Here is a 225276-nt window from a genome sequence, read left to right on the forward strand (position 1 = left end):
GCTCAATCTGGCGCATGTGGCGCGGCGTTCAAGCGCTGTAGCCCTCGAAGGTGACATTATCCGCAACGCGGCGCGCCTGTGCCTCTTCTTCTGGCGTGCGGATCGTCCAGCACAGGATCGGGACGCCCTCGCCATGCAGGCGCTGGACGGCGGGGCTGTGCAGATGGCGATGGTTGTGGCTGACGAAACAGGCGCCCACGCGCTCGAAATCCGGGATGCGGCGCAGGTGGTCGCGGGTTTCGGGCTTCAGCACCTGCCAGTCGTCGGGGTGATAGCCGCAAGTGGTCAGGCCGCGCGGCCGGTCAGGGCACAGGCGCGCCATCTCGGCCATGCTGTGCGGGTTGAAGGACATCAGGGCGACGTCGCCGTCGTAACCGGCCAAGGCATCGGCGGTGGCCTGTTCCAGCGGGCCGATATCGGGACCCATCTGGCCGTCCTGATCCTTGATCTCGATCAGCAGGGGCACGCGGCCCGCGACGAGGGTGAGGATCTCTGTCAGCGTCGGGATGGTCTCGTCGCCGTGGTTGAGCGGGATCCGGGCCAGGTCAGCGGCGCTGCACTGGCGGATCGCGCCGGTCTCGGGGGTGAGCCGTTGCAGGGCGTAGTCGTGAAAGACCATGGCCTGATCGTCGGCTGAGAGTTGCAGGTCGATTTCTATGCCGTAGCCCGCCTTTATCGCGGCGCGGATGGCGGCGCGGCTGTTTTCGGGGCGGGCCTTGGTGAGGTCATGCAGCGCCCGATGGGCGATCGGGCGCGCAAGGAAACTGTCAGGCAGCATCAGGCCAGCTCGAAGATCGCTTCGACTTCCACCGCGACGTTGAAGGGCAGGGCCCCCGCCGAGACGGCGCTGCGCGCGTGGCGGCCGGCCTCGCCAAAGACCGCGACCATCAGGTCGGACGCGCCGTTGATGACCTTGGGCTGGTCGGTGAAGTCGGGGGTCGAATTGACGAAGCCCACCAGTTTCACCACGCGGGCGATTTTCGTCAGGTCACCGCCGGTGGCGGCCTTGGCTTGCGCGATCAGCGACAGGGCGCAGGCCTTGGCGGCTTCGGCACCCTCTTCGGTGGTCAGCTCCGCGCCGACCTTGCCGGTCCAGAAGGTGCCGTCCTTCATGGCCACCTGTCCGGAGACGAAGACCTGATTGCCCGTGATCACGAAGGGCACGTAATTGGCGGCGGGAGCCGGGGCGTCGGGCAGGGTCAGGCCCAGCTCGGCGATGCGGGATTCGATGGCGTTGGTCATGGCGTCCTCCTGTCGTTTGCGGGCACGCTATGCGCAGGGCTTTGTCAGGGAAAGAGCCAATCTGAAGTAGGATGGGTGATCACCCATCCTACCCGTGCTCAGCTTTCGCGGAACGCCTTGGCGAAGTAGTCGGTGAAGGGTTTCAGCAGGTAGGCCAGCGGGGTGCGGTCATCGGTGCGGATGAACGCCTCGACCGGCATGCCGGGGATCAGCGCGGCGCCTTCGGGCAAGCGGTCGATTTCGCCCTCGTCCAGCACGATTTCAGCGCGGTAGTAGCGCAGGCGGCTGGCCTCGTCCTGAAACGCATCGGCGGAGATCTGCACCACGTGACCGAACAGTTCGGGCGTCCGGCGCTGGTCCAGCGAGGAAAACCGCAGATGCACGTCCTGATTGACGAACAGCCGGTCGATATGGATCGGCTCGACCTGCGCGATGATCACCAGCGGCCGGTCCTGCGGCACGAGGTACATCACCGGGTCGGCCGGGCGGATCACCGAGCGCGGGGTCGAGACCTGCAGCCCGTAGATCACCCCCGAGACCGGGGCGGTGATCTCCATCCGGGACAGGCGCTCGTGCAGGGCGCGGCGTTTCTCGGCCAGTTCGCGTTCGCGGTATTGCAGGTCGCGCAACTGGCTGATCGCCTCTTCGCGGCGCTTGGTCTGAAGGCCGAGGATCTGGATGTCGATCTCCGTGATGCGGCCCTCGGCCTGCGCCTTGGTGGCGGTCAGTTCGCCCACCGTGCCCGACAGGCGCGCCTCTTCGCGGCGCAGGGCCAGCACCTCGGCCACCCGGACCAGTTGCCGGCGCAACAGGTCATCCTTGTCGGCCAGTTCGTCGCGGATCAGATCGAGCTGGCTGTTCAGCGCAACCTGCTGCGCCTCGATCCCCTTGATCTGGTCGGCGATCTGGTCGCGGCGCTTGTCCAACTGCTCGATCTCGCGGTTGATGCTGTCGTTGCGGGCGGTGAACAGGTTGCGCTGGCCCCCGACAAGGTCGGCAACCTCCGGGTCCTCGGCGGCGCGGTCCATCAACGCATCGGAAAATGCAAGATCGGGGACCTCGTCGCGTTCGGCCTCCAGCCGCGCGCGGCGGGCCAGCATCTCGAAATACTGGCCTTCGACGATGGTCAGTTCCGATTGCAGAAGCGTCGGGTCCAGCCGGATCAGTACGTCGCCCTCGGCCACGGTGTCGCCCTCGTCCACGAGGATCTCGGCCACGACCCCGCCATCGGGGTGCTGGACGATCTGGCGATTGCGGTCGACCTCGATCTGGCCACTGGCCACGATCGCGCCCGAGATCTGGGTGGTCACCGCCCAAGTGCCGAAGCCGCCAACCAGCAGGGCCAGCCCGAAGATCCCGAGGATCATCAGGCGACGCAGGGGGAAGTCGCTTTCGACGCTCATCGCACGCCTCCCGGGCCGGCGTTTCGGGTGATCTGCTGGTGGTTCTTGACCATCTTCTGCAGCACCTCTTCCTTGGGTCCAAAGGCGGCGCGCTGGCCGTTCTCGATCATCAGCAGGGTATCACATTCCTTGATGGCGGCGGGGCGGTGCGCCATGATCAGCACTGTGCGCCCGCGTTCCTTGAAGCCGCGAATGGCCTTGTTCACCGCCTCCGATCCCTCGTTGTCGAGGTTCGAGTTCGGCTCGTCCAGCACGAGGATCACCGGGTCGCCATACATCGCGCGGGCCAGCCCGATGCGCTGCATCTGCCCGCCCGACAGACGCCCGCCCGCCGCCGAAACCTGCGTGTCATAGCCCTGCGGCAGCTTCAGGATCATGTCATGCGCATCGGCCTGCCGGGCCGCCTCGACGACCTTCTCGGCATCCGGTTGCGGCGACAGTCGGGCGATGTTCTCGGCAATCGTGCCGTCGAACAGGGTTACGCGCTGCGGCAGGTAGCCGATATGGCTGCCCAGAACGTCCGGCCCATATTGGTCGATCGAGGCACCGTCGAGCCGGATCTTGCCACCGGCGGGCCGCCAGATGCCGGTCAGGGCGCGGGCCAGCGTCGACTTGCCCGAGCCGGACGGCCCGATCACGCCACAGGCCTGCCCCGGCAGCAAGGTGAACGAGATCAGCCGCAGCGCCGCCTGCTGTTCCCCCGGCGGCACCACCGTCAGTTGCTGCACCTCCAGCTTGGCCTGCGGTTTCGGCAGTTGGGTGCGCGGCGGTTCGACCGGGATTTCCGAAAGCAGCCGGACGAGGTTGTCCCAGCCCTTGCGGGCGCGTTCCACCAACGGCCACTGGCCGATGGCCAGTTCGACCGGCGCCAGCGCGCGCCCCATGAGGATCGACCCGGCGATCATCGCGCCGGGCGTCAGTTCGCCCCGCAGCACGAGCAGCGCGCCAAGGCCCAGCATCGCCGATTGCAGCATCAATCGGATCGTCTTGGTGATGGTCGAGAAGGTGCCGGTCAGGTCGGCGGTGGCGATCTGTCCGCCAAGGCTTTGCGAACGGGCCTTCATCCAGCGGGTGAAGGCATCGCGGCGCATGCCAAGCGCCTGCACCATCTCGGCCTCCTGCCGGATCTGCTCGGCCGTGCGTTCGGATTGCACGACGGCCATGTTGGATTTCAGCGTCGGTTCGCGCGACATGCGCTGGTTGATCACCGTCACGCCGATCAGCAGGACGCCCCCCGCCAGCGCCAGATAGCCCAGCCACGGGTGAAAGATCATGATCCCGATGATGAAGACCGGCGACCACGGCATGTCGAACATCGCCATCAGAACCGGCGAGGCCAGCAGGCGCTGCACGGATTCGAGGTCGCGCAATCCGGTCTGGGCGATTTCGTCGGGCATCACCGCCGAGCGCCGCACCACCGCGTCGAAGACCCGCAGATCGAGCGAGGCCTGAAACCGCGCCGCGACCCGCGCCATCACGCGCCCGCGCACATAGTCGAGAATGCCCATCATCGAGTAGAGGAACACCACCAGCACCGACAGCGCCACCAGCGTCGCGATGGAGCGCGACCCAAGCACCCGGTCATAGACCTGCATCATGTAAAGCGGCCCGGTCAGCATCAGCAGGTTGACGAAAAAGCTGAAGATCGCGACGAACCAGAAATAGGGTCGGCTTCTGCGACGCACGGCGCGCAGTTCCTCCAGGCCTTTGTCCGTCGGGGTCTTGCTCATGCGCCTGTCCTGCCTGTCCGTTCCATTCTTGTCCCGAAGCCCGGTCCGGCCATGTCGCCATTGTGTCACACGGTCGGGTAAACCGGCCCTTTCCATTGGGTTTCGGCCCGGTTACTTTTACATTGTCTTTTAGGGAATTGCTGCCGCTCTCCCAAGGAAAGATTGAAAGGTCCGCGCGAAATGTCTGGCTTCCGTGCATTTTTTGCCATTGCGATCCTCGTGCTTGCGGGGGCGTGCTCTGTGCCGGGCCCCGGGCAGGCGCCCGACGGGATTTGGGACCCGAACGAGACCGCCAACCGCAAGGTGCATGCCTTCAACACCCGCATCGACGAAAAGCTGCTGCGCGGCACGGGCGGCGGCTATGCCGACAAGGTGCCCGAAGACGTGCAGATGGTCGTGACCAACGTGGCCGATGCGGTCTCGCTGCCCGCGACGGTGGTGAACCAACTGCTTCAGGGCCGATTGGTCGATGCGTCGCGCAACACGCTGCGCTTTACCATCAACGCCACGCTGGGCTTTGGCGGCATGTTCGACCCCGCCACCGAGGCGGGCCTGCCCAAGGACGAAAGCGACTTTGGCGCGACGCTGGCCGCATGGGGCGTGCCCGAAGGCGGCTACCTCGTGCTGCCAATTGTTGGCCCTTCGACGGAACGCGATGCAGTCGGGCGCGTTGTCGATCTGTTCACCAACCCATTGGACCGGGTCCTGACGGTGCCGCAACGGCGCACCAAGACGGCCTTCGTCCTGCTCGACAAGGTGGGCAGCCGTGGGCAATACGCCGCCACCGTGGACGGCGTGCTTTACGACAGCGCGGACAGCTACGCCCAATTGCGGCTGATCTATCTGCAAAACCGCCGGTTCGAACTGGGCGAAGAAGCGCCTGCGGCAGACGTCATCGACCCGACAGAAATTGATACGACTGGATTTTGACATGGACTGGACCAGACGCAGCCTTCTGACCACCGGAGCGGCCCTCCTGATCGCGGGCCCGGCTCTCGCCCTGACCGAAGCGCAGGCCAGCGGCATGGTCGGCAACCTCGTGAACGAGATCAACCGCGTGATCGCCTCGGGCAAGTCCGAGCGCGCGATGTATGGCGATTTCGAACGCATCTTCAAGAAATACGCCGATACGCGCGCAATCGCGGCCTACGCGATGGGCGTGGACGGGCGGCGCGCAACCAACGCCCAGAAGAAGGCATTCACGGATGCCTTTACCGGCTATATCTCGCGCAAGTATGGCAAGCGGTTCCGTGAATTCATCGGCGGGCGGCTCGAAGTGCAGGGCGTGTCGCGCAACCGGAACTTCTACGACGTGTCGACCATCGCCTATCTCAAGGGCGAAGCCCCGTTCGAGGTGAATTTCCACGTCAGCGACAACAACAAGTTCTACAACATGTACATCGAAGGCGTGAACATGCTGCTCACCGAGCGGACGGAAATCGGCGCCATGCTGGATCGCCGCCGGGGCGATATCGACGCGCTCATCGCGGACCTGCGCAGCGCGTCGTGATCCCTAAAGTAGGATGGGTGATCACCCATCCTACCCTAATCTCCCGCGTGGTCCTGAAAGTAGGATGGCATTTTCCCGGGGCTCCGCCCGTTCAGGCCTCGATCCGTCCCCCGGACGGCTCGACGCGCAAGGCGCGGACCGGCCTTCACCCCATCCTACCTTAATTCCCCCCGAAGATATCCCGCAACACCTGCTGCAACACCCCTTCGCCGACGCGCTCGCGCCCGCCTGTCAGCGGAGCCTGCGGTTGCGGCTCGGGCTCGGGCGCGCGGACCGGGGGCGCGGGTTCGATGCTGGGCAGGGCGCGCACCGGCAGGCCCTCATGCACCCGCGCCATCACTTCGTGCCAGATCTCGGCGGGCAGCCCGCTGCCGGTCACCCCGGTCAGCGGCGTGTTGTCGTCATATCCCATCCAGACCCCGGCCACGTAATCCGCCGTGAAGCCCACGAACCACGCATCGCGCGCCTCGTTGCTGGTGCCGGTCTTGCCCGCCGCCGGGCGGTCGGACAGCCGCGCACGACCGCCTGTGCCCTCGGACACCACCTTCTCCATCATCCAGACCAGCTGGCCTGCTGCCTCGGGGCGGATCACCCGCTCGCCCATGCCGCCCGGCGTGCCCATCAGCGGCTCGCTGTCGCCCTTCAGGCGCAATTCGCGCAGCCCGTAGGGCGTGACCGACGAGCCGCCGTTCAGGATGCCCGCATAGGCGCCCGTCATCTCCAGCAGGTTCGCCTCGGACACCCCCAGTGCCAGCGAGGGCGTGTCCTTGAGGTCGCGATAGATGCCGAAATCGCGCGCCACGCGCATCACCAGATCGCGTCCCACCCCTTCGGAGACCTTCACCGCCGGGATGTTGAGCGAGCGTTTCAGCGCCTCGGTCAGGGTGACGCGCCCGTAATGCTGGCGCGAGTAGTTCTCGGGGCACCATTGGCCCGAACCGGGGATGGTCATGCAGAAGGGCTCATCCACCACCGTGTCGAGCGGCGACCAGCCCAGTTCCAGCGCCGTGGCATAGACGAAGGGCTTGAACGCGCTGCCGGTCTGGCGCACCGCCTGCACCGCGCGGTTCCATTCGCCCGAGGCATCCACGTCGCGCCCGCCGACCATGGCGCGCACCGCCCCGTCCGAGCTCATGACGATGACCGCCACCTGTGCCTTCGACCCCTCGCGGACCTTCTCGGAAAAGACCTGTCGCACCGCCGCCGCCGTGGCGGCCTGTATTGCCGGGTCCAGCGTGGTTTCGATCACCACGTCCTCGGTCGTGTCGCGGGTGTAGAATTCCGGCCCCGATTGCATCACCCAGTCGGCGAAATACCCGCCGCGCAACCGTTCGGACCCTTCGGCGAGGGTCGCGGGATTGGCCTGCCAATAGGCGGTTTCCTCGTTGGTCAGGTAGCCCTGTTCATTCATCAGCCGCAGCACCGTCGCCGCGCGATCCTGCGAGCGTTTCAGGTTCGCGGTGGGAGCCAGCGACGAGGGCGCCGTCAATAGCCCCGCCAACATGGCCGATTCTGCCGGGTTCAGCGCCGCTGCCGACTTGCCGAAATAGCGTTCCGCCGCGGCGGCCACGCCGTAGGCGCCGCTGCCCATATAGGCGCGGTTGAGGTAGATTCTGAGGATTTCGTCCTTGGTGTATTTCGTTTCCATCGCCAGCGCATAGATCGCCTCGGTGATCTTCCGCCGCATCGAGGATTCGCGGCAATCGGCGATGTATTCGGCTTCCGACTGCCATTTTCCGGGGTCGTAATCCTCGCCGAGGCACATCAGTTTCGCGGTCTGCTGCGTGATGGTCGAGCCGCCATGGCCCGATAGTGGCCCGCGCCCCTCGGACAGGTTGATGCGGATCGCGCCCGCCACGCCACGCGGGCTGACGCCCAGATGCCGGTAGAACCGCTTGTCCTCGGTGGCGACCACGGCGTTCTTCAGGTGTTCGGACACGGTATCGGCGGTGACCGCGCCGCCATATTGATCGCCGCGCAGCGCAAACACGTCGCCGTAGCGGTCCATCAAGGTGACAGAACCGCGCGCGCGCCCATCGGTGATCTGGTCGACCGGCGGAATCGTCGTGCCGGTATAGAACACGGCCGCGCCGATGATCAGCGCCAGAACGACGGTCGCGAACACCGTGGCCCGCCAGACCAGCCGCCACAGCAGCAAGAACGGCCACAGCACCCAGCCCAGCACGCGCCGGATCGGGCCGCGCGGCTTGCGGGCGCGGGGCGCGGGCTTGCGCCGGGGCGCCGCCTTGCGCGGGGTCGATTCGGCTTTGCGCGGATACCGTCGATCCGCGACCAGCCGCTTGCCGCCTTTTCCTGAAGAACTCATGACTCTGCCCGTCTTTTGCGCCTTTTGCCGGTGAACATAGTCATTCAGGGCGCGAATGTTGACCACCTGCGAACGCAATGAGCGTTTTTGTTCTGACTAAATTTTGTGCGCAATGGCGCATGTGCGCAAAAATTAGGCGCACGACCTCGGAAATTGCCCGGTTTTTCGCCCAATTCCCTTCAAATCGCAGGCCTCAAGCCGTTTTGCTGCAGGTGCAAGACCGCGGGGCCAGCCTCGCCATGACGACAAGGGGACCAAGGTGAAACTGATCATTGCAACGATCAAGCCGTTCAAACTCGAAGAGGTGCGCGAGGCGCTCACCGGGATCGGGGTACGCGGCATGATGGTCACGGAAATCAAGGGCTTCGGCTCTCAATCCGGCCATACCGAAATCTATCGTGGCGCGGAATATGCCGTGAACTTCGTGCCGAAAATCAAGCTCGAGATCGTGGTCTCGTCCGCGATGGCCGATCAGGTGGTCGAAACCATCAAGTCGACCGCCCAGACCGGCAAGATCGGCGACGGCAAGATCTTCGTGCTGGACGTAAGCCAAGCCGTGCGCGTGCGCACCGGCGAAACCGACGCAGACGCGCTCTGACGCGACCGAGGGGGAACCTTTAGGAAAATGACCATGAAACTGACCAAGACTCTGGTATCCGCAGCTGCGCTGCTGGCTCTGCCGACACTGGGCTTTGCGCAGGAGGCCGCAGAGGCCGCCGCCGAAGCGCCCGTCGACACCTTCCCGTTCATCATGACCTCGGTGCTGTTCCTGATGGGCGGCTTCCTTGTGTTCTGGATGGCTGCGGGCTTTGCGATGCTCGAAGCGGGCCTCGTGCGCGGCAAGAACGTCACCATGCAGCTGACCAAGAACGTCGCGCTGTTCTCGCTGGCGTCGATCTTCTACTACCTGATCGGCTACAACCTGATGTACCCGCTGGGCACATGGTCGGTCGAAGGCGTCCTGTCCGGCGTCTGGGGTCCGGGCGTTCTGGAAGCGGTGGGCGTGTCGCCGGCCGATGCGGACGATATCGGCTATGCCTCCACCGGCTCCGACTTCTTCTTCCAGCTGATGTTCTGTGCCGCCACCGCGTCGATCGTGTCCGGTACGCTCGCCGAGCGCATCAAGCTGTGGCCCTTCCTGATCTTCACCGTGATCCTGACCTCCATCATCTACCCGCTGCAGGCGTCGTGGAAGTGGGGCGGCGGTTTCCTGGACGAAGCAGGCTTCCTCGATTTCGCTGGCTCGACCGTCGTGCACTCGGTTGGTGGCTGGGCGGCTCTGACCGGCGCGCTGATCCTCGGCCCGCGTATCGGCAAGTACAAGGACGGCCGCGTCATCCCGATGCCCGGTTCCAACCTTGCCCTCGCAACGCTTGGCACGTTCATCCTGTGGCTCGGCTGGTTCGGCTTCAACGGTGGTTCGCAGCTTGCCATGGGCACTGTGGGTGACGTTGCCGACGTGTCGCGCATCTTTGCCAACACCAACGCAGCCGCCGCAGGGGGTGCCGTCGCAGCCCTGATCCTGACCCAGCTGATGTACAAGAAGCCCGACCTGACGATGATCCTGAACGGCGCACTGGCCGGTCTGGTTTCGATCACCGCCGAGCCGCTGACCCCGTCCTTGGGTCTGGCGACCGTCATCGGCATGATCGGCGGCGTGATCGTGGTCTTCGCAGTCCCGATGCTGGACAAGCTCAAGATCGACGACGTGGTCGGTGCGATCCCGGTCCACCTGATGGCGGGCATCTGGGGCACCATCGCCGTGGTCCTGTCCAACGGTGACGCATCCATCGGCGCGCAGCTGTACGGCATCGTCGTGGTCGGCATCTACACCGTGGTCGCCTCGGGCGTGGTCTGGTTCATCCTGAGCATGACCATGGGCATCCGGGTCTCGGAAGAAGACGAGATCAACGGCCTCGACATGGCGGAACTGGGGATGGAAGCCTACCCCGAGTTCTCCAAGGGCTAAGTCGCTCTCCCTCGGATCGGGGTCTCCTTCCCCCCGATCCGGACACGACCCCCCGGCACCGCAAGGGCCGGGGGTTTTTTGTTTGAGGGGACTGCACAGGTCAGGTCTGCGGGCCTAGGGGACAGGGCCCCGGCGCGGAATCAAGGCGAAGCCGCCGCGCATCGACGGGCCGCCCCCACGGCCTGTCGATTTGTCGACGCTGGCGCAACGTGTCGGGCTTTCCCGGACTTGGCAGGGATAAATCAAGAGGATCATCGGTTTGCATCGACAGACCGCGGCCCTTTCGATGCGCGGCTCACCCGCACGTCGGTTTGGCCCGCACCTCACCGATCCATTTCACGCTGAAGACGTTGGCGCGCGATGGCCTCGTTGGCCTCGCTTCGCCGGTCGGCCTGCAACGCCTCTTCGACATAGCTCAGATGCCTTTCGACAGCGGCCCGCGCCGCTGCCGGATCGCGGGCCTGAAGCGCGTCGTTAATGTCTTTGTGTTGCGCCAGAAGCGCCTCGCGCGTGGTGCGCTGCTTGAACATAATCTGCCGGTTGTAGAACACGCCCTCGCGGAGCAACTGATACATCGACCGCATCATGTGCAGCATGATGACGTTGTGGCTGGCCTCGATGATGGCCAGATGGAAATCCGCGTCCAGCCGTGCCTCGTCCGCCGGGTTGCGCTTGCCATGGGCGGACTCCATCTTGGCGTAAATCTCCGAGATCACGCGCAAATCCGTCTCTGTCCCATGTTGCGCGGCGCGCTCGGCAGCGAGGCCTTCCATGTCGCGGCGAAACGACAAGTAGTCAAAGACCGCCTCATCATGGTTCGCGAACAGCTGGATCAGCGCGTCGGAAAAGGCCGATCCCAGCACGTCGGTCACATAGATCCCGGCACTGGCGCGCGCCTCCAGCAGGCCGCGCTTTTGCAACTCGGACACCGCCTCGCGCAAGCTGGGACGAGACACGCCCAGACGCTCGGACAACTCCCGCTCGGAGGGCAGCCGTTCGCCGGGTCGCAGGATGCCGCGCAGGATGAGCAGTTCGATCTGGTTGACCACCGCGCTGGCAAGCTTTTCCGGCTGGACCTTCTGAAACGGCATGGCGGCTCCTGTTGCTGGTCAGAAACCTTTACCAAACTCCGGGAGGTGCCGCAAAGGGCTGGTTAATATCGACAAAGCCGCAATTTTTCCCGGATTGTTGCTGAAATTATGCCGCAATCGACCTGCAAACCCAAAGCATGCCACGTCGAGGGAGCGCCTCATGTTCACCAATTACCTGACACCGATCACCGGATTCGGCGAGAACGATTATCTGACGGTCAGCTACGATGCCAGCACCGGTGCCGTGCCGCCGATCGTCGTGGTGCGCACGCTGGAAGATGGCGATCAGGTGATCCTTGCCGATGGCGTTGCGGTGGCACATCTGGTGCAGCCCGACGTTCCGGCCACCCCCGAGAGCATCGAACTCGTCGGACTGTTCACCAGCGCGTAAGCGCGTCCTCGTCCTCATCCCGCGCCGCAACCCAAGACGCGTCGCCCCCGGCATGTTCCTTCTTCCAGAAGGGCGCGCGGGATTTGAGGTAATCCATCAGGTATTCCGCCGCCTCGAAGGCATCCTTGCGGTGGCGCGCGGCGGTTGCGACCATCATGATCTTTTCCCCCGGACCCATCGGGCCAAAGCGATGGATCACCAGCACATCCCCCAAAGACCAGCGGTCCACGGCCTCCTGCGCGATCTTTTCCAGCGCGCGCTCGGTCATGCCGGGGTAATGCTCGATCTCCATGGTCGACAGCCCGCCCGCGACGTCGCGCACGACGCCGGTAAATGTCACGACAGCGCCCATGTCATGGCGGCCATCGGCAAAACCGGCGGCCTCGGCGCCATAGTCGAACGGCTCCTGCTGGACGACGACACGCATCTCAGCCCCCGGTCATCGGCGGAAAGAACGCGACCTCACGCGCGCCGGTGATCGACGCATCGAAATCCGTCAAGTCTTGATCGACGGCCACCCGCAGCGCCGACAGATCGGCAAAGGCGGCGGCATAGCGATCCTCGCGCGCGCGCAGTTCCTGGACCAGTTCGGCGACGGTGGTGGCGGTCGTCTCGATCCGCTCTTTCGGTTGGCCGATCCGTTCGCGCACCCATGCGAAATAGAGCACATCCATCAGCGATCCTCCTTCAGGAAGGGCAGGGCCTTGCGGAAGTAATCCCACCCCGTCATCAGCGTCAGCGCCGCGGCGATCCACAGCAGGATCAGCCCGATGCGCCCGGTCCAGATCATGCCCTGATACTTCCAGCCAAGGCCAAGGTGATCATCCTCGATCCCGGTCAGGATGGCGTTGATCATCGCGTCGTCCATGCCGAAGACCGACATGCCGAGGTAATGCTCGAACACGCCTTGCGAGAACAGGACGGCGATGGCGACCATCTGCGCGGTGGTCTTCCACTTGGCAAGCTTCGTGACCTTCAGCGTTCCGGCAGTGTCGCCGAGATATTCCCGAAGGCCCGAGACGAACACCTCGCGGAACAGGATCACCGTGGCGGGCAGCACCAGCCAAGGCGACATCGACGAATAGCCGACGATGACCATCAGCGCGATCACCACCATCGCCTTGTCGGCGATCGGGTCCAGCATGGTGCCCAGCTTGGTCACCTGCTTCCAGCTACGCGCCAGATGCCCGTCGAACCAGTCGGTGACGGCGGCAAGGACGAACAGCGACAGCGCCAGCCAGTCCGCGAAGGGCCGCGAGAAATACAGGAACATCACCGCGACGCCGGGGGCTGCCAGCAGGCGCAGGACAGTGAGGATATTTGGCAAGGTCCATTTCATTGGTGTCTACGTAGCGTGGATCGCGGGGCGGGGGAAGATGCGGCGTTTTCCTGCTTATACGCGCGGGCCGCGCTATCCCGCCGCAGGCCGCGCCAATCTGTCGATGAATTGTCCGCGCGCCGGCGGCAGGGGGCGGTCGCCGAGGCTGGGCGCAAGGTGGTGTGACAGGAAATGCCCGGTGGTGCGCAGCGCCTCGGCGATGTCGGGGTTGTCCGCCGGGTCATGGCCCAGCAGGACCGGGGGCAGGGGAAGCAGCTTGTCCGCCCAGATGCCAGCGCCCGCGCGGGTCACCGCGCGACCCGTCTTGGGCGAGACATAGGCCAGATCCTCGGTCGCACCGGTGACGGCGCAGCGGGTCAGATCGAGGCCAAAGCCCATCTCGTCGAGCAGCGCCAGTTCCCAGCGCAGATAGGCCAACGGCCACAGTGCGATCTGCGGCAACAGGTCGAGCAATTGCTCCGAGCGCTTGTACAGCGCTGGGTGCGGTTCGCGGTCGGGCAGGGTGAAGGACAACAGCGCGGTGACCGCGTTCAGCCCCGCCAGCGCCAGCCGGTCCCCCATCGCCGCCGCCGCACGGGAGCGCTGCGGCTCGGCGGTGAAGCTGCCCAGATGGTCCTCCAGCCGCGCCCGCCAGTGCAGGTCAAGCTGCGCGCCCGGTTGCAGATGCGGGGCCAGCTTGCGCGAGGTCCCGCCCCGCACGACGCCCGCATGGCGCCCGTGTTCGGGGGTAAAGACCTCGATGATCAGCGAGGTCTCGCCATGTTTTCGGGTGTTCAGCAAGATGCCGGTGTCGCGCCAATCCATGGCGGCAAATTGATCCGCAAAACGTGAGGGCGCAAGGCCTTGTGCGGGTCGGTGGAGATGGGCAATTTGACGGCATGTCCAAACCTGCCCGTCTCTTCGCCGCCCTGTTGGCCAGTCTCGCTTGGGTGACGCTGTACCACTATGTCCAGATCGGTCTGGACCGCCGCCCGCATTGGACGCTGTGGCAGGAATTGTGGCGCACGGGGCGCTACTTCACCTTTCTGACCAACACGCTCACCGCGCTGACCGCGACGTGGATCGCGTTGGGCGGGCGTATCTCGTCCGTCTGGGTGACCGGGCTGACCTTGTGGATGGCGATCGTGGCCGTGGTCTATCACACGCTGCTGGCGCGCGACTATACCGGCCTGCGCTGGTGGACCGATCAGGGCTTGCACACGGCGATCCCGCTGGCGCTGGTGCTGTGGTGGGGCGTGTTCGCGCCCAAGGCCGGGCTGGCGTGGCGACACGCGGCGATGTGGCTAGGCTGGCCGGGCCTGTATATGGGCTACGCGCTCATCCGGGGCGAGATCGACGGGCGGCACCCGTATTTCTTCATCGACCCGCCGCTGATCGGCTGGCCCAAAGTGAGGATGTGGATCGGTCTTCTGGGGCTTGTGTTCTGGCTGGCGGGGCTGTGCGTTGTCGCGCTGGGACGGGCGCTCAGTCGAGACCGGGTTCGTCCAGCAGGTGACGGCCCTGCCGATCCTCGACCTCGATCACCCAGAGATCCGGGTCAAAGCCGCGCTGGCGGCTGATCGCCGCGTCCACCTCGGGCTCTGCCCCGTCCGCGAGGACGGTCCATGTGCGATCCCCGGTCATCAGGTCGAAGCTGCGGGCAAAGGCCCGTGCCTGCCCGTCAAGCGTGGCGCATTTGACCAGCACCGCGCCCGCGTCATCGTCGCCATGCGCCACCACGAAGGCCGGGATGTCGTTCAGGCGCAGGCGGGTCAGGTAGGCATCGACCCAGATCCGGGTTTTCAGGCGCGGCTCGGTCATGGGCGGGTCAAGCGCGTTCGAACGCGCTTGCAAGGCCCTTCGAAGGGCCTTGCGCCAGCGGCCCCGTCACGCGTTGCCATCACGGAAGTCCAGACCCATCTCGGAATAGCGCTCGGCCTCTTCCAGCCAGTTCTCGCGCACCTTGACTTGCAGGAACAGGTGGACCTTGCGACCAAGGAATTCCGACAGTTCCTCGCGCGCCGCCTTGGACACGGCCTTGATCGTCTCGCCCTTCTTGCCAAGGATGATGCCCTTGTGGCCGTCGCGCGCGACATAGATCATCTGGTCGATCCGGGCGCTGCCATCCTTGCGCTCTTCCCAGGTCTCGGTCTCGACCGTCAGCTGGTAGGGCAATTCCTGATGCAGGCGCAGGGTCAGTTTCTCGCGGGTCATCTCGGCGGCGATCATGCGCAGCGGCAGGTCGGCGATCTGGTCCTCGGGGTAGAGCCATGGGCTTTCGGGCATCTCGCCCGCCAGCCAGTGGCGCAGGTCGTCGACGCCCTTGCCCTTTTCCGCCGAGATCATGAAGGTCTTCACGAAGGGGAAGCGGTCGTTCAGATCCTTGGTCAGTGTCAGCAGGACGGGCACGTCGACGCGGTCGATCTTGTTGATCGCCAAGGCGATCTTGCGGCCCTGCGGCAGTTCCGACAGGCCTTCGAGAATACGCTCCACGCCTTCGGTGATGCCGCGATGCGCCTCGACCAGCAGGACGATCACATCGGCATCCGCCGCCCCGCCCCACGCGGCGGCGACCATGGCGCGATCCAGCCTGCGTTTCGGTTTGAACAGGCCCGGCGTGTCGACGAAGACCAGCTGGCTGTCGCCCTCCATCGCGACGCCGCGAATGCGGGCGCGGGTGGTCTGGACCTTGTGCGTGACGATCGAGACCTTGGCCCCCACCATGCGGTTGGTGAGGGTGGATTTGCCTGCGTTGGGCTCTCCGATCAGGGCGATGAAACCGGCGCGTGTGGTCATTTGGGCGTGTGTATCCGTGTTGCGAAGCCGGTGGCTTACGGCAAAACCGGCTTAATTGCCAGAGGATTCGCGGCGGGCCCGTCCGTCGCGCCAGAGCGAATAGGTGCCCGAGCCGACGATCAGCGCAGCCCCCGCCAGCGTCATGGCATCGGGGCGTTCGCCAAAGACGGTATAGGCAAGGATCAGCGCGACCAGCAGGCGTGAATAGCGGAAGGGCGCGACGACAGAGACCTCGCCGGTGCGCATGGCGGCGGTGAGGGCCGTGTAGCCGATCACGCCGGCGATGGCGGTGCCGCAGATCAGCAGGGCTTGCGGCGCGGTTGGGGCGGCGGGGATGCCCTCGAAGGCGAGGATCACAAGCCCCGCGACGGTGACGACGCCAAAGCCCAGAACCCCCAGTTGCGCCGGGTGGATATGCGGCGGGGCAGTGCGCGTGGCAACATCGCGCCCGGCAAAGCCGATCATGCCAAGGAGGGCGAAGATGGCGTTGGCCTCGATCCCCGACGGCGAGGGGCGGATGATGAGCAGCACGCCTACGAACCCCACCGCCATGGCCGCCCAACGGCGCGGGCCGATCTTTTCGCCAAGGATCAGCCCGGCGGCGGCCATGACCACCAGCGGGGCGGCTTGCAAGATGGCCGAGGTGGTGGCGAGCGGTGTGTAGGCGAGGGACAGGGCAAAGAAGAGCCGCCCGCAGATTTCGAACCCGGTGCGGATCAGCAGTCCCTTGCGCAGGTAGTGCGGGTCCCAGAGGGGGACGCGCTTGTGCCGCGCGTAGAGGGCGTAAAGCGCCATGGCGGTCAGGCCGAATTGCACCGTGCCCAGACCGGGAGACAGGCCGATCCCGGTCGCGGCCTTGAAGAAGGCATCCTCGATCCCGAAACCGAGCATGGCGAGCATCATGAACAGCGACCCGCGCAGGTTGTCGGTCATTTGCGCGAGCCTTGGGGCGTGGGCTTTTCGGGCGCCCCGACTTCGGGCGCAAGCGCCCTCAGCGGCCCACCCTCCAGCCGCACGCCGGTCATGACACGATGTCGAGCAGGGCGCGGGCCGCGGCCTGTTCAGCGGCGCGTTTGCTGGGGGCGGTGGCCTGCGCGGTCTCGCCGGAAGCAAGGCGCGCCTCGATGGTGAACACTGGCGCGTGGTCCGGCCCGCTGCGCGCGGTTTCCACGTATTTCGGCGGTTGCTGCCCGCGCGCCTGCGCCCATTCCTGCAAGCTGGTCTTGGCGTCCTTGGCGTCGTCCTCGACACGCGAAATTCGGTCGCCCCAGAGCCGCAGGATCAGGTCCTGCGCGGTCTCGAACCCGGCATCAAGATACACCGCCGCGATCACTGATTCCATCGCATCGCCCAGCAGCGCCATCTTGCGCCGCCCGCCGGACATCTGCTCGGACCGGCCTAGTTTAAGTGCCGCGCCGATGTCGATCTGGCGGGCCACGTCGGCGCAGGTTTCCTTGCGCACCAGCGCGTTGTAGCGCGGCGCGAGTTGGCCTTCGGAGGCTTTGCGGTCCTGCCTCAGCAGCGCCTCAGCCATCACCAGACCCAGCACCCGGTCACCAAGGAATTCAAGCCGCTGGTTGTCCTCGCGCCCCGGTCCCGACATCGAAGAATGCGTGACCGCGCGGCGCAGCAGGCTCGGGTCGGCGAATTGGTGGCCGAGCCGGGTTTGCAACGCCTTGAGCTCCTCGGAGACCTTCATAGGATCAGTCGATGGCCTTGAAGAAGCGGTCACCGCGCCATGTCCAGAAGAACAGCATCGAGCGCCCGGCCGAGGAAAAAATCACCCGGTCCGCACGGCCGATCAGGTTCTCATAGGGCACCATGCCGACGCCGCCGATCATCACCGGCGCGCGGCTGTCCAGCGAGTTGTCGCGGTTGTCGCCCATCATGAAGTAGTGCTTTTCCGGCACCACGAAGATCGGCGTGTCGTCAAACTGGCGGTTGCCGATGTTCAGGATCGAGTGGCTCACGCCGCCGGGCAGGGTCTCGGTGAATTTCTGCTTTTCGCACGTGCCGCCCGCGCCGACCGGACCGTTGAAGCACGCCGGCAGCGAGCGCGCCGGACCCTGCGGGGCCATGGTTTCGGTGAAGGTGCCATCCGGTTCCTGGGGTGCGGCGGTGCCGTTGATGTAGAGCACGCCCTGCTTCATCTGGATGCGGTCGCCGGGCAGGCCGATCACCCGCTTGATGAAGTCGCGCCCATCCTCGGGGTGGCGGAACACGGCGACATCGCCGCGCTGCGGTTCGCCGCCCAGAAGGCGGGTGTTGTCGCCATCGGCCCAGCCGCACAGGTCATGCGCGTCGATCCCGGCAAAGGGCAGCGAGGGGCAGGAGGCGTAGGAATAGCCGTAGGCCATCTTGTTCACGAACAGGAAATCGCCGATCAGCAGCGTATCCTTCATCGAGCCCGAGGGAATCCAGAACGGCTGGAAGAGGAAGGTGCGGAACACGCCCGCGATCAGCAGCGCATAGACGATGGTCTTGATCGTCTCGACGATGCCGCCCTGTTTTTCCTTGGCCATGTGCGAGGTCCCTTGCCTGATCCGTCCCGCGCTTCATGAGGCGCGGGGCAGGTGGTGTCAAGGCAGCGGGCGGGCTCTTGGAGGATGGGTGATCACCCATCCTACTTTCTGTTACGCGCCGATGGGGCGGGCCTCGATCACGACGAAGGCCTGTGCCCAAGGGTGGTCGTCGGTCAGCGTGACATGGATGATCGCCTCGAAGCCCGGCGGGGTCATCTCGGCCAGCCGTTCGGCGGCCCAGCCGGTGACGGCCATGACGGGCTGGCCGGTGCGCAGATTGCTGACCGCCATGTCCTTCCATGAGATGCCCATGCGCAACCCGGTGCCAAGCGCCTTTGAACAGGCCTCCTTCGCGGCCCAGCGTTTGGCATAGGTGCCCGCCACGTCGCGGCGGCGTTCCGCCTTGCGCTGTTCGGTCTCGGTAAAGACGCGGTTGCGAAAACGGTCGCCATGCCGGTCGAGCACGCCCTGTATGCGGTCGATATTCGCCAGATCGGTGCCGATGCCGAGGATCATTCAGTCAAGAACCCATGTGTCGATCTGCCCGGTCGCCTGATTCAGCACGACGCGGATCGTGCGCCATGCAAGGTCTTCGGGACCGTATTGGTAGAATTGCACCGGCAGGGTAAAGATCAGCCCTTGCGCAGGGTCGTATTCCGCCTGCAAGCCGCTGAAATCCATTCCGGAAAAGCCCATTCCGCCGGTGCCGATCAGCTTGCACTGGCGGTCGCCCAGCTCAGAATAGGGCGGCGACAGGATCAGCAGATAGGCCCAGCCCGCCGCCGGTTCGACAGTGTCGAGCATGGCCAGCCGCGTCTTGCCGTCGGAAAAGGTGCGGGTGTTCTGTGCCCAAGGTTCGACGATGGCGCTTGCGCTGGCCTGCCACTCGCAGTCCATGACCTGAGGTTCCGGGTAGGACGGATCGGCCAGCGCAGGCAGCGCGGCAAGGGTCAGGGCAACGGTCAAACGCAACATGGGCGGGTCTCCTTTGAGACCTGACCCTAGCACATGCAGGCGGCCGGGGCAGGTCAGGAATGCCGGATCAGGCGCGGGCCTCGTCCATCAGGCGGCGCATTTCGTGAATGGCCGGGGCGAGCCCGCGAAAGATCGCCTCGCCGATGATGAAATGGCCGATATTCAGCTCCATCACCTCGGGGAAGGCGGCGACGGGGCCAACCGTGTCATAGGTCAACCCGTGGCCCGCATGCACCTCCAGCCCCAGCGAATGGGCATAGGCGGACATCTCGCGCAGGCGGGCCAGTTCGGCGTCGCGCTCGTCAAAATGCCCCTCGGAGTGGAAATCGCAATAGGCGCCGGTATGCAGTTCGATCACCTGCGCGCCGATGCGGTGCGCCGCCTCGATCTGTTTCTGATCGGCGGCGATGAAGATCGACACCCGGCAGCCCGCATCGCGCAGGGGCGCGATGAAATGTGCCAGCTTGTTTTCCTCGCGCGCGACTTCGAGCCCGCCCTCGGTGGTGCGTTCCTCGCGCTTTTCGGGGACGATGCAGACCGCGTGGGGCTTGTGGCGCAGGGCGATGGCCTGCATCTCGTCCGTGGCGGCCATCTCGAAGTTGAGCGGCACCGAAAGGGCCTCCATCAGACCGTCGATATCCGCGTCCGAGATATGGCGGCGGTCCTCGCGCAGATGCGCGGTGATGCCGTCGGCGCCCGCCTCCTCGGCCAGTTTGGCGGCCCGGATCGGGTCGGGATAGGCGCTGCCGCGCGCGTTGCGCACGGTGGCGACGTGGTCGATGTTCACGCCCAGACGCAGGCGGCCCGCATAGTCGGTCATGTCTTGACTCCCTGATCGAGGAATTTGATCAAAACCTATGCGCCTGCCGGGGAAAAGAAAAGCCGGTGATAGCGCTCACTTGGCGCTTTCGGCCTTCTTCTTTTTCAGGGCTGCGAGCTTGGCCTTCAGCGCGCCCTTGCGACGGTTCTGATAGGCGGTGATGATCGGCAGCGAGATATGGTACATGACCATCGCCGCGATCAGGCCCGGGATGATGCCGCCGATCATGTAGGGGTAGAACACCTCGTCATAAAAGCGGATCAGGTGGCCCCACTCGGCCTCGCGCCCGGTGAACAGCGCCACGAGATTGTCCCACAAGTCGCTGCCTGCATTGAGAAATTTCTCAACCAGCCCGGCATGGTCCTCGTGCTTGGGGGCGCGCCCCTCCATGTCGAGCAGCCAGTAGCCGGTCTTCAGCGACACCACGCCGATCGGCACATAGGTCAGCGGATTGCCGAAGAAGGTCGACAACAGCGCCGCCAGCACGTTGCCGCGCATCACCAGCGCCAGCACGGCGGCGACGATGAAATGCAACCCGTAGAACGGCGTGAAGGTGGTGAACACCCCGGCAAAGATGCCGCGGGCGATGCGATGCGGCGGGTCGGGCAGGCGGTTCAGGCGCAATCGGATGTAGCGCACGGCGCGACCCCAGCCCCCGCGGGGCCAGAGCGCCTCGACCACGATCCGCCAGATCGGTCGTCTGTCGCGCCTCTTGAAGACCACTGTCTTCCTTTCCTTACCTCATTCTGCCGCTGCCGGGATACTGGCGAGCGTTACATCGCGCCGCCTGTCGACCGAGGCCACGTGGGCCTCTGCCTCCAAAGCGGAAATGACCGAGTGCAGATGCTCGGCATCCCGCAGATCGATATCCACGATCAACCTATAGAAATCCGGTTTCCGGTCGGTGAATCGCAAGTCAGAGATATTGGCCTTGGCCTCTCCGATCAATGTGCAAATCCGTCCCAGTACCCCCGCATCGTTGCCGATGGTGAGTTCGAGAGACACCGTATAGACCGGCGGATGCGTGCCATCCGCCCATTGCAGGTCGAGCCAGCGGTCCGGCATGTCCTCGAATTCCTCGAGCGCCTCGCAATCGATGGCATGCACCGCGACCCCTTTGCCGCGATGCGAGATGCCGACGATGCGCTCACCCGGCAGCGGCTGACAGCAGGGCGCGCGGTGGAAGGCCTGACCATGGGCAAGGCCTACGACGGCGCGTTTGGCTTCGACATCGCCTTCGGGGCCGATGGCAAGGTCCGGGTAGACCGACTGAACGACCTCGTTCGCGGTCACTTCGGCGGCGCCCAGCTGTGCCAGCAGGGTGTCCACCGATTCGATCCGCAGCGTGCCAGCGGCCTTTTCCAGCACCTTGTCGGTGGCCTTCTTGCCGTGGCTTTCGAATGCCGCGCGGGCCAGTTCGTGCCCCAGTTTGACGAAACGTTCCTTGTTCGCCTCGCGCAGGGCGCGGCGGATCGCGGTCTTGGCCTTGCTGGTCTGGGCGATGTCCAGCCATGTTGCCTGCGGCTGCTGACCCTCGGCGGTGATGATCTCGACCGACTGGCCATTCTTCAGCCGGGTCCACAGCGGCACGCGGATGCCATCCACCTTGGCGCCCACGCAGGCCGAGCCGATCCGGGTGTGGATCGCATAGGCATAGTCGAGCGGCGTCGCGCCCTTGGGCAGCTTGACCACGTCGCCCTTGGGGGTGAAGCAAAACACCTTGTCGGTATACATCTCCAGCTTGACCGCTTCGAGGAAGGCGTCGTGATCCTCCTCGGTGTCGAACTGTTCGGTCAGCCCCGCGATCCATTTCGTCGGATCGACGGCAAAGGGGTTTTCGGCGGGCGCACCGTCGCGATAGGACCAATGCGCGGCAACGCCGGTCTCGGCGACCTCGTGCATCTGGCGGGTCCGGATCTGCACCTCGACGCGCTTGCCGTCGCGCCCCGACACGGTGGTGTGGATCGAGCGGTAGCCGTTGGATTTCGGCTGGCTGATATAGTCCTTGAAGCGGCCCGGCACCGCCTTCCACCGCTGGTGGATCACGCCCAGCGTGGCATAACATTCGGCATCGGTGCGGGTGATGATGCGAAAGCCGTAGATGTCCGACAGGCGGGAAAAGCCGATCTTCTTTTCCTGCATCTTGCGCCAGATCGAATACGGCTTCTTCGCGCGGCCATAGACCTGCGCGTCGATATCCGCCTTTTCCAGCTCCGCGCGCATGTCGCCGGTGATCCGGTGGATCACGTCGCCGGTTTCCTTTTGCAAGGTGATGAAGCGGCGGATGATGCTGGACCGCCCCTCGGGGTTCAGCACGCGAAAGGCCAGATCCTCCAGCTCTTCGCGCATGTATTGCATGCCCATCCGCCCGGCGAGCGGCGCGTAGATGTCCATCGTCTCGCGCGCTTTCTGCACCTGCTTTTCCGGGCGCATGGACCGGATCGTGCGCATGTTGTGCAGACGGTCGGCGAGCTTGACCAAAATCACCCGCAGGTCCTTGGACATGGCCATGAACAGCTTGCGGAAGTTCTCGGCCTGCTTGGTTTCGCTGCTCGACAGCTGGAGGTTGGTCAGCTTGGTCACGCCATCGACCAGATCGGCGACCTCGCGGCCAAACCGGTCCGCTACCTCGGTATAGGTGGACCGGGTATCTTCGATCGTGTCGTGCAGCAGGGCGGTGATGATGGTCGCATCGTCCAATTGCTGTTCCGTCAGGATGGCGGCGACGGCAACGGGGTGCGAAAAATAGGGTTCGCCCGACTTGCGGAACTGGCCCTCGTGCATCTCGCGGCCATAGTCATAGGCCGCGAGGATCAGCTTTTCATTGGTGCGCGGGTTGTAGTTGCGGACGAGGGCAACAAGATCCTCAGCTGCGATCATGATGCCCTGCTGGTCCTCAACCCTGTCCCTGTGCTTCCATCAGGGCGCGCAGGAGTTTTTCCTCGGACATGTCGTCCTCGGCGGGCTTGTCCTGCTCGGCGCCCATCAGCAGCGCCATGGCGTCGTCTTCGGGCTCGTCGACCTCGATTTGCGACTGGTTCGATTCGATCAGCCGCTCGCGCAGTTCGTCCGCCGACTGGGTTTCCTCGGCGATCTCGCGCAGGGCGACGACCGGGTTCTTGTCGTTGTCGCGGTCGACCGTGATCGCTGCGCCAGCGGACACTTCGCGCGCACGATGCGCGGCGAGCATCACCAGCTCGAAGCGGTTCGGAACCTTGTCAACGCAATCTTCTACCGTCACGCGGGCCATATGGTGTCACCTTGTCTCGGATGCATCAGAACGCGCTTTCTAACGCGACTCGGCAGGATTTACAAGCGCATCCCGGTCAGCGGGACCGGCTCGTCGCGCAACTCTGGGGGCAGCGCAGCCAGCATATCTGCGACGGATTGACGCAATATTGGGTGAATCCAGCCCGGAGCGATGTCGTTCAGCGGCACCAGCACGAACGCCCGGTCCTGCAAACGCGGATGCGGAAGGATCAGTTCACCGGGTGATTCGCGGGTTTGAAGCTCGGGTGCAAGGGTCCGCCAAGCCTCATACGTGACGCGATCTGGCGTCACGTCCTCTCCGGCGGCGATCACGTCGAGGTCAAGTGACCGGCTGCCCCATCGCTGAATGCGTTGTCTGCCAAAGAAATATTCCACTTCGTGCAGCTTTCCCAGCAATGACGCAGCACACCCGTCATAGGAGAGTGCAGCCGCCGCATTCACATAGTCGGGGCCGGCCCCCGCAGGGAAACATGGGGTTGCGAAATACCTGCTGACGCGCCGCAGCGTCACGTCAACGGAGGCGAGCTGGTGCAGGGCCGCGGTCAGGGTGTCGGACGGGTCGCCGTGGTCGGAGCCTAGATTGGACCCGAGGGCGATCAAGAATTCTTGTACCATCGAGAGCGTTACGCTATCCTTAAGTATATAGTAGATTGGTTGAAACGCGTGCCAGAATGTTTATTCTCTGGCCCTCAGGTCGCATTTCTAACCCACTCACGGATTTTCGGCGACCGATTTGTAAGAAAGGAAATTTCTTATGTTTTACAAGGACGAACGGCTCGCGCTGTTCATCGATGGGTCGAACCTTTACGCGGCCGCGAAGGCGCTGGGCTTCGATATCGATTACAAGCTTCTCCGGCAGGAATTCGCGCGACGCGGCAAGATGGTGCGCGCCTTCTACTACACGGCGTTGCTGGAGAATGACGAGTACTCGCCCATTCGCCCTCTGGTTGACTGGCTGCACTACAACGGTTTCACCATGGTGACCAAACCGGCCAAGGAATACACCGACAGCCAAGGCCGACGTAAGGTCAAGGGCAACATGGATATCGAACTGACCGTCGATGCCATGGAACTGGCCCCCCGCGTCGATCACATCGTGCTGTTCTCGGGCGATGGCGATTTCCGTCCGCTGGTCGAAAGCCTGCAACGTCAGGGCGTGCGCGTCTCGGTGGTTTCGACCATCCGCAGCCAGCCGCCGATGATCGCCGATGAGCTGCGTCGTCAAGCTGATAATTTTATCGAGCTCGACGAACTGCGCGAAGTCATCGGGCGCCCGCCGCGCGAACAGCAGGTGGAGCGCAATTTCGAGGTTGCCTCGAACAACGGCTGAACCGGTCTGCGGACGTGAGGGGATACGCGTCTTGACGACCGGCAAGGGGATGAATGATGGGTGAGGCCGCCGCTTTGGGCGGCCTTTTCCTTGCCGCCTTCGGGGCGGCGACGGTGCTGCCCTTCCAGTCGGAAATCGTCTTTGCGGCGATGCAGATCGGCGGCGCATGGCCGGTCTGGCTGCTGGTCGTCGTGGCCAGCATCGGCAATACGCTGGGCTCTTGCGTGAACTACGCGATGGGGCGCGCGGCCGAACGTTACCGCGACCGCCGCTGGTTCCCGGCCAACGAGGCGCAACTCGCGCGCGCCCAAGCGTGGTACGGACGGTGGGGTGTCTGGACGCTGCTGCTGTCCTGGGCGCCCTTGGGCGACGCGATCACCTTGATCGCGGGTATCATGCGCACGCCCGTGTGGCTGTTCGTGGCGCTGGTCGGCTTTGCCAAGACGGTGCGGTACATCGTCTTTGCCGCGCTGACGGCGGGGTTCCTTTAATCCGGCGACACCGCGTTCATGTTGTCATGCATCTCGATGATTTCGTCGGGCCAAGTGCTTTTGATATAGCCGAGCACGTTGAGGATCTCGTCCGGGCTCAGCACTTCGCCAAAGCCCATCATGTTCGATTTGTACCCGCCGCCGATCAGCCGTTCGGAGCCAAGCGTAACGATCTGCACCAGCAGGGCGTCGCGATGGTGCCATGTATGCCCGGTCTCGTCATGCGGTGGGGCAGGCAGATAGCCGTCCGCGTCGGCGACGCGCCAGTCGGGCTCGCCTTCCAGCCGGGCGCCATGGCAGGCGGCGCAATGCTCGGCATAGATCTCCTCTCCGGCGGCCACTGCGGCAGGGTCGTCATAAGGCAGGATGCCTTGCGCCCATGCCGGGCTGCCCATCGCCACCAAAGCCAGAACCAATCGCATGCGCATCCTCCCGCTGTCGTTGCGCGTCACATAGTCCGGTCCGCCTGCCGAAAGGCAAGTCACGAAACCGTAGGGCTGGACGCACGCGCCCCGAGCGCTTACCTGAGGCGCCAAAGGAGACGCGCCATGACCCCTCTGACCCTGTACCTCGCCGCTCCGCGCGGCTTTTGCGCCGGTGTCGACCGCGCCATCAAGATCGTCGAGATGGCGTTGGAGAAATGGGGCGCGCCGGTCTATGTCCGTCACGAGATCGTCCATAACAAATTCGTCGTCGACGACCTGCGGGCCAAGGGCGCGGTGTTTGTCGAGGAACTGGACGAATGCCCTGTCGACCGCCCGGTGATCTTCTCGGCCCATGGCGTGCCCAAGGCCGTCCCCGCCGAGGCTGCGCGCCGCGAGATGGTCTATGTCGATGCGACCTGCCCCCTGGTGTCCAAGGTCCATATGGAGGCGACGCGCCACCATGAGCGCGGCCTTCAGATCGTGATGATCGGCCATCAGGGCCACCCCGAAACCATCGGGACGATGGGCCAGCTGCCGCAGGGCGAGGTGGTGCTGGTCGAAACCGTGGCCGACGTGGCCACGCTGGAGGTCCGCGACCCCGAAAGGCTCGCCTATGTCACCCAGACGACCCTGTCGGTGGATGACACCTCGGACGTTGTTGCGGCCTTGCAGGCGCGCTTCCCGGCCATTGTCGGCCCCCACAAGGAAGACATCTGCTACGCCACCACCAACCGTCAGGAGGCGGTCAAGGCGATCGCCCCGAAATCCGACGCCCTTTTGGTGGTCGGCGCACCCAACTCGTCGAATTCCCGCCGCCTCGTCGAGGTCGCCTCGCGCGCCGGCTGCAACTATGCGCAACTCGTGCAGCGCGCGAGCGATATCGACTGGCGAGCGCTGGACGGCATAAAAAGCGTCGGCATCACCGCGGGCGCCTCCGCCCCCGAAGTGCTGATCAACGAGGTCATCGACGCCTTCCGAAGCCGCTATGACGTTGCCGTCGAGATGGTCGAAACCGCGCAGGAAAACGTCGAGTTCAAGGTCCCCCGCGTGCTCCGCGAACCAGCCTGACGGGCCAAGACCCCGTCATCTTGGCTTGCCATGGTTTCTTCTGGCTGCAAATACCGCGGGGGAGGCGCGTCAGCGCCGGGAGCAGCGCCCCCAAACCCGTCCAACGCCCGCGTCCCGCCGGAGGAAACCATGACCCAGATCCCCCGTTCCGCCCTGATCCTCGGCCTCGCCGGGGTGATCCCCTTTGCATGGGGCGCGCTGACCGTCTTGTCAGACGGGCTCGCCCAGTTCAGCGTCCAGACGCTCGGCCCACGCTTCACCGGGCCCTATGTCCAGCTATTCTATGGCGCGGTGATCCTGTCCTTCATGTCCGGGGTGCTTTGGGGCTTTGCCACCAAGGTCACGGGCAAACAGGCGGCGACGGGCTATGCGCTGTCGGTGGTGCCCGCGCTTTGGGCGTTCTTCATGACCGGCGGCGGGCCGACGAGCGCGGGGATGAACCTGATCTTCGGCTTTCTGGGCCTTCTGGTGCTGGACTGGCAGTTCTGGCGTTGGGGGCTGGCGCCGAAATGGTGGATGCACCTGCGCGTGCTGCTGAGCGCGCTGGTCGTGATCTGCCTTGCCATCGGGGTGATCTGGTGACCGACCGGCAGACGCTCGATGTCTACGACGCCCGCGCGGGCGACTATGCAAAGACGCTTGGCGCCGATCCGGCGACCGCGCCGTCGCTGAGCGCTTTCGTCGCGGCGCTGCCCGACGGCGCGCGGGTGCTTGACCTTGGCTGTGGTCCCGGCATATGGGCGGCGGCGATGGCGCAGGCGGGGTGCCGGGTCGATGCGACGGATGCCTCGCAAGCCATGGTGGATCTGGCCGCGCGACAGCCCGGCGTGACCGCATGGCAGGCCAGCTTCGAGGATCTGGACGCCGAGGCGCAGTATGACGGCATCTGGGCCAATTTCAGCCTGCTGCACGCATCCCGGGACGCGATGCCGGGCCATCTGGCCCGCATTGCGCGTGCCTTGAAACCCGGCGGGTTGCTGCATATCGGCCTCAAGGAAGGGCAGGGCGCGGCGCGCGACAGCCTTGGCCGCTTCTACACCTACTACACGGTCGAGGAGGTGACGCCGATGCTGCGCGACGCGGGCCTGACCGCTGGCCCGGCGCGGCACGGGGCGGACAAGGGGCTTGACGGCGCGGTCGCACCTTGGTTCACGCTGACCGCCACGAAGGAGGGGTCATGACCGATCTATATGCCTATACGGACGGAGCCTGCTCCGGCAATCCCGGTCCCGGTGGTTGGGGCGCGCTGCTGCAAGCCAAGGACGGCGAGACCGTCGTCAAGGAACGCGAACTGTCCGGCGGCGAGGCCGCGACCACCAACAACCGGATGGAACTGCTCGCCGCGATCAACGCGCTGGAAAGCCTCAAGCGGTCCACCCGGATCACGGTCGTCACCGACAGCGCCTATGTGAAGAATGGTGTCACCGGCTGGATTCACGGCTGGAAGCGCAACGGCTGGAAGACCGCCGCGAAGAAGCCGGTCAAGAATGTCGAACTGTGGCAACGGCTTGACGAGGCGCAGGCACGCCACGATGTCACGTGGGAATGGGTCAAGGGGCATGCGGGCCACCCCGAAAACGAACGCGCGGACGAGCTGGCCCGCGCTGGCATGGCCCCCTTCAAGAAGGGCGCCTGAGACCGTGCCTCTGGTCCAGTTGCTCGACTATGCCTCGGTGCTGATCTTCGCGCTGACCGGCGCTCTGGTGGCCAGCCGGGCGCAGCTGGACCTGATCGGGTTTGCTTTCTTCGCCTGCCTGACCGGGGTCGGCGGCGGCACGCTGCGCGACGTGCTGCTGGACCGCAACCCGGTCTTCTGGATCGGCAATCCAACCTACCTGCTGGTGGGCTGCGGGGCGGCAATCGCGGTGTTCTTCACCGCGCACCGGTTGGAAAGCCGATATACCGCGATCCTCTGGCTGGACGCGCTCGCACTGGGCGTGGCTGTCGCGGCGGGGTCCTCCATCGCGGCGGGGTTGGACCACCACCCGATCATCGTTCTGGTCATGGGCATTGCGACGGGCTGTGCCGGTGGCTTGGCGCGCGACGTCGTGGCGAACGAAGTGCCGCTGGTGCTGAAACAGGGTGAGCTTTACGTGACCTGCGCGCTGGCGGGGTCGCTGGCGACGGTGGGCGCGCAGGTGCTGGACCTGTCGCCCGCCATCGGGGCCGTCACCTGCGCGGCGGTGACGTTCGGCCTGCGCGCCGGGTCCATCGGACTGGGGTGGCGCTTGCCCGTCTACAAGCCAAGGCCGCCGCGCATGTGACATGGGGTAGGATGGGTGATCACCCATCCTACTGAAGGTCGCCGAAAGCCCGCGCCAGCCGTTCACCCGCCTCGATCACCCGGGCCCGTGGCGTGGCGAAATTGAACCGCAGGAAGCTTTCGCCGCCCAGCCCGAAGGTCGGCCCGTGATTGGCGGCGATCTTCGCCTCCTGCTCCACCCGTTTGGTGAACTCTGCCCGGTCCATCCCGGTGCCCGCGAAGTCCACCCAAGCCAAGTAGGTCGACTCCATCGGCATCGACGCCAGCCCCGGAATGTCTTTCACCGCCGCGTCGAAGGCTTGACGATTGCCGTCCAGATACACGACCAGTTCATCGACCCAAGCCGCACCCTCGGGCGAATAGGCGGCTTCGGCCATGAACAGGCCGAAGCTGTTGGGGGAAATGCCAAGCGCACCCATCGTCGCCGCAAACCGCGCGCGCAGCGCATCATCGGGGATGATCACGTTGCCGATATGGCTCCCCGCGATGTTGAAGGTCTTGGTCGTCGCGGTCATCATCACCAGCCGCTCGGCCACGCCGTCCAGCGTCGCCATCGGTATATGCGTGTGGCCCGGCATGACCAGATCATGGTGAATCTCGTCGGACACAAGGATCAGGTCGTGGCGCTGGCAAAACGCCGCGACGCCTTCCAACTCGGACCGGGTCCAGACGCGCCCGCCCGGGTTGTGCGGCGAACACAGGATCAGCATCCGCTCGCGCCCGGTCATCTGGGCGTCCCACGCGTCGAAATCCATCTCGTAGCGGCCATCGGTCAGCGCCAAGGGGCATTCGACGACGTCGCGCCCCGCCGCTTTGATGACGCGGGCAAAGGCGTGGTAGACCGGCGTCATCAGCACGACGCCGTCGCCGGGGTCCGTATAGGTCTGCACGCACAGCCCCGTGCCGTTCACCAGCCCATGGGTCGAGAAGATCCACTCGGGCGCGATCTGCCAGCCGTGGCGTTCCGCCATCCACCACTGGATCGCCGCGCGATAGCCCGCATCGTCGCCGTAATAGCCGTAGATGCCGTGATCGGCCATCTTCTGCACCGCCGCCTGCACGCAGTCGGGCGGGCGGAAATCCATGTCCGCCACCCACATCGACAGGCCGTCCTGCGCCGACACGCCGTAGATCGGCTCCATCATGTCCCATTTCACGGAATGGGTGCCCATGCGGTCGATCTCTTCGTCAAAACGGCTCATGCCCGGTCCTTTCCTGCGATGTCTTGCGGCATCCAAATGCTTTTGCGCGGGATTTGCAATTCGCTTTGGGGTGCTCCGGCTTGCGCGCGCCCCCGGCTTTCCTTAAATCGCTTGGCATGAAACGCCCTATCCTGATCCATCCCGACCCGCGCCTGAAGAAGGTCTGCGCCGAGGTGCCCGACCTGTCGGACGACCTGCGCAAACTGGCCGATGACATGCTTGAGACGATGTATGACGCGCCGGGCATCGGGCTGGCCGCGCCGCAGATCGGTGTGCTCGACCGGCTGATCGTGCTGGACTGCGCCAAGACCGACAAGGGCGAGGACGCGCGCCCACTGGTGATGTTCAACCCGCGCGTGCTGGCCGGGTCGGACGAGACGAATGTCTACGAGGAAGGCTGCCTGTCGATCCCCGAACAATATGCCGAGGTCACGCGCCCCAAGGTCGTCGATGTCGAATGGCTGGACCGCGACGGGAACCTGCAAACGGAAACCTTCGACGGGCTCTGGGCGACCTGTGTGCAGCACGAGATCGACCATCTCGATGGCAAGCTGTTCATCGACTACCTCAAGCCGCTCAAGCGCCAGCTGATCACACGCAAGATGGTCAAGCTGAAGAAAGAGCGCGCAAGGGAGCGCCTGTGACCGCCCGCCCGCTGGTCCTGTGGCCGGATGCGCGCCTGTCGCGGCGCTGCGCCGAGGTGGCGGACGAGGATGTCTCGGGTCTGATCGAAGACATGTTCGACACGATGTACGCGGCCAAGGGGCGAGGCTTGGCCGCGCCTCAGATCGGGGTGATGAAACGGGTGTTCGTCATGGATGCCGGGTGGAAGGACGGGGCGCCTGCGCCATTGGCCTGTGTCAACCCGGTGGTCTCCGGCGCGGGCGATGTGGTCGACATGGACGAGATGTGCCTGTCGGTGCCCGGGCTTGTGGTGCTGGTGACGCGGCCTGCAGCCGTCAGCCTGATCTACGAGGACGCGGCGACGCGTCTGCCGGTCTCCATCAGCCTGACCGGGGCCGAGGCGCGGATCGCCCAGCACGAGGCCGACCATCTGGACGGGCTGCTGCATCTCGACCGGATCGAGGCGGACCTGCGTGCAGACCTCTTGGCAAGATACGAGGATCGGCCATGACCGTGCGCCCCTGTATTCCCTACCCGGACAAGCGGCTGAAAGCCGTGGCGCAGCCCGTCGAGGCGATCACCGACGAGATCCGCGCCATCTGGGCCGACATGATCGACACGATGGAGGCGATGCCCGGCGTGGGCCTCGCTGCCCCGCAGATCGGCGTCGGGCTGCGGCTGGCGGTGGTCGATGCCTCCGAGGGGCGTGGCGAGGCGATCCGCATGGCCAACCCGGAAGTGCTGCACGCCTCGGTGCAGTTTCGCGAGCACGAAGAGGCCAGCCCGAACCTGCCCGGCGTCTCGGCGGTGGTCAAACGCCCCCGCGCGGTGACGGTGCGCTATCTGGACGAGGCGGGCGCGGTGGTGGAAAAGGACCTTGTCGGGCTTTGGGCGACCTCGGTGCAACACCAGATCGACCACCTGAACGGCAAGCTCTACGTGGATCGGTTGAGCAAGGTCAAACGGGACATGCTGCTGCGCAAGGCGGCGAAACTGCGGGGGTAGGATGGGTGATCACCCATCCTACTTCAGGCTGCGAAAGGGTCGAGACATGCGCGTCATTTTCATGGGGTCCCCTGACTTCTCCGTTCCGGTGCTGGACGCGCTGGTCGCTGCGGGGCACGAGATCGCCTGCGTCTATTGCCAGCCCCCACGCCCGGCGGGTCGCGGCAAGAAGGACCGCCCCACCCCCGTCCATGCCCGGGCCGAGGCGCTGGGCCTGCCCGTCCGTCACCCGGTCAGCCTGAAATCGCCGGAGGCGCAGGCCGAGTTTGCCGCCCTCGACGCCGATATCGCGGTGGTCGTGGCTTACGGACTGCTGCTGCCTCAGGCCGTGCTGGATGCGCCGACACAGGGCTGCCTCAACATCCACGCTTCGCTTTTGCCGCGCTGGCGCGGGGCCGCGCCCATTCACCGGGCGATCATGGCGGGCGACGCGGAAACCGGCATCTGCATCATGCAGATGGAGGCCGGCCTCGACACCGGCCCCGTCCTGCTGCGCGAGGCCACCGCCATCGGCGCGACCGAGACCACCGGCGCGCTGCATGATCGCCTGTCCGCCATGGGCGCCCGGCTGATCGTTCAGGCGCTGGACCAACTGCCAGACCTGACGCCCGCGCCGCAGCCCGAGGACGGCGTCACCTACGCCGCCAAGATCGACAAGGCCGAGGCCGCCATCGACTGGACCAAGCCCGCCGCCGAGGTGATCCGCCAGATCAACGGCCTCTCGCCCTTTCCGGGCGCATGGACCACACAAGGCGACCAGCGCATCAAGCTGCTCTCTGCCGAACCCGCCGAGGGGCAGGGCACGCCCGGCACCGCGCTGGATGACGCGCTGACCATCGCCTGCGGCGCGGGCGCGCTCCGCGTCAGCCGGGCGCAGCGCGCGGGCAAGGGCGTGCAGGACGCCGCAACCTTCCTGAACGGCAACCCGGTGCCCAAGGGCACACGGCTGGGGGGCTGAGCCATGTTCCCGAGCCTGATGGGCACCGTCGTCATTGCCGGGATCATCGGCTACCTGTCTGAAAAGACAGGGTTCACCCGCAACGGTATCCTGCAGAGCATCATCATTTGCGTCGGGGGCGCCTTTCTGTTCTATTTCGTGCAGGTCATGTTCCATATCGGCTTTCGCGCGCCGGGCCTGAACGCCATCGCCGCCTCGATCGGGGCGCTGATCATCGTGCCCACCCATTGGCGACGCAAGTAGGAGCAGACCCATGCCCATCCTCTGGTTGATCATCGTCGGAGCCGCTGCCGGTTTCATCGCCACCCGCCTGATGAAGATGCAGACCGGCCTGATCGAGACCATCTCCATCGGCATCCTTGGCGCACTGATCGGCGGGCTGGCGTTCCGGTTCCTGCTGTTTCTGACCGGTATGGCAGCCGGGCTGGTCGGCGCGATCCTCGGCGCGCTGGTGGTGATCTGGGTCTGGAAGGCGATCCGGGGCTGACCTGCGCCAGCGCACAGCCCGCGTGCGAGGCGCGGCGTTGCGGCCCCGGCGTCATGCGCTACCTCTTGGGCAAGCTTAGGAGGATCACATGGGCCAACTCGTAGACGGGAAATGGGAAAAGGGTGCTGTCGCGCCGTCGGATGCCAGCGGCAAATTCGTGCGCGGCACCACCAAGTTCCGCAACTGGATCACCGCCGATGGCAGCGCCGGGCCAAGCGGCGAGGGCGGCTTCGAGGCCGAGGCCGGGCGCTATCACCTGTACGTGTCCTATGCCTGCCCTTGGGCGCATCGCGCGCTGGTCTTTCGCCAGATCAAGGGCTTGCAGGACATGATCGGTGTCTCTGCCGTGCATCCCGACATGCTGGAGGACGGCTGGACCTTTGACACGGATTTCGACGGCGCGACCGGCGACAGCCTGTATGACCTACCCTTCATGCGCGACATCTATACCAAGGCCGATCCGAACGTGTCGGGCAAGGTGACCGTGCCGGTGCTGTGGGACAAGAAACGCGAAACCATCGTCTCGAACGAATCGTCAGAGATCATCCGCATGTTCAACAGCGCCTTCGACGGGCTGACCGGGAATCGCGACGATTACTGGCCCGAGGCGCTGCGGGACGCCATCGAAGAGGTGAACGACCGGGTTTACCACACCGTCAACAACGGGGTCTACAAGACCGGCTTCGCCACCACCCAAAGTGCTTATGACGACGCGGTCGGCCCCTTGTTCGACAGCCTCGACTGGCTCGAAGAGCGACTGGGCGAGAACCGCTATCTGGTCGGCGACCGCATCACCGAGGCGGATTGGCGGCTGTTCACCACGCTCATCCGCTTTGACAAGGTCTATCACGGGCATTTCAAGTGCAACCGCCAGCGGATCGTCGATTATCCCAACCTCTGGGGCTTCACGCGGGAACTGTACCAATGGCCCGGCGTCGCCGGGACGGTGCATTTCGATCATATCACCCGGCATTATCACTACAGCCATGAGTCGGTGAATCCGCATCGCATCGTGCCCATCGGGCCCGATCTGGACCTGATGGCCCCCCATGGCCGCGACCGCCTGAAGGCGGCCTGAGCATCGTCACTGCGCCCGCGCATAATGTTCCACCATCGTCGCCAGATCGGCTGGCGAGGTGGAACAGGGCAGAAAGGCGCAGGCATTCGGGCTGATCTGAAAGATCGAGCCGTCCGAAAAGAACGAGGAGCTGGTGACGAAGATCACCCGCGCCTCGGGACGGCGGTAATTGGCAAAATCCGCAACCGACAGGGCTGCGCCGCCATCCAGCATGACATCCAGCACGATGACCTGAAAGTCGACTTGGTCGATCTGGTCCAGAGCGTCCTCCGCGGTGTGCGCAAGGATCACCTCTGCACCGGAACGGGCCATGTGACGCTTCCAGAGGGACGCGAGATGTGTGTTGGCTTCGGCGATCAGGATGTTCAAGGGGCCCTCCGACTCGCGAAACACATTACCTGAGCCCAATGAATCGTCCCGAAACGTCAACAAAGGGTTAACGCGACACCTTGAAATTGGAACAAATCGGGAATGATTGCGATTTACCGCTTATCCGGTCGCTTGCGTGTCGCGGACGCGCTGATAGGGTGACGATCAAACAGGCAAAGAGGTTCGACATGCGGGTGACAGCAGCAGTTCTGGGATGTGTCCTAGCGGGGGCCGTTCAGGCGCAGGAGGTGCCCTGCGGCGGCACCTTCGGCGCGTTCGTGAACGACCTCAAGCAGGAGGCCGTGGCGCAGGGCCACGCTCCGGCCACGGTGAACCGCTTCTTTGCGGGGATCAGCCAAAGCGGCGCCGTGCTCAAGGCGGATCGCCGTCAGGGCATCTTTCAGGACCCTTTCATCACCTTTTCACGCAAGCTGATCAGCCAGAGCCGACTGGATCGCGGACGCCAGATGGCGGATCGGTATGCATCCGTCTTCGACCGCATCCAAAGCGAATTCGGGATCGCGCCCGGCGTGCTGCTGGCCTTCTGGGCGTTCGAGACCGATTACGGCTCGTTCCAAGGGGATTTCAACACCGCCAACGCGTTGGTGACCTTGGCGCATGATTGCCGCCGCCCCGAAATCTTCCGCCCGCAGATCTTTGCGGCGCTGTCTTTGTACGAGAACGGCGATTTCGACCCGGCGACCACGACGGGGGCTTGGGCCGGTGAGATCGGCATGGTGCAGATGCTGCCCAAGGATATTCTCGAAAACGGTGTGGACGGGGATGGCGACGGGCATGTGACGCTCAAGACCTCGGCGGCGGATGCGCTGTTGTCGGGGGCCAAGATGCTGTCGCATCTGGGCTGGCGCCCGAACGAGCCGTGGATTCAGGAAATCACCCTGCCGGAGGATTTCGATTGGTCGCAGGCCGGGGTCCAGACGAAGAAGACCGTGGCCGAGTGGGAGCAACTGGGCGTGCGGGCGCGCAATGGGCAGTTGGATGACGGGCGGCTGGAGGCCTCGATCATCCTGCCGCAGGGACGCAAGGGGCCGAAATTCATCGCCTACCCGAATTTCGACGTCTATTTCGAGTGGAATCAGAGCTTTACCTATGTGCTGACGGCGGCCTATTTCGGCACGCGCCTGATGGGGGCACCGGTCTATGACGCGGGCAACCCCGAGCCGGGGCTGGAGGGCGCGCAGATGAAGCGCCTTCAGGAAAAGCTGGCAGGCATGGGCTATGACGTGGGCGAGATCGACGGCATTCTCGGGGCGGGTACACGGGCCGCGGTGCGTGACGTTCAGGTCAAACTGGGCATGCCCGCCGATGCGTGGCCGACGGCAGAGTTGTTGAACCGACTCTAGGTAGGATGGGTGATCACCCATCCTACTTTAGGCAGCACGTCGTCACGAGATGATCTCGAATTTCACCACGTCGACCATCCCCCGGTCGGTGATCTTCAATGCGGGAATGACGGGCAGGGCAAGGAAGGCCAGTTGCAAGAATGGCTCTTCCAGCCCCACCCCCAGACCTTTGGCTGCTGCGCGCAGGTCCACCAGCCTCTCCCGCACCGTCTCGAAGGGCTCCAGTGACATCAGCCCGGCCACGGGCAGCGCCAGTTCGGCCAAGACCGCGCCGTCCTTCACCACGACGAACCCGCCCTCGATTTTCCCCAGCCGGTTTGCGGCCACGGCCATGTCTTCGTAGGATGCGCCCACGCAGGCGATGTTGTGATGGTCATGACAGACGGTCGAGGCAATCGCCCCCGCCTGCAGCCCGAATCCCTTCACGAAGCCCGTCGCGATGTTGCCGTTCTTGCCGTGCCGTTCGACCACGGCGATGCGGATCAGGTCGCGCGACAGGTCGGGGCGCTTGTCGCCATCCTCGATCGCGATGTCTTCGCGCAGGTGGTTGGTCAGGATCTGCCCTTCGCGGATGCCGATCACATCCGTCTCCACCCGGTTGCCACGATGGCGGAAATCCTGCGCGCGGACCGTCGGCGCCTTGACCGAGCCACGCCCGACCGGGTCGATCAACGCGCGCCGTTCAAAGGCGGCGTCGTCCAGCACGACACCGCCCGCCAGCACCATCCGCGCATCGCAGGCCTCCAGCGAGCCAAGCACCACGATATCCGCCCGCTTGCCCGGTGCAATCATGCCCCGATCCTTGAGGCCGAATGCTTCGGCCGCCGAGAGCGACGCGGCGCGATAGACCGCCAGAGGCGAGGACCCTGCGGCGATCATGGACCTGATCATGTAATCCAGATGCCCGTGCTCGCCGATATCCAGCGGATTCCGGTCGTCGGTGCACAGGCACATGTAAGGCGCGGTCAGATCGGTCAGCAGCGGTTGCAGGGCGACCATGTCCTTGGACACCGACCCTTCGCGGATCAGCACGCGCATCCCCTTGCGCAGTTTCTCCAGCGCCTCGTCGGGGGTGGTGGCCTCGTGTTCGGTGCGGATGCCCGCCGCGATATAGGCGTTCAGGTCACGGCCCGACAGCAGAGGGCTGTGGCCGTCGATATGCCCGCCCTCGAACAGGCGCAGCTTGTCCATGCAGCCCGGATCGCGGTGGATCACGCCGGGATAGTTCATGAACTCCGCCAGCCCCAGACCCGCGGGATGCCCGCGCAGCGCGGCAATCGCCTGCGCATCCAATTCCGCGCCCGCCGTCTCCATATGGGTCGAGGGCACGCAAGAGGACAGTTGCACCTTTATGTCGATCAGGCAGCGTTCCGATGCCGTCTGGAAGTACCGCACACCCTCGGCGCCGATCACGTTGGCGATCTCATGCGGGTCGCAGATGGCCGTGGTCACGCCGCGCGGCCCGACGCAGCGTTCGAATTCAAAGGGCGTGACCAGCGAGGATTCGATGTGCAGATGGGTGTCGATGAAACCGGGCACCAGCACCGCGCCGCTTACGTCGATCACCTCGCGCCCCTCGTAGCTGTCGAACACGCCGACGATGGTGTCACCACAGATCGCCACGTCGCCGTCCAGCAAAGCGCCGGTCATGAGGTCAAAGACCTTCCCGCCGCGCAGAACCAGATCCGCCACCTCGTCGCCGCGCCCCTGCGCGATGCGTTGCTCCAAATCCGCCATGCCGTGTGCCTTTCTGCTTTGCAGCAAGTTAAGCACGGGTTTCGCCGGGCCGCATCCCCTTTTGAGCGGGCCACAGCCGCAGCGCCGCCACGATGCCCAGCACGCCAAGACCCGCGAGGCCCAGCAGCGCCGCGACCGTGCCAAAGCGGGTCATCAGCCAGCCCGATAAAGGGTAGGTGACCAGCCAGCAGGCATGGCTCAGCGCGAATTGCGCCGCGAACAGGGCGGGGCGGTCCTCGGATGCCGCTGACCGGCGTAGCAACCGGCCCGAGGGGGTCAGGACTGCCGAGTAGCCCGCGCCCATGACCAGCCAATGCGCCAGCAGGGCAGACCATGTCAGGGCGTCCAGTGCAACGACCCCGGCGAACGAGACCAAGGCGCCGATCATCGTGCCCGCGCCACACAGCATGACGGGCCGGTCGCGGAACCGATCCAGCAGGCGGGGCAGGGCCAGCGTGGCGAGGATGCTTCCCCCGCCATAGGCTGCCATGGTCCAGCCCAAGGCGCTGTCGTTCAGGCCCAGCGATCCGCGCACCAGCACGACCGAGTTGATCAACACCATCGCCCCGCCGCTGGCGGCTGTCAGGCTCAGGCCCAACAACCCGCGCAGGCGTGGTGTGGCCAGATACAGGCGCACCCCGCGCGTTGTCCGGTCAAAGGCCCCGCGCGGCGCGGATGGGCTGGGCGAGGGCAGGGCGACCGACACGACCAGCAGGGCCGAGGCGAGGAACCCGGCGACCGTGCCCAGAAACAACGTGTCGAAGCTGACCAGCACCAGCAAGAGCCCGGCGAGGATCGGCGAGACGATGTTTTCCAGATCATAGGCCAGCCGCGACAGCGACAGCGCGCGGGTATAGCGGTCTTCCTCTGGAAGCACGTCGGGAATGGTCGCCTGAAAGGTGGGCGTGAACCCCGCCGAGGCCGATTGCAGCACGAAGATCAGCACATAGACTTGCCAGACTTCGGTGACGAAGGGCAGGCACAGGGCCGCGCCCGCGCGGACAATGTCCAGCGTCACCAGCAATCCGCGCCGGTTGACCCGATCCGCCCAGGCGCCTGCGATGGGCGCGATAAAGACATAGGCCACCATCTTGATCGTAAAGACGGTGCCCAGCACCATCGCCGCGCTGTCGCCCGCAAGGTCGAAGGCCAGCAAACCCAGCGCCACGCTGGCCAGCCCGGTGCCCAGCAGCGCCACGAGTTGTGCGCCGAACAGGTGGCGGTAGGTGCGGTCTGACAGGATGTTCAACATGCCCTTACCCTATCTCGTGGCGTCTTGCCGTCAAACGTGGGATCCGGTTGCCAATCGGGCGGCAACAGGCTTCACTGCGGGCATCAAAACAGGGAGAACGACAATGACACGTCTCATGACTTCGGCACTGGCCTTGATGCTGGCTTCGCAGGCTTCGGCCAATTGCGACAGCGTGACCTTCTCGGATGTGGGCTGGACCGACATCACCGCCACCACCGCCGCCACGACGCTGGTGCTGGATGCGCTTGGCTACGAGACCGATATCAAGGTGCTGTCGGTGCCGATCACCTATACCTCGATGGCCGAGGGCGATATCGACGTGTTCCTCGGCAACTGGATGCCGACGATGGAGGCGGATATCGCCCCGTATCGCGAGGCCGGAACCGTCGACACCGTGCGCGCCAACCTTGAGGGCGCGAAATACACGCTGGCCACCAATGCCGCCGGGGCCGCTTTGGGGATCGACGATTTCTCCAAGATCGCCGAGCATGGCGATGCGCTGGACCAGACCATCTACGGGATCGAGCCGGGCAATGACGGCAACCGCCTGATCATGGACATGATCGAAGCCAATGCCTTTGGTCTCGAAGGGTTCGACGTCAAGGAAAGCAGCGAGCAGGGGATGCTGGCGCAGGTCGGCCGTGCCGTGCAGCGCGAAGAGCCGGTGGTGTTTCTGGCGTGGGAGCCGCACCCGATGAACGCCAATTACGACCTGACCTACCTGACCGGCGGGGACGATTTCTTTGGCCCCGATCTGGGCGGCGCGACGGTCTATACCAACACCCGCGCGGGCTATGTCGAGGAATGCCCGAACGTCGGCAAGCTGTTGACCAATCTCGAATTCTCGCTGGCGATGGAGAACGAGATCATGGGCGCGATCCTCGATGATGGGGCGGACCCGCAGGATGCGGCCAAGGCATGGCTGTCGGCCAATACCGGCGTGCTGGATGGCTGGCTGGACGGCGTGACCACCAAGGATGGCGGCGACGCGATGGAGGCGGTCAAGGCCGCATTGAACTGATCCGGGGCGGGTCGGGGCCCAGCCCCGGCCTGTGACCTGTCCGGCCTGCCGGGATGTGTCGAATTGTCGGCAAATCCCTGCGGGCCGCGAAAGGAGCGGTTAACCGCAGCTGCGTTACATGGGGCTTGCCCGATGGGGGAGGGCCGACCAGACGCTTGCGGAGACCGCGCCATGTATACGCCGATCATCCTTGGGACCGGGCTTGCCGGTTACACCCAGCTTTCCCGCACCCGCGATGCGCAACAGGAAAACTACGCCAAATCGGCGCAGGTGGCCCGCGACACCCAGCATTTCAAGAACAAGATGGCCAGTGTCCAAACGGTCGACGACCTGATGGAGGATCGTCAGCTGTTGCGCGTGGCGCTGGGGGCTTTCGGTCTGGACGAGGATCTGAACAACCGGGCTTATATCCGGAAGATCCTCGAATCCGATCTGAATGACAGCAAATCTCTGGCCAATCGCCTCGCGGACAAGCGCTATCTGGCCTTTGCCAAGGCCTTCAACTTCAGCGGCGAGGCGCCCAATGCGCCCGCGACGCGCAACGCGACCGATGTGGCGCTGGACCTGTCGACTATCCGCAAGGTCGATGACCTTCTGAACGACAAGGACCTGCTGGCCGCAACGCTCAAGACCGTCGGGATCGAGGACGGGCTGAACAACGACTATTTCCTGCGCAAGGTGCTGACCTCGGACGTGAATGACCCGACCTCCTTCGTCAATCGGCTCGGCGACAGCCGCTATGTCGAGCTTGCCGAAGCCTTTGATTTCCCGTCAAAGGCGCCCCGCTTCGACAGTGTCTTCGGCTTTGTCGAGACGTTCCGGGGCCGCGTCGAAGACCTTCAGACGCCCGAGGACCTGCTCGGGGATGACGAGCTTCTGGAAACGGCGCTGGGCATCTTCGGGCTGGAGGATGACATCTATCGCACGGATTTCCTGACCGATGTTCTGAACTCGGACCTGTATGACGAAACCTCCTTTGCCAACACGCAGGAGGATGGGCGCTACGCCGCCTTTGCCAAGGTGTTCGGCTTTGCCGAGCGCGCCGATGCGGAACTGAACGGCTATACCTTCGACAGCAAGCTGCAGGACTTCATCGACAAGATCGACAACCCGTCGAACGGCGATATCGTGTCCCGGCAGGACCTGTCCGACAATGTCCGCGTGATGCTGGCCTCGATCGACTTCTTCGGCCTGCCGAAACGGGATGACCGGATCGATTTTGCCAACCGGATCATCAATTCGGACCGCAACGACCCGTTTTCGCTGGTCAATTCGGTCTCGGACGAACGCTACCGCGTGTTCCACGATGCCTTCGATTTTCAGGAAAAGCCCGAGGGGCGCACCTATCCCGACGGGTTCGCCGAAGCGGTCGTCGCCAATTATCTCGACCGCCAGTTCGAGATCAGCGTCGGGGAGCAGAACGACACGATGCGCGTCGCCATGGCGATGGAGCGCGAGTTGAACACACTGGTCAACAGCTCGAAAAGCAACGATTCGCGCTGGTACGGGGTGATGGCCTCGAAGCCCTTGCGGGACGTGTTTGAAACCGTGTTGGCCCTGCCCTCCGACAGCTTTGGCGCGCTGGATGTCGAACGGCAGTTGAACGACTTCAAGGCCAAGGCCGAATCCTTCTTCGGCACCGACAAGCTTGGCGATTTCCTGCAGGAGGACAAGCTGAGCGAATTGCGCCGGATGTACCTCGTGCGCAAGGATGCCCAAGGCTATTCCACGACGTCGACCGCGAATGTCGTGGTTTCGCTGCTGGCGAATTCCGTGCCGCAGAACGGCCTTCTGGGCTAGGGGGCCGGTGTCAGGGCGTCGTCCAACGCCTTGGCACGGATCGCCGCCGGGCGTGTCGTGATGCGCGCCGCATAATCGGCAAAGCCCGCGCGCTCTGGCAAGGTGCCAAAGCTCTGGCCCCAGTTGATCTGGCTGCCAAGGTAGACATCCACCGCGCTGAACCCGTCGCCCAGCAACCATGGGCGCCCGTCGGCCAGAAGCGTCTCCAAAGTGTCGGCGACACTGGCCAGCGTGCCCCAGCCGGCGCGCCGCGCGCCTTGCGCATCCTGCGGGTCGAAGCCAAAGGACGCCGCCGTCACCGCCGCCTCGACCGGCCCGGCGGCGAAGAACATCCAGCGATAGAAATCACCACGCGCGCCCGGATCGGGGATCAGCCCGGCCTCGGGAAAGGCCTCGGCCAGCCAGCAGCAGATGGCGGCGCATTCCGTCACCACAGTCTCGCCCGCCTGCACCACGGGAACCTTGCCCATTGGGTTCAAGGCACGGTAGCTGTCGGACTTCATCTCGGGGCCGTACTCGACCACGCGTGTCTCGTACTGCGCCCCGCATTCCTCCAGCATCCAGCGCACGATGCGCCCGCGCGACATCGGGTTCGTCCAGAAAATCAGGTTGTCCATGCTCAGGCCCTCCGGAGGCCACAAGACACCGCCAAGGATTTTCACGCAAGCGAAACGAAGCGGTTTCCTTCCCCCCCGGATCGCGATTAACCTGATCGGCAAGTCAACAAAGGGGCGGGCATGGACTGGCTGACGGAAAACAAGATCCCTGTGGGCGACGCCGCCGAGGCGGTCTTTGATTGGCTGCAGCGCAACGGCGCGGTGGTGTTCGACGCGCTGGCCATCGCGATGGAGTGGCTGATCGAAGCGATCCTCTGGCTGTTGCAATCGCCCCCACCGCTGCTGGTGGTGGCGATCCTGACGCTGGCGACCTACGCACTGCACCGCCGCTGGACACCGACGCTGATCGTGGGCTTCGGGTTCCTGTTCATCCTCAATCAGGGCTATTGGGAGGAGACGACCGAAAGCCTGACGCTGGTCTTGTCGGCCTGCGTGGTCTGCATGGGCGTGGGCGTCCCGATCGGCATCGCGGCGGCGCACCGCCCGCGCCTATACGCGTGGATGCGCCCGGTTCTGGACCTGATGCAGACCCTGCCGACCTTCGTCTACCTGATCCCGGCGATCGTCTTCTTCGGCATCGGCATGGTGCCGGGCCTGATCGCCACGGTGATCTTCGTCGTGCCCGCGCCGATCCGCCTGACACATCTGGGCATCTCGGCGACACCGACGGCGCTGGTCGAGGCGGCGGATGCGTTCGGCGCAACCCCGCGCCAGAAACTCTGGAAGGTCGAGCTTCCCTCGGCGTTGCCGCAAATCATGGCGGGGCTGAACCAGACGATCATGCTGTCGCTGTCGATGGTCGTCATCGCGGCGCTGGTGGGGGCGGACGGGCTCGGCGTGCCGGTGGTGCGCGCGCTGAACCGTGTGGACACGGGGCTGGGCTTCGAGGCGGGCCTCATCATCGTCGTCGTGGCCATCATGCTCGACCGCGCCCTGCGCTGGGAGGGCCGCAAATGACCGCTGTCTCCTTCGACAATGTCTCGATCATCTTCGGCGATCACCCGGACAAGGCGCTGCCGCTGGCCGATCAGGGCCAGTCCCGCGCCGAGATCCAGAAAGCCACCGGCCAAGTGCTGGGCGTGCACGACTGCTCGCTCGACGTGCAAGAGGGCGAGATCCTCGTGCTGATGGGCCTGTCCGGCTCGGGCAAGTCGACGCTTCTGCGCGCGGTCAACGGGCTGAACCCGGTGGTGCGCGGATCGGTCTCGGTGCATGACGGCGGCAAGATGGTCGATGTCACCCATTGCGACGCCGCCACCCTGCGGCGGATGCGGCAGACGCGCATCGCCATGGTCTTCCAGCAATTCGGCCTGTTGCCGTGGCGCTCCGTCGCCGAAAACGTCGGTTTCGGCCTCGAACTGGCGGGCCGCCCTGCCGCCGAGCGCCAAGAAACCGTGACCCGCCAACTCACCCTTGTCGGCCTCGATGGCTGGGCCGACCGCAAGGTCGGGGAACTGTCCGGCGGGATGCAGCAACGCGTGGGCCTCGCCCGCGCCTTTGCCACGGACGCGCCGCTTCTGCTGATGGACGAACCGTTCTCCGCCCTCGACCCGCTGATCCGCAGCCGCCTTCAGGACGAATTGCTCGACCTGCAACGGGATCTCAAGCGGACCATCATCTTCGTCAGCCATGACCTCGACGAAGCGTTCAAGATCGGCAACCGCATCGCGATCATGGAAGGCGGGCGCATCGTGCAACTCGGCACCCCGCGCGAAATCTTCTCCAACCCCGCGTCGGATTACGTGGCCGATTTCGTCGCCAACATGAACCCGCTCGGCGTGCTGACCGCCCGCGACGTGATGGAGCCGGGCGAAGGCAGTCACCCCGTCGATATCGAAACGCCGATCCGCGACCTGATGCCCTTGCTGGACAAGGGCCCGCTGACCGTCACCGAAAACGGCCGACCACGTGGGCGCGTGACCAGCGCAAGCCTTGTGTCCCGACTGGGGCAATAGCCCGGCCTTCGGTTTCTTCTGGCCAGAAATACCGCGGGGTTTGGGGCAGAGCCCCAACGGGGGTCTGGGGGTGAAACCCCCAGAAGCAAGAGCGCGGCGCAGCCGCCCCGTTTGGCAGGACCTACCCGATCATCCGTAGGATCGCGGCGGCATGTTCGGGCGTGGCGCCAAGGCTGTCCGCCGCCAGATCGCGCGCCGCCGCCAGCACATCGCCCTCGACGACGCGGTCGATCAGCCCCCATTGCACGGCCTCCTCGACCGGCACTTTCTGCCCCGCGACCAGTATCATTTTCGCCCGGCTTGCGCCGACCAGCGCCGCCAGCCGCTTCGGGTCGGATGGCTGCGGCAGAAAGCCCAGCTTCATCACCGGGTAGAACACCTTGGCCCCCGGCCCCGAAATCCGCATGTCGCAGGCAAGGAACATTCCCATCGCGCCCCCCGCGACCGTACCGTTCAGCGCGCAGATCGTCACCGCATCCAGCCGCGCCAGCGCGCCTGACAGCCGCTCCCAAAGCGGCGACAGGGCAAGGCCCGCGCGCGCCGCGTCCAGATCGGCCCCGGCCGAGAACACCTTGCCCGTGCCAGTCAGGACCAGCGCCCGCGCCTCGCGCGCGGATTCGACGATCTCGCACAGCCGTTCCAGCATGTCGGCGGTCAGCGAATTTGCCTTGTCAGGCCGGTTGATCGTGACGATCCACAGGCCCGTCTCCTCCTTCACGAGGTCGATCATGAAAGGCCAAGCTCCGCCCGGATCGCCTCGTCGCGCAAGGACACCTCGTCGCCGATGAACCTGTCCGCCTCTGCCCCGGCCATCCAGACAAGCGCCTTGGCCACCCATTCGGGGGGGATGTGGGCTGACCAGTCCAACTGGCTCACGGGATTGATTCCGCTCGCCTTGATGTCGCGCTGCATCTGCGTCGCGACCGTGCCGGGTGACAGCGAAATCGCCCGGATGCCCTGATCGCGATATTCCTTGTCGGCCATGCGGGTCAGCATCAAGGCCCCCGCCTTGGAGGCACAATAGGCCGACCATGCCTCGACCGGGCCATGCGCCGCGCCCGAGCCGATGGTCAGCAGAGATCCGCCGCCATGCTCCAGCATCACCGGCAGCGCCGCGCGCATACCGTGGAACACGCCCTTGAGATTGATGTCGATCACGTCACCCCAACCGTCCGGGTCGGCCTCGGCCATGTGGCTGATCGGCTCGATCACGCCCGCATTGTTGACCAGCACATCCAGTCCGCCATGCGCCTTGACGCAGTTGCGCACCGCTTGGTCGACCTCCCAGTAGCGGCCCATGTCGCAGGGGATCGCCACCGCCTGCTCGCCAATCTCGCCCGCGAGATCCGCGATCGCCTCGGCCGAGCGCGCCACCAGCGCGACCTTGGCCCCGGCCGCCGCGAATGCCCGCGCGGCCTCTGCGCCGATGCCGCGGCTGGCCCCGGTGATCATCACTGTCTTGCCTTGCAACGTCATGTCGAGCCTCCGTTTCGAACGTTGTGTCGGTGGTATCGTCACAAAGGTACGGAATCCAGTCCCTTGACCTGAACTGGCCTGCGTCCGACACTTGCAGCAATATTCGTTAGAACACTCGAAGAGGTGGATTATGACCCGCTATACCACGGCCTCGGCCCTTGCCCTGATCGCGATGGCCGCCCCGGCCTTTGCAGATGTCACCCCGCAACAGGTCTGGGACGACCTGAAAGCCTATTACGGCGGCTTTGGCTACGAGGTGACCGCGACCGAAACCATGGATGGCGGTGATCTGGTCGTGTCCGACATGAACCTGACCGTGCCGGTGCCCGAAGAGGACACCACCATCGCCATGACTTGGCCCGAGATGACCTTTGCCGACAATGGCGACGGGACGGTCAACCTGACCATGCCGGAAACCTCGACGATGACCGTGCTGATTTCCGAGGATGACGAGCAGGTTGGCGAAGTCGTCTTCGACCTGTCGATGCCGGGCCTGAGCATGCTGATCTCGGGCACGGCGACCTCGATGAATTACGACATGAGCGCCGACGAAATCGCCATGACCCTGTCGAAGCTGGTGACAGAGGGCGAGGAAATTCCCCGCGACATGATGCGCGCACAGGCGTCGATGGGGCCGATTTCGGGCACGATGTCGACGGCCAGCGGCGATGGCATGCGCTCGATCGCGCAGGAACTGACCTATGGCGACCTGACCTATGACATCGCCTTCAACGACCCCGACAGCGACGATGCGGGCATGTTCAAGGGCATGCTGAGCGGCCTGTCGATCTCGGGCACGGTGGAGATGCCGACCGACGTGGATTACGTAAACGATCCGCTGGCCTTCTTCACGCCAGACATGTTGATCGACCTCGTGATGGCCCATACAGGCGGCAATAGCGAGTTCTCGGTGACCGAGCGCCAAGGCACGACCAATGGCAAATTCTCGTCCACTGGCGGGGAATTCGGCTTTGCCATGTCCGCCGCCGACATGCTGTACGCGATTTCCGGGACGGGCCTGAGCGTCGATCTCAGCGGCCCCGAACTGCCGCTGCCGGTCAGCGCGCAGATGGGCGAATTCGGGTTCTCGATCGAGATGCCGCTGGCGCAGGCCGATGCGCCGCAGGATGCGTCGCTGTCGGTTGTCCTGAGCGAGTTCACCATGGCGGACATGCTGTGGAACATCTTCGATCCGGCCAATGTCCTGCCGCGCGACCCCGCGACGGTTGCCGCGAATCTGAACGCCAAGGTCACGCCCTTCGTCGACCTGTTCGACGAAGAGGCGATGATGGAGATGGAGCGCAATGGCGGCATGCCGGGCGAGTTGAACGAACTGACGCTGACGGATTTCGTCGTGGACGTGGCCGGTGGCACCGTTCTGGGTGAGGGCGCGTTCACCTTCGACAATTCCGATCTTGAAAGCTTTGACGGGCTGCCGCGCCCCGAGGGTGAGCTGAACCTGAGCATTGCCGGTGCCAACGGGCTGATCGACAACCTGATCCAGATGGGTCTGGTGCAGGAGCAGGACGCGATGGGCGCACGCATGATGCTGGGCATGTTCACGGTGCCGGGGTCCGAGCCCGATACCGCGACCTCGACCATCGTGGTCAACGAGCAGGGCCATGTTCTGGCCAATGGTCAGCGGATCAAGTGAGACTGGGGGCGGGGCTTGGCCCCGCCTTCCTCACGTTGCATGCGGGGGCAAGGCGCTTCGAAGCGCCTTGATCCAAGCGCCTTCGAAGGCGCTTGATACCGAAATTCGAATTTGCGTGGCTCAAGGCTTTTCGAAAAGCCTTGCGCCGTCTCGTTCTTGACCCAACGGTCTTAGCTGCGCAGGGCGGGCAGGCCGACGCCGGTGGACTCGAACCCGCCATCGACCGCCACAACTTGCCCCGTGACATAAGACGCCTTTTCCGACGCAAGAAAGCAGATCACCTCGGCCAGTTCCCGTTCGGACCCGTAGCGGTTCAGCGGGATCGCGTCATGATAGGCGGCGATGATCTCGGGCGAATGGACGGCGATCGAGAGCTTGGTCTTGACCGGGCCGGGGGCCACGCAATTGACGCGGATACCGTATTCGCCCAGCTCGGCGGCGTGCTGTTTGGTCAGCTGGATCACGGCGGCCTTGGACGTGCCATAGGCGACCCGCAGGGTCGAAGCGCGCAGGCCCGAGATCGACGCGATGTTGACGATGGCGCCCTTGGTTTCCTTCAGCGCGTCGGCAGCGGCTTGGGTGCAGAGAAAGACACCGTCGAGATTCGTCTCCATCACTCGGCGCCACATCTCGAATGTGCAGTCCTGAACCGGGCCGAACTCGGCCACGCCGGCATTGTTGACGAGCGCGTCGATGCGGCCCGACCAGGCAAGCGTATCGCGCACCATGCCGTCGACATCTTGCGGGTTCGAGACATCGCGGATCAGCGGTGTGACGTTCTCACGCTCGGCCGCGACTTTGTTCAACTCCTCGGCGTCGCGGTCCAGCATGGCCACGCGCCAGCCCATTTCCAGAAACAGGTCGGTGGTGGCCAGACCGATGCCGCGCGCGGCGCCGGTCACGATTGCGCATTTGGTGTCCATGGGGGTCCCTCTCTTTTGGCGCGCAATCTGGCATGGCCCGGCGGGAGGGGGAAGGTACCTTTGCGTGCAAAAAGCCGAAGGGTCAGGTCACCGGCGGTCGAGGGGCTTTGCCCCTCGCGCCTGCGGCGCTCACCCCAAGGTATTTGGGGACCAAAGAAGCCGGGTGGTCAGCGCATCAGGTCGGGCAGGTCGCCGGTCAGGCCAGCCGCCTCGCGGATGAAGCCGCGGCGCAGGGCGGGGGCGGCGTTGATCAGGCCCATGCCGATGTCACGGATGCCGCGCAGCAAGGGGTTGTCGTTCGAAAACAAGCGGTTGAACAGGTCCGTGGAGGCGGCGAGGCTGGCCGTGTCCCAGCGCCGCCACCCGGCATAGCGGTCGAGAACCAGCGGGCTGGCGAAGTCCTCGCCGCGTTTGACCGCATGGTCGATCACATGGGCCAACGCCGCGACATCGCGCAGGCCGGCGTTCAGGCCTTGCCCCGCGATCGGGTGCATGCCGTGGGCGGCGTCGCCGACCAGCGCCAGCCGCTCGGCGGTGAAGCTGTTCGCCAGTGTCAGGTTCAGCGGGTAAGTGTAGCGTTGGCCCGCAAGGTCGATCCGGCCCAGAAAATCGCCGAACCGGGGGCGCAGGATGTCGAGATAGTCGTGGTCGGGCAGGGCGTGGATGGCCTGCGCGCGGCTGTCGGTCTCGCTCCAGACGATGGAGGAGCGGTTGCCGGTCAATGGCAGGATCGCCAGCGGGCCGGGCGGCAGGAAAAGCTGGTGCGCGATGCCGTCATGGGGCTTTTCATGGGCGATGGCGCAGACCAGCGCGGTCTGGCCGTAGCTCCAGCCGGTGCGGCGGATGCCCGCGCGTGTGGCGGTGCCGCTTTGGCGGCCATCAGCGCCGATCAGCAGCCGGCCCCGGATCACCTCGCCCGTGTCCAGCGTGATCGAGACACCCTTTGGGCCAGTGTCCTGCGCGATGACACGGGTTTCGGCGCGGTCCTCGATGCGGTCGCTGTCGGCCATCGCGCGCAGCAGGGCGCGGCGCAGGTAGCGGTCTTCGAGCATGTAGCCCATCGGGCCTTCTTCGATCTCGGCGCTGTCGAACTGCAGCCCGAGAAAGGCGCTGGCCTCGCCCACGCGCCCGTCCGAGACCTTGATCTGGTGCATCGGCTGGGCGGTGTCGGCCAGTTGCTCCCACAGGTCCAGCCCCGCCAGAAGGCGTTTCGACGCCTGCGCCAGCGCATAGCTGCGCCCGTCGAAATCCGCCGCCTCGCGCGCTGCAATGGGCAGGGCGTCGATCACGCAGGAGGTCAGGCCGCTGCGGGCGGCGGCGAGGGCAAGCGCGGGGCCGTTGAGGCCACCGCCGACGATGATCAGATCGTGTTCCATGAGGCGCAATATGGGCGCTTTGCCGGGATTGTCCATGCGCCGCCGTGCCGCTACCTTTTGCCAAAAGAGGGGACAGGCATGAGCGACTACAGCAGCATGACGGCCGCCGATCTGGGGCGCGGGATAGAGGCAGGAGAGATCGACCCGGTGGAGCTGGTCACGGCCTTTCTGGACGCGGCCGAGGCGCATGAGCATGCTCCGCGCATCTTCAAGCATCTGACGCGCGACCGGGCGCTGGCCGAGGCAAAGGCCGCGCGCGACCGGGCGGGGTTGGGGTTGCGGCGGCACCCGCTCGACGGGGTGCCGGTCAGCTGGAAGGACCTGTTCGACACGGCGGGGGTGGAAACCTGCGCCGGATCGGACCTGTTGAAGGGGCGCGTGCCCGCGCGCGATGCACGGGTCTTGCAGACGGCGACGCTGAACGGGCTGGTCTGTCTGGGCAAGACGCATATGTCGGAACTGGCCTTTTCCGGGCTGGGGCTGAACCCGATCACGCAAACGCCGCCCTGCGTGAATGATGCGGCTGCGGTGCCGGGCGGGTCGTCTTCGGGGGCGGCGGCGTCGGTGGCGTTCGGCCTTGCGCCCGTGGCGGTCGGGTCGGATACCGGCGGATCGGTGCGCATCCCGTCGGCGTGGAATGACCTTGTCGGGCTCAAGACCACCTCGGGGCGTTTGTCGCTGGAGGGCGTGGTGCCGCTGGCGGCGAAGTTCGACACGGTCGGGCCGCTATGCCGCACGGTCGAGGATGCGGCGCTGATGCTGTCGGCGCTGGAGGGCAGCCGGGTCGCGGATCTGCGCGGTGCGTCGCTGAAGGGCGCGCGCTTGGGCGTGTTGCAGACCATCGCGCTGGACGATCTGCGCGAGGTGCCGGGGGCGGCGTTCGAGCAGGGGTGCCAGCGCTTGCAAGAGGCCGGGGCCGAACTGATCCCGCTGGACTTTGCGCCGCTGCATGATGCGATGGGGGATGCGGCCATCCTTTACACCGCCGAGGCGTGGGCGACGTGGCGCGGCACGATCGAGGCCAACCCCGATGCGATGTTCCCGCGCATCCGCGAACGCTTTGAGGCTGGGAAACTGCCCAATGCCGCCGACTACATCGCCGCGTGGCACCGGCTGGACGCGATGCGGGCGCGATGGGCCGAGGCCACCGCAAGCCTTGATGCCGTGATCGCGCCCACGGCGCCGATCCTGCCGCCCGATGCCGCGCGCCTGATGAGCGACCCCGAATACTACGTGACCGAGAACCTGTTGGCGCTGCGCAACACGCGCATCGGCAACCTGACCGGCGGCGCGGGGCTCAGCCTGCCGACCGGTACGCCGTCCTGCGGGCTGATGTTCATCGGCACACCGATGGGCGAGGAGCATCTGCTGCGGCTTGGCGCTGCGGCGGAGGCTTGCTTGAAGTAAGCGCCGTTAAGTACTGAAATCACGTCAGGAATGCCGCTTCGCATCGTCGGGGCGGCATTTTTCATTGCCATGACCTGCGAGATTTTAAGCGCGAATTAACTTATCTTAATGCAACTTATTCTAAGCATTTGTCCCGTTTTGGTGGAAGTCATGGCGAAAATACACGTGTACCCTCAGAAGCCTCCCCAGATCCATCCACAGATATGGCGCTTATGCGACATTCTGGCCACAACATGCGGCTGTGCCATCGGGATTCTGGACAGGGGCCCCTTTGATTCCGTATCCTTCGCCAAAAGCGGGGCGCACATGATCCCGCAACTTTGAGGCAGCCTTACAGATGTTTCCCGAGCGGTTCTCGAACCTTCCGGCTTATGCGTTCCCGCGTTTGCGCGCCCTGTTGGACGTGCATGAACCGGGTGGGCCGGTGCGTCACATGTCGATCGGCGAGCCCAAGCACGCCTTCCCCGATTGGATCACCCAAATCATTGCGGACAGCGCCGCCGATTTCGGGCGCTACCCGCAGAACGAGGGCACGCCCGAATTGCTGGGTGCAATCCGCGACTGGCTGACGCGCCGCTACGGCGTGACGGTCGATGCGGAGACCCAGATCATGACGCTGAACGGCACACGTGAGGGGCTGTACAATGCCGGGATGGCCTTGGCCCCCGAGCAGAAGAACGGGCAAAAGCCCGTCTTCCTGATGCCGAACCCTTTCTATCAGGTCTACATGATCGCGGCGATTTCGACCGCCTCCGAGCCGGTCTTTGCCCCCGCGACGCAGGCCACCGGCCACCTGCCGGATTTCGCCAGCCTGCCCGAGGATGTGCTGGCCCGCGCGACCATGTGCTACATCTGCTCGCCCGCGAACCCGCAAGGCGTCATGGCGGACGAAACCTATTGGCGCGACCTGATCGCGCTGGCGGAAAAGCATGACTTCCAGATCCTTGCGGATGAATGCTATTGCGAGATCTACCGCTACGACGCGCCTCCCGGCGCGCTGGAGATCGCGCAGAAGATGGGGGCGCATCCGGAACGCGTGCTGACTTTCCATTCGCTGTCGAAACGCTCGAACCTTCCGGGGCTGCGCTCGGGCTTCGTCGCGGGCGGTCCCGAAAGCATCAAGCGCATGAAGCAGCTGCGCGCCTATTCCGGGGCACCGATCCCGATGCCGCTTCAGCACGCCTCGGCGGCGCTGTGGGCGGACGAGCAGCACGTGACCGAGAACCGCGCGCTCTATCGTGAGAAATACGACATGGCCGACGAGATCCTCGGCCACGTTCCGGGCTATGCGCCGCCGCAGGCGGGCATGTTCCTTTGGCTGCCGGTCGCCGATGGCGAGGCGGCGACGCTGAAACTGTGGAAAGACACCGGCGTGCGCGTGCTGCCGGGGGAATATCTGAGCAAGGACACGGACGGCCCCAATCCGGGCAAGGACTATATCCGCGTGGCAATCGTCGCGCCAAAAGAAGAAACAAAAGCAGGCCTGACACTGATCAGGGACTGTCTCTTTGGATAACAAGAAGACGAGGCAAGGCATGGCATCTTATCAGGCACGGGGGCGCGATCCCCTGTTCGATCAGAACACGGCGCTGGTGCTGGAAAAGCGCGGGCGGGAACTGGTGGGCATCGGACTGATGGTGCTGGGCCTCGTGGTGGCGGCAACGCTCGTGTCCCATGCGCCGACCGACCCGTCTTGGGTCGCGGCCACGGACGCGCCGGTGCAGAACTGGCTGGGGCGGCCCGGGGCCTTTGTCGCGGCCTTCCTGCTGATGATCGTGGGGCTGGGCGCATGGGCGATCCCGGTGGCCTTCCTTGCTTGGGGCGTGCGGTTGGTCATCCACCGCGAGGAGGACCGCGCCTTGTGGTGCATGATCTTCGTCCCGGTCTGGGTGCTGATGGCGTCCGTCTATGCGGCCGGTCTGACGCCGGGCGACGACTGGGTCCACGATATCGGACTGGGTGGTCTGTTCGGTGAGATGATGATGGGCGGTTTCCTGACCGCGCTGCCCTTGCCGCTGGGCTTCGGGCTGAAATTCACCCAATTGCTGCTGGGCGTCGGGATATTGGCGATGGGGGCCTTTGTTCTGGGGTTCACCCGGCCCGAGCTGCGCGCCATCGCGCGCTTTTTGATCGTCGGGCTGATCGTCACCTATGCGCAGGTCGTCCGGCTGCTGGGGCTGGGCGCAGGCACGGCCTTGCAGGCCGCGCAGAATGCCCGCGCCGCTCAGGCCGCCCGTCGCGAAGAGCGCGCGGCCAGCGCCGTCGAGGCTGCCCTGTACCAAGTGCCCGAAGGCCATGTCGCGCCCGCCATGCCCGCAGCCCCGCGCGTGCGCCGTGCCCCGCCGCCGGTCGAGCCGCAGATGTTCGAAGACCCCGATTATGACATGGCTTACGCACCCGAGCCGGAGCCAGCGCCCGAACCCGAGCGCGGCGGCTTCCTGTCGCGCATGCCGTCGTTGATCCGCCGTGTCGACCCCGATCCCATGCCGGAACCGGAACTGGTCGAGGAACTGGTGGATTACGAGGTCGAGATGCCGGGCGAGGACCGCATCCGCGCCAAGATCGCGCGCGCCGTGAAATCGCATCGCTCGGTGGGCACCGGGCCGACCATTTCCTTCAAGGCGCCGGACCCGGAGAAGCCCCTGACGAAGGGGCGCGGCCACGGGCCGAAGCCGCTGATCTTCAACGCGCATCAGCGCCCGCCGATGAAGGCCGAACCGCCCTTGACCGCCGCGCAGCGCACGCTGCCGCCCGAGCCACCGCTGACCGCGCCTGCACCCACGCCTACAATGGCCGAGGCGCCCGCCGCGCCCGTCGAAAAGCGTGTGGCCGACTGGACGGCACCGCAGGCGCAGCCGATTCCGTCGCGCCCGGAACGGGTGATCGAGGAGGACGCCTATGCCGAACTGACGGAATTCGACGACTACGGCGACGACTACGACGCGGGCGCGCCCTATGTCGAACCCGCGGTCGATTACAGCGCCGAGTTCGAGGACGACCTGCCGCCCGCACCGCCGATCCATCGCGGTGGCGTGCCGATCCCCGAACCCAAGAAGGTCGTGCAGCAGCCCGTCCGCAAGCCCCTGACGCCGTCCAAGCGGGCACAGGCAGAGGCGCAGCCCTCGCTGAAGTTCGAGGACAGCCATGCGGATTACGAACTGCCGCCGCTCAGCCTGTTGATGTCGCCCGACCAGATCGAACGCCATCACCTCTCCGACGAGGCGCTCGAAGAAAACGCGCGGATGCTGGAAAACGTGCTGGACGATTACGGGGTCAAGGGCGAGATCGTCAGCGTGCGCCCCGGCCCGGTCGTCACCATGTACGAACTGGAACCCGCGCCGGGCTTGAAGGCGTCGCGCGTCATCGGTCTGGCCGATGATATCGCGCGGTCGATGGAGGCGCTGTCGGCGCGTGTCTCGACCGTGCCGGGCCGCTCGGTCATTGGCATCGAACTGCCCAACAACGACCGAGAGATGGTCTGCTTCCGCGAAATCCTCGCCAGCCGTGAATACGGCGACGGCAAGCATGCCCTGCCGCTGGTTCTGGGCAAGGATATCGGTGGCGATCCCATGGTCGCCAACCTCGCCAAGATGCCGCACCTGCTGATCGCGGGCACCACCGGCTCGGGTAAGTCCGTGGCGATCAACACCATGATCCTGAGCTTGCTGTACAAGCTGACGCCGGATGAATGTCGCCTGATCATGATCGACCCCAAGATGCTGGAACTGTCGGTCTATGATGGCATCCCGCACCTGCTGTCCCCCGTCGTGACCGACCCGAAAAAGGCCGTCGTGGCGCTGAAATGGGTCGTGGGCGAGATGGAGGACCGCTATCGCAAGATGTCCAAGATGGGCGTCCGCAACATCGACGGTTACAACTCCCGCGTCGAGGATGCGCTTAAGAAGAACGAGATGTTCGAGCGCACGGTGCAGACCGGCTTTGACGATGAAACCGGCGAGCCGGTCTTCGAGACCGAACAGATCGAACCGAAGAAGATGCCCTATATCGTCGTCATCGTCGACGAGATGGCCGACCTGATGATGGTTGCGGGCAAGGAGATCGAGGCTTGCATCCAGCGTCTGGCCCAGATGGCGCGGGCCTCCGGCATCCACCTGATCATGGCGACGCAGCGCCCCTCGGTCGACGTCATCACCGGCACGATCAAGGCGAACTTCCCCACCCGGATTTCGTTTCAGGTCACGTCCAAGATCGACTCGCGGACGATCCTTGGCGAGATGGGCGCCGAGCAACTGCTGGGGCAGGGCGACATGCTGTATATGGCGGGCGGGGCCAAGATCACCCGCTGCCACGGGCCGTTTGTCTCGGATATGGAAGTCGAGGAAATCGTCAACCACCTCAAGGCCTTTGGCCCGCCGGAATATGTCGGCGGCGTCGTGCAGGGGCCGGATGACGAGAAGGCCGACAATATCGACGCTGTGCTGGGCCTGAACACCGGCGGCAACACCAATGGCGAGGATGCGCTTTTCGATCAGGCCGTGGCCATCGTCATCAAGGACCGCAAATGCTCGACCTCGTATATCCAGCGCAAGCTGGGCATCGGCTACAACAAGGCCGCGCGTCTGGTCGAACAGATGGAGGACGAGGGCGTCGTCAGCCCCGCCAACCACGTCGGCAAACGCGAGATATTGGTGCCGGAACAGGCATAACGGACCAGCGGGCGCCTTCGGGCGCCCGTTTTCGTTGCGGATGCCACGCCGTTCGGAACAGGACAGGCATCCTGCCCCCAGAAAAACGCCCTATGTCTTGGATGGGAGGTGGCCCGGATCGGAACCGGGACACAAAGGGTTGATCCGGTGAACTCTTCCCCTTGATCGGTGGGGATTTGCCGACGATATCAGCAGCCGACCCGCGTGCTATCGCATAACGCGCGCCAAGGTGCCACATACAGGGCAACCGAGCAGGAAGGAACACATATGATCCGCAAGGTTCTGAGCATCGTCACCGCCGCCGTTCTGGCGCTGCCCGCCACGGCGGACGAGTTGTCGCTGAATGAAATCTCACGCTATCTGAATTCGATCCAGGCGGCGCAGGGGGGCTTCACCCAGATCAATGCCGACGGGACGATCTCGACGGGGACGATCGCGATCAAGCGCCCCGGCAAGGTGCGGTTCGACTACAACCCGCCGGAACGCGCGCTGGTGCTGGCCTCCGCGGGGGCTGTCTATATCCTCGACCGCAAGCTGGGCGGCGATCCCGAGACCTATCCGCTGAACCAGACCCCGCTGTCGATCATCCTCGATCGCAATGTCGACCTGACGCAGGCCGGGATGGTGCAGGGGCATCGGTACGACGGCACCGCGACCGTAGTGACCGCGCAGGACCCGAAGCGCCCGGAATACGGAACGATCCAGCTGAAATTCACCGACGACCCGGTGGAGTTGCGGCAATGGGTGATCAACGATGGCGATGGCAACCAGACGACGGTCGTTCTGGGCGGTCTGGAACGGGCAAGCCTGCCGAACACGATGTTCTACATCGATACCGAACTGGACAAGTTGCGCCGGTAAAGGCTTGGGTAGGATGGGTGTGCACCCATCCTACTTTGCGTGATCAGCGCGCGGCGCGGCAGCGCCGCAGTTGCTGGTCGTACAGGATGGCGCGCTCTCCGACCTCGGCAGAGACGCGCAGCAGCCAAGCCTTGGCATTGTAGCTGCCACGGCGATAGCCGGTGCGCCCTTCGTGATAGGCCAGATAGTGGTTGCGCGCGTCCCACATCGGGATGCCAAGCTGCTGTTCCGACTGTTTCATGTACCAGCCCATGAAATCCGTCGCATCGCGGATGTTGTCCCGCCGGGCGCGGCGGTTGCCGGTCGCTTGCAGGTACTCGTCCCAAGTCCCGTCCAGCGCTTGGCTATACCCGAAGGCCGAGCTTTGGCGACCCATCGGGATCACGCCCAACGTGTAGCGGAACGGGGTGCGGGCGTCCGAGATGAACTTGCTTTCTTGGTAGATCGTCGCCATCTGAACATGCACGGGTACGCCGTACTTGCGCTCGGCGGTCTTGAAGGCGCGGAAATAGGTGGGGCGCTGTTCGAGGATCGAACAGGCGTTGTCGAGACTGCGCGGTGCCTTGCCCGACCCGCCGCCGCCCCCGCAGGAGGCAACGAGAAGAAGGATCACCATTGCGCGAAGGTACTTGCTCATTTGCCTCTCGCGTCGTTTGTTGGTTTTGTTGGGCAGGAGTTTAACGGATTGCGCTGCCGGTGAAAATCCCATTTGCTGGTGCGGGCGAGTCGCAGGCGGCTTCGCGCCCGGATACCGGAGCGGCGCTGCCCAAAGTGGCAACACGGACTGTTGGTTTGCACGTCACAGAGTGTTTCCGGCAAGAATCTGGCCAAAACCGGGAAATTTGGTCATAATTGAAAAAATACCGGCGGAAAGCTTGGCAAGACGAGGTGTATCACATGCTGAAGACGCGCGCGAAATACCATCTGGGTCAGGTTGTCCGCCATCGCAAGCACCCCTTCCGGGGGGTGGTTTTCGATGTCGACCCAGAGTTTGCGAACACGCAGGAATGGTATGACGCCATCCCCGAGGAGAGCCGGCCGGTCAAGGATCAGCCGTTCTATCACCTGTTGGCCGAAAACGATCAGAGCTACTACGTGGCTTACGTGTCCGAGCAGAACCTCGTGGCGGATTACTCGGGCGAACCCGTCGAACATCCGGACATTCCCGACCTGTTCGGGAAGTTCAATGACGGGTCCTACGAGCTTCACTTCCAGATGAACTGAGGGGCGGCGGGGCAAGGCCCCGCCAAGCGCAGGGTCAGAGCGCGCCGCGCAGGACGTTCAAGAGATCGTCGATCATGGCCTGCGAACAGGACCAGTCGCAGACCAGCCGCGCCATGACCTGCTGTTCGTCCGGCAAATTGTCCGGTTCCATGTAGTGATAGGCCGCGCCTGCAGCCTTCGCGGCCTTATGCGCCTTCATCGGGGCGCGAAAGAAGATCATGTTGGCCTGTGTGTCGTTGACGATCTCCAGACCCAAATCTTCCAGCCCGGCGCGCAGGCGCGCGGCGCTGGCATTGGCGTCACGGGCAAGGTCGCGCCACAAGTCGTCGGCCAGATAGGCATCCATCTGCGCGGCAAGGTAGCGGTGCTTCGAGAAGAGGTGCCCGGCGCGCTTGCGGCGGTACTCGAATTCCTCCGCCTTGGCGGGATCGAAGATCACCACCGCCTCGACGCCCATGCAGCCGTTCTTGGTGCCGCCAAAGACGGCAACGTCGACGCCGATCTTCCAGCTCATCTCGGCGGGGCTGCAGCCAAGCGCCACACAGGCCTGCGCAAAGCGCGCGCCGTCGAAATGTACCGGCAGACCGTAATCCTGCGCCACGGCACACAACGCCGTCATCTCGCCCAAGGTGTAGACATTGCCCATCTCGGTGACATTGGTGATCGAGACGGGGCCGCGCTTGGGCCCATGCACGCCACGATTGCCCTCGCCCTCAATGGCGGCGCGCAGCGTGTCGGGGGTCATCAGGTCGCCGGGGCGGACAAGAGTCAGCTTTGCGCCACCGGTGTAGAATTCGGGGGCGTTGCACTCGTCCTCGTGGATATGCGCCTTTTCCGAGCAGAAGATCGTCTGGAAGGGCTGACACAGGATCGCCAGCGCCAGCGTGTTGGCGACGGTGCCCGTGGGAACGAGGTAAACGGCGGCGTCGGGGGCTTCGAACAGGGTGCGGATCCGGTTTGCCACGTCCTGTGACAGCGGATCGTTGCCGTAGCCCATCGCGTAGCCGTCATTGGCGCGGGTCAGGGCCTCCATGACCTTGGGGTGGACGGGGCCGGAATTGTCGGAGGCGAAATGCATGGCGGTCTCCCTTGGCGCAGGTTTGTGTAGGATGGGTGATCACCCATCCTACTTCAGGTCGGCTCTTCGATGATGTGGTCTTCCCAGTCGTCCTCGTCCACCTCGAATTCCGGCACGGTGTGGCCCTGCATCGACACCCCCGCCGCATGGACACTGTCCGGATGGCCGGAAATCAACGGGTGCCAGTCGTACAGGGGCTGGCCGTTCCACAGCAGCTTGTAGGCGCAGGTTTCGGGCATCCAATACAGGTTGTCCTCGATATTCGAGGGCTTCAGCACGATGCATTCCGGCACGAACTGATGGCGGATCTTGTATTGCGCGCACAGGCAGGTCGCGTCGTCCAGCAGGCGGCAGGCCACGCGGGTCAGGGCGACCTCGCCGGTTTCCTCGTCTTCGAGCTTGTTCAGGCAGCATTTGCCGCAGCCGTCGCACAGCGCCTCCCATTCGCGCTGGGACAGTTTCGACATCGGCTTTCTTTCCCAGAACCGATCGGTCAGCCCGTGGCGGTCGATCTCGCTCATAGCGCGGCCAGAATGCGCCTTGCATCGACGCAATCGGCATCCATCTGGGTGATCAGGGCTTCGAGGCTGTCGAATTTCAGCTCGGGGCGCAGGTAGTCCACCAGTGCGACCGACAGCGTTGCGCCGTAGAGGTCGCCGGTGAAATCGAACAGGAAGGTTTCGATATTCGGGACCTCGCCGTTGAACATCGGGCGCACGCCCACCGAGGCCGCGCCGTGATAGCTGCCCTTGTGCGGCCCGTCGCGCACATCGACCAGCACCGCGTAGACGCCGAATTTCGGGGGGGCGAGACCGTCGATCGACATGTTCGCCGTCGGATATCCCAACTCGCGACCGCGCTGTTCGCCGCCGATCACTTCGCCCTCGATCCGGTGCCAGTGGCCCAGCTGTTCGGCCGCGATGCGCGGGCGGCCATCGGCCAGCGCCTCGCGGATCGCGGTCGACGAGACCTGTATCCCGCCGGTTTCCAGCAGCTCCGTCACCGTCACGCCAAAGCCCATTTCCGCGCCGAAAGCCTGAAGGTCGGCCACCGATCCGGCGCGCCCCTTGCCAAAGCAGAAATCCGCGCCGACGACCACATGCACCAGCCCAAGCCCCTGACAGATCACCTTTTCGGCGAATTCGCGCGGCGAGAGGGAGGCGAGCGAGGTGTTGAAGTTCAGCTGGTACAGCCGCTCGACGCCCAGTTTCTCCAGCCGGGCGGCCCGGGCCTCGGCGCTCATCAGGCGAAAGGACGGCGCATCGGGGGCGAAATATTCGCGCGGATGCGGCTCGAACGTCATGACGCCCAAGGGCGCGTTCGGGGCGACCTCCCGTGCCAGACGGATCACCGCCTGATGGCCCAGATGGACGCCGTCGAAATTGCCGATGGCGGCGCAGGCGCCGCGATCTTCGGGTCGGGTAAACTGGTAGTCTCTGACGATGCGCATGGGCCCCGATTAGCCCGCCGCGCCCGCACGTGCAAGCACCGCCGCGATGCGCGCAACGCCTTCGTCGATACGCTCGGAAGGGATCGAGCTGTAGCCCAGCCGGTAATGGGTGCGAGGCGGGCTTTCCCCGGCAAAGAACGGGGCGCCGGGTTCGATCAGCACGCTGTCGGCGCGCAGGCTGTGGGCCAGTTCGGCGGTGTCGATCCCGTCCGGCGCCTGCATCCAGAAGGATGACCCGCCATGCGCGCCCTTGCCGGCGATCTCCAGCCCATAATGCGACAGCGCGGTTTCCATGACCGCGCGCCGCTCGCCCAAGGCGCGCCCGATGCGCCGCACCAGCGCGTCGTAATGTCCGAGCGACAGGAAATAGGCGGCGGTGCGCTGGATGTGGCCGGGCGGGTGGCGCAGCACCGAGGCGCGTAGCGCCCGCGCCTCGGCGATGAATTCGGCGGATCCCACCAGATAGCCCAGCCGCAGCCCCGGAAACAGCGACTTGGAAAAGCTGCCGACATAGACGACGCGGCCGTCCTCATCGAGACTCTTCAAGGCGGGGGAGGGCGCGCGCAGGAAGGCCATCTCGAATTCGTAATCGTCCTCGACGATGACCGCGCCCAGCTCTGCCGCGCGCGCCAACAGCGCCTGACGACGCCTTAGCGGCAGGGTGGCCGATGTCGGGCATTGATGGCTTGGCGTGGTAAAGATCACGCGCGTGCCGTCGGGGATGGCGTCGGGCGGCAGGCCGTGTTCGTCGACGGCAACGGGATGGGCGCGGGCGCCCGCCTGCGCCAGAAGCGCGCGCAAGGCCGGGTAGCAGGGATTCTCGATCGCGACGGGGCGTTTGACCGTGAGCAGTTCCGCCGCCAGCCAAAGCGCGTTCTGCGCACCGAGGGTGATCAGGATCTCGTCGGGGCGGGCCATGATGCCGCGCCGGGGCAGGGTGTGACGCGCGATGAAGCTGACCAGCTCCGGGTCATCGGCGTCGAACTGGTCCTGCGTGAGCGCGGTGAAATCCTTGGCCCCGAGCGCCTTCATGGCGCAGAGCCGCCAATTGGCGTGATCGAACAGGGTCGCATCGGCCTGCCCGTAGATGAACGGAAACCTGTAAGAGGCCCAGTCGCTGGGCTTGCCCATGCCAAGCGCGGCCTTCCCGGCGAACCGCCGCGCCAGCGCGCTGGACCAGTCGACGGTGTCGACGCGCGGGGCGAGCGGGCCGAAATCCGGCGGTTCCGGCGCGTTGTCGCTGACGAAATAGCCCGAGCGCCCGCGCGAGGTCAGGTAGTCATTGGCCTGCAATTCCGTGTAGGCCAGCGTGACCGTGATGCGGCTGACCCCCAGATGGGTCGCAAGACGTCGGGTCGAGGGCAGCTTTTCGCCCCGGCGAAAGCGCCCGGACAGGATGCCCTCGGCCACCATCTGCTGGATGCGCGCCTGAAGCGTGCCTTGCGCCGAGGGCGCGAGGTGAAAGGTTTCGACCAGGATCGCCATGGCACAAGGTTAGTCTGGACTCACGGGCGCCGCAATCTGGACCGGGGCAAATTCCTTGGACGGCATTTGCACGGCTCCTCGACCGGCCTTGCGCCTAGCCGGGAACGCGCTCTCCGAAAATCGCGGAGCCGACACGGATATGGGTCGCGCCCAGCGAGATTGCCTCTTCGAAATCGCCGCTCATCCCCATGGACAGGCCAGACAGGCCGTTGCGCTCGGCGATCTTGCGCAACAGCGCGAAATGCAGGCTCGGGGTTTCCTCGACCGGCGGGATGCACATCAGCCCCTTCACCGGCAAATCCAGCGCGCGGCACTCCGCGACGAACCCGTCGGCGTCGGCTGGCAGAACACCGGCCTTTTGCGCCTCCTCGCCGGTGTTCACCTGAATGAACAGGTCGGGGCATTGCCCCAACTCCTGCGCCAACCGCGCCAGCGCCTGCGCCAGCTTGGGCCGGTCCACCGAATGGATCGCGTCGAACAGCTCCATCGCCTGCCGCGCCTTGTTGCTTTGCAACGGCCCGATCAGGTGAACCGACACACCATCGAAGCGCGCCTTGAAATCCGGCCACTTGCCCGCCGCCTCCTGCACGCGGTTCTCGCCAAAGACCCGGTGGCCCTGTTCCAGCACGGCTTCGACGCGGTCGTTCGGCTGCACCTTGCTGACCGCGATCAAGTCCACCCCGGCCGGGTCGCGCCCGGCCTCGGCGCAGGCCTTTTCCATGCGGTTGCGGATGTCACTCAATCCCATGGCTCGTCTCCCCAAGCGTCGATGAAAGGCTGCAATTCGGTTTCATAGGCTTTCCATGCGGCCTTGCGGCCTGCATGGATCGGCTGGCGGACCTGGGCCAGCGACAGGGTCTGCACCGCCCCGGCCACGTTGTGGCTGTCAAGGCAGGCGTCCTCCCAGTCCAGACCCGCAGCCGCCACCAAAGCGCGCGCATGCCTTGCCTGATCCGAGACGAGGTCCTCGTAGCGGATTTCGTGGATGACGCCGGGCAGGCGGTCCTTCCAATGGGCCACGCAGCGGCGGAATTCCTTGATCGCAAAGGCGATGTCCGCCAGCGCATTGGCATAGCGGTGCGTGCCCGGCGCAAAGAAGTTCTTGTAGATCGACAGCGCCACGTCGCGCGGGTCGCGATGCACGACGATCAGCCGCGCGCCGGGCATGGCGCGGTGGATCAGTCCGAAGATCAGGAAGCTCTGGATCGACTTGTCGGTGACCACGCCCTGCGCCCGCCCGCAATCGCGCGCCGCAAGCGTCTGGACCTGCCCGGACCAGTCCCGCAGGGCCTCGGGGGACAGGCTGTCCACTGGCTGAAACCCAAAGCTGCGCGCCGCCAGCCGCAGCGCGTGGCCCATCTCGCCCCCGGCGGAGGCCTGCGAATGACGGGCAATGATCTGCTCGACCAGCGTCGTGCCCGACCGGGGCATGCCGCAGACAAAGACCGGGCGCAGCGCCATGTCGCCGGGCAGGGGGGACAGATCGCCATCCTGCGCGGCAAGGAAGGCATCGACCTCGGCGCGGCGCGCAGCGCGGTCAAAGGGCGCGGCCTTGGCCTGCAAGGCGTTCGCCTTGTTCAGGTATCCAAAGACCTTGTCCCGCGCGCCGCTGTCCTCCATCGCCTTGGCCAGCGCGAACCCCAGATGCATCCGCCCCGGTTCGTTCAGGCGCGGTTCGGCCCAGAGTTTCTGCATCTGGCGAATCATGGGGTCGCCCGCCTTCAGCTTTTTCGTGCCGAGGAACATGCGATACAGTTCGGTCTGCGCCGGGTGTTTCCGGATCAGCTTGCGAAACAGCGCCTCTGCCTCGTCGAAGCGCCCCAGCGCCTGCAGGTAATGCGCGAGGTCCGCCTGCGGGCGGATCTCCTTCGGGGACAGTTTCGCGGCTGTCTCATAGGCCGCAATCGCCTGCCCGGTCCGGCCAAGCGCGCGGTAGCGCCCGGCGGCGGTCAGCCACAGGGCCGGTTCCGCCCCGGCAAGTGTGGTGGCGCGGTCGAGATGGGTGAGGCAGGCCGCCACGTCGCCCAATTCATAATCGAGGCGTGACAGGTGCAGGGGAATTTCCGGGTTGCCCGGTTCCGCCAAGGCCAGCTGCGCAAAGGTGCTGCGCGCCTCGGTCAGGCGTCCTTCGGCGATCTGGCGCCGGGCCTGCGCGGCCAGTGCGGCCTTTTGATGGGGGGACAGGGTCAACATGCGCTCAGGCGTAACCCCACCGCCTGAAAAAGAAAAGAGCGGGCACAAGGCCCGCTCTCTCTTTGCCGTAAGGCTGGTGTCCTTAGAAGGACATTGCCAGACCCAGCGAGTAGCTGTCGGTGTCGAAAGACACGCCACCGGACGACAGCTCGGAGTGGCCGTAGCCCAGCTGTGCGGCCAGACCGCCGCCCAGGTCATAAGCAACTGCCAGGCCGTAGCCCTTGTCCTGCAGGCCGTCGATCCCGTAGCGGTCGTCGTACTCACCGTAGTTCACGCCGATCGCCAGTGCGTTCTGGGTGTAGCCCAAGCCGATGCCCCAGTGGCTTTCGGTCTCGTCCAGCGGTGCAATGTCTGCGTACTTCGCTTCCGAGTAGTTCAGAGCGAAGGACAGGCCGTTTGCCATGTCGGCTTTGACCGAGACACCCATGACTTCCGAGCGCAGCGGGCCGGAACCGGTCAGCAGAGCCGAAGCGGTTTCGTACGCTGCAACCGTGTTGTTCAGCGTCACGCCTGCGGACTCACCCGGTGCGGGCACGTAAGCCAGAGCTGCCGCGAAGCCGAGAGCGGCCGACGCGTTTGCTGCAGCCTGGTCGCCGGACTGGTAGCCGATGCCAACGGTCAGAGCGGTGCCGCCCAGATCGCCGGAGTATTTGAAGCCAAGGCCCCAAACCGGATCGAACACGCCTGCATCGTCGATTTCAGTCGACAGGTAGCCGGAGAAGCCCGAAGCGGTGTACGAGAAGGTTGCGATCTGACCGTCATACGAACCGTCGAGGCCGGCGTTGCCGTTGAAACCCCAGTGCGCGGTTTCGCTGTCGTCGATCGAGCCAGCTGCAACGTTGACTTCGGTCATTGCTGCGTCGAATGCACCGTCAACGTCGCCCATGTCGAGGCGTGCGCCGCCGTAAGCAACGAAGTAGGTTTCGCCGCCCTGGGTGGTGTTGCCGAATGCGCCGTTTTCGTCGAGGTCGACTTTGGCACCGAAGGTCAGGCCGTTGTCTGCTTCGCCGGTCATGGTGAAGGTGACGTCGATGTCGGTGTGGAACTGGGTGACATCACCGTACATTCCGCCGCCAAGGATACCGATTTCAGCGGAGCCGGTCAGAGCGATTTCTGCCGATGCTGCGCCCGCGGTTGCAACCAGAGCAGTGGTCGCGAACAGGATCTTTTTCATTGTTTCCCTCATGTGTTCAAAGGCACGTACCAAGCCGGGTTGCCCGACCTTGATGACGTTTCTATGCGCTTTGGGGGGGTCGTTTTGCAACCCGATCAAAAGAACACCCCGCAACAAGCCCCTCAGTGATGCGATATTGCCACAAGCCTTTGTCCCGGCGGCTTCGAAACCGTCAAAACGCGCAGAAAACCGCCGATTTCCCGTGGCTTCGACGATTTGCGGGACATGTGACCGGGCTGCGTCGACCGGCGCGCCAGACGCGTGCTGTGCATCGACACATTAGAGTCGCGTGCCCGTGCGCGTGCCCGAGGCCGCAGTTTTCGGCTTTGGGCGGGGCCTGATTCATCAACGTCTTGCCGCCAATGGCTTGCACTTGTATGCAGTCAGGAACGGATCCTGGTGGGAGAAACTGTCATGCGCATGTCGCGAATCCTTCTGGCGATGGGCCTCGGCGCCGCCTTGCTTGTCCAGGCGGGCTGCGGAGCCTTTGGCACACGCGGCAATCGCGAACCGGTTCAGACCCCGCCGGTGGAGGAAATCCTTGCGGATCTGGATCGCCAGCAGGGCAGGAAGCGGTCCACCCGCGGCACGATCTGGGATTTCTTCAAGGCGCGCGAGGATCAGGGCAAGCTGGGCGCGGTCAACAAGTATATCTGGAACGCCTCGCTGGATGTCCTCGATTTTCTGCCGGTGCAGAATGTCGACCCGTTCACCGGCGTGATCACCACGGGCTACGGCACGCCTCCGGGCGGCGGTCGGGCCTATCGCGCGACGATCTACGTGACCGACCCGGCGCTGGACGCCCGGTCGCTGAATGTGGCGCTGATGACGCGTTCGGGTCCGGCCTCGGCCTCCACCGTCCGCGCGATCGAGGACGCGATCCTGACCCGCGCCCGCCAGTTGCGCGCACAGGACAGCCGCCTGTAAGCCAAAGTACGACAGGCAGGAACGACAAAGCCGGACCGATTGGCCCGGCTTTTCTTTTGGCATGATGGGGGTCAGTCGCGGACCGGGCGCGGGTCCAACGCGGCAAGACGGTTCACCCAGTCGATATGCTGCGGCAGGCAAACCCCTTGCAGATCATAGTTTTCCTGCACGAAGCTGCGCGCGTTCGCACCCATTCGCGCGCGCGTCGCGGGATCGTTCAGCAAGGCATCCAGCCGTTCGACCAGCGCCTCCTTGTCGAAGAAGTCGACCATCCAGCCATTCTCGTCCTCGGTCATGACCTCGCGCACCGGTTCGGTGCCTGACGCGAGGATCGCGCAACCGGCGCTCATCGCCTCGAGCAGCGACCATGACAGGACGAACGGATAGGTCAGGTACACATGCGCCGTGGACACCTGCATCATCGCGAGGAACCGGTCATAGGGCACGCGGCCCAGAAAATGCACCCGGTTCCAGTGCGGCGTCGGGATGCGCCCGCGCACTTCGTCGATGAAGATCTGCTTCCAGCTTTGGCCAGCGGGGGGCTTTGCCCCGTAGGATACCTCGTCCCCGCCCAGCAGCACCACATGTGCGTTCTTGCGGCGTTTGAGGATCTCGGGCAGGGCCCGCATGAAGATGTGATAGCCGCGATAGGGTTCGAGATTGCGGTTGATGAAGGTGATGACCTCGTCATCGCGCGTCAGGGTCAGGTCGTCGCTGATCTTGAGCTGTGCGGCGGGGTTCGGTCGGACCAGTTCGGTGTCGATGCCGTCATGGGCAACGGTGATCCGGTCCTGCCAGTGCGCGGGGAAGGTCGAGGCCTGGAATTGCGTCGGCGAAATGCCCGCATCCATGACCTCTTCGTGCAGGCGGTTGTTGAGGTTCTTCATCCGGATGCGCAGCCGATCCGCTTCGGGGCTTTTCGACGGGAATTCCGGGTCGAAATCAAGAAAGGGCTTGCTGGTCAGGTGATACAGTTCGCAATACAGGCCCAGCCGGGCCTCGGGCCAGATGTCCTTGAGGAACATCGACTCGCCCCAGCCGTGATGCGCGCAGATCACGTCCGGAATGAACCCCTGTTCGCGCAGGGCCTTGGCCCCTCGGTAACAGGACGTCGCGCGGATGATCTTGGTTTCGAAATCCGCGAGCCACGGGTGGATGTTCTTGGTCGAGTTGCCCTGTATGGCGTAGGGGATGATCTTCACGCCTTTCCATGTCTGCGGTTCCTTGACCTTGCAGGTCAGGGCTATGACCTCGTGCCCCTGTGCCACCAGGGCCGGAGCCAGGTGTTTGTACTGGCCGGGGAAATTCTGGTGGATCAACAGGATCTTCATGGGATGCGGGCCTCGTGGAAATTGCTTTGCGCAAGCTATGACACGGCTTGCGCGGGCTTCCAAGAATGCGATGTCCCGCAATTCCGGCAGACGAAGCGCCGGTTCGATCAAAGCGCCGTCCAAGGCCCTTCGAAGGGCCTTGAACAAGCGCTTTCGAAAGCGCTTGGACGCGCAGCGTCGAGGTGGTCTGGCTCAAGGCGCTTCGAAGCGCCTTGCCCCGCCCAGCCCGTCGCGTGACGCCTTGCTCTGGACCATTGCGCGCCAAACCCCTATCACCCAGCCCAAACCTGCCGTTCTCCTAAGGAAACCCGGATGTCCCGCTACGACCCCGCTTCGATCGAACCGAAATGGCAAGCCGCCTGGGAAGAGGCGCTGACCTTCAAGGCCACGCGCGAAGGCGACAAGCCCAAGTATTACGTGCTCGAGATGTTCCCCTATCCCTCGGGCCGCATCCATATCGGGCACGTGCGCAACTACACGATGGGCGACGTGATCGCGCGGTATAAGAAGCAGAACGGCTTCAACGTCCTGCATCCGATGGGCTTCGACGCCTTCGGGATGCCTGCGGAAAACGCGGCGATGGCGAGCGGGGGCCACCCGAAGGACTGGACCTACGGCAACATCGACACGATGGTCGGCCAGATGAAGCCCTTGGGCTTCGGCCTTGACTGGTCGCGCATGTTCGCCACCTGCGATCCGGAATATTACGGCCAGCAGCAGGCCTTGTTCCTTGATTTCCTTGAAAAAGGGCTGGTCTACCGCAAGAACGCCATGGTCAACTGGGATCCAGTAGACATGACTGTTCTGGCCAATGAGCAGGTCATCGACGGCTGCGGCTGGCGTTCTGGCGCGCCGGTCGAGCGCAAGGAACTGACCCAGTGGTTCTTCAAGATCTCCGACAAGTCGGGCGAGCTGCTCGATGCGCTCGACACGCTGGATAACTGGCCCGCCAAGGTCAAGACGATGCAGGCCAACTGGATCGGCCGCTCGCGCGGGCTGCAATTCGCCTTCAGCACCATCGACGCGCCCGAAGGTTTCGACCGGATCGAGGTCTACACCACCCGCCCCGACACGCTGATGGGGGCGTCCTTCGTCGGCATTTCCCCGGATCACCCGCTGGCCAAACAGCTGGAGAAGGACAATGCGGACCTCGCGGCCTTCACCGCCGAATGCCGCAAGATGGCGACCACCGAAGAGGCCATGGAAAAGGCCGAGAAGAAGGGTTTCGACACCGGGCTGCGCGTCCGTCATCCCTTTGACACCGCTTGGGAATTGCCGGTCTATGTGGCGAATTTCATCCTGATGGATTACGGCACCGGCGCGATCTTTGGCTGCCCGGCCCATGACCAGCGCGACCTCGATTTCGCACGCAAGTACGATCTGCCCGTGGTCTCGACATTTGCCCCGGCGATGGGCGAAGAGGGGACCTTCATCCTGCCCGAGGACGGTGGCCCGGCCTATGTCCCGCCCAAGCAGGAAACCGTGCGCTGGCTCAAACCCTTCAACTGGGACGAGGCCGCGACAGGCGAGGCCGCGATCGAGGCGGCCATCGATTTCTGCGAGAAGAATGGCGTGGGCCAAGGCGTGACCAAGTTCCGCCTGCGCGACTGGGGCCTGTCGCGCCAGCGTTACTGGGGCTGCCCGATCCCAGTCGTGCATTGCGACACCTGCGGCGTCGTGCCGGAGAAGAAGGAAAACCTGCCGATCCAGCTGCCTTATGACGAGGCGGGCAAGCCGATCGACTTTTCCATTCCCGGCAACCCGCTGGACCGCCACCCCAACTGGCGCGATTGCGAATGCCCGTCCTGTGGCAAGCCCGCCAAGCGCGAAACCGACACGATGGACACGTTTGTCGATTCGTCGTGGTACTTTGCCCGCTTCACCGCGCCGCGCGCCACGACACCGACGGACCTGTCCGAGGCCGAATACTGGATGAATGTCGATCAGTACATCGGCGGCATCGAACACGCGATCCTGCACCTGCTCTACTCGCGCTTCTTCGCGCGGGGGATGATCGAGACGGGGCACCTGCCCGAGTCCGCCAAGGAGCCGTTCAACGCGCTGTTCACGCAGGGCATGGTGACGCACGCGATCTATCGTCGTTCTTATTTGAAGAGAATTGATGATATTGATGGGGCGCCAGCCCACTTGACGACTTACAGATACTATTATCCTGAGGAAATAGCCGTACGGGAAGGCAAAGCATATCTGGTCAACGATGACGTTGAAACCCAGCTAAAGGCTGGAGACGAAGTTGAGGTCGTTCCGTCGGCGAAGATGTCGAAGTCGAAGAACAATGTCGTCGACCCGATGGCGATAATCTCGACCTATGGTGCGGACACGGCGCGCTGGTTCGTGCTGTCCGACTCGCCGCCCGAGCGCGACGTGGAATGGACGGCCTCGGGCGCCGAGGCGGCCAATAAGCATCTTGGCCGCGTCTACCGCATCGCAGCGGAAATCGCCGCCGGAGACGCGCCCTCGACGAAAGAAGACGAGGCGCTGCTGAAAGAGACGCACAAGACCATCCACGATGTGACGATGGGCGTCGAATCCTTTGGCTTCAATGCGGCGATTGCCAAGCTCTATGGCTTCACCAACACCCTCTCGAAATCGCGCGCGGGCAAGGAGGCCAAGACATTCGCGGCCAAGACGCTCGCGCAGCTGATGTCGCCCATGACCCCGCACCTGTCCGAGGAAATCTGGCAACTGCTGGGCGGCGAGGGGCTGATCGCGGATGCACCGTGGCCGAAGGCCGACGAGGCGATGCTGGTCGAGGATTCGGTGACCCTGCCCATACAGGTCAACGGCAAGCGCCGCGGCGAGATCGAGGTGCCCAAGGACATGCCCAAGGAAGAGGTTGAAAAGCTGGTCCTTGCGCATGATGCTGTGGTCAAGGCTTTGGACGGCGGCACGCCGAAGAAGCTGATCGTGGTGCCGGGGCGTATCGTCAATGTGGTTGTCTGACCGACGAACCTTTCTCGTGAGCCTCGCAGCCCTTGGCGGCTGCGGGTTTACCCCGGTCTACGGGCCGGAGGGGGCCGGGACGGCCTTGCAAGGCGCGATCCGCCTGCGCGCGCCCGATGGCCCGGGCGCCTACCGGTTCAACCAGCGTTTTGAGGAACGTCTGGGGCGTTCAACGTCGCCGACCTATGAGATGGCGGTGAACCTGTCGGTCAAGCAGGTTGGCATGGGCTCGACCTCGGCCGGGTCGACGACACGGTTTCGTGTCGACGGCACGGCGGATGTGGCCCTGACCCTGATTGCAACAGGAGAGCCGGTGCTGCGGGAAACGATCACTGCGTTCACCGGCTATTCGACGACCGGCAACACCGCGGCCACCTTGGCGGCGGAACGCGATGCCGGGGCGCGGCTGATGGTGATCCTTGCGGATCAGACCGTCGACCGGCTGTTGCTGAACGCCGACCGGCTGGCTCAGGCGGCCCGGTGAAATTCTCTGTCCGCGATGTGAACGGCTTTTGCGCGCGCCCCGATGCCGGGGTGGCGGGTATCCTGCTGTATGGCGAGGACACGATGCGCGTTGCGCTCAAGCGGCAGGAACTGGTGGCCAACATTGTCGGTCCCGAAGGCGAATCGGAAATGCGCCTGACGCGCATTCCCGGTGCGGATCTGCGCAGCGATCCGGCGCAATTGCTGGATGCGGTCAAGGCGGTGGGCTTCTTTCCCGGGCCGCGCGCGGTGCTGGTCGAAGAGGCGGGCGACGCGACCGCCAAGGCCTTTGGCGCGGCGCTGAAGGACTGGCGCCCGGGGGATGCACAGATCGTGGTGACGGCGGGTGCGCTGAAAAAGACCTCGGCCCTGCGCAAGCTGTTCGAAGCCGCCCCCAATGCCGCCGCCGGGGCGTTGTTCAACGAACCGATGGGCCGGGCCGAGATCGAGACTGAACTGAAGCGCGCCGGTCTGGGGCAGATCGACCGCGAGGCGATGGGCGCGCTGGAGGAACTGGCCCGCGCCCTGACGCCGGGGGATTTTCGCCAGACGCTGGAGAAGGTCGCGCTGTACAAACTGGGTGATGATGCGCCGCTGACGCCGGATGAGGTGGAGTTGAACGCGCCCGCCTCGGTCGAGGCGGAGATCGACGAGATCTTCCATGTGCTGGCCGAAGGGCGCACGGCAGAGATCGCGCCGGTCATGGCCCGGCTGAGCGCGCAGGGGGTGACGCCGGTCACGCTGCTGATCATGGGCGCGCGGCATTTCCGGGTGCTATACGCGATTGCCTCGGCGCAGGGTGGCCCGTCTCAGGGCATCCAGCGGGTGCGCCCGCCGCTGTTCGGGCCGCGCCGCGACCGGATGTTGCGGCAGGCGCAGGGCTGGTCGGTGACGCGGCTGGAAGACGCGCTGGGGGTCTTCATGGAGACCGACCTGACCTTGCGCTCCGCCGGTCAGAAGGCACCGGCCGAGGCGCTGGTCGAGCGGGCCTTTGTCCGGCTGGCCTACATGGCGCGGCGCTGAGGTCTGGGCGGGCAAGGCCCTTCGAAGGGCCTTGGATCAAGCGCTTTGCAAAGCGCTTATACACGTCTTCGAAGACGTGTGGGTCAAGGCGCTTCGAAGCGCCTTGCGCCGGAATTGACCTCACGACTTGTCGGTGACGTTTTCCTTGAACGCAACCTCGAAGGCGGCCTGTTTCTCTGGGCTGGCCTCGGCTTGGTTCTGCGCCTTCCAGTCGTCATAGGGCATGCCGTAATAGATCTCGCGCGCTTCGTCCTTGGACATCTCGACGCCGCGTTCATTGGCGGCCTCCTGATACCAGCGCGACAGGCAGTTGCGGCAGAACCCGGCCATGTTCATAAGGTCGATATTCTGCACGTCCGCGCGGTCTTCCATCAGGTGCTGGCGCAGGCGGCGAAAGGCGGCGGCCTCGATTTCCAGGCGGGTTTGATCGTCCATCTTGTCTCTCCTTGTCAGTCAATCGGCGACCCGGGCCAGCGCCTGCTCCAGCATCGGGGCGAGCCTTTCGCCCCAATGCGCCTGCGATGGCGCGTCCGCGATCAGGTCGTTGCGTATCTCGATAAGTGTGTTGTTGCGGCCATGGCGCAAGGCGTGGCGGTCGATCGCGTCGCCGGGCAGGTGGCCGGGATAGGGCTCGTTCCGGCCGACGGTGATGTCCGGCTCGGCGTCCAGAAGCGCGATCAGCGGATCGGACAGCCGCGCATCCCAGGCGTGCAGGACACCGACATGCCACGGACGGGTGGGGCGCCCGCGCAATTGTCGCGTAAAGGAGTGGATCGAGACGAGAACCGTATCGTCGTGCCGCGCCGCCAGCCGTTCCAGCGCCGCATGGTAGGGGCGGTGATAGGCGTCGAGGCGGCGCTCGCGCTCTTCGGCACCGGCGTTGCGGTTGCCGGGAATGATCGACCCGTCATAGAGCTTCATCAGCAGGGTGGGGTCGTCCTCGCCGCGGTTCGGGTCGATGACGAGCCGCGAAAAGTCCGACCAGACCAGCGGCGCGTCCAGCGCCTCGGCCAGTGCGCGGGCCACACCCAGCGCGCCGACATCATAGGCGATATGGCGGGCCATGTCGGCATCGGGCAAGCCAAGCGTGCCGCCGAGATCCTCCGGGACGGTGTTGGTGGCGTGGTCGCAGGTTATCAGAAACCGCGCTTTGCGGGTTTCGCCTTCGATGTGGTATGGGGAATATGTCATGGTCGCGTCATCTCTGTCACGTTGGGTATAGCGACGTTGCGCAGGCGCGGCAAATGCGTCATAACGCGAGCGACGTTAGCGATAACATCCGCCGGAGAATTCGACCTGTCCGGTGGCGTTGACCCAAAGTAGGATGGGTTCGAACCCATCCTACCTTCCGTAATTCCGCCCAGAAACGAGGCACCCGACATGAAACGCGACCGCAAGACGAAAATCGTGGCCACACTTGGCCCGGCCTCCAACACCTACGAGATGATCCGCAAGCTGCACGAGGCCGGGGCCGACGTCTTTCGCCTGAACATGTCGCATGGCAGCCACCCCGAGATTGCCGAGCGTCACCGCATGATCCGCCAGGTGGAAAAGGACCTTGACAGTCCCATCGCCATCCTCGCGGACCTTCAGGGGCCGAAACTGCGCGTCGGCGTCTTTGCCAATGACAGCGAGGAACTGGAATGGGGCGAGACCTTCCGCCTCGACCTCAGCGACGAGCCGGGCACGCACAAGCGCGTGCAACTGCCGCATCCCGAGATCTTTGCCGCGCTCGAAGTGGGCACATCGCTGCTCGTCAATGATGGCAAGATCCGCTTGCGGGTCGAGGAATGCGGCGACGATTTCGCCAATTGCACGGTCGTGACCGGCGGCACGATTTCGAACCGCAAGGGCGTCAACGTGCCCGACGTGGTGCTGCCCGTGGCGGCGCTGTCGGAGAAGGACCGCAAGGATCTGGAATTCGTCTGCGCGCTGGGGGTCGACTGGCTGGCGCTGTCTTTCGTGCAGCGGCCCGAGGATGTCGAGGAAGCTCGTCAACTGGCGGGCGGGCGTGCCGCCATCCTGTCGAAGATCGAGAAACCGGCGGCGGTCAAAGCCTTCGATTCGATCCTTGCGGTCTCTGACGGGATCATGGTCGCGCGTGGCGACCTGGGCGTGGAACTGCCTGTCCAGAACGTGCCGCCGATCCAGAAACGCCTCGTGCGCAAGTCGCGCGCGGCGGCCAAGCCGGTGATCGTCGCGACCCAGATGCTCGAATCGATGATCGAGTCGCCGATGCCGACCCGGGCCGAGGTCTCGGACGTGGCCACCGCCATCTACGAGGGCACCGACGCGGTCATGCTGTCCGCCGAATCGGCCGCAGGCGATTACCCGATCGAGGCGGTCACCACGATGAACAACGTGGCGATCGAGGTCGAAAGCGACCCGACCTATACCTCGATCATCGAGGCCTCGCGCACCGCCCAGCGGACCACCATCGCCGATGGCATCGTCGCCGCCGCGCGCGAGATCGCCGAGACGACGGACATCAAGACGATCTGCTGTTTCACCTCGTCGGGCACCACCGCCGCGCTGGTCGCGCGCGAACGCCCGCGCGTGCCGATCATCGCCATGACCTCGTCGCGCGGCGCCGCACGCCGCCTGTCGCTGCATTGGGGCACCCAATGCGTGATGACCGGCGAGCTGGAACGCTTCAAGCAGGCGGTGGTCAATGCGGCGCGCGCGGCGCGCTCCGAGGGCTATGCCGACGAGAACGACCAGATCGTCGTGACCGCCGGCGTGCCCTTCAACCAGCCCGGCACCACGAACATCCTGCGCGTCGCACCTTGTGACGAGCGTTTGATCTATTCCACCGATCCGGAATAGGCTTTTTCCCGAAAGGGGAGCGCATGGAACCTGATCTGATCCTCGTGGTGGGGCTGGTTTTCCTGGCCCTGTCCATCCCGGCGATCGTGTCGGCGTGGTCGGACGGGCGTCCGCCACGGGCGGCGGCCATCGTTCTGGTCTGGGGCGGCGGGATGATCGTCTATGCGCTGGGCACCAAGCCGGGTGGCTACGGGTGGGCGGACTTGCCCGACGCCATTTATGGCGTCATCGCGCGGGCGATATTCTGAACGGGGGATGGGTGATCACCCATCCTACCTCTTGCCAAACCCGGGCAACTCCCCTACACGGCCCCCTCAAACCGCGCGTCCGGCCCAAGCGGCATGCCGAGTCGCGCTTCTAAAGGAGATCGAAATGCCCAAGATGAAGACGAAATCGTCCGCCAAGAAGCGCTTCAAAGTCAGCGCCACCGGCAAAGTGATCGCAGGTCAGGCTGGCAAGCGCCACGGCATGATCAAGCGCCACAAGAAATTCATCCGCGACGCACGCGGCACCACCACGCTGTCCGCCCCTGACGCCAAGATCGTCAAGGGCTACATGCCCTACGACCGCTAAGAGGAGATACAGATATGTCCCGAGTCAAAGGCGGAACCGTCACCCACGCGCGTCACAAGAAGGTCATCAAGGCAGCCAAGGGCTACTATGGCCGTCGCAAGAACACCTTCAAGGTGGCCGCACAGGCCGTCGACAAGGCCAACCAGTACGCAACCCGCGACCGCAAGAACCGCAAGCGCAACTTCCGCGCGCTGTGGATCCAGCGGATCAACGCGGCTGTTCGTGCGCATGACGAATCGCTGACCTATTCGCGCTTCATCAACGGCCTGAACCTGGCCGGTATCGAAGTCGACCGTAAGGTTCTGGCCGATCTCGCCGTGCACGAGCCCGAGGCCTTCGCTGCCATCGTCGATCAGGCGAAAGGCGCGCTGCCCGCATAAGGCAACCGCAACACAGCATTTTCGAAAGGGCGTCCCGCGGGGCGCCCTTTTGCGTGCGTGGCGGCTGTTGCACGGCGGAACCGGGGCCGTCCTGTCACGCCGCGCGGCACCCTTGGGCCGCGTATGTGTGGGATTAGAGATAGATATCACAATCCCGCCACATGTTTTCCCATTCCGGCCCAACGTGAGTCGCTAAGCAGCAGGTTCAGGCTTTGGGGCCATGATCCGGTGCGTGGGGCGGATGAGACGTGGGGGCGGATGCCTTCTGTCAGCGAAACCTTGCAACGCGGCAGCGGGTCGGGGCGCGGCGCCTGTGGACCGCAACCACCGAAGGCCCAGTCGCAGGGCAATCGGTTCTGTACCAGTGCAAGTTGAAGATACCGAGCGATGACCACCTATGTCGTAACACTCTCGAATTGGAACTCGGCGGCCTTCTGGTCGGGTCTGAACGAGTCCGCGGCGGGGCATACGCTCGACTTCTCCGGACTGACGGCAGCTTTCACCGTCGATTTCGACGTCGATCTGGGAACGATCACCCTGTCCGACGGGGCGACCAGCTTTGTGGTGGCCGATGGCGGGTCGGGCGAAGCACGGGATGCGACGCTCGGCGGGTCCACTCTGCTGAGCTATTTCGACGTGGTGCTGGGGGCGGCCGGGAACGATACGCTGGATGGGTCCTCTGCCAATGACAGCCTTCTTGGCGGTGACGGCAACGACGTCGTCGACGGCGGCGCGGGCGACGACACCATCGAAGGGGGCACCGGTCCTGACACACTCAGCGGCGGTGACGGTGCCGACACGCTCGACGGCGGCATCGGCAACGATTTCCTGCAGGGTGGGGCAGGGGCCGACTCGATCCTTGGCGGTGGGGGCAACGACGCCGTTTCGGCCGACGGGCTCTGGCTCGATCCGGCGGACTATACCTCGGGGCCAAGCGTCACGGCGGCGACCCTGACCATAACCAACGACGCTGACGGCCCGATCGAGCTGTGGTGGGTCAATACCAGCGGCACGTTGGTCTATTACGACACCATCGCGGCGGGCGGCAGCTATGTGCAGCCGACGTATCTGGGCCATAACTGGATTCTGCGCGCCGAAGATGGTTATTACCTGCAGGTGATCGAGGTCACGTCCACGGCCCAGACTGCCACCTGGGGCACCGGCAGCCAGAACGACACCATCGACGGTGGCGCGGGTGACGACAGCATTCAGGGCGGGTACGGCGCTGACAGCGTCCTTGGCGGCGACGGTAATGACACGCTCGCCGGGTATTACGGCAACGACTCGCTGGATGGCGGGGCGGGCAACGACTCGCTGATCGGGGGGGCTGGCAACGACACGCTGTGGGGCCATGTCGGCGACGATACCCTGCTGGGTGGCAGTGACATGGACACGTTCCTTGTCACCGACGACAACGATGGCGACACCATCGTGGGCGGCGAAGCCGGGGTCGACTGGGACCAGATCGTCTTTGCCAACTTCGCCACGGCGCAGGGGGTCGATGTCACCTTCATCGGCGATGAATCCGGCACCTATGACTTCATCGACCCGGGCGCCACCGCGCTGGGCGCCTTCTCGGAAGTCGAACAGATCGTCGGGTCGATCCATGCCGATACCATCGACGCCAGCGCCGCGACCTCGCAAAAGTCCCTATACGGCAACGATGGCAATGACTCGATCCTTGGCGGTTCGGGCGGCGATTACATCGAAGGCGGCGCGGGCGACGACTATATCGAGAGTGGGTCCGGCGACGACCTGATCGCTGGCGGCACCGGTGACGATGTGTTCGTCTATGCGGCGGGCGATGGCAACGACACGATCACTGATTTCAACACCGGCACCAGCGGCACGATCAGCGACGGCACCTCCGCCAACAACGATTTCATCGACCTGTCGGCGTTCTACGATGACATCTGGGAACTGCGCGCGGATCAGGCCGACGACGGTGTTCTGAACCAGTCCAACGAAGGCGTGGACGGTGTCACCTATGCCGACAATACCAGCTTTGCCGGCGGGTCCCTGACACTGACCGGGGCCACACCGGACGCGGCCTTTTTCACCGTGGAAAACACCGCCGTCGCCTGTTTCGCGGCTGGCACGCGGCTCAGGACGCCCAAGCGCCGCGTCCGTGTCGAAGACCTGAAGAGCGGCGATATGGTGCTGACCGCCGATCATGGTCCGTCGCGCATCCTCTTCGTCAGTTGTTCGGACCATGTCTGGTCGCGTGCGCCACATAAGGACAAGCCGATCCTGATCACGCGGGGCGCGCTGGGCCGGAACCTGCCCGCGCGCGACCTGCGGGTCTCGCCCAATCACCGTATCCTTCTGCGTATGCCCGGAACGGACAGAGAGACGCTGGTTCCGGCAAAGGCGCTGGTGACTCTGCCCGGCGTGCGCCAGAAGCATGGCTGCCGCCGGGTGCGCTACTACCACGTGGTCCTGACGCACCACGCCATCCTCGACGCTGAATGCATCGCCGCCGAAAGCTTCTTTCCCGGTCCGGTGGCCTTGCAAGGTCTCGACGGCGCGGCGTGCGGGCTCTTGTCCCGCTACATGACGCGGGTCGCGGGCGTGTCCGGTTTCAAACCGGCGCGCAACATGAGCACGGTCAAGCAGGCCGAACGCGACCTTGCCCACGGCGCGCAAGTGGTGAAGTTCAAGGCGGACGGCATCCGAGGGTCAAAGGATCGGACCGGCAGGCACGGGCGCGGCACCGCCGACCTCGGCCAGCGTGGCCCCGGTTTGCCAAGCCTTTCCCGGGCCTCTGACGCCTCGGCGCCTTACTTCGCCAAGAGGGACGGCAACCATGTAGCCAGCGCGGGGATGTAGGAAACCAAGAGCAGCACCGCGATATTGGTCAGCAGGAAGGGCAGGATGGCGATCACCACCGGCATCAGCGGCAGCCGCGCGATGCCCGCGCAGACGAACAGGCAGACGCCGACCGGCGGCGTGGTGAGGCCGATCATCAGGTTCAGCACCGCGAAGGTGGCGAAATGCAGCGGGTCGATGCCCACGGCCTGCGCCAAGGACAAGAGCGGCACGAAGAGGATGATCAGCGCGGCGATCGTCTCCATGAACATGCCGACGAACAGCAGCAGCAGGTTGATCAGAAGGATCACGAGGAATTTGTTGTCGGTGATCTGCAGCACGCCATCGGCGATGGCCTGCGGGATGCGCTCCGACACCAGAATCCAGCCAAAGACATTGGCAAAGCCGACCAGCGCAAGGATGCCCGCCGCCGACGTGGCGCTTTGGACGACGATACCGGGCAGTTTGCGCACCGGCAGCTCGCGATAGATGAAGGCCCCGACGATGAAGGCATAGACGCTGGCGACCACCGCCGTCTCGGTCGGCGTGGCAAGCCCGGACAGCAGCCCGTAGATGATCAGGAAGGTCATCGCCAAGGCCCAGAACGCGCCAGCAAAGCTGCGCGCGACCTCGCCCAACCCCTGCCATTCTTGGCGGGGGAAATTGCGCCGGGCCGAGATGATATAGGCCGTGACCATCATGGCGACGCCCATCAGGATGCCCGGTATCGCCCCGGCGAGGAACATCTGCCCGACGGATATCCCCGACAGCGCGCCGACGATGATCATCGGAACGGAGGGCGGAATGATCGGCCCGACGGTGGAACTGGCGGCGGTGACGGCGGCGGAGAAATCCGCCGGGTAGCCCGCCTTCTTCATGCCGGGGATCATCACGCCGCCGATGCTGGCCGCATCGGCCACGGCGGTGCCGGTGATGCCCCCGAACAGCATCGAGGCGGCGATATTGGTCAAACCCAGACCGCCCTTGATCCAGCCGACCAAGGCATTGGCAAAGCGGATGATGCGCCCGGTGATGCCACCTTGGTTCATCAGGTTCCCGGCAAGGATGAAACCGGGGATCGACAGCAGGACAAAGACATCCATGCCCGCATACATCTTTTGCGGCATGACGACCGGCGGGATGCCCGCCAGCAGCAGGTAGGCCAGCGAGGCCAACCCAAGCGTCACCGCCACCGGCACGCCCATGACCAGCCCGCCCACGAAGACGGAAAACAGAACGACGACATCCATGGCTCAGTCCTCTTCGGGCTTGATCGGTTTGCCGTCCTCGGTGCCGGTCAGCATGCCCAGCACGCGCAGCCCCGCAAAGACAGCCAGCAAGAACAGCAACAGCCAGACGGTGAAATGGATGAAATCCATCCGCACGCCCAAGGCAGGCGAGGTCTGCATCTTGCCAATCGACACGTAGCGCCACGCATGCGGCAGCAGGTAGACAGCCAGCCCGCAGGTTGCGATGGCCGAGATCAGCCGCAGCAGCCAAGGCAGCCGCCCCGGCAGGAATTCACAGACCACGTCGACATTGACCAGATCGCCGGACCGAAACGCCAGCCCGGCGCCAAAAGCGACGCTGAACAGCAGCGCGTAACGGGTCAGCTCCTCGGTCCAGACGGGGGCAAAGCCGGTGGTCCGCCCCGTCACCTGAATCAGCACCGCGACGATCAGCACGGCAAAGGACAGCCCCGTGCCCCATTGGGCAATGCGGGTCAGGACGTGGATGATCGTGTCGGCGATGCGCATGAAAACCTCGGGGGAAAAGCAACCCGTCCCGGGCGCAGACCCGGGACCTCCGGCGGGAGTTTACCAGAGGTCCCGGGTCAAGCCCGGGACGGGTGTCAGCCAGATCAGTTCGAGAACAGGCCTTCGACGATCGGCTTGATCTCGTCGTTGACATTGGCCAGCACGGCGTCCTTCGCGGCGGCCTGGAAGGCGGCGGCATCGACCTCGACGAAGGTCATGCCCTTTTCTTCGAGGAAGGCGCGGTCGGCGGCGAGGCTTTCGTTGAACAGTTCACGCTCATAGGCCTGCGCGCGGGCGGCGGCTTCCATGACGGCGGCCTGATCGTCCTCGGACAGCTTGTTCCAGGTGGATTCCGCGATGGTCAGGTAGATCCACGACCGCACGTGATCCGTCAGGTTGACGTGGCTTTGCACCTCGTAGAACGAGGCCGAGCGGATCAGCGCCAGCGGGTTTTCCTGTGCCTCGATGGTGCCGTTCTGAAGCGAGGTGAACACCTCGGAGAAGGCCATCGGGCCGGGATTGGCGCCGAGTGCCTTCCACACATCCACGAAGAGCGGCACGTTCGGCACGCGCATCTTCAGGCCGTTCAGATCGGCGGGCGAGGTGATCGGGCGGTTCGAGGTCAGGTCACGCGCGCCACGGGCGAAATAGGCGATCGGGCGGATCTGCACCTTTTCGATGATCTGGTCCTTGATCTGCTGGCCCACATCGCCGCTGGCAAAGGCGTCCATGTCCTCGATGGTCTTGAACGCATAGGGAACGGCCAGCAGGGCGGCCTTGGGCGCCCAGTTCTGCAAGCTTTCACCGGTGATGGTCATGTCGACCGTGCCCAGCTGCATGCCGTTGATCAGGTCGATTTCCTTGCCAAGGCTTTCATTCGGGAAGACCTCGACGGCAATGCGGCCATCGGTCAGCGCCGAGAGTTCCTCGCCGAATTTCACCGAAGCGAGGTGCCACGGGTTTTCCTCGTTGGCGAGGTGGCCCAGCTTCAGGGTCATTTCCTGAGCAAAGGCCGAACCGGCCAGCAGCGACATGGCCGTTGCCGCGGCTGCCGCGAATTTCCATTTGAACGTCATGTTAGGTCTCCTCCTTGATGGGTGCGTTGACCGGCTCGGGAATTTCCCCGTCCGGAAGGTCGAAAAAGTCCGGGTTGGCGGCGCGGATCTGCGGTAGGTCCGACAGGACCTCGCGCAGGTGGGTGCGTATGGCGGTATTCGCGCCGGGGCGGTCCCCCGCCTCGATCCGATCCACCACCGCGGCATGCTGGTCGATCAGCTTGGCCAGCGGGAATTGGCCCAGCGACAGGAACCGCACGCGGTCCATCTGCGATTTCAGCCCCTCGATCAGCCGCCACGTTCCACGCTTGCCCGCCGCATCCGCCAGCGTCCGGTGAAAGCGTTCGTCCAGCTCGATGAAGTCCTTGCTGTCGACCACCGCCGCTTGTTGCGCGATCTGCCGTCGCAGATCGCCGATCAGACCGGCATCGGGCGCGCTGGCGAGGATCGCCACCATATCCGCCTCGATCGCCTCGCGCAGGAACCGCGCGTCGAGCACGGCGGTATAGCTGATCTTGGTGATGATCGTGCCCCGCTGCGGCAGGATGGCGAGCAACCCTTCGCCCGCCAGCTTGATGAACGCCTCGCGCACCGGTTGGCGGCTGACATCGCAGGCCCGCGCGATTTCGCTTTCGGAAATGCGGTCGCCGGGGGCGAACCGGTTGCGGATTATGGCGTCGCGCAGGCGCAGGTAAAGCTGCGGCGCAATGGCGCTGCCCGGGTCCAGATCGCTGGAAATGATCCCATAGGCCGTCATGATTCGCAGTCCTCCCATCAGCGGAATACCATACTTCCATACTAGTCAGCAATCGCGATGACTGGTACAACTAGGCCGACGACTCGGGAGGACATCATGAAACAGACTTGGCGGTGGTTCGGACCCAAGGACCTCGTGTCCATCGACGACACGTTGCAGGCGGGCGTTCAGGGGATCGTCTCGGCGCTGCATCACGTGCCGACCGGCGCGGTCTGGACGCCCGAGGAGATCGCGCAACGCCAGCGCGAGATCGCCACGATGAAGGATGGCAGCCCGTCCGGCATCGCGTGGGACGTGGTCGAAAGCCTGCCGGTGTCCGAAGACATCAAGAAGCAGCGCGGCGACTGGCGCACCCATATCGAGAGCTACAAAACCAGCCTGCGCAATCTGGCCGAGGCGGGGATCGAGGTGATCTGCTACAACTTCATGCCGGTGCTCGACTGGACCCGCACCGATCTGGCGTGGCGGCGGCCCAACGGCGCGACCTGCATGCGCTTCGACCTGACGGATTTCGCCGCCTTCGACCTGTTCATCCTGCAACGCCCCGGTGCCGAGGATGACTTTGACGATGCCCTGCGCACCGCTGCGCGCGATCGCTTCGATGGCATGTCCGAGGCCCGCCGCACCGAACTGGCCAAGAATGTCGTCTTCGGTCTGCCCGGCGCGGCTGAAAGCTTCAGCCTCGACGATGTCCGCCAGCATATCGCCGAATACGACAAGATCGACGAGGACCGCCTGCGCGCCCACCTGATCGATTTCCTCACCGAAGTCACCCCGGTGGCCGAGGAACTGGGCCTGCGCCTGTGCTGTCATCCCGACGATCCGCCCGTGCCCTTGCTGGGCCTGCCGCGCATCATGTCGACCGAAGCGCATTACGCGGCGGTCATGAACGCCGTCGACAGCCCCGCCAATGGCATCACGCTATGCTCCGGCTCGCTTGGCGCGCGGCCGGACAACGACCTGCCCGGCATCATGGATCGCTGGGGCGCGCGCGTGCATTTCCTGCACCTGCGCAATGTGAAACGCGAAACCGGCGATATCCGGGGCTCCTTCTTCGAGGATGAGCACCTGACCGGCGATACCGACATGGTGGCGCTGGTTGCCGCCGCCCTGCGCGAGGAAAACCGCCGCAAGGCCGAGGGCCGCGCCGACTGGTCGATCCCCTTCCGCCCCGACCACGGGCAGGACATCCTTGACGATCTGGGGCGCAAGGCGCAGCCGGGCTACCCGTCGATTGGCCGTCTCAAGGGGCTGGCCGAGTTGCGTGGCGTCATTGCCGGGTTGCAACACGCGGCAGCACAATGACCCGTCTGTCATCGCTCGACACACTTCCGGACACGGTCCGGCAACCAGCCTATGACCCCGCCGCGCACGGCACGGGCATCGTGCATATCGGCCTTGGCGCGTTTCACAAGGCGCATCAGGCGGTCTATACCGACGACGCGCTGGCGGTCTCTGGCGGCGATTGGCGCATTGCCGGTGTCAGCCTGCGCTCGACCGAGCCAGCAAGGGAATTGACCCCACAAAATGGGTTGTATTCGGTGATCGAACGCAGTGCGACGGGCACGCAGGCGCGGATCATCGCCAGCCTTGCCGAGGCGCTCTGCCTGCAGACGGACCGCGCGGCCGTGCTGGTGGCCCTGACGGCGCCGCAAACGCACATCGTCTCGATCACAGTCACGGAAAAGGGCTACGGCCTCGACCGGGCAACCGGCGGGTGCGATCCAAACCACGCCGCGATCCGGGCCGACCTTTCTGATCCCGCCAACCCGCAGGGGCTGGCTGGCCTGCTCGTCTGGGCGCTTGGGCAGCGCCGCAGCAGGGGGCTGCCGCCGTTTACGGTCCTGTCCTGCGACAACCTTCCGGAAAACGGCAAGTTGACCCGCAATCTGCTGATCGATTTCGCCCGTCATACGGCTCCTGATCTGGTCGACCATATCACGCATGACGTCGCGTTCCCGGCGACCATGGTCGACCGCATCACACCGGCACGCGGCCCTGCGACACTGACGCTGGCCCAAGAACTGACCGGCCACGAGGATGCCGCCGCCATCGAATGCGAAGCCTTTCGCCAATGGGTGATCGAGGATCATTTCCCCACCGGACGTCCCGCGTGGGAGGCCGGCGGCGCCATTTTCGTGCCGGACGTTTCCCCCTACGAAGCGATGAAGCTTCGGATGCTGAATGGCAGTCATTCCATGCTGGCCTATGCCGGGTTCCTGTCCGGCCACAAATACGTGCGCGACGTCATGGCCGATCCTGATCTGGCGGTGCTGGTCCGACGCTATCTCGCGGCCGCGTCCGCGACGCTCGATCCGTTGGAGGGCGTCGATTTCGACGCCTATGCCGACGATCTGGCCGAACGGTTCCGCAATCCGCATCTCGGTCACGAGACCTATCAAATCGCGATGGATGGTTCGGAAAAGATGCCGCAGCGCGTCTTTGCCCCAGCGCTGGAGGCGCTGCACCGTGGTCAATCGCTGGCGCCCTTCGCCTTTGCGACGGCGGCTTGGATTCGCTACACCTTTGGCCGGACCGATGATGGCACGACCTACGCCCTGCGCGATCCGCGCGAGGCGGCCTTGCAGTCGGCCAGCGCGTCGCAGGAGGCTGCGACAGCCCTGGCCGGTGTCCTTGGCTTGCCCGGCCTGTGCCCGGCGGAATTGCGCATGAACGACGCGTGGCTGTCGTCGGTCGAGGGCTTTCTCTCGCAGATGATCGAGACTGGCGTCGCCGCGACGGTGCGGGATTTCGCGGGCTGAACGGTGCCCCTCATGCCGCGCGGGCATGACAAGCCGTCTGAATGACCGTATTCGTGTTGACGGATCGCCGCGACCTCGGGTTTGGTTCTGCAAGACCGTCTGCGTTTTGCGGTCCTGTGCCAGTATCTGCATGTCTGCGCGGGCGGCCCGAATGTCGAGGTATCGCCAAATGCATGCATGGGGCGCCGCGACGGCGTATCGCGGACGGACGAAAAATCCTGCCCCGAGGAGAGGGTCAGGTTCGCAAGGGAGAGAGAAAATGTTCAACACGTTGAAGAGCTTCGTGCGCGGCAGCGCATTGGTTCTGGCGGGCCTGACCGCTGGCGCCGCGCAAGCGCAGGAGGCGGCCATGGCGCCGCTCGATCCGCCGCAGGACGTCAAGGTCGCCTATGTGCCGATCATGAAATTCGCCACCATGTATGTGGCCGAGCATCGCGGCCTGTTCGACAAATACGGCCTGAACGTCGATCTGGAACGGGTGAAATCCGGCACCGAGGCGATCGCCTTTCTGACCCAAGGCTCGGTCGATGTAGGGGGCATCGCCATCGTCACCTCGCTGTGGTCCGGCTGGAACAAGGGGCTGGATATCCGCGTCATCGCCCCCGGCGCGCTGGAGCCGATGGAAAACAGCCCGACGAAGCTGCTGGTGCGCAAGACGCTGGCCGATGAGGGCACCGTCAAATCCGTGGCCGACCTGAACGGGCGGCGCGTGGCGGTGGCCGGTGGTCCCGGCTCGGGTGGGGAATACCTGCTGGCCAAGGCGCTGGAGCGCGGCGACCTGACCATCCGCGACATCGAGGCGATGAACGTCGCCAATCCCGACATGCCTTTGTCGTTCGAGAATGGCGCGGTCGATGCTGCCATCGCGGGCTCGCCCTTTGCCGACCAGATCCTTGCGGCGGGCAATGCGACCGTGCTGGAAACCGACCTGACGCCGGGTCTGATGACCGTGGCCTTTGTCGGCTCGGGCAAGCTGGTGAATGACCGCCCCGAGGTGGCCGAACGCTTTGTCCTGGCGCTGACAGAGGCCGCTGCGCTGATGCAAGGCGATAACTACCTCGCGCCCGAAAACATCGAAGCCTACATGACCTACACCAACTCGACCGAAGAGGCGCTGCGCAGTGGGCGTCCGGTGATCTACGACCCCGAGATGAAGATCCCGGTGGCCGGTCTGGCCGATATCGAAAAGACCCACCGCGAAAACGGTCGGACGGAATATACCGATCCGCTCGACCTGTCGAACGTGATCGACGAACGCTTTACCCAAAGCGCCCGCAAGGCCTTGGGCAAGTAAACCCGTCGGGGGCGCCACCCTGCGCCCCCTTTTCCCGGACAGCGAGGTAGGACAGCCGTGGCCCCATCGGACCCGAAGATTTCCGCACGCAATGTGACCAAGGTCTACCAGACGGCCTCGGGTCCGATGACGGCGGTGGACGATTTCTCGTTGGATGTGGCCGAGGGCGAATTCCTTGCCATCGTCGGGCCATCGGGCTGCGGCAAGTCGACCTTTCTGCGGATGCTGGCGGGGCTGGAGGATATCTCCTCCGGGCAATTGACCATCCGCCCCGGGGCCGATCCGTCGACCCCTTTGAACAGTGTCGTGTTTCAGGAATACGCGATCTTCCCGTGGAAGACGGTGATCCAGAACGTCGCCTTTGGCCTTCAGATGCGCGGCGTGTCGGAACGCGCGCGGATGGACGTGGCGCGCGGCTGGCTGGACCGCGTGGGGCTGGCGAAATTCGCCGACCATTACCCGCACCAGATTTCCGGCGGGATGAAGCAGCGCGTCAGCATCGTGCGCGCGCTGGCCAACGACCCCGAGGTGCTCTTGATGGACGAACCGCTGGGCGCGCTCGACGCGCAGACCCGCGTCGTCCTGCAAGAGGAACTGCTGCGCATCTGGGAGGAAACCCGCAAGACCGTCGTCTATATCACCCATTCGCTGGACGAGGCGGTGCTGCTGGGCGACCGTGTCGTGCTGATGAGCGCGCAGCCGGGCCGCATTCTGGACGTCTACCAGATCGACCTCGACCGCCCGCGCAGCATCGACACCATGAACCTGCCCGCCTTTGCCGAGTACCGCGCGGCGATCTGGGACAGGCTCAGCGCCGAAGTCACCCGCGCGATGGAGATGCAGCCATGACCCAAGACCGCCGCGCCATTCTTGGCTTCCTTCTGGCGGGTGTCGCTTTGCATGTCGGCTTGGCCCTGACCGGGCTTTGGTATGCGTGGGCCTGGCCCGCCATCGGGGCCAGCTTTGTCCTGCTGATCCTGATCTGCGAGCGCATCGGGCGACATGTCCCCGTCCGCGCCCGCAAGACCTATGAGCGCACGCTAGCGCTGGGCTTCCCGGTGCTGTTGCTGGCGGTCTGGGAACTGGCGGGCGCGTTGGAGCTGATCTCGCCCATCTGGTTCCCGCCGCCCTCGGCCATTGGCCGCGCGCTGTGGGATGTCAGCGTGAACTACGACCGGTTCTCGGAAACCAGCCTGCTGGGCCGCCCGTGGCTGATCCCGCAGGAATACGCGCAGGGCGGGTTGGCCGCCGTCGGCACGCTCTTGTCCGAAAGCCACCTTCTGGCGACCTTGGGGCGGGTGTTCGCCGGCTTCCTGCTGGGCGCGATCCCCGGCATCCTTTTGGGTGTGGTCATGGGGCTGAACCAGACCGTGCGCCTGATGCTGGATACCACGCTCGCCGCCATCTACGTCCTGCCAAAGATCGCGATTTTCCCGGTTGTCATGCTGATGTTCGCCGACCCGTTTGGCGAAGGGCCAAAGATCGTCGTCGTCGCCCTTTCCGTGTTCATCCTGATGACGATCAACACCATGACCGGCGTGCGCAATATCGACCCGGTCTACCTGATGGCTGGGCGCAATTACGGCGCAGGCCCGCTTCAGATGTTGCGCCACGTGATCCTGCCCGGCGCCATGCCGGTGATCTTTGCAGGCCTGCGCATCGCGCTGGGGACGGCGATGATCGTCATCATCTCGGTCGAGTTCCTGCGCGCCAAACAGGGCGTCGGTTACATGACCTTCTACCACTGGGAGGTGCTGGTGCCGGAAAAGATGTATGCGGGCCTCGTCGTGGTGATGATCCTTGGCGTGACACTGACGGGGCTGCTGCATTGGCTGCAAAAGCGGCTGATGCCGTGGAAGAGGTAACGCCAGCCGGGTTGGGGCAACCGAAGACCGTTTACGCCCTTAGGACCAGCGGCTCGGTCGATGCCGCCTTGGCGTTGCCGAGCGGGGGAGGGGCCTGACCCCTGCGCGATCAGCCGCCCTCATCCCGGCGTCCGTGCCGCATGGGGGAACGGCGCGGTCTTGTAATGCCGGAACGCAAGCCCAAGCGGGACGACCAAGGCGAACAGCAGGATGGCCAGCCAGATCGGCCCCCGCGCATGCCCCGTCGCATCGAGGATGGCGCCCGCGATTGGCGGCGTGACCAGCATGATCGCGTAATAGACGGTGAAGAAGACCCCCATCCCGAACGCGCGCACCTCGGCTCGCATGGCCTGACCCGCCATGGCCATGATCACGCCAGCCGGGGCCATGCCGATCAGCCCGAACAGGACGCTCGCGCCAAGACCCGCGCCTTGCACACCCAGCAGCAGCAAAGAGAGGATCGCGCCGGACATGCATATGGTCAGGACGACATTGCGCCCACCGAACCGGTCGACGATCTGCCCGCAGGCGGCGCCGGACAGGATCATCAACCAGCTTCCGATGCTGACGATGCCCGCAGCCGCGATGGTGGATTGCCCCAGCTCTTCCAGAACCTTGGGACCAAAGGACAGGTAGGTGACGTAGGCGGCGTTGAACACGCCCCACGCGGATGCGGCACACAGAACCAAGCGCCACTCCCGGCCCGTCAGCCCCGCGCCCGACCCGCCTTTTGCGGAGGACAGGGCATGTGGCGGTCTGTAGAACACGAACACCCCAAGCGCCGCGAGCAGGCAGTAGCTTGAGGCCACTTGAAACGGCACCGGCCAACCATAGGCCTGCGCAAGCCATGCGTGGCCAACTTGCCCCATCGCGATCCCGAAGGGCCATGACATGACGAGGATGCTCATGGCGGTCGCGATTTCGCGGCCTTCGAACCAGTCCGCGACCATCTTGGTGAAATAGAGCGTTGTGAACAGGAACCCGGCCCCGGCAAACACGCGACCCAGACCGATGGCCCAGCTGTCCGTCGCAACGGACGACACCAGACCGCCCAAGGCCAGCGCGCCAAGCCCGATCACGACCATGATACGATCCGAAACGAAGCGGCCCCAATATCCGGCCGGGATGGCCAGAAACAGCCCGGGGGCCATGAAAAGCCCGATCAGCACCCCGAGCCCCGCGTAGTCGAGCCCGAAGGCGACGACAAGGTCGTCCCCCACGGAGGCCACGGTCTGAAACTGGAACCCAAGTCCGATGCGGGCCAGAAACAGAAGCGCCAGCATGCGCCAGCGCATCACGCCCATCCAAGGCCACGCAGCGCGGGCACGTCGTTCCAGATCTTGGTCATGTGGCTGATCTTGTCGCCGTCGAACTGCATCACATAGGCGTAGTCCGACACGACGGACTTGCCGGTGGGCGGCACCGGCCCGCCTTCGCCGGTCTGGGTTCCGTGGAACTCGGCGGCGGCGACCGCTGTGCCATGCGCCTCGTCCATGGCAAAGGCCTTGAGCACGTAGCGCCCGTCGGGCACGGGCGTCAGCAGCCCTTTCATCCACTCGGCATAGTCCGAAAGCGTCGAGGTGTCGGAAAGCGCATCGGCTTGGCAGGAAAAGGTCGCGCCGTCCTTGCAGAAGGGCTTGCACCCGTCCCATCCCATGCCGGTTTCACAGGCTTCGAAAAAGGCGCGTGCGGTTTCAAGACGTGACATCGGGGACCTCCGTTCTGATGCTCCGGGGATCAGCTTAGGTCCGAGGCGGGCAGGCGCGGTATCCTGCAGATGCTGTAAAATGTGCCCGACCCATGCAGTATTCCGACTACAGCATTTGCAGGATTGCCTGACGCGCCGACCGTGCCCAAACTGGCGGCAGGTATTTTCCAGCGAGGCATTGCCAGTGTCAGACCATGTCGATCTCAGCCCGAGGGAATTGCAGATCGCGCAGTCCTATGCAGGTGGCGCGACCTATCAGGCGATTGCCGACGCCTTGTGCATCGCCCCCTCCACGGTGCGCACGCATCTGGCCACCATCTACCGAAAACTCGAAGTGTCCTCGAAACAGGAACTGGCCACCCATCTGGAGGGAGAGGTCGCGCAACCGCGCAACCAGTCCGAAATGAAGGCCGTGATGTCAGAACTGGCGCTGAGCCTCGAAGAGGCGATCAGCCGCGAAAAGGCGCTGATGGAGGTGTTGCGGATCATCAGCGCCGGAAAGGGCGATCTTGACGCAGTGATGCCCCTGATCCTCAGCTATGCGCTCGACCTGTGTGATGCCGAGTACGGAATCCTCTTCGAATACGGGCAGAGCGGGAAATTCCATGCAACCTTCACGCTTGGAATTCCGCCGGAATTCAAGACATGGTTCGACGATCAGGGATGGTTCACGGTCAGCCCCCGGACGGGGCTTGGTCGCATGGATGCGCAGCGCGAGGCGATCAACATCTTCGACGTGAAATCCGAGGCCATCTACAAGACCGACGATCCCTTGCGCCATGCCACGGCGGATCTGGGCGGCGCGCGGTCCTTTGTCGCCATACCGATGCTGGCGGCGGATGAACTGGTCGGGGCCTTCGCGCTTTACCGTCAAACGGTGCGGCCCTTTTCCGAGGATGCGACGCGGCTTGCCCAGATGTTCGCCGCCCAAAGCGTGATCGCCCTCGAAAACGCGCGGATGGTCAGAGCGATGCAGGCGACGTGCGCGCGGGCTGGCCATCCGCACTAGCCACGCGCGACACGCCGTCCGCTGATGCTGTCGGCGACCACCTGCAAGGCGCGGCCCGGGTTGCCCGGCCTACTCGGCCTCGCTGACGAACTTGAAAACCGGAATGAAGCTGGCCGGTGCCAGCGTTTCGGTCAGTTGCGGCCACGGGCTGGCTCCCGCTTCGACCGCCTCGATCACCGGGCCTGCATGCCGATGGACGAGCGAGCCTTCGATGGCCCTGACCGCGAACTCGATGGCCATGCGGCCCTGAAGCACCGGGAAGTCGGTCGGTGCCGCAAGGATCTTGCCACGGTAGATGCCACGGTAGACGGCGTGGGTCATGTAGTCGGACACGATCCCGACCCTGTCTTGCAGGCCACGGGTTCGCAGCAGGGACACCGCAGCCTCGGCGGCGGGGGCGGCCCCGACGATGTAATCGAGGTCGGATACCTCCTCCAGCGCCTCTTCGACCCGAAGAACCTGTATCTCGCGCCCCGTATCGCCGTATTTCGTGACGGCGATCTCGACCGCGCTGTCCGCGACGGCCTCGCGAAAGCCGCGCTCGACAAAGCGCACCCAGCCCGCGCCTTCGGGGCCGGGAAACCATGCCACCTTCACCGGTGTGCTGCCCTTGGGATGGCGCTGGGCGATATAGCGCCCGGCAACGGCGCCCATCTCGGTCCAGGATACGCCGACCTTGGCGGTTATCCCGTCATCCGCGATGTCGTTCACGGCGGCGATCACCGGGATCGACCGGGCGATCTGACGGACCGTGTCGGTCAACTCATCGAAGGCGACGGTGCCAAGGACGAGGGCGTCGGCGCCTTCGGACACGCAGTCCAGCATCTGCTGGCGCTGCCGGTCGACATTCGGATAGCCCCCCGCCTCGACGAGGCGAAACGAAACGCCAAGCCGCGCGGCCTCTTCGACCATGCCGTGATTGACGCTCAGCCAGTAGGAATCCTTCAGGTGGGGATAGGCGACGCAGATCGACCAGTTGGCGGCGGCCTTGTCGAGGGGCGTGTAGGCCACGACCTCGGAGGGGCCATCATGGTCGAAGGGCGTCTGCGGCACCTGCAATTGCCATTGCGTCCCCGCGAAAGCCGGGCAGGCGAAAACGAGGAAAGACAAGCAGAGCCAACGCATGCATATACTATAGGCGACCTTTTGGGCGATCGACAATCTCCCGGTCGTTGGGAGGGCGCGGTGGACAGGAGACCATGAAACAACCCGGATTGCGCGGCAAGCTGCTGCTGGCCTTTGTCCTGATTGCAGGGTTGCCGACCTTCGCGGGCTTGCTTGGTCTCGTGGAATTGCGCAGCCTCGCCATTCGGCAATCGGACGTGATCGGGCAGACCATCCCCGCCATGGGCGACGTGCGCGGCATTGCCGAGGAAAGCACCGGCATCGTCGCCTTGGCACCGCGGCTGGCGGAAATGGACAACCAGCGTGACCGCGAGGCCCTGTCGAGCGCGTTGCAGGCGCAGGTCGACGCGCTGTCCCGGCGCATGGCGCGTCTCGACGCGACCCGAGGCGCGGATATCGCGGCATTGAGCGCCACCGTGATCCGGGCAGAGACCACGCTGCGGAAGCTCGACCGGTTGGTGGCACGCCGCATCGCCGAAGACAGGCTGGCGCGGGACCGTGCCTCCGCCGCCCTGCACGCGGCGACGGCCTTGCTCGACATGGCCGATACGCTTGTCGCCAATGCCGAGATGGGAACGACCGCCGTGATATCCAGCCTGTATGGCGACCTGAACAGCGAACGCGGCGTCGAAGCACTGGACAAGCTGCTGGAGGTCGACCTGTTTCAGCTTGGCCTGATGTACGAACTGCGCTCGCGCACGGCGGAACTGGGCTTGCTGATCAACCGCATCGACGAGGCCGCCGACAGCGCCGAGCTTGCCGGGATGGAGGCGGCGTTTCTGCGCGAATTGTCCATCGTGTCGCGCCGGATCGACTCGATCCGCGATCCCGGTCGTCTTCAGCTGTCGCGCGGTTACCTGTCGGACCTGCAATCCATCGCCACGCCCGGGGCCAGCCTGTTCGGCCTGCAGACGAGCATACTCGAAACCCGCAGCGGGATCGAAACCCTCAAGCGGGATCTGCAGGATGCGGCGATCCGGCTGGCCGAAGAGGCGGCCGCCGTTGCCGATCAGCTTCAGACCCTCGCCGTCGAGTCCGGCACGACCGTCGCCGACCAGATGCGCAAGGCGCAATTGCGCAGCAGCGCAGCGGCCATCGCGGGCTTCTTTCTGGCGCTGGCGGTCATGTGGTTCTTTGTCCGGGGGCGCGTCACGCGTCCGCTCGACCAGCTATACGAGGACATGACCGCGCTGGCCGAAGGTCAACTGGATCGCGCGATCCGGACACGCGGCACCGACGAGATCGCGCGCATGGAGGCCGCGACGGAACTGTTCCGCAAGCAGGCCATCGCCAAGCGCGACCTCGAACGCCAGCGTGATCTGACCCAGCAGGAGCTTCTGGAACACCGCAACAACCTTGAAATGCTGGTCGCGCGGCAGACCGAGGACCTGCGGCGCGAGGCGGCGGCACATGAGGCGGCGCGGCACAAGGCCGAGAGCGCGGATCGCGCCAAGTCCGAATTCCTCGCCATGATGAGCCACGAAATCCGCACACCGATGAACGGCATGCTCGGCCTTCTGCGCGGCCTGAGCGAAGATCGCCTGACCCGCGCACAACGAACCCGGGCGCTTGCCGCGCTGGCCTCCGGTCAGAACCTGCTTCAGATCCTGAACGACATTCTCGATTTCTCGAAGCTCGAACATGGCGGCATGCAGGTCGTCGCCACATCCTTTTCGCTGCACGGCCTCGCCGAGGATGTCGTGACCCTGATCCGGCCCAACGCGGAAGCCAAATCCCTGCCGCTGCTGCTGGACCTGCCCGACACGGTCGTCGATTGCGTGTGCGGCGACGTGGCCAAGCTGCGGCAGATTCTCTTCAACCTGCTGTCGAACGCGGTGAAATTCACCGACGAGGGCGAGGTCATCCTGCGGGTTCGGGAAACCGGCCGGGGGGCGCTGCCGCACCGCGTCGTCTTCGAGATCAGCGATACGGGCAGGGGCGTCTCGCAGGAGGCCAAGACACGGATTTTCGAGGCCTTCCAGCAAGAGGATGGCGACATCGGCACGCGGTATGGCGGCACCGGGCTGGGGCTGGCCATCAGCAAACGCTTCGCGGTGGCGATCGGTGCCTCCCTGACCTTGGAAAGCACGAAAGGGGTCGGGTCGGTCTTTGGCCTCGTGGTCGATCTCGAAGAGGGCGATCCCGCCGAGATCGATCACCTGTCGCATCCCGAACCCATCGCGCGCGCCGCCGTGGCGCTGGACGTGCTGGTGGTCGAGGACAACGAGATCAACCAGATGGTGGCGCGCGGCTATCTCGAACGCATGGGGCACCGCTGCGTCTGCCTGTCGGATGCCGAAAGCGCCTTGGACCTCTTGCAGCACCAAGGTTTCGACGTGGTCCTGATGGACGTCAAGCTGCCGGGCATGAACGGGGTCGAGGCGACCCGCATCCTGCGCGCCCAAACCGACCCCCGACTGGCAGGCATCCCGATCATAGGCATCTCGGCCCATGTGCAGGAAGAGCAGGTCGCAGCCCATCTCGACGCTGGCATGAACGGCTTTGTCGCAAAGCCGATCGCGCCCGAACGTCTGGCCCGCGCGCTGGAGGCCTTGATGACAGGGCAGGAGCGCGGGGTGTTCCTGTCGCCGCGCATGGTCGCCCCGGAACGGCAGACCGTCATCTCGGTCATGCAGTCGGCCCTGCGGCGCGACGAGGCCGATCTGGGTCCCGAGGCCGCGCATCGGATCGCGCGGATGTTCGTGGACGTGATCCAGCGCGACCACCACGCGCTGGAAGCGGCGCTTGCGGCGCGCAACTGGCCCGATCTGCAGGCCATCGCGCATCGCATGAAAAGCTCGGTGGGAAACTACGAGCAGTCCGAGGCGATGGACCTGTTGGCACGGATCGAGGCCGCGGCGGCAATGGGCGACGCCGAACGGGAACAGGCCGATGCGCTGGTCCGGCGCATGGGGGCGATGGTTCGGGACATGCACACGGCGATGGCGGCGGCGCTGGACGGCGCGCCAGCCCCGGAAGCCGCCCTCAGGTCACGGTCGGCGTGAAGGCGTAGCCTTCTCCGTGGATCGTCGTGATGACCGACGGACGGACGGCATCGGCATCGAGCTTGGCGCGCAGCCGCCGCACGAGGACATCGACCGTGCGCGGGTTGGTCCCGTATTGGCGGTGCGTGATCCGTGACATCAGCGCGTCGCGCGTGGCCACCTGCCCGGAGCGGGACACGAGGTAGTAGAGAATTTCGAATTCCGCGCGCGTCAGCGGCACCGGCTCGCCGTCCTCGGTTTCGAGCCGCCGGGTCTGGATGTTGAAGCAGAAGCCATCGAAGCGATAGACCTGCTTGACCGCATGTCCGGCCTGCCCGGTGCGGTAGAGCAGGTTCTTGATCCGGGCCAGCAATTCGCGCCGGTTGAAAGGCTTGCAGACATAATCGTCGGCGCCGATCTCGAGCCCGACGATCCGGTCGACATCGTCGTTTCGCCCGGTCACGAGGATGATCCCGATATCGGATTTCGCCCGCTGCTCGCGGGTGATCCTGAGGCCGTCCTTTCCCGGAAGGTTGATATCGACCAGCATCAGGTCGATGGCCTTCTCGGCCAGCACGTGTTCGGCCTCATGCGCGCTTTCGGCTTCGGACACATCATAGCCCTGCGCCTCGAGGTAGGTGACGAGGGACGCCCGGGTGACGGCCTCGTCTTCGATGACCAAGATGTGGGACATGTGTCTACCCGAATGAAAAAGTGTTTCCTGTTAACAAATTTTAACAATCCCGCAAAGCCGGTTCACATCGTGCGGCTTACCTGTTCACATAACATACCTACGATTTCCCGGCGGGCGCCGAACTTTTCATCAGACGAGTTCCGCAAACAACCATCAGGTTGATGTCCACCAACAGGGAAAAACAGCATGCGAACAAAACTATTCATGTCGGCAGCAGCCGTCGCACTTGCATCCGTCTCGATGGCGCAGGCCGAGGACAGCTCGGACCCGATCATCATTCCGACCCATAACTGGTCCAGCCAGATCGTCATGAGCCACGTGGTCGGCCAGATCTTCGAGTCGATGGGCAATAGCGTCGAGTATGTCTCGACCGACAGCCAGGCGGTCTACGAATCCGTGCGGCTCGGCGATGTGACGCTGGAACTCGAAGTCTGGGAAGGGGCCTTTGGTCCGGCCTTCGAAGCGGCGCTGGAAAAGGGTGGCCTGCATGATGCCGGGGACCACGATGCCGTCACCCGCGAGGATTGGTGGTATCCAAGCTGGACCAAGGAGGCCTGCCCGGGTCTGCCGGCATGGGAGGCGCTGAACGACTGTGCGGCGCAGTTCGCCACCCCGGAAACCGGCGACAAGGGCCGTTTCCTCGGCGGGCCCGTTGACTGGCTCAAGCATGACCAAGAGCGCGTCGATGCGCTTGGAATGAACTTCGTCGTGGTCAATGCCGGCTCCGCCTCGGCGCTCTGGGCCGAAGTCGGCGCCGCCGAGCGCGACAAGCGGCCTGTCGTGATCTTCAACTGGACGCCGAATTTCGTCGAGGCGCTCTATCCGGGCGAATTCGTGGAATTCCCCGAATATGTCGAAGGCTGCAAGGATGATCCGGCTGTCGGGCCGAACCCGGACATGACCTATGACTGCGGGAATCCCGCCAACGGTTACCTGAAAAAGGCAGCTTGGGACGGTATGGAGGAAAAGTGGCCAGCCGCCTACGCGACCCTCAAGCGCATCAGCTTTACCAACCCGCAGATCGCCGAGATGGCGAAGCTTGTCGATATCGACGAGCTCGAACCCGAGGACGCGGCCGCCGAATGGCTGGAAACCAACGAAGCCGTCTGGAAGCCTTGGGTCGACGGCGGCGCCTGACCCCGCCCAGCTGAGCAAGACCGCCGCCTCGGTCCTTCGGACCGGGGCGGTCCACGAGCGCAAGGAATAGAACAGATGTCCCCTTCCCAGCCCGTCATATCCTGCCGCAATGTCTGGAAACTGTTCGGACCAAGGCCCGAAAGCTATCTGGCCGGGCTCGATCCGGCGGCGGGGTTCGATGCGATCCGCGCCGATGGCTATGTGCCCGCCGTCCGCGACGTGTCGCTTGATATCGCGCGGGGCGAGATGCTGGTCATCATGGGCTTGTCCGGCTCGGGCAAGTCGACGCTGGTCCGCTGCATGTCGCGGCTGATCGAGATCACCGGCGGCGAGATCGACGTCGATGGCCGGGTGATCGGGGCGCTGTCCGAACGCGAGTTGATCGACCTGCGCCGCAACAAGATGGGGATGGTGTTCCAGAACTTCGGCCTGCTGCCGCATCGCACCGTGCTCGACAATGTCGCCTTCCCGCTGGAGATGCGCGGGCAGGACATCCACGCGCGCCGCGCACGCGCGCTCGAAGTGATCGAACTGGTCGGCCTCGCGGGCCGCGAGGACTATTTCCCGCGCGAGCTTTCGGGCGGCCAGCAACAGCGCGTGGGCATTGCCCGCAGCCTCGCCATCGAGCCGGACATCTGGTTCCTCGACGAACCGTTTTCCGCGCTCGATCCGCTGATCCGGCGCGAAATGCAGGATGAATTCCTGCGATTGCAGGCGATGCTGGGCAAGACCATCGTGTTCATCACCCACGATTTCGACGAAGCCCTTCGGCTCGCGGATCGGATCGCCATCATGAAGGATGGCGCGGTCGAGCAATGCGACCGACCGGACCGCATCGTCATGAACCCGGCCACCGATTACGTCGCCAAGTTCATCGAAGACGTTGAAAAGGCGCGCGTCGTGCACGCGCGCGCCTTGGCCCAGCCGGTCGATGGCCAGACGCTGACCGGCGCGCCGGTGGATGGAAGCAAGACGATTTCCCAACTTGCCCGCCTTCTGGTCAACGACGACCGCGCGATCCTGCCGGTCTCGGGGCCGGACGGTCGCGTGATCGGTGCGATGGACCGCCAGCAGGCGCTCGACGTGCTTCTGGGGGCTGCCCAATGACGGTGGCTGCGACGAATGCCTCGGCACCGATGCGCCCGCAGTCGCGCCCGAGGATGGCGCAATTCCTGTTCGCTGCGGCGCTGTGCCTTGCGGTCGCGAAACTTGCCCTGCCGGATGGTCTCGTGCGGCCACCGGACTGGCTGGTCTGGCCCTTCGCGGATTGGTTCAACGCGGTCTTCAGCTTTATCCGCGACGATCTGGGCCTGATCCACGTGACGCGGGCATTCGCGGACGGTCTGGAAAGCGTGCTGGATGTCACGGCGAACCTGCTCTACGGCAAGAACCGCTGGCCGCGGCTGGGTCCGATCCCGTGGAGCGTGATCGCGATCACTGCAGCGATGATCGGCTACGCGATCAACGGCTGGCGTCTGGCGGCATTCGCCGGGCTGACCTTTGTCTGGATCGCCGCGATGGGCCAGTGGCAATGGGCGATGGAAACGCTGTCGGTCATCATCGTGGCCGCCCCGGTTTCGGTCTTCCTCGGTCTGCTGCTGGGCACGATGGGGTGGAAAAGCGCGCGCTTCCGTCTGGTCCTGAACCCGCTTTTGAACGTCGCGCAGTCGCTGCCGCATTTCGCCTATATGATTCCGGTCGTGGTCTTCATCGGCGTGGGCGCGAAGGCGGGGGCGATCGTGACGATCATCTTCTCGGTTCCGCCGATGATCCGCATGACCATGCTTGGTCTTCAAAAGGTGCCATCCGAGGTGGTCGAGGCTGGCCACATGGCTGGTGCAACCCGGTGGCAGCTGTTGCGCCACGTGCGCCTGCCCACCGCCCGGACCGAGCTTCTGGTCGGCGTGAACCAAGTCATCATGCAATGTCTTGCGATGGTCGTTCTGGCCAGCTTCATCGGGATGCCGGGGCTGGGCCAGAAGCTGTTGCAGCTGTTGCAGGCGCTCAAGATCGGGCGCTCGATCGAGATCGGCATCACCATCGTTCTTCTCGCCATCATGCTGGACCGGTGTTCCAAGGCATGGGCCGTCAAGCAGCCGGTGCACCTAGAGAAGGGAACGTCGTGGCTGATGCGCCACAAGCTTCTGGTGATCTGGGCGGCTCTGGTCGCCGTGTTCTGGGCCCTGTCGCTGGTCTTTCCGATCCTGCATGAGATCGGACGCCGCGACGCGCTGAGCCTTGCTGCGCCGTTGGACGCGATCATGGACTGGATCATCGGCACGCTCGATCCCGTCACGCAATGGCTGCGTTGGTTCCTGATCGTCTGGGTTCTCATCCCCTTGCGCGACGGGATGCTGTGGTTGCCGTTTTCGGCCGTGCTGGTGTTTCTCATGGCCGTGGGCTGGGCGATTGGCGGCAAACGTTCGGCTCTGGTCTGCCTTGGCTATTTCGGCCTGATCGCCATGTCCGGTTGGTGGGACCGCGCGATGATCACCGTCTACACGGTCACGTTCGCGGTGTTCATCGCCACCTTGATCGGATTTCCGTTGGGGATATGGGGGTCGCGCAGCAAGGCCCGCGCGCAGGCGGTGCTGCTGGTCTGTGACACGCTCCAGACCTTTCCGAGCTTCATTTACCTGATCCCGGTGATCATGCTGTTCGGCGTCAACGACGTGGCCGTCGTCGGGGCGGTCGTGCTGTTCGCCGCCGTTCCGCTGGTCCGCTACACGATCGAGGGCCTGCGCGGGGTGCCGGAGGCCCAGATCGAAGCCGCCGACATGTCCGGGGCGACGCGCCGCCAGACCTTGTGGAGCGTCCGGCTGCCGCTTGCCCTGCCGACCATCATGGTCGGCGTCAACCAGTCCGTGATGTTCTCGCTTTTCATGGTGATCATCGCGGCCTTCATCGGGACGCAGGATCTGGGGCAGGAAATGCAGCGCGCCCTGTCCTCCAGCGATGTCGGCAAGGGTTTGGTCCTTGGGCTGGCGGTATCCTTCATGGGGTTGATGGTCGATCACCTGATAACGGTTTGGGCCAACCGCCGCCGCCGGGCCTTGGGGCTGAGCTAGTCCAGATGGCGCTCGGTGATCTGTCGCAGGGGCAGGGTGGCGCGCAGCCGCGTGCCCAGCAGGAAAAGCCCGCCGAACTTGCGTTGCAGGTAAAGCACGTCCATCGGGACCGAGGGCGGGTGATACCCGCCCCGGGCCAGCGCCATGGCCTCGGCGTTCAGGGTCCTGAGCAGGCTTTGGTCGGCAAAGTCGAAGCGGTCCGCGCCGAGCGCCGCGAAGATCTGGGTCATCAGCGCCAGCAGGCGCGCATCGAAGGGCCCGGCTTCGGGGCCTGTGCCGATCAGGCCCAAGGCCGTGGCGGCCTCTTGCAGCCCGCCCGCATCCTGTGACAGCCCGGCGCGCAGGAGGTTGCGATAGGCAGCCGTGACCGCCGGGTCGAGATCGCGCACCGCGCCGAAATCCAGCAACACGATGCGCCCGGATACCGGGTCGTGGAGGTAGTTGGCAAAGTTCGGATCGCTTTGCATCGCGCCGAAGTCAAAGACTTCGCGCAGGGTCAGATCGACCAGCGTGGCCATGACGCGGTTGCGGGTGGTGGCGTCCGCCTCGGTCAGGGTTTCGATGGGCCGACCCGCCATGAAGGACATGGCAAGGATCTGCGGCGTGCTCAGGTCGGGGTGGTACTCGGGCACGGCAAAATCGTCCGCATCGTCAAGCAGCGCGCCGAAGCGGCGCAGCTGAGCGCCTTCGCGTGCGTAATCGGTTTCCTCATGCAATTGGCGGCGCGCCTCGGCAAGGTAGGGGGCGATGTCGAACCCCTTTGGCAGCAGGCCCGACAGGCGCAGCAGACTGCCCACATTCGACACGTCGCTGTCGATGCTCTGCGCGACGCCCGGATATTGCACCTTGATCGCAAGGTCGCGCCCGTCCCGGGTCGCGGCCCGATGCACCTGACCGATGCTGGCGGCGGCAATGGGGCGGACGTCGAACCGTTGGAAGCGTCGCATCCAGCCCGCCCCCCAGCCCCGGTCCAGCACCTGTTTCAGTTGCGCGGGCGGCATGACATGCGCCTGATCGCGCAGCCGAGCCAGCACCTGTGCTAGTTCGGGCGGCAGGAACTCTCCGGCATCCATGGACAAAAGCTGGCCGATCTTCATGGCGGCGCCGCGCATCCTGGCCAATTCCTCGGTCACGCGTCGGACGTTGCCCGGCGTCACCAACAGGCTGCGCGCGTCGGGCCGGGTGCCGCGCGCCATGCCGCCAAGCGCCTGAAGCGCCGCGCCCCCTGCGATTCCCGCCGTCAGGCTGCCAAGGCGAAACAGCCGGTTCACCCGGCCCGCCGGGACCTTGAGCGGGCGCGCGTCGGTCGGATCGCTCATGTCAGCCCCGCCGCGTGCAGGATATCGGGCAGCCGCTTCTTGACCTTGAAGAACCCGGCCGTGGCATAAGGCCAGACCAGCGCGTCCCAATCGCGCTGCCATTCCGCGACCGTGATGCCGCGCGCCTCCAAGGCAGGGCGCGCCTGCGCCGTCCAATCGGCCAGAGGTCCGACGGTGACGTAGGGCAGGGCGATCTGGGACGCGCCTGCCGCGTGCACCCAATCGGCGAGGGCCTCGGGGGAACCGGCGTCGCGTTTCTCGGTGTCGATCGCCGCCCGCATGGCGGTGTCGGCCAGCGCGCCTTCCTCGAAGGCCGATATTGCAGCCGAGACCGGGCGCGGCGACCGCAAGGCGCTGCTGCGCAGCCGTGCCGCGACCCGGATGTCGAGCGCGGCCAAATCTGCGGGCCCGACCGAGCAGTCCTCCTCGGTCAGCAGGACCGCCGTCGGAACGCCCGTCTTGGGCGCCGTGACCGGGCGAAGCGGTTGCACCTCGGGCAGGCCCTCCGGCTCTTCGTCCATCAGCCCGGTGATGTCTTGGGCAAGGTCCTCTTCGAGTGGGGCAAAGCGCCCGCCGGTGAATTGCGCAATGTTCCAAGCGCGCGCCTCGTAGGGCTTGCCGCGCGTGTGCAGCCCCGCGACCCAGCGCCATGAACAGGTGTTCGACGCCGGATCGCCGTCGAGCAGATGCCGATAGAAGAAATCCGCGCCCAGCCGCCATGGCAGGCCCAGCGTGAATATCCAGATCGAGGCGAACCACATCCGCGCGTGATTGTGCAGATAGCCGGTGCACGTCAGTTCCTGCGCCCAAGCGTCGAAACAGGCAAGGCCGGTCTCGCCCGTTTCGGCGGCAGCGAGGCGCGCGGTCAGGTTGGGGTCATCGCTCAGGGCCGCAAGATCGGCTTTCAGCCCGGTTGCATAAGCGGTCCAGACCTGCGGGCGCCGCTCCAGCCAGCCCTTGAAATAGCCGCGCCAGAGCACCTCTTGGATGAACTTCGCGGACGGTTCGGCGCCATGGGCGGCGATGGCCGCCCCGATCACCTCGGGTTCGGTCACGAGGCGGCGGCGCAGGTATGGCGACAGGCGCGACACTGCATCATGCCGCCCGGGTCCGCGAACTTCGTTGCGCATGGTGGCATAATCGACGCCCATATGCGGCTGGAACGCCGCCATCCTCCGCAAACCTGCGGCGCGCGTGGCCAAGCCGAAATCGGGATCGTTCTGGGTCATGCGCGGGAGATGATCCGGCCCGCCGCCGTGTCAATGCCCGCCGAACGCGGCGCGTCAGTCTCCGGTCAGGTAATCGTCCGAGACATAGCCCACGATGGCGGGGGCATCCGCCAGCGCCACCCGGCACCACCGCTGGCCAAGCTCCGTGACGCAGTCGCGGCGGATCAGCCTCGTCCCGTCGGGCAAACCAAGGATCACCTTGAAGCCAAGGCCCGGTCCGGCCCGCAGCTTGAGCAGGTCGTCAGACCCGACATTCTGGACCGTGGTGCGGCCAAAGGTCGGGCCAACGGGGCCGGTGCCGCAGGCCGCGACAAGCGACAGGGCAAGAAGGGCAGGCAGGCAAGTGGTCTTCATCATCCGCGCTTTCTGAGTGTGTGGCCTGTTTGACGGGTTTCACGCGGTGTTTCAACCACATCGACCAACGGCGGAAAACCCTCGCACATCCCCGCGAACCGGGCCGCCCAAGACCCAAGCCAAGCCATGTCCATTGGCCCCTTTGAGGCGTCAGACCTCGCCCATGCGTTCGTTGGCTTCGTCGATCTGGCGGAGCCGCCGCCGCGCCTCGCTTCCGGCCTTCAGCGTCGTTTGCGTGACGATCCGGTGGCAGATATTGACGACGGCGGCATGGTTGAATTGCGGGCTCGAGGTCTCGATGCGGCATCGGACGTGCCAGCGGGCGCGGCTGTCGGGCGCACAGCCGTCATCGGTGATCAGGGCAAGCGGTACACCCATCCGGTCGAATTCGGCGATCAGCGGCTCGGTATTCGCGGCCCGGCGACGCAGCGCCACGAGGATGACAAGATCATCCGCCGTCATTTCGGCGGTGTATTCGCCAAGGCTTTCGCCCGCCTGCGGGATCGCCGTGGCGGCGGGGATCACCTTGAGCAATTGCCAATACAGATAATCGGCGAAGACCCGGCTGATCCGATAGCCGACAAGCCAGACCCGGCGAGCCTTCAGGATGGCATCGGCGAGCGCGTCGAGCTCTTCGGGGGCGATGCGGTCTAGCGTCCACGCGATGTTCGCCATCTCTTCGCTCAGGGTTTCGGGCAGGGTGGCCGGACCGGCATGGGCGATGAAGTGCCGCGATCCTGTCTGCCGTTCGTCACGCGCGGCGCGGCGGGCGGTTTCGTAATTCTCGAAGCCGATCCGGCGGACGAAGCGCGACACCGTCGCCTTTGACACGCCACTGAGCCGCGCCAGTTCCTGCGCGTCGTAAGAGGCAAGATCGCCGGGGAAATCGAGCAGAAAGGCACCAAGCTTGCGTTCGGCGCGGTGCAAATCCGGCAGGGCATCGCGAATGCGCGATAGAAAGGAGGCCGGGCTTTTTTCGTGAAACTGTGGTTCCATGTCCGCACGCTGCGCCAAGCCGCGCGGCTTGGCAAGGCTTGGGCCGGGATTCGCTGTCTTGTTCGGCGGAACGCGGCAGAGAATGCCCGGAAATAGGCGGATATCGCGACTCGCTGCTGCATGTGTCACGGGCTTGGGGCGGCGCAATTGCACAGTAAATGAACGAAATCATGATTTCTGGCGGTTAACTTCGCGAAACGAGAGTTTCATTCTTGGTGGTAGGTGCAGGCATGTGAAACCCTGATTTCATACAACAGAGAGGACACCCCGATGCTTCGCAGAACGCTTTTGACCACCGCAATCGCCACTCTTGCCGTCGGAGCGCTGCCCGCGGTCGCGCAGACCGACTGGCCCGAACGTCCCGTCCGGATCATCGTGTCTTTCCCGCCGGGCGGCTCGTCCGACCTCGTGGCGCGGCTTTTGTCGGAAAAGCTGTCGGCCAGCCTCGGCCAGCAATTCGTGGTCGAGAACAAGCCCGGCGCCGCTGGCACCGTCGCGGCTTCGGCACTGCAACAGGCCGAACCGGATGGCTACACCCTGATGCTGTCGAACCTGACGCCCTTCAACGTGGCGCCGATCCGCTTTCCCGACACGCCCTATGATCCGATCGCGGATTTCGACCACATCACCTATATCGGCACCGTGCATTTGGGTCTGTTTGCCGGGCCGTCCGTCGGGGTCACCACCCTTGCCGAGGTCATCGACTTGGCCAAGGCGGACCCCGGCAAGTATGAATACGGAAGCTCCGGCGTCGGGTCATGGGGCCATATCATCGCCGAGCAGTTTCAGGACGAGACCGGCACGGAGCTGTTCCACATCCCCTACAAGGGCTCCGGCCCGATGCGGCTCGATTTCATGGGCGGCGTGGTGCCGATGATCTTCGACGCGGTGCCGCAGAACCTGCCCGCCGTCGAAGAGGGGACGGCCATTCCGCTGGCTGTTTCGGCGCGCGAGCGCATCGCATCGCTGCCCGATGTGCCGACCTTCACCGAAGCAGGCTTTGACATCGTGGCTGAGAACTGGCTGGGCGTCAGCGCCCCGGCGGGCGTTCCCGATGATATCAAGGCCAAGCTCGACACCGCCCTGACCGAGGCGATGCAAAGCGCCGACGTGATGGCGCAGTTCGACACTTGGGGCCTGATCCGGGAGCCCAAATCCAGCAAAGACTTTGCGGAATACGTGGCCGCGCAATTGTCCACATGGACGCCGCTGGTCGAGGCCGCGACGCAATGAGCGGCCCCATGAAGATCGCCGTTTTCTTCGTCGGCGAGGTGCAGGACGCGGGCTTCAACGCCAGCGCCCTCGCCGGGGCGGAACGCGCCGGGCAGTCGCCGGGCGTCGCGATCACCCTCGTTTCTGGCGTGCGCTACGATCAGGACGAGATCCGCGCCCGCCTCGCCGAGGTTGTCCCTGAGGTCGACGGTCTGGTGTTCATCGGCGGTCAGGGCAACATCGCCACGCCCGAGATCGCCGCGCGCTACCCCGACAAGCGGTTCGCCATCGTGCAAGGGCAGAAGACCGGCCCCAATCTGGCCAGCTACGACGTGCGGCAAGAGGACTCGGCCTATCTGGCCGGGGTGCTGGCGGCGCATCTGACGCTCACGGGCACGGTGGGCCACCTGTCCGGTCACCGCGTCAGGCCGGGTCTCAAGGGGCGCGCGGCCTTTGTGGCGGGCGTGGCCCATGCGGCACCCGATGTCGCCGTGCTGACCGGGTTCTGCGGCACGCAGGACGACAGCCAAGTGACCCGCGCTTGGGCAGAGGCCGAAATCAAGGCCGGCGCGGATGTGATCTTTACCATGCTCAATGACGCGCGGCGCGGCGCGATCGAGGCGTGCCGCGCCGGTGGTGCCCGTCAGATCGGCAACGCGCTGGACTGGGTGGCCCGCGATCCGGAGGTCTTCGTCGCCTCCGCCATGGCGCGGATCGACATCGGCGTCGAACGCGCCATCGCCGATATGGCGGCGGGACACGTGCCCGGCGATATCGTCGAGTTCGGTCTGGCGGACGGGGATGCCGTCTCGTTGCGCATGGGGGAGGATGTGCCCGAGGCCGCCGCCGCCGCTGTCGCTTCAGCCGCCGAGGATATCCGGGCCGGTCGCATCACGGTGCCGGACACCTATGACGGGGCAGAGTTCCAGCCGGACGCAGCGCTATGCGACGACTGACCAGCCATCTCGGCCCGCTGATCATGCTGGCGGCGGGGCTGTTCTTTGCCTTGGGCGCGCTGACCTCGCTCGATCTGGGATCGTTCCGGCGCATGGGGCCGGGGGCGTTCCCCTTGTTGGTGGGCGGGCTGTTGTGCCTTTTGGCGCTGATCGGGCTGATGCAGAACCTGCGCGCGCCTATGGCGGTGGACCGCGCCGATCCGATGGCCGTGCTGGGGGTGTTCGGCGGCGTGGCGGCCTTTGCCTTTTTCACGCCGCTGACAGGGGTGCTGCCCGCCACCGCCGTCGCCGTGCTGATCACCGGGTCGGTCATCGACGGCTTTCGTTGGTCGCACCGGATCGCGCTGGCGGTCGGCGTTTCTGCCGGGGTCTGGCTGATCTTCGTGCAAGGTCTCGGCATTCCCTTCATTGCGATCCGGGGGCTTTGAGATGGAGTTGCTCGACAACCTGATGCTGGGTCTGGCCACCGCGGCCACGTTCCAGAACCTGATGTATTGTTTCGTCGGGGTGTTCCTTGGCACCTTCATCGGCGTGCTGCCCGGCGTCGGCCCGCTGGCCGCCGTGGCCATGCTGCTGCCAGTGTCGTTCTACCTGCCGCCCGAGACCGCGCTGGTGATGCTGGCCGGTGTCTATTACGGCGCAGAATATGGCGGCTCCGTCGCGTCGATCCTGCTGAACATCCCCGGCACGCCCTCGGCCTCCGTCACCTGTCTTGACGGCTACCCGATGGCGCAACAAGGCCGCGCGGGCGTGGCCCTGTTCGCGACCGCCATGGCGTCGATGGCCGGCGCGCTGTTCGGCGTGGTGGTGATGATCCTGCTGTCACCGCGACTGGCGGAATTTGCCTTGCTGTTCCAGCCTGCCGAGTATTTCTCGGTCATGGTGCTCGGGTTGGTGGCGGCCTCCATCGTCAGTTCGTCCGGCGCGGTGCGCGGCCTGATGATGGTGTGCCTCGGCATCCTGCTGGGCACGATCGGCGTCGATGTGAATTCAGGCGAGACGCGGTTCACAGGCGGCATCCCCCAGCTGCGCGACGGCGTGTCGCTGGTCGTCGTCGCCATGGGCCTGTTCGGCATATCCGAGGTCATGGTGTCCTTGCGTGGCGCAACGCAAAGCTATGCCGGCGCAGGGCTGACCGGCAGCATGTTCCCGAGCCTATCGGAATGGCGGCGGAGCGCAATGCCCGCGCTGCGCGGCTCGGCCGTGGGCAGCTTTTTCGGCACGCTGCCCGGGACCGGGCAGACCGTTGGCAGTTTCGTCAGTTACGCGCTGGAGAAGCGGATCAACCGCAACCGCGCGCAGTTTGGCAAGGGCGCGATAGAGGGCGTCGTGGTGCCGGAAGCGGCCAACAACGCCGCTGCGCAGACCGCCTTCATCCCGACGCTGACGCTGGGGATACCCGGCTCCACGACCATGGCGTTGATGCTGGGCGCGCTGATGATCCACGGTATCACCCCGGGGCCGCGCCTGATCGCAGATCACCCGGAGCTGTTCTGGGGGCTCGTCGTCAGCTTTGTCTTTGGCAACATTTTCCTGCTGATCCTGAACATCCCGCTGATCGGGATCTGGGTCAGGCTGCTGCGTGTGCCCCACCATTACCTTTACCCGACGGTGATCGTGCTGATCTGCGTAGGCGTCTATTCGATTTCTAACTCGCTGATGGATGTCTGGGCGACGCTGGTTTTCGGGGTGATCGGTTACGTCCTGCGGCTGTTTCGGTTCGAGCCCGCGCCCCTGCTGATCGGCTTCGTGCTTGGGCCGATGATGGAAGAGTTCTTTCGCCGGGCCATGCTGCTGTCGAGGGGCGACCCGGGTGTTTTCGTGACGCGCCCGGGCAGCGCGGCGCTGCTGCTGGCGGCGTTGCTCCTGCTGGTAGCCTCACTGATCCCTTGGAAGCGATGGCTGATGCGGGGCAGGGACGCGGCAGAATTGAAAGACGGCCTCTAGGCGTTCGGACCCATTGCCCCCAAGGCCAAGGCACAGGGTGCTTCCCGTATGCGGCCGATCGTCATGAGAACGGGCCACCGTGATCGCCCCGCCAGAACAGGCCGCGCAGTGCGTCTATCCGGTACGGTCAAACTCGTCTGCATCTCTCTCTTCGGGTTTGAGCCCAGCAGGAGCCCGTTGAGCCGGGTGCCCTGCACGCCTTCGCCCGCCGGGCTTGTGACATGCAGGATCGCGCTTGCCTTGCCGGTATCGCAGGCGCAGCAGGCCCGTGTTCGGCACACCGGTCATCTGTGACAGTGCCTTGCGCGACCAGTCGCTCAGGATGGGAAGGGCAGTAGCGTCAATCATGGGGGATCAGAGCCTCGGCCTGCAAAGCTGCCTGTTGGGGATTGGGCATGTCCGTGAAGGCGTAGATCATACACAGCCGGAGCAGCGCGGCGCGACGCCAGAGCCGCAAGTCGCGCTCAGGGACATGGCGCATGGCATTTCTTATCACGGTCTCGAACGCGGCGCGCGGGCGTCCGGTCGTGACCTTCATCAGAAAGAGGTGCGCCATCAGGTTGCCTGCATCCATCGCTGGATGGCCCAGACAGAGTGTGTCGAAGTCCAGCAAACCCGCACGCGGCCCGTCGAGCAGGATCTGCTTTTCATGCAAATCGCGATGACAAGGCACGGCTTGGGTTAGGATTTTCTCAAGCGCTGTGCAGACGATATTGAGGGCTTTGGCCAGGGCCGCGGCGCGGTCGGGAAAGACTTGCGCCAGACGGTCAAGCCAAACCCGCAAGAGCGCCGCCTCGGCCGCACCTCCATGTTCCGGCAGGTCGGCAAGTTGCAGGTCTTGCAGGCGGTTCAGGGCCCGTTCGATGGCGTGGCATGCCCGAAACCCCTCACAGCCCTCGAAGGACGGGGCAGTGCCCGGCAGTGCGGCAAACAGCGCAACGCCCATCTCGGGCATCTGGCCAAGCGGTTTCGGGATGCGCAGCGCCGAGTCCTCCTTCAACACGGACCACAGGAGTTGATGCCTTGAATAGGCGCGCGGGCCCGAGCTGCTCTTGTCCGTGCGCAAACGGGCATAGCGCACGCGTCCATCGGCACCCTCGCAGCGCAGCACGGCGCGTTTGCCCAATCGGTGCGCCATCAGCGTCACGGTCACGGACCCTGGGTCATTTCCTTCGATCGTGGCAATCAGCGCACGGGCCTCCGCCGGATCGTGCAGCAGGCGCAAGCCCGGCAGCCGTGCGTCCAGTCCCGGGCGCCGCAGCACCAATCCCGACGCCGGGTCAGCCAGAACCGATCCAAGATCCAGCGCCCCGCCCAGACCGCGCCGCGACTTACCCAGACTGGCGCGCAGGCGCTCTGCCTCTGCCTCGCAGTCGGCACCGTGATGCTCAGCCAAGATCACGGCATCCTCCTGCGCATAGACCAACTGAAGCGGGCGGCGATCCGACACCAGTACCCGCTGCAAACGTGGACGACTCGATAGGCCGGAGACTTTGGTCACGGCATCGAAAGACGGACCGGTCGCCAGTAGCGCAGCAAGCACTGCGCCGGGGTCTTTGACGAGTTTCGTGTGCCGGGTCATGCGGGCACTCCCATGTCGGCACTCTGCAATTCGGTGAAGCGACCGTTTTCCAGCCGCACCACCCGGTCCGCCAAATGCAGCGAAAGCGGATCATGCGCGATCAGCAGCGTTGTGCGGCCCTGCGCGGCGCGGCGCAGTTCCCCCATCAGCGCCTGCGCGGTCGCCCGATCAAGGCCGGTCAGCGGCTCGTCAAGGATCAGGATCGGCGCATCGCGCAACATTGCACGGGCGATGGCGATGCGTTGACGTTGTCCGCCGGACAAGGTTTCGCCCCGTTCGCCCAGCACGGTGTCGAACCCTTGCGGCAGTGCGGTGATGAAACGCTCGGCCCCGGCGGCACGGGCGGCCTCGATGATCTGCTCCTCGCTGGCCCCGATGCGACCATAGGCGATGTTTTCTCGGATGGTCGAGCCGAAGAGCACCGACTCTTGCAGCACGACCGAGATATTCCCGCGCAAGCTTTCCAACGTGAAATCTCGGATGTCATGTCCATCAATTGACACGCGTCCGCGATCCGGGTCGTAGAACCGCATCAAGAGCTTGGCGACCGACGACTTTCCGGCACCGCTTTCGCCGATCAGAGCGACGGTCTCGCCGGGGCGTATTGTCAGGTCTGCATCACTCAGAACGGGGACACCGTCGCCCGGATAGGCAAAGCACACGTCACGCAAGGCAATCTGGCCGGTCAAACGTGGGGCCGTGCTGGCACCCGGCCTGTCTTCGACACCGGGTTTTAGGTCGAAGATTTCCAGCAATCGTTCGCCGCTGGCACTGGCCTTGGCAACACGAGCCGTCATCGACGCCATCTTGCGCACGGGTTTGTAGAGCGTCGAGAGGTAAGCGGTGAAGACCAGCAGATCTCCGGGCGTGATTGCCCCCGCACGCACGCGCGTGAAGCCATACCACAGCACCAGCGCGGTTCCACCGGCAAGCAAGACCTGCGTGATCCGGTCCATGTGGGCGGCCAGCCGGGTGGTCCTTACGCCGGCCTCGGCCGATGCGCCGTTCTGGCGCGAAAACCGCTCTTCCTCAAAGGCTTCGCGGGCAAAGCCCTTGACCACGTTGATCGCAGAGATGCCCTCTGTCATGACCACGGCAATCTTGCCTTCCTTGCGGCGTTGCTTGCGTGCAGCGCCCTTTATGCGTGTTCCGAAGTGGCGCGTCAGCAGCCAGAGCGGCGGCAGGATCGTCAGCGCGGCCAGCGTCAGACGCCAGTCCATCCAGAGCATCACACCGATGGTCGCGCCGATCACGAGGAGTCGCACGGCAAAGAAAACAACTGCATCGATAAGAAGGTCCCGCATCATCCGCACATCGCCGGTGAGCCGCGAGATGATGTCGCCGGTCGAAGCGGCATCGTGGAAGGAATGCGACAGCCGATGGATGTGGCGATAGAGGTCGAGCCGGATCGCAGCGACGACCTTTTGGCCGATAGCGGCGATCAGGTATGCTTGGGCAAAGCCCGCCGCGCCGCCCACCAGCGCGATCAGCAGCAATCCAATGGCGGTTGCCGCCAGCAGCCCGTCGCCCGAGCCGAACAGGCCAGTCAGCCATCCGGTCACGGCGTCGGGGTTGTCCTGCGGGATCAGCAAACCGTCGAATACGATCTTGAGCGGCCAGGGGCGTGCGACCTCGGCCAGCGCGACACCGACCATCGCGAGACCGGCCAGGGCCAGCCGACCCCGCCACGGGCGCAAATGCGGCCCCATGCGGCGGAACAGGCGGCGCAGGGTCTTGGCTTCGATCCGATCCCTGCTCATGCGGCGGCCCGTTGGTTGGCGATATGGCGCAGCACCGCGCGGGCATTGTCCTTCCAGTCATGGCGGCCCCCCTCGGCGGCGCTTGCGGCAGCCATGCGCGCGCGTCGCGCCGGGTCCCGGGCGAGTTGCCTCAGACAATCCGCAAGGGCATCCGCATCCCCCGGCGGCAACAGGCACGCCGCGTCCGACCCGGTCAACAGGCCAGATGTCTGGCCGATGTCGCTGGCCACGACGGGCCGCCCCATGGCGAGATATTCATACAGTTTCAGGGGCGAGAAATAGTGATCCTCGGTCGCAGGATAAGGCGCGGTGGCGACGTCCATCCGCGCGATGAGCGGCGGCAAGGCGTGATGGTCGACCCAACCGGTCAGAGTGACCGCGCCCTGCAAATCCGCCCCAGCAACGAAGCCCTCGACCCAGCCTTTTTTCGGACCGTCCCCCGCGATCAACAGATGCGCTTCGGGCACATCGCGGCGCAGCGTGCGACAGGCGCGCAGCAGGGTGTCCACCCCGTGCCAGTTCTTGAGCGAGCCGGTGAAGCCCACACAGAACGCCCCCTCTGGTACAGGCGCGCTGGCCACTATGTCGGGATGGAACATCGCAGTATCGACGGCGTTTCCAATTACCTTGATGGCATCGGGCGGCGCGCCTCGACGCTTCAGCCAAGCACCGACCTGATCCGAGACGGCGGCCAGCAGGGTGGCGCCTTGCAGCACCTCGGTTTCGATCTTCAGTGCTTCGACTTCACAGGCCAACTCGCGAAAGGCGCGCTGTTCGTCGATCAGCGGCGCGTTGACCTCGATGGCAATGGGAATTCCCAGACGCCGGGCGGCGCGTACGCCCGCCGCCGACCAAAGCGAATACCGTTCGTAGATCATGTCAAAGGGCGCCTTGGCGTGCAGGGCGACGAGGTGGCCCTCGAAGGCACGGATCATCGCCTGAATGTGGATGGAGGCGCCCTTGGCACCGTAGATCGGAATACCCCGGTCGGCCGACACATAGGCTATGCGCATCACGCGGCCTCCCCGATGCGGGTTGCCGATCCGGGATGCATCAGTAAGGCACGCAGCCGGGCTGTGTTGGTCGTCAGGTTGAACAGCAGTTCAGCCCGAGCCCGTCCGGCCCTACCCATCTGCGCCGCACGGGCGGGGTCGGACAGGATATCACCAAGAGCCCCTGACAACATCGGCGGCTTGTCTGGTGGACAAAGCAAACCGGTCACGTCGTCTTCGACGATTTCAGGCCCACCCGCGACTGTGGTTGTCACGACCGGCAGACCGCGTGCCATTGCTTCCAGCAACACGGTCGGCAGCCCGTCCCTGTCGCCGGTGTCGGTGACGACGCACGGCAGGACGGCCGCCTGCGCCTGTGCCATATGCGCGACGAGTTTCTCCTGCGGGATCGCCCCGCAAAGCAGGATCCGGTTTTCCAGCCCCAAGCCTTCGATCTGCGCCTGCAATGGTTGCCGCAACGGGCCATCGCCGACAATATCGAGGCTGAAATTCTGGCCACGATCTCGCAGCAGAGCGCAGGCCTCGATCAGGTCGGCAAAGCCTTTCTTCTCGACCAAGCGACCAACGGCGAGCAGGTGACCGGGGCGCTGTGAGCCACATGACACAGGTGGGAAGGCCGTGAGATCAATGCCGTTATACACCCTCAGGATACGACTGGCGGCTTGGGGGCAAAGCTGCGCAGATGGCGCGCATTGCTGTCGGACACCGTCACGACAAAGGCGGCAGCGGCGAGCTTGGCGCGACGCATGGCTGCATCTGCCTGAGGCGAGACACAGGTGTGCCAGATGTCACGCGCATGAGCCGTGTACGAGAAGGTGCCGCACATTTTGCGCGCGGCCAACAGCGCAGCGGTCGTTGCGTCCGATCCGAAATGGGCATGCAGATGCGTCACGCGAAGGCCCCGTGCGGCCTCGGCAATGGCGTTGGCTTGCGCCAAGAGCCGCGCCCGCTGCGCGTCGGTCTTTCCCGAAAATAGGGCGCTGTCGCCCGGATCGGCACACTGTGCACCTTTTAGGCCATCGAGATAGGTCACTTGCGCCTTCAGATCGGCCAGACGGGCATGCCGTGGCTCGTCCGGCGGGCGGCGCAGGGAAAAGACATGAACTTCGGCACCGGCTGCCTCGTGGGCGAGCAGCTCGTTCAGGATGAAGGTCTCGGAGAATCGCGGAAAACGTTTGAGCACATAGGCGATTTTCGGGGTTTCAGGAGTCTGCGGCATGGATGGCCTCCTGTTTGTCGGCTTGTGTTTCGATAAGGGCCTGAAGGATGCACGCGGCTTGCTCGGCACCGTCCATCTTCAAAGCGTTGGGCGGGACAAACGGCACTGGCTCGGTCAGCACGCGCGCGAGTGTTTTTGGCGTCAGCGTCTCGCGATCGAGGATGTGGGCCAGCCCCAGTGCCGAAAGACGGTCCGCGCGCAGGCGTTGCTCCGCGGAAGGACCAAGGCGTGGGACGGTCACGACCGGGCACCCCATGGCCAGAGCCTCGTTGATGGAGTTGTAGCCGGTCATGGTGATCAGCAGATCGGCCCGGGCCATCTCCTCCGTCAGATCAGAGACATGCCTCTTGAGCTCAATCCCCAGAGTGGCGGCGCGGATCGCTGCTTCACCCTGCAGTTCGACATCCATCAGAGGGCCGGTGACGATTGTCATGGCTGGACGTTTGGGTTTGGGCAGACCGGCAAAGGCTGAGATCACAGCGTCGATCAACGGATAGGCATCGCGCCCTCCGCCGCCTGATACCAGCACATGGCGTGGGCGCTTGGGCGGGCGCGTGGGACCAGGGGCAAGCTGCTTCCCGGTGACGATGCCACAGGTCCGGGTCTGGGCGGGCAGATCGTAGGCGGAGATGCTGTCGAAGAAGACCGGATCACCGTAGACCAACACTTGATCGTAGAGGTCGCGCACGATCCGATTGGTGCCGCTGCATGCCCAAGCCTGCATCACGCGGTCGGGCGCATCGAGGATATCCCGCAGGCCAAGAACGGTGCGTGTGCCACCCTCGACCCGTAAACGGCGCAGGGTTGCCTCCAGCTCGCCCATGACCCCGCCCGGTTCGTGATCGACAAGCAAGAGATCCGGGCGAAGATTGCTCAGCACGCCCTCGATCACGCCCCGGCGCAGACGCCTGATCGCCTCAGTTTCCAGCCGCAGGCTGCCTGCGGCAAAGGCTCCGCGCCCCAGCTTGGTCAGCGAAGGCAGCTTCACGTAGTCGATCCCCGGCACACTTTCAAAGACCATGCCGGCCGGACAGCCAACCAACATCAAAACCGAGGCATCGGGCATCCGAGACACCAGCGCCTTGGCGATGGCTGAATTGCGTCGCATGTGGCCCAGACCGATGGTGTCATGTGAATACATGACCACCGACGGGCCTTGCGGGCGCGGACCATCGACCCGGCCACGGGTCAACGCCGCGACCAACTCGCGCAGACGCGACAGGGCAAAGGGCTTGGCAAGAAAGGCCGCAACAGCCAACCCCTCGGCGCGGCTACGATTCTTCACGCTGTCCTGTCCGGTCATCACGATGACGGGCGTGTCGCGCAAATGGTCCGCCTCCTCCGACAGGGTGCTCAGCCCGTCTCCGTCCCCCAGTGAAATATCGGCGATGACAAGGTCGAAGGCTTGGGACCGCAAAGCATCGCTCATAGTCTTGGCGGAAGATGCATGCGTCACCTCGACAGGGCCGCGGGCCAGCGCCTTGACGATGTTGCGAGCAAGAACGGGCTCGTCTTAGCAAAGCAGGATACGCTGCATGGGGGCCTCCTTGGTTGCGACCAATCTGGCGCATGGCAACATTCATGGCGACGAGGCGGACTGCGAGGCTTGGGGGATTTGCCGCAGTAAGTTTGGGTGATATCCCCCACCGGTTCCACACGCGGGCGGATTGCCGCGCAGGTCCCCGGGGGCATAGGCTCGGCAAAGTTGTTAGTATGAGAGACCCATATGCCCGGCACATTGTCGCTTCGCGATTCCCCGCATTACTTTCGGGTTCTCGTCATGTTCGTGGTCACGAGCCTGACGGCGATCTTTGCCACGACGGCAATCCTGTCGACCTACCTGGCCAGCTACATGACCAGCCAGATGATGCTGCGCGACGCACAGGTCTCGATGGAGTTCCTGAATTCCATCGTCCGGGTCGAAAACGCCAACGGCTATTTCCTCGGGGAACCGGCCGAAGGCGACAACGTCGCCGACACCAAGGAACTCATCGTACATGTCTCGCGCCTGCCCGATGTGTTCCGCGCCAATGTCTATAGCTTTGACGGAGAAGTACTGTGGTCCAGCGACAAGGAACTGGTGGGGCGGACCTTCGATGACAATCACGAACTCGAAGCTGCGATGCGCGGCGAATTGCATCCCGAAGTCGTCGTGGTCGACCGTGGTGAAAAAGAGGAACATGTCGGTTTGCCCGACGATGTAGAGGAATTCATCGAATATTACATTCCCATCTGGTCAGCCGATGGCAGTTTCGTCGTGGGCGCGGTCGAGGTCTACAAGGCCCCCGCAAGCTTGCTGGCGGCGATCCACGGGACCGTGCGGCTTGCCCGCATCGGGGCCATCGTCGCGGGTATTATCCTGTTTCTCGGTCTGCTTTTGGTCGTGCTCTACGCGACCCGCATCCTGCGCAGGCAGGAGGCGCGGCTGGTCGAGGCCGAACGTCTGGCAGTGGTGGGCGAGATGGCTTCAGCCGTCGCCCATGGCCTGCGCAACCCGCTGGCAGCGATCCGGTCCTGTGCGGAGTTGATGGATGAGGATGACCTGCCGGATCACAGCCGCGACACGGTGCAGGATATCGTAGATCAGGTCGACCGGCTGGAGACCTGGATCAGATCGTTCCTCGTGCGGACACGATCCGATCCCGGGGGGGCAGGTGACACGGCGCATGTGGACGTCATCGTTCAGCGCAGCCTGCGCAATTTCGATGCGCAACTGCGCAAGCGCAGGATTGTCGTCGAATTGGTTGGCAGCGAAGGCAACTCGGTGGCCAAAGGCGGGTCGAACGAAATCGAGCAGGTTCTGAACACAATCCTGTCGAATGCCATCGAGGCGATGACGGAAGGCGGCACGATCCGGATCGGATGGGCGCCGGCACCGGGCCGACGCATCGCGCTGACCGTGGCCGACACCGGTCCGGGCCTGAGCGAAGCGCAATTGCGGAACCTATTCAAACCCTTTCAGACATCCAAGGCTGCCGGGCTTGGCGTCGGCTTGGCCCTTGGCCGTCGGATCGCCGAGCGGCTGGGCGGGTCGCTCGATCTGCGCAACGGTGCCGAGCGCGGCGTCGAAGCAACTTTGATCTTGCCAGCGAGGGCCTGAGACATGAGCGATATTCTGGTTGTCGAAGATGAGACCGTGCTGGCGAAATCCATCGTAGCTTTTCTGGAACGGCGTGGATTTTCCGCACGTTTTGCCGTCGATGCGGCTTCGGCCAAGACGATGTTTGAGCGACAGACGCCTCGGTTAGTGATCCTCGATTACAAGCTGAACGAAGATGACGGGCTGGATCTTCTGCGCTGGATGCGGATGGCCGACGACCGGGCACAGGTCGTGATGATGACGGGCCATGGCGATGTTTCGGTTGCGGTTCAGGCAATGAAGGCGGGTGCGCGCGATTTCCTGACAAAGCCCGCACCGCTGGCGTCGATCGCGGCCATCGCATCAGAGCTGATGTTGGCGGATATGGCACCGGGTCTGGATGCTACGGGCGTCGATCGGATCGTCGGGCGCTCCTCTCCGGCCAATTCGCTGCGCAAGCAGATCACGCGGCTGGCGGCTGCGGCCACGGGCTCAACCCGACCGGGCGTGTTGATCGTCGGACCACGGGGCTGTGGCAAGGGGCTGGTGGCCACGGCGTTGCACGAAAGCGTGCCAGAGCCGGGCCCGATGATACGCGTGGATTGTTTTCTGTTGGATGAGGGCGCAACTGCGCATCTGACCGAGTCGGTCCGTCAGGCCGAGGGCGGCAGCTTGTTCTTGCGTCGGGTCTGCCAGCTTGACCGGGTGGCACAGGCCAGCCTGTTGCGCTTGCTGGACCGTTCGTCAAACCCGCCTTCACTGATCGCCACGACGGAAAACCATCTTGGCGGGGGGGATGCTTTCCTGCCGGACCTACTGCTCCGCCTGCAGGTCGGCTGGATCGACGTTCCTGCCTTGACCGAGCGAACGGCTGACATTCTGCCCATCGCCGAGGTCGTCGCCCGTCGTCTTGCCCGCGCCGCCGGACAGGCCCGCCCGCGTTTTGCTGCCAGTGCGCGCGCCGCCTTGCTGGAACACGACTGGCCCGGGAATGTCGCTGAATTGGTCAACTGCGTCGAACGCGCCATGCTGATGCGCGATGACGACCTGATCGACGCGTCGCATATCCGCCCCGCCTCGGCTCTGGGGGGACTGGAAGACACGCCGCTGCCAACGCTGAGCGAACTGGAACAGGGCGCGATCCGAAAGGCGTTGCATCGCACCGGGGGCAATGTCTCGCGCGCGGCACAGATGCTCGGGATCAGTCGGGATACGCTGCGTTACCGGATGGAGAAGTTCGACATGCAACGGGAGTGATCCACGCTGTGATGTCTGCCTCGAAATCGCGACGTGCTTGTTTCCGAAGTTTCAGATGACGCCGGATCAGGGCCAACGCGGCGAAATGTTCGACCCACGTTGGGTTGGCGGCCTGGTCCAGCCGGAACCATGCGCCTTGAACCGCCTGCTGCCAGTGTTCCAAACGGACTGCGAATGGCCCCGGAAGATGGTCTTGCGTGGCCAGATTGGCGATCAAGTTCCCAAGATCCGCTTCGACCGGACCGATGGCCAGATCGTCGAGGTCGATCAGCCACGCGACACTGTCAGGGCCAGCGATGACCTGCCCCAGATGGAAGTCACCGTGGATCACGGATCCACCTCGGGGCGAGGCCTGTGCGAGGCGGTACAAAGCCGCGCGAAGGGACGGATTGGTCAAAAGGTCTAACCGTGGCGAGATCCGCAGCATCGGATCGAATGGGGGGAGGCCGTCCAGCACACTGGTGTGCAGCGGGATCAACGATGTAAGCCAATCGTAAATAGGGCGCTGCGTCAGCGGCAATCCGGAACAGCCCGCAATCCTCTCGAATACGACGGTCTGGCCGTTAGCGTATGCGCGTGGCGTCATGACCTCTTGCTGCCGTAAGGCCATGGAGCGGCGGGCCGCTTCGGTCGCCTGTGCCGCATCCGCAAAGGTCTTGATGCAGCTGCTCATGCGAGGCGCGCCAGAATGGCTGCTGCCTCAGCGGCGCCATCTGGCCCCAGATCGACGGGTGACCGTCGTCGCGGGTGCCGGACCTGGTCGATCAGCCAGTCCGCCGCCGCGTCCTCGCCATCCGGTTCCAGACCATGCCCCAAAAGCGGCCCCCACTGGCGCACGCGGGCCTGCTGGTCGTCATAGCTGCGCGGGATGGCTGTCAGAAGTGTCGGCGTGTCCGTCCTGGCCAGTTCCAGCACCGAGTTGTAACCAGCCGTGGAGATCACGATATCGGCGCACCGAAAGACGTCATTCAATCCACTGCCAGGGTCGATCACCCTGTCGACCTCGGACAAAGCCTGACCGGCCGCGCGCGGCCCCAAAGCCTGTGTCACGGCCATCGTGACCTGCTTGCGCGCCCGCTCCAGAATGCGCGAGAGCACCGGATAGAGCCGATCACGCGTGTCCTGGGTGCCCCCTCCGCCCGTCGCAAGAATGACCCCGGCCGATTTGTCCTGCGGACGGCGGCGGCCAGTCTGCCGCACGATCCAACCGACCCGCACGACCTCTTTCGCAAAGTCGGCTGGCAGGTCAGGCGCCCAATGGTCGGCGGGGTTCGGAACCAGAACCATGTCCCACGCCGCAGGTCCCAACGCGAATGATCCAAGTCGGCCGCCAGGCATTTCCCGCAGGATGAGGACTCGCCGCGCGCCGACCTTGGCAAGCCCCGGCACCACCATCATGTCGGAAACGGCCAGAGTGACGCAGATGCGACGCGCCTCAGTTGCCATATCGTCGCGATCCAGAACGCGGATATTGTCCAATGTCTGCGCTACGTTGGTAGACAATCCTTGTACATCGGCGTTGCACAACAAGCTCAGACGGCCGGCAAAGCCTTGGCACCGCAACGCCGAGGCGATGTTTCCCACACGCTGCAGATGCCCCAGCCCGGACCGCGCAGACGCGAAAAAGCCGATATGGCCGGATGATGCGGCGTCGTTCACCTTGTTTTGTCCTTGTCTGTGGTCGGACAAGGATTGCCTCGCAAGGACCGATCAATCGACTGGCTCAAACGCGGTTGATGGGGCATATGCCCCATCCCGGGATCAGGGTTTTAGCGGGCAGGTCTTGATTCCAAGGACCGCATACAGGGGGCAATAGCCCACGAGCCCGGTCAATAATGGTACAAGACCGATCCAGCCCCAGGCTGTCTGCGGCCCGACAAACACCATCGCCAGCAATCCAAGCCCGACGATCACGCGCAAGATACGATCCAGGGTTCCTTCATTCTTCGACATGGGATTATCCTCCGATTTGATATCCTGTGCCGAAGATACGCCGGTGGCGCTGTCTTGACGGTGACAGAGTCACCGCATGTCGCTGGAAATCTCCTGAAGGCCACGTTGGTTCAGAACTTGCACGCCGTGAGCATCTTGCCGAACCAGACCCCGACGTGCGAATTCTGCCAGTCGGCGACTGACATAGGCTCGGCCAGACGCCGTTTCGGTGGCCAGATCGTTGTGGGTTGCAGTGACGAGACCTGCATCGTCGCGCAGGCGCAACAAGGCCTTGGCCAGGCGCGCATCAAAGCTGGTCAGGGCAACGTCTTCGACCAACTGCTGATATTCGGCGAACCGCAATGCTACCGAAGCCATGATGCGGTCACGAAAAACGGCATCCTGGGCCATGCGCGTGCGAAATGCGCCTGGCGGCACCAGCTCGCCCTCCAAATCGGTCTCGGCAATCCCTTCGGCACCATATGGCGTATCGTTGACCAGACAAGAAAAGGTCTGGAGGCAGACATCCCCCGGTGCGACACGATAGAGCACTACGGTACGGCCGTTTTGCCCCGTCAAAGTTACTCGAATACTGCCGCGGGCAAGAAGCAGAAACCCCGGGCAATCCTGCCCGGGCTGAAAAAGACGTCTGCCTTTCGGTGCCATGAAGCTGTGCATGATGGGTTGCCTTCCCGGTCTGGGTCGCCTGAGACAACTGTACAATCATCAGCGGATCAATGGGAAAACATGCGTGATGTCCACAGGCGCAACTGGGCACATATTGTCCAAAAGGCAAAGCTTTCGGCTTTTGACCTTTAATTGAATGTTAGTGCGCAACAGACCTTCTGAAGGCGTCCTTCTTAAAAGGTGCTGCAATGTCTGAACGTTCGGTTGCCCGTCAGGTATTCATTGGTGTCCTCGGAATAGGAGGCCTGACACTTGCCGTTCTGGTTCTGGCCGTTGTTCTCTTGGTTCGGCTTGGGGCGGATACCAAACGCCTTGGTGTCGAACTTGCACCACAGGTCGATGCGGCCATGGAAATCAAGCTGGAAGCCTTGCATGCCCATGTACTGACCGAAGAGATCATGGGCGGTGACGGAGCTGAGTCGACAGACGACGTTTGGCACCACCTTGAAGCCGCACGCGAATTTGCCATGATATTGCTCGAAGGCGGCGAAACGCCGGAGGGCGTGTTCTATCCGTCGGATTCGCCCGAGGTGCGTGCCCGCATCACCGAAGCGCTGACCCAGTTCGAAACCGTCTGGACGCTGACGGAGGAGCGTTTTGCGTCGCTCGCCGATCAGCAGGGCGTCGGTAGCGACGCTGACGAGCGGTTTGATGCGCTCTATGACGCCATCGTTGCCGACCTGGCCCGGATTGCCCGCGCCCCCGGGCGCGCTGGGGAGATCGACCTGCAAGTGGCTGCCGGAGAAGCACAATACCGATTGGCACACGGGCACCTGATCACCGCGGAAATACTCGGCGGTGATTTCGGTGAGGATTTCGCTGAAGTTACCGACAGTTTCAAAGCGGCTGGTTCCGCTCTTGTCGCCTTGAACCATGACGATCTGTTCGATGGCATCATCGCACGGATTGATGATCTGTCGTCGCTGGCCGTGACACGATACGAACGCACGTTGGCACGTGCAAAGGCCGCTGCGGAAGGGGACGCCACCTATGATGCAGCTTTTGACGCTTTTCTTGAGAAAGCTGACGAGGCTGAAAGCATGGTTCAGTCTTTCATTGCCGCCGAGTTGGCAAGTATGTATCGGCTGAGGTGGCTCGGCAGTCTCGTCTTCGCTTTCGCCGCCGTGGTATTATTGGGGCTGTGTGGTGTTGCCTACCGTCTCTTGTCCAAACGCGTCATCGTGCGCGTCACGGAATTGACGAGCATCATCGAGCGGGTATCTGAGGGCGAGTTCGAGGCGGCCCTGCCTGAATGGACGACCCAGGATGAACTTGGGCGATTGAAAGCGGCCATTGTGACGTTTCAGCAGGTCCTGCTTCACCAACAGAAGCTCGAGGAAGAGGCGCGTCAGGCCATGGCGCGCGCAGAAACCCAAGGGGAAAAGGCGGAAAAAGCGGCGCGCCACAGCGCCGAAGCCAATGCCCATCTGGCGGAAGTAGGTCAGCTGGTCGGGGAGAAATCCGTCCAGTTGATTGAAATATCAAGGCAATTGTCGGAACGACGAGAGCAACAGGCAGATCTCTTGCACGACATCGTTCAACTCATAGACGGCGTCAAAGGCTCTGCCATGGACAATACGCAAGTGGTGCGTGACGCAATTTCCATCGTCAAACAGGCCACAGGCCTGATTCAGGAAGGCAATGATCTTGTGAGCCGCCTCGTGGAAGAGGTGGAGAAGATCACGCAAAGCGGGCAGGAGGTGGCAGGCTATGTCACCACGATCGAAGAGATTTCGTTTCAAACGAACCTTCTGGCACTGAACGCTGCCGTCGAAGCCGCGCGCGCTGGAGAGGCGGGCAAGGGCTTCTCTATCGTCGCCCACGAGGTACGTGATCTTTCTCAGCGCACAGCGGGGCCGGCCTCCAGCATTGCGAATCTCATGGCTGCGACCAACACCTACATTCGATCAGGACGGGAGTCGGTGGATAGTGCGAAACGGCAATTTGAGTTGATCTGTACCGCGATTGCGAGCTTGGAAGACCATCTGGACAAGGTTGGCCATTCCTCCAACCGCCAAACGGAAGCCGTGCAGCAGGCATCCACAACCGTCGGCGAGTTCAAGAACAGCTTTGCTGGAACTCGGAAACTCGCCACAAGCTGTCACAAGACCGGACACGATCTTTCGGCTCAGGCTGCAAAGCTGGATCCCGAAAGCAAGGAAACAGAAAAACTAAACGCCGCTTAGATCCCGGCGAGACAGGCAGTGGACCTCCTTGAGCGTTGGAAGATTCGGACCCGCGCTCCAAACTTGGCAGATTTACGCATTCCTGAAGAACTATCTCGACAAGGATCGACCAGAGAGCTCAGTCTCGATGGTCCTTTTTTCCATTTGTCAAATGTCCCGCTGCAAAGCGAATTCAAACTCTTCCTGCTACCGGTTGCTCTCGATTCGATCGTCATGAAAACAAATTCTTATTCCCTTTGCTCTTTCAGCATGAAGGACGACTTCTGCGGCGGCACGGGCGTCTTCCCCAGCGTCGTGGTGGTCAAAGGATAGCCGCAAGTGCCTCTTCAAAGAGGCAAGCCCATGCCCGCCGTTGCCATTAAGTTCCGGCCACGCCCGGCGCGCAACGGTAACGCTGTTCTGCCAATTCCAGACAGGCTCCTCGCGTCTGAGGGCGGTGCACGCTGCGCGGAAGGCGCTGCGGTCGAAACCTGAATGCTGGTAAACCGTGAAATTCCCCAAAGGACCTTCGAGCAGGGCCAGCGCGTCCACAAATTTCGGCGCGCCCTTTACGGTCGATTGACTGATCCCATGCAGACCGGTGAAGGCCCATGTCGAGGTGCATGGATCGACGTAGGTCATCCATGTCTCGATGGAGTTGTCGGGCCGAACGCCGGCCACCCCGATCTGGCAAATGCTGGCGCGGTCATGATTGGCGGTTTCGACGTCCAGCGCCACGAACCGAAAAGGGCCCGAGGGAAATGCGGTGCCGGTCGCGCTGCTCCGTCTCAGAAAACTCAACACCATGATGTCCTTTCCCGGTATCACGGCATGCAATAGTCGAGTCGTCGACACGTTTCAAAGGGCGTCTTGACGTCCGGCGAAGGCTCTGGAAACGGTTTGAAATGAGTCCCATGATCGAGGGAATGGCCGCATTTGGTCCTGAGCTTCCGGGCCATATCGATCGCGGCTTAAGTCTTGGGCGCAGCGAGCGTTGTCCGTTGGATCACGTGTTGCCGACAACACCCGGTTTCCTGCGGGACCGCGTCACCTCCTCGGCCGATGGCGTCGGCAGATCGAAATAATCCAGTGTGCCTGCGTAACCGTTCCCGCCCATACGTCCCAGTGCGTCGAGTTTTTCGTGATCCGAATAGAAGGTTTGCGGGTCGATGATGTCCTCGCGAATATGCGCACGCACGATCCGCCCGAGAATGATTTCCCGTGCCGAACTGACTTCGATTGCCAGATAACGCTCACATTCGAAGGCCACCGGCGCTTCGGCGATGCGCGGGCAGGCGACCCGGTCGCCGGGTGCCGCGGTCAGCCCCGCCATCTCCAGTTCATCGACCTCCGGCGCAAAGCCTGCGGCGGTGACCGACATGGCCTCGGCATTGGCGCGGTCAACGATATTGACGGTGAAGCATTCGGTCATGCGGATGTTGTAGGCCGTGTCCTTGAAGCTGCGATCGGGCTTGTTTTCGACGCCCAAGGCAAGGATCGGCGGGTCAGCGGACAGGCAATTGAAAAAGGAATAGGGCGCGGCATTGACGATTCCGTCGGGTGAAATCGTGGTGACCCACGCAATCGGGCGCGGAACGATGGTGCCGATCATCACCTTGTAGGCTTCGCGCGCCGTGAGATCGCAAAAATCGAAAGCGTGGTAGTCGGCCTGTGTGGTCATGACGCCAACTCCTTGCCGTAGTGTGAGAGAATGGATTGGATACTATCTGGCTCGGATGCAAGCTCGGCGCGACCGGCGACTGCGCCCAGATGGTGCTCCATGATCCCGATGGCGCGGGCCGCGTTTCCGGCCCGGATCGCTTCGATGATTTGCGAATGTTCATCGACCGCGCAATCCGAGGAATGGCTGCGCGCATAAAGCGACATGATCAGCGAACAGCGCAGCACGACCTCGGATACATAACGCGTCAGGACCGGGTTGCCCGTCAGTTCGGCGAGCAGCACGTGGAACTCTCCGGCAAGGCGGATGGAAACGGGTCCATCCTTGCCTTTTACCGCCTCTTCCTGCCGCACATGGGCCTGCAAGCGGTCGAACCCGTTGCTTGGCATGCGTTCGCACAACAGGCGAATCACGTCATTTTCCAGACAGCGGCGCACTTCGAAGACGTGCTGGGCCTCATCGCGCGAGGGTTCGGCAACAAACGCGCCACGGTTTCGGCGGGTCACCACCAGCCCCTCATGTTCAAGCCGGACGAGCGCGTGGCGTACAATGGTGCGCGACACGCCGAATTGCTCGCCAACCGTGTCCTCGGGCAGGCGCATGCCGGGTTTCAGGGCCTGTTCGATGATCGCCTTGCGCAGCAGATCGTGCACGGCGTCCGTCAGCGTGGTCTTGGGTTCACTCATTGTCAGGTCTGCCTATCAATTTCGCACAATTCCTATCGCATACCGTTCTGATCGTCAATTGGATACAATTTGCTTGATGAGTAATGTGCAATGTGCCACGCAAGATGCATCGTATCCAATTTTAGCGATTCTGCAGTGCAATCCACTTGAAAGAGGATCAGACCATGAAACTACGCCACCTCATACTTGCAACGGCGGCAGTTGCCGCTTTGTCGGGCACCGCTCAGGCGGAAAACGTGCTGAAATGGGGCGCCAACCGCGATATCGGCTCGCTCGACCCGTATTCCTTCGGGGACAGCTTCACGATCAACGTGCTGAACCACGTCTACGAAGGGCTGGTGCGCTACAACAAGGACCTGAAGATCGAGCCGGCTCTGGCGGAAAGCTGGGAAATCCTCGACGACCAGATCACGTGGCGCTTCAGGCTGCGCGAGGGCGTGACCTTTCACAATGGCAACCCCTTCACCGCCGAGGATGTGGTCGCCTCTCTGACGCGGGTGAGCGACGAGTCCTCTCCGCTCAAGGGCAACCTGCCTGCCTATGTCAGTTCCAAGGTGGTGGATGACCTGACCGTCGACATCACGCTGAACGGCACCTATCCGCTGCTGCTCAACGACCTGACCAACATCCATATCTTCGACAAGGAATGGATGACCGAGAACGATACCCTGATGCCGACCGACGTGGGCGCAGGCACCGAAGGTTACGCCACCTACAATGCCAACGGGACCGGGCCGTTCATCGTCGAAAGCCGCCAGCCCGATGCGAAGACCGTCTTCGTCGTCAATCCCGACTGGTGGGACGAGCCGCAGCACAATCTCGACAAGATCGAACTGCTGCCGGTGAATTCGGCTGCGACCCGCGTGGCCGCGCTGTTGTCGGGTGAGATCAGCTTTACCAACGACGCGCCGGTGCAGGACTTGCCGCGCTTGGTCGCGGCGCCGAATGTCGAGGTTCTCGAAGGCGTCGATCTGCGCACCGTGATGATCGGCTTTCCCTTCCGTGACACCCTGACCACGGGCGAGCCCAACCCGTTCAAGGAAAAGGCCGTGCGTGAGGCGCTGTACAAGGCGATCGACCTCGACCTGATCCACCAGAGGATCATGCGCGGCAAGTCCCGCATTGCCGGTGCCACGATCGCCCCGCCGATCCCCGGCTATGTCGAGGCGCTGGACGAATTGCCGGGCTTCGATCCCGAAGCGTCCAAGGCTCTGTTGACCGAGGCGGGCGTGCCCGAAGGGCTTGAGTTCGAATTCAACTGCCTCAGTGACGGGCTGGTGAACGAAGAGCAGTTCTGCCAGGCCATCGCCTCGATGTGGAGCCGGATCGGCCTTTCACCCAAGCTCGACGTGGCGCCGCGCGCGGTGCAATCGCCGAAGCGGACGAATGCCAATACCGACGTCTACACCTTGGGCTGGGCCACGCTGCCGCTGCTCGACAGCTATTCGCCACTGTTGCAGATCTTCCACTCCAAGGATGGCAATGCGGGTGTGTTCAACTGGGGTGGCTGGTCCTACCCGGAACTGGATGGGCTGATCGACGCGGCGGGCAAGGAGCTTGACCTCGACACGCGTCTGTCGCTGCAGACCGAGGCGCTGCAGATCGTCAAGGACGAGATGATCATGATCCCGCTGCACCAGCAGCCCATGGCCTGGGCGGTGACGGATGACGTGTCCGAAATGCCGCTCTTCCCGGATGCAAAGCCGCGACTGTGGTTCGCACGCATGGGCGACGGTTCCTGACCCCCTTGCCGGACCGCCCTTGCGGGGTGGTCCGGCGCAGACACCTGCCGCTTAATATCGGAGACTGGCATGATCGCCTTCCTTCTCAAACGCACCGCCAATGCGGTCTTCGTCATGCTGGCGGTGGCGCTTCTGGCCTTCGTGATCTTTCGTTTCTTCGGGGACCCGGTGGAGATGATGGTCAACGAACAGGCCACCCTGCAGGACCGCATCGAGTTGCGCGAGCGTCTGGGCCTGAACGACGGTTTCGTCACCCAATATACGCGCTTCGTGACCAACGCCGTGCAGGGCGATTTCGGCATCTCCTATCGCAACCAGCAAGACGTTATGGTGCTGATCAAGGAGCGTTTTCCCGCAACCTTCGAGCTGGTTCTGGTCGCAACGGTGATCTCGCTCGTCGTTGGCATTCCCGCCGGAGTGATCACGGCGGTCTATCGCGACAGTCGATTGGCCAACATACTGCAATTGGGGTCGATCGTCGGCGTCTCCCTTCCCAGTTTCGTGGTCGGCATCCTGCTGATCCTCGCCTTCTCGGTCTCTCTGGGCTGGTTACCGGCCTTCGGGCGGGGCGAGACGGTGGATATCGGCTGGTGGTCGACCGGATTGCTGACGCCTTCGGGCCGCGCCGCGCTGATCTTGCCTGCGATCTCGCTGTCGACGTTCCAAGTCACGCTCGTGATGCGGCTGGTGCGCGCCGAAATGCTTGAAACCCTGCGTGCCGATTACATCAAATTCGCCCGCGCCCGAGGCGTGCCCGCGCGCCGCGTGCAATGGCGTCACGCGCTGCGCAATTGCCTGATGCCGGTGATCACGCTGACGGGAATGCAGATCGGCAACCTGATCGCCTTTGCGCTGGTGACCGAGACGGTCTTTCAATGGCCGGGCATGGGCATGCTGTTCATTCAGGCGGTGACCTTCGTCGATCTGCCGGTGATGGCCGCCTATCTGCTGATCGTCTCCTTCATCTTCGTCGCCCTGAACACCCTTGTCGACATCACCTATGCCTGGGTCGACCCACGCCTGCGCGATGACACGGCCCGCGGCGATGGCTGAACCGGAGACCGATATGGAAAAGACCGCCTCTATGCCCACCGACACCACCTTGCCGCCGCCACGCCCCTCGCGGCTGTCGCGGCTGCGCGAGAGTGACCTGTGGTATTCGTTCCGCGCGCACCCTTCGGCGATCTTTGCCGTGGCACTGTTGGCACTGGTGGCGGTGACCGCGTTCCTGGCGCCGCTGATCGCGCCCCAGAACCCCTATGACCTCGCCGCCCTTGTACTGTGGAATTCCGAGATTCCGCCGATCTGGGATGCGGCTGGCCAATGGCCCTTCGTTCTGGGCACCGATACGCAGGGGCGCGACGTTCTGTCGGCGGTGCTCTATGGATCGCGTATCTCGCTGATCATCGGGTTTTCCTCGGTCATGCTGGCGCTTGTGGTGGGCCTGACTCTGGGCCTGATCGCGGGGTATTTCGGCGGCTGGATCGACAATGTGATCATGCGGATCGGCGATGTGCTGCTGTCGATGCCCTTCATCCTGATCGCCATCCTGATCACCGCCATCGCCAGCGCCTCGCTGCCCACGGGTCTCAAGGACGTTCTGGCCGCGCCGATCCTGATCTTTGCCATCGCCGTGCCGTCTTGGGTGCAATACGCGCGCACGGTGCGGGCGTCGGCCATGGTCGAGGCAAAAAAGGAATACGTGCAGGCCGCGCGCCTGATCCGGGTGAAATCCTGGCGCATCATGCTGCATCACATCCTGCCCAACTGCCTGACGCCGATCATGGTGGCGGCGACGCTGAACTTCGGTCTCGCGATCCTGTCCGAGGCGACGCTGTCCTTCCTCGGCGTGGGCATGCCGCCGGATCAACCCTCGCTCGGGACGCTGATCCGGATCGGCAACCAGTACCTGTTTTCGGGCCTATGGTGGATCGTGGTCTTTCCGTCTGTCCAGCTTTGCCTGATCGTGCTGTCGGTCAACATGATCGGCGACTGGCTGCGCGACGCCCTCAACCCCAAACTGCGGTGAACAAAGTGACCTCAACGACTCTCAAGAACGTGCGCCCGATGGGCGGCCCCGCCACAGACCTGCATATCGTCGACGGCATATTCGTGGCCGAAGCCACGGAGGCAGCTGACGTGATCGACGGCGGCGGGCGCATCCTGATCCCCGGCATGATCGAGGCGCACACCCATCTCGACAAATCTCTGCTGGGCTTGCCTTGGTACCGCAACGAGGTCGGCCCGCGCCTGATCGACAAGATCAACAACGAACGCGAGGTCAAGGTCTCGCTGGGCCTCGACCCGCAAGTGCAAAGCGAACGCCATGCCATCCTCGCCATGTCGCACGGCTGCACCCATATCCGCAGCCATGTCGACGTGGACACCCACCACGGGCTGGCCGGGATCGAGGGCGTCATGGCCACCCGGGACAAGCTGGCCGGGATGGTGGATATCCAGATCGTGGCCTTTCCGCAGTCCGGCATGATGACCCGCCCGGGCACCGCCGAGCTGATGGACGAGGCGCTAGCGATGGGCGCGGATCTGGTGGGAGGCATCGACCCTTGCGGGATGGAACACGATCCCAAGGGCCATCTCGACACGGTCTTTGCGCTGGCCGAGAAGCACGGCAAGCCGGTGGACATCCATCTGCACGAACGTGACTCGCTTGGCTGGTTCTCGATGGAGGAAATCATCGACCGGACCGTGGCCTTGGGCATGCAGGGCAGGGTGGCGATTTCCCATGCCTTCTGCCTTGGGGCCGTGGACCGGGCCTATGTGACCGGCCTTCAGGAAAAGCTGGCCGAGAACCGCATTCACATCCTGACGACCGCGCCCGCCTCGGCCCCGGTGCCGCTGGTCAAGGAGTTGCACGCCCATGGCATCCTGACAGGCGCGGGCTGCGACGGCATCCGCGATACGTGGGGGCCTTACGGCAATTCGGACATGTTGGAAAAGGCGATGCATATCGGCATGCGCAACAACCTGCGCCGCGATGACGAGATGGAACTCGCGCTCGACATTTGCACCTTTGGCGGGGCGGCGATCATGGAGGTCGAAGGTTACGGGCTGGAAATCGGCTGCCGCGCCGATTGCCTGTTGGTCGAGGGCGAAACGCTGGCCGAGGCCATCGTCACCCACGCGCCGCGCAAGCTGGTGCTGAAGGGCGGCAAGGTCATCGCGCGCGACGGTGCTTGCGTGATCGAGGCGCCGTGATGAAGGGAAGGACGCTTCTTTCGGCCCGCTGGGTCATTGGTCATCGGGGCGGGCGCCATGTGGTGTATGAGCATGGCGTTGTCGTGATCGAGGGCACCGATGTGCTGCATGTCGGCGCCTCTTTCGACGGCGAGGTGGCACGGCGTATCGACTATGGCGAGGCCGTGATCTCGCCCGGGTTCATCGATCTGGATGCGCTCTCGGACCTGGACACGACGATACTGGGGTTCGACAACGGGCCTGCCTGGAAAAAGGGGCGCGTCTGGCCCGAGAGCTACGTCGCGCGCGGCCCCTACGAGATGTATGACCCGGAGGAACTGGCCTTTCAGAAACGCCACGCCTTCGCGCAACTGATCCGCAATGGCATCACCACCGCGCTGCCCATCGCCTCGCTGTTCTACCGTGCGTGGGGCGAGACGGTGGCAGAGTTCGACGCCGCAGCCGAAGCCGCAAAGGCGCTTGGCCTGCGGGTCTATCTTGGCCCCGCCTATCGCACCGGCGGGCAGGTCACGGACACGGCTGGCACCATTCGCGCGGTCTATGACGAGGCGCGCGGTCTGGCCGGGCTGGAGGACGCGGCGGAGTTCGCAAAGCGCATAGACGGCGCCGCTGGGGGCCTTATCCGCGCGATGTTCGCGCCGGACCGGATCGAGACCTGTACCGAGACACTTCTGCGCCGCACGGCCGAGATCGCCTCGGACATGGGTGCGCCCGTTCGTCAGCATTGCTGCCAGTCACCGACAGAGCTGCGGCTGGTGCGCGAACAGCATGACAGCCCCCCGATCGAATGGCTTCACCAAATCGAGGCGTTGCGTGCCAACTGGCTGTTGCCCCATGGGACCCACGCGACCGACGCCGAGTTCGACCTGATCGCGGAGGCCGGGGCGACGCTGGTCCATTGCCCACTGGTCGCCGCGCGCCATGGCGGGATGCTGAACAGCTTTCCCAAGCTGCGGGGCAGGGGGATCAATATCGGGTTGGGCACCGACACCCACCCCGCCGACATGATCCTGAACATGCAGATCGGCATGATGACCGCACGGCTGTCGGACGGCATGGACTCGATCCGCTCCGAGGACATGTATGACGCGGCCACGCTGGGTGGCGCGCAGGCGCTGAACCGCTCCGATCTGGGCCGTCTCGCCCTCGGTGCCAAGGCCGATATCGCCGTGATCGACCTGCGCCACGCTCTGCAGACACCTGACCCGGTGCAGACGCTGATGACCGGGGGATCGGGCCGTGACGTGCGGGATGTCTGGATCGACGGGCGGCAGGTCATGGCCGATCGCGTGATCCCCGGTATCGACGAGAGCGCCGATGCCACCCGCGCCCAAGCGCAGTTCAACGGGTTGATCGCCAAGTACCCCGAGCGCACCACGGGTCACCCGCCGGTGTCCCAGATATTCACCCCCAGCTACGAGAGGGCCACGCCATGAGCGATGTCGTTCTCGACGTGCGGAACCTGCGCGTCGAATTTCCCACCCGAAAGGGCGTGCTGGTCGCCGTCGATGATATCTCGTTGCAGATCCGCCGCGGTGAAATCCTTGGCGTCGTTGGGGAATCCGGCGCAGGCAAATCCATGACCGGCATGTCGATCCTCGGCCTGCTGGAGCCGCCGGGGCGGATTGCCGCTGGCAGCATCCACCTGTCCGGCGACCGGATCGATGACCTTGATGATCGCGCCATGCAGGCCGTGCGCGGCCGCCGGATCGGCGCGATCTTTCAGGACCCGCTGACCTCGCTCAACCCGCTGTTTCGCGTGGGCGATCAACTGGTAGAGACCATCCGCTTGCACACCGATTTGGACAAGCGCCAAGCCCGCGACCGCGCCAAGGACCTGATGCGCGAGGTGGGCATACCGGCGGTCGAGGAACGGATCGACAGTTATCCGCACCAGTTCTCGGGCGGGATGCGGCAGCGGATCGTCATCGCGCTGGCGCTGTGCGCCGAGCCCGAATTGATCGTGGCGGATGAGCCGACCACCGCGCTCGACGTTTCGATTCAGGCGCAGATCACCGCGCTGCTGAAGCGCCTATGCCGCGAACGGGGCACGGCGGTGATGCTGGTCACGCATGATATGGGTGTGATTGCCGAGACCGCCGACCGGGTCGCCGTGATGTATGCCGGGCGGCTGGTTGAAATCGGCAAGGTCGAGGACGTGGTCCGCCGCCCACAGCACCCTTATACCATCGGGCTCATGGGCTCGATCCCGTCTTTGCGCAAGGACGTGGAGGAATTGCAGATGATCCCCGGCGCGATGCCGCGGCTGAACGCCATTCCGCCGGGCTGCGCCTTCAACCCCCGCTGCACGCAGGCCGGGCCACGGTGCCGCGCCGAGGTCCCCCGGATTCCCGGCGGCCACAGCACCGGGGCCGCCTGCTGGCTGGCCCAGACCGGAACCGTCGAAAAGGGAGAAGCCGCATGACCCTGCGCCCCGATGCCATTCTCGAAGTGGACGCCCTCGAACGCCGCTTTGACGTCTCCGCGCCGTGGCTCAACCGCCTGATCGAGCGCAAGCCGCGTCGTACCCTGCGCGCCGTCGATGGCGTCGATTTCATCATCCGCCGCGGTCAGACACTGGCTTTGGTCGGGGAAAGCGGTTGCGGCAAGAGCACCATCGCCAAACTGGTCACAGGGCTGCATGCGCCCTCGGGTGGCAATATCCGATTCCACGGCGACCGCGACCGGCTTCAGATGATCTTTCAGGACCCTTTTGCCAGCCTGAACCCGCGTTGGCGCGTGGCACGGATCATCGCAGAACCGCTGCGCACCCTGCGACCAGAAACGCCCGAGGCAGAAGTCTCTGCCCGTGTCGACGAGTTGTTGCGCACCGTGGGGCTGGCCCCTGCGGACGGGCTGAAATTCCCGCACGAGTTCTCTGGCGGGCAGCGGCAGCGGATATCCATTGCCCGCGCCCTTGCCGGTGAGCCCGAGTTTCTGGTCTGTGACGAGCCCACCTCGGCCTTGGATGTCTCGGTGCAGGCGCAGGTTCTGAACCTGATGAAACGCCTTCAGAAGGAGATGGAGCTGACCTATCTCTTCATCAGCCACGACCTGAGCGTCGTGCGGCACATGGCTGATGTCATCGCGGTGATGTACCTTGGCCGCATCGTCGAAATCCAGCCGACAGCGGATTTGTTCGCCAACCCGTTGCACCCCTACACAAGGCTGCTGCTGGAGACGATCCCGGACCTCGAAGCGCCCAAACGTGACCGCGCCCCGATGGGCGGGGAAGTGCCCTCGCCGGTTTCGCCGCCGCCGGGGTGCAGCTTTCATCCGCGCTGCCCGCTGGCCTTCGAGCGATGCAAGCAGGAACGCCCTGAACGGCGTAGCCATGTCCACAACCGCCGCGTCGCCTGTTTCGCGGCCGAAGAAGGAGGCCCCGATGTACGATGAAACCTTCTTGCGCCGCGCGATCGAGATCTCGGCGCAGGCTGTTGAAATCCCCGGCACCGAGCCATTTGGCGCGGTCATCGTCAAAGATGGCAAGATTGTTGGAGAGGGGATCAATCGGTCCGTCATGAACCATGATCCGACGTCGCATGGAGAAACCGAAGCGATCCGCGATGCCTGCCGAAATCTTGGCACCATCGATCTGCGTGGCTGCGTCCTTTATTCCAGCTGCGAGCCATGCGCGCTTTGCGTGGCGGCGATGAACATTGCCGGAATTGCCACGCTGTATTACGCCGCCGATATGGTACAGGCCGGAGACGCCCTTGGCGATCTGCCAGAGGCGGCGCGTTTTCCGGTGGATGTGGATCGTTTGACGCATGAATGCGGACACGCGGTCACGGAGCGTTTCATGCCGTCCGAACAGCATCTGGATGCAGACGCGACAGCCGTTCTGCACGATTGGGCCAGTCACGCGCGTTCAAGGCTTTGATCGCGCGCCTGCGTTTCTGGGCATTGCTATCCGGGGGAAGGGCTTTGCATTCGCATGACCGTCTGCCCGATATACACAGTGTTGGGGGAGAACAGGTTCGTCCCTTCACGCCCCGTTGTCGCGCTCTGTTGTAAAAACGCCCCCAAGAGGCGGCATCGAACTGCCTCGCGTTCAATTCACCGGCCATCGCCCCCGGCTGTTCCCTCTGATCAGAGGCACGCGCCCGGTCGCGCGATGCCTTAGGGCAGTGGCGCGGTCGACTTTCTCGGGATCAAGCTCGGCGTCGTCTTCTTGATCGTGGCCACACCGTCCTCGTCAAACAGAAGCTGCAACGCGATCTCGGCTACGCGGTCAAACGGCACCTGAACTGTCGACAGAGGGACCGGCAGCCGACTGACGATCGGGATGTCGTTGTAACCGACGAGAGAGACGTCGCCGGGCACCGACAAACCGGCATGCGCGATCGCCGACATGCTGCCGATGGCCGTGTTGTCATTGACCGCAAATATCGCCGTCGGCGGCTTGGCCAAGGCGAGAAGGGTACGCGCTGCCGTTTCACCGGATTCGATGCTGAAGGTGGAAGGCACGATCAGGTCCGCCGCTTCCTCGATCCCCGCCTCGGCAAGCGCTTGCCGATAGCCCGCGAGACGGCCAAGAGCGCTGGTCGCATAATCCGGCCCGGCGATGATGCCGATGCGTCGATGGCCGAGGTCGATCAGGTGACGCGTTGCAAGGTAGCCGCCAAGCTGGTCGTCGCCGACGGATGCGGCGCTTGACCCATTGTGGCGCAGGGCAAAGACAAAAGGCACGCCGCGATCCCGCAATTCGTCTGCGAAATCATCGCCCTCCCGGGCGGTGGTCAGGATCAAACCGTCGACGCCACGTCGGATGAGGGCCTCGGCGGCCTTGCGGCTGGCCTCGGGGTTGTCGTCGGTGGTCGCGACGATGGCGAAGCGGCCCTGTTGTGCGGCGGCGGCGCTGACGGCCTCGTAGAACATCGCCATCACGGTGTCGGTCAATCGCGGCACGATCACCCCGATCGTCCCCGTCGACCCGCGCCGGAGATTCGCGGCGGAGAGGTCGCGGACATAGCCAAGGCGACGCGCGACCTCGCGCACATGCCGGGCCTTGGGCGAGTCGGAGTTGGGAAACCGTTCGTCCAGCATTCTGGAAACCGATGACTTCGAAACTCCGGACTCCCGCGCAACATCGTGAAGCGTCACCCGACCCTTTGATCTTACTTCTGTTTCTTCACCTGCCATGGGTCCCTCTGCACGCCGTGTTGGCCGTTTCCTCGAAACTATCACTTGACAGGCCTCGCTGGCAATGCATTTTTGGGAACGTTCCCGCAAACGTTCCCAAAGAGGATTGACGCAGCGGGTCAGCCAAAGTTGAATCGCATCTGGAGGAGTTTCCGACATGCAACCCATGGACCTTCGCGGCCTCAGCCCCGCACCCGTCACCGCCTTCAAGAAGGACGGCTCGCTCGACATCGAGGCCAACGTCCGCATCGCCAAATGGCTCGCCAGCTTCGAGGACGTGAAGTCCATGGTGATCCTCGGTCACGCAGGCGAGGGCACCTTCCTGACCGCGGATGAGCGGCTTGAACTGATCCGCGCCTACAAGGACGCGGTCGATGTGCCGATCATCGCGGGCATCACCGGCGAAGGCACCAAGGTTGCCGCCGAAGAGGCCAAGCGGTCCTTCGATGCGGGTGCCACCGGTGCGCTGGTCTATCCGAACCACGGCTGGCTGCGCTTCGGCTTCCAGAAGGGCGCGCCGCAGGACCGCTACAAGGCGATCTACGAAGAGGGTGGCCTTCAGACGATCCTGTTCCAGTATCCCGATGCGACCAAGGCGTCCTACGATCTGGACACCCAGCTTGAGATCGCCGCGCAGCCGGGCTGCGTCGCCACCAAGAACGGCGTGCGCAACATGAAGCGCTGGTATGTCGAGATCCCCGAGCTGAAGAAGGCGCAGCCGGACCTGCAGATCCTGTCCTGCCATGACGAGTGGCTGCTGCCGACGATGTTCGACGTCGATGGCCTGCTGGTGGGCTATGGCAACATCGCGCCGGAACTGCTGATCGACCTGATCAAGGCGGGCAAGGCGCAGGACTATCCGACCGCCCGCAAGGTGTTCGAACAGCTGCTGCCGGTCACCCGCGCCGTCTATCACCGTGGCTCGCACATGGAAGGCACCGTCGCGCTGAAAATCGGTCTGCGCCATCGCGGCCTGCTCGACAACGCCACGATCCGCGAACCGCTGAAGGACCTCGGCGAAGCTGCCGAGCGCGAGATCGAAGCCGCCTTCGATGCTGCCGGGATCGGTCGCGTCGATCTGGCGATGGCTGCCGAATAAACGTCAAATCGTTTGCCCCCGGTCCACCACCGGGGGCATCGTCACATAAAGGGAGGAAACCATGATCAAATTTACACTCACCGGGCTGCGCCACGCCGCCACGGCAGTGGCAATTGCCGCCATTACCGCGACGAGCGTCGCCGCTCAGGACGTCCGCATCGGCGCGATGCGCGAAGGATCGTCCTGGTATGTTTTTGCCGCGACACTGGAACAGATCATCGAGCCGATCCTTGGCGCGAATTCCGTAGAAGTGATCGCCCGGGGCGGCGGCGTCGCCAACCCGATGGTCGTTCAAGGCGGCAAGGCCGAAATCGCCCTGTCCAACGTCGCCTCGGCCGTCTGGGCCAAGGAGGGGGCCGACGTTTACAACGGCATGCAGGCGCCCGATATTCGCGCCCTCGTCGGTGGCCTGAACAACGTCTATGTCGGTGTCATGGCGCGCAAGGCGTTCACCGACGAAATGGGCACGACCGATCTCGCCGCGATCATGTCCTCCGGGAAGCCGGTTCGCGTTCTGATGAAGCCGGTCGGCTCGTCCGCGGTGCCGGTTGCGCAGATGATCTTCGAGGGGCTTGGCACCTCTGCTGAGCAGATCAAGGCCAATGGCGGCGACATCATTCAGGTCGATACCGGACAGATCTCCGACCAGATGCGCAACGGCAATGCCGACATCTACATCGACACCATGATCAAGGGGCATCCCACGATCACCGAGGTCGCGTTGACCACCGACTCCGTCTTTCTCAACATCCCCGATGCGGCCATGACCGTGCTCGAGAAGAACGGCCTGACCCCCGGCGCCTACGGCCCGGAGTGGTATCAAGGGCAAAGCGAAAAGACGACCGGAGCCAACCTCGGGACCGTGCTGATCGCTAATGCCAATCTCGACGAGGAAACGGCTTACAAGATCACCAAGGCCATCATCGAGAACGCGGAAGAGTTGAAGGCGTCGCATGGCGCGTGGTCGCGCTTCGATCCGAAGAAGGCCATGCTGCCGGAGAACACCGGGATCGAACTGCACCCCGGCGCCGCCCGCTACTACAAGGAAGCCGGCCTGATGTGATCCGGCGGGCGCGGCCGAACTTCCCCGGTCGCGCCCATCCCCGTCCCGCGATGCGCCAAATGGAGGAGACCATGCGCGCCATGTTGTCCCGCAACCCTGCCCACGCCATCGCCTTCGCGATCGGCCTCGCCCTCATCGCCTTTCAGGTCTGGCTGCTGTTCGAAGCGCAGCAACCGCTGCTGGAACGCCCGGTCCACCTGACCGCAGCGCTGGTCCTGCTGTTCCTCTACAAGCCCCTGACGACCGAAAAGCTGCCCCGCTGGCTGCGTATCGCGATCGACGTCGCGCTGATCGGTGCCTCCGTCGCGGTCCTCGGCTACTACCTGACGGGGTTCGAGCGGCTGACCACCCGGATGGAGAACGTCTCTCCGGTCTTCACCTCCGACATCGTCTTTGGCGCGCTTCTCGTATTCCTCCTGCTCGAAGGTTCCCGCCGCGCGGTCGGCTGGGTGTTGGTCTGGGTGCTGCTCGCCTTCATCGCCTATGCCTTCTGGGGCAACGTGCTGCCCGGCTGGCTGCAGTTCCGCGGATTCGGGATCGAGGCGGCGACGGAAATCATGACCATGACCACCGCAGGTGTGCTGGGCATCACCACCTCGACCTCGGTCAGCTTCATCTTCTATTTCATTCTCTTCGGGGCCTTCTACGCGGCGGTCGGCGGAGGCCAGTTGTTCATCGACCTCGCCATCCGCGCCGCAGGGCGCGCCACCGGCGGCACGGCCAAGGCCGCGATCATCGGGTCCTCGCTCATGGGGTCGATTTCCGGGTCCGCCGTGGCCAACGTCGTCTCGACCGGCGTGTTCACCATCCCGCTGATGAAGAAGACCGGCGTGCCCGCCCATCGCGCGGCGGGGATCGAGGCCATTGCGTCGACCGGGGGGCAACTCATGCCGCCGATCATGGGGGTCGCCGCCTTCATCATGGCGGAGCTTCTGGGCATGCCCTACGCGCAGGTTGCGCTGGCCGGGCTGATCCCGGCGGTCGCCTTCTACCTCGCGCTCATGCTGGTCGTGGACCTGTCCGCCCGGCGTGAAGGCGTCCGGGCCATGACCGCCGACGAAGTGGCCGAAACCCCGGCTATCCTGCCGCGCCTGCATCTCATCATTCCGCCCATGGTCCTGATCGGACTGCTGGTCAGCGGATATTCGGCCTCCTACTCCGCCGTGATCGCGTCGCTTTCTTGCTTCGTCGTGCCCTTCGTGCGCCGCAACACATGGATCGGCACCAAGGAAGTGATCGAAGCGCTCCGCGACACGCCGAAACAGGTCGCCGAGGTCGCCGTCCCGATCGCCGCCATCGGCATCGTCATCGCCGTTGCGGTGCAGTCGAACCTCGCGCTGAAATTCGCGGGCTCGCTTCTGTCGCTGTCCGAAGGCTCGACCTACCTGTCACTGATGCTGGCCATGGTCGGCTGCATCGTGATGGGCATGGGGCTGCCCACGGTCGCCGCCTACATCATCGGCGCGGTCCTGTTCGTTCCTGCCATCCAGAAACTCGGTATCGCGCCGCTTCCGGCCCACTTCTTCATCTTCTACTACTGCGTGCTCTCGATGGTGACGCCGCCGGTCGCACTGGCCTCGTTCGCGGCGGCTGCGGTCGGTCGGGCATCGACGGTCAAGACCTCGCTCTCGGCCTTCGGTCTGTCCTTGGTGGCCTTCTTCGTCCCGTTCGCCTTTGTCTTCGATCCGGGTGTGCTGGCACAGGGGTCCATGGCGCAGATCGCTTTCTCCGCAGTCTCGCTTCTTGTGTCCACCGCGCTTTGGGCCGTGGCCTTTGGTGGCTGGGCCGGGAGACCGCTCGGTTGGGGCACGCGGATACCTGTCGGCCTCGCGGGGCTGGTGGCGGTGATCGCGCCCTCCGGTTCCACGCCTTGGGTCGTTGCGCTGACGCTGGGCTGGGTCATGGTCGTGGGCATCGCGGTGCTTGCACGGCGCAGCCCGTCCGCCTTGCCCAACCCCGCAGAGTGAGCGATGATCGCTCAATGCGCCCCGAAGGCGCCGTGGTGAGAGGGGCGTAGCACCCCCTCCGCCGGGTCACGGACCCTCCGTCACCCGCGGTCTGCTTCGTGGATGCCCGGGATCAGGCGAGGATCTGACGCGGGGGGCGGATGAACCGGCGCTGGCCTGCGGAAATCCCCGCGATCTCAAGGGGATGGGGCATTTTCGCGATGCCGACCGCATGACTGGACCAAAACGACACCCTTCCAACGGCAGGGAAAGGCCAGACACCCGTGTGTCTGGCTATTCCTTCAAAGCCCGCGCGTTGGCGAAGGACAAAAGCGTTTTCGTCTCTTCATTCCACAGGTGCAGCCGGGCGTTGGCGAGGCTTTCGCGGATCGTCATGCGGTTGCCCTCGGCCAGCGCCGCGTGATCCCGCAGAACTTCGGGCAGGCGATAGAACGGGATGCGACTGTATAGGTGATGCACGTGGTGAATGCCGATATTCGCGGTAAACCACTGCAGGACCGGCGGCATCACGTAGTGGGAACTGCCATGCAGGGCGGCCTCATGTAGCTGCCAATCCGCATCGGACTCCCAGTGGGTGTTTTCAAACTGATGCTGAACGTAGAACAGCCAGACACCGGCGGTCGCCGCCAGCAGCGTCGAGGGCAGGAAGATCAGCAGGATCGGCATCAGACCGCCGAAATACACGATGACGGACAGGGCGGCCAGCAACACCGCATTCGTGCCCATGGCGCTGAACCAGTATTTGCCGACCTTCATGAAGCCCAAGGGCAGGCGGTTCTGAAGCAGGAACAGGTAACCCGGCCCCAGCCCGAACAGGACGACCGGGTGGCGATACAGACGGTACAAGAAGCCCTTCATCGGGGACAGGCCGCGATATTCCGCAACGGTCAGGGTCGTGATGTCACCGATGCCGCGACGGCCAAGATTGCCGCAGGCATTGTGGTGGATGGAATGCGCGCGCCGCCAGACGTCATACGGTGTCAGCGTCAGAACGCCGAGCACCCGCCCAAGCCAATCGCTTGCAACGCGGCTCTTGAGGAAGGCTCCGTGCCCGCAATCGTGCTGGATGGCGAACAGACGCAGAAGAAAAGCCGCGTTGAAAAGCGACAGGGCGACCGTCAGCCAATAGCTGTAGGACAGCGACCACCATGCGGCGGCCCAAAGCAGGATGAAGGGGCCAAGGGTGATGGCCAGTTCTGTCCAGCTTCGAAGGTCGTTGGGTTCCCGGTATTCGGCAAGAATGCGAACCCAGTCCTTTGCGTCGTGGATAACGGGTTGCCCTTGGGGCGCAGGTGAAAGGTTGCTCATTGCCATCATCATCTAGTTGTCGTTGCAGTCGTCTCTAAACGATCGAGCCGCTCTGGCAAATGTGAATACCTTTCGCTACACATCTTGTTGTGTGATCCGGCAAGCCGATATCCATGGCGCGTCGGCACCTTGGCTGGATAAAATTGCCTAGGCCGAGGCGAACAGGATCACCGCCGCGCCGCTTTGCGCTGCTCGTAGGCATCGATCATGCGGATGATCCAAGGGATGTTCGGCATGAACAGAAAGATCCGGGTCAGCTGAAAGGCCGTGACCAGCGCAAGGTCGATTCCAAGGAACTTGGCCGTCAGTGCCATTTCCGTGACCCCGCCGGGCGCGGCCCCCAGAACGAGCACTTCCCAAGGCTGGCCGGCCAAGGCTGCAATCGCCACCGCGATGCCAGAGATGACGGCCAGCAACATCAGCGTGCTTGTCATGATCGCGAACAATTGGCGTTTTTGATTGGCAAAGAGGTCGTGCCGGAACGTGCTGCCCAGCCATGTGCCCAAGACGATCTGCGCCAGCGACAGGATTTCGACCGGGAAGGCCGTCGGGTGCAGGCCGATGGCGCTGGCGGCGGCGGAAAAGGTCAGCGGCCCAAGGAAATACGGGTTGGACAGGCGCAGGCGTTTGAACAGCAGCGCGCCGGTGATGGCCAGCAGCGCGAGGAAGCCGTTGCCGACGGGATCGAGCCCACCGCCCGCCATCATGTCAGAGCGATCCGGCCAGCCGTCCAGCGCGAAGACCGCAATCGGCACAAGGATCACCACCGCCGCGATGCGGGTGGTCTGGGCAAGGATGACCGGCGCCGGATCGCATCCATGCCGTTCCGCCATGATGGCCGCCTCGACCGGGCTGGTCGGGAAGGTCGACAAAAAGGCCTGCGACAGGCGGAGTCCCGTGGTGCGTGCAACGAGGATGGCGATCATCCCGGCGCAGGCTGCCGAGGCGAGCGCGGTTCCGATCATCACCGGGGCGAGGCTGAGCAGGGCAGCCAATGCGGCCGGTGTGAAGGCAAGCCCAACCTGTGCGGCGATGGTCATCTGGCCAAAGGGGCGCGTCTTGACCGGCACCGTCACCTTCAGCAGCCCCGAGATCGACAGCGCCGCCGACAGGACCAAGGGCCCGATCATCCATGGCAGCGGGATGCCCATGCGGGCGAACATCCAACCAACGCCGGTCGCCGAAAGGTACAGAATGGACAGGGTAAGCAAAGTCTTGATGCGCAATGGCACGGGCATGTCCTGATGTTTCTCTGGATGGGTGTTCGGCAGTGCAAAGTCGCCCGGCCCATTCCTTGTCGGTGGGCTGCCGGGCCATGGGCTATTCCATGGGGCGCAGGTCTTGCACGGGAATGGGCTTGCCCTCCGGGTCGAGCGCCACAAAGACGAAATTCGCCTCGGTCACCTTTTCGCTGAAGCGCGTTTCGCGCGGGCGGCGCCATGCTTCGACATGGATGGTCATGGACGTCCGTCCGACCTTGGTCAGCGCTGCATAAAGCGACACCTCGTCGCCAACCTTGACCGGGCGGTGAAAGATCATGCCGTCCACCGCGATGGTGGCGCTGCGCGCGCCCGATGTATAGGTCGCGACCGTTCCGGCGGCGAGGTCCATCTGGCTCATCAGCCAACCGCCAAAGATGTCGCCTGCGGGGTTCGTATCGGCGGGCATGGCAATGGTGCGAATGGTCGGGTTGCCGCTTGGCGGTTGGTCTGTGCCAGCCATGGTGCATTGTCCTTGTTCGGGGTCTGGACCCGTCAGGAGGATGCTCCTGACGGGATTGCATGCTGCCAGCATACTTAATCCTCGGCTGGTCTGAACCCAACCAATGGTTTGGTCACGGCATACCCGCTGCTCAGTATACACAGCCAAACGCCGGGTTTCCGGCCATTGAGACGGAGGGGACAGGCATGGCTGATGTAACTGTCGAGATCAGGGATGGGCTTGGCTGGGTCACCATCGACAATCCGCCGGTGAACGCCCTGGGGCGTGCTGTGCGGCAGGGGCTTTGGGACGCGGTGGTCAGGCTGCGCGACGCCGATGTGCGGGCGGTGGTGCTGACCGGGGCCGGTCGTGCCTTTGTCGCCGGGGCCGATATTCGCGAACTGGGGCAGACACCGCGCGCGCCCTATCTGCCGGACGTTCTGGCCGCGATTGCAGAGGCGCCGGTGCCTTGGGTCGCCGCGATCAATGGCCCGGCGCTGGGCGGTGGGCTCGAACTGGCGATGGCTTGTCATGCGCGGATCGGGGTGGCGTTGGCCAAGCTGGGTCTGCCAGAGGTCACTCTCGGGATCATTCCTGGGTCTGGCGGCACGGTGCGCCTGCCACGTCTGGTTCCGATGGAAACGGCGATCAAGCTGGTGACCGGCGGCAAGCCCATCGGCGCGCCCGAGGCGCTGGAGGCGGGGTTGGTTGACCGGCTGGCACAGGATGACTTGCACGCCGAGGCCGCTGCGATGGCGCGGGATCTGGCGGCGGCGGGTCGTCCCAAACCGGCGCTTGCCCGCGATCTGGTGGCAGGCGATCCCATCGACTGGGAGGCACAAGAGGCACAGCTGCGCAAACGCAGCCGGGGCGCGGCGGCCCCGCTGGAGGCTCTGGCCTCGCTGAAATGCGCGGCAAACGCGCCTGTCGACGTGGCGCTGGCGGGGGAGCGGGAACGGTTCCTGCGGCTCGCCAAGTCGGACGAGGCGGCGGCGCTGCGGCGTGTGTTCTTTGCCGAACGGCGCGCGGGTCAGGCGTTGAAACAGGCCGATGCGGACCCGGTCGACCTGTCGCGCGTGGGTGTGATCGGCGGCGGCACGATGGGGGCGGGGATCGCCACCGCCTTGCTGCTGGCTGGCTCAAACGTGTGTGTGATCGAACGCGATGATCCGGCGGCTGAGGCAGCGAAAACCCGCGTCGCCGACACCATCGCCGCCAGCGTCGAACGTGGGGCTGTCTCTGCTGCCAAGGGAGAGGCCGCACTGGCCAACCTGACCACCGACACGGATTATGCGGCGCTGAAAGACTGCCCGCTGGTGATCGAGGCCGTCTTCGAGGACATGGCCGTCAAGCGCGCGGTCTTTGACACGCTGGACGCGGTAATGCCCGCCGAGGCGATCCTTGCCACCAACACGTCGTATCTCGACGTGAACGCGCTGGCAGCGATGACGCGGGACCCCGCGCGCATTCTGGGCCTGCACTTCTTTTCGCCCGCCCATGTCATGAAACTGCTTGAGGTGGTTCGGGGCGAGGCCACCGGCGCGCGGGCGCTGGCAACGGGTGGGGCGCTGGCCAAGCTCTTGCGCAAGATACCGGTGGTGGCCGGGGTCTGTGACGGCTTTATCGGCAACCGCATCATGGCCGCCTACCGGCGCGAATGCGAATTCATGCTCGAAGAGGGCGCTCTGCCGCATCAGGTCGACGCGGCGATGCAGGCCTTTGGCTTTGCCATGGGGATTTATGCCGTTCAGGACATGAGCGGGCTGGATATCGCTTGGGCGCAGCGCAAGGCGCGGGCGCCCGATCGCGACCCGTCCGAACGCTATGCCCATATCGCCGACCGTCTGTGTGCAGCCGGGCGGCTGGGGCGCAAGACCGGCAAAGGCTGGTACGATTATGCGTCGGGCAAGGCCGAGATCGCCCCGGAGGTCACGCGGATCATCGAAGAGGAAAGCGCAAAGGCGGGCCGCACCCGCAAGGCGTTCACCGAAGCCGAGATCATCACGCGCATCCTGACCACGATGCAGCGCGAGGGGCAGGCCGTGCTGGATGAAGGGATCGCCGAAGGGCCGGATGACATCGACGTGGTGATGATCACGGGCTACGGGTTCCCGCGTCACAAGGGTGGCCCGATGTACATGGCGCGCACCGCCGACTGACGCTTGCCGCCCCCGAATTGCGAACCTTCGCGGTCCAAAGCGCGCCTCGGTGACCAATCCCAAGTGTCGGCAAGGCAAACAAATACTCAGTTCACCGGGCAGCCCCTGATTTGGGACACTGACAGATAGGAGATTTGCCGATGCTCGCGCCGGGCATTGGCGAGGGAGGAACACATGGAAGACTACAAGAAAGCCCTTGGCTGGCGGTTGCGCTGGGATGTGGTGCGCGGAGCGCTGCCGGTGCTGGATCTGTTGGGCTGTGCGGCGCTGCTGGCCGTGTTCTGGCAGTATTACACACAGGCGTCTGCCTTGCCGCCGCCGTTCAACGAGGTCGATATCGGCGCGGGCGGCTTTCCGATCCTGCTGGCTGTGGCCACATTGATCGGCATTGCTGCCGTGGCCATTGCTGCCGTCATTCGCCTTCTCGATCCGGTGCCGGTGGCTTGGGTCTCGATCCGGCGACCGCTGTTCGTTCTGGCGACGATTGGGCTGCTGCTCCTCCAGTCGATCTATTTCGAGACGCTGGGCACCCTGCCAAGCGTGCTGATCTTTTCCATCCTGACGATGCTGGCCTGCGGTGAACGCCGCCCGCTGCACCTGATCGGTGTGCCGCTCGCCCTTGGGGCGTTCATCTTCGTCGTTTTCAACCTGGCGCTCGACGTCAACCTGCCGTGAGGAACAAACATGCTTGAGAGCTTGGCAATCGGTTTTTCCGCGTTCGGCGACCCCATGGTCTGGTTCGCCCTCGTTTTCGGCGCGCTGGCGGGCTACCTGATCGGGGCCATTCCCGGCCTTGGTCCCAGCCTTGGCGTCGCGCTGCTGATCCCCTTCACCTATGGCGTGGACCCGGTGGTTTCCATCGTCGGTCTGGTCGCGCTTTATGCGGCGGCGGAATATGGCGGTGCGATCACGGCGATCCTTATCAACTCGCCCGGCACGGCGGCGGCCGTGGCGACCTCATGGGACGGCTACCCGCTGACCCAGCAGGGCCGTACGGGCGAGGCGCTGACTGTCTCGATCCTGTCGTCGGGGGCGGGCATCTTCATGGCGACGCTGCTGCTGATCGTCACGGCGGTCCCCCTGTCGGAATTCGCTTTGCGCTTTGGTCCGGGTGAATATTTCGCCTTGGCGCTGGTCGGGCTGAGCCTCGTCGCGGGCCTGTCGGAAGGCTCGCCGCTGAAAGGCACCGTGGCCATGGGGATCGGCCTCGCGCTGGCCACGATCGGGCTGGACGTGCAGACCGGCACGCCGCGCTTTACCATGGGCAACCCCGAGTTCTTCGAAGGTCTGCCGTTGGTGCCGGTTCTGCTGGGGCTCTATGCCCTGTCCGAGGTTCTCTTCATGATCGAGGACGGCCCGTCGGAAAAGCTGAAAAGCACGCCCATCGGCGGGCTTCTGGCGCTGCCGGTCAAATCCATCCTCGGGCTGAAAACCGCCATCCTGCGCAGTTCGGTTCTGGGCTATGCCATCGGCGTGATCCCCGGCGCGGGGGCCTCCATTGCCTCCTTTGTCTCTTATGCCGTGTCCAAGCGCATGTCGAAGACGCCCGAGACATTCGGCAAGGGATCGCTGGAAGGCGTGGCCTCGTCCGAGGCTGCGAACAATTCAGCCGTGGCCGGTGCTTTGGCCCCGCTGCTAGCGCTGGGCATTCCCGGCTCGCCGACCACGGCGATCATGATCGGGGCGCTGATGGTGCAGGGCATCCAGCCGGGGCCGCTTTTGTTCACCAAGTCGCCCGAGATTCCCTACACCGTCTTTGTCTCGCTTTGGGTCGGGGTGCCGGTGATGGTGCTGATCGGTCTGGCGGGCGCCCGGATCTGGGCCAAGGTCGCCAATATCCCGCGCCCGGCGATTGCCGCGATCGTGGCGGGCATCTGCTATGTCGGTGCCTATGCGTCGCACACCACGATGTTCCCGGTGCATGTGATGACGGTCTTCGGCGTGCTGGGCTACATCCTGCGCAAGCTGGAAATCCCGCTGGCGCCGATCATCCTCGCGCTGGTGCTGGGCGAGATGATGGAAACCAATTTCCGCCGCGCGCTGATCTCGAACAAGGGCGAATGGGACATCTTCTACACCTCGCCGATGACCATGATCCTGATCACGATCGCCGTTCTCGCCTTTGTCCTGCCGGGCCTGTCGCAACTGCGCGCCCGTCGCGCCAAAGCGCAGGCGCTTTGACCAAGATTTCAGTCCCCGTTGCCTGACAAACGCTCAGTTCACGCGCGGGGCGGGAAGATCGACACTGACCAAAGGCGGAAACGCCAAACGCTAAACGACTGCTATGGGAGGAAAACGAATGGCAATCACGCATCTCAAGAAACTGGCGCTGGGTGTCGCGGGCGCGGTGGCTCTGACATTGGGCGCAGCACAGGGGGCCATGGCCGAGGACTGGGCCCCCGAGGGGCCGGTCAACATGATCCTGCACACCAAGCCCGGCGGCGGCGTGGATGTCTACAGCCGCACGCTGGCGAAAGAGCTTGAGCCGATCATCGGGCAGAGCATCGTGGTCGTGAACGCCCCGGGTGGCGGCGGGGCGACCCAGATGGCCAAGATCCGCGCGTCCGAACCCGACGGGCTGACGCTTGGCGTCAACACGGTCACCCACCTGACCGGCATGCAGACCAACCTGCGCGGCACGTTTTCGCCGGATGATTTCGAATGGATCGCCCTGTCGCAGATCGACCCGATCCTGTTCTTCGTGTCCAAGGAGTCCGAGCTGAATTCGATCACCGATATGGTCGAACTGGCGAAATCCAACGGTGGTGAAGTCAACATTGCCGGGTTCGGTCCCGTCGGCTCGATGCAAAATATCGGCATGTCGATGCTGGAAAAGGCGGCCGGTGTGAAATTCAACTGGGTGGCGCATCAGTCGACCCCCGATATCATCGCCGCCGTGCTGGGCGGGCACATGGATGTGGGTGTCTCCAACCTCGGCCCGGCGCTTGAATTCTTCGAAGCGGGCCGTCTGAAGGGGCTTGGCGTTCTGGGTGACGACCGCCTGTCGACGCTGCCCGACATGCAGACCTTTGGCGAGCAGGGCTATGACGTCGATACCAGCTGGCTGCAAATCCGCGGGGTCTTTGGCCCCAAAGGCATGCCGCTGGACCTGCAACAGCAGATCGCCGACGCGATCCACAAGGCCATGGCCAGCGACAGCTACCAGACCTATGCCCGCGCCGCTGGCGTTCAGGACAGCGACTACGGCCCCGAGGAATATTCGGCCTTCATCAAGCAGATGAGCACCGTGGCCGAAGAACAGCTCAAGGCCGCCGGGATCATCAACTGATCCCGCGCCTCCGGTCCCTTCGCCTTGCGGTGGGGGGACCATCCCAAACCTGTTTCCCGCTTTCAAAAAGGTGTCCATCATGACCGGCGCATTCAGCGGCCTTCGGGTCATCGACACGACCCATGTTCTCGCCGGGCCCTATGCCTCCTACCAGATGGCGTTGCTTGGCGCCGAGGTGATCAAGCTTGAGGCCCCGGATGATCCCGATCAGGCACGGTTCAACGGCACCGACCGCGATCTGGTCCGCGCGGCGATGGGTACCGCGTTTCTGGCACAGGGGGCCGGGAAAAAGGCGCTGGCGCTGGACCTGAAATCCGAAGCCGGGCGTGACGCGCTGCTGCGGCTCGCCGAAACGGCGGATGTCTTTGTCGAGAACTACCGCCCCGGCGCGTTTGCCGATCTCGGCCTTGGCTATGAAGACCTCGCCGCCGTCAACCCACGCCTGATCTATTGTTCGGTCTCGGCCTTTGGTGCCACCGGGCCGCGCCGACACCAGACCGGCTATGACAACATCATTCAGGCGTTTTCCGGCATCATGGACATGACCGGGCATGGTGATGACCGCCCGCTGAAATGCGGCGCGCCGGTTGTCGACTATGCCACCGGGCTGACCGCCGCCTTTGCGATTTCAGCCGCGTTGTTTCAGCGCGAACGCACCGGCAAGGGGCAGAGCATCGACGTGTCGATGCTGGACGTTGCCATGACGCTGATGACCGCGCCCGCGACGGATTTCCTCTGGACCGGAAAACACCCCAAGGCAAAGGGCAATTCCTACGCCTTCGCCACATTGGGGATGTATCAGGCCGCCGACGAGCCGCTGATGATCGCCGCCTCGAACCTGCGGCAACAACGGCGTCTGTGGGTCGGGCTGGGCCGCGAGGATCTGGTGAAAACCGACAACCTCGCCCGGATCGACGACTACAAGACCGAACATGCGGTGCTGGCCTCGATCATCGAAACCATGCCCGCCGCCTATTGGGAAGCGTTCTTCAACGAGCGCCGCGTGCCTGCCTCGCGCGTCCGCCGCCTTGCAGAGGCGTTGCAGGACCCGCAGGCCGAGGCTCGCGCCCAGTTCCTGCGCCTCGCCGACCCGAGCGGCCGTCTGGAGGGGCTGCGCGTGCCCTCGGTGGCGTTCCGCATGTCAGGTTCTGAAACCGGCGTCCGCCTGCCGCCGCAACAGGTGGGCGCGCAAACCGCCGATATTCTGCGGTCGATCGGGCTGGGAGATGACGAGATCGAGGCGCTGTGCCTTGCCGGTCTGGCGCTTCAGGCGGCGGAGTCCGGCGCCCCGCAAGAGGCCGCACAATGACGACAGCAGCCGAAAGATTGGCCGATCTGGCCGCCGGTTGGCTGGACGCATCCCTTGGTGACACGCTGCGCGATGCGGTGCATTGCGCGACGCTGGACTGGTTCGCCACGACACTTCCCGGCACCTTGCAGCCCCCGGCCACCTTGCTCGCGGCAGGCGGGCTTGCGCGCGAGGGCAAGGCTTGGTGCTACACCAGCGAGCGGTGGATCGACCCGCGCAGCGCGGCCTTCATCAACGCGGCGGCCAGCCACACGGTCGAATTCGACGACATCTTTCGCGATGGCGGCTATCATCCCGGATCGCCGACTTTTGCCGCCGCGCTTGCCGTGGCGCAGGATATCGGTGCCTCGCGCGACGCCTTCGACCGCGCCGCGATTGGCGGCTACGAGGTCGGCTGCCGCATCGCCATGGCGCTGCAACCACGCCATTACGAGTTCTGGCATATCACAGGAACGGTCGGCACCTTTGGCGCAGCGGCGGCGGTTGCGATGCTGCTGGGCTGCGACCGGGACGGGATCGCCCATGCCATCGCCATCGCCGCCAGTTTTGCGGGTGGTGTGCAGCAGAACCTGCAAGGCGAAAGCATGGTCAAGGCGATGCATCCCGGTCATGCCGCCGATGCGGGCATCCTTGCAGCCTATGCCGCCGCCTCTGGTGCGACGGGGGCGTGGGACAGCCTCGATGGCCCCAAGGGCTATTCGGCGGCCACCAGCGCGGGCACCGGCAACTGGGATGCGGCCTTCGCCGGGGCAGGGGAGTGGACCCCGATCACCCGTATGACGGTCAAGGTCCACGGCTGTTGTGGCCATATCTTTCCCGCCCTCGATGCGCTGGAGGCGTTGCGCAGCCAGCACGGCTTTGGCCCCGACGACATCAAGGTCATCCGCATCGAAGGTTACGGGCCGACCAAGGACATTTGCGACCGCCCCGACCCGCAGGTTGCGCAAGAGGCCCGGTTCAGCGCGCAATATTGCCTGTCTGCCTTGATGGTTCTGGGTGGTGTGCGGCTGGCGGCCTTTGCGCCCGAGGCGCTGCGCAACTCGGATATTCGTGCCTTGATGCCGCACATCAGCGTCGAGCGGGCCGAGGATCTGGCCGCCGAATACCCCCGCAAACGCATGGCGCGCCTGCATCTGACGTTGAAGGACGGGCGCAGCCTGTCCCGGTTCCAACCGTCGCGCCGCGGTGACCCGGACAACCCGATCTCGCGCGCGGATTTGCACGCCAAATACGAAGAACTGGTCAGCCCGGTTCTGCCGCAGGCAGAGCTGGAGCGGCTGCGCACCACCATCTTTGACGGCGCGGACCTGCCCGATGCCGTGACCAAGACACCCAACGGATAACACGCGAAACCGCAGCCCCCGGCTGCGCAGAGACGAGAAGGAAGACCCATGGACACCGCAGTTTCCCTGCCTGAGTTCATCATCGTTTCCCACGATGACGGGATTGCGACGATCACGCTGAACCGCCCCGAAAAGCGCAACGCGATCAACGACCAGATGCGGGCCGAACTGATTGCCGCCTTTGCCGAGGCGGATGCCGACACGAGCGTTCGCGCCATCATCCTGACCGGGGCGGGCAAAGGGTTTTGCTCGGGCGGCGATATCGCCGGTATGCGGGCGCGACTCGATGCGCCGACCGGCGACGTGGCCTTCAACGGCTGGAAGCGGCAGAAAAACACCCATCGCGGCGTGGCGGCCATTCACGGCGTGACGAAGCCGGTGATCGCGGCGGTGAATGGCGGGGCCTACGGTCTTGGCCTCGATATGGCGTTGGCCTGCGATTTCATCATCGCGGCGGATGGCGCGAAAATGTCCATGAGCTTCATCAAGCGCGGCCTCGTCTCGGATGGGGGCGGCATGTATTTCCTGCCGCGCCGCGTGGGCCTCTCAAAGGCGAAGGAGTTGATCTTTTCCGCAAGGGTCGTCGAAACCGACGAGGCGCTGAGCATCGGCATGATCGACCGCATCGCCACGCCCGAGACCCTGCTGACCGAGGCGCAGGCATGGGCCAAGGACCTGACCATTGGCTCGGCCACCGCCGTCGCGCTGACCAAGGAGATCATGGACAAGACGTTTGAAAGCTCGGACGATGCGATCTTTGCGCTGGGTCGCGAAGCGCAGGCGATGTGCTACACCACCGCCGAACACCGCCAGTCGGTCGAAGCTTTCCTCAACAAGCTGTCGAAGTAAGGGGTGCCGGAATGACCAATATCAAAGCCATCCTGAACCCGACCAGCGTTGCGGTTGTCGGGGCCTCCAACGATCCGGCCAAACTGACCGGGCGTCCCATTGCGTTCCTGCAGAAGCAGGGTTTTGCCGGGGCGATCTATCCGATCAATCCGCGTTACGACGAGATTGCCGGGCTGAAGAGCTATGCCAGCATCGCCGATCTTCCCGAAGCGCCCGATCTGGGGCTTGTGCTGGTCGGTGCGCACCGGGTGATCGACGCAGTGCGCGATCTGGCCGCGCGCGGCACCAAGGCGGCGGTTGTGCTGGCCTCTGGCTTTGGCGAGGTGGGCGAAGAGGGCCGCAAGCGGCAGGAACAGCTGCGCGAGGCGGCGGGCGACATGCGCATCCTCGGCCCGAACACCATCGGCCTCGTGAACCTGACCGACGGCATCCCGCTGACCGCCTCGGGCGCGATGGAGGTCGACGACATCCCGGCGGGCCGGATCGCCCTGCTGTCGCAATCGGGCGGCATCCTCGGTTCGCTTCTGTCGCGGGCTGTGGCGCGGGGCATCGGGTTTTCGAAACTGGTGGCCACGGGCAACGAGGCCGATCTGGACGTCTCGGACTTCCTGGAGGCGCTGGCCGAGGATGACGCGACGCAGGTCGTCGCGCTTTATCTCGAAACCATCCGCAACGTGGCCCGCTTCCGCGCGGCGGCGGCCAAGGTGATCGCGGCGGGCAAATCCATCGTCGCCTACAAGGTCGGGCGCTCTGAATCCGGCGCGCGCTCTGCCGTGTCGCATACCGGCGCGCTGGCCGGGGCGGATGAGGTCTATGACGCGCTGTTCAAACAGCTTGGCATCCTCCGCGCCCAGACCTTTGCCGATCTGCTGGATATCCCGGCGGCACTGGCGCAAGGCCGCCTGATGAAAGGCAACCGGGTGGCCATCGTCACCTCGACCGGCGGGGCCGCGACCGTGGTGGCCGACAATGTGGGCCTCAGCGGGCTGGACATGCCCGCGCCGGATAAGGAGACGGGGGACAGGTTGCAGGCGCTCGATCTCAAGGAGGCCGAGCTTGACCGCAACCCCATCGACGTGACGTTGGCGGGGCTGCGCCCGGGCCTGTTCCGTTCGATCCTGAAAATCCTCGTGGAAAGCCCCAGCTTCGACGCGATCGTCGTGGTGGTTGGCTCGTCCTCGATTGCGCAGCCCGATCTCGTGGCACAGCCGGTGCTCGACTCGCTGGCCCTGACCGACAAGCCGATCCTCGCCTATGTCAGCCCGGATGCGCCGGGCATCGTGCGCACGCTCAACACGCGGGGCATCCCGGCCTTTGCCGCCCCCGAAAGCTGCGCCTCGGCGCTGCAAGCACTGGCCAGCCCCACGGTGGCGTCACAGGGCAGCGGGTCGAACGCCAAAGACGTGGATTGCAGCGACATCGCCGCGGGGTCGTTGAACGAGGCCGAGGCGAAACAGCTGTTCGCTCGCTTCGGCGTGCCCGTCACCCGCGAGGTCACGGCCGAGACGCCCGAAGAGGCCGCTGAAAAGGCCCAAGACTTCGACGGCCCCGTGGTCATCAAGATCTTGTCAAACGAGATCCTGCACAAATCCGAGATGGGCGGCGTCGCGCTGAACATCGACCCGGCCGATGTCGGGGCGGAATGCGAGGCGATGCTGGCCCGGGTGCGCGCGGCGACAACGGCCAAGGTGGACGGGTTCCTCGTGCAGGAAATGGTCAAGGGCGGGGTCGAAATGATCCTTGGGTTCAACCGCGATCCGCAGCTTGGGGCCTATGCGCTGCTTGGGGCGGGTGGGGTCACGACAGAGCTGTACAAGGACGCGGCCATCCGGCTCTTGCCGCTGGACCGGTCCAGCGCGCGCGACATGATCGACGAGATCAAGGCAGGGGCATTGCTGAAGGGGTTCCGGGGCAGCCCCAAGGCCGATATCGAGGCCTTGGTGGACACCATGATCGCCTTCTCCTCCATGGCCGAAACGCTTGAGGACCGCCTGAGCGAAGCCGAGATCAACCCGGTCTTCGTCCTGCCTGAGGGGCAGGGCACCCGGGCGGGCGACAGCCTGATCGTCCTCGACTGATCCAGACCACGCATGGCCCCCGGCGGCGGGTCTGACCGCTGCGGGGCCGTGACTACCGCAAGGAGTCATCCCATGACCGACGTCTACATTTGCGACTACATCCGCACCCCGATTGGTCGCTATGGCGGAGCCTTGTCCTCTGTCCGTGCGGACGATCTGGGCGCGATCCCGCTGCGCGCTTTGGCAGAGCGCAATCCGGGGCTCGATCCGGCGGCGGTGGACGAGGTCATCCTTGGCTGCGCCAACCAAGCCGGGGAGGACAACCGCAACGTCGCGCGCATGTCGCTGTTGCTGGCGGGCTTTCCGGATTGCGTGCCGGGCACGACGATGAACCGGCTTTGCGGGTCGGGCATGGACGCGGTCATCACCGCCGCGCGGGCGATCAAGGCAGGCGAGGCCGATCTGGTGATTGCGGGCGGGGTCGAATCCATGTCCCGCGCGCCGTTTGTCATGCCCAAGGCGACCGCCGCCTTTGCCCGTGCCAACGAGGTTCACGACACCACCATCGGCTGGCGCTTTGTCAACCGGCTGATGCAGGCGCAATACGGCGTCGACAGCATGCCGGAGACGGCTGAAAACGTCGCCGAGGATTTTGGTATCACGCGCGAAGATCAGGACGCGTTTGCCCTGCGCTCCCAGCAAAAGGCGGGCGCGGCCATGCAAAGCGGGCGTCTGGCGCAAGAGATCACCCCCGTCAGCCTCCCGCAGCGCAAGGGCGACCCGGTCGTGGTCGACCGGGACGAACACCCTCGGCCCGCAACCACGCTGGCGGACCTTGCGCGGCTCAAGACCTTTGTCAAAGCCGATGGCAGCGTCACGGCGGGCAATGCATCCGGCGTCAATGACGGCGCGGCGGCGCTGCTCCTTGCCACGAAAAAGGCCGCCAAGCGTCACGGCCTGACGCCGATTGCCCGCGTTCTTGGCGGTACCACCGCCGGGGTTGCGCCGCGTATCATGGGGTTCGGGCCTGCGCCCGCGTCTAGGAAACTGATGGCGCGGCTTGGCCTTCGGCACGAAGATTTCGCCGTGATCGAACTGAACGAGGCCTTTGCCTCGCAAGGCTTGGCGACCTTGCGCGCCCTTGGCATCGACGACGATGACCCGCGCGTGAACCGCAATGGCGGGGCGATTGCGCTGGGCCACCCGCTGGGCATGTCCGGCGCGCGGATCACCGGGACCGCGATACTGGACCTGAAACCGGGGGAACGGTCCCTGTCGACCATGTGCATCGGGGTCGGCCAAGGCATCGCCATCGCGCTGGAACGCGTATAGCTTTTTGGGCCCGGCCCGGTGTAGACACTTGATCAGGCGACTGGCTGTCGAAACACTGGATCGGGCCATGTTTTGGCTGCGTCCGTGCATCCGGTCAGACCACAGCGCGAGGCCCCAGTATCGGCGAAACCAACCATGACAAGCCCCATCCCCCCTCTCAATCCCCTGCGCACATTCGAGGTCGCGGCGCGGCTGTGCAGTCTTACCTTGGCCGCGGAGGAATTGAATGTCAGCCAAGTGGCCGTGAGCCGTCAGGTCAAGACGCTGGAAGATTATCTGGGCGTGACGCTGTTCCGGCGTCTGCATCGGGGGGTGGAACTGACCGACGAGGGGCGCCAACTGTACGAAGGCATCGCGCATGCCTTTCAGGATATCGCCACGGCGTCGCGGCGGGTGTCACGTCGCGGGCGGCGCGACATTCTGGCCATCCAATCCTATACGACCTTTTCGCAGCGTTGGCTGATCCCCCGCCTGACGGATTTCCACGACAAGCACCCCCGGATCGAGGTGCGTCTCAGCTCGTCGACCGCGCCGGTCGATTTCGAAAGCCAGAACCTCGACGCGGCGATCCGGGCCGGAAAAGGCGATTGGCCGGACCTGCATTGCGAGAAGCTGGTGGACATCGAGCTGATCCCGATCTGCACCCCGGATTATCAGGAACAGCATGGCTTGTTCGACCCGAATGATCTGTCCCGTGTCCGGCTGCTGCATTCCATGGCCCGGCCAACCGACTGGGCGGCGTGGATCAAGCGGGTTGGGGCCGATGTCGACCCCGAGCCGGGTATTCGCTTCGAAAGCTCGGCCCTCGCCTACGAGGCGGCGGCGATGGAAGGCGGGGTCGCCGTGGCCGTCAAGATCTTCGTCAAGCGCCAGTTGCAGAACGGAACTCTGGTCGCGCCGTTCGGTGACCAGACCTGCTACAGCGGCGAGGGATATTTCCTGACATGGCCCAAGAACACCGCCCCGTCACGGACGCTGATCAAATTCCTCGACTGGATGCGCGACCGCATTCAGGTGGACAATCCCGACCGCGGTTCAGACGGGACGGATGCGGGCGGCTGATCTGTTTCCCCGGTGTCGTCCGGGGCAAAATGCACGCGAATCCAGTCCAGAAATTTCAACAGCGGCGAGGACGGTGCTTCGTCGTTTGGCCAAGTCAGATAGTAGCTTTCGCCTGTCCGGCATCCATGATCGAACGGGGCCACCAGCGTTCCGGCGCGCAGCTGCGTCTGAACGAAATGGCGGTTGGCAATCGCGACACCGAGATCCATCATCGCGCCTTCGTAGGCGAGCGCGCTGTTCTCGAACAACAGGCGGTTCTGCGGGGCAAACCGTGCGCCGACCGAGTCCAGCCACGACGACCAGTCCTTGGGCCGCGCCATCGAATGCAACAGCTTGACCTTGGCGAGGTCCTCGATCCTGTCCAAGGGGGTCTCGGCAAGGAAGCCGGGTGAACAGACCGGGATCAACTCCATGTCGGCCAGTTTCTCGGCGTGCAGGCCCGGCCAGTTGCCATCACCGCCACGGATCGCAGCATCGAGATTGTCAGTATCGAAATCGGCGGCTTCGGGCGAGGATGACAGGCGCACCTCGATGCGGGGATGCGCCTTGTGGAAATCGCCCAGCCTTGGCATCAGCCAGCCGCGCGAAAAGGTGACATAGGACTGAATGGCCAGAATATTGCGCTGCCCCCGGCGCGACACGGTTTTTGTCGCATCCTCGATGTCCTGAAACGCTTGCCCTACGCCCTTGAACAGCAAGATGCCCTCGCGGGTGAGTTCGATCCCGCGATTGAGGCGGCGGAACAGCGTCACGCCCATGTAATCCTCGAGCACGCGCACCTGTCGACTGACGGCGACTTGGCTGACGTTGAGTTCTTCGGCAGCGAGGGTCAGGCTGTTGTGCCGCGCCGCCGCTTCGAACGCCTTGAGGGGGTTGAGCGGGGGCAGGGTGCGGTTGGGAATTGAGGCCATGTCAGACTCCCGTGCATCGCGCGCCAAGCTGAATGTCGATTGTTTGCATCAATAGCCATCCAATTGGCATATGAACGCAACGCGCTTTTTCATCGTCCAAGTATGGCGGGGAAAGCGGTGCGGGTCAATGATGCTTGGCGCCATTGAGGCTTTGGTAAAGGGCGGATCTGCACGCGCGTCCTTGCCACAAGCGCGACGGGTCCAGAGGCGAAATGACACATGCTCCTTTCAATTTCACTATTGTATGCATAATTTCTCAATCAATGGCGAATATGCGGCGCGCGCCCGCGTCGAGAAGAGGGAGGCATCGTGATGTCCAACGTCGAAGCCGAAAGTGAAGAGTCCTGCGATGTGCGGGCTGCGCTGAAGCGTGGCTTGCGCTGCAAATGCCCGAACTGCGGCGAGGGGGCCGTGTTTGATGGCTACCTGAAGGTGCGCTCTGAATGCGGGGTTTGCGGGCTCGATTTCACGCCGCAGCGCGCCGATGATGGCCCGGCCTATGTGGTGATCTTGATCGTCTGCCACCTTGGCGGCTTCGCGCTGCCGGTCGCTTTCGAGCAGATGCGCGACAACCCCCTGATGGTGGCCTGCCTGCTGTCCGGGGCTGCGATCATCCTGTCATTGATCATGCTGCCGCCGGTCAAGGCGATGTTCGTGGCGTTCCAATGGGCCAAGGGGATGCATGGCTTCGGGCACGCAGGGCGCCCGGCCGTCAGCCAAGAAACGCGCTGTGCTGAAGGCTGTTGACGAGGAAATAGAGGTTGGCTCGCAGGGCTTCGCGCGACAGTGAGCCACCCAGACACAGCCGGACATGCTCTTCCGGCGGGCGTCCGACGGTGAAGGCATCCGATGGCATGATGCCGACCGGGCGCCCGGCCATGCGGGCGACGAGGTCTGCGCGACCAATGCCCTCCGGCAGCGACAGCCAGACATTGAAGGCGTTTTCGGCCCCACGGAAATCGAACCCTTCCAGAACGTCGCGCGCGATGGCTTGCCGGGCAGAGGTTTCTGACCGGATGAAGCGCCGGATCTGGTCGGCGGTGCCGTCCTCGATCCATTGCGTCGCCAGTGCTGCGGTGATGGGCGAGGCCATGACCGCCTGCACCTTCAGCGTCTGGCCCAGCGAATAGGCCAACCGCCCCGTTGGCGCGACCGTGTAGGCCAGTCGCAAACCCGCCCCGATGCATTTTGCCAGCCCGCCAATGTGCCATGTCAGGTCCGGGGCCGAGACGGCGATGGGGGCGGGGGCCTTGGCCGGGATGAAGCCATAGGCGTCATCCTCGATCAGCGGCAGGCCGTGCTTGTTCAGGATCTCCGAAATGTCCAGCCGCCGGTCCGTTGGGATCGTCAGCGTGGTCGGGTTCTGCAGGGTCGGGTTCAGGTACAGGGCCTTCGGGCCATGCCGGGTGATCGCGGCATCCAAGGCGTCCGGCAGGATGCCATCCGCGTCCATCTCGACGCCGATCAGGTTCAGCCCGCGCCGGGAGGCGATGTTGCGAAAGCCGGGATAGGTGATCTGTTCGCACAGGACGGTGTCGCCCGGTTCCGTCAGGATGGTCAGGATGGCGCAGATCGTGCTGTGCGCGCCGGGCGAGACGACCAGCCGCGCAGAGGTGGGCACCATGCCACGCAGGCTGAGCCAGGTCGAGGCCGCTTCCTTGTCCTTGTCCGATCCGGTCGAGGACTGGTAGCGCAGCAATTGCAACAGGTTGGCCGAGACGTAGTCCAGCCCGCCGCGCATATTGGCGATCAGCCCCGGATCGGTGGGCTCGGGCGGCAGGTTCATCGACAGGTCTTCTTCGGTCAGGCGCAGCGGATCAGGGCCCGACGCGGCCTCTGCCGGTTTCGAGATGAAGGTGCCGCGCCCCACATGGCTGGTGACAAGCCCGCGCGCCTGCGCTTCGGTATAGCCGCGTGAGACGGTGGTGAAGTCGATGCCCAACCGTTTGGCGAGCTGCCGCTGCGGCGGCAGGCGGGTGCCCGGCGACAGCACGCCTTGGCGAATGTCCTGCTCGATGGCGTCGGCAATCGCGATGTAGCGCGGTTTGCCGTTTGGGTCGGCCTGTGGCGTCCAGTCAATCATGTCGGTCTCCGTTGCCCGGCCTTGATACCCAATGATTCGCGGGAATTGAAGCGCATTGTATGGATAAGAGGCCGCAGGCGCGGCAAAGGTGCATCTCATCGCGCCGAGGCGTTTCAAATCAGCCTCAGACAGCGGCGATCTTTGGGGTGGATGCTTAATAATCCACCAACCGTCTTTAATATTGTATGCATAATTGAATTGATATTGTTTTAAACATTGATCGACTTACCCTGCCGGAGCAAGCCTGTGGTCATCCAACGAACAGGAGACTCAGGATGCCCGCAGTTACACTAGAAGCCCATAAAGACGGTGATTACTTCGTCGATTACGAGGAAAAGGTCTTCGAGGACGTCAAGGCCGACGCTGGTGAGAAGGCGCTTGTGACCTTCCATACAGTTGCCTTCGAAGGGTCCATCGGTTTGGTCAACATTTTGCAGGCAATCCGTCTGCAACGCAAAGGCTTCGAGACGTCGATCCTGCTGTATGGCCCCGGCGTAACCCTTGGTATTCAGCGCGGTTTTCCGACGCTGGGCGACGAAGCCTTCCCCGGTCATCAGAACTTTGCCGCCAATCTGAAGAAGTTCATGGGCGAGGGTGGCAAGGTCTATTGCTGCCGTTTCGGGCTGCAGGCGCTGTACGGCCATGGCGAGGCGGCGCTGCTGCCGGGGATCGTGCCGATCGCGCCGCAGGACGTGCTCGACTGCATCCTGCTGCACCGCAAGGACAATGCCTTCATCCTCGACACCTGGACGCTGTGATCCGGCGGGGCCGTGTCGCCCATCGGCGCGGCCCCCGACACCACGCACAAAGGGAGCCAGATCATGAGAACCGACACCATTCGTGCCGCCGCCGTGCAGATCGCGCCGGACCTGACGGGCCGCGCGGGCACCATCGAGCGCGTGCTGAACGCCATTGCCGATGCCGCCGACAAGGGGGCGGAGTTCATCGTCTTTCCCGAAACCTTCGTGCCCTACTATCCGTATTTCTCCTTCGTTCTGCCCCCCGTGCAACAAGGTGCGGCCCATCTGGAACTGTACGATCAGGCCGTTGTCGTGCCCTCGCCGGAAACCAAGGCGGTGGCCGAGGCGGCGCGCAAGCGGGGCGTTGTCGTGGTCCTTGGCGTGAACGAACGCGATCACGGCTCGCTCTACAACACGCAGTTGATCTTTGACGCCGATGGCAGCCTCGCGCTGAAACGGCGCAAGATCACGCCGACCTACCATGAGCGCATGGTCTGGGGGCAGGGCGACGGCGCGGGTCTCAAGGTCGTCGAGACCAAGGTCGGCCGCGTCGGCGCGCTGGCTTGTTGGGAGCATTATAACCCGCTGGCCCGCTATGCCCTGATGACCCAGCACGAGGAAATCCACGCGGCGCATTTCCCGGGCAGCCTCGTCGGGCCGATCTTTGGCGAACAGATCGAGGTCACGATGCGGCACCACGCGCTGGAGGCGGGCTGCTTCGTCGTCAACGCCACCGGTTGGCTGACCGAAGAGCAGATTCAGTCACTGCACCCGGACCCCAAGCTGCAAAAGGCCATGCGCGACGGCTGCATGACCTGCATCATCTCGCCCGAAGGCCGTCACCTTGCAGAGCCGTTGACCGAAGGCGAAGGCATCCTGATCGCCGATCTGGACATGAAACTGATCACCAAGCGCAAGCGCATGATGGACAGTGTCGGCCACTATGCGCGGCCCGAACTGCTGCATCTGGTACACGACGCGCGGCCCGCCGAGACGCGCGTCGCCGTCGAGCCAACCGCATATCCAAGTGCCGAACCCGATCCCGAGGAAAAGGAACCGAGCCATGTTTGAATCCGATCTGTCAGACGCCGACCTGATCAACGATCTGCAATCCCACGGCATGCGGCTGGTCGATCCAAGCGCGGGCCATGAGGCGCGGCGCGGGGGGGCGGGGCCTTCCGACCACAAGGCCGTCACCATCGGCGAGACCACCGTCATGGTGCCGGTCCACACCGCGCCCGCGTTCCAGTCGCCCTTCCTCGTCGAGCCACCGGATGCCAGCGGACAGGCCCGTGTGACCCGGGACGGGGCCGAAATCGCCAAGGTGCGCTTTCCCACGCGGCCCAAATTCTATGATCTCAGCACGGCGGACGGCATCCCCTACAGCCAGATCGCCACGCTGCATTCGCGCGACGTTTTGGCGACCACGGTGCTTCAGACCTGCATCCGCTACGAGAGCCGCAAGAAGACCTGCCAGTTCTGCGCGATCGGCCAAAGCCTCGCCGCCGGGCGCACCATCGCCCACAAGACGCCCGAGCAACTGGCCGAGGTCGCCAAGGCCGCGGTTGAGCTGGATGGGGTCAAGCACATGGTGCTGACCACCGGCACGCCCAAAGGCCGCGACCGGGGCGCAGCGGTCATGGTCGACAGCGCGCGCGCCATCAAGGCCGCGGTGGACCTGCCGCTGCAAGGCCAGTGCGAGCCGCCCGAGGACGACATCTGGCACCAGCGGATGAAGGATGCGGGGATCGATGCGCTGGGGATGCATCTGGAGGCGGTCACGCCCGAGGTCCGCGCGCGCATCATGCCGGGCAAGGCGACGGTGCCGCTGGAGAAATACATGTCCAGTTTCGAGGCGGCGGTGAAGGTCTTTGGCCGCGCGCAGGTCTCCACCTACATCCTTGCCGGATTGGGCGACACGCGCGAGGCGATCCTCGAAATGGGGCAAAAGCTGTGTGACATGGGGGTTTATCCCTTTGTCGTGCCCTTCGTGCCGATCTCGGGCACGCCGCTCGAAAGCCATCCCGCGCCCAAGCCTGACTTCATGGCCTCGATCCTGCGCCCGCTGGGCGAGATGATCGTCAAGGCTGGCATCCGGTCCGAAGACATCAAGGCAGGCTGCGGGAAATGCGGCGCGTGTTCAGCCCTGTCCACCTATGAAAAGCTGAAGGTGCCGGCATGATCGAGCTTGAACCGCATCAGTTCCAATGCCCGGGCTACTATATCCGCGCCGCCTCCAAACCCTTCGAGGCGCGTGGGGCAGAGGCCTTGCGCCGCCGCGTCTTCGTCGAGGAGCAGGGGATTTTCCAGACCCATGACCGCGACGAGATCGACCTTGTCGCCACGCATCTGGTGGCGCTTTCGACCTATGCCCATGAGGCCGATCAGGTGGTCGGCACCGTGCGCATCCACGAGGACCGCCCCGGCCTTTGGTGGGGCTCGCGGCTGGCGGTGGATCGCGACTTTCGGCAGGTCGGGCGGCTGGGGACCGAGTTGATCCGGCTGGCGGTCTGCACCGCCAATGCGCGCGGGTGCCAGACCTTTCTGGCGCATGTGCAGAAACAGAATGTGCCGCTGTTCCGCCGGTTGAAATGGACCGTGCTCGAAGAGGTCACCCTGCACGGCGTCCCGCATGCCCGCATGTCCGCCGACTTGGCGCATTATCCGCCCTGCGATGACCCGACGGTGGGTTGGTTCATGAAGCCCGGTCGCCGGGCATGAGCGACACGCTGACAGACATGGCGGAGGCGCTGCGCGCCCACCCTGCGATCCGCTCCAAGCTGGGGATCGCGCAGGCGGCGGGGATGCTGGGCTTGACGGGCGATGCCCCCGGCGCGCCGGGCGACGACGCCGCGATGATTGCGACCGCAGAAGGCTTTGACCTGCTGGCGGGCGAGGGCTTCATCCCTGCGTTCGTGCAGGCTGATCCGTGGTTCGCGGGGTGGTGCGGGGTGATGGTCAACCTGTCGGACATCGCCGCCATGGGGGGGCGTGCCACGGCGCTGATCGATCAGGTCTGGGCACCCGATGCCGAGGCCGCCGCGCCGCTGATGAAGGGCCTGCGCGATGCCGCCATTGCCTATGGCGTTCCGCTGGTGGGCGGGCATACGAACTTCGCCGCCTCGGACCTGAACCTCGCCGTTTCGGTTCTGGGCAAGGCGACGGCGCCGGTCACCAGTTTCGACGCGCGCCCCGGCGATGTGCTGCTGGCGGCCATCGACCACCGGGGGCGGTATGTGAACTTCGACAATTTCTGTGCCGCGCTCGACGCCCCGCATGACCGGCTGCGCGGCGATCTGGCACTGCTGCCGGACCTCGCCGAACGCGGCCTTTTGCGCGCGGGCAAGGACATCAGCCAAGGCGGTATCGCAGGCACCGCGCTGATGCTGGCCGAAAGCTCGAACGTGGGCGCGGTGCTGGATCTGGATCGCATCCAGCCGCCCAAGGACGTGCCGCCTCTGCGCTGGCTGCACAGCTTTCCCAGTTTCGGCTTTCTGCTGTCGGTCGCGCCGGACCATGCCGCCGAGGTCTGCCTTGCCTTCCGGGCGCGCGGGATCTGGGCCGATCCGATTGGGACGATCACGGACGGCACACAAGTCATCCTGCACCAAGACGGCGAAGCCGCGCCGTTCTGGGACCATGCCCAAACCCCCTACCTGTCGCTTTCCCGAAAGGAGCCCGTTCATGCCTGAGATGCATTGGACGCTGCGCTGGCCCGATGGCAGCGAAGAGCGCTGCTATTCGCCCTCCAGCGTCATCACCGAACTCTTCACCCCCGGACAAACCTATCCTCTGCCGGATTTCCTGCACCGCGCCCGCATCGCGATGGAGCGCGCCTCGAACCGGGTCGAGCGCAAATACGGCTTCGCCTGTTCGTCGGCGATGGATCAACTCGACCGGATCGAACGGCGGGTCGCCGAATTCGAGGGCCAGCAGGACCCGCATGTCACCTGCCTGTCGATCACATGAAAAGGACCGAGACCATGACAAATACGCATATCCCCCACATCCCGGTCGCGATTGTCGGCGGCGGGCAGGCTGGCCTGTCGGTGGCTTGGCAGCTTCAGCAGAAGGGCATCGACAGCACGGTCTTTGAACGCCACGAGAAATTCCATTCATGGCGCGTGAACCGCTGGGACAGCTTTTGCCTTGTCACACCGAACTGGCAATGTCGCTTGCCCGGATTTCACTATGACAAGGAGTTCGGCGGCACCGACCCCGATGGCTTCATGCTGCGGGACGAGATCACCGACTATCTCGACGCCTTTGCCGCGACCTTCGCGCCGGTGATTCACGAACATGTCACCGTGACCCGCATCGCCCATCATCCGCAGGGCGGCTACGTGGTCGAGACGACCATCGGCACGTGGACCAGCGATCAGGTCGTGATCGCGACCGGCGGCTACGACAAACCGATCGAGCCAGCCTATGCCGAGGCGCTCGACCCGACCATCGTGCAAATGCACTCGGTCGATTACCGCAACCCGTCGCAACTGCCCGACGGTGACGTGTTGATCATCGGCACCGGTCAATCCGGCGTGCAGATCATGGAGGATTTCGTGCGCGCGGGCCGGGGTGTGCATCTGGCTGTCGGCCCCGCGCCGCGCAGCCCGCGCAAGTATCGCGGGCGTGACGCGACCGACTGGCTGCACGATGCGGGGCATTACGAGATCACCATCGACACGCATCCCGATCCGCACAAGGCGCTGACGCAGACCAACCACTACATGTCCGGACGCGATGGCGGCAAGGAAATCGACCTGCGCCAATGGCATGTGGATCACGGGGTCGAGCTTTATGGCTCGCTGGCCAACATGGACGGGCGCAGGCTGGAATTCCTGCCCGACCTGAAAAAGAACCTCGACGATGCGGACCGCAGCTATGTGGGCATCCGCGACCAGATCGACGCCTATATCGCCCGCAACGGCATCGATGCCCCGGTCGAGCCGCGCTTCGTCAAGGTCTGGGAGCCGGAAGAGGAGCGGACGGAGTTGGACATCAAGCAAGCCGGGATCACCTCGGTGCTCTGGGCCATCGGCTTCCGCCCCGATTATGCTTGGATCGAGGTCGATGTCTTCGACGACCGTGGCAAGCCGAAGTTTCATCGCGGCGTGACGGATGTGCCGGGGATGCATTTCATCGGTCTGGGCTGGCTGAACACTTGGGGGTCGGGCCGGTTCCTCGGGATCGAGGAGGACAGCGCCTATCTCGCCGATCAGATCGCCGCGCAACTGGACCGCGCCGGGAAGAAGGCGGTCGCCTGATGGCCGTCATTGCCTTTGCCGCGCGGCATGCGCCGGTCGAAACCGTTGCGCACCTGCCGCTGGGCATGGCGCAGCTGTCGCCGCAGGGCTTGTCGGAGCAGTGGGTCTTGCGGTTTTGCGGCGATCAGCACTGGACGCTGATCGCCAAGGCGCTGGGTCAACGCGACGCGGTGTTCCGCGCGCCGGACGGGCGGCCCGTCTATGCGGCGTTCTGCACGACATCGCTGCACATGCAGCCGTCGGCGGCGTTGCTGGGCCGGAGTCTGCAGGTGGAGTCCGCGTTGTTCGCGGTCACGCAAACGCGCACCGGATCGCGCCACAGGCTGGTGGTCGATGGCGTGGTGATCGCCGAGATGTCGATGATCTCGACCTTTGTCAGCCACGATACGAGCGGCTGCAACACGCGCATCCATCGCAATTCGGTGCTGGGCCAGATGCATCTGCCCCCGGCCGGGTCGGCGGTGATGGCGCTGGACGACCGCGCCCGCGATGCCGCACGACGCATCCGCGGGATCGACCTTGTAGGCGCGCAGGCAATCCACGCCGAAAGCCCGGTTCCGTCGCTGGACTTCAACGCCGTGGGGTTGCTGTATTTCCCGACTTTCTCCCGCATCGCCGAAACCGCTGCCCACGCAACAGGGCCGTCCGAACCAGTTCGACAACGCGAGGTCGTCTACCTCGGGAACATCAACCCCGGTGACACGGTCCGGGTTTTCGACCAAGGCCCCGTGCAGATCATGGCCAGACAGGACGGCTGTCCGATTGCGCAGGTCTGGACCAAACAGGCGGCAGTCTAAGGAGTTTCTTGGCGTCCCGTCCTGCGCATAAGCGTGTCAGCCTTTTTTGCACCGAACGGGGGGCCGGTGGCCGCGGTCAACGCGGTCTAAACACCAAGCTATGGGTTGCGTTTGGACCGCGAGATCGTTTGGCCAGCGGGCGGTCAGGCGGTCAGGCGGGGAAGCCGAAAGGCAGGTCGACAGGGCTTTGCCCCTGAAACGGAATGGCGCCGGTGAGGGCCTCGACCACCGCCTGCTGGACCGGACGCACGGCGCTGTAGGCGTTCACGAAAGTGGGGCAATCGGGCACGTGAAAGGTCAGGAAGGGTGAGCCGAGCGAGACATAGAGCGTCGGCAGGTGCTGCCACATCCGTTGCATTGTCAGCGGGAACGCCCCATGCAGCCGTTCCCAGTGCGGCCCAAGGTGTTCCTTGCCCGACAGCCCTTCCTCGGCCATCAGGTAGAGTCCGATATCCTGACCGGTTGCGTCGATGGGCTGGCCCGGCACAACGCGGGTGATCTCGAACCCGAGCCGCTCCAGCATGGCGGGGATTTCCAGATCGGGCAGGGGGGCCGATGGGCTGCGGCGGTCGCGCGCCTCGGCCAGCAGGATGCGGCGGTGCCGGCCGGGCGAGAGCGGCAGCAGGCCTTGGGTGTCCTTGACCAAGGTCACGCAGCCGCGTGCGACACCCTTGGCCCACCCACGATGTTCCTCGGTCCCCAGCAACCGTGCGCGCTGGCTCTCGGGCGGCACGGCGGGGCGGCCAAGATGCAAACCCATGGACGCCTTGAGCGCAAGAATGCGCAGCACCGCTTCGTCCAAGCGTCGCTGGGACAGCGCGCCGCTGGCCAGACCGTCACGCAGGAATTGCATGTCTTCTTCGATATCGCGCGGGAACAGCAAGATGTCGCATCCGCCTTCGATACACAACGGCACGATGTCCTTGCGCGCCCCACAAGAGGTGAAGCCCGCCATGCCGGACGCGTCCGAGACGATGACGCCATTGTAGGTCAGATCCCTGCGCAGCAGCCCTTGCAGCAGGTCGGCGTTGAGCGAGGCCGGAAGGCGCGCGTTGCCCGACGCAGCGCGATACGCGGGCAAGGTGACGTGACCGGCCATGACAAGGCGGACATCGCGGGCAATCGCGGCGGCATAGATCTGGCCGAAACTGGCGTGCCAATCGTCCATCGTCATGGTGTTGTGGGTGGTGACATAATGCTGATCGCGCTCGTCCAAGCCCTCTCCGGGGAAATGCTTGACGCAGGCCACGAGGCCATTGTCGGTCATCCCGTCGAGATAGGCGCAGACCATCGCACGCGTCAGGTCGACCTTGTCGGAGAAGCTGCGCGTGTTCACGGCGTTGGCGCGGAAATTCAGCGCGAGATCGGCCACCGGTGTCCAGGTGATGCCAAATCCCAGATAGCCCGCCTCGCGCGCGGCGATTGCCCCCATGCGCAGCGCGTTGTCCGGATCGCCCGTGGCACCCACCGCCATCTGGTTGGGAAAGGCCGTTCCCGCTTTGACGCTGGCTTTTTCCGACATCTCGATATCGGCCGTCAGCAAGGGCGGAATGGCGCTGTGCTGCATCAAAAGCGTGGCCGAGCGCCGCAGGTCGTCTTCGGCATAGCTGGGAAACCGATGCACACCGCCAAGGCCAAGCGCGGCCAGCGCCCTGATGGTGTCGTCCGACAGGTCACGGCACATCGGCAGCATGAGTTGCGCGATCTTCGCACCTGTCCCGAGCGCCTCGAACTGCGTCCTGACCCAATCCAGACCCGTCCGGTCAAGATGAAAGGGCGCGGCGCTGAGTTGGGCATCGGACAGCGGACGGGGCGAGGTGGGCATGGGCGATCTCTGGTGGTGTGCGGTCGCGGCCACCTTAGCCAAATGCGCGCTTTTCCGGGGCGCGCATAGGTCAGGGCTGGCCCAACATTTCGGAAACCAAACGGCGTTGCCTGCCGGGGCCACCGCCTCTTCAATACGAGGCAGACCCACATTGTGCCGCTCAAGAGGGCCGACAGCCCATGTCGGCCAAAGCGGACGAGGACAGAGTTGACCAAGATGAAGGCGTTTCAGAATTACCGGGTGATCGACACCACGCATGTGCTGGCCGGACCGTTTGCCGCGTTCCAGCTGGCCACGATGGGGGCCGAGGTCATCAAGGTCGAGGATCCGAACGACCCCGATCAGGCCCGCTCTCAAGGGCCGGACCGCGCCATGAACGGCATCGGCATGGGCACGGCCTTTCTGGGGCAGGGGGCCAACAAGGCGTCGGTCGCCATCGACCTCAAGACGCCTCAGGGCAAGGAGGCGATGCTTCGTCTGATCGACACGGCGGATGTGTTCATCGAAAACTATCGCCCCGGCGCGTTCGAGGCCTTGGGGCTGGGCTATGACGACCTCAGGCGGCGCAATCCGGGGCTCATCTATTGCTCGCTCTCGGCCTTTGGATCGACCGGGCCACGGCGGGAATTGCGCGGCTATGACAACATCATCCAAGCCTTTTCCGGCTTCATGGCGATGACCGGCGACGATCCGGACAAGCCGTTCAAATGTGGTGCGCCCATCATGGATTACGCGGCAGGCACGACAACGGCTTATGCGATTTCCGCGGCGCTTTTGCAAAGGGCGCGCAATGGCGGGAGCGGCAATTTTGTCGACGTATCGATGCTGGATGTGGCGATGATGTTCGCGACCTCGCATGTGGCCTCCTATTTCTGGACCGACAAGGTGCCCGCGCCGAAGGGCAACACCTATCCGTTTGCGACCATCGGCATGTATCACGCCAGCGACGTGCCGATGATGGTTTCGGCCTCGAACCTGAAACAGCAGGCGAGGCTTTGGCGGCTCTTGGGGCGCGAGGACATGGTCAAGCAGGACAACAATCAGCGGCTCGATGCCCATGCCGAGGAAAGCGCGGCGCTCAGCGCGGCCTTCCGGACGCGACCGGCGGCGGATTGGGAAGAGTTTCTGCAAGCCGAAGGTGTCCCCTGTGCCCGCATTCGCACCCTTGCCGAGACCCTGACCGACCCGCAAGTGCAGGCGCGCCCCGTGCTGCACCGGTTTGACGGCGCTGCGGGAACGGCCGACGGCATGACCACCACGCTGGCTGGATTCCGGATGCAACAAGGCGGCCCATCGCTGGAACGTCCGCCGCAGCGCCTTGGGGCGCAGACCGGGCAGATGCTGACGGAGCTTGGCTATCGCGAGGACGAGATCGCGCAGCTTCGCAAGGCCGGGATCATCGCGGACTGATCGTCAGGAGTCGCCGAACAGCCTCCGGAAAAGCTGAGAAAAATCAACCTTCTATACAGAATGTTTTGGCGCGCCAAATCTTCGGTGCGTTGACCGGAACACCCCGGAAACGGACACTTGGACCAACACGACCGCCGGAAAATGACCCTTAGGAGCAGGCACGAGGTCGCACCCTAAAGGGCCCGGCACCCGCCCGGATACGAAATCAACAGAGGAGAAAACGATGAAGACGTTCAAAGCAGCCGCATTGAGTGCGCTGATGGCCACCACCGCCGGACAGCCGATGGTTGCCGCCGATCTGGAGGTCACCCATTGGTGGACCTCCGGGGCCGAGGCCGCCGCCATCCGCGTGATCGCCGACGCCTTCAAGGAAAGCGGCAACGGATGGACCGATGGTGCAATCGCAGGGGCCGGGGGCGTGGCGCGGCCGCTGATCACCAGCCGCATCACCGGCGGCGACCCGATGGGCGCCACCCAGTTCACCCACAGCTCGGCCATGCGCGAGTTGATCGAGGCGGGTTTCATGCGCGACGTGACCGAGATCGCCGAGGCGCAGGGCTGGAAAGCGCAGATCTTTCCGCAATCGCTGCTGGACAGCTGCACCTTCGAGGGCAAGCTGTACTGCGTGCCCTCCAACATCCATTCGCAGCAATGGCTGTGGCTGAACAATGCCGTGTTCGAGGATAACGGGCTGGCCGTGCCGCAAAACTGGGACGAGTTCGTCGCCGCCGCGCCCACCCTGCGCGAAAAGGGCATCATCCCCTTGGCCCAAGGTCAGCAGGCATGGCAGATCCAGCTGATGTTCAACGTGTTGATGGTGTCCATCGGCGGGCCAGAGCTGTTCGACAAGGTCTATGGCGAACTGGACGCGGACTATGCCGCCGGTGCGGATGTCGCAAAGGTGTTCAAGGCCGCCGCCGAAGCGCGCGACCTGATGGACGGCTCGAATGTTCAGGCGTGGAACGAGGCCGCCCTGTTGGTGACCGATGGCCGCGCGGGCGGTCAGATCATGGGCGACTGGGTGCAGGGCGAATTCATGCAGGCCGGGCTGAAGGCGGGCGAGGACTTCTCCTGCCTGCCGGGGCTGGGTGTGCATGAATACATCACCGCCGCCGGGGACGCCTTCTACTTCCCCAAGGTCGACGACCCCGAGATCATCGCCGCGCAGGATGAACTGGCCAGCGTGATCGTGGCCCCAAAGACGCAGGTCGCCTTCACCGCCGCCAAGGGTGCGCTTCCGGTGCGCCGCGATGTCGAACTGAGCGATCCGACCCCTTGCATGGAAAAGGGCATGGAGATCCTGAAGGACGGCCGCATCGTGGAAAGCATCAACACCATGGTGTCCCCCGATACCGTTGGCCGCGTGACCGATCTGGTCGTCGAGTTCTTTGCCGACCCGGACTTCACGCCCGAGCAAGCACAGGAAGAGTTCGCCGAGATCATCGCAACGGCGGACTGACCGATCTGGCGCGGGCCGCCTCGCCCCGGTCTGTGCCAGCCTTCCCTTTCCCAACATCATCGGAGAGTTGCAATGTCGCAAAGCGGCAAACCGACAGCGCTGTTCAAAAACCTGAGTGCCAAGATTGCCGCCATTCCGATGGTGCTGACGGCGCTGATGGTTTTTGTCGGCTGCTCTGTCTGGACGATCATCTATTCCTTCACGAATTCACGCCTGCTGCCCAGTGCCGAATGGGTCGGTCTCGATCAATACGAACGGCTCTGGGGCACCCGCCGCTGGCTGATCTCGATCGAAAACCTGGCGATCTACGGCATCCTCATGCTGATCCTCGCGCTGGTCATCGGGTTCCTTCTGGCGGCGCTGATCGATCAGAAGATCCGGTTCGAAGACGGCTTTCGCACGATCTTCCTCTACCCCTATGCGCTCAGCTTCATCGTCACGGGCCTTGTCTGGCAATGGCTGCTGAACCCCGAATTCGGCATCCAGAACGCGGTGCGGAACCTTGGTTTCGAGACCTTCAGCTTCGATCCGCTCTACAACCCGGACACGGTGCTGTACGGCGTGCTGATCGCCGGTCTTTGGCACACCAGCGGCCTTGTCATGTGCCTGATGCTGGCCGGGCTGCGGGGGATCGACGAAGACGTCTGGAAGGCCACCAAGATCGACGGCATCCCGGCGTGGAAGACCTATATCGTCGTCGTCATCCCGATGATGCGCCCGGTCTTCATCACCACGCTGGTGCTGGTCACCTCGGGGATCATCAAACTGTACGATCTTGTCATCGCGCAGACCGGCGGCGGTCCGGGGTTGGCTTCGGAAGTCCCGGCCAAGTTCGTCTTTGACATGATGTTCGTCTCGCAAAACCTCGCCCAGGGTTTTGCCGCGTCGACCATGATGCTGGTCGCGGTGATCTTTGTCATCATTCCCTGGGCCTACCTTGAATTCGGAGGCAAGAAACATGGCTGACGTGACCACCAACATGCGGCGCCCCAGCCCGGCGCATGCCTCGGGGCCAAAGCCCCGCCGGGCGTTCAGCCGCAAGAACATCATGATCTACTCCATCCTGTTCGTGCTGGCGGTCTACTACCTGCTGCCGTTCTACGTGATGCTGATGACCTCGCTCAAAGGTCTGGCCGAAATCCGCACCGGCAACATCTTTGCCCCGCCGATGGAAATCACGTTCGAACCCTGGGCCAAGGCATGGGCCACGGTCTGCACCGGGCTGAATTGCGACGGGCTGTCGCGCGGCTTCTGGAACTCGGTCAAGATCACCGTGCCGTCGGTCTTTTTCTCCATCGCGGTGGCGTCGGTGAACGGCTATGCGCTGTCGATGTGGCGGTTCAAGGGGGCGAACGTCTTCTTCACCATCCTGATCATTGGCGCCTTCATCCCCTATCAGGTGATGATCTACCCCATCGTCGTGCTGCTGCGCGAAATTGGCCTTTACGGCAATCTCGGCGGGCTGGTTCTGGTGCACACGGTCTTTGGCATGCCGATCCTGACGCTGCTGTTCCGCAACTACTTTTCCTCGGTCCCCGAAGAACTGTTCAAGGCCGCCCGCGTCGATGGCGCGCGGTTCTGGACCATCTATTTCAAGATCATGCTGCCGATGGCGGTGCCGATCTTCGTCGTGGCCGTGATCCTGCAAACCACCGCGATCTGGAACGACTTCCTGTTCGGGGTGATCTACACGCGGCCCGAAAACTACCCGATGACGGTTCAGCTGAACAACATCGTCAACTCTGTCACCGGGGTGAAGGAATACAACGTCAACATGGCAGCGACGCTGCTGTCCGGGGTTGTCCCGCTCACCATCTACTTTCTCTCTGGCAAGCTCTTCGTGCGCGGCATCGCAGCCGGCGCCGTGAAAGGATAACGTCATGCAGCCAAGCGTTTCGATCCAGAACCTCAAGCTCGACTTCGGCTCCGTGTCGGTCCTGCGCGATCTCAACCTCGATATCGGGCAGGGCGAATTCCTCGTGCTGCTCGGCAGTTCGGGCTGTGGCAAATCCACCTTGCTCAACTGTATCGCCGGCCTGCTGGAGCCGACCGAAGGGTCGATCCACATCAACGGCAACAACGTGACGTGGTCCGAACCTTCGGATCGCGGCATCGGGATGGTCTTCCAATCCTACGCCCTGTACCCGCAGATGACGGTCGAAGGGAACCTGAGCTTTGGTCTGAAAAACGCCCGGATGCCCAAGGATGAGATCAAGACGCGTGTGGCCCGCGCCGCCGAGGTGCTTCAGATCGAACCCCTGCTGAAACGCAAGCCCGCCGCCCTGTCCGGTGGACAGCGTCAACGCGTCGCCATTGGCCGGGCGCTGGTGCGTGATGTGGACGTGTTCCTGTTCGACGAGCCCTTGTCCAACCTCGACGCCAAGCTGCGCGCCGATCTGCGGGTCGAGATCAAGCGCCTGCACCAGACGCTTGAAAACACGATGATCTACGTGACCCACGATCAGGTCGAGGCGATGACACTGGCCGACCGGATCGCGATCATGAAGGGCGGCGTGGTTATGCAGTTGGACACGCCGGATGTGATCTACAACAAGCCCGCCAACAAGTATGTCGCGGATTTCATCGGCTCGCCGTCGATGAACTTCTTCGACACGGTACTGACCACGGCGGATGGGCCGCAGGTGAGTATCGCGGGCAAGGACGTGTCCTTGGCGGGTTATGACTTTACCCGCCCCGGCGTCAGCGGCGATGTCTGGTTCGGCATCCGGCCCGAGCATATCCTGACCGGCGAGATGGCCGGTGCCGCCCCCACGCAATTCGAGGTGCGTGCCGAACTGGCCGAGCCGATGGGCGCGGAAACCCTTGTCTGGTCGTCTCTGGATGGCACCGCCCTGCGGTTCCGCGTCGATGGCCAGATGAAGATCACGCCGGGCGATGCGCTTCTGATCGGCTTTGATCCGGCGCGGGCCTCGATCTTTGACAAGGTCGAAGAGCTGCGCATTTGACCAAACTCACAGACCGGCGCCACGGCATGGCGCCGGTCTTTCAACCGCATCCGCGCAGGAACTTGAGGACAGCCGCGTTGAAACCGTCGGGGCAGTCCACATTGACCGCATGACCGCCGGGCAGATCCGTGATGCCAATCGCGGGATGCGCTTCCGCCAACCAGTTGCGCAAGGGCTGGAATTTCCGCTCGTAGCGACCGTTGACCAGTAAGGTCGGCACGGACACTGCGCCCAAGCGGCGACGCACGGACAATCGCGGCAGCCCCTCTTGCATCAACAGCGCCATGGTCTCAGGGCGGATCGTGTCGGCGCGCTGTGCAAGCCGCCGTCGCAGGTCGGGCGGAAAGCGCCTTGCATGCGCCGGGTGATACGGCAACTGCCGCAGCGCATCCGTGCCACCCGCGCGGATCGTGGTGACGAGCTGCCGCCGCGCTTCGAGCGCGTCTTCTGTCTCGGCCCCGCGCAGGGTTGCATTCGCATTGGTAAAGACAACCCCGGTGCAGGCCTCGGGGAACGTCAGGGCATAGCCCAGCACGATCCCGGCCCCAAAGCTCTGGCCGCACAGGTGCCACCGCGCGATGCCCAGCGATCTGCGTATCTGATCCAGCGCCTCGATGATGCTGTCGGGGCGCGCTTGCGTGGGATGCTCTGGGGCGGGGCTTTGGCGGTGTCCGGGAAGATCGACGCGGATCAGGCGGAACTGCTTGGACAGGGCGAGGTTGGGCTCCCACACTTCGCGGCTGACCAACAGGCCATGCACCATCAGCAAAGGCGGCAACCCGGTATCGGGCGCCGCCTCATAGGCGAGGGTCGCTGCCGGGACCCCGGTCAAATCACCGACCGATCCTGCAACCAGCGTTGTACCGTTTGCGCGACAGCCTCGGGCTGTTCGAACGGCAGCAGGTGTCCGGCCCCTTCAATCACCACGGACCTCGCATCGGGGATTTGCGCCGCAACGCCGTCATGCACGTCCTTGGTCGACAGGTGATCCTCGTCTCCGGTGATCAACAGCACGGGAAAGGGAAAATCGCCGATATAGCGCGTCGCATCCGGGCGATGCAGCAGGGCGAGGTTCTGGCGTTCATGGACCTCCGGCCCACAGTCGATGACCATCTGGCGGATACGCGCCACGAGGGCGTCATTCTGGCCACCGGCCTTGGACAAGACCTTGGGCGCCCAGTTCCGCGCATAGCTGACCATGTCGGCATTGGCCCCGTCGATGCGGGTTTGCCTGTGCGCCTGTTCGCCAGCGCCCGGACCTTCGGCACTGGTGCTGGACAGGACCATGGCCTTGATCCGGTCCGGGGCCTGCCGCCCCATTTCCATCGCCACGCGACCACCCATGGAATGCGCCATGACGATCAGATCGCCAGTTGTCGCGGCCAGCGCACGGCTGGCCATCTCTGGCAGGGTCGCGTCCTTGGTGGTGTCCGCGACATGGACCGCGTCCACATGCGACCGCAGCGTTTCAGCGATGGGGGACCAAGTGCGGGCGTCCGACATGATACCGGGAATGGTGACAAGTGTGACCATCGGGAAATCCAATCTTTGGTAGCGTGCTTTGCTGCGATGCTAACAGGGCCGCATGGGGTCGGAACCTGATCATAGGTTAGTGCAGCCCCAACACAAACACCCCCCGGCGCGGGAGCGGCACCGGGGGGGCTTGGTCGGGATGCACCCGGCCGGAGTGTTTTACGGCGCGGTCACTTGATCCCGGCGGCCTGAAGCCCCTTGACCGCGAGGGTATCCAGCTTCTTCGCAAACTCCGTGTAGTCATCCGGGCCAAGGAAGCGCGGCACGACCCCGGACAAGGCCTCGTACTCTTTGAAGTCCTGCGAATTCACCGCCTCGCGCAGACCCTCTGCCAGTTTCTGCTTGATCTCGTCGGGGACGCCTGCCGGGGCGACCAGCCCCCGGATCTGCTGCCAATCGGTGTCCACGTCATAGCCCATCTCGGTATAGGTCGGCGCGTCGGGCAGGGCGGGGTTGCGCTGATCCGACAGAACGCCGATCACCCGGACGCGGCCCGCCTCGACGAACTCGCGCAGCGATCCCGCATTGGCCGAGCCGACATCCACATGACCGCCCAGAACATTGGCAATGGTGTCGGCGGTCTTGTTGTAGCCGACCCAGTTGATGTCGATCCCGGCAGCATTGGTTGCCAGTTCGGACGCTACGTTCGAAACCGACCCGATGGACCCAAAGCCCCCGACATTCGGCAACTCGCCGCTGGCCTTCACAGCCGCGACGAACGCGTCGAACGTCTGGTAGGGGCTGTCTGCCGATACGAACAGCATGTAGCTGTCCTGCTGCAACATGGAGATCCAATCGAAATCATCGATGGTAAAGACGCCCTCTAGGCTGGTCTTCATCGCGGTGAATTGCGTCAGCGTGTTGACCCCCAGCGTGTAGCCATCGGGCTTGGCTGCCTTGACGATGGTCATCTGCGTTGCGCCGCCGCCGCCGGGTTTGTTGACCACGACCACCTCTTGGCCGAACACCGGCTCGGCGGCGCGGGCAAGGTTGCGCGCCAGAATATCGGTTGGGCCGCCGGGCCCGTTCGGGATGACGATTTCGATGGTCCGGCTTGGCCAATCGGCGGCCTCGTCAGCACATGCGGCGGTGGCGGCGACCATGACGCTTGCGGCAACGGAGACACCGCGCAGCAAAGACTGAATGCTCATTTTTCTTCTCCCTGTTATGTTTGCATACATTTCAAAATTGAATGCAACAAAAGGGTCATCTGAAAGCCGTGCCTGTTGAAGTGGACCTTTGGTTAGGGCTGGCTGCACATATTCTTGTGGCAGATTTTGCCAAGTTTCATTGCCATGAATCGACCCGAATTCCACAATGGGGGCCATGTGATCAGCAGCGAAACCGGCGCATACAATTAGCCGATTGATGGTGTTTCGTGCTGGCATGCACGCAACAGAACAGGGAGATCAGATATGCAATCCGCAACAGAAGGCCGGGCCTTTGTCCTTGTCCACGGGGCTGGACACGGGGGCTGGATGTGGAAGAGGGTCAGGGACCAGCTGCACGCCAAAGGGCACCGCGTCTTTACGCCCACGCTGACCGGGCTTGGCGAACGCTCGCACCTGATGAGCGGCGACATCACGTTGCAGACCCATATCGACGACGTCGTCAATGTCTTCGAATGGGAGGACTTGACCGATGCGGTTCTGGTCGGTCATTCCTATGCAGGTTGGGTCGTCACCGGCGCGATGGAGCATCTCGAAGACCGGGTGTCGGGGATCGTCTACCTCGATGCCTTCCTGCCCGAGGACGGCCAGCGCGGCATGGATTTCCTGAACGAGCAGCAGACCGCCGCCTTCGAAGAAGCGCGGGCGAAGGGCGAAGTCTCGCGTCCCGGCCCTACCTCCAAGGCGCTGCGTATCCAGTCGGAGGAGGACGCGGCTTGGGTCGATTCCAAGATCACCCAGCAGCCCATCGGTGTGTCCCTTCAGGCATTGGACCTGAGCGGTGCGCGGGATCGGGTGGCGAAAAAGCTTTACGTCCGTGCGCCCCTCTTTCCGCAACCGCGGTTCGATGCGGCGCTGGAACGCTGCCAAGCGGATGACAGCTGGAAAACCATCGTCATGGACAGCTGCGGCCATGATCCGATGATCGACGATCCGGATGCCGTGGTTGCCCTGCTTGAGGACATGCTGTGAGCCGATCCGCCGTGACCGTCCTTGCGCCAGCGGCCTTTGCGTCGGCTTTGAACGCGCTGGCGAAAGAGATGGACCCGGGCTTGGTCTCTTTCGCCTACGGCCCCGCCACAGGCCCGGCCCCGAACAGCATCACCAGCCGATTGCAAGCGGGCGCGCCGTTCGACCTTGTGATCTTGCCCATGGGTCTGGCCGAGGCCGAGAGCGCCGCCGGTCGGTTGGTCGGCGCGCCGGTCCGCGTCTTTGCCTCGACCGTTGCGTTCTGCGTGGCGTCGGGGACCGAGGTCCCGGACCTGTCGACCGAGGCGGGCCTTTGGAAAGCCCTGTCCGATGCCCCGTCGATTGGACTTTCGGCAGCGGGCAGCGGCAGGTTCTTCCGCCAAGTTTTGGTGCCTGCATCGGTCCAAACGGACGCGCTGGCGGCGAAATTGCAGACCATCACCGATCGCCCCGTTGGGCAGGCGGTTGCCGAAGGGCGGGTCGCGCTTGGTTTCCAGCAGAAGGCCGAGCTTCTGGAGGTGGACGGGATCACGGTTATCGACGATCTGGCCGATGTGGCGCGCAACGACACATGGCTTGCGCTTGCACGGCGGGCAGGTGGCCAAAGTCCTGCCGAGAATGCCTTGCTCGACCACATGCGCTCGGCGCGCGGTCGGCACATTTTGGCAGAGCATGGTCTGACGCCCGCGCCGTGATGTCCCAAACCCGGCGGGGGAGTGGGTGCGATCGACGCCCTTGCGCGCGTTTCGGGATTTGCAAATGCTGTCAGCGTCATGGCCAAGGTCATCCTGCACGATGCTCTGGGTCGGCAAGCCATGCGAACCCCTTTTGTGAACGCGGGTTAGTCACTTCTTCAGCTATTGACGGGATGCTGTACGGCGTCCCTCGTGATGGCTGCCGAGGACATCCGCCTCATCAAGAATGGGTTTCGGCTTGGCCGCAACATTTGACGTCTTTTACCTCGGCACCGCTGCCGATATCGACCCGACAGAGGGTAACAGCGCCTCGGAGAACGCCGGTGCGCTGGTTGGCACGACCTTTGGCAGCATCGCGGCCCCGCTCTTCAATCAAATCCAGAGCTTTGCCCCCGGAACGGCGGGTTTCGGCGGCGGCAACACCGCTGGCTATGATGTAGACAACACCGTCACCAACGACCAGTTCACCATTGATGGCGGGCCGGATCAGACCTTGGACGGCACGGCGATCTACAACGCCACGATCACCTACGCAGACGGCTCTACCGCGACCATAACCGCGACTTTGGTGCAGGATACGGCTGGCAATCTCTACCTGATGCCAGAAGCGACCGTCAACGCGGACCAAGCGGCGCTGGAGGCAATGCCGATCAGGTCGCTGACGTTGAACAGTGTGTCCTCGACACCGTCCTATGCCATCGGGGATCGCGTCGCGGGCAGCTATCCCGATGCCGTCGTCGATGGCACCGCAGGCAACGATTCCATGGGCGTCGGCTATACCGACGGCGAGGGCGATCAGATCACGTCGGGCGATGACAGCATCGATGCGGGCGCGGGCAACGACTTGGTTGCGGCCGGTGATGGCAACGACACGATTGCTGGTGGTCTGGGCGACGACACCATCTATTACGGTCTGGGCGATGACTCGGTTCTGGGCGGCGACGGCGCCGATTTGATCGATGACGTCAGCGGTTCTGTCTATGCGACGGGGGCCAACTTCCTTGATGGGGGCGCTGGCAACGACACCATCTATGGCGGCAACTCCACGGATACGATCCTTGGCGGGGAAGGCAATGACTGGATTCAGGCGCATGACGGCGATGACGTCATCAAGGGGGGCACGGACGCCGATACGATCAATGCCGACTTGGGCGATGACACGATCCAGCTGGAAGACGATTTCGGCAACGACTCCATTTCGGGCGGCAGTGGGAACGAGAACAATGGCGGCGACGTCCTTGACCTGAGCCTTGTCACGCAGGACACGACGGTCGATTTGACGTCGAGCAACCCTGAAAACGGGTCGATTTCGAACGGGACCGGCACGGCGACCTTCATGGATATCGAGAACCTCGTTCTGGGGGGTGGCCGCGACACGGTCGTGCTGGCCGATGGGTCGGGCAGCGATACGATGCAAGCCTTCGACATGGCCGACAGCGGCGACGGCACCACCAACGACCGGCTGGATGTCGCGGGGCTGACCTCGGATGGTGGCACGACACCGGTCACCACGGCGGATGTTGTCGTCACCGACGATGGCGCGGGCAACGCGGTTCTGACCTTCCCGGGCGGCGAGAGCATCACACTGCTGGGGGTGGCACCGGCCTCGTTGGGCAGCGCGGCGGACCTGAACGCGATCGGCATTCCGATGCCCCTCGACTACATCGTCGAGGGCACCGCAGGCGCAGATCTGATCGACGGGGCGTTCGCCGCCGATCCCGAAGGCGACATGGTCGACGCGGGCGACAACCTCGCCGGCAACAATGATGACAGCATCCTGTCCGGGGCGGGCGACGATACCGTGCTTGCCGGCGCAGGCAATGACACGCTGGTCGGCGGCATCGGGGATGACAGCCTGCAGGGCGGTACCGGCGTCGATACCTTCGTCTACGCGGCGGGTGACGGCAACGATACGATCACCGATTTCAACTTTGGCAACACCGGCACGCTGAGCGACGGGATCACGACCAACAACGATTTCGTCGACCTTTCGGGCTTTTACGACGACATCTGGGAACTGCACGCCGATCAGGCCGACGACGGTCAATTGAACCAGTCCAACGACGGCGTCGGCGGGGTCGATTATTCCGACAATACCCAGTTTGGCACCGGATCGCTGACCTTCACAGGGGCCAGTGCTGACGGCGCGTTCTTTACCGTGGAGAACACCGGCGTCGTCTGCTTCACCTCCGGCACCGCCATTCGCACCCCCCGTGGTGATGTCCTGATCGACGACCTGCGCGTCGGCGATTTGGTCAGCACCGTGGACAACGGCCTGCAGCCCATCCGCTGGATCGGGCGGCGGCATGTGGACCACGCCAGCTTGCAGGCCGCCCCCAATCTGCGCCCTGTCCTGATCCGCAAAGGCCTGCTGGGGGTCGCGCGGGACCTTCTTGTGTCGCCTCAGCATGGCATACTGATCGGGCGTGATCATCTGGTCCGCGCCAAGCATCTGGCCGAAGCGCCAAGAAGCCGGATTCGCATCGCCCACGGTAAGAGCGACGTCACCTACATCCACCTGATGTTCGACGCCCATCAGATCATATGGGCCGAAAACCTGCCCTCGGAGAGCTTTTATCCCGGCCCGGTTGCGCAGAAAACGATTGCACCGGAACCGCTGAGGGAACTGCGCGCCCTGTTCCCCGATGTCGTCTCGTCACGGGTCTCCCTTAGTCAGATCGAGAAGGAATATGGCGAACCGGCCCGGTTGTTCATACCGAGGAAGTCAGCGCAGACGGTTTTTCACATGGCGCGGGCGGGCTGATCGTCCGGTCCATTCATGGCAAGGGCCCCCGATATTCGCTGACCGACAGCCAGAAACATCCGCAACCGGCGCGCTATGGCATCGCAGATTTCTGGCAACTTGGTGGCCATTCCGCCCTTGGTTCGACCCATCGCACCGACAGGGGGCAGAATTCAACTCAGATTGACGGTATGGCCGGAGGCCTTCGCCGGTGCCAGTGTCACCAGCGGCTGATGGTTCTTGCGGTGTCGTTGAGCCAGTTGTTGACCCTTGCGGCCGCCGATGCATTTGCGGGCAGGTCTGGGAAGTTCGGTCACATACATCAACTCGGGAAACAGCCTCAGGACATCGGCGCGCGCTTCCGGGCCAAGCGACTGCATTGCCACCGGACCTGTAAAAAGGCTCTCGGTCGGGGCGCCATTGGCGTAGATGATCTCGTGCTGGTCGAACAGCAGATGGAAATATTCGACCTCGTCCTCGTCCTGAACGATCTCGACCTCATCAAGGTCAAGAAGATGCTTGGCTGCGACCAGAACTTCGCCGACCGCGAACATCCGCTTCACGATGGACGACTGCACCAGTATCCTGTGCTGAGGGGACACACAGAAGTCCTGAAGCGGTACGCGCTCGCCGAGGGATTTGGCCCGAATGCGGATCGGGCGAAGCTGCGGCGCGGCCTGCAGTTCGGCTTGGGTCACCTTGCGCCGACCGACCCACCGAAGCGGCTGACACCCGTGATCGAGTGTGACCACCATATCCCCCGGCGCGAGGTCCTCGACCGCGGTGGGACCCTGATCGGTTTCGATAAGGGCCCCGCGAGCAAAACATATGAGACTGCTGTAAGCCACTTGGGGCTCCGAGTCCGGGGTGGAGCCAAAGAGCGTGGGCACGTCGTAGCTGACATTGTAGGTGACGCCCGGATCGATCGGGCGTTCGGACGCAAAGCCGACCACCGTGTTCCCGAAAAGGAATGTCGTCCCTGTCATGGCATAGATGCGAAAGGACTCTCCTGTGCCGGGGTCTGTCAGGGTATAGGCATATTCGGGTTCGATCCCGCCATCGAGATTGAACAACGTAGTCGCCGTGGACGAGACTTGGGCCGTCAACAGGGTGACATCGCCATCCTCGAACATGAGGTCGTCGTCATTGATCGTAATGACCTGACCGTTCAGGTTGCCGAATGTAACGGTCGCTCCGTCGGCATCAGGGTCGCCGTCCGTACCAAATGGGAAAAAGCTCGCCTCCGGAGAGGACAGCCAGTTGGTCGCCGAATATTGGGTGATGCTATTGGTGTTATACAGTAATAGGTCAAAGCTTGGCACAGGGTTCCCCCTCGTACAGTGTTACGTCGCAAGCCGCGCGAACCTCGGCACGTCCTTCGGCTTTTGGACTCCACAAAACCGGCTAATCATCCGTTTTTTCTGGTTTTTTTTGTGGCTTTTTCGGGAATTCGGTGTCCTGCGTGCAGTCTTAATACGGCAAAACGTTTAACAGGTTGCTGAAATGGTCCAATCTGGACAACGATTTGAGACCACGGTTCCTCGTGTGTGCGGATACGCGGGGGATCGGGCTGGCGCGACTTGCCCCTTTCACGACCGTCGACCATGCGCCGGATTTGCAGGCCGGGTCGCGCATCGTGCTCGCTTTCCGGTCTGGGCACTTCCGGCTTCGGTGACGTTCCTGTACGGCTATCGTCATGAGTTCCGTGCAGCAAAAGACGGTCCGCTCGGTCGAGCGCACCTTGCAGATCCTCGAACTGATGAACCGCGCGCCGGTGGTGCGCGTGCAGCACCTCGTGCAAGAGACGGGCCTGCCCGCCCCGACGGTCGTGCGCCTGCTGGAGACTCTCATGAGCGCGGGCTATGTCAGCAAGATCGGGCGGCAGGCCGGGTATTGCGTGACCGAGAAGGTCGCGGCGCTGGGGGCCGGGCATCATGGGTTGCCGCAGGTTTTCGACGTGGCGCGCGAGGCGGCAGAATCCCTGACCCGCCGTACGCTGTGGCCGACGGCGCTGGCGACCTTGGATGTGGATGCGCTGGTGATCCGTTTCAGCACCATCCCGATGAGCCCCTTGTCGCATTACCAGTCGACGATCAACCGCCGGATGACGCTGCTGGATTACGCCCATGGGCGCGCCTATCTCGGCTTCTGTCCCAAGGAAGAGCGCGCCCATCTCGTGGCCTTGCTCCAGCAATCGGCGGCAACTCCGGAGGAGGCAGAGGCCATCACGCAGCGCGCGGAGGCGGTCGTGGCGCTGACCCGGGCGAGCGGCTTTGGCGAGCGTACCGGCAACATCCAGCCCGAGACGCATTCCATCGCCGTGCCGCTGCGGCTGGGGGCCAAGCTGGTCGGCACGCTGGGGATCACCTATTTTGCCCGCGCCAATGTCGATGTGGCGGCGCTGAAGGCCGAATTGCGCGCCGCCGCAGAGGCCTGCGAAAAGGGCGAAACCTACCTGTGAGCGCCGGCATCCTCGGTGTAGACGGTGCGCGCGCGGTCGTCATCCTTGCCAGAGGCGATGAGGCGCGGTTCGGCCTGCCGAATATGGGCGAGATAGGCCAGGGCAGAGGCGGCAAGCGTCGCGTCATCGCATTCGCGCGCGCCGGTCAGGGTGAAGGGCGGCAGATAGTGCATGCCCGTATGAACCGCCATCAGTTCAAAGGGCACGGTGACCTCGTCCAGCGTGCGGCCATAGCGACCGTCCGGCTGGTAGTCGCGGCCGTTCGACCCGGTTGAAACCGCGATGCCCAGCGTCTTGAGCCGCAGCGCCCGTCCGCCGGGACCGTAGGCCCAGCCGCGTTTCATGATCTCGGTCTGCCAGACCGACAGAAGCGGTGGCCAGGAATACCATGTCAGGGGAAATTGCAGCACGATGCGGTCGTGATCGCTGACCAACTGCCGCTCGGCCTCGCCGTCGATCTGCCCATCGGGGTAACGCGCGTAAAGGTCGTGCAGCGTGATGTCGTTCTCATCAAGGACGGCCTCGGCCCAGCGGCGGCTGATGCGGCTGCGGCTCATGTCGGGGTGGGCAAGAATGACGAGTGCTCGGGTCATGGGGGTCTCCGTTTCTGCCTGTCGTGGCAGCGCCCGCACGCCCACTCAAGCGCGCGCCCGCCCAATTCCGCAGCGTGGAACAAGCCCGCGTTTCCCGTGCGCCGCGCGGGCCGTCATGCGAGTTGGAAGACCACCGCAGACAACTCGCAAGGCCCCCCATGTTCGATGACAGCGATCCGCGCAAGGCACTGACCTCCATGTCGAAAGAGCGCAGTTTCTCCGGCCCGTTCTGCGGCCCGGAACTGGGCAATTTCAGTCAGGAGCCCCCACAGCAGACGGGCGACGGCTGGCAGGCGTGGATGATGCGCGGCACAAACCTCGTGGTGCGGCTGGTCCGCCTGAACGGCACCGCCACCTTTGCCCGGACAGGGCAGATGGACGAATACATGGTGTTTTCGACCGACGCCGGTATCCGTTTTGACATCGAAACGGCGGAGGGCACGGTCACCGATCATCCGGGCAACCACCTGTTTGTCGTCCCGCCGGGCGACAGCACCGTGACCGTGCGTGGCACCGGGCAGGTGAGTTTCCTCTACACCACACGCTCTGCCGACCTCGTGGCGCACTGTGCCAACCCGACGATCCCAACCAATCCGAACATCCCGCCGTTCCAGCCGTGGCCCGATCCGGTGGGTGGCTTTCGCCTGCGTGCCTATGATCTCGACGTGGCCGAGCAGCCGGGGCGTTTTGGCCGCATCTTCCGCTGTACGACGATGATGGTGAACGTGCTGCCGTGTTTCACCGCGCCGCGCGATGCCACGAAGGTTTCGCCGCATTACCACGCCAGCTTCGAGCAGGTCAGCCTGACGCTGGAGGGGGATTTCGAACATTTCCTGCGGTGGCCGTGGACCTCCGACATGGCCGAGTGGCGGCCTGACATGCACATCCGTTGCGCCAGCCCGTCGGTGACCGTGTTGCCGCCGCCCGCGATCCATACGACGCTGTGGACCTCGGAGGTGACGCAGATCGTCGACATCTTCTCGCCGCCGCGCATGGATTTCTCGACCAAAGACGGATGGGTGCTGAACGCCGCCGATTACCCGATCGCGCAGACCGGGATCGAGTAACCCTAATCCGCGATGTCCCCCAGCGCGGGCATCGAGGCGATGACGATGGTGTCATGCGCGATCGGCGGCAGGGCGGGCAGGGGGCGGCGTGACAGGTCGCGCGCTGTGGCCTGCGACATGCCGAAGGCCATCAGGATGTGTTCGGAGATCTGCTCGGGGTAGTCGTCGGGGGTCGTGCCGCTGGTGATCGACACCATGGCCGCCGCGACCGCGCCCATGAGGATGTCCCGCCCGATCTCTGCCGTGGGGATGTGGAACAGGCCTTCGTCCACGCCGCGCCGGATCGTCACCAGCGAATTGTGCCAGACCACCTCGCCAAAGGTATGCCCCGGCGCGCTGGAGTGGATCATCGCCCAGCCCCAAGCGGGGTTCTTTTCCGCTGCGTGCAGATAATAGCGGATGGCGACGGCGCTTTGTTCGGCGGCGTTTTCCAGGGCGCCGAACATGTGATGCACGGCCCGGTCGAATTCGCCGGTCATCTCTTCGAGCAACTGGTAGCGCAGCGCTTCGAGATCGTCGAAGTGGTTGTAGAAGGTGCCCCGCGCCACGCCCGCCGCCTTGCAGATGTCCTCGATCCGGACGATGCGCCCATCCGCGCGCCCGTAGCAGGCGAAGGCCGCGGTCAAAATCGTGTTGCGCGACTTTGCCCGCCGCGCGGCCCCGATCTCGGCACGGCGACCGTTCCGCGCCGTGCGGTAGCCCATGCGGACAATGGCCTCGTCGGCGTTTTCGGTGTTTTCTGACATGCGCGAAACAGGGCCTCTGACAGTGGATTTCGACGGACAGCGTCCGAGATATGCCGCAGCAGCAGCGCCGGGGCCACCCCGAAGCTGCACCGCCGCGCCAATTCCACGCTGCGAAATTAGTAAAATGACTATTTGTTCAAATTACAATCTGGCGTAGGCTTTGGACATGGCAGCTGAGAGGCAGCCAGCAACGAGGGCCCGGGAGAGCCCGAAGGGAGGACGACGACATGATCACACGACAACGACCGGGCTAAGCCATCCGGCGGCGCGATACCGCGCCCTCACCCGACAATTCCGTGACCAACACCGCAGCGCGTGAAACGCACCCCTCCGGGTGCGGCGGCGGCTGTCTGTCTGGTCTCCGGCAGGGCTCTGCGCCTGCCGTCATGCGGCCCCGACACGGTGGCCGTCCCGAACAGTTTTGACAAAGAGAAGGATCACATCATGGGGATCAACCGTATCGACCACGCCGCCATCAGGGTTGGCGATCTTGGCCGCGCGCTTGCCTGGTACGAGGACGTGCTGGGCCTGACGGTGCTGTCGCGCGACGCCGACACCGTCCACCTTGCCTGCCGTGGTCAGGCCGCCGACATCACGCTGGTCAAGGGCACGCAATCGCTGGAGAATTTCACCTTTGGCGTCGATGACCTAGAGGATCTCGACCGGGTCGAGAGCATCCTGAAGACCGAAGGCGTGGCCACCGAGCGTCTGAATGGCGACAGCCGTCCGGGCGAGGGCGCGACGCTGAAATTCCACCTGCCCTCGGGCCACGAATTGCGGCTGTGCACTGGCGGGGCGGAGCGCCGCGCGGGCATCTCGGACTTCGACGCCAAGGGCTCTCATATCCCCACCGACATGGACCACATCAACCTGCTGGGCGAAGTCGATCCGGCGGTGATGCGCGATTTCTTGATGATGATCGGCTTCAAGTCCTCCCTGAACATTTCCGTGGGCGGGCAGTTGGCGGGCATCTGGCTGCGCGGGTCGGCCTATGACCATGACATCGCCTACATGCGGGCGGTGCGGCCCTCGGACCGGCTGCATCACGTGGCCTTTGCGGTGGAGGACGGCAATCACTATTTCCGCCTGTCGGACCGGCTGCTGGAAACCGGCCATCGCTGGGAATTCGGGCCGGGGCGGCACAATGCGGGTCTGGGCAAATCCACCGGCTTTGGCACCAACAACTACGCCTATGCCTTCGATCCCTTCGGCAACCGCAACGAGTTCTCGTCGGGGATGGAGCAATTCGCCGACGATGCGACCCCGCTCGACGTGGACATTGCACCCGAACAGCTTGCGGACGTGATGAACGGTTGGGGCTACGAGATGGCCGAGACCTTCATGACGGTGGGATCGTGAGCCTGTCGGCGGAAACCTTCCTGGCGGCGCAGGATCTTGTCCTGCGCTTCTGGGCGGTGGTGGACGAGGTGGACGACACGCCCGGCGCGGACCTGTTCACCCCCGAAGGCGCGCTGGCGATCGAGAGCTTTCGGGCCGAGGGCACGGCAGAACTGTCCCGCTACTTCGCTGCCCGTCGCACCCTTTCGACCGAGCGGCAGCGCAGCACCCGGCATCTGTGTACCAACCTGCGGGCGCTGCCCGGCGCGGGCACAAGGCTTGCCGCGACGGTCACGGTGTTTTCCGGCACGGGTGCGCACCCCTTGCCGTTGCAAGCGCCATCCTCGCTGGCGGACTTCACCTTTGACTGCGTCGCGACGCCGGACGGCTGGCGTTTTCGCGAAGTGCGGGGCGTGCTGATCTTTGCCGGGGCCGACACACCCGACCTGAAGAAAGCCGCGCAGGCCGCCAAGGGAGTCCCGGCATGAAGCAGGTTGCACTTGTCCACGGCTGGGGCGGCTCTTACGCCGCCACATGGCAGGCCGATGGCTGGGACGCGGCGCTGCGCGATGCCGGGTTCGAGCCGGTCGGCGTGAACATCGCAGGCCACGGCCCGCAGGGCGGTCCGCATGATCCACAGGCCTATGCCGACCTTGCCAGCGACCTTGCCGGGAAACTGCCCACCGGGTTGCACGGGGCCATCGGGTTTTCGCTCGGGACCAAGCTGCTGCTGGAACTGGAGGCGCGCTATCCCGGTGCGCAGGGCAAGCTGGCGCTGGGCGGGATCGGCGACAACCTCTTTGCCCCCGAGGCTGCCGGTCCGGCCATCGTCGCGGCGCTGCGCGGCGAAACGGCGGACCACCCGCCGCAGGTTGCAGCCCTTTTGGCCTATGCGACCAAAAGCGGATCGGACCCGGCCTGTCTGGCTGCCGTGCTGGAACGGCCCGCCAACCCGGTTCTGACCGAGGCGCGGCTCGCCGCCGCGACGGCGCCGATCCTGATCTTCAACAGCCGCAACGACACGGTTGCCCAGCCCGACGCGCGGCTCGTCGCGGCGCTGCCGGGCGCCACGCATCAGCTGATCGATGGCCCCGGCCATGTCGGCCTGACCGCCGATGCCCGCTTTCGGGACGCGGCCATCGCGTTCCTTTCGAACTGACATCCACAGGGAGGAGACCACCCATGTTCGACGACACAACCCCGATGATCGACCGCGTTCGCGCGGTCCTGCCCCAGATCAAGGCCAACGCCCCCAAGGCCGAAGCGGACCGCATGGTCCCGGCGGAAAACATCGACCTGCTCAAGGGCACCGGCCTGCACCGGGCCTTTCAGCCAAAGGCCTATGGCGGGCTGGAAATGCCGGTGCCGGACTTCGAGAACTGCATCGCGCTGATCGCCACGGCCTGCGGATCGACCGCTTGGGCATTCTCGCTGCTGGCGGAGCACGCGCACCAGATCGCGCTTTATTCCAAGACCTTGCAGGACGAGATCTGGGGCGAGGACCCGGACACCTTGTCCTCGTCTTCTATCGCGCCCTATGGACAGGCGACCGAAGTCGAGGGCGGCGTGCGCTTTTCCGGCGAATTCGGCTGGTCGTCGGGCTGCGATCACGCGACTTGGGCGATCCTCGGGTTCCTGCGCGACGACGCGGAACTGGGCAAGGTCTACAGCTTTGCCATCGTTCCGCGCAGCGACTACGAGATCAAGGACAACTGGTACACCGCCGGGATGCGCGGCACCGGGTCGAAGACGCTGGTGGTCAAGGATGCCTTCGTGCCCGAGCACCGCATCGAAAGCGTGCCCGCGCTGATGACCCTGACCTCGGCGGGCGGCGCGCTGTACCCTGACAGCCAGATCTATCACGTGCCCTTCATCTATGTCTTTGCCAGCTGTTTCTCGGCGGTCAGCCTCGGCATCGCCGAGCGCATGATCGAGCTTTATACCGAACGCACGCAGGGCCGGGTGCGCGCCTATACCGGCGCGAAGGTTGGCCAGTCGATCCCGGCCTGCATGCGTCTGGCTGAAAGCACCCACCAAGTGGCCGCTGGCCGGGCCTTTCTGGAAAAGACATGGGCCGAGATGCGCGACCATGCCGAACGACGCGACTATCCGACCGAGACACAGATGGCCTTCTGGCGGACCAATCAGGCCTATGCGGTCAAGATGTTCGTGGCGGCGGTCGACCGCCTGTTCGAGGCCTCGGGCGGGTCGGCATGGTTCGACGATGCCGAGGCGCAGCGCCTGTTCCGCAACAGCCACATGACTGCGGCACATGCCTATACCGATTACGACATCTGCGCGCAGATCCTCGGACGCGCGCTGATGGGTCTGGAGCCCGATCCCGCGCTCTTCTGATCCATCTCCGGCCCGCTTCGCCCACCGGGGCGGGCCGCTTTTCCCTGTCAGATCATCCCACCCCACTGGAGGTCCCCCATGGCCAGCATGAACTTCCCCGCCGAGAGCGGGTTCGATCCGCGTGCCTTTCGCGCGGCGCTCGGGTGCTTTGCCACCGGTGTCACCGTGATCACCGCGCAGGCACTGGGCCAGCGCGCCGGCGTCACCGCAAACAGCTTCAACTCGCTGTCTCTTACACCGCCATTGATCCTGTGGAGCCTGCACAAGACCTCGTCGAGCTATCCCGTCTTCGAGGCCGCAACCCATTTCGCGGTAAACATCCTCGCCCATGACCAGATCGACCTGTCGAACCATTTCGCCCGCCGCAGCGACGACAAGTTCGCCGGGATCGACGCCATCGAAGGGCAGGGCGGATGCCTGCTGCTGCCCGAGACCTGCGCCACGATCCAATGCGCCCGCGAGAACACCCTCGATGGCGGCGACCACTGGATCCTGATCGGCCGCGTCACCGGGTTCGAGACCTCGGACAGCGCGCCGCTGCTGTACCACAGGGGCCAATACTCGCTGGCGCAGCCCCATCCGCAAGTGGCCGCCGAGTAAGCTCCCGCGTTCCCATCTTCGAAAAACTCAGGGAGGAGACCCTATGAAGACGACGTATACTTTCGGCGCCGCTGCGGTGGCGCTGGCCATGGCGGTCGCACCGGCGCACGCCATCGATGTGGGACCGGCGGATTACACGATCCTGCCGGGGGGCACGACGCTGGGCATGCTCTACTGGCAGCACCTGTCTTCGGACAAGCTGACGGTCAATGGCAACCAGATCCCCGGGTCCAATTTTGATGCCGACATCGCCATCCTGCGCAGCCTGAACTATTTCACGCTGGGAGACATGCCTGCCGCGTTCCACGTGGTTGCGCCGTTTGCCAGCATCGGCACCGCGAATATCGGGACGATCAAGCAGAGCACCTCCGAAGGGGTGGGGGACACGACGCTGGGCCTGACCCTCTGGCCGGTGCAGCCGGACAACCCGGATACCGGCACCACGCTGGGATTTTCGCTTTTCGTGACCTTGCCCACCGGGGCCTATGATCCGGCCCGGATCGGCATCGGCGAGGGCACCTACACCATCACGCCGCAGGTCGGCCTGATCCAAGGGCTTGGCGGCGGCTTCTATTTCGATGGTGTGCTGGACGTGGCCCTGCAACAGGATCACGAGGAGAACAGCCAGACATATGAACGCGCTCCGGCATGGCAGCTTCAGGCAATGCTGCGCAAGCAGTGGGGGCCTACGACGTCGCTCGCCATCGGCTATTCCGGCCAGCGCGGCGGGGCACAGAAGGTCAACGGGGTCGAGACCGGCCTGAAGGCGCATCGCGATCAGGCGCGCATCTATGGCACGCATTTCCTCACCCCCACGACCCAGATTCAGGCCATGTATGGCAAGGATTTCAATGTCGAAGGCGGCTTTGAATACGATAGCGTCGTGCAATTGCGCCTTGTGCAGGTGTTTTGATCCCATCCACGGCCCGGGGCGATCCGGGCCGATCCAATCCAAAGGACACCCCGTGCCCCGGACTTCGAACAAGACCATCATTTCCTGCGCCGTGACCGGCTCCATCCACACGCCATCCATGTCGCCCTACCTGCCGGTGACCGCCGATCAGATCGCGGAGAGCGCCATTGCCGCCGCCGAGGCGGGGGCCGCCGTCTTGCACCTGCACGCCCGCGTGCCCGAGACCGGCGCGCCCAGTCAGGACCCGGCGCATTACGCCGCCTTCCTGCCGCGCATCCATGCCGCCACCGATGCCATCGTGAACATCACAACCGGTGGCGGGCTGGGCATGTCGATGGAGACCCGCATTGCCCCCGCGCTGCAAGCCGCGCCGGAACTGGCCTCGCTCAACATGGGGTCGTTCAACTTCAACATCTCGGCGGCTGAAAAGGCCTGTCGCGATCCGCAGTCGTGGGAGGTCGACTACCTGCGCGGCACCCGCGACCTCATCATGTCCAACACCTTCACCCAGATCGAGACGGTGCTGGCCAAGCTGTCCGAAACCGGCACCCGGTTCGAGTTCGAATGCTACGACACCGGCCATCTGTATAACCTCGCGCATTTCGCGGATCGGGGGCTGGTGAAGCCGCCGTTCTTCGTGCAGGCGATCTTTGGCGTGACGGGGGCGCAGGGCACCGATCCGGAAAACCTCATGCACATGCGCGCCACGGCGCAGCGGCTTTTCGGCGACGATCACCTGCTGTCGGTGCTGGGCGCGGGCCGGTCGCAATTCCCGCTGGTGACCATGGGGGCGATCCTTGGCGGGCATGTCCGCGTCGGGCTGGAGGACAACCTCTATATCGCCAAGGGCCAGTTGGCGGAAAGCAATGCGCAGATGGTCACCAATATCCGACACATCCTTGAGGATCTGGGCCACGAGATCGCCACACCGGACGAAGCCCGCGCAATGCTCGGGACCAAGGGCCGGGACAAGGTGTCCTTCGGATGAGGGCCGGTTTTCGCGCCCGCCTGCGCGCGCCCGAACCGATGCTCGGCACCTTTCTCAAGATCCCCTCGACCCAGCCTGCCGAAATCCTTGGCTCTTTGGGCTTTGACGTCGTGGTGATCGACGAGGAACACGCGCCGCTGAGCCCGGAAACGACCGATGCCATCCTGCTGGCCTGCCGGGCGCATCGCATGGCGGGGCTGGTGCGGGTGCGTCAGCCGGGTGATATCCTGCGCGTGCTGGACAGCGGTGCCGACGGCGTGCTGGTGCCGCATGTGACCTCTGCCGCTGTCGCCCGCGAGATCGTTGCACTTGCGCGCTATGCAGGGGCGCGCGGGCTTTCCCCCACAACCCGCGCAGGCGCGTTCGGCGGTGTGCCCGTGGCGGACCATATGGCGGCGCAGGACGCGCGCAGCGCCGTCATCGCGATGATCGAAGACGCCGAAGCCCTCGACCGGATCGACGAGATCGTGGCGACAGAGGGGCTCGACGCGATCTTCATCGGTCGCGCCGACCTTGGGGCCAGCATGGGCGCGGCGGCAAAAGAGGGCGGGCTCGACCGCGCGGTTGCGCATCTGCTGGCGGCGGCGAAATCCGCCGCTCTGCCCGCCCTCGTGCTTGCAGCCGACCGCGCCGACGTGACTGCGATGCGCGATTTGGGGGCGACCGGTTTCCTGACCGGCTCCGATCAGGGCTTTTTGAGAAGCGCTGCAAACGCCGCGCGTCCCCGGCTGTTCGAGTGACCGGGCTGCGGGCACCCGAAGCGGGCATGACCGACCGCCGCCTGACATTGCGGCGGCCGGGTGCCCGGGCCTGTCCGGTCGTCAGTCCGGTGCCTCGACGAGGATCTTCACATGGGATTTCTCGGCCACCAGTGCCTCGAACCCCTCGTCCACGATGTCATCCAGCGCGATCCGTTTCGTCACCAGTTGCTCGGCGCTGAAATAGCCTTGGGTCATCAGCGCCATCACCGCCGGGTAAACGTTTCGATAGGCGATGGTGCCCTGCAACTGGCGTTCCTTCAGGACGGCCGTGTTGGGCTGAAACGACGCCTCGCTTTCCCAGATCGACACGATCAGAACCTGCCCTTCGTGGCGGGTGGCGTCGATGCATTGCGGGAGGACCTGCGGCACGCCCGTCACTTCGAAGGCCACGTGAACGCCGCCCGTGGCCTCGCGGATCGACGCGACCGCATCCGTCGCCATCGGGTCGATGGCCGAGGTCGCGCCCAGATCCAGCGCCTTTTGCCGCCGCACCTCCGAGGGTTCGACCACGTGAATTTCGGACGCCCCGGCCACGCGCAGCGATTCCACGACCAGCAACCCGATTGGTCCCGCGCCGAACACCGCCGCCTTGTCGCCTGCCTTGATCTTGGACAGGCGCACGGCGTGCAGGGCCACGGCGGCCGGTTCGACCAGCGCGCCCTGTTCCATGGACAGATCATCGGGCATCTTGTGGACCATGCGTGCGGGCACGACGCTGTGCGTGGCAAACCCGCCATGCCCGCCGGACAGGCCGACAAAGCCGAGGCTGTCACAGAGGTTGTACTTGCCTTCCAGACAGGCCGGGCAGTCGCCACAGGCAAAGATCGGCTCGATGGCGACGCGGTCGCCCACGGCAAGGCCGGTGACGCCTTCGCCCAACTCGGAGACGGTGCCGCAATATTCGTGCCCCATGGTGATCGGGGCCTTGTCATGGCTCAGGGGGTGGACTTCGTCCACGGGGACGAAGATCGGCCCGGCGAGGTATTCGTGCAGGTCGCTGCCGCAGATGCCGGTCCAAGCGACCTTGACCTTGACCTCGCCCTTGCCGGGCGTGGGATCGGCGATATCTTCGACGCGAATATCCTTCACGCCATGCCAACGTGCTGCTTTCATGAAACTTCTCCGATGTCAGTCAAAAGGATGCGCCCGGCGGAGGAGTTGCCGGGCGCAAGGGTGTGCTGACGCAAGGCACACCCGATCGATGCATCACGAAAGGTGATGCACCTCTTGCAGGCCGTAGACGGGGGTTTCGATCCCTTCCATCCGGGCCTTCAGTTGCAGCGCAAGATACAGCGAGTAATGCCGCGACTGGTGCAGGTTGCCGCCGTGGAACCACAGGTTTTCCTGCTGGGTCGGCTTCCACATGTTGCGCTGCTCGCCCTCCCACGGGCCGGGGTCCTTGGTGGTGTCGGACCCAAGCCCCCAGACCTTGCCGACCTTGTCCGCGACGTCTTGGGAAATCAGGTCGGCGGCCCAGCCGTTCATCGAGCCATAGCCCGTCGCCATCACCACCAGATCGGCGTCCAGATGCGTGCCGTCCGACAGCACCACGCCGGTTTCGTCGAAATGGTCGACCTGACCTTTGACCAGCTTCACCTCGCCGTCGATGATCAACTGGCTGGCACCCACGTCGATGTAATAGCCCGAGCCGCGCCGCAGGTATTTCATGAACAGGCCCGACCCGTCGTCGCCCCAATCCAGATCGAAGCCTGCCTTTTCAAGCCCGGCATAGAACTCGGCATCGCGCTCGCGCATCTGATCATAGAGCGGGATCTGGAATTCGTGCATGATCCGGTAGGGCAGCGAGGCAAAGATCATGTCGGCCTTTTCCGTGGTCACGCCATTGGCCACCGCCTCTTCGGAGTATAGCGCGCCCAGCCCGATATCCATCAAGGTATCCGAGCGCACGATATGGGTGCTGCTGCGCTGCACCATCGTCACATCGGCATCCGCCTCCCAAAGCGCGGCGCAGATGTCATGGGCAGAGTTGTTGGACCCCACGACAACCACCTTCTTGCCGGTCCACGCGTCAGGCCCCTCGTGCTGCGAGGAATGCTGGATCGTGCCTTTGAACGTGTCCATTCCGGGGAAGTCGGGCATGTTGGGCTTGCCGGACATGCCCGTGGCGAGCACCAGTTGGGTGGGGCACAGCGTGACCTCTTCGCCGTCGCGGTTGACCTTGACCGTCCAAGTGCCGCTGGCCTCGTCATACTGGGCGCTTTGCACCTCGGAGCGGGTCCAATAGTTGATCTCCATCACCTTGGTATACATTTCCAGCCAATCGCCGACCTTGTCTTTGGGCGTGAAGACGGGCCAGTTGTCGGGGAACTTGATGTAGGGCAGGTGGTCGTACCAGATCGGGTCATGCAGGCAGAGCGACTTGTAGCGAGAGCGCCACTGGTCGCCGGGCCGGTCGTGTTTGTCGAGAACGATGGTCGGAACACCCAGCTGCCGCAGCCGCGCGCCCAACGCGATGCCGCCCTGACCGCCGCCGACGATCACCGTGTAGGGCTGTTCGCTATAGCCTAGCTCGGAGGCCTCGGCCTCGCGCTTTTCCTTCCACGACTTGCGGTTCTTGGCAGCACCGTGTTCGGCGCCCATCGGGCGGCGCTTGCCCCGGTTCTCCTCATGGCCCTTCAATTCCTGAAGCGCGGTCAGCAGCGTCCAGATCCGCCCGTCCTTCAGGCGCAGCAGGCCCCAGCCATTGCCCACGGCGGTTTCGAAGGTGATCCAAGCGGTGACGACGCCGCCATCCTCCGACGGGATCTCGCCGTCCTGAATGGCGAATGCGCGCGGCTTGGTGTGTTTCAACTGCGCCGTCAGCATGTCCTGCACCCCGGACGGCCCCTCTACCGTCTTCAGGTTCCATGTGACGGCAACCAGATCGCGCCAGTAACTGTCGGTGGCAAACAGCGCGCTTGCGGCCTGTGCGTCGCCTTCCTCCAAGGCGGCGTTCAGGCTGTCGAGCATGTCCTGCACTTGCGCCGTAACTGTCGAGTCGAGCATTGCGTTTCCTCCTCATCAGCAATGTGATGGGACGGAGAGTGGCGAAACAGGCCGCTTCGCCTCTAGGGAAATCCGCATGAAATCTGGCTCTGCCGCGTTGCTGCCATGCAGCATGTTGCACACGCAACGCCGCGCAACATCTCACTGTGGCGCGCGCAACCCTTCCTTGCGGATGCGGCGCAGCACGGTCGAGCGGTTGACCCCCAACCGACGCGCGGCACGGGCCATGTTCCAGTTGCAGGCATCCAGAACGGCCTCAAGGTCCTGCTCGGGGTCTTGGTCCTGCCTGCGCTGTTGCGGGGCGGGTGGAAGGTCGGGCAGGTCGATCACCGTCGTCTCCGCCATCGCGCAGGCCACCTCCAGCACATTGCCAAGCTCCCGCAGGTTTCCGGGCCAGTCCCGCGCCATCAGCTCGGCCCGCGCCGAGGGCGTCAGGCGCATGTCGCCGCCACGATGCCGCCGCAACAGCCGGTCGATCAGCCAGCCGAGGTCCTGCCGTTCGCGCAAGGGCGGCAGCTCCAATACGCTGCCCGACAGCCGGAAATACAACGCCGCCGGAAGGGTGTTCCGGGCGATCAGGTCAGAGGCCGGTTCGCTGGTGGTCGACACCGGGCGCAGGTCGGGCGCGTGATCCAATGCACCGGCCAGAACCCGCGCCGTGTCCGGGTGCAAATCCTCGATCCGGCGCAACAACAGCGTGCCCGGACCCTGCTGGTCTGCCAGCGCATCGCGCAGGTCCTCGCCGCGCAATCCGGCACAGTCGAGCGTCACGAACCGGCCCCGCCGCGAGGCCATGTGGATGGCGTGGGCCAGCTTGGTCTTGCCGCTGCCGCTTTCGCCCGAAATCAACAGTGGCACAGGGGTCGGCGCCAAGCGTTCGGCCTGTGTCAGGACCCGCGCCAGACCGGGATCGCTGCCCGCAAAGCTGGCCAAGGCCCCGCCGCGCACCTGTCGTGACACGGTGTCGGGCCGCGCGGCCGTGCGCCGTGGAGCCTGTGGTGCGATGGCATGGCCAAACACGGCCCCGCCATCCCCCAGCGCCACGACGCGCTCTTCCGTCGGGCGGTCGCGCATGAGGTCGGGCAGATCGTCGACGCTCAACCCCAGAAGCCCGTCGATCCGTTCGCCGATCAGGCTGCCGCCCCGCGCCAGCATCCGCGTGGCCGCGCGCGTGGCCCCGATCACCCGTCCCGACCCGTCGAGCGATACCGCCGCCTCGGGGTCGACATCGAGAAATTCGGGGCTGGAGGAAAACCGCAGCACCCATTCCCGGCGACTGGCGGCCATGAGATTGGCCATCTCGACCCGCCGCGCCGCCGCCGTGACCAGCGACATGGCAAGGTTCTGGCTGCTTTTGGGCGAGGGCGACCGCAGCAGTGAAATATCGAGGACCGCCGCCAATTGACCGAGGCTGTCGTAGATCGGCGCAGAGGTGCAGGACAGCCCGGTATGCGCGTTTCCGAAATGGTCGTCCTGATGTACGGTGACCGGCTCTCCGGTGACGATGCAAGCACCGACCCCACAGGTCCCGGCCTGATCCTCGGACCAGTTCGAGCCGAGGTACAGGCCCGCACTGCGCAACTCGTCCACAAAGAGGTCATCGCCAAGGAAATCGACGCAAACGCCCTTGGCGTCCGTCAACAGCAGCACGTAATTCTGGCCGCTCACTTGGCGAAACAGGCTTTGCAGGCTTGAACGGGCGGCACCGATCATCCATTCGGCCTGCTCGCGATGGGTGCGGAATTCGGCCTCGGTGACGATATGCGCCGGATCGCTGCGTGTCGGGTCCATGCCATACAGTTCGACGCAGCGCCGCCACGACGCATCGACATAGCTGTCCCGTCCGGTCGCCTGACCATCCAGAACCTGGGCAATCTCCTCGACGTGACGTCGTTCCAGCATGACCACCTCCTCGGACGCCACAGTACTACAATTCGACGCTCCACCAAGGGTAGACTATCGTATGAGACAGGACTGGTTCGCCTCCGACGCTTTGCCCGGTGAGCGGGGCTGGCTGCGGTTGGTCGGGGCGCTTTTGCGAAGGTCCGGATTGGGTCGGCTGGTCACATGTCAGCACCCTCCAGGGCGACATGTGAGGCCGTTCGTGGACACCCGTGTTGCATAGGCCGGGCCTGCACTGACGGAGCCGTCTTTGCGTCGCGCCACATGCCCGCAGGGCCCTGCTGCTTCACTCATAGCGCAATTCGGTCGCCTTGCCGCGAAAGATCACGTAGGCGAGGATCGAATAGGCGATGATCGTGGGCACCACGAAACAGGCGCCAATGAGGATGATCAGCAGGCTTTCCGGTGCGGCGGCGGCTTCGTAGATCGTCAAGCGATCCGGCACCACGTAGGGATAGAAGCTGTAGGCAAGGCCAAGATAGGCCGTGGCGAACAGCCCGCTGGAGATCGCGAAAGGCAACCAGCTCAGGCGGTCCGAAGGCAGCGGCATCCGCCGCAGCAAGCGCCACAGCATCAGCACCAACCCCCCTGACAACAGCGGCAGCAGCAAAAGCCACAACACCTCGGGAAAGGTGAACCATTTGTCGAAAATCCGCGCACTGACCAGCGGTGTCGCAAGCGAGATGGCGCCGATCCCGGCGATCACGGCCCAAAGGCTTTGCCGTGCCCATTGGACGGCCTTCAGTTGCAGCGCGTCGCTGGTCTTGAGGATCAGCCACGTCGCCCCGATGAAGGCATAGCCCACCGTCAGGAAGACCGCTGTCAGCGCCGCGAACAGGTAGGTCTGCGCCGTCTGCTCAAGCCCCATGACATAGAGCCCCAGCATGAAGCCCTGCGCCAGCGCCGTCACCAGCGACCCGGCAAAGAACAGACGGTTCCACAGCGCCTTGTGTCGGGTGCGGGCCTTGGCGCGAAACTCGAAGGCCACGCCGCGCGCGATCAACCCGATCAGCATGGCAAAGACCGGAAGGTACAGCGTCGACAGGATGATGCCGTGCGCGGTGGGAAAGGCCACCAGCAGCAGCCCCACGGCCAACACCAGCCATGTCTCGTTCGCGTCCCAGAACGGCCCGATGGAGCCGATCATGCGGTCCTGTTCGTGCGGTTCCGCCAGCGGAAACAGGATGCCGACCCCAAGGTCGAACCCGTCCAGCACCACGTAGACGAGGATCGACAATCCCATCAGCGAGGCAAAGGCCCAAGGCAGCCAGTCGGCGGGGTTGGAGAAGTCAGGCAGCATCGGCTTACTCCGCAGGGTTGAGGGCGGCGACCTGCGCCTTGCCCGAATGTGTCATGTCATTGGCCGGGTCGTCGGCCCCGCGCGCGGCCTTGCGCGCGAGGTAGGCGATGACACCGACATAGGCGATCAGCAGGGCGGCATAGACGGCGAGGTAGCCCACCAGCGTGCCCATCACCATCGGCGCGGGCACGTCGGCCACCGCCATGTCGGTGGTCATGACACCCTGCACCAGCCACGGCTGGCGGCCGATCTCGGTCGTGTACCAGCCCGCAAGCGTGGCCACCCAGCCCGAGAGGGCCATCGGCACCAGCGCCCAGATCAGCGGCTTTGGCAGGCCTTCGACGGCCATCCAGTGCCCCTTGATGCGGCCCTCGTGACGGTCGCGCCTGCGCCACATCAGGAAGGCGGCGGACCAGCTGAGCGCCAGCATGGCAAAACCGGTGCCGACCATGACACGGAAGGACCAGAAGACCGGGCTGACCGGCGGATGCAGCGGTGTGCCGTCCTCGGCGACGAAGTCGTTCAGGCCGGGCACGACGCCATCGGCGTGGTGTTTCAGGATCAGCGAGGCCCCGTTCGGGATGCCGATCTCGAACCGGTTCTCGCGCGCGGCCTCATCGGGCAGGGCAAACAGCAAGAGCGGCACGTTCGGCCCGGTGTCCCAGTTGCCCTCCATTGCAGCGACCTTTTGCGGTTGATGCTCCAGCGTGTTCAGCCCGTGCATGTCGCCCGCCAAAATCTGGATCGGGATCAGCAGCGCCGCCATGGCCACGCCGGTCTTCAATGTGGCGCGCACGTCCCGCGACCGATCGCCAAGGATCCAGCGAAAGGCCGAGACGCCCGCCACCAGAAAGCTGACGGTCAGGAAGGAGGCCAGCACCATATGCGCAAAGCGGTAGGGCATCGACGGGTTGAAGATGATCTCGGACCAGCTGGTCGCATGGGCCACGCCGTCGATCATCTCGAACCCTTGCGGCGTGTGCATCCAGCTGTTCAGTACGATGATCCAGAAGGTCGACAGCAGCGTGCCAAAGGCCACCAGCGCCGTCGCGGTGATGTGCAGCCACGCGGGCACGCGGGAAAATCCGAACAGCATGATGCCGACGAACGCCGCTTCAAGGAAGAAGGCGGTCAGCACCTCGTAGGCCAGCAAGGGCCCGGCGATATTGCCCACGGTCTCCATGAAGCCCGGCCAGTTGGTGCCGAACTGGAACGACATGGTGATGCCCGACACGACGCCCATGGCAAAGCTCAGGGCAAAGACCTTCACCCAGAACCGGTAGGCGGCCATCCATTTGTCGTCGCCCGTCGCGGCAAAGCGCAGGCGAAAGAACAGCAGCACCCAACCCAGCGCGATGGTGATGGTCGGGAACAGGATGTGAAACGAGATATTGGCCGCAAACTGGATGCGGCTCAGCAGAAGTGTGTCCAATACGTCCATTGTCATGTCCTCAACGTCTGGCGGGAAGCACCCCGCCCGCCTTGTCGATCAGGCCCGCGATCTTGCTGCCATAGGTCATCAGCTTGACCAGTTTCTCGGTCTCCAGCCGGGCCATGTCCTCGTAGAATTCGGTCATCATCTCGATCATCTCGCGCAGCTCGGATATCCGCGCCTCGGAATAATCGTCGCCCGCAGGGCCCTGCATTTCGAGCGCGCGCAGCTTGGTCAGGGTCGGGTCGATCTCGCGTTTCTTGCGCTCGTCGATCAGGATGCGGACGATTTCCCAGAGGTCGTCGGGCGTGGTGAAATGATCCTTGCGGTCGCCGGGGACGTGTTTCAGCCGAACCAACTGCCAGGCCTGAAGCTCTTTCAGGCCCATGGAGGTGTTCGACCGGCTGATCCCCAGCGCCTCGGTGATCTGGTCGGCGTTGAGCGCGTCGGCGGACAGGAACAACAGCGCGTAGATTTGGCCCACGGTGCGGTTGATCCCCCAACGGCTGCCCATCTCGCCGAAGTGAAGTACGAATTCTTGGTGGAGCGGAGGAAGGTTCATCGTCGTTTTCGCGGCTTTCCGAATTTTCAGTAATTTCTGAAAAAACAGATAAACCCAATGGCGCGCTTATCCAGCGGTTCCGGCTGACCTCACGAAAAGGTCAACAGGGGTGTCGCGGTCCTACAATTCCAGCATGACGTGGTCGGCAAAGGTTTCCCGGACCACGTCCGAAATGATGGTGGCCAGTTTCTGGATGATCCGGATATGCGCCGAGCGGCGGCGCCATGCTAGCCCGATGGAGCGGGTCAGGCGCCCGGATCGAAAGGGTTTGACGATCACGTCGCCCGCTTCGCGCGAAGCTTCGGACCGGACATAAAGCGCGGGCAGGAAGCTGACCCCCATGTTCAGCGCCGTCATCTGGCGCAACGCGTCGAGGCTGGTGCCCTCGTAGTCGCGGCGCAGCGTGGCCCCCAGATCCTCGCACAAACCCGCAACTTGCGCGTGCAGCCGATAGGCGTCGGACAGGGACAGCACATCGACACCGGCCAGATCGGCATCGCGGATGGTCTCTCGCCGTGCCAGAGGGTGGTCCAGAGCCATGGCCAGCTTCAGCGGCTCGCGGAACAGCCGCATGGCCGTGACATCGCCCGAGGGTACGGGCAGTTGCGTCAGGATCAGGTCTTGTTGACCGGTCAAGAGTTCATCTTGCAGGGCGGCGGGTGGCGCGTCCCGAATGACCACCTTCACCTCCGGATAGGCCGCGTGCAGCCGCCGCATCACATGCGGCAGCAGGTATGGCCCCAGCGTGGGCGTCGATCCAAGGCGGATCGTCCCGGTGACGCCGTCGCGGGCATCCTGCGCCAATGCTTTGAGATGCTCGGTCTCTTCGAGCACACGCAGCGTTTGGGCCAGTATCATGCGGCCCTGCGGTGTCAGCACCGCCCCGCGCTGACCGCGCTCTACCAGCGTTACGCCCAAGGCGGCTTCCAGCCCGACGATCTGCTGGCTCAGCGACGGCTGGCTGATGCCGACCCGCTCGGCGGCGCGGCGATAATGGCGGGTTTCGGCAAGGGCCGCGAAATAGGTCAGTTGGCGCAGGGTGAGTTCAGCGGACATCGTGGCCTCCTCGCATTGGCTGTTGGGAATATAGGAAATGCCTATCGAGTTTTCAGGTCCGGCTGCCTTCTGCCGATCATTTGGCCTTCCCATGTTCCGGGGGCGATCAGGAAAGATCGCCTGCACCCACAAACACAGGAGACTTCAAATGACGACGATCCCCGCCCGGCTGCTCAACGCTCTTCCGGAAAAGGTGGCCCGGCTGCGCCGCCGCCATCATCAGCTTGGGGTGCAGATCGACGAAGAGCTGCAGCGCCCCATGCCCTGCAGCGTGGCCTTGCAGCGGCTGAAGCGCCAGCGCCTGAAGCTGAAGGACCAGATCACCTTTTACTCGAAACTTGTCGGCAGCCCGGACCGCAAGGTCATGCCGGTGGCGGCGCACTCATGATCTTCAATCTCGTTTTCCAGACCAGTGGCCTGCGCCTGATGCACAGCGCCGATCTCGACGACATGCGCCGCGCCATCGCCGACGAGGATGACGACGGCCCCGACGGCGGCAGCCCGCATGCCGCTCCGCACCCTGAGCATGACAGGGCGGTTGCGTGACCCTGTACCACGGAGGGGCCGCGCGCCCCTCCAATCCTCGGGGCTGACGCGCCCGTCCCGTCATTCCGACAGGTCGAGTTCCTCGTTGATGGCGTCGAGCGTGGCGATGCGCTGGCTGACGGCATCCGGGTTCTGCCCCAGATAGGACAGCGCCAGCAGCCGCAGCATCGAGATCATCGTCGCATGGGTCGGCAGGATGCCATAGCTGGCGATGTGGCACGGCAGCACGAAATCGGAAAAGCGCTGCGCCTGCGCGGCATAGGCATGATCGGTGATCGTGATGACCCGCATCCGCGTGGTGCGGGCGTGTTTCAGCAGGACGGGCAACAGGCGCGGACGCGGCTCGAATGTCAGCAGGATCAGCGCGTCGCGCGGGCCGGTCATCGCCAGTTCCGCCGCCCAGTCTTGTCCCGACCCTTCGATCTGGTGTACCCCGTGGCGCAGCCGGGTGAACATGGTGCGCCCCAGCCGCGCAAGCCCGTATTCATCGCCAAAGCCAAGGAACCACAGGTTCGGCGCCTTCTCCAACACGCCCGCGATTTCCGGTAGCAGGTCCGACCGCATCTCTTCGAAGGTGCGCGACAGGTTGCGGCTCTCCAGTTCGAGATGCTCCGCCAGCGTCCGGCCCAGCGACGCGGCCTCGGGTTTCGGGTCGAATCGTGCATAAGGCGCGCGGCTGTTGCGTTCATCGCGGGCCTGAATGCGCACCTCTTCGAAGTCCGCATAGCCCAAAGTGCGGAAAAAACGGGCAGTCGTGGCTTTTGACACCCCAGCCAAGGACGCCAGTTCCGTCGCCGTGTGCGTTTCCACAAGCCCCTGATTTTCCAGCAGGACAGACGCGATCTTCTGTTCGCTCGACGTCAGGCGGGTGAATTTTTCCTGAATGCGCAGGATCAGTCTGGAGGCCATCTCACCGGAATTCCCTTGACGAATGAAACCCATGTTTCACAGGATTGAAACAATGAAACGACAAGGGGTGCAAGATGACGTCCTCCAGGATGATCCGCGAAAGAATATGGACGAAGCTGCACGAGGTGGCGAGGCCGGATACCCGGTTCCACATGAACTTTGCCGAGGTGATCCCGGATTTCGAGGGCTCTGAAACCGCCACCGACCATCTGGTGCAGGACCCGGCCTATCAGGCCAGCCGCTTTGCCTTCATCACGCCCGACAACTGCCTCGTCGATCTGCGCCGCCGGATGATCGAGGCGGGCAAGCCCTTTGTCATGTCGACTTACGGCATCTATCGCGGGTTCCTCTATCTCGACCCGGCCAAGGTGCCGCCCGGTGCTGCGCTTTATGCCGCGTGGCTCGACGGGATGGAGCATTTCGGCGAGCCGGTCACGCTGGAGGACATCGCGCAGAAGGGGCGTTTCGACTACCTCGTGACCGGGGCCTCGGCGGTGTCGATGAACGGTGTGCGCTTTGGCAAGGGGCATGGGTTCTTCGACCTTGAATGGGGCATGTTCACCGATCTTGGTTTCGTCGATGAACACACCCCCGTCCACGCCATGGTGCATGACATCCAGTTGGTCGAGGAGCAGTTGCAGCCCTCGGAAACCGACATCCTCGTGGACAAGATCTTCACCCCCGGCGGCACCCATGTGGTCGAACGCCGGGCGAAGCGCCCCAGCGGCGTGAAATGGCCGCTGCTCGACCCGAAACAGATCGCCGAAACCCCACCCTTGCAAGAGCTTCAACGCCTTCAGGGCCTTGCCTGACATTCCCAACACGGAGACAAGACCATGCTCAATCGCCGTACCTTCCTTGGCACCGCCGCTGCCGGTATCGCCGCCTCGTCGCTGCCGTTCCGCGCCCATGCCGCCACCCCGCTGACCATGCAGGCCGCGTGGATCAACGATGCCGAATTCGCGGGCTATTTCCTTGCCATGGATCAGGGGTATTACACCGAGGCCGGTCTGAACCTCGAATACCTGTCCGGCGGGCCGGACGTGATCCCCGAAAGCACGATCATCGCGGGCCGCGCCGATCTGGCGCTGACCACCCCTGACACCACGATCAAGGCGATCGTCGAACAAGGCGCGCCGTTCAAGATCATCGGCGCCCAGTACCAAAAGAACCCCATCGGCATCGTGTCGCTGGCCAAGAACCCGATAAACACGCCGCAGGACCTGATCGGCAAGACGCTGGCGGTGCCGCCGGTCAACGTGATCTCGGTCGAGGCGATGCTGAAGATGAACGGCATCGAACCGGGGCAGGTCAACATCGTGCCCTATGCCTATGACCCGACACCGCTGGTCAAGGGAGAGATCGACGCCAGCCTCGATTTCACCACCAACGTGCCGTTCACGATCCAGCAGGCGGGTGAAGAGGCGACCTCCTTCCTGCTCTATGATTTCGGCTACACGATCTACAACGACACCGTCGTCGTCACCGAACAGGTGCTGGCGGAAAAACGCGATTTGCTGGTGGCGTGGCTGCGCGCCTCGCGCAAGGGCTGGGAGGAAAACCTCGCCGACCCAAGCGTCTGGCCGCCGAAATTCGCCGACACGTATTTCAAGGGCACGGGCCGGTCGATCGAGAACGAACTGTATTTCAACGCGGCGCAAAAGCCGCTGATGGAAAGCCCCGAGGGCTACTTTGCCCTGACCGAGGACGGCATCGAGAAATGCCTGAGCGCATTGGGCGAGGTCGGGATCGTCGGCAACACCGACATGTTCGACACCTCGCTTCTGGCGGAGGTCTGATGACCCAGCCTGACGGGATTTCGCTGGACGGGGTGTGCAAGACCTTCGCGGGGCGGGGCAGGGTTGTCGAGGCGTTGCGCGACGTGACCCTGTCTTGTCCCAAAGGCACGTTCACCGCGATCATCGGCCCGTCAGGCTGTGGCAAGTCCACCGTGATGCGCATCGCCTTGGGGCTGGAAAGTCTTGATGCAGGGGCCGTGCGGGTTGCGGGTGAGCCTCCGCTGGAGGCCGCCCGGGACGGCGTCACCGGCGTCGCGTTCCAGGACGCGGCGCTGTTGCCGTGGCGGTCGGTGCGCCGCAACATCGAGGTGCCGTTGGAGGTGCTGGGCCGCAAACCCGACGCCGCCCATGTGCAGGCGATGATCGAGCTTGTGGGCCTCAAGGGATACGAAAACTCCCTGCCCGGCGAGTTGTCCGGTGGGATGCGCCAGCGGGTGGCCATCGCGCGGGCGCTGGTGACGCATCCGCAGGTCTTGTTCATGGACGAGCCCTTTGGCGCGCTGGACCAGATCCTGCGCCGCCAGATGAATGTCGAATTGCAGCGCATCTGGGCCGAGACCGGATCGACCGCGCTGCTGGTCACGCATGGCATCGACGAGGCGGTGTTCCTTGCCGATCGCGTCGTGGTCATGCATGCCGCGCCGGGGCGGATCGTGGATGTGATCGACGTGCCGTTCGACCGTCCGCGCAAGCCGCCGCTTTTTTCCGATCCGGCGTTTCACAAGGTCTGCGATCACGTGGCCGAGGTGCTGCATGGCGGCTGAAAGACGCTTTGCCGGGCTGCGCAACACCTTGATCCTGTTGCTCTTGTGGGAAATCATCGGCCAATTGGGGCTGGTCGCGGGTGGGGCCTTGCCGCCACCCAGCGACATCCTGATCCGCCTCTGGCAGGATCGCGGCGACTACCCCGGCCACATTCTTGCCACGCTGCAAGCCTCGGTGGCGGGGTTCGTGATCGGCAACGTGGTGGCGGTTGCGGCGGGCGTCCTCTTCGCCTTGTCGCCGCCCATGCTGCGGCTGTTCCGGGGCATCAACATCGCCGCATTCGCCCTGCCGCCCATCGCCATCGCGCCGATCCTCGCGCTGACCCTGTCCGGCATGGCGCCCCGCGTCACTCTGGCCGCTTTGGGCGTCTATTTCGTCACCATGACCGCCACCGTGATCGGCATCGCACAGGCCGACAGTCGCGCCGAGGACGTCGTCCGCGCCTATGGCGGTTCGCGCTGGAAGGTGCTGCGGCTGGTGCAGTTTCGCGGCGCGGTGCCGTCGATCCTCGCCGGGCTGCGCGTGGCCGCGCCGAACGCCGTTCTGGGTGCCATCCTGGCCGAGTTCGGCGGTGGCGGGCGCTGGGGCCTTGGCACTTACCTGTTGGGATCATTGGGGCGGGGCGAGCCGGATCGCCTTTGGGGCATCGGGCTGATCGCGACGCTGATCGCGGGGCTCAGCTATGCCGGCTTCGCGCTGCTGTCGCGCAGGCTGTTGGGCGCGACCAAGGCGGTGACACTGAACGCCGCCGTGCCCACGGGCAAGGACGATGGCGGCCCGCTTTGGGCGCGCATCGGCATGGCGCTGGCGACCGTCGCGCTGCCGTTCGTACTGTGGTGGGCGCTGATCAAGCTCAGCGGCGCGCCGGCGATGATCGCCAAGACGCCGGGCGATGTCTTCACCTATCTCTTTCTCGCGCCGTCTGCCGAGACCGCACAGGCCAAGCTGCTGGCCGCCCTGGCGCAAACCCTGCCGATCACCTTCATCGGGATGGTGGCCGGGCTGGCCTTTGCCTTTGCGCTGGCGATCCTGTCGAAACTGTCGCCCCGCTTCATCTCGGGCTTCATGCCCGTGGCGCTCATCACCCAGACCATGCCGCTGGTCGCGCTGACGCCGCTGCTGGTGCTGATCCTCGGGCGCGGCACGTCGCTGACGCTGTGGATCACCATATCCGTCACATTCTTCCCGGCCTTCGTCACTTTGGCGCAGGGCCTTGCCTTGGTGCCGCGCAGCGCCGAGGACCTGCCGCGCGCCTATGGGGCAAGCCGCTGGACGGAATTGCGCATGGTCACGATCCCGGCCTCTCTGCCCTATCTTTTCGCGGCAACGCGCCTGACGGTGCCGCGCGCGCTGCTGGGCGTGATGATCGCCGAATGGCTGGCCACGGGGCGCGGCCTCGGCAACCTGCTGAACCAATCGCGCGGCTATCTCGACTACGGCATGATCTGGTCCGTCGCCGCCGTCTCGGTGATCCTGTCCGTGGTGTTCTACCAGTAGGTCGTGATGGTCGAACGCCGCGTTCTGGGGCGACTTGGCATGGCGACATCGGAATAGGCTCCGATCCAGCGCAGGCGACATGGTCAACGGTTTTGACTATTCCTGCTTTCCAACCGATGGTCGGGCAGCCCGGCAATGGCGGAAAGACGTGACGGACCCGTATGGAAAACCAGCTGAAGGAAATCTGCGAACGCGTATTCGGGCGTCTGCCGGACGAAGTCCTGCATCCCGGCGGCGCGTCGCGGCGGACCGTGCTGGTGCGGATCGGCTCGGCCCGGTATGCGATTGCCCGGCGGTCCAGCCCGAGCCGCGCCGCGCTAGAGGCGAGCGCCCTGCGGCACCTGTCCGGCACCGGCCGCACGCCCGCGCTGGTGCATTGCGAAGGCCGGTACGTGATCCAGACGGCCGTGGCCGGAGAGCGGCTCAGCACGGTGCTGGACCGTGTCGACCGGGACGAGGCTGCTTCGTGGATCACCCGGGCGGCACGCTCGCTTGCGCATCTTCAGCAGGTCGCCGCGCAGTCCCCGCTGATGGCGCACCTGCCGGTCATCGGCGCGCGCGACGGCTGGGCCGCCGATTTGGCTGCCGCTCCGCTGCGCCTAGCCGAGCGGCTGGATCTGCCCGCTCCGCGCTACGACAGGGACGCGGCCGAACGCATGCTGACGGTCCCCACCGTCCAACCCGTCAAGTGGGATGCTCGGCCCGGAAACGCCTTGTGCACGCCGCAAGGCCAGGTCGTGTGGATCGACTGGGAACATTGCGGATTGCGCCGCGCGACGGATGATCTGGCATGGCTTCTGGCGGATGAGTGGTGCCCCCAGCACCTCGATCTGGAAGCCACGCTGGTCGGCCAGTTCACGGGCGGAACGCCAGAGCATTTCGGGACCATGGCCCTGCTGCATGCCGTCATCCGCGTGGACCTGATCGTGTCGCATTTGGGGGCGGGGCCGTGGTGGGACCGACGGCACTGTCTCGACCTCGACAAGGTCGGTGTCACGCCCCGGGAACTCAGTTTGCAATTGATGAAAATCAGCCGCTGGAGCGCAACCTTGGATTGGGCGAACGGCCTGTTCGAACTGGCCGATGGCATCCACCGAAAAAAGCTTGGCAATACAGCGGTTTGGGGTGTTGGCCCGAATTAGTCACCCTAAACGCGAATATTAACCATAACTTCAGGTTGATTGTGCGTTTGCAGCGGAAAAAGTTTCGCGCCTTGGCCTGTGACTTAGGTCACTGATTCCAAAATACTTATATAGTTAAAAGCATTTATCGACCGCGCAACCGCATCTTGCCGGTCTTAGGAAACCGTTGACTTAACCTAACGGCACCTTCTCCAATGTTGCGGATTTGAACCGTTTTTCGGGTTTCGACCCGGCCAGAGAATCGCAGCGCAAATTGTTATCAAGGTGCGTTCCGGTTGTTAAAAATTGAAAGGAATTCGCCATGTCTCGTTCCAAGAAGAATCAGGCCAAGGGCACCAAGGGCGATGACCTGTTGACCGGCACCTCGGGCCGCGACGACATCAAGGGCCGGGATGGCAATGACACGGTGATGGGCCTCGACGGGTCCGACAAGCTGTACGGACAGAACGGCAACGATCTGATCGACGGCGGGTCGGGCGATGACAAGATCGATGGCGGGTCCGGCAGCGACACGCTCGAAGGCGGCGCAGGCGATGACGTGATCAAGGGCGGCAAGGGCAACGACTTGATCACGGATGCGGGCGGCGATGACAAGGTCGATGCCGGTACGGGCGACGACACCATCCAGCTGGCCGATGGCGACAACGACGTGAAGGCCAAGGACGGTGACGACCTCGTCGAGACCGGCGCAGGGGATGACAGCATCGATGCGGGGGATGGCGACGACATGGTCACCTCCGGCGCGGGGGATGACGTGGTCAAGGCGGGGGCCGGTGCGGATACCGTCCTTGCCGGGGCAGGGCGAGACATCCTGATCGGCGACGGGTCCGGTGGTGGGTCTGGCAGCGGACATGGCTCGCACGATGCGGGTTCGGGCTTTGACGACTATCTCGACGGCGGCGCCGGGGACGACTGGATCGTCGGCGGGGCCGGGGCCGACACGGTGCTGGGCGGCGCGGGCGATGACGTGTTGTTCGGCGACGAGGGCGGCAATGGCCGCAACTGGTACCGCGCCGGCTCGACCGAGGACTTCATGAACGGCAGCGGCTCCGGCCATGGCCGTGGGTCCGGTTCCGGGCATGGCTCGGGGTCCGGTGGCGGCTTCGATGACTATCTCGACGGCGGGTCGGGCAACGACTTCGTGTTCGCCGGTGGCGGCAACGATACCGTGGTCCATGGCGGCACCGAGAATATCGGCGCGACGGACAGCTATGACGGCGGCGATGGCATCGATACCCTCGATCTGTATCTGACGCAGGACCAGTACGAGGCGGCCGCCTCGGAAATCGCGGCATTTCAGGCCTTCGTGGCGGCCAATACCGACCCCGTGACCGGCGAGGCCAACGATGCGTCGTTCACCTTTGCCAGCCTCGGGCTGACGGTGCAGGCGTTCGAACAGGTCGCGTTTCACACCGCGAACGACGATGCGGTCAGCGTCTCCGAAGACGCGTCGGCCACCGTGTTCGCCAGCATTCTGGACAATGATTTCGGCACCTCCGATGTGGTCGATGTGCGTCTTGTGCCGGGCAGTTCTCCGGCGCTTGGCGTGCTGTCCTTCAACGATCCGGCGACCGGGCAGTTCAGCTACGATCCCGATGGCGCCTTCGAGCACCTCGCCGTGGGCGAAACCGCCGAGGTCAGCTTCGAGTACGAGATCGAATTCGCGAATGGTCGCACCGACACGGCAACCGTGACGATCACCATCACCGGCGAAAACGACGCCCCGACGATCAGCGTCACCGGCGCGCAGATGATCGACGAAGCGGTGGATGCCTCGTCGCAGGCCCTGTCCGACAGCGGCACCGTCAGCTTCGACGATATCGACGCAAGCGACGTGATCGACATCACCTATGCCTCGAACGGCGACATGACGTGGTCGGGGGGCGTGCTGGATTCAGGCATCGCGGCGGCGCTGGAGGCGGGCTTTGCCACCGGGGCGACGGATGCCGATGCCCCCGGCAGCACGCCTTGGACATTCGCGGCCACGGTCGATCTGGATTTCCTGTCCGCAGGCGACACGCTGAGCTGGTCCTACACGGTGACGGCGGATGACGGCAATGGCGGCACCGCGAGCGAAGTGGTCAGCTTCACCATCACCGGCACCAATGACGCGCCGACTCTTGCGGCGGGCGTCTTGGCGGCGGAGGAAGACGGTGCGGCGGTCGTGCTGGACCTCTCGGCGCTGGGCGACGATCTGGACAGCGACGACGACGGTGCCTCGCTGACCTACACGGTGACCGGCGCGCCGGGCGAGGGGGCGGCGTCGATCAGCGGCACCGATCTCAGCTTTGACCCGGGCGGCGATTTCCAAGACCTCGCCGTGGGCGAAACGCGCCAAGTGACCATCGAGGTCACCGCAACCGACGCGCATGGCGCGACGGCGGTGAACGATGTCACGGTGACGATCACCGGCACCAATGACGCACCGACCCTTGAGGCTGGCGTCTTGGCGGCGGAGGAGGACGGAGCGGCGGTCGTGCTGGACCTCTCGGCGCTGGGCGACGACGCGGACAGCGACGACGATGGTTCCTCGCTGACCTACACGGTGACCGGCGCGCCGGGCGAGGGCTCGGCGTCGATCACCGGCACCGATCTCAGCTTTGACCCGGGCAGCGATTTCCAAGACCTCGCTGTCGGCGAGACCCGCCAAGTGACCATCGAGGTCACCGCGACCGACGCACATGGCGCAACGGCGGTGAACGAGGTGGTGGTGACCGTGACCGGCACCAATGACGCGCCCGTGGCGCAGCCCCTGACCGGTGCCGTGATGGAGGATGACGCGCCGGTTCAGGTCGCCGGTGCCATCGAGGCCGATACCTACGCACCGAATGCCGGGCGGTTCTACGTCTTCGACTTCGACACGGGTCAGGCGATCACCGTTGCAAGGGATGGTGGGACGAACAACACCTACCAACAGATTGCCGATCAATACCTGTCGAACGGCAATGGCATCGTGGTGCAGCTGAACCCGAACAATTTGGGTTGGGGCGCGGCCGGGATGCTGTTCGACGACGGCACCCAAAGCCCCATCCCCGCCACGGACTGGATTGTGACCGACACATCCGGGGGAACGGTCAGCTATCCAGCCGCCGCCCCCGAAGTGCTGGCCTTTGGCGATGACAACACCGCGGTCGATGCAATCGCCTTGGCATTGAACGGGATCACGTTGTCCGACGGGCGCACGGTCGATCTGAATGTCTCTGTCGCGGGGATCGATTACGAGGTCTTCACCACGGATGACCTCTTGATCGATGCGGTCCGGTTCAACGCCGACATCAGCAACCCTTCCGCCTCGCAGGTGACGGTTGCTGCCGCCTATACCGATGTGGATGCGAGCGATACGCATACGTTCAGCATCGACACGACTGGAACGATGGGGGCCGTATCCGACAATGGCGACGGCACGTTCACCTACGATTCCAATGGCGCATTCGAGCACCTCGCGGAGGGCGAGACCACGACCGACACGTTCACCTACACGGTGGATGACGGCAATGGCGGCACCGATACGCAGACGGTGACGATCACCATCACCGGCACCAATGATGCACCGGCGCTGGGCGCGGGCGTCTTGGCAGCGGATGAGGACGGCGCGGCAGTCGTGCTGGACCTCTCGGCGCTGGGCGACGATGTGGACAGCGATGACGACGGTGCCTCGCTGACCTACACGGTGACCGGCGCGCCGGGCGAAGGGTCGGCGTCGATCACCGGCACCGATCTCAGCTTTGACCCCGCAGCGGATTTCCAAGACCTCGCCGTGGGCGAAACGCGCCAAGTGACCATCGAGGTCACCGCGACCGACGCACATGGCGCGACGGCGGTGAACGATGTCACGGTGACCGTGACCGGCACCAATGACGCACCGACGCTTTCGGCGGGAGTACTTGCGGTAGAGGAGGACGGTGCGGCTGTGCTGCTGGACCTGTCGGCGCTGGGCGACGATGTGGACAGCGACGACGACGGCGCTTCGCTGACCTACACGGTGACCGGCGCGCCGGGCGAAGGGGCGGCGTCGATCACCGGCACCGATCTCAGCTTTGACCCTGGTAGCGATTTCCAGGACCTCGCAGTGGGCGAAACGCGCCAAGTGACCATCGAGGTCACGGCAACAGATGCGCATGGCGCGACGGCGGTGAACGATGTCACCGTCACCGTGACCGGCACCAACGATGCGCCGGTGGCGCAGGCCGTTGCGGAAACCGTCGGCGAAGATGGCCCTGCGGTCACTGTCGCGGCGAATTATACTGACGTGGATACCAGCGACACCCATACGGTCTCGATCGATACGACCGGTACCGTGGGTCTGGTGACCGACAACGGCGACGGCACCTTCAGCTACGATCCGAATGGCGCGTTCGAAGCACTTGGCTGTGACGAGACCGCCACCGACACCTTCACCTACACGGTCGATGACGGCAATGGCGGCTCGGCCACCCAAGTCGTCACGATCACCATCACCGGCACCAATGACGCGCCTGTCGTCTCCGGTGCGGTGACCACCGCCCTGACCGAAGATGACGCGGTGGCGACCCTCGACCTTCTGGCCAATGCCTCGGATGTCGAGGGCGACGCGCTGGCCGTGATCGACGCCACGGCCGTGTCCTCGGACGGGCGTGTCGTCACGACCACCGTCGACGCCGCCACGGGCGAGATGAGCTTCGATCCGGCGCAGTTCAATGACCTTGCCGCGGGCGAAGCCGCCACGGTCACCGTCGATTACGGCGTGGTCGAGACCGACCGGGGCTATGCCGACAGCGCGGGCGCAGAGGTGCTGGACAACGCGGGCACGTTCTTCATCGCCGATGACGACAGTGGCGAGTTGATCCGGGTCAAGCGCAGCCCGAGCGTCGTGACTCACGAACAGGCGCTGGCCGTGGCGGGTGTGACCAACGGCTCGGTTGTTCTGGTCGATGGCAACAGCACGGGGCTTGGTCTCAGCGTGCGGGTGATCGACGATGGCGTCGTGACGAATCCGGGCGTGGATGTGGTCGATCTCGGCGATTATGCCGGTCCGGTGACCGTGGATTCCGCCGAAGTCCCGTCGCGCTACATTACGGTGAACGGTGACATGGATGCCGAGACGATCACCGTGACCATCCCGCGTGCGGATGCCGATTGCGGTGATACGGTGCAGACCTTCACCTTCACCGACGTGTCGCAGGGCAATGGAATTTCCTACACGACACCGCAGATCGGCGGTCTGGCACTGGCCGTGACCGGGCTCCCCGTGGCAGCGACGGCGGCGATCACCATCACCGGCGTCAACGACGCACCGACGCTGGGCGCGGGCGTCTTGGCAGCGGAGGAGGACGGCGCGGCGGTCGTGCTGGACCTCTCGGCACTGGGCGACGATGTGGACAGCGACGACAATGGTTCCTCGCTGACCTACACGGTGACCGGCCAGCCGGGCGAAGGGTCGGCGACGATCACCGGAACGGATCTCAGCTTTGATCCGGGCGGCGATTTCCAAGACCTCGCCGTGGGCGAAACGCGCCAAGTGACCATCGAGGTCACCGCGACGGATGCGCATGGCGCGACGGCGGTGAACGACGTCACGGTGACCGTGACCGGCACCAATGACGCTCCCACGCTTTCGGCGGGCGTCTTGGCAGCGGAGGAGGACGGCGCGGCGGTCGTGCTCGACCTCTCGGCGCTGGGCGACGATGTGGACAGCGACGACGACGGTGCCTCGCTGACCTACACGGTGACCGGCGCGCCGGGCGAAGGGTCGGCGACGATCACCGGCACCGATCTCAGCTTTGATCCTGGTAGCGATTTCCAAGACCTCGCCGTGGGCGAAACGCGCCAAGTGACCATCGAGGTCACCGCGACCGACGCGCATGGCGCGACGGCGGTGAACGATGTGACCGTCACCGTGACCGGCACCAACGATGCCCCCGAGGTCACGGCGATCGATGCGGGCGCGGTGACCGAAAGCGATCCGGCCGTCACCATCGACCTGCTCGCAGGGCAAACGGATGTCGACAACGGCGCGGTGCTGGAGGCGATCAACATCACCGTCACCGACGATCTGGGCAATGCGGTCGCGTATACCGACAATGGCGATGGCACGATCTCGATCGATCCCGACCAATACGATGCGCTGAACACGGGCGAGCAGCGGACGCTGACCGTCGATTACGATGTCAGCGACGGCATCGCTGCAACGTCGAACACCGCCACGCTGGTCGTCGACGGCGAGGCGGACAACTTTGCGCCCACGGCCAACGATGACACCTTGGGCGGCAGCGGTGGCGACACCAGTGTCGACTGGTTGACCGATGCCCCGTCCACCATCGGCAGCATCGGCGAACCCAACACTGCCTATTATGGTCAGACCTTCGTGGCCGAGGGGCCATCGCTGAACGAAGTTTCCTTTGGTCTGAACGCGTACAACTACGGCGACGACGTCGAGTTTCGTGTCCTGATCGTCGAGGTCGACCTGACCGAGATTTCGCCGGGCTACTGGGACATCGACCCCGAAACCGTTCTGTTCGAAAGCGGTGCGATGAGTGTGGCCAGCGGCACCTCGGAAACGGTCAGCGTGGACACGGCGGGTCTCACCCTGACCGAGGGCCAGACCTATGCGGTCATCATCGACGCGTTCAGCGAATTCGACGGTGTGTACGGGACGGGGAACGTCGATTATTACTTCAACGGTACCGGGGATCCCGATGGTCAGTTCTTCTACCTGAATGTCAATGGCGGCGACCGGGCCACGCATTTCGATCAGAATTGGAGCGACCGGAACGGGCAGGACATGGCCTTGGCTCTGGACTTTGGCGATCCGGTTCTCACGGACGAAAACACCGCCCATACCATTGCCGCTGCCGACCTGCTGGCCAATGATACGGACCCAGATGGCGACGTGTTGAGCATCTCGGCGGTGTCGGCGCTCAGCGCGCTGGGGGCGACCGTGGTTCTGAACGGCGACGGCTCCGTCAGCTATGATCCGACCTCGTCGACGGTGCTGGACGAACTGGCCGAGGGCGAGACATTGCAGGACAGCTTCACCTACACGGTGTCGGACGGCAATGGCGGCTTTGACACGGCGACGGTCACGTTGACGGTGTCGGGGGTGGACGATCCGCCGATCCTGACGGGCGTGACCGCAGCGCAATCCGGGTTCACCGACGAGCCGTTCAGCTATCAGCTTCCGGCGGACCTGTTCACCGACCATGACGAGGGCGAGGCGATCACCTATGACGTGACGCTGGCGGATGGCTCGCCCCTGCCCAGCTTCATGAGCTTCGATGCCGCCACGCGCACGGTCAGCTATGCGGCCAACGCGCCGCAATCGTCTGACGTGGGGCTGTATTCGCTGCAGGTGACGGCGACCGAACCGGATGGTCAAAGCAACTCGACCACCTTTACGCTCAGTATCCTCGATGGTGACTTCATCGAAGGCACCTCGGGCAACGACAACCTGACCGGCACGATCCAAGGCGACCTGATCCAAGGTCTGGCCGGCAATGACACGATCACCGGCCTGCCCGGCGCGGATGTGCTCGATGGCGGCACCGGTGACGACTACCTCTATGGCGATGCCGGCAATGATGTGCTGATCGGCGGCGAGGGGCGCGACCGTCTTTATGGCGAAGAGGGGGACGACAACCTGTATGGGGGCGACGGCAACGATTACCTCGTTCAGGGGGATGGTTTTGGCGTTCTCGACGGCGGGGCCGGTGACGACTACCTGCAAGCCTCAACCCAGTATTCGGGGATCGTGGCAAACGAAGTCCTTCTGGGCGGCGAGGGCAACGACACGATCCGAAGTGTCGGCTTCTACTCCAACGACGATGTGGATGCCGGGGCGGGGGATGACCTTGTCATGCTGTATCTCAACGGTGGGTGGTCCGCCTCCAATGCGCAGTCGACATCGGTGACGCTGGGCGCGGGCGCGGATGTCGTGGAGGTCGAACGCTATTCCAGCATCTCTGCATTCAACGATGTGAACATCACCGATTTCAACGTGTCCGAGGATTCGATCCGCTTCGATGACTTCCTCGCTCAGCGTCTGATCGGCTGGGACGGTGCCTCGAACCCGTTCGGCGCCAGCGGCTATCTGCAACTGGTCGATGACGGCATGGGGAACACCATTCTGCAGGTCGACAGCAACGGTGGTGGCGACACCTTCGTGGATCTCATCACCTTCGAGGGCGTCGCGGCATCGAGCTTCACCGCGTCGAACTTCGACTCGCCGTGGCCGCCGGATGGCAGCGCGCCGGTTGGCCAGACGATCACAGGCACCGCCGCATCCGAGACGCTGGATGGTACGATCGGCGGCGACACGATCCTTGGTCTGGGTGGCACGGACTTCCTCAACGGCAATGCCGGGAATGACAGCCTCGATGGCGGGGCTGACAATGACTACCTCTATGGCGATGCGGGCGAAGACACCCTGATCGGCGGCGACGGGCGCGATTACCTATACGGCGAGGAGGGCAACGATACGCTGTATGGCGGCGATGGCGACGACTACCTGATACAGGGCCAAGCGGTCGGCCTGCTCGATGGCGGGGCCGGGAATGACTACCTGCGCGCCTCGACCGACTCGTCCGTGCAAGGGGGCGTCGAAACCCTGTTGGGCGGCGACGGCAACGATACGATCCAGTATGTCGGCTACTATTCCAGCGACGTGGTCGATGCGGGATCGGGGGATGACCTCGTCATTCTCTACCTCAATGGCGGCTGGTCCGTGTCCAATGCCCAGTCAACGTCGGTGACGCTTGGCGCCGGTGCGGATGTCGTGCAGATCGATCGCTATTCCAACATCACCAGCTACAATCTGATCACGATCACCGATTTCGACGTGTCCGAGGACTCGGTGCGCTTCGATGATTTCCTTGCGCAGCAACTGAGTGGGTGGGACGGTGCCTCGAACCCGTTCGGCGCCAGCGGCTACCTGCAATTGGTCGATGACGGCATGGGCAATGCCGTGCTTCAGATCGATCGCGACGGTGGCGGGGACAGCTTCATGTCGTTGCTCGTCTTTGATGGCATCGCCGCATCGAGCTTCACCGCGTCGAACTTCGACTCGCCGTGGCCGCCGGATGGCAGCGCGCCGGTCGGCCAGACGATCACCGGCACGGCCGCGTCCGAGACGCTGGATGGCAGCATCGGTGGCGACACGATCCTTGGCCTCGGCGGCACGGACTTCCTCAACGGCAATGCCGGGAATGACAGTCTCGATGGCGGAGCCGACACCGACTACCTCTACGGCGATGCGGGCGAAGACACCCTGATCGGCGGCGACGGGCGCGATTACCTGTACGGCGAGGAAGGCGACGATACGCTGTATGGCGGACTTGGCGACGACTACATGACACAGGGTCAGGGGGGCGGTCTGCTTGATGGCGGAGCCGGGAATGACTACCTGCAGGCGTCGACCGACTATTCGCCTCAGGGCAACGCCGAAACCCTGCTGGGTGGCGATGGCAACGACACGATCCGCAGTGCCGGCAGCTATTCCAGCGACGTGGTCGATGCCGGGGCGGGGGATGACCTCGTCAGTCTCTACCTCAATGGCGGCTGGTCCGTGTCCAATGCCCTATCGACGTCGGTGACGCTGGGCGCCGGTGCGGATATCCTTGAAATCGAAAGGTATTCCAGCGTCTCCGACTATAACGAGGTGACGGTGACCGACTTTGCCGTGGGCGAAGATGTCGTGCTCTTCGGTGATTTCCTCGTCCAGCAGCTCAGTGGCTGGGATGGCGCGTCCAACCCGTTCGGGGCCGGGTATCTGCGGCTCTCGGATGACGGTCTGGGCAATAGCGTTCTGGAAATCGACCGCTCCGGCGGTGGGGACAGCTACCAGCAGCTCATGATCTTCGAAGGCGTGGCGCCCGACGACCTGTCGGCGGCGAACTTCCTGATCGATCTGCCGTCCGGCGCAGGCTACGAACCCGATGGCAGCGGCGTTAACGGATCGACACAGGTCGGGACTGTCGCCGCCGAGACGCTGACCGGGTCGATCGGGGACGACAACCTGCAGGGGGTGGCGGGCAACGACACGCTTCTGGGCGGGAACGGCAACGATGCGCTCGACGGCGGGGATGGCGATGACTTGGTCGTCGGCGGCTTCGGGAACGACGACATGACGGGCGGCGCCGGGGCTGACAGCTTCGTCTTCGCCCTCGGCGAGGGTGACGACGTCATTCAGGACTTCGCGCTCGGGACGGATGTGCTTGTCCTGAACGGCGGGCAGACGATCGCCGGATTCTCCGAGGTCGATACGGATCTCGTGGTCGGTGTCGACGCCACGCTGGTCGAATTCGGCGACGGCGCGACCGTCCTGTTGCAAGGCGTGCTGGGCGTGACCGATGCCAACGACCTGATCTAGGCGCATTGCGAAAACATGCCACGAAAGGGGACGAAGGCCGTGACCTTCGTCCCCTCATTTCTTCCTGATCCGCTGCGGACGTCTAACGGATAGTCGCCCGCGCGCCTGCCGGTCAGGGGTCCGTATGCGGTGGTTCCTGAGCGAGATCTTCGAGGATCGGACAATCCGGCCGGTGGTCGCCCGCGCAGGCATGGACGAGCTTGTCCAACGTGGCGCGCATGGATTGCAGCTGGGCGATCTTGTCGTCGATCTGGCGAAGGTGGTCCTCGGCGATCTGCTTGACCTGCGCGCTTTCGCGGCCCTCATCCTCGTAGAGCGCGACCAGCGTCCGGCAGTCCTCGATGGTAAAGCCAAGCGCGCGGGCGCGGCCAAGGAAGGCGAGCGTGTGCAGGTCGCTTTCGCGGAAGCTGCGATAGCCGTTTTCGCTGCGTTGCGGTCGGATCAGGCCGATATCCTCATAATAGCGGATTGTCTTGGCGGGCAGGCCCGAGCGGCGGGCGACGTCTCCGATGTTCATCTTTGCCTCCTTCATTCTGCCGGGGCGGCGATCGCGGCGCGCGGGGGGGCAGCGGTCACGCCACCCTCATCCATCGCCGGGGCCACGCGGCGCAGGCGCAGCGCATTGGTCAGGACAAAGACGGAGGACAGCGCCATCGCCCCCGCCGCCAGCATCGGCGACAGCAGCACGCCAAAGGCCGGGTAAAGCACGCCCGCCGCGACGGGGATCAGCGCGGTGTTGTAGCCAAACGCCCAGAACAGGTTCTGGCGGATGTTGCGCATGGTGCGGCGCGAGATCTCGAAGGCGTTGACCACGCCGCGCAGGTCGCCCGACATCAGCACCACGTCGGCGCTTTCGATGGCGACATCGGTGCCGGTGCCGATGGCGATGCCGACATCCGCATGGGCCAGCGCGGGCGCGTCGTTTATCCCGTCTCCGACAAAGGCGATGCGGCGGCCTTGGCGCAATTCGTCCAGCGCGGCGACCTTGCCGTCGGGCAGGACACCGGCGATGACATGGTCGATGCCGGTCTCGCGGGCGATTGCTTCGGCGGTCTCTCGCTTGTCGCCGGTGATCATCGCGACGGTCAGGCCCTTGGCGTGCAGCGCGGCGATGGCGGCGCGGCTGGCGGGTTTGACCGGGTCGGCGACACCGATCACGGCGGCCAGACGCCCGTCGATGGCGGCATAGAGCGCGGTGCGTCCGCGTGTCGCCAGATCGGTTTCGCGGTCCGTCAGTGCGGAGATGTCGATCCCCTCGCGGGTCATGAAGCGGTCGGCGCCGACCAGCACCTGCGCCCCGTCCACCATGGCGCGCACCCCATGCCCGGTGATCGAGGCAAAGTCCTGCGCTTCGGCGCGCGGGGCCCCCTCGGCGCGGGCGGCACGGACGATGGCTTCGGCGATGGGGTGCTCGGAGCGGTCCTCGACCGCCGCGATTTTCGACAGCACGTCAGCCCGGTCAAAGCCGTCTGCCAGCACCAGATCGGTCAGTTCGGGGCGGCCCTCGGTCACGGTGCCGGTCTTGTCCAGAGCGACCACCTGCACGTCGTCCAGCTGTTGCAACGCGTCACCCTTGCGGAACAGCACGCCCATCTCGGCGGCGCGGCCCGTGCCGACCATGATCGAGGTCGGCGTGGCCAGACCCATCGCGCAGGGGCAGGCGATGATCAGCACCGACACCCCGGCCACGAGGGCCAAAGTCAGCGCTGGGGAGGGGCCAAAAATCAGCCAGACCAGCACGGTCAGCACGGCGGCGGACATGACGGCGGGCACGAACCAGAGGGTGATCCGGTCGACCAGCCCCTGAATGGGCAGTTTGGCCCCTTGCGCCTCTTCGACCATGCGTATGATCTGGCTCAGGGTCGTGTCTGCGCCGACGCGTGTGGCGCGAAAGTTCAGGCTGCCCGCGCCGTTCACCGTGCCGCCGGTGACCGCGTCGCCTGGGGATTTCTCGGCCGGGACAGGCTCGCCCGTCAGCATGCCTTCATCGACATGGCTGCTGCCCTCGACCACCTCGCCATCCACGGCGATGCGTTCGCCGGGGCGAACTGTGATGATGTCGCCTTGCGCCAAGTCATCGACCGAGACCTCGACGCTGTCGCCATCGCGCAGAACCCGGGCGGTACGGACTTGAAGGCCCAGCAGTTTCTGGATCGCAGCCCCGGTGCGCCCCTTGGCGCGCGCCTCTAGGAACCGGCCCAGCAGGATCAGCACGACGATCACCGCCGCCGCCTCGAAATAGACGGCGCGGACGGCGTCGGGCAGAAGCCCTGGCAGGAAAGTCGCGACAACGGAATACAGATAGGCGGCTCCGGTGCCCACGGCGACGAGGCTGTTCATGTCCGGCGAGCCTTTCAGCAGCGCGGGGATGCCCTTGGCATAGAAGATCCGCCCCGGCCCGATCAGCACCAGCGTGGTCAGGATGAATTGCACAATCCAACTGGTCTGCTGGCCGATGGTGGCGTTGATCCAGTGGTGGAACGGCGGAAAGAGATGCCCGCCCATCTCGACGATGAATACCGGCACCGCCAAGGCCGCCGCGTAACCCATGCGGCGGGACAGATCGCGCGCCTCTTCGGCCTTGCGGGCGGTACGATCCTCGCCGCCCGCCGCCTCGGCCACCGTCGCCGGATAGCCCATGGCCTTGCTCGCGGCCATCAGTTGGGCGGGCGTCACCGCGCCTTCGGCATACGTCACCGTCGCGGTCTCCGACGCGAGGTTGACATTGACGTCCAGCACGCCCGGCACCGCCCCGAGCGCCATGTCGACGCGCCCCACGCAGGACGCGCAGGACATCGACTCGACGTTCAGCGTGACGCTGGCGGTGCGCGCCGGGTACCCCAGCTTGTCCAGCGCCGCGACGGCCTCGGCGAGGCGGTCAGGGCTGTCCACAACCAGCCGCGCCGATTCCGACGCGAGGTTGACCGACACGTCATGGACACCGTCCAGCGCGCCCAGACCACGGTCGACGCGGCCGACACAGGACGCGCAGGACATGCCCTCGATGGACAGGGTGACTGGGGTTTGCTCGGGCATGGTGGCCTCCGTGATTCTTTGCGGCTGACCCCGATATGGGGGTTCCAGTCGCGGGAAGGTCAAGGGCGCGGCAAAATTTTCCACTTGCGGCGCTTCGCCCTTGACCTTCCCCCCACTGGAAGGCCCATCTGCGCATCGACACCGAAACGAAAGAGGGTTCGACATGGAATTCACCGTCCCCGACATGAGCTGTGGCCATTGCACCGCCGCCATCGAGAAATCCGTCAAGGCCGCCGATCCCGCGGCCTCGGTCGCCTGCGACCTGACGGACCGCCGGGTCAAGATCGACAGCGCGCTGTCGCCCGATCAATTGGCCGCCGCGATCAAGGATGCGGGCTACGACTCGGCCCCTGTCGCTGCCTGAGCCAAGCCCCGGCGCGCGCCCTCAATGCGGCGCGTGCCCTCGGGCGATGGCCAGATGATGCGCCGGGTGATGGTTCCCCGTGGCCATCAGCCCGAAAAAGCCCAAGGCCCGCACCTGCGCTGTCGCCATGTCCGATGTCACGGTCCATTCGATCTTGGTCTCGTCTATCTCGACATCGCTGTGCCAGCCGGTTTCCGCCGTCAGAACGGTCGCATGGGCGGGCACCATGCGCCACGCGGCCTCGGCCCCCGGGCTGTCGCGGCGGACCGTCATCTTCAGCCCGCCGGGCACCGGGGCTTCGTCCACCTCGACCCGCAAGGCCAACTGGTCCATGTCCTGAAGGTGACGGCGCAGCGCGGCGATATCCACCTTGTCCCAATCGGTCTCGGGATCGGCGGCCAGCAGCGCCACGATCTCGGCCAGCGCGGCAAAGGCGGCTTGCCCGCCCTCGGTCGCGGCGGCCCCGTGCATGCCGGGCATGTGGCCCGCATGGGCATGGCCGTCCATCTGGGCGCTTGCGGCGACGGGCAGCAGCGCGAGGACAAGGGCAAGTCGTTTCATGGGCATATCTCCGGTGGCCTGATGCGATCAGGCTAACGGGTCTGCGCCGAACTGGTTATGATTGCGATCATGAGCGACGATCCTTTTGACCACATTCCCGCGACCGCCCTCCGCCCGTTTGCCGTGGACGCGGGTCAGCCCTTGTTTCGGCGGGATGACAGACCCACGGCATTGTATCGCGTGGATGCCGGGCGCGTCGCCCTGCACCGCGTGACAGAGGACGGCCAGCGGGTGACCATCGCGCAGATTGGACCGGGCGAAACACTGGCCGAGGCCAGCCTGTTCGCCGACACCTATCACTGCGATGCCATCGCCTTGACCGAGACGCGCGGGGTTGCCGTGGATCGGGCCGTGTTGCGCCAGCGCCTGCGCAGCGATCCCGACTTTGCCGAGGCACTGGTGCGGAGACTTGCGCTGCAAGTCCGCACTGAACGCCAAAGGGCCGAGATCATGTCGATCCGGTCGGCCCGTGACCGGACCTTTGCCGCGCTGGCCTGTTTCGGCCAGTCGGGCACGATCACCGCCTTCGCCGCCAGCATCGGCCTGTCGCAAGAGGCGTGCTCGCGCGCGCTGGCAGAACTGGTGGCCGAGGGGCGCGTGATGCGGCTGGGACGCGGGCGCTATGCCTGCCGCAGCGTCCCGCCACGCTGATCCGGTCGGCCTGCTGACGGAGGATGTGACAACGCCGCATCCAAGCGCCTTTTGCCCGAATGGCATGGATTTCGGCGCATTTCGGAACCCTCCAGCGCTGGAAGGGCGTTCCTTCCACATTCGACACAAGCAGGAGAGAGTTGATGAAATATTCCAGATTTTTCCTGATGATCGGCACGTCGACGCTGGTGATGTTCCTGCTGATGTACCTCAACACCTACCTTCTGGGGCATGTCTTCTTTTCGGAAACGCGGGCTTGGATGGCGGTGCTGATGGGGGCGACAATGGCCTTTGTCATGCTGTCCTTCATGCTGTCGATGTATACGAACAAGGCGCTGAACGCGGGCATCTTCGTAGGTTCCGTGGTGGTCTTTGCCGCCAGCCTCTGGCTGGTGCGCAGCCAGGTCACGGTGCAGGACCGCTCCTTCATGCGGGCGATGATCCCGCACCATTCGATCGCCATCATGACCTCGTCCCGGGCCGAGATCACCGATCCGCGCGTGGCCAAACTGGCCGAGGCCATCGTCTACGCGCAGGACAAGGAAATCGCCGAGATGCGCTATCTGGTGGCCGACATCACCGCCAATGGCGAGGCCGCGCCACGGGGCGTCCCCCCCGAAGCGCAAATCCAGAGCGCCGCCGAGGCGCTGCAAACCGAGGTGGTCGCCACCGTCGATCCCGAATCCCTGACCGAAGCCGAGATCGCCCGGGTGCTGCCTGATGGCGCCACCTGCCGCTTCACCTACACCGCGTCGAGCCCCGCCGTTCTGGCCGTTGGCCCCGAGGCGGCGGTAATGAAGATCAGCGGCGATCTCGTGCGGCTCGACCCGACGGGTAGCGAGGATGCCCCGCAATTCACCGACGGCCCGCTGAGCGCCGAACTGCGCGACGCGGATGACCTGACCGACATGATCGTCACCGCAGAGCAGGGCTATTCCGCCGGATTCCGTGGTCAATACACCTGTGAAGGAGGCGCCTGATGCCCCGCGACACCCAAACCGCCACGCTGTATCGGATGGTCATGCCCGACCACCTCTGCCCCTTTGGCCTGAAGTCGAAGGACCTGCTGGAGCGCAACGGCTATACGGTCGATGACCACCATCTGAAGACCCGTGAGGAAACCGACGCCTTCATGGAAAAGCACGGGGTCGAGACGACGCCGCAGACCTTCATCGATGGCGAACGGATCGGCGGCTACGACGACCTGCGCGTGTTCTTCGACCTCGACCCGCCGAAAGAGGAGCAGAGCGAGACCAGCTACCAGCCCGTCATCGCGATCTTTGCCGTCGCGGCGCTGCTGGCGCTTGGCCTGTCATGGCACCAGTACGGCAGCGTTCTGACGCTGCGCGCGCTGGAATGGTTCATCTCGCTGTCGATGACCATCCTTGCGATCCAAAAGCTGCAGGACGTCGAAAGCTTTTCCACCATGTTTCTGAACTACGACCTGCTGGCCCGCCGCTGGGTGCCCTATGGCAAGCTCTACCCGTTCGGCGAGGCACTGGCGGGCATCCTGATGACCGCCGGAGCCCTGACATGGCTGTCCGCCCCGGTGGCGCTGTTCATCGGCACGGTGGGCGCGGTCAGCGTGTTCAAGGCGGTCTATATCGACAAGCGCACGTTGAAGTGCGCCTGCGTCGGCGGATCGTCGAACGTGCCCTTGGGGTTCGTTTCGCTGACGGAAAACGTCATGATGATCGTGATGGGCCTGTGGGTGGGGGGCAAGGCGCTGTTCGGCTGACCTTGCGAGGCCAGAGGATTCCCCCATGCCGCTTCCCTGCGGGCCTGTACGCCTGCGTCAGGTCGAACCACGCCGGACCAGTTCGGGCGGCGGGGCGGGGCGCGCGGCCTGCGTCGTTCCGGTTTCGATGGCGTCGACCAGCAGGCGCGTGGCCATCTCCGCCACCGCGTCCAGATGCAGGTCGAGCGCGGTGAGGGGCGGCGTCTCGCTGCGGGCGCGCAGGCCGTCGTAGCGGGTCGCGACCCGGACCTGCCCGGGAACCGTCAGATCCGCCCTGCGCAAGGCCGTCATGACCCCGGTCGCCATGGCATCGATCGGCACCAGCACCGCATCGGGCGCGCCATGGGTCTGGATATGCGCGGTCAAGGCGCGGTCGGCCCCGCCTTCGCCGTCGGCTTCGGGCACGCTCAGGACCTGCGCGGGCAGGCCGAGACCGGCACAGCGCGCGCGGTAGGCGCGCTCGAACTCGATGTTCGAGGCCCGCGCGCTTTGCCCGATGATCAACGGAAACCGCCGCGCGCCGCCGTCGATCAGGTGATCGAGCAACAGCCCCGCCATGCGCGGATAGTCCAGCGTCAGCGCCAGCGGTGCTGGTTCGGCGGGACCGATGACGACCGTCGGAACGCCGCGCGCGGCCAACAGCGACAGGTAGGGGTCATGGGCCTCTGGTTCGACAAGGATCGCCCCGTCGAACGCGAT

The 225276-nt window shown here is 64.5% G+C and carries 211 protein-coding genes and 1 pseudogene (1 of these 212 running past the window's edge); 117 read left to right on the top strand and 95 right to left on the bottom strand.

Annotated features, from left to right (window positions below):
* Positions 1–28: 28 nt before the first annotated feature.
* From D8Z78_RS03145 to D8Z78_RS03160, 4 genes are all read right to left on the bottom strand, one after another.
* The gene (locus tag D8Z78_RS03145) at positions 29–778 is read right to left on the bottom strand and encodes a glycerophosphodiester phosphodiesterase family protein (RefSeq protein WP_121629169.1); all 750 of its coding nucleotides are present in this window, start codon (positions 776–778) and stop codon (positions 29–31) included.
* The gene (locus D8Z78_RS03150) at positions 778–1242 is read right to left on the bottom strand and encodes a RidA family protein (protein WP_121629168.1); all 465 of its coding nucleotides are present in this window, start codon (positions 1240–1242) and stop codon (positions 778–780) included. The genes D8Z78_RS03145 and D8Z78_RS03150 overlap by 1 nt, the downstream gene beginning before the upstream one ends.
* Before the next feature lie 98 nt (positions 1243–1340).
* Positions 1341–2645: an HlyD family type I secretion periplasmic adaptor subunit gene (locus D8Z78_RS03155; RefSeq protein ID WP_121629167.1), complete on the bottom strand. Its 1305-nt coding sequence runs from the start codon at positions 2643–2645 to the stop codon at positions 1341–1343.
* A complete protein-coding gene (locus D8Z78_RS03160; RefSeq protein WP_121629166.1) occupies positions 2642–4375 on the bottom strand; it encodes a type I secretion system permease/ATPase in 1734 nt (577 codons plus the stop codon). Before D8Z78_RS03160 ends, D8Z78_RS03155 begins: the two co-directional genes overlap by 4 nt.
* Before the next feature lie 180 nt (positions 4376–4555).
* On the opposite strand from D8Z78_RS03160, the gene D8Z78_RS03165 reads away from it, so the two are divergent.
* Both D8Z78_RS03165 and D8Z78_RS03170 read left to right on the top strand, forming a co-directional pair.
* On the top strand, positions 4556–5305 hold the full coding sequence (locus D8Z78_RS03165; RefSeq protein ID WP_121629165.1) for an MlaA family lipoprotein: 750 nt from the start codon (positions 4556–4558) through the stop codon (positions 5303–5305).
* A 1-nt stretch (position 5306) separates the two neighbouring features.
* On the top strand, positions 5307–5885 hold the full coding sequence (locus tag D8Z78_RS03170; RefSeq protein WP_121629164.1) for an MlaC/ttg2D family ABC transporter substrate-binding protein: 579 nt from the start codon (positions 5307–5309) through the stop codon (positions 5883–5885).
* A 160-nt stretch (positions 5886–6045) separates the two neighbouring features.
* On the opposite strand, the gene D8Z78_RS03175 is transcribed toward D8Z78_RS03170, so the two are convergent.
* Positions 6046–8211, bottom strand: a complete 2166-nt coding sequence (locus D8Z78_RS03175) for a transglycosylase domain-containing protein (protein WP_121629163.1) — start codon at positions 8209–8211, stop codon at positions 6046–6048.
* A gap of 259 nt (positions 8212–8470) precedes the next feature.
* On the opposite strand from D8Z78_RS03175, the gene D8Z78_RS03180 reads away from it, so the two are divergent.
* Together D8Z78_RS03180 and D8Z78_RS03185 are read left to right on the top strand one after the other, a co-directional pair.
* A complete protein-coding gene (locus D8Z78_RS03180) occupies positions 8471–8809 on the top strand; it encodes a P-II family nitrogen regulator (RefSeq protein ID WP_121629162.1) in 339 nt (112 codons plus the stop codon).
* Between the two features lie 33 nt (positions 8810–8842).
* Entirely contained in the window at positions 8843–10180 is a 1338-nt protein-coding gene (locus D8Z78_RS03185) for an ammonium transporter (protein ID WP_121629161.1), read from the top strand.
* A 323-nt stretch (positions 10181–10503) separates the two neighbouring features.
* Here the strand turns inward: D8Z78_RS03185 and D8Z78_RS03190 are convergent, their stop codons facing one another.
* Positions 10504–11271, bottom strand: coding sequence for an FCD domain-containing protein (locus D8Z78_RS03190; protein WP_121629160.1), 768 nt, complete (start codon positions 11269–11271; stop codon positions 10504–10506).
* A gap of 160 nt (positions 11272–11431) precedes the next feature.
* Here D8Z78_RS03190 and D8Z78_RS03195 point away from each other — a divergent pair, with 160 nt between their 5' ends.
* Positions 11432–11662, top strand: a complete 231-nt coding sequence (locus D8Z78_RS03195) for a hypothetical protein (protein ID WP_121629159.1) — start codon at positions 11432–11434, stop codon at positions 11660–11662.
* Here D8Z78_RS03195 and D8Z78_RS03200 read toward each other — a convergent pair.
* The 4 genes from D8Z78_RS03200 to recO form a co-directional block, all read right to left on the bottom strand.
* The gene (locus tag D8Z78_RS03200) at positions 11649–12089 is read right to left on the bottom strand and encodes a molybdenum cofactor biosynthesis protein MoaE (RefSeq protein WP_121629158.1); all 441 of its coding nucleotides are present in this window, start codon (positions 12087–12089) and stop codon (positions 11649–11651) included. The genes D8Z78_RS03195 and D8Z78_RS03200 overlap by 14 nt on opposite strands.
* 1 nt (position 12090) lies before the next feature.
* Positions 12091–12336 (bottom strand): molybdopterin converting factor subunit 1, encoded by a 246-nt coding sequence (gene moaD / locus D8Z78_RS03205; RefSeq protein WP_121629157.1) that lies wholly within the window; start codon positions 12334–12336, stop codon positions 12091–12093.
* Positions 12336–13001, bottom strand: a complete 666-nt coding sequence (gene pgsA / locus D8Z78_RS03210) for a CDP-diacylglycerol--glycerol-3-phosphate 3-phosphatidyltransferase (RefSeq protein ID WP_121629156.1) — start codon at positions 12999–13001, stop codon at positions 12336–12338. The genes moaD and pgsA overlap by 1 nt, the downstream gene beginning before the upstream one ends.
* Positions 13002–13073: 72 nt before the next feature.
* Positions 13074–13805 (bottom strand): DNA repair protein RecO, encoded by a 732-nt coding sequence (recO, locus tag D8Z78_RS03215; RefSeq protein ID WP_121629155.1) that lies wholly within the window; start codon positions 13803–13805, stop codon positions 13074–13076.
* Between the two features lie 74 nt (positions 13806–13879).
* On the opposite strand from recO, the gene D8Z78_RS03220 reads away from it, so the two are divergent.
* The gene (locus D8Z78_RS03220) at positions 13880–14560 is read left to right on the top strand and encodes a Pr6Pr family membrane protein (protein WP_206169621.1); all 681 of its coding nucleotides are present in this window, start codon (positions 13880–13882) and stop codon (positions 14558–14560) included.
* Here D8Z78_RS03220 and D8Z78_RS03225 read toward each other — a convergent pair.
* From D8Z78_RS03225 to folK, 12 genes are all read right to left on the bottom strand, one after another.
* Positions 14466–14801 (bottom strand): DUF1491 family protein, encoded by a 336-nt coding sequence (locus D8Z78_RS03225; protein ID WP_121629288.1) that lies wholly within the window; start codon positions 14799–14801, stop codon positions 14466–14468. The two genes, D8Z78_RS03220 and D8Z78_RS03225, sit on opposite strands and share 95 nt — an antisense overlap.
* 66 nt (positions 14802–14867) lie before the next feature.
* On the bottom strand, positions 14868–15776 hold the full coding sequence (era, locus tag D8Z78_RS03230) for a GTPase Era (RefSeq protein ID WP_121629154.1): 909 nt from the start codon (positions 15774–15776) through the stop codon (positions 14868–14870).
* Between the two features lie 51 nt (positions 15777–15827).
* Positions 15828–16709, bottom strand: a complete 882-nt coding sequence (locus D8Z78_RS03235) for a DMT family transporter (protein WP_121629153.1) — start codon at positions 16707–16709, stop codon at positions 15828–15830.
* Positions 16710–16797: 88 nt separating this feature from the next.
* Positions 16798–17475, bottom strand: coding sequence for a ribonuclease III (gene rnc, locus D8Z78_RS03240; protein ID WP_121629152.1), 678 nt, complete (start codon positions 17473–17475; stop codon positions 16798–16800).
* Positions 17476–17479: 4 nt separating this feature from the next.
* Positions 17480–18298, bottom strand: coding sequence for a signal peptidase I (gene lepB / locus D8Z78_RS03245; protein WP_121629151.1), 819 nt, complete (start codon positions 18296–18298; stop codon positions 17480–17482).
* A gap of 111 nt (positions 18299–18409) precedes the next feature.
* Complete coding sequence (gene acpS / locus D8Z78_RS03250; protein ID WP_121629150.1) at positions 18410–18814, bottom strand: holo-ACP synthase; 405 nt, start codon at positions 18812–18814, stop codon at positions 18410–18412.
* Complete coding sequence (locus tag D8Z78_RS03255) at positions 18815–19273, bottom strand: hypothetical protein (RefSeq protein WP_121629149.1); 459 nt, start codon at positions 19271–19273, stop codon at positions 18815–18817.
* 67 nt (positions 19274–19340) lie between these two features.
* A complete protein-coding gene (locus D8Z78_RS03260) occupies positions 19341–20093 on the bottom strand; it encodes a pyridoxine 5'-phosphate synthase (RefSeq protein WP_121629148.1) in 753 nt (250 codons plus the stop codon).
* Positions 20094–20168: 75 nt separating this feature from the next.
* A complete protein-coding gene (locus D8Z78_RS03265) occupies positions 20169–20816 on the bottom strand; it encodes a DUF2062 domain-containing protein (RefSeq protein ID WP_121629147.1) in 648 nt (215 codons plus the stop codon).
* 18 nt (positions 20817–20834) lie between these two features.
* On the bottom strand, positions 20835–22973 hold the full coding sequence (locus D8Z78_RS03270) for a RelA/SpoT family protein (RefSeq protein ID WP_121629146.1): 2139 nt from the start codon (positions 22971–22973) through the stop codon (positions 20835–20837).
* A gap of 16 nt (positions 22974–22989) precedes the next feature.
* Entirely contained in the window at positions 22990–23343 is a 354-nt protein-coding gene (rpoZ, locus tag D8Z78_RS03275) for a DNA-directed RNA polymerase subunit omega (RefSeq protein WP_121629145.1), read from the bottom strand.
* A 59-nt stretch (positions 23344–23402) separates the two neighbouring features.
* Entirely contained in the window at positions 23403–23978 is a 576-nt protein-coding gene (gene folK, locus D8Z78_RS03280) for a 2-amino-4-hydroxy-6-hydroxymethyldihydropteridine diphosphokinase (protein WP_121629144.1), read from the bottom strand.
* 139 nt (positions 23979–24117) lie between these two features.
* Here folK and D8Z78_RS03285 point away from each other — a divergent pair, with 139 nt between their 5' ends.
* Both D8Z78_RS03285 and D8Z78_RS03290 read left to right on the top strand, forming a co-directional pair.
* Positions 24118–24693: a LabA-like NYN domain-containing protein gene (locus tag D8Z78_RS03285; RefSeq protein ID WP_121629143.1), complete on the top strand. Its 576-nt coding sequence runs from the start codon at positions 24118–24120 to the stop codon at positions 24691–24693.
* A 53-nt stretch (positions 24694–24746) separates the two neighbouring features.
* On the top strand, positions 24747–25184 hold the full coding sequence (locus tag D8Z78_RS03290) for a YqaA family protein (RefSeq protein ID WP_121629142.1): 438 nt from the start codon (positions 24747–24749) through the stop codon (positions 25182–25184).
* Here the strand turns inward: D8Z78_RS03290 and D8Z78_RS03295 are convergent.
* Positions 25181–25606: a c-type cytochrome gene (locus tag D8Z78_RS03295; RefSeq protein ID WP_121629141.1), complete on the bottom strand. Its 426-nt coding sequence runs from the start codon at positions 25604–25606 to the stop codon at positions 25181–25183. The two genes, D8Z78_RS03290 and D8Z78_RS03295, sit on opposite strands and share 4 nt — an antisense overlap.
* Before the next feature lie 126 nt (positions 25607–25732).
* Between D8Z78_RS03295 and ispH the strand changes: the two genes are divergently transcribed.
* From ispH to D8Z78_RS03320, 5 genes are all read left to right on the top strand, one after another.
* The gene (ispH, locus tag D8Z78_RS03300) at positions 25733–26677 is read left to right on the top strand and encodes a 4-hydroxy-3-methylbut-2-enyl diphosphate reductase (RefSeq protein WP_121629140.1); all 945 of its coding nucleotides are present in this window, start codon (positions 25733–25735) and stop codon (positions 26675–26677) included.
* A 129-nt stretch (positions 26678–26806) separates the two neighbouring features.
* Positions 26807–27259: a DUF3429 domain-containing protein gene (locus tag D8Z78_RS03305; protein ID WP_121629139.1), complete on the top strand. Its 453-nt coding sequence runs from the start codon at positions 26807–26809 to the stop codon at positions 27257–27259.
* Positions 27256–27858, top strand: a complete 603-nt coding sequence (locus tag D8Z78_RS03310; RefSeq protein WP_121629138.1) for a class I SAM-dependent methyltransferase — start codon at positions 27256–27258, stop codon at positions 27856–27858. Before D8Z78_RS03305 ends, D8Z78_RS03310 begins: the two co-directional genes overlap by 4 nt.
* Positions 27855–28313: a ribonuclease HI gene (gene rnhA / locus D8Z78_RS03315; protein ID WP_121629137.1), complete on the top strand. Its 459-nt coding sequence runs from the start codon at positions 27855–27857 to the stop codon at positions 28311–28313. The genes D8Z78_RS03310 and rnhA overlap by 4 nt, the downstream gene beginning before the upstream one ends.
* Before the next feature lie 4 nt (positions 28314–28317).
* Positions 28318–28941: a trimeric intracellular cation channel family protein gene (locus D8Z78_RS03320; RefSeq protein ID WP_121629136.1), complete on the top strand. Its 624-nt coding sequence runs from the start codon at positions 28318–28320 to the stop codon at positions 28939–28941.
* Positions 28942–28969: 28 nt separating this feature from the next.
* Here the strand turns inward: D8Z78_RS03320 and D8Z78_RS03325 are convergent, their stop codons facing one another.
* Positions 28970–30142 carry a MalY/PatB family protein gene (locus D8Z78_RS03325; RefSeq protein ID WP_121629135.1) on the bottom strand — a complete coding sequence of 391 codons (1173 nt, stop codon included), beginning with the start codon at positions 30140–30142 and terminating at the stop codon, positions 28970–28972.
* 116 nt (positions 30143–30258) lie between these two features.
* On the opposite strand from D8Z78_RS03325, the gene def (D8Z78_RS03330) reads away from it, so the two are divergent.
* The 7 genes from def (D8Z78_RS03330) (at position 30259) to D8Z78_RS03360 (ending at position 34294) form a co-directional block, all read left to right on the top strand.
* Positions 30259–30786, top strand: coding sequence for a peptide deformylase (gene def / locus D8Z78_RS03330; protein ID WP_121629134.1), 528 nt, complete (start codon positions 30259–30261; stop codon positions 30784–30786).
* Positions 30783–31277: a peptide deformylase gene (locus D8Z78_RS03335; RefSeq protein WP_121629133.1), complete on the top strand. Its 495-nt coding sequence runs from the start codon at positions 30783–30785 to the stop codon at positions 31275–31277. Before def (D8Z78_RS03330) ends, D8Z78_RS03335 begins: the two co-directional genes overlap by 4 nt.
* A complete protein-coding gene (def, locus tag D8Z78_RS03340; protein WP_121629132.1) occupies positions 31274–31771 on the top strand; it encodes a peptide deformylase in 498 nt (165 codons plus the stop codon). The genes D8Z78_RS03335 and def (D8Z78_RS03340) overlap by 4 nt, the downstream gene beginning before the upstream one ends.
* A 46-nt stretch (positions 31772–31817) precedes the next feature.
* On the top strand, positions 31818–32729 hold the full coding sequence (gene fmt, locus D8Z78_RS03345) for a methionyl-tRNA formyltransferase (RefSeq protein ID WP_121629131.1): 912 nt from the start codon (positions 31818–31820) through the stop codon (positions 32727–32729).
* Positions 32730–32732: 3 nt separating this feature from the next.
* Positions 32733–32972: a hypothetical protein gene (locus D8Z78_RS03350; RefSeq protein WP_121629130.1), complete on the top strand. Its 240-nt coding sequence runs from the start codon at positions 32733–32735 to the stop codon at positions 32970–32972.
* 10 nt (positions 32973–32982) lie between these two features.
* On the top strand, positions 32983–33216 hold the full coding sequence (locus D8Z78_RS03355) for a GlsB/YeaQ/YmgE family stress response membrane protein (RefSeq protein WP_121629129.1): 234 nt from the start codon (positions 32983–32985) through the stop codon (positions 33214–33216).
* 88 nt (positions 33217–33304) lie between these two features.
* On the top strand, positions 33305–34294 hold the full coding sequence (locus tag D8Z78_RS03360; RefSeq protein ID WP_121629128.1) for a glutathione S-transferase family protein: 990 nt from the start codon (positions 33305–33307) through the stop codon (positions 34292–34294).
* Positions 34295–34300: 6 nt separating this feature from the next.
* Here D8Z78_RS03360 and D8Z78_RS03365 read toward each other — a convergent pair whose 3' ends face one another.
* The gene (locus tag D8Z78_RS03365) at positions 34301–34663 is read right to left on the bottom strand and encodes a response regulator (RefSeq protein ID WP_121629127.1); all 363 of its coding nucleotides are present in this window, start codon (positions 34661–34663) and stop codon (positions 34301–34303) included.
* A gap of 188 nt (positions 34664–34851) precedes the next feature.
* On the opposite strand from D8Z78_RS03365, the gene D8Z78_RS03370 reads away from it, so the two are divergent.
* Complete coding sequence (locus D8Z78_RS03370; RefSeq protein ID WP_121629126.1) at positions 34852–36027, top strand: lytic murein transglycosylase; 1176 nt, start codon at positions 34852–34854, stop codon at positions 36025–36027.
* Between the two features lie 42 nt (positions 36028–36069).
* Here the strand turns inward: D8Z78_RS03370 and ade are convergent, their stop codons facing one another.
* Positions 36070–37764, bottom strand: coding sequence for an adenine deaminase (gene ade, locus D8Z78_RS03375; RefSeq protein ID WP_121629125.1), 1695 nt, complete (start codon positions 37762–37764; stop codon positions 36070–36072).
* A 28-nt stretch (positions 37765–37792) separates the two neighbouring features.
* On the bottom strand, positions 37793–39016 hold the full coding sequence (locus tag D8Z78_RS03380) for an MFS transporter (protein WP_121629124.1): 1224 nt from the start codon (positions 39014–39016) through the stop codon (positions 37793–37795).
* A 103-nt stretch (positions 39017–39119) separates the two neighbouring features.
* Here D8Z78_RS03380 and choX point away from each other — a divergent pair, with 103 nt between their 5' ends.
* A complete protein-coding gene (choX, locus tag D8Z78_RS03385; protein WP_121629123.1) occupies positions 39120–40037 on the top strand; it encodes a choline ABC transporter substrate-binding protein in 918 nt (305 codons plus the stop codon).
* A 171-nt stretch (positions 40038–40208) separates the two neighbouring features.
* Positions 40209–41837 carry a DUF1217 domain-containing protein gene (locus D8Z78_RS03390; protein WP_164932867.1) on the top strand — a complete coding sequence of 543 codons (1629 nt, stop codon included), beginning with the start codon at positions 40209–40211 and terminating at the stop codon, positions 41835–41837.
* On the opposite strand, the gene D8Z78_RS03395 is transcribed toward D8Z78_RS03390, so the two are convergent.
* A complete protein-coding gene (locus D8Z78_RS03395; protein WP_121629121.1) occupies positions 41834–42454 on the bottom strand; it encodes a glutathione S-transferase family protein in 621 nt (206 codons plus the stop codon). The genes D8Z78_RS03390 and D8Z78_RS03395 overlap by 4 nt on opposite strands.
* Positions 42455–42574: 120 nt before the next feature.
* On the opposite strand from D8Z78_RS03395, the gene choW reads away from it, so the two are divergent.
* Both choW and choV read left to right on the top strand, forming a co-directional pair.
* Positions 42575–43411, top strand: coding sequence for a choline ABC transporter permease subunit (gene choW, locus D8Z78_RS03400; protein WP_121629120.1), 837 nt, complete (start codon positions 42575–42577; stop codon positions 43409–43411).
* Positions 43408–44409 (top strand): choline ABC transporter ATP-binding protein, encoded by a 1002-nt coding sequence (gene choV, locus D8Z78_RS03405; protein WP_121629119.1) that lies wholly within the window; start codon positions 43408–43410, stop codon positions 44407–44409. Before choW ends, choV begins: the two co-directional genes overlap by 4 nt.
* A gap of 121 nt (positions 44410–44530) precedes the next feature.
* On the opposite strand, the gene D8Z78_RS03410 is transcribed toward choV, so the two are convergent.
* Complete coding sequence (locus D8Z78_RS03410) at positions 44531–45139, bottom strand: enoyl-CoA hydratase/isomerase family protein (RefSeq protein WP_121629118.1); 609 nt, start codon at positions 45137–45139, stop codon at positions 44531–44533.
* Entirely contained in the window at positions 45136–45885 is a 750-nt protein-coding gene (locus tag D8Z78_RS03415; protein ID WP_121629117.1) for an SDR family oxidoreductase, read from the bottom strand. The genes D8Z78_RS03410 and D8Z78_RS03415 overlap by 4 nt, the downstream gene beginning before the upstream one ends.
* A gap of 130 nt (positions 45886–46015) precedes the next feature.
* On the opposite strand from D8Z78_RS03415, the gene D8Z78_RS03420 reads away from it, so the two are divergent.
* Positions 46016–47539: a DUF2125 domain-containing protein gene (locus tag D8Z78_RS03420; RefSeq protein ID WP_121629116.1), complete on the top strand. Its 1524-nt coding sequence runs from the start codon at positions 46016–46018 to the stop codon at positions 47537–47539.
* 170 nt (positions 47540–47709) lie between these two features.
* Here D8Z78_RS03420 and D8Z78_RS03425 read toward each other — a convergent pair whose 3' ends face one another.
* Both D8Z78_RS03425 and D8Z78_RS03430 read right to left on the bottom strand, forming a co-directional pair.
* Positions 47710–48462 carry an SDR family NAD(P)-dependent oxidoreductase gene (locus D8Z78_RS03425; RefSeq protein ID WP_121629115.1) on the bottom strand — a complete coding sequence of 251 codons (753 nt, stop codon included), beginning with the start codon at positions 48460–48462 and terminating at the stop codon, positions 47710–47712.
* Positions 48463–48629: 167 nt separating this feature from the next.
* Entirely contained in the window at positions 48630–49874 is a 1245-nt protein-coding gene (locus D8Z78_RS03430) for a UbiH/UbiF/VisC/COQ6 family ubiquinone biosynthesis hydroxylase (protein ID WP_121629114.1), read from the bottom strand.
* Between the two features lie 42 nt (positions 49875–49916).
* Between D8Z78_RS03430 and D8Z78_RS03435 the strand changes: the two genes are divergently transcribed.
* The 4 genes from D8Z78_RS03435 (at position 49917) to D8Z78_RS03450 (ending at position 56773) form a co-directional block, all read left to right on the top strand.
* Positions 49917–51245 (top strand): amidase, encoded by a 1329-nt coding sequence (locus tag D8Z78_RS03435; protein ID WP_121629113.1) that lies wholly within the window; start codon positions 49917–49919, stop codon positions 51243–51245.
* Positions 51246–51582: 337 nt separating this feature from the next.
* Complete coding sequence (locus D8Z78_RS03440; protein ID WP_121629112.1) at positions 51583–52761, top strand: aminotransferase class I/II-fold pyridoxal phosphate-dependent enzyme; 1179 nt, start codon at positions 51583–51585, stop codon at positions 52759–52761.
* A 19-nt stretch (positions 52762–52780) separates the two neighbouring features.
* Positions 52781–55912: a DNA translocase FtsK gene (locus tag D8Z78_RS03445; RefSeq protein ID WP_121629111.1), complete on the top strand. Its 3132-nt coding sequence runs from the start codon at positions 52781–52783 to the stop codon at positions 55910–55912.
* Positions 55913–56179: 267 nt separating this feature from the next.
* Entirely contained in the window at positions 56180–56773 is a 594-nt protein-coding gene (locus tag D8Z78_RS03450; protein ID WP_121629110.1) for a LolA family protein, read from the top strand.
* Between the two features lie 43 nt (positions 56774–56816).
* Here the strand turns inward: D8Z78_RS03450 and D8Z78_RS03455 are convergent, their stop codons facing one another.
* On the bottom strand, positions 56817–57410 hold the full coding sequence (locus D8Z78_RS03455; RefSeq protein ID WP_121629109.1) for a transglycosylase SLT domain-containing protein: 594 nt from the start codon (positions 57408–57410) through the stop codon (positions 56817–56819).
* A gap of 260 nt (positions 57411–57670) precedes the next feature.
* On the opposite strand from D8Z78_RS03455, the gene hspQ reads away from it, so the two are divergent.
* The gene (hspQ, locus tag D8Z78_RS03460) at positions 57671–57997 is read left to right on the top strand and encodes a heat shock protein HspQ (protein WP_121629108.1); all 327 of its coding nucleotides are present in this window, start codon (positions 57671–57673) and stop codon (positions 57995–57997) included.
* 34 nt (positions 57998–58031) lie between these two features.
* Here the strand turns inward: hspQ and D8Z78_RS03465 are convergent, their stop codons facing one another.
* The 7 genes from D8Z78_RS03465 to D8Z78_RS03495 all read right to left on the bottom strand — a co-directional run bounded on the left by D8Z78_RS03465 (position 58032) and on the right by D8Z78_RS03495 (position 65377).
* Positions 58032–59075 (bottom strand): threonine aldolase family protein, encoded by a 1044-nt coding sequence (locus tag D8Z78_RS03465; protein WP_121629107.1) that lies wholly within the window; start codon positions 59073–59075, stop codon positions 58032–58034.
* A 53-nt stretch (positions 59076–59128) separates the two neighbouring features.
* Complete coding sequence (locus tag D8Z78_RS03470) at positions 59129–59596, bottom strand: YcgN family cysteine cluster protein (RefSeq protein WP_121629106.1); 468 nt, start codon at positions 59594–59596, stop codon at positions 59129–59131.
* The gene (locus D8Z78_RS03475; RefSeq protein WP_121629105.1) at positions 59593–60525 is read right to left on the bottom strand and encodes a bifunctional riboflavin kinase/FAD synthetase; all 933 of its coding nucleotides are present in this window, start codon (positions 60523–60525) and stop codon (positions 59593–59595) included. The genes D8Z78_RS03470 and D8Z78_RS03475 overlap by 4 nt, the downstream gene beginning before the upstream one ends.
* Positions 60526–60534: 9 nt before the next feature.
* Positions 60535–62010 carry a MocR-like pyridoxine biosynthesis transcription factor PdxR gene (gene pdxR, locus D8Z78_RS03480; RefSeq protein ID WP_121629104.1) on the bottom strand — a complete coding sequence of 492 codons (1476 nt, stop codon included), beginning with the start codon at positions 62008–62010 and terminating at the stop codon, positions 60535–60537.
* A gap of 94 nt (positions 62011–62104) precedes the next feature.
* Positions 62105–62758 carry a YggS family pyridoxal phosphate-dependent enzyme gene (locus tag D8Z78_RS03485; RefSeq protein WP_121629103.1) on the bottom strand — a complete coding sequence of 218 codons (654 nt, stop codon included), beginning with the start codon at positions 62756–62758 and terminating at the stop codon, positions 62105–62107.
* The gene (locus tag D8Z78_RS03490; RefSeq protein WP_121629102.1) at positions 62749–64203 is read right to left on the bottom strand and encodes a sulfotransferase family protein; all 1455 of its coding nucleotides are present in this window, start codon (positions 64201–64203) and stop codon (positions 62749–62751) included. The genes D8Z78_RS03485 and D8Z78_RS03490 overlap by 10 nt, the downstream gene beginning before the upstream one ends.
* 82 nt (positions 64204–64285) lie before the next feature.
* Positions 64286–65377, bottom strand: a complete 1092-nt coding sequence (locus D8Z78_RS03495) for a porin (RefSeq protein WP_164932868.1) — start codon at positions 65375–65377, stop codon at positions 64286–64288.
* A gap of 414 nt (positions 65378–65791) precedes the next feature.
* Between D8Z78_RS03495 and D8Z78_RS03500 the strand changes: the two genes are divergently transcribed.
* Positions 65792–66304 (top strand): DUF3576 domain-containing protein, encoded by a 513-nt coding sequence (locus tag D8Z78_RS03500; protein WP_240671972.1) that lies wholly within the window; start codon positions 65792–65794, stop codon positions 66302–66304.
* A gap of 71 nt (positions 66305–66375) precedes the next feature.
* Here D8Z78_RS03500 and D8Z78_RS03505 read toward each other — a convergent pair whose 3' ends face one another.
* A complete protein-coding gene (locus tag D8Z78_RS03505; RefSeq protein ID WP_121629100.1) occupies positions 66376–67635 on the bottom strand; it encodes a glycosyltransferase in 1260 nt (419 codons plus the stop codon).
* A 312-nt stretch (positions 67636–67947) separates the two neighbouring features.
* Here D8Z78_RS03505 and leuS point away from each other — a divergent pair, with 312 nt between their 5' ends.
* From leuS to holA, 3 genes are read left to right on the top strand one after another with little or no spacing between them, the layout of a single operon-like run.
* The gene (leuS, locus tag D8Z78_RS03510) at positions 67948–70599 is read left to right on the top strand and encodes a leucine--tRNA ligase (RefSeq protein ID WP_121629099.1); all 2652 of its coding nucleotides are present in this window, start codon (positions 67948–67950) and stop codon (positions 70597–70599) included.
* Positions 70600–70615: 16 nt separating this feature from the next.
* A complete protein-coding gene (lptE, locus tag D8Z78_RS03515) occupies positions 70616–71083 on the top strand; it encodes an LPS assembly lipoprotein LptE (protein ID WP_240671973.1) in 468 nt (155 codons plus the stop codon).
* On the top strand, positions 71080–72105 hold the full coding sequence (gene holA / locus D8Z78_RS03520; protein WP_121629097.1) for a DNA polymerase III subunit delta: 1026 nt from the start codon (positions 71080–71082) through the stop codon (positions 72103–72105). Before lptE ends, holA begins: the two co-directional genes overlap by 4 nt.
* 120 nt (positions 72106–72225) lie before the next feature.
* Here holA and D8Z78_RS03525 read toward each other — a convergent pair whose 3' ends face one another.
* Positions 72226–72540: a DUF1244 domain-containing protein gene (locus D8Z78_RS03525; protein WP_121629096.1), complete on the bottom strand. Its 315-nt coding sequence runs from the start codon at positions 72538–72540 to the stop codon at positions 72226–72228.
* A gap of 18 nt (positions 72541–72558) precedes the next feature.
* Entirely contained in the window at positions 72559–73296 is a 738-nt protein-coding gene (locus D8Z78_RS03530; protein ID WP_121629095.1) for an N-formylglutamate amidohydrolase, read from the bottom strand.
* Between the two features lie 189 nt (positions 73297–73485).
* Here D8Z78_RS03530 and pyk point away from each other — a divergent pair, with 189 nt between their 5' ends.
* From pyk to D8Z78_RS03555, 5 genes are all read left to right on the top strand, one after another.
* Positions 73486–74931: a pyruvate kinase gene (gene pyk, locus D8Z78_RS03535; protein WP_121629094.1), complete on the top strand. Its 1446-nt coding sequence runs from the start codon at positions 73486–73488 to the stop codon at positions 74929–74931.
* 23 nt (positions 74932–74954) lie between these two features.
* Positions 74955–75179, top strand: coding sequence for a hypothetical protein (locus tag D8Z78_RS03540; RefSeq protein WP_121629093.1), 225 nt, complete (start codon positions 74955–74957; stop codon positions 75177–75179).
* Positions 75180–75303: 124 nt separating this feature from the next.
* Positions 75304–75504: a 50S ribosomal protein L35 gene (rpmI, locus tag D8Z78_RS03545; RefSeq protein WP_005855129.1), complete on the top strand. Its 201-nt coding sequence runs from the start codon at positions 75304–75306 to the stop codon at positions 75502–75504.
* Positions 75505–75518: 14 nt separating this feature from the next.
* Complete coding sequence (gene rplT, locus D8Z78_RS03550) at positions 75519–75884, top strand: 50S ribosomal protein L20 (protein ID WP_121629092.1); 366 nt, start codon at positions 75519–75521, stop codon at positions 75882–75884.
* 387 nt (positions 75885–76271) lie between these two features.
* Complete coding sequence (locus D8Z78_RS03555) at positions 76272–78713, top strand: Hint domain-containing protein (RefSeq protein WP_121629091.1); 2442 nt, start codon at positions 76272–76274, stop codon at positions 78711–78713.
* On the opposite strand, the gene D8Z78_RS03560 is transcribed toward D8Z78_RS03555, so the two are convergent.
* The 4 genes from D8Z78_RS03560 to D8Z78_RS03575 all read right to left on the bottom strand — a co-directional run bounded on the left by D8Z78_RS03560 (position 78665) and on the right by D8Z78_RS03575 (position 82279).
* Entirely contained in the window at positions 78665–79942 is a 1278-nt protein-coding gene (locus D8Z78_RS03560; RefSeq protein WP_121629090.1) for a TRAP transporter large permease, read from the bottom strand. The genes D8Z78_RS03555 and D8Z78_RS03560 overlap by 49 nt on opposite strands.
* A gap of 3 nt (positions 79943–79945) precedes the next feature.
* Positions 79946–80449 (bottom strand): TRAP transporter small permease, encoded by a 504-nt coding sequence (locus D8Z78_RS03565; RefSeq protein WP_121629089.1) that lies wholly within the window; start codon positions 80447–80449, stop codon positions 79946–79948.
* A 104-nt stretch (positions 80450–80553) separates the two neighbouring features.
* A complete protein-coding gene (locus D8Z78_RS03570) occupies positions 80554–81525 on the bottom strand; it encodes a TRAP transporter substrate-binding protein (protein ID WP_121629088.1) in 972 nt (323 codons plus the stop codon).
* 1 nt (position 81526) lies between these two features.
* On the bottom strand, positions 81527–82279 hold the full coding sequence (locus D8Z78_RS03575) for a GntR family transcriptional regulator (protein ID WP_240671975.1): 753 nt from the start codon (positions 82277–82279) through the stop codon (positions 81527–81529).
* Between the two features lie 78 nt (positions 82280–82357).
* On the opposite strand from D8Z78_RS03575, the gene uxuA reads away from it, so the two are divergent.
* From uxuA to D8Z78_RS03600, 5 genes are all read left to right on the top strand, one after another.
* Positions 82358–83566 (top strand): mannonate dehydratase, encoded by a 1209-nt coding sequence (gene uxuA, locus D8Z78_RS03580; protein WP_121629086.1) that lies wholly within the window; start codon positions 82358–82360, stop codon positions 83564–83566.
* Positions 83563–85023: a mannitol dehydrogenase family protein gene (locus tag D8Z78_RS03585; RefSeq protein ID WP_121629085.1), complete on the top strand. Its 1461-nt coding sequence runs from the start codon at positions 83563–83565 to the stop codon at positions 85021–85023. Before uxuA ends, D8Z78_RS03585 begins: the two co-directional genes overlap by 4 nt.
* A gap of 259 nt (positions 85024–85282) precedes the next feature.
* Positions 85283–86317, top strand: coding sequence for an ABC transporter substrate-binding protein (locus tag D8Z78_RS03590; protein WP_164932869.1), 1035 nt, complete (start codon positions 85283–85285; stop codon positions 86315–86317).
* Positions 86318–86410: 93 nt separating this feature from the next.
* Positions 86411–87166: an ABC transporter ATP-binding protein gene (locus tag D8Z78_RS03595; protein WP_206169623.1), complete on the top strand. Its 756-nt coding sequence runs from the start codon at positions 86411–86413 to the stop codon at positions 87164–87166.
* Positions 87163–88182 carry an ABC transporter permease gene (locus D8Z78_RS03600; RefSeq protein ID WP_121629083.1) on the top strand — a complete coding sequence of 340 codons (1020 nt, stop codon included), beginning with the start codon at positions 87163–87165 and terminating at the stop codon, positions 88180–88182. Before D8Z78_RS03595 ends, D8Z78_RS03600 begins: the two co-directional genes overlap by 4 nt.
* Positions 88183–88301: 119 nt before the next feature.
* Here D8Z78_RS03600 and D8Z78_RS03605 read toward each other — a convergent pair whose 3' ends face one another.
* Positions 88302–89477 (bottom strand): MFS transporter, encoded by a 1176-nt coding sequence (locus D8Z78_RS03605; RefSeq protein WP_121629285.1) that lies wholly within the window; start codon positions 89475–89477, stop codon positions 88302–88304.
* Entirely contained in the window at positions 89477–89890 is a 414-nt protein-coding gene (locus D8Z78_RS03610) for a nuclear transport factor 2 family protein (RefSeq protein WP_121629082.1), read from the bottom strand. The genes D8Z78_RS03605 and D8Z78_RS03610 overlap by 1 nt, the downstream gene beginning before the upstream one ends.
* Before the next feature lie 184 nt (positions 89891–90074).
* Between D8Z78_RS03610 and D8Z78_RS03615 the strand changes: the two genes are divergently transcribed.
* Positions 90075–90899, top strand: coding sequence for a LuxR C-terminal-related transcriptional regulator (locus D8Z78_RS03615; protein WP_240671976.1), 825 nt, complete (start codon positions 90075–90077; stop codon positions 90897–90899).
* Between the two features lie 69 nt (positions 90900–90968).
* Here D8Z78_RS03615 and torT read toward each other — a convergent pair whose 3' ends face one another.
* On the bottom strand, positions 90969–92024 hold the full coding sequence (gene torT / locus D8Z78_RS03620; RefSeq protein WP_121629080.1) for a TMAO reductase system periplasmic protein TorT: 1056 nt from the start codon (positions 92022–92024) through the stop codon (positions 90969–90971).
* 74 nt (positions 92025–92098) lie between these two features.
* Between torT and D8Z78_RS03625 the strand changes: the two genes are divergently transcribed.
* The gene (locus D8Z78_RS03625) at positions 92099–95029 is read left to right on the top strand and encodes a response regulator (protein ID WP_240671977.1); all 2931 of its coding nucleotides are present in this window, start codon (positions 92099–92101) and stop codon (positions 95027–95029) included.
* Here D8Z78_RS03625 and D8Z78_RS03630 read toward each other — a convergent pair.
* Positions 95010–95702 carry a response regulator gene (locus D8Z78_RS03630; RefSeq protein WP_121629079.1) on the bottom strand — a complete coding sequence of 231 codons (693 nt, stop codon included), beginning with the start codon at positions 95700–95702 and terminating at the stop codon, positions 95010–95012. The two genes, D8Z78_RS03625 and D8Z78_RS03630, sit on opposite strands and share 20 nt — an antisense overlap.
* Positions 95703–95906: 204 nt before the next feature.
* On the opposite strand from D8Z78_RS03630, the gene D8Z78_RS03635 reads away from it, so the two are divergent.
* The 3 genes from D8Z78_RS03635 to D8Z78_RS03645 all read left to right on the top strand — a co-directional run bounded on the left by D8Z78_RS03635 (position 95907) and on the right by D8Z78_RS03645 (position 99907).
* A complete protein-coding gene (locus tag D8Z78_RS03635) occupies positions 95907–96839 on the top strand; it encodes an ABC transporter substrate-binding protein (RefSeq protein ID WP_240671978.1) in 933 nt (310 codons plus the stop codon).
* A gap of 75 nt (positions 96840–96914) precedes the next feature.
* Entirely contained in the window at positions 96915–97946 is a 1032-nt protein-coding gene (locus D8Z78_RS03640; RefSeq protein WP_121629077.1) for a quaternary amine ABC transporter ATP-binding protein, read from the top strand.
* Positions 97943–99907, top strand: coding sequence for an ABC transporter permease (locus D8Z78_RS03645; protein ID WP_121629076.1), 1965 nt, complete (start codon positions 97943–97945; stop codon positions 99905–99907). Before D8Z78_RS03640 ends, D8Z78_RS03645 begins: the two co-directional genes overlap by 4 nt.
* Here the strand turns inward: D8Z78_RS03645 and D8Z78_RS03650 are convergent.
* From D8Z78_RS03650 to D8Z78_RS03665, 4 genes are all read right to left on the bottom strand, one after another.
* A complete protein-coding gene (locus D8Z78_RS03650) occupies positions 99904–101226 on the bottom strand; it encodes an ABC1 kinase family protein (RefSeq protein WP_121629075.1) in 1323 nt (440 codons plus the stop codon). The two genes, D8Z78_RS03645 and D8Z78_RS03650, sit on opposite strands and share 4 nt — an antisense overlap.
* On the bottom strand, positions 101223–102455 hold the full coding sequence (locus tag D8Z78_RS03655) for an FAD-binding domain-containing protein (protein ID WP_121629074.1): 1233 nt from the start codon (positions 102453–102455) through the stop codon (positions 101223–101225). The genes D8Z78_RS03650 and D8Z78_RS03655 overlap by 4 nt, the downstream gene beginning before the upstream one ends.
* A 54-nt stretch (positions 102456–102509) precedes the next feature.
* Positions 102510–102809, bottom strand: coding sequence for an SH3 domain-containing protein (locus tag D8Z78_RS03660; RefSeq protein ID WP_121629283.1), 300 nt, complete (start codon positions 102807–102809; stop codon positions 102510–102512).
* A 150-nt stretch (positions 102810–102959) separates the two neighbouring features.
* Complete coding sequence (locus D8Z78_RS03665; protein ID WP_121629282.1) at positions 102960–103805, bottom strand: MurR/RpiR family transcriptional regulator; 846 nt, start codon at positions 103803–103805, stop codon at positions 102960–102962.
* A gap of 270 nt (positions 103806–104075) precedes the next feature.
* Between D8Z78_RS03665 and D8Z78_RS03670 the strand changes: the two genes are divergently transcribed.
* Genes D8Z78_RS03670 through D8Z78_RS03685 form a run of 4 tightly spaced genes read left to right on the top strand, consistent with a single transcriptional unit; the run spans position 104076 to position 107920 of the window.
* Positions 104076–105038 (top strand): Bug family tripartite tricarboxylate transporter substrate binding protein, encoded by a 963-nt coding sequence (locus D8Z78_RS03670; RefSeq protein WP_121629073.1) that lies wholly within the window; start codon positions 104076–104078, stop codon positions 105036–105038.
* An 8-nt stretch (positions 105039–105046) separates the two neighbouring features.
* Positions 105047–105973, top strand: coding sequence for a BMP family protein (locus tag D8Z78_RS03675; protein WP_164932870.1), 927 nt, complete (start codon positions 105047–105049; stop codon positions 105971–105973).
* A complete protein-coding gene (locus D8Z78_RS03680) occupies positions 105961–106401 on the top strand; it encodes a tripartite tricarboxylate transporter TctB family protein (RefSeq protein ID WP_121629071.1) in 441 nt (146 codons plus the stop codon). Before D8Z78_RS03675 ends, D8Z78_RS03680 begins: the two co-directional genes overlap by 13 nt.
* Position 106402: 1 nt before the next feature.
* Positions 106403–107920: a tripartite tricarboxylate transporter permease gene (locus tag D8Z78_RS03685; protein WP_121629070.1), complete on the top strand. Its 1518-nt coding sequence runs from the start codon at positions 106403–106405 to the stop codon at positions 107918–107920.
* 340 nt (positions 107921–108260) lie between these two features.
* On the opposite strand, the gene D8Z78_RS03690 is transcribed toward D8Z78_RS03685, so the two are convergent.
* The 7 genes and pseudogenes from D8Z78_RS03690 to D8Z78_RS25190 form a co-directional block, all read right to left on the bottom strand.
* Positions 108261–109502, bottom strand: a complete 1242-nt coding sequence (locus D8Z78_RS03690) for a phosphotransferase family protein (RefSeq protein WP_121629069.1) — start codon at positions 109500–109502, stop codon at positions 108261–108263.
* On the bottom strand, positions 109499–111262 hold the full coding sequence (locus tag D8Z78_RS03695; protein ID WP_121629068.1) for an ABC transporter ATP-binding protein: 1764 nt from the start codon (positions 111260–111262) through the stop codon (positions 109499–109501). The genes D8Z78_RS03690 and D8Z78_RS03695 overlap by 4 nt, the downstream gene beginning before the upstream one ends.
* Entirely contained in the window at positions 111259–112275 is a 1017-nt protein-coding gene (locus tag D8Z78_RS03700; RefSeq protein ID WP_128910598.1) for a glycosyltransferase, read from the bottom strand. Before D8Z78_RS03700 ends, D8Z78_RS03695 begins: the two co-directional genes overlap by 4 nt.
* On the bottom strand, positions 112275–112916 hold the full coding sequence (locus tag D8Z78_RS03705) for a glycosyltransferase family 4 protein (RefSeq protein WP_338064667.1): 642 nt from the start codon (positions 112914–112916) through the stop codon (positions 112275–112277). The genes D8Z78_RS03700 and D8Z78_RS03705 overlap by 1 nt, the downstream gene beginning before the upstream one ends.
* A 2-nt stretch (positions 112917–112918) precedes the next feature.
* Complete coding sequence (locus tag D8Z78_RS03710; RefSeq protein WP_121629065.1) at positions 112919–113494, bottom strand: glycosyltransferase; 576 nt, start codon at positions 113492–113494, stop codon at positions 112919–112921.
* On the bottom strand, positions 113478–114635 hold the full coding sequence (locus D8Z78_RS25325) for a glycosyltransferase family protein (protein WP_338064672.1): 1158 nt from the start codon (positions 114633–114635) through the stop codon (positions 113478–113480). The genes D8Z78_RS03710 and D8Z78_RS25325 overlap by 17 nt, the downstream gene beginning before the upstream one ends.
* Before the next feature lie 69 nt (positions 114636–114704).
* Positions 114705–114995, bottom strand: a pseudogene (locus tag D8Z78_RS25190) (response regulator); the annotation flags it as partial.
* Between the two features lie 279 nt (positions 114996–115274).
* Between D8Z78_RS25190 and D8Z78_RS03720 the strand changes: the two are divergent.
* Positions 115275–116594: a sensor histidine kinase gene (locus D8Z78_RS03720; RefSeq protein WP_206169624.1), complete on the top strand. Its 1320-nt coding sequence runs from the start codon at positions 115275–115277 to the stop codon at positions 116592–116594.
* A gap of 3 nt (positions 116595–116597) precedes the next feature.
* Positions 116598–117830, top strand: coding sequence for a sigma-54-dependent transcriptional regulator (locus tag D8Z78_RS03725; protein WP_121629062.1), 1233 nt, complete (start codon positions 116598–116600; stop codon positions 117828–117830).
* Here the strand turns inward: D8Z78_RS03725 and D8Z78_RS03730 are convergent.
* The 5 genes from D8Z78_RS03730 to D8Z78_RS24485 form a co-directional block, all read right to left on the bottom strand.
* Entirely contained in the window at positions 117775–118503 is a 729-nt protein-coding gene (locus D8Z78_RS03730; protein ID WP_121629061.1) for a phosphotransferase family protein, read from the bottom strand. The genes D8Z78_RS03725 and D8Z78_RS03730 overlap by 56 nt on opposite strands.
* Positions 118500–119333, bottom strand: a complete 834-nt coding sequence (locus D8Z78_RS03735; RefSeq protein WP_128910600.1) for a hypothetical protein — start codon at positions 119331–119333, stop codon at positions 118500–118502. The genes D8Z78_RS03730 and D8Z78_RS03735 overlap by 4 nt, the downstream gene beginning before the upstream one ends.
* A gap of 258 nt (positions 119334–119591) precedes the next feature.
* Positions 119592–119783, bottom strand: a complete 192-nt coding sequence (locus D8Z78_RS03740) for a YgaP family membrane protein (RefSeq protein ID WP_121629059.1) — start codon at positions 119781–119783, stop codon at positions 119592–119594.
* A gap of 69 nt (positions 119784–119852) precedes the next feature.
* Entirely contained in the window at positions 119853–120440 is a 588-nt protein-coding gene (locus tag D8Z78_RS03745) for a Crp/Fnr family transcriptional regulator (RefSeq protein ID WP_121629058.1), read from the bottom strand.
* 182 nt (positions 120441–120622) lie between these two features.
* Positions 120623–120823, bottom strand: a complete 201-nt coding sequence (locus D8Z78_RS24485) for a hypothetical protein (RefSeq protein WP_164932872.1) — start codon at positions 120821–120823, stop codon at positions 120623–120625.
* Between D8Z78_RS24485 and D8Z78_RS03750 the strand changes: the two genes are divergently transcribed.
* The gene (locus D8Z78_RS03750; protein WP_164932873.1) at positions 120797–122635 is read left to right on the top strand and encodes a methyl-accepting chemotaxis protein; all 1839 of its coding nucleotides are present in this window, start codon (positions 120797–120799) and stop codon (positions 122633–122635) included. The two genes, D8Z78_RS24485 and D8Z78_RS03750, sit on opposite strands and share 27 nt — an antisense overlap.
* A gap of 186 nt (positions 122636–122821) precedes the next feature.
* On the opposite strand, the gene D8Z78_RS03755 is transcribed toward D8Z78_RS03750, so the two are convergent.
* The 3 genes from D8Z78_RS03755 to D8Z78_RS03765 all read right to left on the bottom strand — a co-directional run bounded on the left by D8Z78_RS03755 (position 122822) and on the right by D8Z78_RS03765 (position 124981).
* Complete coding sequence (locus D8Z78_RS03755; protein WP_240671981.1) at positions 122822–123442, bottom strand: exonuclease domain-containing protein; 621 nt, start codon at positions 123440–123442, stop codon at positions 122822–122824.
* Between the two features lie 178 nt (positions 123443–123620).
* Positions 123621–124295, bottom strand: coding sequence for a flavin reductase family protein (locus D8Z78_RS03760; protein WP_121629055.1), 675 nt, complete (start codon positions 124293–124295; stop codon positions 123621–123623).
* A complete protein-coding gene (locus D8Z78_RS03765) occupies positions 124292–124981 on the bottom strand; it encodes a GntR family transcriptional regulator (protein ID WP_121629054.1) in 690 nt (229 codons plus the stop codon). The genes D8Z78_RS03760 and D8Z78_RS03765 overlap by 4 nt, the downstream gene beginning before the upstream one ends.
* 164 nt (positions 124982–125145) lie before the next feature.
* On the opposite strand from D8Z78_RS03765, the gene D8Z78_RS03770 reads away from it, so the two are divergent.
* The 8 genes from D8Z78_RS03770 (at position 125146) to D8Z78_RS03805 (ending at position 133822) form a co-directional block, all read left to right on the top strand.
* The gene (locus D8Z78_RS03770; RefSeq protein WP_121629053.1) at positions 125146–126723 is read left to right on the top strand and encodes an ABC transporter substrate-binding protein; all 1578 of its coding nucleotides are present in this window, start codon (positions 125146–125148) and stop codon (positions 126721–126723) included.
* 69 nt (positions 126724–126792) lie between these two features.
* Positions 126793–127776 (top strand): ABC transporter permease, encoded by a 984-nt coding sequence (locus D8Z78_RS03775; RefSeq protein ID WP_121629052.1) that lies wholly within the window; start codon positions 126793–126795, stop codon positions 127774–127776.
* Positions 127769–128752, top strand: a complete 984-nt coding sequence (locus tag D8Z78_RS03780; RefSeq protein WP_338064668.1) for an ABC transporter permease — start codon at positions 127769–127771, stop codon at positions 128750–128752. Before D8Z78_RS03775 ends, D8Z78_RS03780 begins: the two co-directional genes overlap by 8 nt.
* A 5-nt stretch (positions 128753–128757) precedes the next feature.
* On the top strand, positions 128758–129939 hold the full coding sequence (locus tag D8Z78_RS03785; RefSeq protein ID WP_240671982.1) for an amidohydrolase family protein: 1182 nt from the start codon (positions 128758–128760) through the stop codon (positions 129937–129939).
* Positions 129939–131375: a chlorohydrolase family protein gene (locus tag D8Z78_RS03790; RefSeq protein ID WP_121629049.1), complete on the top strand. Its 1437-nt coding sequence runs from the start codon at positions 129939–129941 to the stop codon at positions 131373–131375. Before D8Z78_RS03785 ends, D8Z78_RS03790 begins: the two co-directional genes overlap by 1 nt.
* Complete coding sequence (locus D8Z78_RS03795; RefSeq protein WP_121629048.1) at positions 131372–132364, top strand: ABC transporter ATP-binding protein; 993 nt, start codon at positions 131372–131374, stop codon at positions 132362–132364. The genes D8Z78_RS03790 and D8Z78_RS03795 overlap by 4 nt, the downstream gene beginning before the upstream one ends.
* Entirely contained in the window at positions 132361–133335 is a 975-nt protein-coding gene (locus D8Z78_RS03800) for an ABC transporter ATP-binding protein (RefSeq protein WP_121629047.1), read from the top strand. The genes D8Z78_RS03795 and D8Z78_RS03800 overlap by 4 nt, the downstream gene beginning before the upstream one ends.
* Positions 133325–133822 carry a nucleoside deaminase gene (locus D8Z78_RS03805; RefSeq protein ID WP_121629046.1) on the top strand — a complete coding sequence of 166 codons (498 nt, stop codon included), beginning with the start codon at positions 133325–133327 and terminating at the stop codon, positions 133820–133822. The genes D8Z78_RS03800 and D8Z78_RS03805 overlap by 11 nt, the downstream gene beginning before the upstream one ends.
* A gap of 239 nt (positions 133823–134061) precedes the next feature.
* Here D8Z78_RS03805 and D8Z78_RS03810 read toward each other — a convergent pair whose 3' ends face one another.
* Positions 134062–135333 carry a LacI family DNA-binding transcriptional regulator gene (locus tag D8Z78_RS03810; protein ID WP_338064669.1) on the bottom strand — a complete coding sequence of 424 codons (1272 nt, stop codon included), beginning with the start codon at positions 135331–135333 and terminating at the stop codon, positions 134062–134064.
* On the opposite strand from D8Z78_RS03810, the gene D8Z78_RS03815 reads away from it, so the two are divergent.
* The 3 genes from D8Z78_RS03815 (at position 135242) to D8Z78_RS03825 (ending at position 139213) form a co-directional block, all read left to right on the top strand.
* Positions 135242–136183: a dihydrodipicolinate synthase family protein gene (locus D8Z78_RS03815; protein WP_164932874.1), complete on the top strand. Its 942-nt coding sequence runs from the start codon at positions 135242–135244 to the stop codon at positions 136181–136183. The genes D8Z78_RS03810 and D8Z78_RS03815 overlap by 92 nt on opposite strands.
* Positions 136184–136244: 61 nt before the next feature.
* The gene (locus tag D8Z78_RS03820; RefSeq protein ID WP_121629044.1) at positions 136245–137246 is read left to right on the top strand and encodes a TAXI family TRAP transporter solute-binding subunit; all 1002 of its coding nucleotides are present in this window, start codon (positions 136245–136247) and stop codon (positions 137244–137246) included.
* A gap of 71 nt (positions 137247–137317) precedes the next feature.
* A complete protein-coding gene (locus tag D8Z78_RS03825; RefSeq protein WP_121629043.1) occupies positions 137318–139213 on the top strand; it encodes a TRAP transporter permease in 1896 nt (631 codons plus the stop codon).
* Positions 139214–139486: 273 nt separating this feature from the next.
* On the opposite strand, the gene D8Z78_RS03830 is transcribed toward D8Z78_RS03825, so the two are convergent.
* The 3 genes from D8Z78_RS03830 to D8Z78_RS03840 form a co-directional block, all read right to left on the bottom strand.
* Entirely contained in the window at positions 139487–140521 is a 1035-nt protein-coding gene (locus D8Z78_RS03830) for a fatty acid desaturase (protein WP_121629042.1), read from the bottom strand.
* A gap of 167 nt (positions 140522–140688) precedes the next feature.
* Positions 140689–141759 carry an AbrB family transcriptional regulator gene (locus D8Z78_RS03835; RefSeq protein ID WP_338064670.1) on the bottom strand — a complete coding sequence of 357 codons (1071 nt, stop codon included), beginning with the start codon at positions 141757–141759 and terminating at the stop codon, positions 140689–140691.
* Between the two features lie 82 nt (positions 141760–141841).
* The gene (locus D8Z78_RS03840; protein WP_121629041.1) at positions 141842–142243 is read right to left on the bottom strand and encodes an acyl-CoA thioesterase; all 402 of its coding nucleotides are present in this window, start codon (positions 142241–142243) and stop codon (positions 141842–141844) included.
* Positions 142244–142428: 185 nt separating this feature from the next.
* Here D8Z78_RS03840 and D8Z78_RS03845 point away from each other — a divergent pair, with 185 nt between their 5' ends.
* The 10 genes from D8Z78_RS03845 to D8Z78_RS03890 all read left to right on the top strand — a co-directional run bounded on the left by D8Z78_RS03845 (position 142429) and on the right by D8Z78_RS03890 (position 155583).
* Positions 142429–144381: a 3-hydroxyacyl-CoA dehydrogenase NAD-binding domain-containing protein gene (locus D8Z78_RS03845; protein WP_121629040.1), complete on the top strand. Its 1953-nt coding sequence runs from the start codon at positions 142429–142431 to the stop codon at positions 144379–144381.
* A gap of 174 nt (positions 144382–144555) precedes the next feature.
* A complete protein-coding gene (locus D8Z78_RS03850; protein WP_121629039.1) occupies positions 144556–145056 on the top strand; it encodes a tripartite tricarboxylate transporter TctB family protein in 501 nt (166 codons plus the stop codon).
* Between the two features lie 9 nt (positions 145057–145065).
* Complete coding sequence (locus D8Z78_RS03855) at positions 145066–146562, top strand: tripartite tricarboxylate transporter permease (RefSeq protein WP_121629038.1); 1497 nt, start codon at positions 145066–145068, stop codon at positions 146560–146562.
* 118 nt (positions 146563–146680) lie between these two features.
* Complete coding sequence (locus tag D8Z78_RS03860) at positions 146681–147670, top strand: Bug family tripartite tricarboxylate transporter substrate binding protein (protein WP_121629037.1); 990 nt, start codon at positions 146681–146683, stop codon at positions 147668–147670.
* A 79-nt stretch (positions 147671–147749) separates the two neighbouring features.
* Positions 147750–148979, top strand: a complete 1230-nt coding sequence (locus tag D8Z78_RS03865) for a CaiB/BaiF CoA transferase family protein (RefSeq protein WP_121629036.1) — start codon at positions 147750–147752, stop codon at positions 148977–148979.
* Entirely contained in the window at positions 148976–150322 is a 1347-nt protein-coding gene (locus D8Z78_RS03870) for an MmgE/PrpD family protein (protein ID WP_121629035.1), read from the top strand. Before D8Z78_RS03865 ends, D8Z78_RS03870 begins: the two co-directional genes overlap by 4 nt.
* 48 nt (positions 150323–150370) lie before the next feature.
* The gene (locus tag D8Z78_RS03875) at positions 150371–151171 is read left to right on the top strand and encodes an enoyl-CoA hydratase/isomerase family protein (RefSeq protein WP_121629034.1); all 801 of its coding nucleotides are present in this window, start codon (positions 150371–150373) and stop codon (positions 151169–151171) included.
* An 11-nt stretch (positions 151172–151182) separates the two neighbouring features.
* The gene (locus D8Z78_RS03880) at positions 151183–153249 is read left to right on the top strand and encodes an acetate--CoA ligase family protein (protein WP_121629033.1); all 2067 of its coding nucleotides are present in this window, start codon (positions 151183–151185) and stop codon (positions 153247–153249) included.
* Positions 153250–153321: 72 nt separating this feature from the next.
* Positions 153322–154521, top strand: a complete 1200-nt coding sequence (gene pcaF, locus D8Z78_RS03885) for a 3-oxoadipyl-CoA thiolase (RefSeq protein WP_121629032.1) — start codon at positions 153322–153324, stop codon at positions 154519–154521.
* Positions 154522–154656: 135 nt separating this feature from the next.
* Complete coding sequence (locus D8Z78_RS03890) at positions 154657–155583, top strand: LysR substrate-binding domain-containing protein (RefSeq protein WP_121629031.1); 927 nt, start codon at positions 154657–154659, stop codon at positions 155581–155583.
* Here D8Z78_RS03890 and gcvA read toward each other — a convergent pair.
* The gene (gcvA, locus tag D8Z78_RS03895; protein ID WP_240671984.1) at positions 155532–156494 is read right to left on the bottom strand and encodes a transcriptional regulator GcvA; all 963 of its coding nucleotides are present in this window, start codon (positions 156492–156494) and stop codon (positions 155532–155534) included. The genes D8Z78_RS03890 and gcvA overlap by 52 nt on opposite strands.
* Before the next feature lie 312 nt (positions 156495–156806).
* Here gcvA and D8Z78_RS03900 point away from each other — a divergent pair, with 312 nt between their 5' ends.
* Entirely contained in the window at positions 156807–157241 is a 435-nt protein-coding gene (locus D8Z78_RS03900; RefSeq protein ID WP_121629030.1) for a DUF983 domain-containing protein, read from the top strand.
* Here the strand turns inward: D8Z78_RS03900 and D8Z78_RS03905 are convergent.
* Positions 157207–158577 carry an aminotransferase-like domain-containing protein gene (locus tag D8Z78_RS03905; protein WP_121629029.1) on the bottom strand — a complete coding sequence of 457 codons (1371 nt, stop codon included), beginning with the start codon at positions 158575–158577 and terminating at the stop codon, positions 157207–157209. The genes D8Z78_RS03900 and D8Z78_RS03905 overlap by 35 nt on opposite strands.
* Before the next feature lie 275 nt (positions 158578–158852).
* Between D8Z78_RS03905 and D8Z78_RS03910 the strand changes: the two genes are divergently transcribed.
* The 8 genes from D8Z78_RS03910 (at position 158853) to D8Z78_RS03945 (ending at position 165378) form a co-directional block, all read left to right on the top strand.
* On the top strand, positions 158853–159335 hold the full coding sequence (locus D8Z78_RS03910; protein WP_121629028.1) for an MSMEG_0572/Sll0783 family nitrogen starvation response protein: 483 nt from the start codon (positions 158853–158855) through the stop codon (positions 159333–159335).
* A gap of 63 nt (positions 159336–159398) precedes the next feature.
* A complete protein-coding gene (locus D8Z78_RS03915; protein ID WP_121629027.1) occupies positions 159399–160388 on the top strand; it encodes a Nit6803 family nitrilase in 990 nt (329 codons plus the stop codon).
* Positions 160381–161499 (top strand): MSMEG_0568 family radical SAM protein, encoded by a 1119-nt coding sequence (locus D8Z78_RS03920; RefSeq protein ID WP_121629026.1) that lies wholly within the window; start codon positions 160381–160383, stop codon positions 161497–161499. The genes D8Z78_RS03915 and D8Z78_RS03920 overlap by 8 nt, the downstream gene beginning before the upstream one ends.
* A complete protein-coding gene (locus D8Z78_RS03925; protein ID WP_121629025.1) occupies positions 161496–162038 on the top strand; it encodes an MSMEG_0567/Sll0786 family nitrogen starvation N-acetyltransferase in 543 nt (180 codons plus the stop codon). Before D8Z78_RS03920 ends, D8Z78_RS03925 begins: the two co-directional genes overlap by 4 nt.
* Positions 162035–163009, top strand: coding sequence for a sll0787 family AIR synthase-like protein (locus D8Z78_RS03930; RefSeq protein WP_121629024.1), 975 nt, complete (start codon positions 162035–162037; stop codon positions 163007–163009). The genes D8Z78_RS03925 and D8Z78_RS03930 overlap by 4 nt, the downstream gene beginning before the upstream one ends.
* Positions 163002–163286 carry an MSMEG_0570 family nitrogen starvation response protein gene (locus tag D8Z78_RS03935; RefSeq protein ID WP_121629023.1) on the top strand — a complete coding sequence of 95 codons (285 nt, stop codon included), beginning with the start codon at positions 163002–163004 and terminating at the stop codon, positions 163284–163286. The genes D8Z78_RS03930 and D8Z78_RS03935 overlap by 8 nt, the downstream gene beginning before the upstream one ends.
* Before the next feature lie 14 nt (positions 163287–163300).
* Positions 163301–164581 (top strand): MSMEG_0569 family flavin-dependent oxidoreductase, encoded by a 1281-nt coding sequence (locus D8Z78_RS03940; protein ID WP_121629022.1) that lies wholly within the window; start codon positions 163301–163303, stop codon positions 164579–164581.
* The gene (locus D8Z78_RS03945) at positions 164581–165378 is read left to right on the top strand and encodes a Pnap_2097 family protein (protein WP_121629021.1); all 798 of its coding nucleotides are present in this window, start codon (positions 164581–164583) and stop codon (positions 165376–165378) included. The genes D8Z78_RS03940 and D8Z78_RS03945 overlap by 1 nt, the downstream gene beginning before the upstream one ends.
* Positions 165379–165529: 151 nt before the next feature.
* On the opposite strand, the gene D8Z78_RS03950 is transcribed toward D8Z78_RS03945, so the two are convergent.
* Entirely contained in the window at positions 165530–167203 is a 1674-nt protein-coding gene (locus D8Z78_RS03950; RefSeq protein ID WP_121629020.1) for a glycoside hydrolase family 3 protein, read from the bottom strand.
* Positions 167204–167419: 216 nt separating this feature from the next.
* Here D8Z78_RS03950 and D8Z78_RS03955 point away from each other — a divergent pair, with 216 nt between their 5' ends.
* The 5 genes from D8Z78_RS03955 to D8Z78_RS03975 all read left to right on the top strand — a co-directional run bounded on the left by D8Z78_RS03955 (position 167420) and on the right by D8Z78_RS03975 (position 173038).
* Complete coding sequence (locus D8Z78_RS03955) at positions 167420–168613, top strand: CaiB/BaiF CoA transferase family protein (protein WP_121629279.1); 1194 nt, start codon at positions 167420–167422, stop codon at positions 168611–168613.
* Between the two features lie 223 nt (positions 168614–168836).
* Positions 168837–170072 (top strand): ABC transporter substrate-binding protein, encoded by a 1236-nt coding sequence (locus tag D8Z78_RS03960; RefSeq protein ID WP_121629019.1) that lies wholly within the window; start codon positions 168837–168839, stop codon positions 170070–170072.
* A gap of 72 nt (positions 170073–170144) precedes the next feature.
* The gene (locus D8Z78_RS03965) at positions 170145–171038 is read left to right on the top strand and encodes a carbohydrate ABC transporter permease (protein ID WP_121629018.1); all 894 of its coding nucleotides are present in this window, start codon (positions 170145–170147) and stop codon (positions 171036–171038) included.
* Positions 171031–171948: a carbohydrate ABC transporter permease gene (locus D8Z78_RS03970; RefSeq protein WP_121629017.1), complete on the top strand. Its 918-nt coding sequence runs from the start codon at positions 171031–171033 to the stop codon at positions 171946–171948. Before D8Z78_RS03965 ends, D8Z78_RS03970 begins: the two co-directional genes overlap by 8 nt.
* 4 nt (positions 171949–171952) lie before the next feature.
* A complete protein-coding gene (locus D8Z78_RS03975) occupies positions 171953–173038 on the top strand; it encodes an ABC transporter ATP-binding protein (protein ID WP_121629016.1) in 1086 nt (361 codons plus the stop codon).
* A gap of 40 nt (positions 173039–173078) precedes the next feature.
* On the opposite strand, the gene D8Z78_RS03980 is transcribed toward D8Z78_RS03975, so the two are convergent.
* From D8Z78_RS03980 to D8Z78_RS03990, 3 genes are all read right to left on the bottom strand, one after another.
* Entirely contained in the window at positions 173079–173870 is a 792-nt protein-coding gene (locus D8Z78_RS03980; RefSeq protein ID WP_121629015.1) for an alpha/beta fold hydrolase, read from the bottom strand.
* The gene (locus D8Z78_RS03985) at positions 173867–174571 is read right to left on the bottom strand and encodes an alpha/beta fold hydrolase (protein ID WP_121629014.1); all 705 of its coding nucleotides are present in this window, start codon (positions 174569–174571) and stop codon (positions 173867–173869) included. The genes D8Z78_RS03980 and D8Z78_RS03985 overlap by 4 nt, the downstream gene beginning before the upstream one ends.
* A gap of 170 nt (positions 174572–174741) precedes the next feature.
* Positions 174742–175722, bottom strand: a complete 981-nt coding sequence (locus tag D8Z78_RS03990; protein WP_164932875.1) for a tripartite tricarboxylate transporter substrate binding protein — start codon at positions 175720–175722, stop codon at positions 174742–174744.
* 264 nt (positions 175723–175986) lie between these two features.
* Between D8Z78_RS03990 and D8Z78_RS03995 the strand changes: the two genes are divergently transcribed.
* From D8Z78_RS03995 to D8Z78_RS04005, 3 genes are all read left to right on the top strand, one after another.
* Positions 175987–176712, top strand: coding sequence for an alpha/beta fold hydrolase (locus D8Z78_RS03995; RefSeq protein WP_121629012.1), 726 nt, complete (start codon positions 175987–175989; stop codon positions 176710–176712).
* Positions 176709–177404 carry a molybdate ABC transporter substrate-binding protein gene (locus D8Z78_RS04000; protein ID WP_121629011.1) on the top strand — a complete coding sequence of 232 codons (696 nt, stop codon included), beginning with the start codon at positions 176709–176711 and terminating at the stop codon, positions 177402–177404. Before D8Z78_RS03995 ends, D8Z78_RS04000 begins: the two co-directional genes overlap by 4 nt.
* A gap of 238 nt (positions 177405–177642) precedes the next feature.
* A complete protein-coding gene (locus tag D8Z78_RS04005; protein WP_164932876.1) occupies positions 177643–180168 on the top strand; it encodes a Hint domain-containing protein in 2526 nt (841 codons plus the stop codon).
* 152 nt (positions 180169–180320) lie between these two features.
* On the opposite strand, the gene D8Z78_RS04010 is transcribed toward D8Z78_RS04005, so the two are convergent.
* Positions 180321–181469, bottom strand: coding sequence for a Hint domain-containing protein (locus D8Z78_RS04010; protein ID WP_240671987.1), 1149 nt, complete (start codon positions 181467–181469; stop codon positions 180321–180323).
* 374 nt (positions 181470–181843) lie between these two features.
* Between D8Z78_RS04010 and D8Z78_RS04015 the strand changes: the two genes are divergently transcribed.
* Positions 181844–182608 carry a DNA-binding transcriptional regulator gene (locus D8Z78_RS04015; RefSeq protein WP_121629009.1) on the top strand — a complete coding sequence of 255 codons (765 nt, stop codon included), beginning with the start codon at positions 181844–181846 and terminating at the stop codon, positions 182606–182608.
* Here D8Z78_RS04015 and D8Z78_RS04020 read toward each other — a convergent pair.
* Positions 182599–183201 (bottom strand): NAD(P)H-dependent oxidoreductase, encoded by a 603-nt coding sequence (locus tag D8Z78_RS04020; protein WP_121629008.1) that lies wholly within the window; start codon positions 183199–183201, stop codon positions 182599–182601. The genes D8Z78_RS04015 and D8Z78_RS04020 overlap by 10 nt on opposite strands.
* 158 nt (positions 183202–183359) lie before the next feature.
* Here D8Z78_RS04020 and D8Z78_RS04025 point away from each other — a divergent pair, with 158 nt between their 5' ends.
* Positions 183360–184268, top strand: coding sequence for a hypothetical protein (locus D8Z78_RS04025; protein ID WP_121629007.1), 909 nt, complete (start codon positions 183360–183362; stop codon positions 184266–184268).
* Positions 184269–184270: 2 nt separating this feature from the next.
* Here the strand turns inward: D8Z78_RS04025 and D8Z78_RS04030 are convergent, their stop codons facing one another.
* Complete coding sequence (locus tag D8Z78_RS04030; protein ID WP_121629006.1) at positions 184271–185014, bottom strand: TetR/AcrR family transcriptional regulator; 744 nt, start codon at positions 185012–185014, stop codon at positions 184271–184273.
* A 444-nt stretch (positions 185015–185458) separates the two neighbouring features.
* On the opposite strand from D8Z78_RS04030, the gene D8Z78_RS04035 reads away from it, so the two are divergent.
* The 8 genes from D8Z78_RS04035 to D8Z78_RS04070 all read left to right on the top strand — a co-directional run bounded on the left by D8Z78_RS04035 (position 185459) and on the right by D8Z78_RS04070 (position 191948).
* Positions 185459–186373, top strand: a complete 915-nt coding sequence (locus D8Z78_RS04035) for a VOC family protein (protein WP_121629005.1) — start codon at positions 185459–185461, stop codon at positions 186371–186373.
* Positions 186370–186840, top strand: a complete 471-nt coding sequence (locus tag D8Z78_RS04040) for a nuclear transport factor 2 family protein (RefSeq protein ID WP_121629004.1) — start codon at positions 186370–186372, stop codon at positions 186838–186840. Before D8Z78_RS04035 ends, D8Z78_RS04040 begins: the two co-directional genes overlap by 4 nt.
* Positions 186837–187511 (top strand): alpha/beta fold hydrolase, encoded by a 675-nt coding sequence (locus tag D8Z78_RS04045; protein WP_121629003.1) that lies wholly within the window; start codon positions 186837–186839, stop codon positions 187509–187511. Before D8Z78_RS04040 ends, D8Z78_RS04045 begins: the two co-directional genes overlap by 4 nt.
* A gap of 23 nt (positions 187512–187534) precedes the next feature.
* Complete coding sequence (locus D8Z78_RS04050; RefSeq protein WP_121629002.1) at positions 187535–188707, top strand: p-hydroxyphenylacetate 3-hydroxylase oxygenase component; 1173 nt, start codon at positions 187535–187537, stop codon at positions 188705–188707.
* A 78-nt stretch (positions 188708–188785) separates the two neighbouring features.
* A complete protein-coding gene (locus D8Z78_RS04055; protein ID WP_164932877.1) occupies positions 188786–189307 on the top strand; it encodes a flavin reductase family protein in 522 nt (173 codons plus the stop codon).
* A gap of 43 nt (positions 189308–189350) precedes the next feature.
* Complete coding sequence (locus D8Z78_RS04060; RefSeq protein WP_121629001.1) at positions 189351–190220, top strand: transporter; 870 nt, start codon at positions 189351–189353, stop codon at positions 190218–190220.
* A 52-nt stretch (positions 190221–190272) separates the two neighbouring features.
* Entirely contained in the window at positions 190273–191208 is a 936-nt protein-coding gene (gene kce, locus D8Z78_RS04065; protein ID WP_121629000.1) for a 3,5-dioxohexanoate:acetyl-CoA acetone transferase, read from the top strand.
* Positions 191205–191948, top strand: a complete 744-nt coding sequence (locus tag D8Z78_RS04070) for an HpcH/HpaI aldolase family protein (protein ID WP_121628999.1) — start codon at positions 191205–191207, stop codon at positions 191946–191948. Before kce ends, D8Z78_RS04070 begins: the two co-directional genes overlap by 4 nt.
* An 81-nt stretch (positions 191949–192029) precedes the next feature.
* Here the strand turns inward: D8Z78_RS04070 and D8Z78_RS04075 are convergent, their stop codons facing one another.
* The 7 genes from D8Z78_RS04075 to D8Z78_RS04105 all read right to left on the bottom strand — a co-directional run bounded on the left by D8Z78_RS04075 (position 192030) and on the right by D8Z78_RS04105 (position 201227).
* Positions 192030–193082, bottom strand: a complete 1053-nt coding sequence (locus D8Z78_RS04075) for a 2,3-butanediol dehydrogenase (protein WP_121628998.1) — start codon at positions 193080–193082, stop codon at positions 192030–192032.
* Between the two features lie 93 nt (positions 193083–193175).
* Positions 193176–194975 carry an NAD(P)/FAD-dependent oxidoreductase gene (locus D8Z78_RS04080; RefSeq protein WP_121628997.1) on the bottom strand — a complete coding sequence of 600 codons (1800 nt, stop codon included), beginning with the start codon at positions 194973–194975 and terminating at the stop codon, positions 193176–193178.
* A 141-nt stretch (positions 194976–195116) separates the two neighbouring features.
* On the bottom strand, positions 195117–196877 hold the full coding sequence (locus D8Z78_RS04085; protein WP_121628996.1) for a sigma-54-dependent Fis family transcriptional regulator: 1761 nt from the start codon (positions 196875–196877) through the stop codon (positions 195117–195119).
* 286 nt (positions 196878–197163) lie between these two features.
* A complete protein-coding gene (locus D8Z78_RS04090) occupies positions 197164–198177 on the bottom strand; it encodes a cytochrome d ubiquinol oxidase subunit II (protein WP_240671988.1) in 1014 nt (337 codons plus the stop codon).
* Between the two features lie 4 nt (positions 198178–198181).
* A complete protein-coding gene (locus tag D8Z78_RS04095) occupies positions 198182–199618 on the bottom strand; it encodes a cytochrome ubiquinol oxidase subunit I (protein WP_121628995.1) in 1437 nt (478 codons plus the stop codon).
* A 10-nt stretch (positions 199619–199628) separates the two neighbouring features.
* Positions 199629–200123, bottom strand: a complete 495-nt coding sequence (locus D8Z78_RS04100; RefSeq protein ID WP_240671989.1) for a GbsR/MarR family transcriptional regulator — start codon at positions 200121–200123, stop codon at positions 199629–199631.
* Positions 200124–200291: 168 nt separating this feature from the next.
* Positions 200292–201227, bottom strand: coding sequence for a hydrogen peroxide-inducible genes activator (locus D8Z78_RS04105; RefSeq protein WP_121628993.1), 936 nt, complete (start codon positions 201225–201227; stop codon positions 200292–200294).
* A gap of 148 nt (positions 201228–201375) precedes the next feature.
* On the opposite strand from D8Z78_RS04105, the gene D8Z78_RS04110 reads away from it, so the two are divergent.
* Both D8Z78_RS04110 and D8Z78_RS24490 read left to right on the top strand, forming a co-directional pair.
* A complete protein-coding gene (locus D8Z78_RS04110; protein ID WP_164932878.1) occupies positions 201376–201615 on the top strand; it encodes a YdcH family protein in 240 nt (79 codons plus the stop codon).
* Complete coding sequence (locus D8Z78_RS24490) at positions 201612–201773, top strand: hypothetical protein (protein ID WP_164932879.1); 162 nt, start codon at positions 201612–201614, stop codon at positions 201771–201773. The genes D8Z78_RS04110 and D8Z78_RS24490 overlap by 4 nt, the downstream gene beginning before the upstream one ends.
* Before the next feature lie 60 nt (positions 201774–201833).
* Here the strand turns inward: D8Z78_RS24490 and D8Z78_RS04115 are convergent, their stop codons facing one another.
* A complete protein-coding gene (locus D8Z78_RS04115; RefSeq protein WP_240671990.1) occupies positions 201834–202715 on the bottom strand; it encodes a MurR/RpiR family transcriptional regulator in 882 nt (293 codons plus the stop codon).
* A 41-nt stretch (positions 202716–202756) separates the two neighbouring features.
* On the opposite strand from D8Z78_RS04115, the gene D8Z78_RS04120 reads away from it, so the two are divergent.
* The 6 genes from D8Z78_RS04120 to D8Z78_RS04145 all read left to right on the top strand — a co-directional run bounded on the left by D8Z78_RS04120 (position 202757) and on the right by D8Z78_RS04145 (position 218227).
* On the top strand, positions 202757–203494 hold the full coding sequence (locus D8Z78_RS04120) for a 5-formyltetrahydrofolate cyclo-ligase (RefSeq protein WP_121628990.1): 738 nt from the start codon (positions 202757–202759) through the stop codon (positions 203492–203494).
* A gap of 24 nt (positions 203495–203518) precedes the next feature.
* Positions 203519–204481, top strand: coding sequence for an ABC transporter substrate-binding protein (locus D8Z78_RS04125; RefSeq protein WP_121628989.1), 963 nt, complete (start codon positions 203519–203521; stop codon positions 204479–204481).
* A complete protein-coding gene (locus tag D8Z78_RS04130; protein ID WP_121628988.1) occupies positions 204481–205245 on the top strand; it encodes an ABC transporter ATP-binding protein in 765 nt (254 codons plus the stop codon). The genes D8Z78_RS04125 and D8Z78_RS04130 overlap by 1 nt, the downstream gene beginning before the upstream one ends.
* Entirely contained in the window at positions 205235–206743 is a 1509-nt protein-coding gene (locus tag D8Z78_RS04135) for an ABC transporter permease (protein ID WP_121628987.1), read from the top strand. Before D8Z78_RS04130 ends, D8Z78_RS04135 begins: the two co-directional genes overlap by 11 nt.
* Positions 206744–206904: 161 nt before the next feature.
* On the top strand, positions 206905–207885 hold the full coding sequence (locus D8Z78_RS04140; RefSeq protein ID WP_121628986.1) for a protein kinase family protein: 981 nt from the start codon (positions 206905–206907) through the stop codon (positions 207883–207885).
* A gap of 301 nt (positions 207886–208186) precedes the next feature.
* A complete protein-coding gene (locus D8Z78_RS04145) occupies positions 208187–218227 on the top strand; it encodes an Ig-like domain-containing protein (protein WP_121628985.1) in 10041 nt (3346 codons plus the stop codon).
* 112 nt (positions 218228–218339) lie between these two features.
* Here the strand turns inward: D8Z78_RS04145 and cueR are convergent, their stop codons facing one another.
* Both cueR and D8Z78_RS04155 read right to left on the bottom strand, forming a co-directional pair.
* Positions 218340–218744, bottom strand: coding sequence for a Cu(I)-responsive transcriptional regulator (gene cueR / locus D8Z78_RS04150; RefSeq protein WP_121628984.1), 405 nt, complete (start codon positions 218742–218744; stop codon positions 218340–218342).
* Positions 218745–218755: 11 nt separating this feature from the next.
* Positions 218756–221263, bottom strand: a complete 2508-nt coding sequence (locus tag D8Z78_RS04155; RefSeq protein ID WP_121628983.1) for a heavy metal translocating P-type ATPase — start codon at positions 221261–221263, stop codon at positions 218756–218758.
* A 163-nt stretch (positions 221264–221426) separates the two neighbouring features.
* Here D8Z78_RS04155 and D8Z78_RS04160 point away from each other — a divergent pair, with 163 nt between their 5' ends.
* Complete coding sequence (locus D8Z78_RS04160) at positions 221427–221627, top strand: heavy-metal-associated domain-containing protein (protein ID WP_121628982.1); 201 nt, start codon at positions 221427–221429, stop codon at positions 221625–221627.
* Positions 221628–221648: 21 nt separating this feature from the next.
* Here D8Z78_RS04160 and D8Z78_RS04165 read toward each other — a convergent pair whose 3' ends face one another.
* Positions 221649–222188 (bottom strand): hypothetical protein, encoded by a 540-nt coding sequence (locus tag D8Z78_RS04165; RefSeq protein ID WP_121628981.1) that lies wholly within the window; start codon positions 222186–222188, stop codon positions 221649–221651.
* A gap of 69 nt (positions 222189–222257) precedes the next feature.
* Between D8Z78_RS04165 and D8Z78_RS04170 the strand changes: the two genes are divergently transcribed.
* The 3 genes from D8Z78_RS04170 to D8Z78_RS04180 all read left to right on the top strand — a co-directional run bounded on the left by D8Z78_RS04170 (position 222258) and on the right by D8Z78_RS04180 (position 224577).
* Positions 222258–222839 carry a Crp/Fnr family transcriptional regulator gene (locus D8Z78_RS04170; protein WP_164932880.1) on the top strand — a complete coding sequence of 194 codons (582 nt, stop codon included), beginning with the start codon at positions 222258–222260 and terminating at the stop codon, positions 222837–222839.
* 143 nt (positions 222840–222982) lie between these two features.
* Complete coding sequence (locus tag D8Z78_RS04175) at positions 222983–223819, top strand: DUF305 domain-containing protein (RefSeq protein WP_206169627.1); 837 nt, start codon at positions 222983–222985, stop codon at positions 223817–223819.
* Complete coding sequence (locus D8Z78_RS04180; RefSeq protein ID WP_206169628.1) at positions 223819–224577, top strand: glutaredoxin family protein; 759 nt, start codon at positions 223819–223821, stop codon at positions 224575–224577. The genes D8Z78_RS04175 and D8Z78_RS04180 overlap by 1 nt, the downstream gene beginning before the upstream one ends.
* Before the next feature lie 57 nt (positions 224578–224634).
* On the opposite strand, the gene D8Z78_RS04185 is transcribed toward D8Z78_RS04180, so the two are convergent.
* On the bottom strand, positions 224635–225276 hold the 3' portion of the coding sequence (locus D8Z78_RS04185) for a LacI family DNA-binding transcriptional regulator (RefSeq protein ID WP_121628979.1). 375 nt of this gene lie beyond the right edge of the window; only the last 642 of its 1017 coding nucleotides appear in the window; the start codon falls outside the window, past its right edge — the gene reads right to left on this strand; the stop codon is at positions 224635–224637.

This window comes from Tropicibacter alexandrii (genome assembly GCF_003667315.2).
GTDB classification, from domain to species: Bacteria; Pseudomonadota; Alphaproteobacteria; order Rhodobacterales; family Rhodobacteraceae; genus Tropicibacter; species Tropicibacter alexandrii.

What these genes read in the sequence shown, in the direction of transcription:
- D8Z78_RS03295 (WP_121629141.1), bottom strand. Translation starts at nt 25,606, where the DNA reads ATGCGATTGGTTCTGGCTTTGGTGGCGATGGGCAGCCCGGCATGGGCG.
- D8Z78_RS04105 (WP_121628993.1), bottom strand. Translation starts at nt 201,227, where the DNA reads ATGTCCGCTGAACTCACCCTGCGCCAACTGACCTATTTCGCGGCCCTT.
- D8Z78_RS03625 (WP_240671977.1), top strand. Translation starts at nt 92,099, where the DNA reads ATGAAACAACCCGGATTGCGCGGCAAGCTGCTGCTGGCCTTTGTCCTG.
- D8Z78_RS04130 (WP_121628988.1), top strand. Translation starts at nt 204,481, where the DNA reads ATGACCCAGCCTGACGGGATTTCGCTGGACGGGGTGTGCAAGACCTTC.
- D8Z78_RS04055 (WP_164932877.1), top strand. Translation starts at nt 188,786, where the DNA reads ATGGCCAGCATGAACTTCCCCGCCGAGAGCGGGTTCGATCCGCGTGCC.
- D8Z78_RS03390 (WP_164932867.1), top strand. Translation starts at nt 40,209, where the DNA reads ATGTATACGCCGATCATCCTTGGGACCGGGCTTGCCGGTTACACCCAG.
- moaD (WP_121629157.1), bottom strand. Translation starts at nt 12,336, where the DNA reads ATGGATGTGCTCTATTTCGCATGGGTGCGCGAACGGATCGGCCAACCG.
- D8Z78_RS03690 (WP_121629069.1), bottom strand. Translation starts at nt 109,502, where the DNA reads ATGACCCGGCACACGAAACTCGTCAAAGACCCCGGCGCAGTGCTTGCT.
- D8Z78_RS03720 (WP_206169624.1), top strand. Translation starts at nt 115,275, where the DNA reads ATGTTCGTGGTCACGAGCCTGACGGCGATCTTTGCCACGACGGCAATC.
- D8Z78_RS03495 (WP_164932868.1), bottom strand. Translation starts at nt 65,377, where the DNA reads ATGAAAAAGATCCTGTTCGCGACCACTGCTCTGGTTGCAACCGCGGGC.
- D8Z78_RS03905 (WP_121629029.1), bottom strand. Translation starts at nt 158,577, where the DNA reads ATGATTGACTGGACGCCACAGGCCGACCCAAACGGCAAACCGCGCTAC.
- D8Z78_RS03925 (WP_121629025.1), top strand. Translation starts at nt 161,496, where the DNA reads ATGATCGAGCTTGAACCGCATCAGTTCCAATGCCCGGGCTACTATATC.
- D8Z78_RS03600 (WP_121629083.1), top strand. Translation starts at nt 87,163, where the DNA reads ATGACCCAAGACCGCCGCGCCATTCTTGGCTTCCTTCTGGCGGGTGTC.
- D8Z78_RS03395 (WP_121629121.1), bottom strand. Translation starts at nt 42,454, where the DNA reads ATGGACAACCTGATTTTCTGGACGAACCCGATGTCGCGCGGGCGCATC.
- D8Z78_RS03220 (WP_206169621.1), top strand. Translation starts at nt 13,880, where the DNA reads ATGTCCAAACCTGCCCGTCTCTTCGCCGCCCTGTTGGCCAGTCTCGCT.
- D8Z78_RS03845 (WP_121629040.1), top strand. Translation starts at nt 142,429, where the DNA reads ATGGCTGATGTAACTGTCGAGATCAGGGATGGGCTTGGCTGGGTCACC.
- D8Z78_RS03745 (WP_121629058.1), bottom strand. Translation starts at nt 120,440, where the DNA reads ATGCACAGCTTCATGGCACCGAAAGGCAGACGTCTTTTTCAGCCCGGG.
- D8Z78_RS03760 (WP_121629055.1), bottom strand. Translation starts at nt 124,295, where the DNA reads ATGACCACACAGGCCGACTACCACGCTTTCGATTTTTGCGATCTCACG.
- D8Z78_RS03870 (WP_121629035.1), top strand. Translation starts at nt 148,976, where the DNA reads ATGACGACAGCAGCCGAAAGATTGGCCGATCTGGCCGCCGGTTGGCTG.
- rnc (WP_121629152.1), bottom strand. Translation starts at nt 17,475, where the DNA reads ATGAAGGTCTCCGAGGAGCTCAAGGCGTTGCAAACCCGGCTCGGCCAC.
- D8Z78_RS03190 (WP_121629160.1), bottom strand. Translation starts at nt 11,271, where the DNA reads ATGCCGTTTCAGAAGGTCCAGCCGGAAAAGCTTGCCAGCGCGGTGGTC.
- rpmI (WP_005855129.1), top strand. Translation starts at nt 75,304, where the DNA reads ATGCCCAAGATGAAGACGAAATCGTCCGCCAAGAAGCGCTTCAAAGTC.
- pgsA (WP_121629156.1), bottom strand. Translation starts at nt 13,001, where the DNA reads ATGAAATGGACCTTGCCAAATATCCTCACTGTCCTGCGCCTGCTGGCA.
- D8Z78_RS04145 (WP_121628985.1), top strand. Translation starts at nt 208,187, where the DNA reads ATGTCTCGTTCCAAGAAGAATCAGGCCAAGGGCACCAAGGGCGATGAC.
- D8Z78_RS03425 (WP_121629115.1), bottom strand. Translation starts at nt 48,462, where the DNA reads ATGGACACCAAATGCGCAATCGTGACCGGCGCCGCGCGCGGCATCGGT.
- recO (WP_121629155.1), bottom strand. Translation starts at nt 13,805, where the DNA reads ATGGATTGGCGCGACACCGGCATCTTGCTGAACACCCGAAAACATGGC.
- D8Z78_RS04050 (WP_121629002.1), top strand. Translation starts at nt 187,535, where the DNA reads ATGTTCGACGACACAACCCCGATGATCGACCGCGTTCGCGCGGTCCTG.
- D8Z78_RS03175 (WP_121629163.1), bottom strand. Translation starts at nt 8,211, where the DNA reads ATGAGTTCTTCAGGAAAAGGCGGCAAGCGGCTGGTCGCGGATCGACGG.
- D8Z78_RS03380 (WP_121629124.1), bottom strand. Translation starts at nt 39,016, where the DNA reads ATGTTGAACATCCTGTCAGACCGCACCTACCGCCACCTGTTCGGCGCA.
- D8Z78_RS04080 (WP_121628997.1), bottom strand. Translation starts at nt 194,975, where the DNA reads ATGCTCGACTCGACAGTTACGGCGCAAGTGCAGGACATGCTCGACAGC.
- D8Z78_RS03255 (WP_121629149.1), bottom strand. Translation starts at nt 19,273, where the DNA reads ATGTTGCGTTTGACCGTTGCCCTGACCCTTGCCGCGCTGCCTGCGCTG.
- pyk (WP_121629094.1), top strand. Translation starts at nt 73,486, where the DNA reads ATGAAACGCGACCGCAAGACGAAAATCGTGGCCACACTTGGCCCGGCC.
- lepB (WP_121629151.1), bottom strand. Translation starts at nt 18,298, where the DNA reads ATGGCCAAGGAAAAACAGGGCGGCATCGTCGAGACGATCAAGACCATC.
- D8Z78_RS03360 (WP_121629128.1), top strand. Translation starts at nt 33,305, where the DNA reads ATGGGCCAACTCGTAGACGGGAAATGGGAAAAGGGTGCTGTCGCGCCG.
- D8Z78_RS03850 (WP_121629039.1), top strand. Translation starts at nt 144,556, where the DNA reads ATGGAAGACTACAAGAAAGCCCTTGGCTGGCGGTTGCGCTGGGATGTG.
- D8Z78_RS03685 (WP_121629070.1), top strand. Translation starts at nt 106,403, where the DNA reads ATGGAGTTGCTCGACAACCTGATGCTGGGTCTGGCCACCGCGGCCACG.
- D8Z78_RS04020 (WP_121629008.1), bottom strand. Translation starts at nt 183,201, where the DNA reads ATGACCCGAGCACTCGTCATTCTTGCCCACCCCGACATGAGCCGCAGC.
- D8Z78_RS03565 (WP_121629089.1), bottom strand. Translation starts at nt 80,449, where the DNA reads ATGCGCATCGCCGACACGATCATCCACGTCCTGACCCGCATTGCCCAA.
- D8Z78_RS03940 (WP_121629022.1), top strand. Translation starts at nt 163,301, where the DNA reads ATGACAAATACGCATATCCCCCACATCCCGGTCGCGATTGTCGGCGGC.
- D8Z78_RS25325 (WP_338064672.1), bottom strand. Translation starts at nt 114,635, where the DNA reads ATGTATTCACATGACACCATCGGTCTGGGCCACATGCGACGCAATTCA.
- torT (WP_121629080.1), bottom strand. Translation starts at nt 92,024, where the DNA reads ATGCGTTGGCTCTGCTTGTCTTTCCTCGTTTTCGCCTGCCCGGCTTTC.
- gcvA (WP_240671984.1), bottom strand. Translation starts at nt 156,494, where the DNA reads ATGGCCTCAATTCCCAACCGCACCCTGCCCCCGCTCAACCCCCTCAAG.
- D8Z78_RS03920 (WP_121629026.1), top strand. Translation starts at nt 160,381, where the DNA reads ATGTTTGAATCCGATCTGTCAGACGCCGACCTGATCAACGATCTGCAA.
- D8Z78_RS03965 (WP_121629018.1), top strand. Translation starts at nt 170,145, where the DNA reads ATGTCGCAAAGCGGCAAACCGACAGCGCTGTTCAAAAACCTGAGTGCC.
- D8Z78_RS04045 (WP_121629003.1), top strand. Translation starts at nt 186,837, where the DNA reads ATGAAGCAGGTTGCACTTGTCCACGGCTGGGGCGGCTCTTACGCCGCC.
- D8Z78_RS03805 (WP_121629046.1), top strand. Translation starts at nt 133,325, where the DNA reads ATGTACGATGAAACCTTCTTGCGCCGCGCGATCGAGATCTCGGCGCAG.
- D8Z78_RS03430 (WP_121629114.1), bottom strand. Translation starts at nt 49,874, where the DNA reads ATGGACAATCCCGGCAAAGCGCCCATATTGCGCCTCATGGAACACGAT.
- D8Z78_RS03475 (WP_121629105.1), bottom strand. Translation starts at nt 60,525, where the DNA reads ATGCGCATCGTCAGAGACTACCAGTTTACCCGACCCGAAGATCGCGGC.
- D8Z78_RS03825 (WP_121629043.1), top strand. Translation starts at nt 137,318, where the DNA reads ATGCGCGCCATGTTGTCCCGCAACCCTGCCCACGCCATCGCCTTCGCG.
- D8Z78_RS03960 (WP_121629019.1), top strand. Translation starts at nt 168,837, where the DNA reads ATGAAGACGTTCAAAGCAGCCGCATTGAGTGCGCTGATGGCCACCACC.
- D8Z78_RS03970 (WP_121629017.1), top strand. Translation starts at nt 171,031, where the DNA reads ATGGCTGACGTGACCACCAACATGCGGCGCCCCAGCCCGGCGCATGCC.
- D8Z78_RS03500 (WP_240671972.1), top strand. Translation starts at nt 65,792, where the DNA reads ATGCGCATGTCGCGAATCCTTCTGGCGATGGGCCTCGGCGCCGCCTTG.
- choW (WP_121629120.1), top strand. Translation starts at nt 42,575, where the DNA reads ATGGACTGGCTGACGGAAAACAAGATCCCTGTGGGCGACGCCGCCGAG.
- D8Z78_RS03570 (WP_121629088.1), bottom strand. Translation starts at nt 81,525, where the DNA reads ATGACGTTCAAATGGAAATTCGCGGCAGCCGCGGCAACGGCCATGTCG.
- D8Z78_RS03305 (WP_121629139.1), top strand. Translation starts at nt 26,807, where the DNA reads ATGACCCAGATCCCCCGTTCCGCCCTGATCCTCGGCCTCGCCGGGGTG.
- D8Z78_RS03440 (WP_121629112.1), top strand. Translation starts at nt 51,583, where the DNA reads ATGTTTCCCGAGCGGTTCTCGAACCTTCCGGCTTATGCGTTCCCGCGT.
- D8Z78_RS03490 (WP_121629102.1), bottom strand. Translation starts at nt 64,203, where the DNA reads ATGTTGACCCTGTCCCCCCATCAAAAGGCCGCACTGGCCGCGCAGGCC.
- D8Z78_RS03640 (WP_121629077.1), top strand. Translation starts at nt 96,915, where the DNA reads ATGTCCCCTTCCCAGCCCGTCATATCCTGCCGCAATGTCTGGAAACTG.
- uxuA (WP_121629086.1), top strand. Translation starts at nt 82,358, where the DNA reads ATGAAACAGACTTGGCGGTGGTTCGGACCCAAGGACCTCGTGTCCATC.
- D8Z78_RS04160 (WP_121628982.1), top strand. Translation starts at nt 221,427, where the DNA reads ATGGAATTCACCGTCCCCGACATGAGCTGTGGCCATTGCACCGCCGCC.
- D8Z78_RS03765 (WP_121629054.1), bottom strand. Translation starts at nt 124,981, where the DNA reads ATGAGTGAACCCAAGACCACGCTGACGGACGCCGTGCACGATCTGCTG.
- D8Z78_RS03780 (WP_338064668.1), top strand. Translation starts at nt 127,769, where the DNA reads ATGGCTGAACCGGAGACCGATATGGAAAAGACCGCCTCTATGCCCACC.
- D8Z78_RS04155 (WP_121628983.1), bottom strand. Translation starts at nt 221,263, where the DNA reads ATGCCCGAGCAAACCCCAGTCACCCTGTCCATCGAGGGCATGTCCTGC.
- leuS (WP_121629099.1), top strand. Translation starts at nt 67,948, where the DNA reads ATGTCCCGCTACGACCCCGCTTCGATCGAACCGAAATGGCAAGCCGCC.
- D8Z78_RS03945 (WP_121629021.1), top strand. Translation starts at nt 164,581, where the DNA reads ATGGCCGTCATTGCCTTTGCCGCGCGGCATGCGCCGGTCGAAACCGTT.
- D8Z78_RS03880 (WP_121629033.1), top strand. Translation starts at nt 151,183, where the DNA reads ATGACCAATATCAAAGCCATCCTGAACCCGACCAGCGTTGCGGTTGTC.
- D8Z78_RS04090 (WP_240671988.1), bottom strand. Translation starts at nt 198,177, where the DNA reads ATGCTGCCTGACTTCTCCAACCCCGCCGACTGGCTGCCTTGGGCCTTT.
- D8Z78_RS03985 (WP_121629014.1), bottom strand. Translation starts at nt 174,571, where the DNA reads ATGGTCACACTTGTCACCATTCCCGGTATCATGTCGGACGCCCGCACT.
- D8Z78_RS04100 (WP_240671989.1), bottom strand. Translation starts at nt 200,123, where the DNA reads ATGGGCAGCCGTTGGGGGATCAACCGCACCGTGGGCCAAATCTACGCG.
- D8Z78_RS03800 (WP_121629047.1), top strand. Translation starts at nt 132,361, where the DNA reads ATGACCCTGCGCCCCGATGCCATTCTCGAAGTGGACGCCCTCGAACGC.
- def (WP_121629134.1), top strand. Translation starts at nt 30,259, where the DNA reads ATGAAACGCCCTATCCTGATCCATCCCGACCCGCGCCTGAAGAAGGTC.
- D8Z78_RS03830 (WP_121629042.1), bottom strand. Translation starts at nt 140,521, where the DNA reads ATGAGCAACCTTTCACCTGCGCCCCAAGGGCAACCCGTTATCCACGAC.
- D8Z78_RS03665 (WP_121629282.1), bottom strand. Translation starts at nt 103,805, where the DNA reads ATGGAACCACAGTTTCACGAAAAAAGCCCGGCCTCCTTTCTATCGCGC.
- D8Z78_RS03695 (WP_121629068.1), bottom strand. Translation starts at nt 111,262, where the DNA reads ATGAGCAGGGATCGGATCGAAGCCAAGACCCTGCGCCGCCTGTTCCGC.
- D8Z78_RS03235 (WP_121629153.1), bottom strand. Translation starts at nt 16,709, where the DNA reads ATGACCGACAACCTGCGCGGGTCGCTGTTCATGATGCTCGCCATGCTC.
- pdxR (WP_121629104.1), bottom strand. Translation starts at nt 62,010, where the DNA reads ATGGCGATCCTGGTCGAAACCTTTCACCTCGCGCCCTCGGCGCAAGGC.
- D8Z78_RS03605 (WP_121629285.1), bottom strand. Translation starts at nt 89,477, where the DNA reads ATGCGCTGGCGCATGCTGGCGCTTCTGTTTCTGGCCCGCATCGGACTT.
- D8Z78_RS03410 (WP_121629118.1), bottom strand. Translation starts at nt 45,139, where the DNA reads ATGATCGACCTCGTGAAGGAGGAGACGGGCCTGTGGATCGTCACGATC.
- folK (WP_121629144.1), bottom strand. Translation starts at nt 23,978, where the DNA reads ATGGTACAAGAATTCTTGATCGCCCTCGGGTCCAATCTAGGCTCCGAC.
- D8Z78_RS03750 (WP_164932873.1), top strand. Translation starts at nt 120,797, where the DNA reads ATGGAAATCAAGCTGGAAGCCTTGCATGCCCATGTACTGACCGAAGAG.
- D8Z78_RS03820 (WP_121629044.1), top strand. Translation starts at nt 136,245, where the DNA reads ATGATCAAATTTACACTCACCGGGCTGCGCCACGCCGCCACGGCAGTG.
- D8Z78_RS03155 (WP_121629167.1), bottom strand. Translation starts at nt 2,645, where the DNA reads ATGAGCGTCGAAAGCGACTTCCCCCTGCGTCGCCTGATGATCCTCGGG.
- D8Z78_RS03505 (WP_121629100.1), bottom strand. Translation starts at nt 67,635, where the DNA reads ATGAAGATCCTGTTGATCCACCAGAATTTCCCCGGCCAGTACAAACAC.
- D8Z78_RS03355 (WP_121629129.1), top strand. Translation starts at nt 32,983, where the DNA reads ATGCCCATCCTCTGGTTGATCATCGTCGGAGCCGCTGCCGGTTTCATC.
- D8Z78_RS04025 (WP_121629007.1), top strand. Translation starts at nt 183,360, where the DNA reads ATGTTCGATGACAGCGATCCGCGCAAGGCACTGACCTCCATGTCGAAA.
- rplT (WP_121629092.1), top strand. Translation starts at nt 75,519, where the DNA reads ATGTCCCGAGTCAAAGGCGGAACCGTCACCCACGCGCGTCACAAGAAG.
- D8Z78_RS03790 (WP_121629049.1), top strand. Translation starts at nt 129,939, where the DNA reads ATGAAGGGAAGGACGCTTCTTTCGGCCCGCTGGGTCATTGGTCATCGG.
- D8Z78_RS03150 (WP_121629168.1), bottom strand. Translation starts at nt 1,242, where the DNA reads ATGACCAACGCCATCGAATCCCGCATCGCCGAGCTGGGCCTGACCCTG.
- D8Z78_RS03650 (WP_121629075.1), bottom strand. Translation starts at nt 101,226, where the DNA reads ATGAGCGATCCGACCGACGCGCGCCCGCTCAAGGTCCCGGCGGGCCGG.
- D8Z78_RS03890 (WP_121629031.1), top strand. Translation starts at nt 154,657, where the DNA reads ATGACAAGCCCCATCCCCCCTCTCAATCCCCTGCGCACATTCGAGGTC.
- D8Z78_RS03325 (WP_121629135.1), bottom strand. Translation starts at nt 30,142, where the DNA reads ATGAGCCGTTTTGACGAAGAGATCGACCGCATGGGCACCCATTCCGTG.
- ade (WP_121629125.1), bottom strand. Translation starts at nt 37,764, where the DNA reads ATGGCGGATTTGGAGCAACGCATCGCGCAGGGGCGCGGCGACGAGGTG.
- D8Z78_RS03630 (WP_121629079.1), bottom strand. Translation starts at nt 95,702, where the DNA reads ATGTCCCACATCTTGGTCATCGAAGACGAGGCCGTCACCCGGGCGTCC.
- D8Z78_RS04115 (WP_240671990.1), bottom strand. Translation starts at nt 202,715, where the DNA reads ATGGGTTTCATTCGTCAAGGGAATTCCGGTGAGATGGCCTCCAGACTG.
- D8Z78_RS04035 (WP_121629005.1), top strand. Translation starts at nt 185,459, where the DNA reads ATGGGGATCAACCGTATCGACCACGCCGCCATCAGGGTTGGCGATCTT.
- D8Z78_RS04060 (WP_121629001.1), top strand. Translation starts at nt 189,351, where the DNA reads ATGAAGACGACGTATACTTTCGGCGCCGCTGCGGTGGCGCTGGCCATG.
- D8Z78_RS03865 (WP_121629036.1), top strand. Translation starts at nt 147,750, where the DNA reads ATGACCGGCGCATTCAGCGGCCTTCGGGTCATCGACACGACCCATGTT.
- D8Z78_RS03420 (WP_121629116.1), top strand. Translation starts at nt 46,016, where the DNA reads ATGACCCGCTATACCACGGCCTCGGCCCTTGCCCTGATCGCGATGGCC.
- D8Z78_RS24485 (WP_164932872.1), bottom strand. Translation starts at nt 120,823, where the DNA reads ATGCAAGGCTTCCAGCTTGATTTCCATGGCCGCATCGACCTGTGGTGC.
- D8Z78_RS03470 (WP_121629106.1), bottom strand. Translation starts at nt 59,596, where the DNA reads ATGAGCGAGATCGACCGCCACGGGCTGACCGATCGGTTCTGGGAAAGA.
- D8Z78_RS03415 (WP_121629117.1), bottom strand. Translation starts at nt 45,885, where the DNA reads ATGACGTTGCAAGGCAAGACAGTGATGATCACCGGGGCCAGCCGCGGC.
- D8Z78_RS03915 (WP_121629027.1), top strand. Translation starts at nt 159,399, where the DNA reads ATGAGAACCGACACCATTCGTGCCGCCGCCGTGCAGATCGCGCCGGAC.
- acpS (WP_121629150.1), bottom strand. Translation starts at nt 18,814, where the DNA reads ATGATCCTCGGCATCGGCACCGATCTGGCGAATATCGACCGCATACAG.
- D8Z78_RS03160 (WP_121629166.1), bottom strand. Translation starts at nt 4,375, where the DNA reads ATGAGCAAGACCCCGACGGACAAAGGCCTGGAGGAACTGCGCGCCGTG.
- D8Z78_RS03145 (WP_121629169.1), bottom strand. Translation starts at nt 778, where the DNA reads ATGCTGCCTGACAGTTTCCTTGCGCGCCCGATCGCCCATCGGGCGCTG.
- cueR (WP_121628984.1), bottom strand. Translation starts at nt 218,744, where the DNA reads ATGAACATCGGAGACGTCGCCCGCCGCTCGGGCCTGCCCGCCAAGACA.
- ispH (WP_121629140.1), top strand. Translation starts at nt 25,733, where the DNA reads ATGACCCCTCTGACCCTGTACCTCGCCGCTCCGCGCGGCTTTTGCGCC.
- D8Z78_RS03485 (WP_121629103.1), bottom strand. Translation starts at nt 62,758, where the DNA reads ATGGGATTGAGTGACATCCGCAACCGCATGGAAAAGGCCTGCGCCGAG.
- D8Z78_RS04075 (WP_121628998.1), bottom strand. Translation starts at nt 193,082, where the DNA reads ATGAAAGCAGCACGTTGGCATGGCGTGAAGGATATTCGCGTCGAAGAT.
- D8Z78_RS03710 (WP_121629065.1), bottom strand. Translation starts at nt 113,494, where the DNA reads ATGCCGCAGACTCCTGAAACCCCGAAAATCGCCTATGTGCTCAAACGT.
- D8Z78_RS03900 (WP_121629030.1), top strand. Translation starts at nt 156,807, where the DNA reads ATGTCCAACGTCGAAGCCGAAAGTGAAGAGTCCTGCGATGTGCGGGCT.
- D8Z78_RS04110 (WP_164932878.1), top strand. Translation starts at nt 201,376, where the DNA reads ATGACGACGATCCCCGCCCGGCTGCTCAACGCTCTTCCGGAAAAGGTG.
- D8Z78_RS03200 (WP_121629158.1), bottom strand. Translation starts at nt 12,089, where the DNA reads ATGCGTGTCGTCGTCCAGCAGGAGCCGTTCGACTATGGCGCCGAGGCC.
- D8Z78_RS03435 (WP_121629113.1), top strand. Translation starts at nt 49,917, where the DNA reads ATGAGCGACTACAGCAGCATGACGGCCGCCGATCTGGGGCGCGGGATA.
- D8Z78_RS03670 (WP_121629073.1), top strand. Translation starts at nt 104,076, where the DNA reads ATGCTTCGCAGAACGCTTTTGACCACCGCAATCGCCACTCTTGCCGTC.
- D8Z78_RS03610 (WP_121629082.1), bottom strand. Translation starts at nt 89,890, where the DNA reads ATGTCACGTCTTGAAACCGCACGCGCCTTTTTCGAAGCCTGTGAAACC.
- D8Z78_RS03875 (WP_121629034.1), top strand. Translation starts at nt 150,371, where the DNA reads ATGGACACCGCAGTTTCCCTGCCTGAGTTCATCATCGTTTCCCACGAT.
- D8Z78_RS03955 (WP_121629279.1), top strand. Translation starts at nt 167,420, where the DNA reads ATGAAGGCGTTTCAGAATTACCGGGTGATCGACACCACGCATGTGCTG.
- D8Z78_RS03270 (WP_121629146.1), bottom strand. Translation starts at nt 22,973, where the DNA reads ATGATCGCAGCTGAGGATCTTGTTGCCCTCGTCCGCAACTACAACCCG.
- pcaF (WP_121629032.1), top strand. Translation starts at nt 153,322, where the DNA reads ATGACCGACGTCTACATTTGCGACTACATCCGCACCCCGATTGGTCGC.
- D8Z78_RS03540 (WP_121629093.1), top strand. Translation starts at nt 74,955, where the DNA reads ATGGAACCTGATCTGATCCTCGTGGTGGGGCTGGTTTTCCTGGCCCTG.
- D8Z78_RS03635 (WP_240671978.1), top strand. Translation starts at nt 95,907, where the DNA reads ATGTCGGCAGCAGCCGTCGCACTTGCATCCGTCTCGATGGCGCAGGCC.
- D8Z78_RS03370 (WP_121629126.1), top strand. Translation starts at nt 34,852, where the DNA reads ATGCGGGTGACAGCAGCAGTTCTGGGATGTGTCCTAGCGGGGGCCGTT.
- D8Z78_RS04170 (WP_164932880.1), top strand. Translation starts at nt 222,258, where the DNA reads ATGAGCGACGATCCTTTTGACCACATTCCCGCGACCGCCCTCCGCCCG.
- D8Z78_RS03645 (WP_121629076.1), top strand. Translation starts at nt 97,943, where the DNA reads ATGACGGTGGCTGCGACGAATGCCTCGGCACCGATGCGCCCGCAGTCG.
- D8Z78_RS03660 (WP_121629283.1), bottom strand. Translation starts at nt 102,809, where the DNA reads ATGAAGACCACTTGCCTGCCTGCCCTTCTTGCCCTGTCGCTTGTCGCG.
- D8Z78_RS04135 (WP_121628987.1), top strand. Translation starts at nt 205,235, where the DNA reads ATGGCGGCTGAAAGACGCTTTGCCGGGCTGCGCAACACCTTGATCCTG.
- D8Z78_RS03995 (WP_121629012.1), top strand. Translation starts at nt 175,987, where the DNA reads ATGCAATCCGCAACAGAAGGCCGGGCCTTTGTCCTTGTCCACGGGGCT.
- D8Z78_RS03840 (WP_121629041.1), bottom strand. Translation starts at nt 142,243, where the DNA reads ATGGCTGGCACAGACCAACCGCCAAGCGGCAACCCGACCATTCGCACC.
- D8Z78_RS04015 (WP_121629009.1), top strand. Translation starts at nt 181,844, where the DNA reads ATGAGTTCCGTGCAGCAAAAGACGGTCCGCTCGGTCGAGCGCACCTTG.
- D8Z78_RS03530 (WP_121629095.1), bottom strand. Translation starts at nt 73,296, where the DNA reads ATGACATATTCCCCATACCACATCGAAGGCGAAACCCGCAAAGCGCGG.
- D8Z78_RS03290 (WP_121629142.1), top strand. Translation starts at nt 24,747, where the DNA reads ATGATGGGTGAGGCCGCCGCTTTGGGCGGCCTTTTCCTTGCCGCCTTC.
- D8Z78_RS04125 (WP_121628989.1), top strand. Translation starts at nt 203,519, where the DNA reads ATGCTCAATCGCCGTACCTTCCTTGGCACCGCCGCTGCCGGTATCGCC.
- D8Z78_RS03185 (WP_121629161.1), top strand. Translation starts at nt 8,843, where the DNA reads ATGAAACTGACCAAGACTCTGGTATCCGCAGCTGCGCTGCTGGCTCTG.
- era (WP_121629154.1), bottom strand. Translation starts at nt 15,776, where the DNA reads ATGACCACACGCGCCGGTTTCATCGCCCTGATCGGAGAGCCCAACGCA.
- D8Z78_RS24490 (WP_164932879.1), top strand. Translation starts at nt 201,612, where the DNA reads ATGATCTTCAATCTCGTTTTCCAGACCAGTGGCCTGCGCCTGATGCAC.
- D8Z78_RS03585 (WP_121629085.1), top strand. Translation starts at nt 83,563, where the DNA reads ATGACCCGTCTGTCATCGCTCGACACACTTCCGGACACGGTCCGGCAA.
- D8Z78_RS03525 (WP_121629096.1), bottom strand. Translation starts at nt 72,540, where the DNA reads ATGGACGATCAAACCCGCCTGGAAATCGAGGCCGCCGCCTTTCGCCGC.
- D8Z78_RS03740 (WP_121629059.1), bottom strand. Translation starts at nt 119,783, where the DNA reads ATGTCGAAGAATGAAGGAACCCTGGATCGTATCTTGCGCGTGATCGTC.
- D8Z78_RS03555 (WP_121629091.1), top strand. Translation starts at nt 76,272, where the DNA reads ATGACCACCTATGTCGTAACACTCTCGAATTGGAACTCGGCGGCCTTC.
- D8Z78_RS04180 (WP_206169628.1), top strand. Translation starts at nt 223,819, where the DNA reads ATGCCCCGCGACACCCAAACCGCCACGCTGTATCGGATGGTCATGCCC.
- hspQ (WP_121629108.1), top strand. Translation starts at nt 57,671, where the DNA reads ATGCTGAAGACGCGCGCGAAATACCATCTGGGTCAGGTTGTCCGCCAT.
- D8Z78_RS03775 (WP_121629052.1), top strand. Translation starts at nt 126,793, where the DNA reads ATGATCGCCTTCCTTCTCAAACGCACCGCCAATGCGGTCTTCGTCATG.
- D8Z78_RS03855 (WP_121629038.1), top strand. Translation starts at nt 145,066, where the DNA reads ATGCTTGAGAGCTTGGCAATCGGTTTTTCCGCGTTCGGCGACCCCATG.
- D8Z78_RS03195 (WP_121629159.1), top strand. Translation starts at nt 11,432, where the DNA reads ATGTTCACCAATTACCTGACACCGATCACCGGATTCGGCGAGAACGAT.
- rpoZ (WP_121629145.1), bottom strand. Translation starts at nt 23,343, where the DNA reads ATGGCCCGCGTGACGGTAGAAGATTGCGTTGACAAGGTTCCGAACCGC.
- D8Z78_RS04095 (WP_121628995.1), bottom strand. Translation starts at nt 199,618, where the DNA reads ATGGACGTATTGGACACACTTCTGCTGAGCCGCATCCAGTTTGCGGCC.
- D8Z78_RS03680 (WP_121629071.1), top strand. Translation starts at nt 105,961, where the DNA reads ATGCGACGACTGACCAGCCATCTCGGCCCGCTGATCATGCTGGCGGCG.
- D8Z78_RS03655 (WP_121629074.1), bottom strand. Translation starts at nt 102,455, where the DNA reads ATGACCCAGAACGATCCCGATTTCGGCTTGGCCACGCGCGCCGCAGGT.
- D8Z78_RS03770 (WP_121629053.1), top strand. Translation starts at nt 125,146, where the DNA reads ATGAAACTACGCCACCTCATACTTGCAACGGCGGCAGTTGCCGCTTTG.
- D8Z78_RS03835 (WP_338064670.1), bottom strand. Translation starts at nt 141,759, where the DNA reads ATGCCCGTGCCATTGCGCATCAAGACTTTGCTTACCCTGTCCATTCTG.
- D8Z78_RS03810 (WP_338064669.1), bottom strand. Translation starts at nt 135,333, where the DNA reads ATGCGGACGTTGGCCTCGATGTCGAGCGAGCCGTCCTTCTTGAAGGCG.
- D8Z78_RS03910 (WP_121629028.1), top strand. Translation starts at nt 158,853, where the DNA reads ATGCCCGCAGTTACACTAGAAGCCCATAAAGACGGTGATTACTTCGTC.
- D8Z78_RS04175 (WP_206169627.1), top strand. Translation starts at nt 222,983, where the DNA reads ATGAAATATTCCAGATTTTTCCTGATGATCGGCACGTCGACGCTGGTG.
- D8Z78_RS03575 (WP_240671975.1), bottom strand. Translation starts at nt 82,279, where the DNA reads ATGGGAGGACTGCGAATCATGACGGCCTATGGGATCATTTCCAGCGAT.
- D8Z78_RS03170 (WP_121629164.1), top strand. Translation starts at nt 5,307, where the DNA reads ATGGACTGGACCAGACGCAGCCTTCTGACCACCGGAGCGGCCCTCCTG.
- D8Z78_RS03465 (WP_121629107.1), bottom strand. Translation starts at nt 59,075, where the DNA reads ATGCATTTCGCCTCCGACAATTCCGGCCCCGTCCACCCCAAGGTCATG.
- D8Z78_RS03930 (WP_121629024.1), top strand. Translation starts at nt 162,035, where the DNA reads ATGAGCGACACGCTGACAGACATGGCGGAGGCGCTGCGCGCCCACCCT.
- D8Z78_RS03350 (WP_121629130.1), top strand. Translation starts at nt 32,733, where the DNA reads ATGTTCCCGAGCCTGATGGGCACCGTCGTCATTGCCGGGATCATCGGC.
- D8Z78_RS03225 (WP_121629288.1), bottom strand. Translation starts at nt 14,801, where the DNA reads ATGACCGAGCCGCGCCTGAAAACCCGGATCTGGGTCGATGCCTACCTG.
- D8Z78_RS03950 (WP_121629020.1), bottom strand. Translation starts at nt 167,203, where the DNA reads ATGCCCACCTCGCCCCGTCCGCTGTCCGATGCCCAACTCAGCGCCGCG.
- D8Z78_RS03165 (WP_121629165.1), top strand. Translation starts at nt 4,556, where the DNA reads ATGTCTGGCTTCCGTGCATTTTTTGCCATTGCGATCCTCGTGCTTGCG.
- D8Z78_RS03675 (WP_164932870.1), top strand. Translation starts at nt 105,047, where the DNA reads ATGAAGATCGCCGTTTTCTTCGTCGGCGAGGTGCAGGACGCGGGCTTC.
- D8Z78_RS03725 (WP_121629062.1), top strand. Translation starts at nt 116,598, where the DNA reads ATGAGCGATATTCTGGTTGTCGAAGATGAGACCGTGCTGGCGAAATCC.
- D8Z78_RS03990 (WP_164932875.1), bottom strand. Translation starts at nt 175,722, where the DNA reads ATGAGCATTCAGTCTTTGCTGCGCGGTGTCTCCGTTGCCGCAAGCGTC.
- D8Z78_RS04085 (WP_121628996.1), bottom strand. Translation starts at nt 196,877, where the DNA reads ATGCTGGAACGACGTCACGTCGAGGAGATTGCCCAGGTTCTGGATGGT.
- D8Z78_RS03795 (WP_121629048.1), top strand. Translation starts at nt 131,372, where the DNA reads ATGAGCGATGTCGTTCTCGACGTGCGGAACCTGCGCGTCGAATTTCCC.
- D8Z78_RS03285 (WP_121629143.1), top strand. Translation starts at nt 24,118, where the DNA reads ATGTTTTACAAGGACGAACGGCTCGCGCTGTTCATCGATGGGTCGAAC.
- D8Z78_RS04120 (WP_121628990.1), top strand. Translation starts at nt 202,757, where the DNA reads ATGACGTCCTCCAGGATGATCCGCGAAAGAATATGGACGAAGCTGCAC.
- D8Z78_RS03860 (WP_121629037.1), top strand. Translation starts at nt 146,681, where the DNA reads ATGGCAATCACGCATCTCAAGAAACTGGCGCTGGGTGTCGCGGGCGCG.
- D8Z78_RS03260 (WP_121629148.1), bottom strand. Translation starts at nt 20,093, where the DNA reads ATGACCGACTATGCGGGCCGCCTGCGTCTGGGCGTGAACATCGACCAC.
- D8Z78_RS03975 (WP_121629016.1), top strand. Translation starts at nt 171,953, where the DNA reads ATGCAGCCAAGCGTTTCGATCCAGAACCTCAAGCTCGACTTCGGCTCC.
- D8Z78_RS03455 (WP_121629109.1), bottom strand. Translation starts at nt 57,410, where the DNA reads ATGAGCAAGTACCTTCGCGCAATGGTGATCCTTCTTCTCGTTGCCTCC.
- fmt (WP_121629131.1), top strand. Translation starts at nt 31,818, where the DNA reads ATGCGCGTCATTTTCATGGGGTCCCCTGACTTCTCCGTTCCGGTGCTG.
- D8Z78_RS04140 (WP_121628986.1), top strand. Translation starts at nt 206,905, where the DNA reads ATGGAAAACCAGCTGAAGGAAATCTGCGAACGCGTATTCGGGCGTCTG.
- D8Z78_RS03445 (WP_121629111.1), top strand. Translation starts at nt 52,781, where the DNA reads ATGGCATCTTATCAGGCACGGGGGCGCGATCCCCTGTTCGATCAGAAC.
- D8Z78_RS04165 (WP_121628981.1), bottom strand. Translation starts at nt 222,188, where the DNA reads ATGAAACGACTTGCCCTTGTCCTCGCGCTGCTGCCCGTCGCCGCAAGC.
- choV (WP_121629119.1), top strand. Translation starts at nt 43,408, where the DNA reads ATGACCGCTGTCTCCTTCGACAATGTCTCGATCATCTTCGGCGATCAC.
- D8Z78_RS03450 (WP_121629110.1), top strand. Translation starts at nt 56,180, where the DNA reads ATGATCCGCAAGGTTCTGAGCATCGTCACCGCCGCCGTTCTGGCGCTG.
- D8Z78_RS03730 (WP_121629061.1), bottom strand. Translation starts at nt 118,503, where the DNA reads ATGAGCAGCTGCATCAAGACCTTTGCGGATGCGGCACAGGCGACCGAA.
- choX (WP_121629123.1), top strand. Translation starts at nt 39,120, where the DNA reads ATGACACGTCTCATGACTTCGGCACTGGCCTTGATGCTGGCTTCGCAG.
- D8Z78_RS04070 (WP_121628999.1), top strand. Translation starts at nt 191,205, where the DNA reads ATGAGGGCCGGTTTTCGCGCCCGCCTGCGCGCGCCCGAACCGATGCTC.
- D8Z78_RS03590 (WP_164932869.1), top strand. Translation starts at nt 85,283, where the DNA reads ATGTTCAACACGTTGAAGAGCTTCGTGCGCGGCAGCGCATTGGTTCTG.
- D8Z78_RS03935 (WP_121629023.1), top strand. Translation starts at nt 163,002, where the DNA reads ATGCCTGAGATGCATTGGACGCTGCGCTGGCCCGATGGCAGCGAAGAG.
- D8Z78_RS03560 (WP_121629090.1), bottom strand. Translation starts at nt 79,942, where the DNA reads ATGGATGTCGTCGTTCTGTTTTCCGTCTTCGTGGGCGGGCTGGTCATG.
- D8Z78_RS04030 (WP_121629006.1), bottom strand. Translation starts at nt 185,014, where the DNA reads ATGTCAGAAAACACCGAAAACGCCGACGAGGCCATTGTCCGCATGGGC.
- D8Z78_RS03700 (WP_128910598.1), bottom strand. Translation starts at nt 112,275, where the DNA reads ATGCGCATAGCCTATGTGTCGGCCGACCGGGGTATTCCGATCTACGGT.
- rnhA (WP_121629137.1), top strand. Translation starts at nt 27,855, where the DNA reads ATGACCGATCTATATGCCTATACGGACGGAGCCTGCTCCGGCAATCCC.
- def (WP_121629132.1), top strand. Translation starts at nt 31,274, where the DNA reads ATGACCGTGCGCCCCTGTATTCCCTACCCGGACAAGCGGCTGAAAGCC.
- D8Z78_RS03815 (WP_164932874.1), top strand. Translation starts at nt 135,242, where the DNA reads ATGCAACCCATGGACCTTCGCGGCCTCAGCCCCGCACCCGTCACCGCC.